General features: G+C 45.0%; 224 protein-coding genes, 6 pseudogenes and 2 riboswitches (2 of these 232 cut by a window edge). Of the genes and pseudogenes, 63 read left to right on the forward strand and 167 right to left on the reverse strand.

Translation table 11 applies throughout. The features are described from left to right. The 4 genes from M3234_RS02740 to M3234_RS02755 all read right to left on the reverse strand — a co-directional run. Positions 1-783, reverse strand: the 5' portion of a protein-coding gene (locus tag M3234_RS02740) for a UxaA family hydrolase (RefSeq protein WP_262303209.1). Its footprint begins 375 nt before the window's first position; the window shows 783 of its 1,158 coding nt (coding positions 1-783); it begins with the start codon at positions 781-783; the stop codon falls past the left edge of the window. Between the two features lie 3 nt (positions 784-786). Further along, positions 787-1,131: a UxaA family hydrolase gene (locus M3234_RS02745; RefSeq protein WP_262303210.1), complete on the reverse strand. Its 345-nt coding sequence runs from the start codon at positions 1,129-1,131 to the stop codon at positions 787-789. A gap of 109 nt (positions 1,132-1,240) precedes the next feature. Further along, entirely contained in the window at positions 1,241-2,191 is a 951-nt protein-coding gene (locus tag M3234_RS02750; protein ID WP_262303211.1) for a hydroxyacid dehydrogenase, read from the reverse strand. Positions 2,192-2,643: 452 nt separating this feature from the next. After that, the gene (locus M3234_RS02755; RefSeq protein ID WP_262303212.1) at positions 2,644-3,525 is read right to left on the reverse strand and encodes a LysR family transcriptional regulator; all 882 of its coding nucleotides are present in this window, start codon (positions 3,523-3,525) and stop codon (positions 2,644-2,646) included. A gap of 118 nt (positions 3,526-3,643) precedes the next feature. On the opposite strand from M3234_RS02755, the gene M3234_RS02760 reads away from it, so the two are divergent. Next, positions 3,644-4,705, forward strand: coding sequence for a YeiH family protein (locus M3234_RS02760; protein ID WP_396953916.1), 1,062 nt, complete (start codon positions 3,644-3,646; stop codon positions 4,703-4,705). A 329-nt stretch (positions 4,706-5,034) separates the two neighbouring features. Here the strand turns inward: M3234_RS02760 and M3234_RS02765 are convergent, their stop codons facing one another. Further along, positions 5,035-6,180: a YcjF family protein gene (locus tag M3234_RS02765; RefSeq protein ID WP_262303213.1), complete on the reverse strand. Its 1,146-nt coding sequence runs from the start codon at positions 6,178-6,180 to the stop codon at positions 5,035-5,037. A 944-nt stretch (positions 6,181-7,124) separates the two neighbouring features. Here M3234_RS02765 and M3234_RS02770 point away from each other — a divergent pair. Then, on the forward strand, positions 7,125-7,604 hold the full coding sequence (locus tag M3234_RS02770) for a nucleoside deaminase (protein ID WP_262303563.1): 480 nt from the start codon (positions 7,125-7,127) through the stop codon (positions 7,602-7,604). An 82-nt stretch (positions 7,605-7,686) separates the two neighbouring features. Here M3234_RS02770 and M3234_RS02775 read toward each other — a convergent pair whose 3' ends face one another. Continuing rightward, positions 7,687-7,857: a GNAT family protein gene (locus M3234_RS02775; protein ID WP_262303214.1), complete on the reverse strand. Its 171-nt coding sequence runs from the start codon at positions 7,855-7,857 to the stop codon at positions 7,687-7,689. 387 nt (positions 7,858-8,244) lie between these two features. Here M3234_RS02775 and M3234_RS02780 point away from each other — a divergent pair, with 387 nt between their 5' ends. Beyond that, on the forward strand, positions 8,245-10,110 hold the full coding sequence (locus tag M3234_RS02780; protein ID WP_262303215.1) for a LamG domain-containing protein: 1,866 nt from the start codon (positions 8,245-8,247) through the stop codon (positions 10,108-10,110). Between the two features lie 636 nt (positions 10,111-10,746). Beyond that, positions 10,747-11,148: a hypothetical protein gene (locus M3234_RS02785; protein WP_262303216.1), complete on the forward strand. Its 402-nt coding sequence runs from the start codon at positions 10,747-10,749 to the stop codon at positions 11,146-11,148. 75 nt (positions 11,149-11,223) lie between these two features. On the opposite strand, the gene M3234_RS02790 is transcribed toward M3234_RS02785, so the two are convergent. From M3234_RS02790 to M3234_RS02805, 4 genes are read right to left on the reverse strand one after another with little or no spacing between them, the layout of a single operon-like run. Then, complete coding sequence (locus tag M3234_RS02790; protein ID WP_262303217.1) at positions 11,224-12,708, reverse strand: hypothetical protein; 1,485 nt, start codon at positions 12,706-12,708, stop codon at positions 11,224-11,226. A gap of 16 nt (positions 12,709-12,724) precedes the next feature. After that, on the reverse strand, positions 12,725-14,296 hold the full coding sequence (locus M3234_RS02795) for an AAA family ATPase (RefSeq protein ID WP_262303218.1): 1,572 nt from the start codon (positions 14,294-14,296) through the stop codon (positions 12,725-12,727). After that, positions 14,253-14,906 carry a hypothetical protein gene (locus M3234_RS02800; protein WP_262303219.1) on the reverse strand — a complete coding sequence of 218 codons (654 nt, stop codon included), beginning with the start codon at positions 14,904-14,906 and terminating at the stop codon, positions 14,253-14,255. The genes M3234_RS02795 and M3234_RS02800 overlap by 44 nt, the downstream gene beginning before the upstream one ends. 14 nt (positions 14,907-14,920) lie before the next feature. Then, complete coding sequence (locus tag M3234_RS02805; protein WP_262303220.1) at positions 14,921-16,525, reverse strand: WD40 repeat domain-containing protein; 1,605 nt, start codon at positions 16,523-16,525, stop codon at positions 14,921-14,923. Between the two features lie 227 nt (positions 16,526-16,752). On the opposite strand from M3234_RS02805, the gene M3234_RS02810 reads away from it, so the two are divergent. Next, positions 16,753-17,346 carry a TetR/AcrR family transcriptional regulator gene (locus M3234_RS02810; protein WP_262303221.1) on the forward strand — a complete coding sequence of 198 codons (594 nt, stop codon included), beginning with the start codon at positions 16,753-16,755 and terminating at the stop codon, positions 17,344-17,346. Between the two features lie 33 nt (positions 17,347-17,379). Beyond that, positions 17,380-17,559 carry an anti-repressor SinI family protein gene (locus M3234_RS02815; RefSeq protein WP_262303222.1) on the forward strand — a complete coding sequence of 60 codons (180 nt, stop codon included), beginning with the start codon at positions 17,380-17,382 and terminating at the stop codon, positions 17,557-17,559. Between the two features lie 289 nt (positions 17,560-17,848). Here M3234_RS02815 and M3234_RS02820 read toward each other — a convergent pair whose 3' ends face one another. Continuing rightward, positions 17,849-17,998 (reverse strand): hypothetical protein, encoded by a 150-nt coding sequence (locus M3234_RS02820; protein ID WP_262303223.1) that lies wholly within the window; start codon positions 17,996-17,998, stop codon positions 17,849-17,851. Positions 17,999-18,142: 144 nt separating this feature from the next. Further along, complete coding sequence (locus M3234_RS02825) at positions 18,143-18,901, reverse strand: MurR/RpiR family transcriptional regulator (RefSeq protein ID WP_262303224.1); 759 nt, start codon at positions 18,899-18,901, stop codon at positions 18,143-18,145. A 186-nt stretch (positions 18,902-19,087) separates the two neighbouring features. On the opposite strand from M3234_RS02825, the gene M3234_RS02830 reads away from it, so the two are divergent. From M3234_RS02830 to M3234_RS02855, 6 genes are all read left to right on the forward strand, one after another. Next, positions 19,088-20,425, forward strand: coding sequence for a 6-phospho-beta-glucosidase (locus M3234_RS02830; RefSeq protein ID WP_262303225.1), 1,338 nt, complete (start codon positions 19,088-19,090; stop codon positions 20,423-20,425). Then, on the forward strand, positions 20,425-21,150 hold the full coding sequence (locus tag M3234_RS02835; protein WP_262303226.1) for a glucosamine-6-phosphate deaminase: 726 nt from the start codon (positions 20,425-20,427) through the stop codon (positions 21,148-21,150). The genes M3234_RS02830 and M3234_RS02835 overlap by 1 nt, the downstream gene beginning before the upstream one ends. 139 nt (positions 21,151-21,289) lie before the next feature. After that, positions 21,290-22,555 (forward strand): PTS sugar transporter subunit IIC, encoded by a 1,266-nt coding sequence (locus M3234_RS02840; RefSeq protein ID WP_262303227.1) that lies wholly within the window; start codon positions 21,290-21,292, stop codon positions 22,553-22,555. Positions 22,556-22,625: 70 nt separating this feature from the next. Next, the gene (locus M3234_RS02845; protein WP_262303228.1) at positions 22,626-24,251 is read left to right on the forward strand and encodes a glycoside hydrolase family 13 protein; all 1,626 of its coding nucleotides are present in this window, start codon (positions 22,626-22,628) and stop codon (positions 24,249-24,251) included. Positions 24,252-24,476: 225 nt separating this feature from the next. After that, a complete protein-coding gene (locus M3234_RS02850; RefSeq protein WP_262303229.1) occupies positions 24,477-24,683 on the forward strand; it encodes a hypothetical protein in 207 nt (68 codons plus the stop codon). Further along, entirely contained in the window at positions 24,631-25,140 is a 510-nt protein-coding gene (locus M3234_RS02855) for a hypothetical protein (protein ID WP_262303230.1), read from the forward strand. Before M3234_RS02850 ends, M3234_RS02855 begins: the two co-directional genes overlap by 53 nt. A 14-nt stretch (positions 25,141-25,154) precedes the next feature. Here the strand turns inward: M3234_RS02855 and M3234_RS02860 are convergent, their stop codons facing one another. The 8 genes from M3234_RS02860 to M3234_RS02895 all read right to left on the reverse strand — a co-directional run bounded on the left by M3234_RS02860 (position 25,155) and on the right by M3234_RS02895 (position 33,466). Next, complete coding sequence (locus M3234_RS02860; protein WP_396953917.1) at positions 25,155-26,111, reverse strand: formylglycine-generating enzyme family protein; 957 nt, start codon at positions 26,109-26,111, stop codon at positions 25,155-25,157. A gap of 32 nt (positions 26,112-26,143) precedes the next feature. Then, positions 26,144-27,271: an anaerobic sulfatase maturase gene (locus M3234_RS02865; RefSeq protein WP_262303231.1), complete on the reverse strand. Its 1,128-nt coding sequence runs from the start codon at positions 27,269-27,271 to the stop codon at positions 26,144-26,146. A 21-nt stretch (positions 27,272-27,292) separates the two neighbouring features. Further along, positions 27,293-28,018: an N-acetylmannosamine-6-phosphate 2-epimerase gene (locus tag M3234_RS02870; protein ID WP_262303232.1), complete on the reverse strand. Its 726-nt coding sequence runs from the start codon at positions 28,016-28,018 to the stop codon at positions 27,293-27,295. Positions 28,019-28,093: 75 nt separating this feature from the next. Beyond that, the gene (locus M3234_RS02875) at positions 28,094-28,561 is read right to left on the reverse strand and encodes a PTS sugar transporter subunit IIA (RefSeq protein ID WP_262303233.1); all 468 of its coding nucleotides are present in this window, start codon (positions 28,559-28,561) and stop codon (positions 28,094-28,096) included. Beyond that, positions 28,555-29,934, reverse strand: a complete 1,380-nt coding sequence (locus tag M3234_RS02880; RefSeq protein ID WP_262303234.1) for a sulfatase family protein — start codon at positions 29,932-29,934, stop codon at positions 28,555-28,557. The genes M3234_RS02875 and M3234_RS02880 overlap by 7 nt, the downstream gene beginning before the upstream one ends. Before the next feature lie 104 nt (positions 29,935-30,038). Next, the gene (locus tag M3234_RS02885; protein WP_262303235.1) at positions 30,039-31,616 is read right to left on the reverse strand and encodes a PTS transporter subunit EIIC; all 1,578 of its coding nucleotides are present in this window, start codon (positions 31,614-31,616) and stop codon (positions 30,039-30,041) included. Positions 31,617-31,850: 234 nt separating this feature from the next. Further along, positions 31,851-32,570, reverse strand: coding sequence for a GntR family transcriptional regulator (locus M3234_RS02890; RefSeq protein ID WP_262303236.1), 720 nt, complete (start codon positions 32,568-32,570; stop codon positions 31,851-31,853). An 11-nt stretch (positions 32,571-32,581) separates the two neighbouring features. Further along, on the reverse strand, positions 32,582-33,466 hold the full coding sequence (locus M3234_RS02895) for a LysR family transcriptional regulator (protein WP_262303237.1): 885 nt from the start codon (positions 33,464-33,466) through the stop codon (positions 32,582-32,584). Between the two features lie 174 nt (positions 33,467-33,640). Here M3234_RS02895 and M3234_RS02900 point away from each other — a divergent pair, with 174 nt between their 5' ends. Beyond that, positions 33,641-34,426: a sulfite exporter TauE/SafE family protein gene (locus M3234_RS02900; RefSeq protein ID WP_262303238.1), complete on the forward strand. Its 786-nt coding sequence runs from the start codon at positions 33,641-33,643 to the stop codon at positions 34,424-34,426. Between the two features lie 594 nt (positions 34,427-35,020). Here M3234_RS02900 and M3234_RS29645 read toward each other — a convergent pair. From M3234_RS29645 to M3234_RS02910, 3 genes and pseudogenes are all read right to left on the reverse strand, one after another. After that, positions 35,021-35,176: pseudogene (locus M3234_RS29645) on the reverse strand (L,D-transpeptidase); the annotation flags it as partial. Between the two features lie 41 nt (positions 35,177-35,217). Then, complete coding sequence (locus M3234_RS02905) at positions 35,218-36,183, reverse strand: quinone oxidoreductase family protein (protein WP_262303239.1); 966 nt, start codon at positions 36,181-36,183, stop codon at positions 35,218-35,220. Positions 36,184-36,391: 208 nt separating this feature from the next. Further along, the gene (locus tag M3234_RS02910) at positions 36,392-37,285 is read right to left on the reverse strand and encodes a hypothetical protein (RefSeq protein ID WP_262303240.1); all 894 of its coding nucleotides are present in this window, start codon (positions 37,283-37,285) and stop codon (positions 36,392-36,394) included. A gap of 169 nt (positions 37,286-37,454) precedes the next feature. Between M3234_RS02910 and M3234_RS29505 the strand changes: the two are divergent. The 5 genes and pseudogenes from M3234_RS29505 to M3234_RS02935 all read left to right on the forward strand — a co-directional run. Continuing rightward, positions 37,455-38,248 (forward strand): annotated as a pseudogene (locus tag M3234_RS29505) (ADP-ribosylglycohydrolase family protein); the annotation flags it as partial. A 63-nt stretch (positions 38,249-38,311) separates the two neighbouring features. Then, positions 38,312-38,767: a hypothetical protein gene (locus tag M3234_RS29510; RefSeq protein WP_262303582.1), complete on the forward strand. Its 456-nt coding sequence runs from the start codon at positions 38,312-38,314 to the stop codon at positions 38,765-38,767. A gap of 116 nt (positions 38,768-38,883) precedes the next feature. Then, complete coding sequence (locus tag M3234_RS02925) at positions 38,884-39,642, forward strand: GNAT family N-acetyltransferase (RefSeq protein WP_262303241.1); 759 nt, start codon at positions 38,884-38,886, stop codon at positions 39,640-39,642. Positions 39,643-40,361: 719 nt separating this feature from the next. Continuing rightward, complete coding sequence (locus tag M3234_RS02930) at positions 40,362-40,994, forward strand: hypothetical protein (protein ID WP_262303242.1); 633 nt, start codon at positions 40,362-40,364, stop codon at positions 40,992-40,994. 152 nt (positions 40,995-41,146) lie between these two features. After that, complete coding sequence (locus tag M3234_RS02935; RefSeq protein ID WP_262303243.1) at positions 41,147-41,323, forward strand: hypothetical protein; 177 nt, start codon at positions 41,147-41,149, stop codon at positions 41,321-41,323. 318 nt (positions 41,324-41,641) lie between these two features. Here the strand turns inward: M3234_RS02935 and M3234_RS02940 are convergent, their stop codons facing one another. The 9 genes from M3234_RS02940 to M3234_RS02975 all read right to left on the reverse strand — a co-directional run bounded on the left by M3234_RS02940 (position 41,642) and on the right by M3234_RS02975 (position 52,300). Then, positions 41,642-42,484 carry a GGDEF domain-containing protein gene (locus M3234_RS02940; protein ID WP_262303244.1) on the reverse strand — a complete coding sequence of 281 codons (843 nt, stop codon included), beginning with the start codon at positions 42,482-42,484 and terminating at the stop codon, positions 41,642-41,644. Between the two features lie 16 nt (positions 42,485-42,500). Then, a riboswitch (cyclic di-GMP riboswitch) is annotated at positions 42,501-42,583 on the reverse strand. A gap of 75 nt (positions 42,584-42,658) precedes the next feature. Continuing rightward, positions 42,659-44,326 carry a sensor domain-containing diguanylate cyclase gene (locus tag M3234_RS02945; protein WP_262303245.1) on the reverse strand — a complete coding sequence of 556 codons (1,668 nt, stop codon included), beginning with the start codon at positions 44,324-44,326 and terminating at the stop codon, positions 42,659-42,661. Continuing rightward, positions 44,316-46,628, reverse strand: a complete 2,313-nt coding sequence (locus tag M3234_RS02950; RefSeq protein WP_262303246.1) for an EAL domain-containing protein — start codon at positions 46,626-46,628, stop codon at positions 44,316-44,318. Before M3234_RS02950 ends, M3234_RS02945 begins: the two co-directional genes overlap by 11 nt. A 580-nt stretch (positions 46,629-47,208) precedes the next feature. Further along, a complete protein-coding gene (locus M3234_RS29180; RefSeq protein WP_285858214.1) occupies positions 47,209-47,334 on the reverse strand; it encodes a DUF3789 domain-containing protein in 126 nt (41 codons plus the stop codon). Between the two features lie 47 nt (positions 47,335-47,381). Next, a riboswitch (cyclic di-GMP riboswitch) is annotated at positions 47,382-47,467 on the reverse strand. A gap of 279 nt (positions 47,468-47,746) precedes the next feature. Then, positions 47,747-48,400 (reverse strand): class D sortase, encoded by a 654-nt coding sequence (locus M3234_RS02955; RefSeq protein ID WP_262303247.1) that lies wholly within the window; start codon positions 48,398-48,400, stop codon positions 47,747-47,749. Between the two features lie 4 nt (positions 48,401-48,404). Beyond that, complete coding sequence (locus M3234_RS02960) at positions 48,405-49,115, reverse strand: cell wall anchor protein (protein ID WP_262303248.1); 711 nt, start codon at positions 49,113-49,115, stop codon at positions 48,405-48,407. A 326-nt stretch (positions 49,116-49,441) separates the two neighbouring features. Further along, positions 49,442-50,044: a DUF7713 domain-containing protein gene (locus M3234_RS02965; protein WP_262303249.1), complete on the reverse strand. Its 603-nt coding sequence runs from the start codon at positions 50,042-50,044 to the stop codon at positions 49,442-49,444. Positions 50,045-50,192: 148 nt separating this feature from the next. Further along, the gene (locus M3234_RS02970; protein WP_262303250.1) at positions 50,193-50,765 is read right to left on the reverse strand and encodes a transposase; all 573 of its coding nucleotides are present in this window, start codon (positions 50,763-50,765) and stop codon (positions 50,193-50,195) included. After that, on the reverse strand, positions 50,765-52,300 hold the full coding sequence (locus M3234_RS02975; protein WP_262303251.1) for a YifB family Mg chelatase-like AAA ATPase: 1,536 nt from the start codon (positions 52,298-52,300) through the stop codon (positions 50,765-50,767). Before M3234_RS02975 ends, M3234_RS02970 begins: the two co-directional genes overlap by 1 nt. A gap of 1,294 nt (positions 52,301-53,594) precedes the next feature. Here M3234_RS02975 and M3234_RS02980 point away from each other — a divergent pair. Both M3234_RS02980 and M3234_RS02985 read left to right on the forward strand, forming a co-directional pair. Next, on the forward strand, positions 53,595-55,640 hold the full coding sequence (locus M3234_RS02980) for an ATP-dependent nuclease (protein ID WP_262303252.1): 2,046 nt from the start codon (positions 53,595-53,597) through the stop codon (positions 55,638-55,640). A 469-nt stretch (positions 55,641-56,109) separates the two neighbouring features. Next, the gene (locus tag M3234_RS02985) at positions 56,110-56,586 is read left to right on the forward strand and encodes a hypothetical protein (protein WP_262303253.1); all 477 of its coding nucleotides are present in this window, start codon (positions 56,110-56,112) and stop codon (positions 56,584-56,586) included. Between the two features lie 118 nt (positions 56,587-56,704). Here M3234_RS02985 and M3234_RS02990 read toward each other — a convergent pair whose 3' ends face one another. The 3 genes from M3234_RS02990 to M3234_RS03000 form a co-directional block, all read right to left on the reverse strand. Then, positions 56,705-56,986 carry a hypothetical protein gene (locus tag M3234_RS02990; RefSeq protein WP_262303254.1) on the reverse strand — a complete coding sequence of 94 codons (282 nt, stop codon included), beginning with the start codon at positions 56,984-56,986 and terminating at the stop codon, positions 56,705-56,707. A gap of 113 nt (positions 56,987-57,099) precedes the next feature. Continuing rightward, on the reverse strand, positions 57,100-57,237 hold the full coding sequence (locus tag M3234_RS02995; RefSeq protein WP_262303255.1) for a hypothetical protein: 138 nt from the start codon (positions 57,235-57,237) through the stop codon (positions 57,100-57,102). Positions 57,238-57,273: 36 nt separating this feature from the next. Next, entirely contained in the window at positions 57,274-57,861 is a 588-nt protein-coding gene (locus tag M3234_RS03000) for a hypothetical protein (RefSeq protein WP_262303256.1), read from the reverse strand. Between the two features lie 385 nt (positions 57,862-58,246). Between M3234_RS03000 and M3234_RS03005 the strand changes: the two genes are divergently transcribed. From M3234_RS03005 to M3234_RS03035, 8 genes and pseudogenes are all read left to right on the forward strand, one after another. Beyond that, positions 58,247-58,390, forward strand: a complete 144-nt coding sequence (locus tag M3234_RS03005) for a hypothetical protein (RefSeq protein WP_262303257.1) — start codon at positions 58,247-58,249, stop codon at positions 58,388-58,390. A gap of 41 nt (positions 58,391-58,431) precedes the next feature. Further along, positions 58,432-58,509: pseudogene (locus M3234_RS29650) on the forward strand (hypothetical protein); the annotation flags it as partial. A gap of 30 nt (positions 58,510-58,539) precedes the next feature. Beyond that, positions 58,540-58,899 (forward strand): hypothetical protein, encoded by a 360-nt coding sequence (locus M3234_RS03010; RefSeq protein WP_262303258.1) that lies wholly within the window; start codon positions 58,540-58,542, stop codon positions 58,897-58,899. Positions 58,900-58,952: 53 nt separating this feature from the next. Continuing rightward, positions 58,953-59,671, forward strand: a pseudogene (istB, locus tag M3234_RS03015) (IS21-like element helper ATPase IstB). Between the two features lie 65 nt (positions 59,672-59,736). Beyond that, positions 59,737-60,006: pseudogene (locus M3234_RS03020) on the forward strand (ATP-binding protein); the annotation flags it as partial. Between the two features lie 3 nt (positions 60,007-60,009). After that, on the forward strand, positions 60,010-60,213 hold the full coding sequence (locus M3234_RS03025) for a hypothetical protein (RefSeq protein WP_262303259.1): 204 nt from the start codon (positions 60,010-60,012) through the stop codon (positions 60,211-60,213). Positions 60,214-60,332: 119 nt separating this feature from the next. Continuing rightward, a pseudogene (locus tag M3234_RS03030) lies at positions 60,333-60,599 on the forward strand (ATP-binding protein); the annotation flags it as partial. A 32-nt stretch (positions 60,600-60,631) separates the two neighbouring features. Next, the gene (locus M3234_RS03035; protein ID WP_262303261.1) at positions 60,632-60,835 is read left to right on the forward strand and encodes a hypothetical protein; all 204 of its coding nucleotides are present in this window, start codon (positions 60,632-60,634) and stop codon (positions 60,833-60,835) included. A 25-nt stretch (positions 60,836-60,860) separates the two neighbouring features. Here M3234_RS03035 and M3234_RS03040 read toward each other — a convergent pair whose 3' ends face one another. The 15 genes from M3234_RS03040 to M3234_RS03110 all read right to left on the reverse strand — a co-directional run bounded on the left by M3234_RS03040 (position 60,861) and on the right by M3234_RS03110 (position 78,246). Beyond that, complete coding sequence (locus M3234_RS03040) at positions 60,861-61,094, reverse strand: hypothetical protein (RefSeq protein ID WP_262303262.1); 234 nt, start codon at positions 61,092-61,094, stop codon at positions 60,861-60,863. A 1,091-nt stretch (positions 61,095-62,185) separates the two neighbouring features. Next, positions 62,186-63,682: a lipopolysaccharide biosynthesis protein gene (locus M3234_RS03045; protein WP_262303263.1), complete on the reverse strand. Its 1,497-nt coding sequence runs from the start codon at positions 63,680-63,682 to the stop codon at positions 62,186-62,188. A gap of 22 nt (positions 63,683-63,704) precedes the next feature. After that, entirely contained in the window at positions 63,705-65,090 is a 1,386-nt protein-coding gene (locus M3234_RS03050) for an O-antigen polymerase (protein WP_262303264.1), read from the reverse strand. Positions 65,091-65,679: 589 nt separating this feature from the next. Continuing rightward, positions 65,680-66,570: a glycosyltransferase family 2 protein gene (locus M3234_RS03055; protein ID WP_262303265.1), complete on the reverse strand. Its 891-nt coding sequence runs from the start codon at positions 66,568-66,570 to the stop codon at positions 65,680-65,682. A 26-nt stretch (positions 66,571-66,596) separates the two neighbouring features. Beyond that, positions 66,597-67,637, reverse strand: coding sequence for a glycosyltransferase family 2 protein (locus M3234_RS03060; RefSeq protein ID WP_262303266.1), 1,041 nt, complete (start codon positions 67,635-67,637; stop codon positions 66,597-66,599). Positions 67,638-67,648: 11 nt separating this feature from the next. Further along, a complete protein-coding gene (locus M3234_RS03065; protein WP_262303267.1) occupies positions 67,649-68,623 on the reverse strand; it encodes an SDR family oxidoreductase in 975 nt (324 codons plus the stop codon). A 2-nt stretch (positions 68,624-68,625) separates the two neighbouring features. Beyond that, positions 68,626-70,008, reverse strand: a complete 1,383-nt coding sequence (locus M3234_RS03070; RefSeq protein WP_262303268.1) for a nucleotide sugar dehydrogenase — start codon at positions 70,006-70,008, stop codon at positions 68,626-68,628. Between the two features lie 16 nt (positions 70,009-70,024). After that, the gene (locus M3234_RS03075) at positions 70,025-71,128 is read right to left on the reverse strand and encodes a glycosyltransferase family 4 protein (RefSeq protein WP_262303269.1); all 1,104 of its coding nucleotides are present in this window, start codon (positions 71,126-71,128) and stop codon (positions 70,025-70,027) included. Positions 71,129-71,170: 42 nt separating this feature from the next. After that, positions 71,171-72,091, reverse strand: a complete 921-nt coding sequence (locus tag M3234_RS03080) for an NAD(P)-dependent oxidoreductase (protein ID WP_262303270.1) — start codon at positions 72,089-72,091, stop codon at positions 71,171-71,173. 25 nt (positions 72,092-72,116) lie between these two features. Beyond that, complete coding sequence (locus M3234_RS03085) at positions 72,117-72,941, reverse strand: HpcH/HpaI aldolase/citrate lyase family protein (protein ID WP_262303271.1); 825 nt, start codon at positions 72,939-72,941, stop codon at positions 72,117-72,119. Next, entirely contained in the window at positions 72,941-73,600 is a 660-nt protein-coding gene (locus M3234_RS03090) for a sugar transferase (protein WP_262303272.1), read from the reverse strand. Before M3234_RS03090 ends, M3234_RS03085 begins: the two co-directional genes overlap by 1 nt. A 145-nt stretch (positions 73,601-73,745) precedes the next feature. Next, entirely contained in the window at positions 73,746-75,572 is a 1,827-nt protein-coding gene (locus tag M3234_RS03095) for a polysaccharide biosynthesis protein (RefSeq protein WP_262303273.1), read from the reverse strand. A 356-nt stretch (positions 75,573-75,928) separates the two neighbouring features. Next, the gene (locus M3234_RS03100; RefSeq protein ID WP_262303274.1) at positions 75,929-76,693 is read right to left on the reverse strand and encodes a tyrosine-protein phosphatase; all 765 of its coding nucleotides are present in this window, start codon (positions 76,691-76,693) and stop codon (positions 75,929-75,931) included. Positions 76,694-76,793: 100 nt separating this feature from the next. Further along, a complete protein-coding gene (locus M3234_RS03105; protein ID WP_285858216.1) occupies positions 76,794-77,507 on the reverse strand; it encodes a CpsD/CapB family tyrosine-protein kinase in 714 nt (237 codons plus the stop codon). Beyond that, positions 77,497-78,246: a YveK family protein gene (locus tag M3234_RS03110; RefSeq protein WP_262303275.1), complete on the reverse strand. Its 750-nt coding sequence runs from the start codon at positions 78,244-78,246 to the stop codon at positions 77,497-77,499. The genes M3234_RS03105 and M3234_RS03110 overlap by 11 nt, the downstream gene beginning before the upstream one ends. A 247-nt stretch (positions 78,247-78,493) precedes the next feature. Here M3234_RS03110 and M3234_RS03115 point away from each other — a divergent pair, with 247 nt between their 5' ends. Further along, positions 78,494-79,309: an SGNH/GDSL hydrolase family protein gene (locus M3234_RS03115; protein WP_262303276.1), complete on the forward strand. Its 816-nt coding sequence runs from the start codon at positions 78,494-78,496 to the stop codon at positions 79,307-79,309. 139 nt (positions 79,310-79,448) lie between these two features. On the opposite strand, the gene M3234_RS03120 is transcribed toward M3234_RS03115, so the two are convergent. Next, positions 79,449-79,607 carry a hypothetical protein gene (locus tag M3234_RS03120; protein ID WP_262303277.1) on the reverse strand — a complete coding sequence of 53 codons (159 nt, stop codon included), beginning with the start codon at positions 79,605-79,607 and terminating at the stop codon, positions 79,449-79,451. Between the two features lie 261 nt (positions 79,608-79,868). Here M3234_RS03120 and M3234_RS03125 point away from each other — a divergent pair, with 261 nt between their 5' ends. Then, complete coding sequence (locus M3234_RS03125) at positions 79,869-80,966, forward strand: C40 family peptidase (RefSeq protein WP_262303278.1); 1,098 nt, start codon at positions 79,869-79,871, stop codon at positions 80,964-80,966. A gap of 180 nt (positions 80,967-81,146) precedes the next feature. Here M3234_RS03125 and M3234_RS03130 read toward each other — a convergent pair whose 3' ends face one another. Beyond that, the gene (locus tag M3234_RS03130) at positions 81,147-81,677 is read right to left on the reverse strand and encodes a hypothetical protein (protein WP_262303279.1); all 531 of its coding nucleotides are present in this window, start codon (positions 81,675-81,677) and stop codon (positions 81,147-81,149) included. 772 nt (positions 81,678-82,449) lie between these two features. Between M3234_RS03130 and M3234_RS03135 the strand changes: the two genes are divergently transcribed. After that, on the forward strand, positions 82,450-83,070 hold the full coding sequence (locus tag M3234_RS03135; protein WP_262303566.1) for a nuclease-related domain-containing protein: 621 nt from the start codon (positions 82,450-82,452) through the stop codon (positions 83,068-83,070). A gap of 104 nt (positions 83,071-83,174) precedes the next feature. Beyond that, a complete protein-coding gene (locus tag M3234_RS03140) occupies positions 83,175-83,510 on the forward strand; it encodes a hypothetical protein (protein WP_262303280.1) in 336 nt (111 codons plus the stop codon). Between the two features lie 283 nt (positions 83,511-83,793). On the opposite strand, the gene M3234_RS03145 is transcribed toward M3234_RS03140, so the two are convergent. Next, positions 83,794-85,974, reverse strand: coding sequence for a bifunctional diguanylate cyclase/phosphodiesterase (locus M3234_RS03145; RefSeq protein ID WP_262303281.1), 2,181 nt, complete (start codon positions 85,972-85,974; stop codon positions 83,794-83,796). Between the two features lie 484 nt (positions 85,975-86,458). On the opposite strand from M3234_RS03145, the gene M3234_RS03150 reads away from it, so the two are divergent. After that, positions 86,459-88,084 (forward strand): SWIM zinc finger family protein, encoded by a 1,626-nt coding sequence (locus M3234_RS03150; RefSeq protein WP_262303282.1) that lies wholly within the window; start codon positions 86,459-86,461, stop codon positions 88,082-88,084. 437 nt (positions 88,085-88,521) lie between these two features. Then, the gene (locus tag M3234_RS03155) at positions 88,522-91,683 is read left to right on the forward strand and encodes a DEAD/DEAH box helicase (protein ID WP_262303567.1); all 3,162 of its coding nucleotides are present in this window, start codon (positions 88,522-88,524) and stop codon (positions 91,681-91,683) included. Between the two features lie 357 nt (positions 91,684-92,040). Here the strand turns inward: M3234_RS03155 and M3234_RS29185 are convergent, their stop codons facing one another. Together M3234_RS29185 and M3234_RS03165 are read right to left on the reverse strand one after the other, a co-directional pair. Further along, positions 92,041-93,135, reverse strand: a complete 1,095-nt coding sequence (locus M3234_RS29185; RefSeq protein WP_285858217.1) for a 3D domain-containing protein — start codon at positions 93,133-93,135, stop codon at positions 92,041-92,043. A gap of 395 nt (positions 93,136-93,530) precedes the next feature. Then, complete coding sequence (locus M3234_RS03165; protein ID WP_262303283.1) at positions 93,531-93,968, reverse strand: hypothetical protein; 438 nt, start codon at positions 93,966-93,968, stop codon at positions 93,531-93,533. 620 nt (positions 93,969-94,588) lie between these two features. On the opposite strand from M3234_RS03165, the gene M3234_RS03170 reads away from it, so the two are divergent. From M3234_RS03170 to M3234_RS03190, 5 genes are all read left to right on the forward strand, one after another. Further along, the gene (locus tag M3234_RS03170; protein ID WP_262303284.1) at positions 94,589-95,374 is read left to right on the forward strand and encodes a transporter substrate-binding domain-containing protein; all 786 of its coding nucleotides are present in this window, start codon (positions 94,589-94,591) and stop codon (positions 95,372-95,374) included. A gap of 37 nt (positions 95,375-95,411) precedes the next feature. Continuing rightward, a complete protein-coding gene (locus M3234_RS03175) occupies positions 95,412-96,059 on the forward strand; it encodes an amino acid ABC transporter permease (protein WP_262303285.1) in 648 nt (215 codons plus the stop codon). Positions 96,060-96,110: 51 nt separating this feature from the next. Next, positions 96,111-96,833 (forward strand): amino acid ABC transporter ATP-binding protein, encoded by a 723-nt coding sequence (locus M3234_RS03180; RefSeq protein ID WP_262303286.1) that lies wholly within the window; start codon positions 96,111-96,113, stop codon positions 96,831-96,833. A gap of 908 nt (positions 96,834-97,741) precedes the next feature. Beyond that, on the forward strand, positions 97,742-98,425 hold the full coding sequence (locus M3234_RS03185) for a response regulator transcription factor (protein WP_262303287.1): 684 nt from the start codon (positions 97,742-97,744) through the stop codon (positions 98,423-98,425). 1 nt (position 98,426) lies between these two features. Then, the gene (locus tag M3234_RS03190; RefSeq protein ID WP_262303288.1) at positions 98,427-99,428 is read left to right on the forward strand and encodes a sensor histidine kinase; all 1,002 of its coding nucleotides are present in this window, start codon (positions 98,427-98,429) and stop codon (positions 99,426-99,428) included. Here M3234_RS03190 and M3234_RS03195 read toward each other — a convergent pair. After that, positions 99,403-99,705 (reverse strand): hypothetical protein, encoded by a 303-nt coding sequence (locus M3234_RS03195; protein WP_262303289.1) that lies wholly within the window; start codon positions 99,703-99,705, stop codon positions 99,403-99,405. The genes M3234_RS03190 and M3234_RS03195 overlap by 26 nt on opposite strands. A 225-nt stretch (positions 99,706-99,930) precedes the next feature. On the opposite strand from M3234_RS03195, the gene M3234_RS03200 reads away from it, so the two are divergent. Next, positions 99,931-100,614 carry an ABC transporter ATP-binding protein gene (locus M3234_RS03200; protein ID WP_066309789.1) on the forward strand — a complete coding sequence of 228 codons (684 nt, stop codon included), beginning with the start codon at positions 99,931-99,933 and terminating at the stop codon, positions 100,612-100,614. Continuing rightward, entirely contained in the window at positions 100,611-103,199 is a 2,589-nt protein-coding gene (locus tag M3234_RS03205; protein ID WP_262303290.1) for an ABC transporter permease, read from the forward strand. Before M3234_RS03200 ends, M3234_RS03205 begins: the two co-directional genes overlap by 4 nt. A 602-nt stretch (positions 103,200-103,801) precedes the next feature. Here M3234_RS03205 and M3234_RS03210 read toward each other — a convergent pair. Genes M3234_RS03210 through M3234_RS03220 form a run of 3 tightly spaced genes read right to left on the reverse strand, consistent with a single transcriptional unit; the run spans position 103,802 to position 104,849 of the window. Next, positions 103,802-103,990 (reverse strand): hypothetical protein, encoded by a 189-nt coding sequence (locus M3234_RS03210; RefSeq protein ID WP_396953918.1) that lies wholly within the window; start codon positions 103,988-103,990, stop codon positions 103,802-103,804. After that, positions 103,974-104,621 carry a single-stranded DNA-binding protein gene (locus M3234_RS03215; RefSeq protein ID WP_262303291.1) on the reverse strand — a complete coding sequence of 216 codons (648 nt, stop codon included), beginning with the start codon at positions 104,619-104,621 and terminating at the stop codon, positions 103,974-103,976. The genes M3234_RS03210 and M3234_RS03215 overlap by 17 nt, the downstream gene beginning before the upstream one ends. A 39-nt stretch (positions 104,622-104,660) precedes the next feature. After that, the gene (locus M3234_RS03220; protein WP_262303292.1) at positions 104,661-104,849 is read right to left on the reverse strand and encodes a hypothetical protein; all 189 of its coding nucleotides are present in this window, start codon (positions 104,847-104,849) and stop codon (positions 104,661-104,663) included. 52 nt (positions 104,850-104,901) lie between these two features. Between M3234_RS03220 and M3234_RS03225 the strand changes: the two genes are divergently transcribed. Both M3234_RS03225 and M3234_RS03230 read left to right on the forward strand, forming a co-directional pair. Further along, a complete protein-coding gene (locus M3234_RS03225; RefSeq protein WP_262303293.1) occupies positions 104,902-105,333 on the forward strand; it encodes a YwpF-like family protein in 432 nt (143 codons plus the stop codon). 96 nt (positions 105,334-105,429) lie between these two features. Continuing rightward, positions 105,430-105,684: a hypothetical protein gene (locus M3234_RS03230; protein WP_262303294.1), complete on the forward strand. Its 255-nt coding sequence runs from the start codon at positions 105,430-105,432 to the stop codon at positions 105,682-105,684. A 43-nt stretch (positions 105,685-105,727) separates the two neighbouring features. Here M3234_RS03230 and M3234_RS03235 read toward each other — a convergent pair whose 3' ends face one another. The 6 genes from M3234_RS03235 to M3234_RS03260 form a co-directional block, all read right to left on the reverse strand. Next, a complete protein-coding gene (locus M3234_RS03235; RefSeq protein ID WP_262303295.1) occupies positions 105,728-106,114 on the reverse strand; it encodes a hypothetical protein in 387 nt (128 codons plus the stop codon). Between the two features lie 205 nt (positions 106,115-106,319). Next, positions 106,320-106,754 carry a 3-hydroxyacyl-ACP dehydratase FabZ gene (gene fabZ, locus M3234_RS03240; protein WP_262303296.1) on the reverse strand — a complete coding sequence of 145 codons (435 nt, stop codon included), beginning with the start codon at positions 106,752-106,754 and terminating at the stop codon, positions 106,320-106,322. Between the two features lie 139 nt (positions 106,755-106,893). Continuing rightward, a complete protein-coding gene (locus M3234_RS03245) occupies positions 106,894-107,226 on the reverse strand; it encodes a DNA-directed RNA polymerase subunit beta (protein WP_311315621.1) in 333 nt (110 codons plus the stop codon). A gap of 323 nt (positions 107,227-107,549) precedes the next feature. After that, complete coding sequence (gene mreB / locus M3234_RS03250; RefSeq protein ID WP_066309825.1) at positions 107,550-108,551, reverse strand: rod shape-determining protein; 1,002 nt, start codon at positions 108,549-108,551, stop codon at positions 107,550-107,552. Between the two features lie 572 nt (positions 108,552-109,123). Continuing rightward, positions 109,124-109,399, reverse strand: coding sequence for a sporulation transcriptional regulator SpoIIID (gene spoIIID, locus M3234_RS03255; protein ID WP_066309827.1), 276 nt, complete (start codon positions 109,397-109,399; stop codon positions 109,124-109,126). A gap of 660 nt (positions 109,400-110,059) precedes the next feature. After that, positions 110,060-110,629: a dihydrofolate reductase family protein gene (locus M3234_RS03260; protein WP_262303297.1), complete on the reverse strand. Its 570-nt coding sequence runs from the start codon at positions 110,627-110,629 to the stop codon at positions 110,060-110,062. A 196-nt stretch (positions 110,630-110,825) separates the two neighbouring features. Here M3234_RS03260 and M3234_RS03265 point away from each other — a divergent pair, with 196 nt between their 5' ends. Then, positions 110,826-111,164, forward strand: coding sequence for an MGMT family protein (locus M3234_RS03265; protein ID WP_262303298.1), 339 nt, complete (start codon positions 110,826-110,828; stop codon positions 111,162-111,164). A gap of 174 nt (positions 111,165-111,338) precedes the next feature. Here M3234_RS03265 and M3234_RS03270 read toward each other — a convergent pair whose 3' ends face one another. After that, a complete protein-coding gene (locus M3234_RS03270; protein WP_262303299.1) occupies positions 111,339-113,399 on the reverse strand; it encodes a penicillin-binding transpeptidase domain-containing protein in 2,061 nt (686 codons plus the stop codon). A gap of 455 nt (positions 113,400-113,854) precedes the next feature. After that, positions 113,855-114,742 carry a M23 family metallopeptidase gene (locus tag M3234_RS03275; protein WP_262303300.1) on the reverse strand — a complete coding sequence of 296 codons (888 nt, stop codon included), beginning with the start codon at positions 114,740-114,742 and terminating at the stop codon, positions 113,855-113,857. Between the two features lie 174 nt (positions 114,743-114,916). Between M3234_RS03275 and M3234_RS03280 the strand changes: the two genes are divergently transcribed. Further along, positions 114,917-115,339, forward strand: coding sequence for a VanZ family protein (locus tag M3234_RS03280; protein WP_262303301.1), 423 nt, complete (start codon positions 114,917-114,919; stop codon positions 115,337-115,339). A gap of 290 nt (positions 115,340-115,629) precedes the next feature. Here the strand turns inward: M3234_RS03280 and M3234_RS03285 are convergent, their stop codons facing one another. From M3234_RS03285 to M3234_RS03320, 8 genes are all read right to left on the reverse strand, one after another. Continuing rightward, positions 115,630-116,373, reverse strand: a complete 744-nt coding sequence (locus M3234_RS03285) for a nuclease-related domain-containing protein (RefSeq protein WP_262303302.1) — start codon at positions 116,371-116,373, stop codon at positions 115,630-115,632. 909 nt (positions 116,374-117,282) lie between these two features. Beyond that, positions 117,283-118,329: a stage II sporulation protein D gene (spoIID, locus tag M3234_RS03290; RefSeq protein ID WP_262303303.1), complete on the reverse strand. Its 1,047-nt coding sequence runs from the start codon at positions 118,327-118,329 to the stop codon at positions 117,283-117,285. A gap of 107 nt (positions 118,330-118,436) precedes the next feature. Next, a complete protein-coding gene (locus M3234_RS03295) occupies positions 118,437-118,733 on the reverse strand; it encodes a hypothetical protein (protein ID WP_262303304.1) in 297 nt (98 codons plus the stop codon). Positions 118,734-118,761: 28 nt separating this feature from the next. Beyond that, positions 118,762-120,075 carry a UDP-N-acetylglucosamine 1-carboxyvinyltransferase gene (gene murA, locus M3234_RS03300; protein WP_262303305.1) on the reverse strand — a complete coding sequence of 438 codons (1,314 nt, stop codon included), beginning with the start codon at positions 120,073-120,075 and terminating at the stop codon, positions 118,762-118,764. Between the two features lie 32 nt (positions 120,076-120,107). Further along, positions 120,108-120,974 carry a YwmB family TATA-box binding protein gene (locus M3234_RS03305; RefSeq protein ID WP_262303306.1) on the reverse strand — a complete coding sequence of 289 codons (867 nt, stop codon included), beginning with the start codon at positions 120,972-120,974 and terminating at the stop codon, positions 120,108-120,110. Positions 120,975-121,311: 337 nt separating this feature from the next. After that, positions 121,312-121,545 carry a DUF1146 family protein gene (locus M3234_RS03310; RefSeq protein ID WP_262303307.1) on the reverse strand — a complete coding sequence of 78 codons (234 nt, stop codon included), beginning with the start codon at positions 121,543-121,545 and terminating at the stop codon, positions 121,312-121,314. 172 nt (positions 121,546-121,717) lie between these two features. Beyond that, positions 121,718-121,897 carry a hypothetical protein gene (locus M3234_RS03315; RefSeq protein WP_262303308.1) on the reverse strand — a complete coding sequence of 60 codons (180 nt, stop codon included), beginning with the start codon at positions 121,895-121,897 and terminating at the stop codon, positions 121,718-121,720. 75 nt (positions 121,898-121,972) lie between these two features. Beyond that, on the reverse strand, positions 121,973-122,293 hold the full coding sequence (locus M3234_RS03320) for a YflT domain-containing protein (protein ID WP_262303309.1): 321 nt from the start codon (positions 122,291-122,293) through the stop codon (positions 121,973-121,975). Between the two features lie 131 nt (positions 122,294-122,424). On the opposite strand from M3234_RS03320, the gene M3234_RS03325 reads away from it, so the two are divergent. Continuing rightward, positions 122,425-122,763: an IDEAL domain-containing protein gene (locus M3234_RS03325; protein WP_262303310.1), complete on the forward strand. Its 339-nt coding sequence runs from the start codon at positions 122,425-122,427 to the stop codon at positions 122,761-122,763. A gap of 91 nt (positions 122,764-122,854) precedes the next feature. Beyond that, positions 122,855-123,109: a GlsB/YeaQ/YmgE family stress response membrane protein gene (locus M3234_RS03330; protein ID WP_066309882.1), complete on the forward strand. Its 255-nt coding sequence runs from the start codon at positions 122,855-122,857 to the stop codon at positions 123,107-123,109. Positions 123,110-123,467: 358 nt separating this feature from the next. On the opposite strand, the gene M3234_RS03335 is transcribed toward M3234_RS03330, so the two are convergent. Both M3234_RS03335 and M3234_RS03340 read right to left on the reverse strand, forming a co-directional pair. Next, positions 123,468-124,298 (reverse strand): CheR family methyltransferase, encoded by an 831-nt coding sequence (locus tag M3234_RS03335; RefSeq protein WP_285858253.1) that lies wholly within the window; start codon positions 124,296-124,298, stop codon positions 123,468-123,470. A gap of 173 nt (positions 124,299-124,471) precedes the next feature. Next, positions 124,472-127,372, reverse strand: a complete 2,901-nt coding sequence (locus tag M3234_RS03340) for a CHASE3 domain-containing protein (RefSeq protein ID WP_262303311.1) — start codon at positions 127,370-127,372, stop codon at positions 124,472-124,474. Positions 127,373-127,541: 169 nt separating this feature from the next. On the opposite strand from M3234_RS03340, the gene M3234_RS03345 reads away from it, so the two are divergent. After that, entirely contained in the window at positions 127,542-128,006 is a 465-nt protein-coding gene (locus tag M3234_RS03345; protein ID WP_262303312.1) for a Dps family protein, read from the forward strand. A gap of 292 nt (positions 128,007-128,298) precedes the next feature. On the opposite strand, the gene M3234_RS03350 is transcribed toward M3234_RS03345, so the two are convergent. The 5 genes from M3234_RS03350 to M3234_RS03370 form a co-directional block, all read right to left on the reverse strand. After that, positions 128,299-129,432, reverse strand: coding sequence for a PP2C family protein-serine/threonine phosphatase (locus tag M3234_RS03350; RefSeq protein ID WP_262303313.1), 1,134 nt, complete (start codon positions 129,430-129,432; stop codon positions 128,299-128,301). Positions 129,433-129,549: 117 nt separating this feature from the next. After that, on the reverse strand, positions 129,550-130,347 hold the full coding sequence (sigB, locus tag M3234_RS03355; protein WP_262303314.1) for an RNA polymerase sigma factor SigB: 798 nt from the start codon (positions 130,345-130,347) through the stop codon (positions 129,550-129,552). Next, on the reverse strand, positions 130,313-130,795 hold the full coding sequence (rsbW, locus tag M3234_RS03360; RefSeq protein ID WP_262303315.1) for an anti-sigma B factor RsbW: 483 nt from the start codon (positions 130,793-130,795) through the stop codon (positions 130,313-130,315). The genes sigB and rsbW overlap by 35 nt, the downstream gene beginning before the upstream one ends. Positions 130,796-130,799: 4 nt before the next feature. Continuing rightward, on the reverse strand, positions 130,800-131,111 hold the full coding sequence (locus M3234_RS03365; protein ID WP_262303316.1) for an STAS domain-containing protein: 312 nt from the start codon (positions 131,109-131,111) through the stop codon (positions 130,800-130,802). A gap of 157 nt (positions 131,112-131,268) precedes the next feature. Continuing rightward, entirely contained in the window at positions 131,269-132,252 is a 984-nt protein-coding gene (locus M3234_RS03370) for a magnesium transporter CorA family protein (RefSeq protein ID WP_262303317.1), read from the reverse strand. A 74-nt stretch (positions 132,253-132,326) separates the two neighbouring features. Here M3234_RS03370 and M3234_RS03375 point away from each other — a divergent pair, with 74 nt between their 5' ends. Next, positions 132,327-132,596, forward strand: coding sequence for a hypothetical protein (locus M3234_RS03375; protein ID WP_262303318.1), 270 nt, complete (start codon positions 132,327-132,329; stop codon positions 132,594-132,596). A gap of 101 nt (positions 132,597-132,697) precedes the next feature. Then, a complete protein-coding gene (locus M3234_RS03380; RefSeq protein ID WP_262303319.1) occupies positions 132,698-133,384 on the forward strand; it encodes a hypothetical protein in 687 nt (228 codons plus the stop codon). 66 nt (positions 133,385-133,450) lie between these two features. On the opposite strand, the gene M3234_RS03385 is transcribed toward M3234_RS03380, so the two are convergent. Together M3234_RS03385 and M3234_RS03390 are read right to left on the reverse strand one after the other, a co-directional pair. Next, on the reverse strand, positions 133,451-134,749 hold the full coding sequence (locus M3234_RS03385; protein WP_262303320.1) for a hemolysin family protein: 1,299 nt from the start codon (positions 134,747-134,749) through the stop codon (positions 133,451-133,453). 357 nt (positions 134,750-135,106) lie between these two features. Next, on the reverse strand, positions 135,107-136,603 hold the full coding sequence (locus M3234_RS03390) for a mechanosensitive ion channel (RefSeq protein ID WP_262303321.1): 1,497 nt from the start codon (positions 136,601-136,603) through the stop codon (positions 135,107-135,109). A 777-nt stretch (positions 136,604-137,380) separates the two neighbouring features. Here M3234_RS03390 and M3234_RS03395 point away from each other — a divergent pair. Genes M3234_RS03395 through M3234_RS03405 form a run of 3 tightly spaced genes read left to right on the forward strand, consistent with a single transcriptional unit; the run spans position 137,381 to position 138,860 of the window. Further along, positions 137,381-137,629: a hypothetical protein gene (locus M3234_RS03395; protein WP_262303322.1), complete on the forward strand. Its 249-nt coding sequence runs from the start codon at positions 137,381-137,383 to the stop codon at positions 137,627-137,629. A 51-nt stretch (positions 137,630-137,680) separates the two neighbouring features. Then, entirely contained in the window at positions 137,681-137,851 is a 171-nt protein-coding gene (locus M3234_RS03400) for a CsbD family protein (protein ID WP_262303323.1), read from the forward strand. A 49-nt stretch (positions 137,852-137,900) separates the two neighbouring features. Beyond that, the gene (locus M3234_RS03405; RefSeq protein WP_262303324.1) at positions 137,901-138,860 is read left to right on the forward strand and encodes a general stress protein; all 960 of its coding nucleotides are present in this window, start codon (positions 137,901-137,903) and stop codon (positions 138,858-138,860) included. Between the two features lie 99 nt (positions 138,861-138,959). Here the strand turns inward: M3234_RS03405 and M3234_RS03410 are convergent, their stop codons facing one another. The 12 genes from M3234_RS03410 to M3234_RS03465 all read right to left on the reverse strand — a co-directional run bounded on the left by M3234_RS03410 (position 138,960) and on the right by M3234_RS03465 (position 151,327). After that, complete coding sequence (locus tag M3234_RS03410; protein WP_262303325.1) at positions 138,960-140,279, reverse strand: diguanylate cyclase domain-containing protein; 1,320 nt, start codon at positions 140,277-140,279, stop codon at positions 138,960-138,962. 366 nt (positions 140,280-140,645) lie between these two features. Continuing rightward, a complete protein-coding gene (gene nuoN, locus M3234_RS03415; RefSeq protein WP_262303326.1) occupies positions 140,646-142,160 on the reverse strand; it encodes an NADH-quinone oxidoreductase subunit NuoN in 1,515 nt (504 codons plus the stop codon). A gap of 6 nt (positions 142,161-142,166) precedes the next feature. After that, positions 142,167-143,672: an NADH-quinone oxidoreductase subunit M gene (locus M3234_RS03420; protein ID WP_262303327.1), complete on the reverse strand. Its 1,506-nt coding sequence runs from the start codon at positions 143,670-143,672 to the stop codon at positions 142,167-142,169. Then, positions 143,669-145,537: an NADH-quinone oxidoreductase subunit L gene (gene nuoL, locus M3234_RS03425; RefSeq protein WP_262303328.1), complete on the reverse strand. Its 1,869-nt coding sequence runs from the start codon at positions 145,535-145,537 to the stop codon at positions 143,669-143,671. Before nuoL ends, M3234_RS03420 begins: the two co-directional genes overlap by 4 nt. Before the next feature lie 64 nt (positions 145,538-145,601). Next, entirely contained in the window at positions 145,602-145,916 is a 315-nt protein-coding gene (gene nuoK / locus M3234_RS03430; RefSeq protein ID WP_066309967.1) for an NADH-quinone oxidoreductase subunit NuoK, read from the reverse strand. Next, a complete protein-coding gene (locus M3234_RS03435) occupies positions 145,913-146,437 on the reverse strand; it encodes an NADH-quinone oxidoreductase subunit J (protein ID WP_066309969.1) in 525 nt (174 codons plus the stop codon). Before M3234_RS03435 ends, nuoK begins: the two co-directional genes overlap by 4 nt. Further along, positions 146,434-146,853 carry an NADH-quinone oxidoreductase subunit NuoI gene (gene nuoI / locus M3234_RS03440; protein ID WP_262303329.1) on the reverse strand — a complete coding sequence of 140 codons (420 nt, stop codon included), beginning with the start codon at positions 146,851-146,853 and terminating at the stop codon, positions 146,434-146,436. Before nuoI ends, M3234_RS03435 begins: the two co-directional genes overlap by 4 nt. 102 nt (positions 146,854-146,955) lie before the next feature. Next, entirely contained in the window at positions 146,956-147,960 is a 1,005-nt protein-coding gene (gene nuoH, locus M3234_RS03445; protein WP_262303330.1) for an NADH-quinone oxidoreductase subunit NuoH, read from the reverse strand. Beyond that, positions 147,960-149,060 (reverse strand): NADH-quinone oxidoreductase subunit D, encoded by a 1,101-nt coding sequence (locus M3234_RS03450; protein ID WP_262303331.1) that lies wholly within the window; start codon positions 149,058-149,060, stop codon positions 147,960-147,962. Before M3234_RS03450 ends, nuoH begins: the two co-directional genes overlap by 1 nt. A 3-nt stretch (positions 149,061-149,063) precedes the next feature. Continuing rightward, complete coding sequence (locus tag M3234_RS03455) at positions 149,064-150,446, reverse strand: NADH-quinone oxidoreductase subunit C (protein WP_262303332.1); 1,383 nt, start codon at positions 150,444-150,446, stop codon at positions 149,064-149,066. A gap of 3 nt (positions 150,447-150,449) precedes the next feature. After that, the gene (locus M3234_RS03460) at positions 150,450-150,962 is read right to left on the reverse strand and encodes a NuoB/complex I 20 kDa subunit family protein (RefSeq protein ID WP_262303333.1); all 513 of its coding nucleotides are present in this window, start codon (positions 150,960-150,962) and stop codon (positions 150,450-150,452) included. Then, positions 150,953-151,327 carry an NADH-quinone oxidoreductase subunit A gene (locus M3234_RS03465; protein WP_262303334.1) on the reverse strand — a complete coding sequence of 125 codons (375 nt, stop codon included), beginning with the start codon at positions 151,325-151,327 and terminating at the stop codon, positions 150,953-150,955. Before M3234_RS03465 ends, M3234_RS03460 begins: the two co-directional genes overlap by 10 nt. Positions 151,328-151,957: 630 nt before the next feature. Here M3234_RS03465 and M3234_RS03470 point away from each other — a divergent pair. Next, complete coding sequence (locus M3234_RS03470) at positions 151,958-152,119, forward strand: hypothetical protein (protein ID WP_262303335.1); 162 nt, start codon at positions 151,958-151,960, stop codon at positions 152,117-152,119. Between the two features lie 33 nt (positions 152,120-152,152). Here the strand turns inward: M3234_RS03470 and M3234_RS03475 are convergent, their stop codons facing one another. The 4 genes from M3234_RS03475 to M3234_RS03490 form a co-directional block, all read right to left on the reverse strand. Continuing rightward, positions 152,153-152,827: an HAD family hydrolase gene (locus tag M3234_RS03475; protein WP_262303336.1), complete on the reverse strand. Its 675-nt coding sequence runs from the start codon at positions 152,825-152,827 to the stop codon at positions 152,153-152,155. A 173-nt stretch (positions 152,828-153,000) separates the two neighbouring features. Next, on the reverse strand, positions 153,001-153,858 hold the full coding sequence (locus M3234_RS03480) for a YitT family protein (protein WP_262303337.1): 858 nt from the start codon (positions 153,856-153,858) through the stop codon (positions 153,001-153,003). Between the two features lie 30 nt (positions 153,859-153,888). Next, positions 153,889-154,614: a GntR family transcriptional regulator gene (locus tag M3234_RS03485; RefSeq protein ID WP_262303338.1), complete on the reverse strand. Its 726-nt coding sequence runs from the start codon at positions 154,612-154,614 to the stop codon at positions 153,889-153,891. A gap of 87 nt (positions 154,615-154,701) precedes the next feature. Further along, positions 154,702-155,538 (reverse strand): sugar phosphate isomerase/epimerase family protein, encoded by an 837-nt coding sequence (locus tag M3234_RS03490; protein WP_262303339.1) that lies wholly within the window; start codon positions 155,536-155,538, stop codon positions 154,702-154,704. Positions 155,539-155,755: 217 nt separating this feature from the next. Between M3234_RS03490 and M3234_RS03495 the strand changes: the two genes are divergently transcribed. Then, entirely contained in the window at positions 155,756-156,742 is a 987-nt protein-coding gene (locus tag M3234_RS03495) for an SIS domain-containing protein (protein WP_262303340.1), read from the forward strand. A 92-nt stretch (positions 156,743-156,834) separates the two neighbouring features. Here the strand turns inward: M3234_RS03495 and M3234_RS03500 are convergent, their stop codons facing one another. The 27 genes from M3234_RS03500 to spoIIR form a co-directional block, all read right to left on the reverse strand. Then, positions 156,835-157,674 carry a PfkB family carbohydrate kinase gene (locus tag M3234_RS03500; RefSeq protein ID WP_262303341.1) on the reverse strand — a complete coding sequence of 280 codons (840 nt, stop codon included), beginning with the start codon at positions 157,672-157,674 and terminating at the stop codon, positions 156,835-156,837. Between the two features lie 74 nt (positions 157,675-157,748). Further along, positions 157,749-158,762, reverse strand: coding sequence for an SIS domain-containing protein (locus tag M3234_RS03505; protein ID WP_262303342.1), 1,014 nt, complete (start codon positions 158,760-158,762; stop codon positions 157,749-157,751). 109 nt (positions 158,763-158,871) lie between these two features. Beyond that, positions 158,872-159,777: a carbohydrate ABC transporter permease gene (locus M3234_RS03510; RefSeq protein WP_262303343.1), complete on the reverse strand. Its 906-nt coding sequence runs from the start codon at positions 159,775-159,777 to the stop codon at positions 158,872-158,874. Positions 159,778-159,779: 2 nt separating this feature from the next. Further along, a complete protein-coding gene (locus tag M3234_RS03515) occupies positions 159,780-160,658 on the reverse strand; it encodes a carbohydrate ABC transporter permease (protein WP_262303344.1) in 879 nt (292 codons plus the stop codon). Positions 160,659-160,736: 78 nt separating this feature from the next. After that, positions 160,737-162,014, reverse strand: coding sequence for an ABC transporter substrate-binding protein (locus tag M3234_RS03520; RefSeq protein ID WP_262303345.1), 1,278 nt, complete (start codon positions 162,012-162,014; stop codon positions 160,737-160,739). Between the two features lie 318 nt (positions 162,015-162,332). Next, complete coding sequence (locus M3234_RS03525; protein ID WP_262303346.1) at positions 162,333-162,737, reverse strand: F0F1 ATP synthase subunit epsilon; 405 nt, start codon at positions 162,735-162,737, stop codon at positions 162,333-162,335. A 21-nt stretch (positions 162,738-162,758) separates the two neighbouring features. Beyond that, positions 162,759-164,180 (reverse strand): F0F1 ATP synthase subunit beta, encoded by a 1,422-nt coding sequence (gene atpD, locus M3234_RS03530; RefSeq protein WP_262303347.1) that lies wholly within the window; start codon positions 164,178-164,180, stop codon positions 162,759-162,761. A 77-nt stretch (positions 164,181-164,257) separates the two neighbouring features. After that, entirely contained in the window at positions 164,258-165,115 is an 858-nt protein-coding gene (atpG, locus tag M3234_RS03535; protein WP_262303348.1) for an ATP synthase F1 subunit gamma, read from the reverse strand. Between the two features lie 97 nt (positions 165,116-165,212). Beyond that, entirely contained in the window at positions 165,213-166,721 is a 1,509-nt protein-coding gene (gene atpA / locus M3234_RS03540; RefSeq protein ID WP_262303349.1) for a F0F1 ATP synthase subunit alpha, read from the reverse strand. 209 nt (positions 166,722-166,930) lie between these two features. Then, complete coding sequence (locus M3234_RS03545; protein WP_262303350.1) at positions 166,931-167,467, reverse strand: F0F1 ATP synthase subunit delta; 537 nt, start codon at positions 167,465-167,467, stop codon at positions 166,931-166,933. Continuing rightward, positions 167,464-168,021 (reverse strand): F0F1 ATP synthase subunit B, encoded by a 558-nt coding sequence (locus M3234_RS03550; RefSeq protein WP_262303351.1) that lies wholly within the window; start codon positions 168,019-168,021, stop codon positions 167,464-167,466. The genes M3234_RS03545 and M3234_RS03550 overlap by 4 nt, the downstream gene beginning before the upstream one ends. 122 nt (positions 168,022-168,143) lie before the next feature. Then, positions 168,144-168,356 (reverse strand): F0F1 ATP synthase subunit C, encoded by a 213-nt coding sequence (gene atpE, locus M3234_RS03555; RefSeq protein WP_053368380.1) that lies wholly within the window; start codon positions 168,354-168,356, stop codon positions 168,144-168,146. A gap of 53 nt (positions 168,357-168,409) precedes the next feature. Next, a complete protein-coding gene (gene atpB, locus M3234_RS03560) occupies positions 168,410-169,120 on the reverse strand; it encodes a F0F1 ATP synthase subunit A (RefSeq protein WP_262303352.1) in 711 nt (236 codons plus the stop codon). Between the two features lie 27 nt (positions 169,121-169,147). Next, a complete protein-coding gene (locus M3234_RS03565) occupies positions 169,148-169,519 on the reverse strand; it encodes an ATP synthase subunit I (RefSeq protein WP_262303353.1) in 372 nt (123 codons plus the stop codon). Positions 169,520-169,525: 6 nt separating this feature from the next. Further along, positions 169,526-169,744, reverse strand: coding sequence for an AtpZ/AtpI family protein (locus M3234_RS03570; RefSeq protein ID WP_262303354.1), 219 nt, complete (start codon positions 169,742-169,744; stop codon positions 169,526-169,528). Between the two features lie 389 nt (positions 169,745-170,133). Then, entirely contained in the window at positions 170,134-172,410 is a 2,277-nt protein-coding gene (locus M3234_RS03575; protein ID WP_285858220.1) for a S8 family serine peptidase, read from the reverse strand. A gap of 463 nt (positions 172,411-172,873) precedes the next feature. Beyond that, positions 172,874-173,503 carry a uracil phosphoribosyltransferase gene (gene upp, locus M3234_RS03580; RefSeq protein ID WP_262303355.1) on the reverse strand — a complete coding sequence of 210 codons (630 nt, stop codon included), beginning with the start codon at positions 173,501-173,503 and terminating at the stop codon, positions 172,874-172,876. A gap of 174 nt (positions 173,504-173,677) precedes the next feature. Further along, positions 173,678-174,919, reverse strand: coding sequence for a serine hydroxymethyltransferase (gene glyA, locus M3234_RS03585; protein WP_262303356.1), 1,242 nt, complete (start codon positions 174,917-174,919; stop codon positions 173,678-173,680). A gap of 147 nt (positions 174,920-175,066) precedes the next feature. Beyond that, positions 175,067-175,633 (reverse strand): TIGR01440 family protein, encoded by a 567-nt coding sequence (locus tag M3234_RS03590; RefSeq protein WP_262303357.1) that lies wholly within the window; start codon positions 175,631-175,633, stop codon positions 175,067-175,069. A gap of 29 nt (positions 175,634-175,662) precedes the next feature. Continuing rightward, positions 175,663-176,109, reverse strand: a complete 447-nt coding sequence (gene rpiB / locus M3234_RS03595) for a ribose 5-phosphate isomerase B (protein WP_262303358.1) — start codon at positions 176,107-176,109, stop codon at positions 175,663-175,665. A gap of 155 nt (positions 176,110-176,264) precedes the next feature. Further along, entirely contained in the window at positions 176,265-176,708 is a 444-nt protein-coding gene (locus tag M3234_RS03600; protein ID WP_285858221.1) for a low molecular weight protein arginine phosphatase, read from the reverse strand. Between the two features lie 58 nt (positions 176,709-176,766). Next, positions 176,767-177,324, reverse strand: coding sequence for a manganese efflux pump MntP (locus M3234_RS03605; protein ID WP_262303359.1), 558 nt, complete (start codon positions 177,322-177,324; stop codon positions 176,767-176,769). A 427-nt stretch (positions 177,325-177,751) separates the two neighbouring features. Then, positions 177,752-178,795: an L-threonylcarbamoyladenylate synthase gene (locus M3234_RS03610; protein WP_262303360.1), complete on the reverse strand. Its 1,044-nt coding sequence runs from the start codon at positions 178,793-178,795 to the stop codon at positions 177,752-177,754. 178 nt (positions 178,796-178,973) lie between these two features. After that, on the reverse strand, positions 178,974-179,420 hold the full coding sequence (locus M3234_RS03615; protein ID WP_262303361.1) for a GNAT family N-acetyltransferase: 447 nt from the start codon (positions 179,418-179,420) through the stop codon (positions 178,974-178,976). 110 nt (positions 179,421-179,530) lie between these two features. After that, entirely contained in the window at positions 179,531-180,529 is a 999-nt protein-coding gene (locus tag M3234_RS03620; RefSeq protein ID WP_262303362.1) for a hypothetical protein, read from the reverse strand. Beyond that, a complete protein-coding gene (locus tag M3234_RS03625; protein WP_262303363.1) occupies positions 180,526-181,395 on the reverse strand; it encodes an ABC transporter permease subunit in 870 nt (289 codons plus the stop codon). The genes M3234_RS03620 and M3234_RS03625 overlap by 4 nt, the downstream gene beginning before the upstream one ends. Before the next feature lie 122 nt (positions 181,396-181,517). Beyond that, complete coding sequence (spoIIR, locus tag M3234_RS29660) at positions 181,518-182,561, reverse strand: stage II sporulation protein R (protein ID WP_396953919.1); 1,044 nt, start codon at positions 182,559-182,561, stop codon at positions 181,518-181,520. Between the two features lie 134 nt (positions 182,562-182,695). On the opposite strand from spoIIR, the gene M3234_RS03635 reads away from it, so the two are divergent. Then, positions 182,696-183,775 (forward strand): zinc metalloprotease, encoded by a 1,080-nt coding sequence (locus M3234_RS03635; protein WP_262303364.1) that lies wholly within the window; start codon positions 182,696-182,698, stop codon positions 183,773-183,775. 38 nt (positions 183,776-183,813) lie between these two features. Here the strand turns inward: M3234_RS03635 and prmC are convergent, their stop codons facing one another. The 11 genes from prmC to M3234_RS03690 all read right to left on the reverse strand — a co-directional run bounded on the left by prmC (position 183,814) and on the right by M3234_RS03690 (position 194,808). Beyond that, on the reverse strand, positions 183,814-184,773 hold the full coding sequence (prmC, locus tag M3234_RS03640) for a peptide chain release factor N(5)-glutamine methyltransferase (RefSeq protein ID WP_262303365.1): 960 nt from the start codon (positions 184,771-184,773) through the stop codon (positions 183,814-183,816). After that, positions 184,766-185,839 carry a peptide chain release factor 1 gene (prfA, locus tag M3234_RS03645; RefSeq protein WP_262303366.1) on the reverse strand — a complete coding sequence of 358 codons (1,074 nt, stop codon included), beginning with the start codon at positions 185,837-185,839 and terminating at the stop codon, positions 184,766-184,768. Before prfA ends, prmC begins: the two co-directional genes overlap by 8 nt. 493 nt (positions 185,840-186,332) lie before the next feature. Further along, on the reverse strand, positions 186,333-186,854 hold the full coding sequence (locus tag M3234_RS03650; RefSeq protein WP_262303367.1) for a hypothetical protein: 522 nt from the start codon (positions 186,852-186,854) through the stop codon (positions 186,333-186,335). A gap of 270 nt (positions 186,855-187,124) precedes the next feature. Next, the gene (locus M3234_RS03655; RefSeq protein WP_262303368.1) at positions 187,125-187,754 is read right to left on the reverse strand and encodes a thymidine kinase; all 630 of its coding nucleotides are present in this window, start codon (positions 187,752-187,754) and stop codon (positions 187,125-187,127) included. Positions 187,755-187,871: 117 nt separating this feature from the next. Continuing rightward, entirely contained in the window at positions 187,872-188,078 is a 207-nt protein-coding gene (gene rpmE, locus M3234_RS03660) for a 50S ribosomal protein L31 (RefSeq protein ID WP_262303369.1), read from the reverse strand. A gap of 190 nt (positions 188,079-188,268) precedes the next feature. Further along, positions 188,269-189,534 (reverse strand): transcription termination factor Rho, encoded by a 1,266-nt coding sequence (rho, locus tag M3234_RS03665; RefSeq protein ID WP_066310105.1) that lies wholly within the window; start codon positions 189,532-189,534, stop codon positions 188,269-188,271. A gap of 285 nt (positions 189,535-189,819) precedes the next feature. Next, the gene (gene glpX / locus M3234_RS03670; protein ID WP_262303370.1) at positions 189,820-190,779 is read right to left on the reverse strand and encodes a class II fructose-bisphosphatase; all 960 of its coding nucleotides are present in this window, start codon (positions 190,777-190,779) and stop codon (positions 189,820-189,822) included. A gap of 96 nt (positions 190,780-190,875) precedes the next feature. Further along, positions 190,876-192,162, reverse strand: a complete 1,287-nt coding sequence (locus M3234_RS03675) for a UDP-N-acetylglucosamine 1-carboxyvinyltransferase (protein ID WP_262303371.1) — start codon at positions 192,160-192,162, stop codon at positions 190,876-190,878. Between the two features lie 255 nt (positions 192,163-192,417). Next, the gene (gene fsa, locus M3234_RS03680) at positions 192,418-193,068 is read right to left on the reverse strand and encodes a fructose-6-phosphate aldolase (protein WP_262303372.1); all 651 of its coding nucleotides are present in this window, start codon (positions 193,066-193,068) and stop codon (positions 192,418-192,420) included. 190 nt (positions 193,069-193,258) lie between these two features. Continuing rightward, the gene (locus tag M3234_RS03685; protein ID WP_262303373.1) at positions 193,259-194,116 is read right to left on the reverse strand and encodes a class II fructose-bisphosphate aldolase; all 858 of its coding nucleotides are present in this window, start codon (positions 194,114-194,116) and stop codon (positions 193,259-193,261) included. Positions 194,117-194,430: 314 nt separating this feature from the next. Beyond that, positions 194,431-194,808 (reverse strand): response regulator, encoded by a 378-nt coding sequence (locus M3234_RS03690; RefSeq protein WP_066310127.1) that lies wholly within the window; start codon positions 194,806-194,808, stop codon positions 194,431-194,433. A gap of 213 nt (positions 194,809-195,021) precedes the next feature. On the opposite strand from M3234_RS03690, the gene M3234_RS03695 reads away from it, so the two are divergent. Further along, positions 195,022-195,552, forward strand: a complete 531-nt coding sequence (locus M3234_RS03695) for a DUF2529 domain-containing protein (RefSeq protein ID WP_262303572.1) — start codon at positions 195,022-195,024, stop codon at positions 195,550-195,552. Between the two features lie 110 nt (positions 195,553-195,662). On the opposite strand, the gene M3234_RS03700 is transcribed toward M3234_RS03695, so the two are convergent. From M3234_RS03700 to M3234_RS03745, 10 genes are all read right to left on the reverse strand, one after another. Beyond that, entirely contained in the window at positions 195,663-197,258 is a 1,596-nt protein-coding gene (locus M3234_RS03700) for a CTP synthase (RefSeq protein ID WP_262303374.1), read from the reverse strand. Positions 197,259-197,541: 283 nt separating this feature from the next. Further along, complete coding sequence (gene rpoE, locus M3234_RS03705; protein WP_262303375.1) at positions 197,542-198,117, reverse strand: DNA-directed RNA polymerase subunit delta; 576 nt, start codon at positions 198,115-198,117, stop codon at positions 197,542-197,544. A 147-nt stretch (positions 198,118-198,264) separates the two neighbouring features. Then, positions 198,265-198,438 carry a hypothetical protein gene (locus M3234_RS03710; RefSeq protein ID WP_262303376.1) on the reverse strand — a complete coding sequence of 58 codons (174 nt, stop codon included), beginning with the start codon at positions 198,436-198,438 and terminating at the stop codon, positions 198,265-198,267. Between the two features lie 159 nt (positions 198,439-198,597). Next, entirely contained in the window at positions 198,598-201,858 is a 3,261-nt protein-coding gene (icmF, locus tag M3234_RS03715) for a fused isobutyryl-CoA mutase/GTPase IcmF (protein ID WP_262303377.1), read from the reverse strand. A 57-nt stretch (positions 201,859-201,915) separates the two neighbouring features. Beyond that, positions 201,916-202,548 (reverse strand): TetR/AcrR family transcriptional regulator, encoded by a 633-nt coding sequence (locus M3234_RS03720; RefSeq protein ID WP_262303378.1) that lies wholly within the window; start codon positions 202,546-202,548, stop codon positions 201,916-201,918. Between the two features lie 16 nt (positions 202,549-202,564). Next, positions 202,565-203,704 carry an acyl-CoA dehydrogenase gene (locus M3234_RS03725; protein ID WP_262303379.1) on the reverse strand — a complete coding sequence of 380 codons (1,140 nt, stop codon included), beginning with the start codon at positions 203,702-203,704 and terminating at the stop codon, positions 202,565-202,567. Between the two features lie 165 nt (positions 203,705-203,869). Then, positions 203,870-205,000, reverse strand: a complete 1,131-nt coding sequence (locus M3234_RS03730; protein WP_262303573.1) for an acyl-CoA dehydrogenase — start codon at positions 204,998-205,000, stop codon at positions 203,870-203,872. A gap of 100 nt (positions 205,001-205,100) precedes the next feature. After that, complete coding sequence (locus M3234_RS03735; RefSeq protein ID WP_066310155.1) at positions 205,101-205,952, reverse strand: 3-hydroxybutyryl-CoA dehydrogenase; 852 nt, start codon at positions 205,950-205,952, stop codon at positions 205,101-205,103. Between the two features lie 252 nt (positions 205,953-206,204). After that, entirely contained in the window at positions 206,205-207,392 is a 1,188-nt protein-coding gene (locus M3234_RS03740; protein WP_262303380.1) for an acetyl-CoA C-acetyltransferase, read from the reverse strand. Between the two features lie 267 nt (positions 207,393-207,659). Then, positions 207,660-209,771: a (Fe-S)-binding protein gene (locus M3234_RS03745; protein ID WP_262303381.1), complete on the reverse strand. Its 2,112-nt coding sequence runs from the start codon at positions 209,769-209,771 to the stop codon at positions 207,660-207,662. A gap of 186 nt (positions 209,772-209,957) precedes the next feature. Between M3234_RS03745 and M3234_RS03750 the strand changes: the two genes are divergently transcribed. Next, the gene (locus tag M3234_RS03750; protein ID WP_262303382.1) at positions 209,958-211,352 is read left to right on the forward strand and encodes a phospholipase D-like domain-containing protein; all 1,395 of its coding nucleotides are present in this window, start codon (positions 209,958-209,960) and stop codon (positions 211,350-211,352) included. 150 nt (positions 211,353-211,502) lie between these two features. Here M3234_RS03750 and M3234_RS03755 read toward each other — a convergent pair whose 3' ends face one another. From M3234_RS03755 to speE, 4 genes are all read right to left on the reverse strand, one after another. Next, positions 211,503-211,682 carry an H-type small acid-soluble spore protein gene (locus M3234_RS03755; RefSeq protein WP_262303383.1) on the reverse strand — a complete coding sequence of 60 codons (180 nt, stop codon included), beginning with the start codon at positions 211,680-211,682 and terminating at the stop codon, positions 211,503-211,505. Between the two features lie 157 nt (positions 211,683-211,839). Beyond that, positions 211,840-212,250: a YwiB family protein gene (locus M3234_RS03760; RefSeq protein ID WP_262303384.1), complete on the reverse strand. Its 411-nt coding sequence runs from the start codon at positions 212,248-212,250 to the stop codon at positions 211,840-211,842. A gap of 98 nt (positions 212,251-212,348) precedes the next feature. After that, positions 212,349-213,221: an agmatinase gene (gene speB / locus M3234_RS03765; protein WP_262303385.1), complete on the reverse strand. Its 873-nt coding sequence runs from the start codon at positions 213,219-213,221 to the stop codon at positions 212,349-212,351. Positions 213,222-213,323: 102 nt separating this feature from the next. Next, positions 213,324-214,154: a spermidine synthase gene (speE, locus tag M3234_RS03770; RefSeq protein WP_262303386.1), complete on the reverse strand. Its 831-nt coding sequence runs from the start codon at positions 214,152-214,154 to the stop codon at positions 213,324-213,326. Positions 214,155-214,357: 203 nt separating this feature from the next. On the opposite strand from speE, the gene M3234_RS03775 reads away from it, so the two are divergent. Next, positions 214,358-216,430: a transglycosylase domain-containing protein gene (locus M3234_RS03775; protein WP_262303387.1), complete on the forward strand. Its 2,073-nt coding sequence runs from the start codon at positions 214,358-214,360 to the stop codon at positions 216,428-216,430. 214 nt (positions 216,431-216,644) lie between these two features. On the opposite strand, the gene M3234_RS03780 is transcribed toward M3234_RS03775, so the two are convergent. Together M3234_RS03780 and M3234_RS03785 are read right to left on the reverse strand one after the other, a co-directional pair. Then, positions 216,645-217,154 (reverse strand): YwhD family protein, encoded by a 510-nt coding sequence (locus tag M3234_RS03780; protein ID WP_262303388.1) that lies wholly within the window; start codon positions 217,152-217,154, stop codon positions 216,645-216,647. A gap of 18 nt (positions 217,155-217,172) precedes the next feature. Then, positions 217,173-217,823, reverse strand: a complete 651-nt coding sequence (locus tag M3234_RS03785) for a site-2 protease family protein (RefSeq protein ID WP_262303389.1) — start codon at positions 217,821-217,823, stop codon at positions 217,173-217,175. Between the two features lie 167 nt (positions 217,824-217,990). On the opposite strand from M3234_RS03785, the gene M3234_RS03790 reads away from it, so the two are divergent. Further along, positions 217,991-218,176, forward strand: coding sequence for a 2-hydroxymuconate tautomerase (locus M3234_RS03790; protein WP_262303390.1), 186 nt, complete (start codon positions 217,991-217,993; stop codon positions 218,174-218,176). 129 nt (positions 218,177-218,305) lie between these two features. Here M3234_RS03790 and M3234_RS03795 read toward each other — a convergent pair whose 3' ends face one another. The 4 genes from M3234_RS03795 to M3234_RS03810 form a co-directional block, all read right to left on the reverse strand. Continuing rightward, positions 218,306-218,524, reverse strand: a complete 219-nt coding sequence (locus M3234_RS03795; RefSeq protein WP_262303391.1) for a hypothetical protein — start codon at positions 218,522-218,524, stop codon at positions 218,306-218,308. Between the two features lie 123 nt (positions 218,525-218,647). Continuing rightward, a complete protein-coding gene (locus tag M3234_RS03800) occupies positions 218,648-219,160 on the reverse strand; it encodes a YwgA family protein (protein ID WP_262303392.1) in 513 nt (170 codons plus the stop codon). Between the two features lie 33 nt (positions 219,161-219,193). Continuing rightward, entirely contained in the window at positions 219,194-220,489 is a 1,296-nt protein-coding gene (locus M3234_RS03805) for an HD domain-containing protein (RefSeq protein WP_262303393.1), read from the reverse strand. Between the two features lie 227 nt (positions 220,490-220,716). Beyond that, positions 220,717-220,938, reverse strand: a complete 222-nt coding sequence (locus M3234_RS03810; RefSeq protein WP_066310193.1) for a YuzB family protein — start codon at positions 220,936-220,938, stop codon at positions 220,717-220,719. 344 nt (positions 220,939-221,282) lie between these two features. On the opposite strand from M3234_RS03810, the gene M3234_RS03815 reads away from it, so the two are divergent. Continuing rightward, the gene (locus M3234_RS03815; RefSeq protein ID WP_262303394.1) at positions 221,283-222,029 is read left to right on the forward strand and encodes an RsfA family transcriptional regulator; all 747 of its coding nucleotides are present in this window, start codon (positions 221,283-221,285) and stop codon (positions 222,027-222,029) included. 170 nt (positions 222,030-222,199) lie between these two features. Here M3234_RS03815 and lipL read toward each other — a convergent pair whose 3' ends face one another. Together lipL and pta are read right to left on the reverse strand one after the other, a co-directional pair. Next, positions 222,200-223,030, reverse strand: coding sequence for an octanoyl-[GcvH]:protein N-octanoyltransferase (lipL, locus tag M3234_RS03820; RefSeq protein ID WP_285858256.1), 831 nt, complete (start codon positions 223,028-223,030; stop codon positions 222,200-222,202). 88 nt (positions 223,031-223,118) lie between these two features. After that, entirely contained in the window at positions 223,119-224,090 is a 972-nt protein-coding gene (gene pta, locus M3234_RS03825; RefSeq protein WP_262303396.1) for a phosphate acetyltransferase, read from the reverse strand. A gap of 257 nt (positions 224,091-224,347) precedes the next feature. Between pta and hemQ the strand changes: the two genes are divergently transcribed. Next, positions 224,348-225,094 carry a hydrogen peroxide-dependent heme synthase gene (gene hemQ, locus M3234_RS03830; protein ID WP_262303397.1) on the forward strand — a complete coding sequence of 249 codons (747 nt, stop codon included), beginning with the start codon at positions 224,348-224,350 and terminating at the stop codon, positions 225,092-225,094. Positions 225,095-225,279: 185 nt separating this feature from the next. After that, positions 225,280-225,774 carry a spore coat protein GerQ gene (gene gerQ, locus M3234_RS03835; RefSeq protein WP_262303398.1) on the forward strand — a complete coding sequence of 165 codons (495 nt, stop codon included), beginning with the start codon at positions 225,280-225,282 and terminating at the stop codon, positions 225,772-225,774. A 42-nt stretch (positions 225,775-225,816) separates the two neighbouring features. On the opposite strand, the gene M3234_RS03840 is transcribed toward gerQ, so the two are convergent. The 7 genes from M3234_RS03840 to M3234_RS03870 form a co-directional block, all read right to left on the reverse strand. Continuing rightward, on the reverse strand, positions 225,817-226,188 hold the full coding sequence (locus M3234_RS03840) for a DUF423 domain-containing protein (protein WP_262303399.1): 372 nt from the start codon (positions 226,186-226,188) through the stop codon (positions 225,817-225,819). A gap of 18 nt (positions 226,189-226,206) precedes the next feature. Then, positions 226,207-226,545: a YwdI family protein gene (locus M3234_RS03845; protein WP_262303400.1), complete on the reverse strand. Its 339-nt coding sequence runs from the start codon at positions 226,543-226,545 to the stop codon at positions 226,207-226,209. A 160-nt stretch (positions 226,546-226,705) separates the two neighbouring features. After that, on the reverse strand, positions 226,706-227,725 hold the full coding sequence (locus M3234_RS03850; RefSeq protein ID WP_262303401.1) for a thiazole biosynthesis adenylyltransferase ThiF: 1,020 nt from the start codon (positions 227,723-227,725) through the stop codon (positions 226,706-226,708). Positions 227,726-227,729: 4 nt separating this feature from the next. After that, the gene (moaD, locus tag M3234_RS03855; RefSeq protein WP_262303402.1) at positions 227,730-227,963 is read right to left on the reverse strand and encodes a molybdopterin converting factor subunit 1; all 234 of its coding nucleotides are present in this window, start codon (positions 227,961-227,963) and stop codon (positions 227,730-227,732) included. Further along, positions 227,956-228,423 (reverse strand): molybdenum cofactor biosynthesis protein MoaE, encoded by a 468-nt coding sequence (locus tag M3234_RS03860; RefSeq protein WP_262303403.1) that lies wholly within the window; start codon positions 228,421-228,423, stop codon positions 227,956-227,958. The genes moaD and M3234_RS03860 overlap by 8 nt, the downstream gene beginning before the upstream one ends. After that, positions 228,424-230,346, reverse strand: a complete 1,923-nt coding sequence (locus M3234_RS03865) for a molybdopterin biosynthesis protein (RefSeq protein ID WP_262303404.1) — start codon at positions 230,344-230,346, stop codon at positions 228,424-228,426. A gap of 14 nt (positions 230,347-230,360) precedes the next feature. Further along, on the reverse strand, positions 230,361-230,686 hold the final stretch of the coding sequence (locus M3234_RS03870) for a molybdopterin molybdotransferase MoeA (RefSeq protein ID WP_262303405.1). Its footprint extends 907 nt past the window's final position; 326 of the gene's 1,233 nt are visible here — the last part of the coding sequence; its start codon lies off the right edge, out of view — the gene reads right to left on this strand; the stop codon is at positions 230,361-230,363.

Genomic DNA, 230,686 nt, shown 5'->3' on the forward strand with positions numbered 1-230,686 from the left:
GACACCAATTACTTCCTTCGTTCCGGTTTTGGCGATGTTCCCCAAAGCTTTTTCTTCAATGGTCGATAAACCGCCTGCGATATTTCCCTGCGTTGGCTGCGACCCTAATAAATCGACACCTTTAGACTCAATTTCACCCACATAATCATCATAGATGGCCATGAATTTCTCGCGTAGCTCAGGCGTCGCCATCCGCTCGCTGATTAAGTGTTCACCGCCTGTTAATTCAGAGGTTTCCCCAAAGAATACGGTCGCACCAGCCTCAACTAGGCGGTCAACAGCCTGAGAGACTGTTGGGCAAGAGCCCATGCCAGTCGTCGTGTCGGATTCACCACATTTAATGCTTACCGTTAAATCTTTTAATTCAATTGGCACCTTTTGAAGTTCAGTCGCCCATTGAACATATTCCTTCGCCTTCCAGGAAGCTGCACGGATCGTTTCAAAATCACCATTTCCTTCGATAGAGAAATAGGATACTGGTTTACCAGTTTCAGCAATACCATCGGCAATTTTCTTCGCCCAATTTTGTTCAATTCCGATGACAATAACAGCCGCTACGTTTGGATTAGATCCTGTACCAATCATCGTCCTGAAATGTAAATCCAAGTCTGGTCCATACTGCAGCCTGCCGTATGCATGCGGAAGCGCTAAAGTACCTTGAACTTGCCTTGCAACAGCTTCACAAGCTGCATTCGAAATATCATCTACCGGTAAAATAATTACGTGATTCCGAATTCCAACCTTACCATTTTCCCTGCGATATCCAAAAAGCTGTTGACTCATTTTCTACCACCTCGCCGTTTTAATATTGTGAGTATGAACGTAATCGCCAATTTCCCACTTCTCTGTTGTTAAACCAATTTGAACACCATATTTTAAAACTGGTTCTCCTGCTTCCAAATTAACTAAAGAGATCTTGTGACCTAAAGGAATATCCCCTTTCGCCACTACCGCTATATCGGAATTATCATCCATATAAATCCCGATTACTTTTTCTCCTTTTTGAATAGGGCTTGTAGCAACGCCTACATGATCGCCGCGATGATGAATTAAAAACTTATGAGTGCTAACATTTCCGGCTGTCTCTTGCTGATTTTCCGTGAGAGTACTAGCTTGACTATTGATACTCATTTGAAAGCCTCCTTTGTGGTTGAGTGACCCAACCAATTTCTATATCCTTATTAAACCATCTCCACGCTTGATAGTCAATCATAATATTTTAATTTTCAAAATATTTTGTTCAGACAACACATAAGGAGCGCTCTCCTTTGGCGATTTTCACTACTTCCTTTGCAACTAATAACGAGGTTCTGATTTGAGATTCATCGGTGAGTCCTGCGATATGAGGTGTGATGGTAGCATTCTCGCAGGATAAGAGTTGATTAGATGGTGAAATCGGTTCTACTTCAAGGACATCCAAAGTAGCCCCGGCGATGATATGGCTGTTCAAAGCTGCCGCCAGTGCAGTTTCATTAATAATGCCCCCTCTAGAGGTATTGATAATATACGCCGTCGGCTTCATCTTCTTCAATTCGATTTCCGAGATTAAATGATGTGTCTGAGGTGTCAACGGAACATGCAGGGAAATAAAATCGGACTCGGTTAATACATCCTCTAAAGACTCCCTTAGATGGATCCCTGTTTCTGAAACAATGTGGTCATACTCGGTGATAAAGGGATCATAGCCAATAACCTTCATACCAAATGCAAGTGCCCGCTTTGCTACACGATGGGAGATTTCACCTAATCCAACTAATCCAAGTGTTTTGTTGGAAATCTCCCCGCCGGTAAACTTTTTACGGTTCCAATCTCCTGCCCTTATATCAGCATCCGCCAGATGCAGCGGCCGGTTCGCACTTAACATGGCCGTCATCACATATTCCGCTACAGATGTGGCATTTGCATTCCGCCCATAAACCACTTGAATCCCTCTTTTTTTTGCCGCTGCGATATCAATGTTATCCATCCCGACACCCAAACGGCCGACTACCTTCAAGTGGGTTCCGGCAGTTAATAATTCATGGTCTACCTTTGTTTGATTCCTGACAATAATCGCATCATAATCTTTAATCAGCTGGAGCAGTTTCACGCGATTATTCCAAAGGCTCTCATCATAATTCACTTCAAACCCGTGGCGAAGCAGTTCCTCAATTCCTTCATTCCAAATTAATTCGGTGATCAAGACCTTCATAAAAAAACTTCACTCCCCTTTTATGGCTCAGTGACCCAACCAATTTAACTATATTAAATCACCCTCAGAAAGTTTGGTCAATAGATTCTTTCCTTAATAGTAAGGCTCTGTTATTATTCATTGTTGATTTTCGTGTAGGTATGAGAATTCATAGGCGGAAAATTTCCCGCTAATGTATAAAGAGGCATCTTAATAAGCCGATATAAGCGGAGAAATTCCCTTTATTGGCTGTAAATTATACAAAATCCAAGGATTTGCATCATATAAGCGGAAAAACTTCCTTTATTTTTAAGGAAATAAGGGTATTTCCCAATTTAAATGGAATTTATCCGTTTATTTCTCAAACACAGTCAAACCAACATTCACTTATAACAGTGCCTATAGTAAAGGAGCATTCTTTCATTTCTATTGGGAAGCGCAAGATTTTAAGCACAGGGGCCTGACCCCCGCCCTCAACCTAGGTAGTGCCGCAATGTCTCAATAAATTGTTGTAAGGCTTTCGTTTGAAACGGGGAAGACATTAAGATGGAAAAGTTACGTTTGAACGGCAAACCTTCAACGTCGACAAATTCTAGAAAGCCATACATGAGCTCTTTTTTAATGGCCCATTGGGAAAGCAGACTGATTCCCAGACCGGCTTCAACCGATTCCTTAATGACCTGTGTGCTTCCGAATTCCATGATTTTCTTGGGTGTAAAGCCTAACTTTTGAAATAGATGTTCAGCGGCTTCCCTTGTTCCTGAGCCCTTTTCTCGTAATATCCATATTTCCTCCCCCAACTCTGATATGTCTCTTTTGCCTTTCTCTTTTAACAAAGGGTGAAGCGGTGAAGCGACAATGACCATTTTGTCTTCAGCTACGATCTCTACATTCGGTATTTTTTCGTTAATGTGCCCTTCTACGATGCCGATGTCTAATTGATGGGTTTGGACAAGATCGATGATTTCTTTTGTATTGTAAATCTGAATCGTCGGTGTAATGAGCGGGTATTTTTCCTGCAGCCCCGCAATAATGTGCGGCAGGATATATTCCCCAAACGTGTAGCTCGCCCCTATCGCAATCGGGCCGCTCGCTTTGTTGGTGAGGTCATCAATTAAATATTGCATCTTGGAATAGAGAGCGAGAATCTCTTTTGCATGATGAAATACAATCTCCCCAGCTTTATTGAGTCGGACAAATTTATTATTTCTTTCCAAAAGCCTGGCACCAATAGATTCCTCCAGGACTTTGATGTATTGGCTGACGGCTGGCTGAGTCATGTGAAGTTCTTCTGCAGCCTTTGAAAAATTCCCCTTTTCCACTACTTTGACAAACACCTCTAAATAGTGATCCATACGAACCCCCGCCTTATGTATATAATTTTACTTATTATATCTATTATATATTATTATTTTCCTTATCTATAAAACGAGAGTAGTATGAAGGTACAAAATAAGTTGCGGGGTGATTGAAATGAGTAGTCAATCAGCGAGAGCATTAGCTCCACACGAAATAGCTGGCCAACCGCAAAAAATGCCAGAGCCGAAATCCAAAGCCGGATTATGGATTGGCGGCATCGTGTTTACCATAATCATTGCGGCTGCAGGATTTATCCTTTCGGCAATACCTGGTTTTAACCGAGTCGGACCCATGGCCTGTGCGATTATCCTAGCCATCATGTACCGGCAATTTTTTGGATATCCTGAAAAAATACGAGCAGGAATCCAATTTTCAGCGAGGTATTTCTTACGGTTTGCGATTGTCTTATATGGACTAAAATTAAATGTTGATGTGATTTTGAGCCAAGGATTGGGGCTCGTGGTCCGTGATGCTGGCGTGATCGTTTTTGCGATTTTCGCCACGGTCTGGCTAGGAAAACGATTGAAGGCGGATTCAAATTTATCGCTGCTTCTGGGAGTTGGAACGGGGGTATGCGGGGCAGCAGCGATTGCAGCAGTAGCCCCCATCATCAAAGCCAAAGAGGAAGATACAGCGATGGGAGTCGGAATAATCGCCCTAGTTGGCACGATTTTTTCGATTATCTATACGATTATCCGTCCACTCCTTCCGTTGTCTCCTGTTGATTATGGGATTTGGAGTGGCAGCAGCCTTCATGAAATTGCCCATGTAGCTTTAGCGGGTGCGCCTGCAGGTACGGATGGGCTGGCAATGGCATTGCTGGCCAAGCTAGGACGCGTGCTGCTTCTTGTTCCATTATGCTTTATTCTAATGTATTGGATGAAACGAAAAAGTGCAGATGCAGCAGGAGAAACCAAAGTTGATTTTCCTTGGTTTTTGGTTGGATTCATTCTAATGAGCTTGTTCGGAAGCTATGCTGTAGGTACATGGGTCCCTGTATCAGGAGAGGTTTTAGACGGTATTTCTACCGCAACCACCTTTATCCTTACATCAGCCATGGTCGGACTTGGCCTAAACGTAAGCCTTCATGATCTCCGTACAAAAGCCCTTAGACCGCTAATGGCCATGCTTATCACCTCTATCTTTCTATCAATTATCACGTTTTTTATTCTATAAGACTTGGGGGGAGGATCACCCCCTTAATTTTTTATTTGCGAAAATACGTTTTTTATTTGCGATTTTCACCCGTTTATTTGCGCAAAACCGTCTTTTATTTGCGATTCTTTTTATAAAGGAAGGCCTTCCCTTTTCAACAATCTGTTTCCTATGCTCAACCTAATTGGACATTTAATTAATAAGGTTCAACTGCCCGTCATTACTGCCCTCTTACTTCCACACCCATAAAATCCAGTCAGACAAACGTTTAAGTAGAAATGCCTAAAACATTGAGGTATCAATATTTTTCCACTCATTCTTATAAAAATTTTGCTGATTAATTTACTACTCTAAATCGCCTTTTTTAACCAATCAATATCCAGCTGTTGGCTTCCCTTATCACCGACTCGATAGATTGTAATGATATTTCCTTCGTGAGAAACATACATTCTTCCATCTTTGTCAAATCCAATTTCATGTATGGTTTTCTTGCTAATACCTTGAATTTTATCTCGATAATTCACTTTGTTTGGTGTGTGTTGGAGTAATCCTATTTGGTATTCAAGACTATGCAGCCTTTCATTTGACAGAATGGCTAATTCCTTATAAATTTTGTCATTTAGTTTAATATTGGGATAGAGTCGTTGAAAACGATCCTGAATAGTTTTATACCGTTTATTTGTTGTTTCATTTAACTTTTCTTTAGTTTTAGAAAGCTCTTCTTTTAAATTTCGGTGTTCTTTCAATTCGTTCTGTAATTTAGTAGTTTTAAGGTCTTCCTCTTCTAGAACACGGGTCCACTCCTCTGTCGAAACACTTAATTTTAATTTTTCTTCTAGTTCGTTAAGCTGCTTTTCAAAAATTTGATTTTTTCTTTCTAATTCCTTTACCTTATTCCCTTCTTTGTTGACCTGCTCTTTATACTGCTGATACTTAAGGCCCTTTTCCTTCCAGGATTCTAATTCTTTTAAAATACTGTCTTTATTGATATTTTTTTGCTCTTTTTTAGCCTTTTCAGCAGCTAGTTTACTGATTCGTTTAAGTTCAGTCTCAGATATTTTTTGATCCTTACTTCGAGCTTCAAGTATCGTTTTGGAAGCGTATCCTAGTCCATATGTTGCTGCATACACTAATGGCATTGAAGTGAGGGCACCCATAAATGGTAAAATTGTTTTATATAGTCCCAGGACCACCTGTTGGGCTAAAACTCCCCAGCCTACTACTCCGACAATATATATTACCATTTCCTTCGCTTTATTTTCACCAAGTGGATTGCCCATTGCTCTACTAAGAAAAATAACCATAATCACTTGGATAGGAGTAAGTACAAATAAATCCGCAAATGGGATAGGCTGAATGGCAACTAAAGCACAAACTAACGCTGTTGCATGTATAATGATATTGCATTTTTTATCGACTGGAATGGATGGATCTTCTGTTATTCCGCTTAATGTGATATTTAACATATTTTTCAAGCTCTTTATAGTGTAGGCCATTTCTGTTTTCCTTTCTTTCTATATAAACATGGTAAAAGGATTTTCCTGTTCTCGAAGTAATCTATTACCATCTTTTATATTGATCGGATTTCCATTTTATTACCAATACCTTATAGACTTTGCTCATACTATATATATCGACTGGATAAAAAGAAGTGTTTAGGAGATTGGTTGTTATATTTTGTTGGAAAAGTGGACCATTTTTTTAAAAAGCAATTGCAAAACTACTCCGTAAGTTATTGTTGCACCTTACTACTTTGATCCTTCGTAAATCTTTCCTTGCCTGCATCTTGTGAGAATTATGCTGAAAGCTACTGCGTCATGTGCCATGACCTGAATCTCTCTTGAGAATTAAGCTGCACAGCTAATACAGCAATTCGGCAAAAAAGGAGCCGTTCGCTTGTTTCAACGAACGGCCCTCTTGCTGTCATAAGGGTGTGAATCAGTGATAATCTTTGATCCTTTTCAACATTTTGTTTCCGCTACTCAAACTAACCAAACGCTTGAGTAAACAAGTACAGCTCCCCGGCATGAATGGCTTCTGACTTCCACTATCACGAAAATCCTTGCCGGTCAGACAAACGTTTAAGTGGAACCGCCCAAAACGCTGATAAATCAATGTTTATCCATCCATTCATGCGATAAATTTGTTGAATGCTGCCAGCGGTTAAGGCAGTTCCTTACTGGCAACGTAATGGCAAAGTTAGATGGGAGTTTTTAAAGTGAAGTACCTACATTCTACACTAGGATTCATATCTTTATCGTTAGTCATCATATTTCTCCAATAAGTACATATTTATTGCTGCTTTCTTAAAGCTAATTGTTTATACTTGACCAAATACCTATAGATCTGATTGACATTTAATAAGATCGGTTCTCGGTAAACGGGTGATGTTTAGGGGATATGGATGAAAAAAATAAAAAGGGATGAGGAGGATACAATTTTGATTAGTGATTTAGATTTGAAGCACCTGCGACGTTGTGTTGAATTAGCAAAAACTGCACTGGAGAAAGGTGACGAGCCATTTGGTTCCGTTCTTGTCTCAGCCAACGGAGAGGTGCTTGCAGAAGACCATAACCACGTTGCGGGTGGGGACCATACTCAACACCCAGAATTTGCTTTGGCGCGATGGGCAGCTAGTAACATGACACCCGAAGAAAGAAGCAAGGCGACAGTATATACCTCTGGCGAACATTGCCCTATGTGCGCTGCGGCCCACGGTTGGGTTGGTTTAGGCCGGATCGTTTATGCAAGTTCGTCTGAACAGTTGGTACAATGGTTGAAGGAAATGGGGGTTACTCCATCGCGGGTTCGAAATCTTCCTATTCATGATGTAATTCGTGATACCACAATAGATGGTCCTGTTCCTGAACTAGCGGAGCAAGTTCGTCACCTCCATCGTCAGTTTTATGCAAGGGGATGATGAATATATAGCGACCTGGCGTTATCGCTATTACAGGCAACAGGAGAATGTCGAAATCTCCTACTAACTTGCCAAGCGTCACTTAACCATTTGCCCATTCCATTAAAAATTCTTCCTCGCCAGTTAGATCATCTAATAATTCTTCTTTTATGACAAAGCCATTTTTTAAATAAAAATCAACGGCTTTGTTATTTTTTTTGTACACTTTTAATAATTGTATAGTTTCCCTTTTACTTTTTATAAAATTTAACAATTTCTTTCGTATCCTTCACCTTGGTACTTACCATCAATAAATAATGCGGCGATATTCACGTTATCACCCTTCAAAATATAGCACGTATCATTCATATTCTAACCGTTCAAAACATTCATGATCCAGTAATGTTTTTGCATCCTGTAATCTCATTACTGCCAACTCCTGAAATTCTCCTCTATTTATACTAAAAAAGACGCTGGTAAATTTAGGTCTTTATTATTATAATTTTTACTATATTGCTTAAAAAATAGGTTCTAAGACCTATTTAGTGTGTAAAAAGATTAGTGGTGTAGGAGGTTAGCAGCAACATAGTAGAAACTATTATATTTATGTCAACTTGCATTTTGGTACCATCAAGACTATGAATTCTTTGGAGGCAACCCTATGAAAGACATTTCGATTAATACTCTTGCTTTACAGCGTTTTATATCAATTATCTTAATTATAGCTTTGGCGGTGGGACTGCTCCACCTCAATCCCAAAAGCGTAAAAGCAGAAAGCTCTGCTGAAATTGTGACATTTAATCCGATCGTAGAAGACCAGGGTGCTTATAATGGACAACCCATCTCAGATATCGCGCCGAATAGTAGTTACGTGGCAATTAAGAGCGTTGATGATCAAAATGGCCAGTGGCAGTGGTTTAATGGTACTCAGTGGTTGAACATTACCGACAGACTTTCTCTTGGATCTCCCCTTGTTTTGCCAGCTAATACGTTAATCCGGTTTTCCGCAACTCCAAATTGGAATGGCTTAACAACAATTAATTATGTTCATTATATTGAAGGTTCAACAAATCCGAATGATTTAAACAATTATGAGGAGACAGTCAGAACTGCTCAACTTACAGTAACACCTGTGGATGATGCTCCATATTTAACGGAGGCAGGAGGAAACAATTATCTAAGTTTCAGTAAAAACGGTGCCTATGCAACATACCCTAGCATGGATATCTACTCACAGTCCTTTACCTTTGAAAGTTGGGTTAAAATCCCATATCGAATGAATGCCTGGGAAAGGATCTTTGATACATCTTTCGGAATGGATAATTTTAACCTCCATTTGGCATTTGAAGGCGGCACCGGGAAAATGGTGTTGGAGGCACTCCCGCAACGAGGCTATCGCCTCAATACTTACCAGGCGAGAACAGCAGAAGCCTTTCCTATTAATACTTGGGTACATGTCGCTGTAGTTTACAACCATAATCAAAAACAAGCCAATATTTATTGGAATGGTGTGCTAAAAGGACAGGGGTACATGGACCTTTCAAATATGAGTAATGCCGGTCTACAAAACGGAGGTATTCAAAGGCCAATTAACTACTTGAGTAAGAGTACTTGGGACCAGGATGGCTATTTTAAGGGCGGTATGAAACAAGTGAGATTTTGGAATAAAGCCAAGCTTCAATCTGAAATCATAAACCACATGAATAAAGAATTGGTACAAACAGAACCAAATCTCCTCGTTCAATATCAGTTTAATGAAGGGACGGGTGAAACTGCGAGTAGTACCGGAGGAATAACCATCCCTTCCCGTTTGATCTCTACAACCTGGATGACAGATGATGGGTTCATATATGGGGTGACTGGGAAGGCAGATTCGACATTAGTAAAAGAGTTTAACGTTTTTGATGTTGATGCCGGCGATGTAGATAGATTGAGCGTAAGTGCTGTTTCCTCAAATCAAACCGTGTTGGCAAACAATGCTATTCGATTAGCAGGAACTAGTTCAAATAGAATGATTATTATGAGGCCTATAGAAGAAGGTTCTTCCACCATCACGGTAACATTAAACGACGGCGTAAACACTTATCAAAGCAGCTTTTTATTGACTGTAACTTCATTGCCTCCCGGTGAACAACTGGAGGAACCAACCATCCCTGATCAGCCCGGAGAAGAACCAGTTGAGGAACCTACCACTCCTGATCAGCCAGGTGGAGAACCAGTTGAGGAACCTACCGCTCCTGATCAGCCAGGCGGAGAACCAGCTAAGGAACCTACCACTCCTGACCAGTCTGGAATTCAGAAACCAGCTGTACCAAACGGGAACTCAACCCCTGGTGAACAGACTGCCGGCAATGATGTACAGAAAAAATTGTCCAAAACAGCCAATACAAATAAGGAAAATAATAGTGCCACAACCTTACCGGACACTGCTACATCCCAATACAATATAGTAACCGCAGGATTGCTTATTGTTGGTATTGGGCTCCTAATGATATTTTTGACTAGACAAAAGAGGAAATTTGAATAAGAGCGAGTTAAAAACACTCAGGACTAGTTTCCTGAGTGTTTTTACATATCCCGCCAATTTCAAAACCTTCCATTTGCATCGAAAATGAAGACCCAAGGGCTGTTCACCTAGTGCCTCGAGAACAAAACTGAAAGCCATTAGAATGAACCCCATTCTAATGGCTCTTTATCCTGCACTTATTGGCTCAATCATCCGCAAATGGTGGCTCAAAACTGCTCTCAGATGGCACAAACTATCCGCAATACTCACCCCTATTTCAACTTACAATGTTCGATGCTTTACGATACATTGTTGCGCGCGGGCAACCTAACCAAACGTTTGGTTAACCGGGTTCGAATCCTTACCATTTTTGCTTTTTATTTTCCATATCACAAAAATGCGTTCGACCAGACAAACGTTTAAGTAAAGTGGTTTGAAATGTGGAGAAATACACGTTTCATGCCTTTTTCATGCAAGAACTTTGGTGAATCCTGCTGGATGGAGGCGGCTCAATTGAAGCAGTCTTCATACGAACACAATAATTCGTCAGGTTCCGACTTCATCCGCTACTGCTTGACCCAATCAAACGTTTGGATAAAAGCAGCTAGAATCTTGAATTAGCCGCTTTCTACAGCTTTTCGGGGCAAAAATCTTGTCATGCATCCAAACGTTTGGTTAGTATGCGGTACAATCCAACCGAAACACTTTCCTGCCGTCATAAACAACTCAGATATCGATATTCAAGTAGTAACAAATAATAGTTTAGAAGTACTTCTTGATCTACAATATCAGCATGATTTAAACAATGGAATGGAATTTGCGAAGCAGAAGGTTGATCTCATAAAACGTCAATTTGAAGATCAAAACATTCAGCAGGCACTAGCTTTTTATAAAGGGTCTCCAACTGGCTATGTAAATGTCATGATCTCTAGTGAAACAGCAGAAATTGATAGCCTAATGGTTGACGAGGGAGAAAATACCCCTAGAGAAATGTACAGAAAACAAAACTATCAGTATCATGGATTTAAATATGAAGCACTAAAAGTGTACCAGGATTAGAAAAAATTTGGGGAGTGACATGGGAAACCAACAACTTTTAATAGGTGCCACTGTCACGCCCCGAAATGGCATTACTTACCCAAATAGGAAGTTGGCAACAGACCGGCCGACGGATTTTAGGCCTTCCCAGGTTTTAGTTGCGACGGTTTTAGCTGTACTACTTACTTTCTTTGCTGTTTTATAGACACTATCTCCGAATTTGGATCCCGCCATATAGCCGACTGTTCCTCCGACTACACTCCCTACAAATGGTCCGACGACGGGAATCCATGAAAGGACAGCAGCACCAATAGCCGCACCTTCCGCTGCCCATCCTAAGCCGTATGTCATCGAGGTGGTGGTTCTGCCCATTCGATCCAATCCTTGATTGACGGTCAGTTCCCCGGAAGCAATTTTACCTAGAATTTTGACATTTTCGATTCCAACACAGGCGATATTAGCAATTATGCCGGCTGGAGTCCCCTGAGGAATCACAGTAAGAATCCCTTTTTCCGAGGCTGTTTTTAGGGCACCCGCGGCGGCGGCTTTAATGCCTGCGTCCGTTCCGGTCTTCAGAGCAAGTTCAATGGACTCGTCCACATTAATGGTTTCACCAACAGCCGCTTTCCTTGCCAAATCAAACCCTGTTGTAATAACGGCAGCCTGGATACCTGCTGCTCCTGCATTTTTTGCCAGATTAAAAGATAAATCCTTTATTTGATAATGATTCCAATCATATTTTGGCAGAATGCCCTTTTCCTGAAGCGTTAGCTGCAGCTCTTTGATTTTCCCTTTTTCCAAAGGTTGGCTGAAGGCTTTTACCTTATCCGTTCCCCCAATCGAATGGACCACGGTCTTCCCAGGGAAAGCTTTGCTGACCTCGTCCAGCTGTTCCGCCGGCACAAGAATTCTTTGATTGTTGTAGTTCCCGTTCTTGACCATTCTAATCGTATCTTGAGCAGTTGCCCCGTATTTTGCTTGATACTGATGGACAATATTCTTGTTTTTATCAAGGATGACAATATCGAAGGAATTTTTCCCGTACCCTGCGCCCAGCTCCGGCCCTAACACCTTTGCGATAAATTCACTGCCACTCAACTTCGCATTCATATTAAAGGAATTGACATGATGCTGCTCCGCCATAAACCCGTCTAAGTTCATATTTTGACTGACAGCGCCATCCATGTTGGTAACAGCCTGGAGCATTTGGGCATTGGCCTGTTGAATGGATGCATCAATGGTATTCAAATAGTTTCCCATATCATTGACACTCACACCGATAGATGCTTCTTGAACCTTTTTAAAAAACCAACTTTCCTTTGTCCCGCCGTTTTCAATTGTCTCATTGAGGGACTCTAGATTAGAATCAAATGTTTCCACGCCGCGGATCGTTTCTTCACTCAGAGAGAAAGCCTCTTGATCGCTCAACTCAGGCAGTTCCCTCTTATATGCAGTTCGCAGCCATTCCTCTTCACTAACATTTTCGTCTTTTTGTTGGTAGGAGTGAATAAATCGGCTTAAAACTTGTTGAAACTCGGCAGTGTTTTTTTCATCTAAACCATCCAGCATAATATTTTCCATTAGTCTATTGCCTCGCTTATTTTAAGGATGCGTTCTTAAATTTACGGCGTTCATATTCCTTAGACATCTTATCAATTGAATCTTTCATGATCTCAGATAATGAATTGGTGTTTTTGATTGCATTTAATATGTCATTGGTCGTTAACCGCTGCTTCTCTTCTGCAAAAACCGCTTCAATACTATCCCGGACTACCCCTTCAATATCCGCTCCACTGAAGCCCTGTGTTTTCAACACTAACTCATTAAGATTGATGCTGGATAAATCATGCTTGCGGCGTTTTCCGATATGGATTTCAAAAATCTTTTTACGCTCCGCATCATTAGGCAGCCCAACGTAGAAAATTTCATCAAATCTTCCTTTTCTCATCAATTCAGGCGGAAGTTTCAAAATATCGTTTGCAGTGGCAACCACGAAGGTCGGGCTCGTCTTTTCCTGCATCCATGTTAAAAAATTTCCGAACAAACGGGTCGTGACCTCGGCACCGCCGCCCCCACCAATTCCGGCAAAAGCCTTTTCGATCTCGTCGATCCAGAGAACGCACGGAGAAACTGCTTCGGCCAATGATATGGCCTTTCTCATGTTTGCCTCTGATTCTCCTACGTACTTTCCCAGCAATCTGCCCATATCCAATCTTAGCAATGGAACATTAAAGAGCTTTGCAGCCGCTTTCGCATTGAGGGACTTACCGCAGCCTGGAACACCGGCAATTAGTACGCCCTTAGGCATATCTACCCCGAACTCGATTGCCCGATTGAGATCGTTAAAAATAGCTGCCTTCCGCTTCAGCCACTTCTTCAAATTCTCTAAGCCGCCAATATCCTCAAGGCTTTCCTTTAAGTCGATCATTTCCAAAATTCCGGACTTCTTGATAACCTGCTGTTTCTGGTCATGGATAAACTTTAAATCTTCTTTCTCAAAGCCACCGTCATGGGCGTATGCTAGAGCGAGAATATTTTTGATCTCATATTCTGTCAGCCCTTTAAATGCCATTACCATTTCATTTAATAGAGTTCTGGAAATCGACGGCATTTCATAATCATTGAAAAACTCCGAAATGACTCCTTCTAATTCATCATGATCAAGGTAGCCAATTTCTAGCACAGTGGTGTATTTTTCTATTTCACTTGGAATGGTTAAAACAGGGGAAACGATGAATATAGTGGTTTCCACACGGCCTGACAGAACCATATGCCCGATGTCTTTTAACATACTGACAATTCGTGGTTGGTCAAAAAAATGATGGGCATCCTTCAATACTAAAATTTTCTGTGAGAGCGAGTCTCCCTCTTTTTCTGTACTTAATGTCTCTTCTATTGTTCGGGTTCCTTCAAAAAGGCGTTTTTTTATAAGAGGATCCTTTCGAGTCACATCCCATTCTGTTTGTCCGTTGGAGGCATCCCACTCAACGACACCTCTCCCAACCTTTTTGGCAACATCAAATATGATCCGGTCAGCCTTTGTTTCTTCAAACGTATGAAGATAAATAATGGGAAAACTGGCATCTATGTAATGGCATAATTTTTCAATCATATGCATGTTCCACTCACTTTTGATTATTTCTTTTGACAATACTTTCAACAACTGCATTAGCAAAACTCTTCGCAAATTCGTCCCATTCCGGCTTTATTTTTTCCATGAGCCTATACAGGCTAAAATCTAAAATAACATCATGAAATTCTATATTTTTAGCAGAATAGTAATCTAGATTATGAATTAATTTTACACGCGGTTGATTAATACCAATATATTTCGTCTTTTCTACTCCATTTTTAATCAAGAAGCTATGTCCCAGTAGATAAACTGTCTGATTCCCTTTGGCCGTTAGTTGATTTAACTCTTCCTGAGTCGTAATAACCCTGTCAAGGTCTTTCAAAATCTGTTCCGAATCGGTAAATTGTTTAATTAACGCGATTTTTTCCCGATCCCAGAGATACTTTTTAAAATTAAAATCCTGGTTATAATCGACCCCAAACAGTTCTGAAAGGATCTTCGGAATATCCTCGTTGTCATCCTTTCCTGTCAATGCCGGTAATGCGTTCAGTTCTTCTGTGTAACCTCTCTGCTCTAACCACGTTTTTAGCCGGCCATCAAAGAAGTAGTCCAGTACACTTTCCAGGTGGAAATTCTCGCGTAAATCTTCTATAGTCCTTATTTGTTCGCTCTTTATGACAAGGGGGAATTTAATTTGCCGTTTCACCTAAACCACCTCTCTTATTCAAAAATAAGCACATTGCTTTTATATAAAACAGCCATCTTATCATTATCAAAGTCAATCCCAAAGGATGGCCGCCCGTCACGATAACCCGGAGGTATTTTAATGGTATGAATTAAATCAAGATTAGGTAGATCCCAAACCTTTATCGTTCCATCCTCGGATAAGGTATAAAGATTATCATTAAAGGCCTTTATTACCTTGATTTCACTATTGTGGGCTTGCACCTTTTTCTTGACCTTACCCGTTCCTAACTCAAGAATCACAATTTCGCCCGTTTCGATCAATTGATTCCCAAAAAACGCATACCCATCCTTGGCTGGAGCTCCGAAAATGGAGTTTTCATGGATCACGAAAAGCCCCAGACTGCCCTCCAGCTTAAATGCCTTTTTTCCATTAATATAAAATTGATCAAAGACGGAACTGTAAAATTGGTCGTGATGAATAAAATAGGTAACCTTATGCTCAGTTCGATACTCCTTATAGCTATGGGCATCGCTTACCCTGAACGTATTGCTATCATACTTGTAAAAATCAAAATAAGTAACGCTCCCCGACACATAGGTATCATACAGAACCCATTGATAAAAACAATCCCCAATCCGTTCTAAAATAGTCGTATTCGTGGTTACCTGCCTGTTGACAAAATCCTTTTTGATTACCCTTTCACTGAATGTTTCAAGGTTGATCTCATATAAGTCATCCGCTTTTTTACCCGAATATTCAAAGTGATAGTTCAATCGATTTCCAAATTTGCAGGAGATTATCGCCCCACTATACTGCCTTTTAATCTCTTGAACGGACTTTCCGGTTTGATGATTGATGAGCAGCATTCGGTCCCGCTCCGAAAGAACCACCACATCCTTATACAGATAGATCTTATTTAACGGATGAAAATACCCTTCTGCAATTCCGTTTAATTGATAACCGCCATTTGCATTGCTTTTAATTCCGTGAACAAAGTTGGTGAAGTGGCTTCTCTTCACGATTTTTTCTTCATTAATCGTGTTATCCTTCACGCCTTGCTGATCCATTAGAAGAAGGACCTTCTCCTTTGAAGTGAGGTTGATATTTTTAAAGGCGATATTCTTCTTCCTTGCCTCAAATTTCCCATTCGCTCTCAAACTTACAGCAGGTTGGTTAATTCCTATGTACTTAACATTTTCGATGTCATCGCTAACTTCAAACTGGTCACCAAAAAGGTAGACTACCTTTTCGCCGGATTGAAGGATTTGTTGCAGCTCCTCTTGTGAAAAGGCAATCAAATCAAGGTTATTGGGAAGATGATCATATCCTTTTAATTGTTCGCGTTTATTTTTTTGAAAAAAGTACTCTTGAACCAAGGTCCGCATGTGATCAGTGAACTCAACTTTAAAGACATCCGTAAGCTTCCGGGGCAATTGAAGAAACTCACAATCTTTTATATCACGTAAAAGCCCCACTTCTTCATGGTAAGATCTTTGGTCAAGCCAAGTACTTAATCTTCCATCGAAATAATAGTCCAGTATACTTTCAATATCAAAATGTTTCCTTAATTCCTCTATACTCCTTACCTTCTCCCCATCTTTCATGAGAAGCGGGTACTTAATACTCCTCTTTAGCATGTTGACCATCCTTTAGCCGCAAGTAATACTTTCTTCCTAAATATACCACATAAAGCAGCGGCATTTTTGTTGCAACTTCAAGAATTTTCCTTCACCCTTCTAACAAAAGTGCGGGAATCCGTAATTTTTCGGAAAAAATAGTTTTTTTATAGATTAGTATTGACGATTTTGTTTTTATGAAGGATAATACTCACGAGTAATATAATTACAATCTTAGGGTGGCGACCATGGCAGCAAGAGGAAGAAAAAAGGGTGCAGATGGGGAGAAAAGCAGGAATCTCCTTTTACATATAGCGGCAGAAGAGTTTTCTAAAAATGGATATCATGAAACAAAAATTAGTACCATTGTTCGAAGAGCAAATGTGACACAACCTACCTTTTATCTGTATTTTCAAAGCAAAGAGGCGATTTTTCAAGAATTGGTCGATATCTTTCGCGAACAATTAGTCGCGTATGTTCAACAGAGTAGACTGGAAACAGGATTGGAAAAAGGGTCTATTGAGAAGGAAATCAAGCAAAGGCTTACGAATTTGTTTTCATTCTTTAAGGAGCAATCCGAATTAACACGAATAGGATTCTATATGGCGAAAGAATCGAGTGAAATTAAGAGTCTAATTGCTTATCAAATCGAACAAAATTTACGAAAAGAACAACAGGATGGTTATTTTAGGACCGATGTGGATATGCAAACGGTGGCAGATAGTTTAGTTGGCATCATGGAACGCCTTACCGAAACCAAATTATTAAAAAACCTAATTGAACCTGAAGACCTCGCAAACGAAATAGTACGTCTATTATTATTTGGAATGATAGCCAATTAAAGTATTTTAATCTATTGAGGGGTATGAGAAGCGATGGAGATGAAGGGTGTGGAGATAAGGAAGCTTGATGACGAATGGGTATATCTAGTATTACAGGCGAAAAAAATGGGATTGCAACCAGATGAAGTGAGAGCCTTTCTAAGGAGTGCCTCCAAAATGCAACAAACAACTACCGTACCTGGTAAACTAAAAAATAAATCTGAAATTGTGTAAGGGTTGAGTCGACTCTGGAAACAATAAGGCACTTCTCACGTTTTTCTGGCCGGATTTGAAACTTTTCTGGTCACTTTTCTTGTTTTTTTGGCCTGGTTGGATTTTACCGGCGCTTTTCAAACTTTTTACTGTCGCTTTCAACTGGTTTGCGCGGTTCTACCTCATTTTCTTTTATAAAGGGATTTTTTTGTTTATTATAATAGACATATAATAAAAAAGAGAAGTGCTGGAACACTTCTCTCTGCAACTGCTACCGTCAGGGTGGTGGTTGTTAATGGGCAATTTTTCTTTACTTAATCGGAAAATCTCCGGTTATTCTGTCGGAATCAATGGCAGTGGAACCGTCCCCATGGTCACTCTTAAGGCCAATATTCGCTTCAAATTTGATGCTTCCTGGCATCTGCAATGCCAAAATTGGAACCATTCTAAAGCGATTCACGAGGAATGCCACGAAAATGGCAATTCACGCTCCACACGGCAATTTAAAAACTTCCAAAGCGAGCCCTCTCCCACCCCATGCTTGAATTAATTTTATACAAAAATAATGAGCTATGAAATGAGTACTAATATTGAACTTTACTGCTTAAAATATTGGCTGATTGTGGTTTAATTTATTACGAACTTCTCTGGCAAGATACTCTAGTGTGTAAAGTGCAGGTACTTGTGTGGTAATGTCAGCACCCTCCATTTTTTCAGTTGTCATATAATAAGGAATATTAACATGAGATAGTTTTGCAAGTGTGCATTTAGAACTATTTGTTATGGAAATAATGGAGCTTTCGCTTAAATTAAAGTGGCTAATATATTGAATGACTTCCTGTGTTTCTCCAGAAACGGAAAGGGCTACGATACAGAGCTTCTTGGCTATATTTTTATTAAAAAAGCTAACGGGCTGATTGGTGGGATCTTCAATTCGAAAAGCCATACTGAAAAGCGAAGAAAAATATAATGCACCATATTCAGCGAGGATATTAGAAGAACCTACCCCAATAAATAACACGAGCTCTTTTTGGGATAATAGATTGGCGGCTTGCTGAATCTTACCTTGATATGACGCTCCCATACTTCTTTCTACGAAATTAATGATGGCTGTCTCATCAATAGTCATGGCATTTCCTTTTTTGACGCTTTCCAAATACATACGCAATTTTGCTTTAAACTCTGAAAACCCATTACAGCCAATTTTCCTGCAAAATCGCATCACACTAGCTGTGCTAGTATGGGTTTCAGCAGCCAGGTCACGAATTCTCATATAAATAACTTTTTCAATGTTTGCAGAAATATACTGATAAATATCTAAATCTATGCCGTGTAATTCTGGATTACGCTCTAAAAATAGCATCCTTTCCCCTCCTATCATTACCTTTACCCGTAGTATAGCATTCCTGTGGTAATGTAACAACACGTAACATTTATGTTACATTTACCGATTCCCTCTTAAAAGTAACCGTTATCATAAATTCTATTATAATCTCCCCCGTCGCTATTTATAATGATAGAGAATTGAATTTGAAAGGAAGGTACCGATATGCAACGGGGAATTAAAATTGCAACCATAGGCGGGGGATCCAGTTACACACCGGAGTTAATTGAAGGCTTCATTAAACGTTTTGATGAGCTTCCCGTACGAGAAATCTGGTTAGTAGACATTGAAGAAGGAAAAGAAAAGCTGCATATTGTTGGAAACCTCGCAAAACGAATGGTTAAAAAGGCAAATTTGCCGATTGAGATTCATTTAACGTTAAATCGAGAAGAAGCACTTAAGAACGCTGACTTTGTTACAACTCAATTTAGAGTCGGACAATTGGAGGCGCGTGAGAAAGATGAAAAAATACCTTTGAAATATCAAACCATTGGCCAGGAAACAAACGGGCCGGGTGGACTTTTCAAAGGGTTGCGCACTATTCCGGTTATTCTTGATATCTGTAAGGATATGGAACGACTTTGCCCGGATGCGTGGTTAATCAACTTTACGAATCCATCTGGCATGGTTACGGAAGCAGTCCTGCGCTATAGCAAGATCAAAAAAGTGGTAGGTTTATGTAACGGACCATACGGGATTCAACGGGGGATTGCGGACATATTAGGCGTTGATATGAAGGAAATCTATGTTGAGTTTACCGGGCTTAATCATATGATTTTTGCAAAGACAATCTATCTTCACGGAAAAGACGTTACCGAGGAAGTGCTGGAAAAAATGACAGCCCCGGGAACAGACACTGTTTCTTTGAAAAACATTCAAGATTTGGGTTGGGAGCCTGAATTCCTCCGTACTTTAAACATGGTACCAATTGGCTATCTACGTTATTACTATCAAACTTCCAAAATGTTAGCTGAGCAATTACTAGCAGCAGAAAAAGAAGGAACACGTGCGCAAGTGGTCCAAAAAGTGGAAAGAGAATTATTTGAACTTTACAAAAATGATAATTTAGACATAAAACCAAAGCAACTAGAGCAACGGGGTGGTGCTTTTTACAGTGAAGCCGCCTGTAATTTAATTAGTTCCATTTATAATGATAAACGTGATATTCAAACAGTAAACACAAAAAATAATGGTGCGATTTTAGATATTGATCGTGATTCAGCAGTGGAAGTAAACTGTGTAATCACTAAACACGGCCCTATTCCTCTTGTAACCGGGGAACTTCCGTTGGAGATTAAGGGGCTCGTACAGCAGATTAAGACTTTTGAACAGATGGCAGCAAAAGCAGCTGTGACGGGCGACTACAATACTGCACTTGTAGCCATGACAATCAATCCATTGGTATCTAGTGATACGGAAGCCAAGCAGATGCTGGACGAACTACTGGAAGCCCATAAAGCTTATTTGCCGCAATTTTTCAAAACGGAGGGGGTGAATGTTTGATGAATCAAATTCATTTTAACGTTTCAAGTAATTATGAAGAAATGAGCTTGGCGGCAGCCAAGCTTATCATTGAAAAATTCAAGAAAAAACCGGAGGGACTGTACTGCTTTGCGGCAGGAGATACTCCAACCCGCACGCTCCAATTAGTAGTGGCTGCCCACTTACGCGGTGAAATTGATTTAACCAGGGCCTATTACATCCAGTTGGATGAATGGATTGGTTTGGATTCCCATAACGAAGGCAGTTGTATTGCCTTTTTAAATCGGGAGTTTTTTCAACCGGCAAATATTCCGGAGGATCACATTCATGTATTTAATGCGCTTTCTGATGACCTGGCACTGGAGTGTATAAAAGCAAATCAATTTATTCAAAAGCATGGAAATATTTCATTAAGCCTCCTTGGTGTCGGTGTGAATGGCCATCTGGGATTCAATGAACCGGGAGTAGATTTTGAAAAAGAAGCGCATGTCATTGATTTACAAGCCATCACCCAAGAGGTTGGGAAAAAGTATTTCAAAGAAGATACCAACAGGAGCCAAGGCATCACACTTGGGATCAAACAATTATTAGCTTCGGAAATGCTGATCATCGAAGCAAATGGGAAGCGTAAGAAAGATGCCATTTCTAAAGTCTTGAATGGAAAAATAAATCCTTGTTGGCCGGTCACTGCCATTTGGAAACATGAAAACGCTTATCTAATGGTGGATGAGTCAGCCATCAACTGATTTCTTCCTCTTAAACGAGGGCATCACAATATCTGCTGAAAATGGGTCCTGCAATTTAGTAAGTAAGTCAATTTGATAGGGTGGAGAGTTCTAAATTTAAAATGCTAGGAAACTTTATATAATTTAGGAGGATTTTATTATGGAAAGATTTATGAATTTTATCCAAGAAAAATTAGTACCACCTCTAGTTAAGCTGGGAAATCAAAGACATCTTATGGCAGTGCGTAATGGATTAGCAATTACTATTCCCTTTATCATAATAGGGAGCCTATTTCTAATTATTGGTAATTTACCTTTTGAATGGTGGGGGAAATTTATCGGAGATTTTGGACCCAAGCTGAATGCCCCTGTTAATGTTACATTCGGTGCGTTATCACTAATTGCCTCTGCTGGTATAGGCTATAGTTTAGCCAAGGAATATAAATTGGATCCAATAAGCGGTGGAATAATAGCTCTTATAGGGTTCTTACTAACTCAGGTGAATGAAAAGTATGAATTAATGATTGATAACTTTGGATCTACAGGATTATTTACAGCCATTATCGTTTCACTCATAGCTATTGAAATTTTAAAACTTTTTGTTAAGAAAAACATTGTTATAAAATTACCAGACGGAGTTCCACCGGCCATTGCGAATTCTTTTGTAGCATTACTTCCAGGTGGAGCAGTTTTATTAGTTGTTTGGTTAATCAGAGTGGTGATAGGGTTTGATATTACTGAATTTTTAGCTTTAGTATTTAGCCCATTGGTATTTGCACTGAATACTTTACCTGGTATGTTAATTTTAGTTCTATTCATATGTTTATTATGGTCAGTAGGCGTACATGGAGATGCTGTACTTGGAAGTATAGCAGGACCGATATTTCTTCAATATTTAACAGCAAACACAGAAGCATATATGAATAATCAACCAATACCTTATATTACAGCAGAAGGTTTTAACACGATGTTTGTTTGTATGGGTGGTACTGGGGTTACGATGGCATTGGTGTTATTATGTCTTAGATCGAAAAGTAAAGTGTATAAATCCTTTGGAAAGTTGGCCTTTCCATCTTCCGTATTTGAAATAAGTGAGCCAGTTGTGTTTGGTTTTCCAATCGTATTTAATCCATTAATGTTTATACCATTTATCGTGACTCCATTGGTATTAACGACGATCACCTATTTCTTAATGTATTTTGATATTATAGGAAGACCAGTTGCCATGGTTCCGTGGACGATGCCCCCTATTATTGGGCCGTTTTTATTAACTGGAGGAGACTGGAAGGCAGCTGTATGGTCAGTATTGGCATTAATTATAGCTGTAGTCATCTATTATCCGTTCTTTAAAGCAGCTGAAAAACAACAGCTAAAACTTGAAAAAAATGAAGAACTATCTGCAGGAAAATCAGAAGTATCAATGTAAAAAATAATTTATGGTTAAATCACCACAGGAAGAAAAAGATTTATCTGTGCTGAAGTAAGGAATGATGACAATGAAAAAAGCATGGTGGAAGGAATCGGTTGTTTATCAAGTATATTGGCGCAGTTTTTACGATACAGATGGTGATGGTTACGGGGATTTGGAGGGTGTGATCCAAAAATTGGATTACATCCAAAACCTTGGTGTCGATGTCATATGGCTAAATCCCTGCTATGAGTCACCTGACGTCGATAACGGGTACGATATTTCCGATTATCGCTCGGTTATGTCAAAAGCGGGAACGTTAGCAACCTTCGAGCGGCTTCTCCAGGAAGTACATAGCCACGGGATGAAATTGATCATGGACTTGGTAGTGAATCATACATCAAGCCAGCATCCATGGTTCAAAGAGGCGCGTTCCTCCAAAGATCATCCAAAACGAGACTATTATATTTGGAGCAAGACGCCGAACAATTGGCGTTCCTATTTTACACCATCCGTTTGGGAATATGATGAAACCACTGAAGAATATTATTTTCACTCGTTTGCGGTCGAACAGCCCGATTTAAACTGGCAAAATCCTAAAGTACGCCAGGAAGTCTACTCACTCATGAAGTTTTGGCTGGACAAGGGAATTGACGGTTTCCGAATGGATGTCATCAACCTTCTAGCCAAACAGGAAGGCTTCCCCGATTCGAATCATCCCGAGGATATCTCCTATTTGGGCAATAACCCCGGGATTCATGAATACCTTCGGGAAATGCACGAGGAAGTATTGCAGCACTATGATATTTTTACCGTTGGGGAAATACCGTTTGTCACGCCAGAGGACGGCCTGTTATATGTAGGTGAAGACCGCCGCGAGCTGCACACCCTATTCCACTTTGAAGTCTGCGATAATATGTCTCATTGGGATATGCAGCGGTTTAAAGACATTCAGCGTCGATGGTATAACGGTTTGTGGGGCAAAGGCTGGAATTCCCAATTTCTCAATAATCATGACCATACCCGCCTCGTCACCCGGTTTGGCAACGACTCAGAGTATCGCGTGGAATCAGCCAAATGTTTTGCCGTTCTACTGCATATGCTGCCGGGGATGCCGTATATCTTTCAAGGTGAGGAAATCGGCATGACGGGTGTCCGCTTCGATTCAATTGAAGACTACCATGACATTGCCATGAAAAATAAGTATAAAGAAGAAGTAGACAAAGGCAGGAAACCGGAAGAAGTGTTTGAGAGCCTGCTTCATCTGGCCCGTGACAATTCCCGCACCCCCATGCAATGGAATGATTCACCCAATGCCGGATTTACAACTGGAACTCCATGGATCAAAGTAAATCCAAATTACAAAGAGATCAACGTGGCCAAAGCTCTAAAGGACCCAAACTCGGTTTATTATTTTTATAGGAAATTGATTCAACTGCGAAAAGAACATCAGGTTATGGTGTATGGAGACTTTCAGGAACTTTTCGAAGACCATCAACAAATCTACTCCTTCATCCGTGAATACGAGAATGAAAGATGGCTGGTCCTATTAAATATTTCTGACCTTCTTGTAGAAATTGAACTTCCGGAAAGCCTCGCCTTAGTAGAAAAAGAGATCATTCTGGAAAACTACAAAGTACAGGAAGTTTCCACTGATGAACTGAAATTAAAACCATATGAAGCAAGAATTTATCGGATTGGAAGCAGAGGATGATTCTCTGCTTCTTTTTTTGGTCATGCAAAAGAATGATCTTCGAAGTAACTCCACTTCTGTGGTAGCATAACAGTTCCAATATACCTCATAACCAGCCCAAAATTCGCTTCAAATTTGATTTTTCGTCGTTCGACCAATGTCTCCAAACCCGTTATGTTAGAGTTGCCGGAAGCGTAAAAACACTGGCCGGCCCTCAACAATAGTGATGAAGGGCGGAACAAAATCATGGGTATGAAATCAGGCTGCATTGAACAATTCAAAGAGTTCTCACAGTTTTCCAGTCTTAAAGAATTTAATAACCATATGGAAATGTGGATGGTGCAGCATAAGGCTGACTTTTCTAAGGGGGAACTGATTGGGCTAAAACGGCTCGTGCGATTTGCTGCCAAAGCTTCCTGGCATCTGCAATGCCAAATTTGGCACCATTCTTAAAGCGATTCACGAGGAATCCCACGACAATGGCCTTTCACGCTCCACCTTTAAACGGATGATTCAAAAGGCAATCATTCTTGGGCTGATCACCGTCCATGAGACGGAAAGAAAAAATGGCTCGCAAACTAGTAACCTGTATGTATTTAATCCTTTTCCTTATAATGAACCACCCAAACCAGAAATTTTGGACCAGCCAAAAGAAACCAGTAATCTTTTAAAAACTGAAAAAGATCAAAAGATAAATAAACGTAACGAAGAACCGTTCGAATTGGACCATACATATGTTAGCAATCGAGTTCCGCAGGAGGTTTGTGCATCGAAGCAGGGGTATGTGGACGCGGGGAAGGTCAGGAATTTATTAAACACATCCCCGCGCTCTAAAGGCAGGTCAGAGTGGAAACTAATTCCCTTCCCTCTCCTCTTCTACCATTTTAAATACAAATGTTTTCATTATTGAGCAGTCCCCACTTGTCATGGAAGATCTACAGCACAGCGGAAGCCAATATTTCCTGCCGAGCTGTCCGGAGTATTTTGGGTGCGGGCAGCTACGCGATATCGGTTACAGTAGGAATGGTGGCAAAGGTAGGAGCCGCCTTTCATGACTTTAGCTGTTCCTTCGCTTAATTCTGCCGGGTTCCCGGTTGGTTCGTGTAAATGTTGTGCTGAAAACCAGTCGGAACACCATTCCCACACATTTCCTACAACATTGTACAAGCCATAGCCATTGGGCTGGAAGGAATGAACAGGGGCAGTCGCTAAGTATCCGTCTTCCAGGGTGTTTTCAACAGGAAAATTGCCCTGCCAAATATTGCATTGGTGCTCCCCAGCCAGAAGCAGTTCATCACCCCAAGGATAGATTTTCCCCTCTAACCCCCCCCGGGCGGCATATTCCCATTCCGCTTCAGTAGGCAGCCGTTTGCCGGACCACCGGCAATACGCTAATGCATCATTCCAGGAAACATGGACAACTGGGTGATCCATGCGGTCGGCAATAGAGGAGTCCGGCCCTTCAGGATGCTTCCAGCTGGCTCCTTCCACCACCAGCCACCATGGTGTCCCCATGACACTTTGCGTCACTGACTTTTTCACCGTATCGGACACCAGCATATGGAACACAAACGACCACCCGTATCTCTCCGCTTCCGTCACATAATTCGTCTCAGCAACAAATTCATTAAATTGCTGATTCGTTGCAGCATAGCGGTCAATTGCAAAAGGCTCGACGATAACCTTTCTTGCGGGGCCTTCTCCATCTGCATTAAAGCCCACCGCATCATCAGTCCCCATGATAAATTCCCCGCCAGGCAAGGTGACTAAATTCTCTATATGTTTCATTTTAGTATGGTTTATTGGCAAAGTCAGAAGCGTCTTTTTCTCCTTGCCTGCCAAGTGATCTCTATTGATACTGCAGCATGATGTTTTTCTCATGATCTCATCTCCAATCGCTGTTTTTCCTTGGATTAGACTAAATATCCCTGTAAAACCTTTTTGCCTATCTCAACAATCGCGGCCGTATTTCTTTCAAAAAAGTCATAATTGGCATCACAATAATAAAGTTCAAATTCGTTGCTTTTCTTATTTTGGACTTTGTACCGCTTGCAACCGCCTCGGCATAACGCAAGATGTTTACAAGATTTGCACTTGTCGCTTAAGGGCACCGATTCAGAGCGGAATACAGATGCCACCCTCCCATGATACATCTCATCATAGCCCGACTCGGTGATATTCCCTAACTTATATGCATCTAAGGCATAGAAATCACACGGGAAAACATCTCCATTTGCTTCAATCACAAAATAAGTTGTGCAAGAACCTGTCATTGAGCAACTTTCTGGTGCAAATCCCTGGCTCATCCGAACGTAATTATCAAATAACCGGTCGCTAATATAATGACCTTGATCAAAGTTTTCTTTATATAAGTCAAACAACGTATTTAACGTATTCCTATATTGCTCAATACTTAAGGCATATGAATCGACAGCATTGGTCTCGTCCATTTGATTAAGGCACGGAATGAATTGAATATAGTGAAAACCTTCATTCATAAAAAACTCATAGACTTCATGAATATGTTCCGCAACGTACTTGGATAACACACATAATATATTAAACGGTACACCATATAATTGTAAGAGACGAATAGTTTCCATTATCCGCTGATGTGTCGGCCTTTGATGATTGGTTTTTCTCTGTTCATCATGAATATGGCTCGGTCCGTCAACAGACACACCTACTAAAAAATCATTTTCTTTGAAAAACTTGACCCATTCTTCGTCCAAACCGTACCCGTTCGTCTGAATAGAATAACTGACGGCAGCATTTTTCGTATTATAGACATGAACGTTCTCCACAAAATGATGGTAGAACTCCAATCCAGCAAGGGTAGGCTCACCGCCTTGAAAGGCGAAGGAGATGAGTCTGGCTCCGCTCTCGAACGCTTTTTCAATTAAGGCCGTTTGAACATCTTCCTTCATGATGCCATAACTTGAAATCATCCGATGATTCGCAACATTGTGGTAAAAACAATAATTGCAATCCAAATTACAACTTGATGAAGCTGGTTTGATTAATATGCTCAATGTCTGCATGCTGCCTCACACTCCTTTACTCTAATACAAAAGCGGCATTTTTCGTTCATACTTATTCATTTTAACCGTAAATCTTAACGTTGTAAGGTGAGGCCTGGTAATAGCACTACCGACGACAACGGCATGTGCCCCTAAATAGAGACTTTGAATCGCCTCCTCGGGGGTATTAATTTTCCCTTCCATCAGTACATAGCCGCGGCCCTCGCTGACCCGGATGATTTCCGCAAGCGTTTCGAAATCAGGGCTGTCGATCGATTTCGGGTTGTCATTAAATCGATAAAGAGTAGGAGCGACAAAATCTGCCCCAAGCTTTAATGCATGGAGCGCTTCCTTGGCATTGCGGATATCTGCCAAAATCACGATATTAGGGAATTCTTTTTTAATGAGAGGAATAATGTCAAACGCTATTCTTCCTTCTGCTGTCAAACGGTCCGTTGCATCCACTGCCACGATATCAGCACCAGCCTCAATGACCGCTCTAACGGCGTCCATAGTAGGAGTAATAAACACTTTGCTTTTCTCGCTATGAATCTTCCATAACCCAATAATCGGCAAATCGGTCATTTTCCTGACGGCTTTGATATCTTCCGGGGTATTTAGCCGCAAGCCTGCTGCCCCGCCCCAAATTGCCGAACTGGCCATTGCTTCAACAATGCCTGGAAGGTAAATGGGGTCATCCTTCTTTGCCTGGCATGAGACGATTAATCCATCTTTTAACTGATTTATAATCTGCAGTTTTACATCCATGTCAATTCCCACCTTTTTAAAAAATCCATGTTGGAAGAAAGACACCCTTTCTGCGGAAAGGATGTCTCCTACAATTTAGAACAGCTTAATAATGTCTTTTTCCGTCCTTGATACACGTTGTCCGGCCTTTAATAACTGACACTGTTTCCCGTTTGTAAACACGACAATTACATCAGTGGCAGGAACTTTATCTTTTATTCTTTCAAAATCAGCCGTGATTACCAGATCTCCCTGTTTTACTACTTGGCCTTCTTGCACATTTAGGGTGAAGCCTTCTCCATTAAGTGATACAGTTTCAATTCCTACATGGATTAAAATTTCTATTCCATCGTCGGTTTTAATTCCCACAGCATGCTTGGTTGGAAAAACAAATTCCACTTTTCCGTTAACAGGTGAATAAATGTTGGATTCCAGAGGTTCAATGGCAAACCCATCCCCCATTGCTTTAGAGGCAAACGCCTCATCCGGAACATCCGCTAACTGTTTTAATTTCCCTTCTACCGGGCTGACAAAAGCAGTTTTCTTTTTAAATAGCTTTAACAACTGTATTCCCTCGCTTTTACATAGTCATTCGGGTTCTTGGAGCTTGGATTAATACATTCTTGCTTATTCACCTTCCAGCCCTCTTTGACTTCAATATTTCCGTGCAGCAAAGGATCATTGGTTTTCTTTTGATACTCCACTAGTTTTTGCCGCATCTCTTTCAGCACATCGGCATAGCGCGGCTCATCTGCCACATTATTTCGCTCACCCGGATCGTATACCAAATCATAAAATGCTTCTTTATATTTCACGACCTGATCCAAGCCATTTTCCAAATAGTAGCTTTTGGTTGGAGAGTTATCGATATTAGACATGTTAACCTTTAAATACTCTTCATCATAATAACGAATATATTTATACTGACTTGTCCTGATGCATCGCGTTGGTTCATAGGATGTGTGGAAATTCACTTCGGCAAAGACTTCCTCCCTAACTTCCACTTTTGGGTCCACAAATAGTTCTGCAAATGATACACCCTGCAGATTTTCTGGCTTTTTTATGTTTAGTAAATCACAAATCGTTGGAAATAAATCTACCTGTGAAACTAGGCTTTCTACCACTTCACCTTTTGTATTGCTTTCAGGAACACGCATAATGAAGGAAACACCAATTCCCGCGTCCGTTAAATTACATTTGCTGAACGGGAAGGCAATACCGTGGTCCGTTGTAAAAATGATAATCGAGTCCTCATACAATCCTTCATGTTTCAACGTATCAATCACAATTTTAAAAGAATCATCGAACCAGGAACTCGATTTTAAATAGCCTGCATAGTCTTCCCTGGTGACTTCATTATCAGGGATAGGATACGGTGGCATGACATACTTCGAATCGATCCCGTTCTTTTCTCCGGTCGGAAACTTTCGGTGGGTGGCAAACAACCCATAGGATAAGAAGAATGGCTGCTCTTTGTCTGCTCTAGTTAACCAATCACTGACACGCTGCGCATTCAAGTAATCCCACTTCACCAGCTCTTCCTCAGGATAATTGGCATTGTCAGCCGAAATATTTTCATCATAGCCAATTGTTTTGGCCCCTTCTTCCGGATTCAAATAACTGCCCACTTCATGCTGAATCCCGCATAGAACGCTATGATATCCTTGTTTTTTCAAAAATTGTACTAGGTGCTGTGAATAGTCCTGCAAGCCAAATCCACGTTGCGCCAATCCAAGCATGCCATTGCTATGCGGATACATCCCGGTCAATAAGCCTGCTCTGCTCGGAGAACAAGTAGGCCCAACACAGTAGGCTTGTCGAAACAGCGTTGCATCCTCGGCAAACTTTTTCAAGTTTGGTGTTGGAACGTCATACCCATATGGACTTAGCATTCTGCCGCTATCATGGGTATGAATATAAATAATGTTTTTTTTCAATCTGATCACCTACATCCTGTTTTTTCTTAGGTTGTACTCATATACAAATAAACCGAGGAGAGAAATACCAGTACCCTACTATACTAGTATTTCTCTCCGTTCACCTATGAAATAGATTCCAAATATTCATCAATTTCTGCCCGAACGAGATTTACCTTTGGTCCAAAAATAACCTGAACGGATTTTCCGCGAACAATGGTATTGTACGCACCTGCTGATTTTAAGGCTGCGGCATCAATCGCATCCGGTTTGACGACACTAACGCGAAGACGTGTGGCACAGTTATCAATATCCGTAATGTTGTTCATTCCGCCTAAAGCTGCAATAATGACTGCAGATTGTCCGGAATTTGTTTGGAATGAACTATTCAGCTTGCCTTCTTCCTCTGTATCAGATGTGTTATCCCGTCCAGGTGTTTTCGCATTTAATTTCAGAATCGCTGTTTTAAAAATAAAGTAATAAACAATCGCGATCGGAATACCCAGTGCAAGAATCCAAAGATAGCCCGTCTTATCGTTGCCCTGGAAGACACCGAATAATAGGAACTCAATGACACCTGCTGAGAATGTCGAACCAATTGTGACATGTGTCAGGGCCGCAACCACAAACACAGAGGCAAACAGAAGCGCTTCAAGTACGAATAAGATTGGTGAAGCAAATAGTAAAGCGAACGAAATCGGTTCTGTAACACCTGTGATAAAGGCAGTTAAACCGATGGATAATAAGAAACCAGCCGTTGCTTTACGTTTCGGTCCAGCAGGGATCGCTTTGTACATGGCAAACGCAACAGCCGGCATACCAAACATCATATGGAAGTAACGGCCGCTATTAAATAACGCAAGATTGTCGAAGAACTTCGTTGTATTTGGATCAGATAATTGCGCCAAGAAGATGTTTTGGAATCCTTCAACGATTTTGCCCCCTACTTCAAGCGTACCGCCTGCAGAAGTGGTCCAAAACGGAAGGTAAAACACATGGTGCAATCCCAATAAATAAAGAGTTCGCAGTAAAAGTCCATATAAGAATGAACCTACAACACCCAAGCCTGTAGCAAATTCACCAAACGCGGCAATTCCATGACCAATGAAAGGCCATACTAAGAACATCACTGCACCGATAACAAGGAACACAAAGGTATTAACAATTGGCACCAAACGAGAACCGCCAAAGAAAGCAAGGAATTCCGGCAAACTCGTTTTGTAAAAACGGTCATGAACGAATGCTGTTCCAATCCCGGCTAAGATCCCGCCAAACACGCCCATTTGCAGGGTCATAATTCCAAATTGAAGGCCTTGGCCGTATGCCCGAGGATCAGCACCCTCAGGAGGTAGACCCTCTGTCACTTTTAATAAAGCATTAATGGTAATAATTAATACGAAATACCCGACAACAGCTGCCAAGCCAGCTGTCCCTTTTTCTCCCTTAACCAGACCGACGGCAATCCCAACTGCGAAAATCAGCGGCAATGCTGAAAATACACCAGAGCCAGCAGCATTCATAATCTGCAATATCGCCTGAAGGACCGTATTATTCAAGATTGGATAAGCCTGAACAACAGCAGCCCCTGATAATGCAGAAGAAATACCGAGTAATAACCCGGCAACTGGCAAGATGGCGATTGGCAGTAAGATGGCCTTCCCCAACCTTTGACCAAAGTCTAGTAATCTTTGTTTTACAGACATGCAAAAACCCCCCAAATGGTATTCACTTTGCAAATAGTAGAATTATTCAGACTCCTTATAAGAAAAAAATATCATTCCAATTGCGAGCCTTTCTATCCACCAAACAAAATGTATTCGCTTTCTCGTTGCTATTATAAGCCCATGTTTTAAATTATTCAATACATTTGTTAATACATTTTAAAATAAATGTAAATATATTTAAAACAAAAGCAGTAAACCTCACGGATTTACTGCTCATTTCATTTTTATCGCTTGATATTGATATTTAGGGGAATTTAATACTAAAACGGAATGGTCCGCAATCTCACCCGTTTCCAGATGGGTGGTGTTTAATACCTTTAAAATTGGCTGTTCTGGGTCACAGTGAAAATGCTTGACGATAACTTCTGATGGAAAAATCGGCACGACCGCTTGCTGGACAAAGCTGATCGAGGCCTTCTTTGTTTCTTCGATATACTGATAGCGGGAGTGAAGCAATTTTTCATAGGATAAATCAGGATACTCGGCTACACTCATATAAGTGGTCTCATGCATCATTGGTTCCCCGTCCGCCTTTCGCAAACGCTCAATATTATAGACAGGTGTGTCCACTGGGACATGTAATTTGCTGCTAATATAGTCGGAAGCAGGAATAATTTTAAACTCAAGAATTTCTGAAGTAACGGTTTTCCCTATTGCCTCCATTTCATTTGTAAAGCTCTTCACATTGGTGGTTCGACCAATAAGGGTAGGTTCTGCCACAAACGTTCCGCTCCCCGGATTTCGCACCAAGTAACCCTTGGCCACGAGGTTGTTCGTCGCCTGTCTGACGGTGACACGGCTGACGTTATACTCTTTGGACAGCTCCTGTTCGGTTGGAATTAATTGTCCTTTCGAGTAAAAACCGCTGTTAATTTTGTCTAACAGCTCATTTTCGATAATTTTATATTTCGCTAATCGCTTTGAGTTGTTCATGCTATGCTCCTTTATTCATTACGGATAAACTGGATAAAATGACTTAAGCCTGTTTTTTGAAAGCGATGATTTTTCCGTACCATCCACAGGTCCCTTTTTAAATGAAAATCGACTATTTTGATTTCGCATAATGTGCCGTATTTTAATTCTTTTAAGACGGTTAACTTGGGAAGAAGACTGATCCCCAACTCGGCTTCTACAGCATTTTTTATCGATTGGTAACTGCCTAGTTCCATTTTACTCTCCATCTTATCAAGGATTCCATACCTTTCGAGGGCTTCTTCCACAATCCACCGTGTACCGGATTCGACTTCCCGCCAGATTATTTTTTCCTCAGGCAGTTCCGTGATATCAATGCTTTTTTGTTTACTCCAGCGATGCTGAGATGACACCACTAGAATGATCTCATCCTCCGCAAACTTTTCATTTTCCAAGCTGTCGTTTTTGACAGCCCCCTCCACTAACGCAATGTCAACCTCATAATTTTCCAGCTTCGTGAGAATCGAGGGGGTGTTCCCAATTGATAAGCTGAATTTCATCTGAGGAAAGTTTTTTTGGAAGCTCCCTAGTAACCCCGGTAATAAATATTCACCGATTGTTAAGCTTGCCCCAACATTCAGAATGGCTTCCTGCTGTCCCGTAAGCTCTTGAACAGCTTCAAAAGACCGCTTCGTATATTCAATAATTACCTTCGCATACGGGTAAAGCAATTTCCCCGCCTCCGTAGGCAGTAGCTTTCCATCTACCCGATCGAATAACAGTGCTCCGTAATTTTCTTCTAACTGATGAATTTGCCTAGTGACAGCAGGCTGGGAGACAAAGCTGGCTCTTGCCGCCTTACTAATACTTCCTTCATCCACCACCGCGCAAAACATTTTTAAACTATCAATATTCAACACTTGTCCCCCTCTCACTTCATATTGTGTATATAGATTGGCATATAAACATCTAAATGTTAATACATTTTGAATTATGAATATAACATTTACTTATAGCCCATAAAACAATTCGATTATACAAGAACGTTTTTATTTGTTAAGTTAAATATATCGTGTAAGGGGGGATTTGTCATGGAAATCTCAATGGGATTGCTGATTTTAGCGGTGGGAATAATTGCCGGCGGCTACGGCACAATCGTTGGAGCCGGCGGAGGATTTATTTTTGTACCGGCACTTCTCATCGTTTTTCATATGGACCCCGTCATCGCAGCGGGATGTGGCATTGTCATTGTATTAATCAATTCATTATCAGGTGTGACCGGGTACGCGAAAAGGAACATGATTCACTACCGGACAGGAATTATCCTGAGTTTAGGGGCCTTTCCGGGTTCATTAATTGGCGTCAGGCTGCTGCAATTGTATTCATCTAGTTACTTTTATGTTATTTTTGCTACGGTTTTAGTAGCTTTGGGAATCTTCTTATTCGCCAAGAATTCTCAGTTTCTTTTTTGGAAGAAAAAAAGTGAGAGTGAGGGTCCATCCACAACTGTGGATGCTTCAAGGCTGACGGTAGGCCGTCTGCTTCCACTCGGATTTTTCATGGGAATCTTATCTAGCTATCTCGGGATTGGCGGAGGATGGCTGCTCGTTCCTATTTTAATTTACCTCTATAAAGTCCCGACCCATAATGCAACGGCGACATCAATCTTTTCCCTGGCCCTCTATTCTACTGTAGGGGTTGTATCACAAATATATTATAGCAGTATCGATTGGACAACCGTCCTCTGGGGAGGCATTGGCGTCATTATCGGTTCCCAGGTGGGTGTTGCTCTATCCCAGCGCATACCTGGAAAAATGATAATTCAGATGTTATCCATCCTGTTAATGGTCATTGGAATCAGAATGTATTTTAACTAAATGGAAGCAGGGACGGTCCTCTGCTCCCATCTGATTATGCAAAAAATAACTTTACTTTATTACAATTAATGCAATATAACAATCTATCATCCTCTCTACTATTTATGTTGGGCAAGAGCTGTCATTGCTCGCTCCGCACACACATGAAAATACTACTTATACGGTGAAATCTGGAGACTCCTTATATTCGATCTGGATCGGAAACAGATGGTACCCCGTTTCCAACCCCTCCCTCTATTCCAAGATTCCCTCGATTTTTTGAATAATCTTATCTGATAGTTGTTCTAAGTCATTCCTCATCCACATCCGCAGGTCATCCGCTCAAGAAGTGGTACCAAACGGAAGAATAATAAATATTTTTAATAACCCTCTGTCTACTGGATTCCTAATAAAAGAACTAAGGCACAGCTAGATTAATTCCACAAACTGTGCCCTTTTACCGCAAAACTTCCGATTGTTCCCTACTTACTCTATAACTCTTGTTATTCAATGAGGTCCCTATACCGCTGTGGTTCCCTGTCAGTGAAAAACATATAGTCGCTTCTGCTTTTCAGTAAAGATTGATTCGTTAGTTCTACAATGATCAAATCCTCTTCATTTGAAGAAGATTCTGCTAGAATTTCCCCTTGGGCATTGACAATCTTGCTTTAGCCAAACCTTCCCAATTGTAACGCTACTTGATAGTTCCAGAACATCATGATTGAACATTCTAATACATCCATGGGAGACATTCTTACCGATAGAAGATGGCTTTTGCTTGGGGATTAGGAAATTCCGCCTGACGCTGCCCCTTATGGAATCAACAAGATTTTACCGGTACTTTTTCGGCTTTCTAAATAGCGGTGAGCTTTTTGTCCATCTCGTAACGCAAAAGTGGTCGGCTCCGATACTTTTACTTTTCCTTCTTCTATCCATCTAAACAGCTCTTTTGATCGTGTGACTCGTTCTTCCTTAGAAGTGAGAACATTCCAAAGGTCTCCCCCCGTTAGGGTTTTTGAGGTATCCATCAACATACGGGGATCAACTGGTGCCGGATCTCCACCTGCCATTCCATAAAATACAACGGTACCACCGATGCGCGTAACAGCAAAACTGTCCATGAGTGTAGAGCCTATGGATTCATAAACAACATCTACTCCTTTGCCGTTCGTTTCTTCGAGAACTTTCTGCTTCCACTCATCCTTGTACTGGAAAACCAAATCCGCTCCCACTTTTTTGGCAGCTTCACCTTTTTCCTTAGAAGAGGTTAAGCCTATCACCTTACCTCCAAGAAGCTTGACCATTTGAACAAGAAGCTGTCCGACACCTCCGGCTGCTGCGTGTACTAAGACAACATCATTATTTTTCACAGCATAGCTATCCCTTGTAAGATAATGGGCCGTTAGCCCTTGAAGGAGTATAGATGCAGCCTCCTTAAATGAAATAGATTCTGGCAGAGGTATCAATTTTTCATATGGAACAGCTACTAGCTCTGCATTGGCAAAGGGAACATCAGCAAAGGCAACACGATTTCCTGCGCTTATGCCTTGCACATCTGCTCCTACTTTTTCTACAATTCCGGCACCTTCATAACCTAAAATATAGGGAGGCTCCCCAGCAAGATGATAATTTCCTTTCCTTCTATAAATGTCTGCAAAATTTAGGCCAATGGCTTTCATTCTGACAAGAATTTCATCCGGACCAATGACAGGATCCATTACTTCGCCATATTCCAGGACTTCCGGACCTCCAAATGTATGAAAAACAAGTGCTTTCATATAGATTCCTCATCTCTAGGGTTCATTAATAAATGCAATACAATGCAATACGAACATGGGGACAATACAATCTTCGAAAAAATGGAGACAGCGGTAAAAATAAAGGTCGAATCAATCACCTCTAGGTGTGATAGCGACCTGTAAAACGTAGCTGCCCATCATCAGAAACAGACAAAAAAATAAGTGACAGTCGATGTTTACCGGATTCTTATTTCGTGATGGTTTTCGACATAATCCCAATCTGTGCCAATGCCTCATTTACCGGCATATCCATGGAAGAAGAATCCGTGTAAAATGCATCCAGGGCTTTGATGTAAAAATCTTCATTTTCGTTGATGGTATATCCGCCTTGGGCCAAGCTGTATAAGGCATTGGATACAGCGTGGAATTTTTGGTTTTCCGTTAGCTTCACCCAATCGCTGCCACTCATCCCTTTAATGGACGTTTCCGTATCATTTTTACCATTGTTTGATGAGACTTCAGGATTTTCAGCAAGGTAAGCCGTTCTAAGAGCCCCTTTCACTTCCCCTGAGGTGGTAATAAGCGTCTGTTTCACCGTTGGCTCTGCTCCAGCCTCTTTTTCAGCAAGTGTCAGCCCTCTATCGGTTCCGGACAGAACCTGATGTTTATCCAACGTGTCGATTAAATCCAATATCTTCTTTTCCGGCCTTTGACCTACTTCGCGATCGATCGCGACATTCGCTGACACCATAGTGAATGACCTTTTGAAAATCATGTATGTCGGGAATTCAGTATCCCCACAAAAAACATTAATCGAGCCGAAAAAGTCATACAAATCACCATAATTTTTTGTCAATTCCTCATAAAAATCCACTAAATAGAGGTATTGTTCGCTTATTTTTTTCTCGAAAAATTGATCATTTAATGTAATCGTGAGCGTATCGGTTCCGGAATCATCATCTTTTGAATGATTAAATTCTACGATAAATTCATTAGACTGAAGAAACTTGTCCCGTTCTTCAACAGTTGGCTTCTTATTCGTTGTTTCCTGCTCAAGTTTACTACTATCTTTTTTGGCCACGGAAGAACAGGCTGTTAATAGCAATATCATGGAGATAAATCCCAAAAGATATTTTCTCATCTTTCCACCTACTATTGTCTAGTTATTTTCTCTATTATAAAACAATTGAATACGGACTAAGTAGCGATTAACAAACTAATAAACAATTTTGCCTTTTAAAAAAAGAGGGGGAAAGGAAAAATTTGTCGAATTTGATATCAGAAGAAAGGAAACGAAAGGGGAGTTCAAAATGTTGTACGACAAGGATAGATTTATAGGCAGCCTTTTTGGGTTAGCTGTGGGAGATTGTGTCGGTGCGTCGGTAGAATTCTGCCCGCCGGGAACCTTTGAACCGGTTCATAATATGATTGGGGGCGGGCCATTCCGTTTAGCTCCCGGTGAATGGACAGACGATACATCAATGGCATTATGCTTGGCACAAAGCATGATTGAACATAACGGGTTTAATGCCGATGACCAAATGCAGCGTTATCTAAGCTGGTATGAAAAGGGACATTTAAGCAGCACCGGCGAATGCTTCGATATTGGTAATACTGTCCGCGAATCTCTTCATCGCTATCGGGAAAACCGGAAACCTTACAGTGGGGCTAAAAATCCATACAGTGCCGGAAATGGCTCGATTATGAGGCTCGCGCCAGTTCCTCTATTCTGGGCGTGTGATATCGAACAAGCCATTTATTTTTCCGGCGAAAGCTCAAAAACAACCCATCAAGCCGAAGAAGCGGTTGATGCATGCCATTTTCTTGGAGCACTAATAGCCGGGGCAGCAAACGGCGTTTCAAAAGAACACCTACTATCAAAAGAATTTGTTCAGTTTGTTGAAAATAAAATAGATAGACCGCTTTCCCCCAAAATAAAACAAGTGGCTGAAGGCTCTTATAAGCACCGGCAACCGCCACAAATCAAAGGTACCGGGTACGTGGTGGATTCATTGGAAGCCGCTCTATGGGGATTTTATCTGACAGATACTTTTAAAGAAGGTCTATTGCTGGTGGTCACCTTGGGAATGACTCTGATACAACTGGTGCGGTCTATGGCCAATTGGCAGGGGCATATTATGGCCTATCCGCGATCCCGCAGGAATGGGTGAAAAAATTAGGCCAATTGGAGTTTATTCAAAAAACGGCAAACGATATTTTTTCACTGCATTTTACCTCTCCCTACCGATTTAAAGGTACCACATCTGATTACAATGTATTTTTTAATGAACAAGACCAAACGTATAATGAGGTACAACCCTATACCCAAATAGAAGCTTTTCTTAAAGACCATTGGCAGAAAGGGTTTGTTCATGCTACCGATAAATGGAAAGTATTTTTCCCCCATAAAAATGAAACCATTCTTCTCCCTGCTGGAACCAAAATCCGCATTACATGGCATTATTTTGACTACGAAGAGGAGAATTTCCCTCAACCGCTTGGTGGGACTGCGGGGTATGAGAATTACAAACGAAAAATAAAAAGAAATGAAGCTTGGAAAAAAGCGGGGTTAAGTGGGATTAATGATCCTGGGAACGGTTCGACGGATCTACTGGCACCTTAAGAATTAACCAATGAAGATTATAAAAGCAATAAGGGAACTGGAAAATCCCTGGATTGTGCCTGTTATCCATTGTTTCTGGTAAAATAGGAGTATTAATTAATATAGGGTGAATAGGAATGCAACAACTAACATTCGAAAATATCAATACGCTTGGAATAATAGTCCATGAAAACACTCAATATAAACACTATCATTATCCTGAGATGTTAACCAGGTATGATAGTAATTTCATTGAATTTAAAACATTGCCGACTGTAACTGAATTCAAAGAGGCTGAAAATTACCTAAGGGATTACCATCTGAAAAGGGGCCAAAAACACGTAAAATTTTCTTTTCCAAATAATATAAAGCCAACAGGAGAACTACTTGCTTACCTAACGGATATGAGGTATGAAATAGGTTTTCTCGAATTATATGCGATCGAACCGAAACACTTTCCTGCCGTCATAGACAACCCAGATATCGATATTCAAGTAGTAACAAATAAAAGTTTAGAAGTACTTCTTGATCTACAATATCAGCATGATTTAAACAATGGAATTGAATTTGCGAAGCAGAAGGTTGATCTTATAAAACGTCAATTTGAAGATCAAAATATTCAGCAGGTACTAGCTTTTTATAAGGGGTCTCCAGCTGGCTATGTAAATGTCATCATCTCAAGTGAAACAGCAGAAATTGATAGCCTAATGGTTGACGAGTTGTATCGAAAAAAAGGAATAGCGAGCAGGTTACAAAAATTTGTAATGGAATCATTCCCTGAGAAGATGGTCATCTTAGTTGCCGATGGAGAAGATACCCCTAGAGAAATGTACAGAAAACAAAACTATCAGTATCATGGATTTAAATATGAAGCAACTAAAATATGTCAGGATTAGTTTTTTCAATACATGACACCCTATCGATATCGTAAAACTAAAGGGAATCCACGGTATGCTCTGGATTCTCTTTAGTTTTTATTCGATGCCTTTCAACAAATTGTTGCTTGAGGGCAACCTAACCAAACGATTATGTAACAAGCAGCAAAGCCTAGCCGCCATTGGATTCTTGGTTTCCATATCATAAAAATACTTGTCGACTAGCCAAACGTTTAAATGAATTCGTTTGAAACGTTGAGAACTCACCTTTTCTTGCCCAATTCATGCAAGAACTTTGCTGAAACCTGCCGGATCTATTTGGCACCTTTGAGAATGTAAAATACAATCTCTGAAATCCGACTAGTTCCTACAACATCTGCTATCACTTCCCCCAATTAAACGTTTGGCAAAAATTCCAATAAGCCTAATCTAATCAAATTAGTTTCCCTAATCTGCTAAAAAATTTGTCAGTTAACCAAATGTTTAATTAGTTATCAGAGAATCGCAGCGGCTATCTCAATTGCCCTTGTCGAGATATTCCTCATTGAAGGATTTTTCAAATAACTGTCGAATTTATTATACGTACATTCAGTTGTTAAGAAGGTGGATTTTCCGAGTAAGCGCAGGATAATTCGCATGTTGTAAATTCTAGTTAAGCAAAGAAAAGCGAATTCAGCACACATACTCTCTATCTCGTGCATACCATTTGGGAGAAATAACCCCTACAAGGAGGTAAACATATGTGGAAAAAATTGTTGTATGGCGCATCGAAACGATTTGCGAATGACGCCTCACGTATAGTCGCAAATGAAATGAAGAAAAAAGCCCAGCAAGACAGACGCCTTACAAGCTTCGACGACCATTCGTCTGAACCGGAAAGAGCGATTTTCCTAAATCGTTTGCGGCACATCCTGCTGAACGACCAAGAAATGCTGACCGTTCTCATTGATATCATCAATGGGCTCAAAACCTGTGTAGAGCCGCCATTCAACGACGAAGGCCTTTTTGAATATAGTCAATTAATCCTGGATATCAATGAGTTGGCTTTTGAGAAAAACCAAGAGGCACACGAGATTCATGAGATGGGCATTCAGCTGAGCGAAAACACCGATGACTACACGGTAGAATATAAGAGCCTGGACGTCAGCTTGATAAATGCCGAAATCGTCGATCTGGCCGATGAAATTTACAACCTCCTCACAGCAGAAGAAACGACGTACGACATCGGGCTCATCGAGGACCTCGACGGTTTTATTGAAAAAGCACAAAGCTATATTGAAAAATCAACTGAGATATACGAGGAATTAACCAAGATGAACATTGTTACCATCTGGGATGCCACCAGAACAAGAACCATCGATTACAATGACTGATAAACAATTAAAGCCGTATAACAAGTGAAATGCTTGGGAGAATTCCCAGGCGTTTTTCTGTGAAAATAAATATTCTTATTGGTATTAAGGAAATAGATGGTAAGCTCCCTGTCATAGAGTGGTTCAAAAGATGGCATAGATGGTAAATTTCGATGGTCGTAAACAGGCATGAGTGGTCTTCGGACGATGACAGTTACGGAAATTCACTATGCGGGTTGCTTCCGGGCAACCTAGCCAAACGATTGTTTAACTGGGCTCGAAGTTTTGCCGTTATTGGCTTTTTATTTTCCCATATCACGAAAATGCATGTCGACCAGACAGACGTTTAAGTAAAGTGGTTTGAAATGTGGAGAAATAAACGTTTCATGCCTTTTTCATGCAAGAACTTTGGTGAATCCTGATGGATGAGGGTGCTCAATTGGAGCAGTCTCCGTGCGAACACAATTATTCGTCAGGTCCCGTCTTCATCCGCTACTGAGTATGAAATCACGAAAGGTATGACAGCTATACATTTAGTTGAATCAAACAAAAAAATCAAAACTATATAACACCATTCTAGGCAGTGTTAGCAAAATGGGAAAAGAATTCAAAACTCTTTTCCCATTAATTTTTTCATTATTTTTTGGATATTCTCTTATTTCGATTATTCAACTTACGTTGAAAATACCCACTCTGTTTCTTCCATTCTCTTTTGCCTGATATAATGCCTTGTCAGCCTTTTCAATGAATTCCTCCGTTTCCTCTCCAGAATATGTAGCAATACCAATACTGATTGTAAAGCGAATTTGTTTATCATTATAAATAAAATGTGATTGCTCCACAACCTCACGGATTCGTTCAGCTAATATTTTACCATGCCCTACATCAGTGTTCGGTAAAATGACGGCAAATTCTTCACCGCCAAAGCGGACATACCCATCTGATTTTCTTACATTATGTCTAATGATATCCGATATATGTTTTAATGCCTCATCACCACATTGATGACCAAATTGGTCATTAATTCTTTTAAAATGGTCTATATCCAGCATAATGAGAACTAAAGAGCTTCTTTCGCTTATTGGAACTGCTTTTTCCATATATAAGTCAAAATATCTCCGATTATACAATCCAGTTAAAGAATCAATGATAGTAAGTTTTTGAACATACTTTAACAGCTTATTATTTTTTAGTATAAAATAACCAATTGTGAAGAGGATAGCTCCATTAACAATAGAACCAGCAATGAGGAGTATCAACTCAATTTTATCATGTGTTGGAACGTCCTCACTAAATTCCGCAGCATACTTCAACAAGCTGTAAAAGAATGCTGAACCGATGATAATCTTCCATTTTGGATACATTACCATAATTAAAATGTTAGGTATTAAAAATAGGGACCACAAAAAGGTAGATAGCCTTTCGATTCCTTCTCTAAAACCACTTTCTAATGCAATGGGTAAAATCGTAAACAATATGATCAATACCCAGTAAACAAGCTTTGGCTTCAAATTACTATTTTCTCCTTTCGGTAGCCCAGCCATCTTAGAATGTACCTTAGATCTGAGACTTTGCATCCTTATTTTTCAATAAGTTTGCCTTTATTATAAGAAAAGCACTCCACTTTGTATTTGTTTCTCTTTTTCATTCGGGGATAAAAACTCTATTACACATTAAATAAATTATTAGACCAATAGGGATTTATTAATAGGAGCATTGGTTTTAATATTATTTTTTCCACTTCTCTTTACTTCATAAAGGGCAGAATCCGCGCTTTTTAACAATTCATGTCTGTTTGTTCCATCCTTGGGGTAAAAGGCAATTCCCATGCTTGAGGTTATTCTCAGAGTATTTCCCTCAATCTTCCAAGGTTCTTGAAGAGATGTAATAATTCGCCTTGCAACTCTTTCCACTTCCAGCTCCTCGTGAAATTCCGGGAGGAGAATGGTAAATTCATCTCCACCTAGTCGAGCAATTGTGTCACTTTCACGAAGCTGATTCATCACTCTATTTGAAAATTGTTTAAGGAGTTCATCTCCTGCATCGTGTCCATACGTATCATTGACTTGTTTAAAATTATCTATATCCATAAATATAACCGCTAACTTTCGCTCGTATCGCTTGGCTTCTTTTAGTGATTGATCTAACCTCTCTTTGAAGAGCCTTCGATTCGGCAGACCTGTTAAAGTATCATGATACGCCATATAGGTTAACCTTTCCCTATACATTTTCCTTTCAGTCATGTCCCTTCCTAACGCAAGAAAATGGAGAATATCCCCTTTTTCATTAAGAATTTGAATCACTTTTGACTCCATCCATACCCAATGACCATCCCAGTGTTTATGACGAAACTCTATTATCTTCTCCTTCTTCGTCTGAGCTAAGCTCGTAAAAAGACTTTCTACCTTGGGAATATCATCAGAATGAATCATATCCAGTATATGAAGCCCTTCATAAAATACAGGTAAAAAACCTAATACCAATTCATGAGAGGGAGAAGCATATTTAACCACTCCATCTGGTTTGAACATTGCAATAAGGTCCGTAGCATTGTCTGCTATTAACCTAAACCATTCTTCACTTTCCTTTAATGCAACTTCTAATTGCTTATACCTGCTAATATCTCTTGCAACACCAGAAAAAGCCACAATTTCTCCATCCACATTTCGAACAGGAGAAAAGGTTAAACTTACCGTTAAAATAGTCCCATCCTTGCGAAGTGCATCTACTTCAATCCCAGATAAGTTTTCACCTAACTTTACCTTTTCCTTAATCAAGTTTGCATATTTTAACCGATTTTCCGGTATAATGGGCGATGGCTTTCCAACCAATTCTTCTCGTTTCCATCCATACAGTTTTTCAAAGGCAGGATTAACATCAATGATGTTTCCGTTCAGATCAAGTAAATGAACCGCATCGGCAATAGAATTAAAAAGCGCATTAAACCTCCCCTCCAGTTGTTTTAGAGAAAATGTATTCTTTGTTAATTCTGTTAAAACCTTGGCGACACAAAAAATGCCTATAATTTCATTTTTAACGATTAGTGGGATACACTTTAATTGCAGGTCAAGAATCTCTCCGCTTCTATGAACGGCTTTAATCGTTGTTTTAAATTGATTTCCTTGTGCTATTTGCTTGGCATGATAATCGAATTTTTCTACCTGATCCGGAACTATTATGTCATGAAAAGGAATCCCTTGAATCTCTCCCTTGGCGTATCCAAAAATATTGGTTACGACTGGATTAACCTCCTCAATTATTCCATATATAGAAACTACAAATATGGCATCTGGATTATGCTCAATGATAGAATGGTAGATTTCAAAGGATGCTCCACTTAGCTTACTTACCATAAATTCCCCTCCTCGGCACCCCTTCCGATATAGCTGTTATCTTATTCCCCTTTGTCATATTTGGAAAAACGACATCAACCGTGGTTCCTTGATCGATAGTGCTATGAATGTCAATCCAACCTCCATGATCTTGAACAATTTTATGACTAATCATTAATCCGAATCCAGTTCCCTTTTCTTTTGTATTATAAAAGGGTTCCCCTATCTTTCTCATTCGCTTATTTGGTATACCCTTTCCTTGATCCATAAACCTAATTTTAACTTTGTTTGAATCCTCATAAAGAGTTTTAATTTTTATAATTCCGCCATTTGGCAAGGCTTCCACCACATTTTGAAGAATTTGAACAAAAACTTGTTTTATTTGGCTTCTATCACATCGAACAGATGGCAATTCCATCTCGAACTCTTGGGTAATTTCAATATTATTTATTATGGTTTGTGATTTAAATATTGAAAGCACTTGTTTTAAAAGAATGTTTATATCTGTCTCCATTATTTGATGTGCTTGTGGTTTTGCAAAACTTATAAATTCATCTACGATTTCTTCTAATTTTTTTATTTCAGACAATATGGTGGTAGTATAAAAGTCTGATTCTTTCTCTCGTTGAATAAGCTGGACAAAACCCTTAATTGTTGTAAGTGGATTCCTTATTTCGTGTGCTACGCTTGACGCTAACTGCCCAATGACTGAAAGCTTTTCAGACCTTTGTATAAATTCCTCAACATTCTTACGTTCTGAAATATCTCTTCCCACTGCAATAAAACACTCTACCTCATCATTTTCTCCATAAACAGGTGTCACTTTTGCCTCAATAGGAAGCCATTTACCTTGTGAATGCAGGTGCCGAAATTGAACCTGGCTTGGTTTCCTAAATTTACTCATAATAGTAAACTGATTTTGAACGGAAGGAATGTCCTCTGGATGAAGGAAATCAAAAGCATGATGACCTTCATATTCATTTGGAGGGATTTCAAATACTTTTTCATGCGAAGGAGAAGCATAAAGGATTAACCCATTATTATCCATTTTAACAATAACATCTTGAATATTATCTGCTATAAGTTGATAGTTCGATTCACTGACTCTTAATGACTCTTCAACTTGCTTTTGATTCGTAATATCAACACCAGAGCCAATAACTTCAACAACTTGCCCCCCCTTACGGACTGGACTTAAAATTGTGATATAATAAATTCCATTTAATTCCTCTTCATAGGTGACGTTCTCCTCACCTTCCCAAGCCCTTTGATAATAGTTCATTTTTTCCATGGCAGCTTCAATTGGAAGGAAATCTGTCAGTTCTTTACCAATAATGTGTTCAGGTGTAAAACCCATTTTATTCAGTAAATCCCCGTCACTTAGAGTGTGGATGAATTTCTTATTTTCCTTTTTAAACTTAAAAATGATTCCTTGATGTCTACTTAATGTTTCACGTAATTCTCGTTGATTTTTTTTAACTATTTCCTCCATCCATTTCTGATTGCCGACATCTTGGGGAATCCCTTCCCGAACAACAATCTGTTCAATCTTATAAAAATTTCTTTCCAATTCTTCTGGCGGTAACGGCTTGCTAAAAAGATAGCCTTGACCTTGGTTACATAGATTTTGTTGAAGAAAAATCAATTGTTCTTTCTTCTCAACACCTTCAGCAATAACATCCATATTTAATTGGTGAGCCATTTCAATGATCATCTTCACAATAGTTGCATCATTCGAATCTAAAGTTGAGTTCTTCACAAATGATTGATCAATTTTAATCTTATCTATTGGAAGGTCGTGCAAATATTGAAGTGAATTAAATCCCGTTCCGAAGTCATCTAAACTGATTTTTACACCAATATTTTTTAATTCCCGAATAATTTTTGGGGCATGGTAGGCATCTAACATAATCCCCTCCGTAATTTCAAAAATAAGATATTCAGGAGCAAGCCTTGTTTCTTTCAAAATCTGGCTTACTCTTTTTACAAAATTAGGTTGATACAATTGGCGTGCAGAAAGATTGACCGACATCAATATCGGGTTGTAGCCAACCTTTTGCCAAGCCTTATTTTGTAAACAAGCGGTTCGTAAAATCCAGTCTCCCAAGGGTAAAATCAATCCTGTTTCCTCAACGAAAGGGATAAATTCCATTGGTAGAATCAATCCTTTCTCTGGATTTATCCAACGTATTAATGCTTCAACCCCGATTATTTTTCCTGTTACTAGGTCGAGTTTGGGCTGGAAATACAAACAAAATTCGTTCCGTGAAAATGCCGCCCCAATATCCATTTCCGAATGTCTAAATGGTCTTGCTGTTTCCAAGTTTACTTCACCACCTTGATTACTTCCTTTTATCTACTTGCATATCGATTTTGTTGAGTACATTTCAATAAAGTTTCTTGATCTTTGTAATTTTTTTACATGGGTATATATTACCAGACAATTCCCTTAATAGGAATGAATTTTGTCAATTTTTTTGATTTTTTGTCATAATTTGTAGAATTTCAATATAAATTCCAATTAAATATTTATAGAAAAAAATGAAATGATCATAAATGCTTACACATTAAAACGATAATTTCTTTGATAAAAAGATGCACAGATACTTCACATTTTAATAGAGACTATACAAAATGGCATCCTGCATTTGTGTTGAATATTCAAAAAAATTAGTGGATGTTAGCATGGTGGATTTAGTACAAAAAGAAGAGATGACTTCAATAAAATATGAGGTACTAGGTATTGTCTAGCACGATGGCACAGGTTTATGTTCAGGTTTCTCATCAAAAAATGGGGATGGGGCAATAACGATGATCGTTATGGATAGCGTGATATTTGTTAGGATCTCAACAAAAAAGGAACCCCACTCAAGGATTCCTTCAAATAACGATATTCTGTTAAACTAGCATGTTTTTTCGTTGAAATAGGCGTCGATTTGTTGATCGCCTTTTTTAGCTGCTTGCATGAGGCTCATGATTAGGAGCATAGCAAATGAACCGACAAATAAACCTGATATAAATAATAGCATAGGTACCCTCCAATGATAGAATCATAATTCGTCGGAAGGTGGTCATATTCGGCATCTGGCTGGCGTAGTTTGAAAAACCTTAGCCCCTATAGTTTTGCGCCACCATCTTTCAATGGATTTGCCCTTTCGTACGAACTATGTAGTTATTAACATGTTACCATAATTATCTAGCGAAAGATAGTTATATTAACTCTTTATCAATAATAAAAACAGGACTTTTAACCTTTTTATCACTTGGGAAAATTTTCGGTGAGAGACACTGGGACGTTTCTCACTTTACTTTTTGTGACGATCAAGCTACCCCACAACCTTCCTTATTTCCCTTTATTTTAGAATAAAAAAAGCGAATCGCTGCATATCCAATATACAGGCGCTTCGCTTTTTAAAATATAACTTGGGTCTTACAAATATGTTAGGACGCCGCTTCAGCCTTAAGCGGATTACTCTTCAATTTCGTATAGATCACAAACCGCTGCGGTGCATGCCCAATAAAGTTAAAGGGATAGCAGGTTGTAAGCGTTAGAGTCTCATAATCTGTCGGGACTGCCACGGTTTCGTCATCGGCTTCTACGATTTTGGTCTCGGTTGCTTCATAGATAAAATCACCATATGGAGTGGAGAAGGTGATTTCATCCCCCAGCTTTAAATCTTTTAACTTACGAAAAACGGTGTCCCGATGGCCGCTTAGAAGGACATGTCCCCCTTGCCCGGGCAGAGAGCTTCCGGCCATATGACCGATGCCTTGTTTAAGTTCGTTATCATGGGTGCCCTGAACAACTGGGTACGATAAATCTAAAGAGTTGATGGATAACCTGCCAAGCCTTTCGCCTGGTGAAGGCATGGTCGGCCATGCTTCTGTTTCGAACACCTTTTTCACTTGGGTAGGTTTATACGGTTTTACTACCGTCTTTGCCAAGAGAGTGGTCTCCTTGGTCATTTCCCAACCAAAAACACTAATTACGGCTATTCCTGCTATAATCAATAGGGTTGGTACGCCAAGGAGGATCCACTTTAGTATTTTGGGCTTTCTTTTCTTCCTTCTTTTCTTTTTGCGTACGGTTTCCATTAGATTAAGCTTGATTCTCCATTTTGCGGATGGTTCGCATAGCTGGAATAAAAGCTAGACCCCCAAGGGCGATAAGCAGTCCACCAAGCGCAATGCCTTCAGGTAGATCTGAAGCCGTATTTGGCAGCGTAGAATTTGGCATTGGAACAAAGCCTTTTGCCTTTTCGAGGCCTTTCTTTGCCTCAATTGCAGCTTTTAATGCAGCTAACTTACTATTTAGAACTGCAGGATCCAGATCATCTTTTTTTGGATCAATTGTCGCCAAAACGTTTCCCTTAAGATCTAGAAGTTGGATTTTTAGATTTTTAGCATTCTCTAAAGTTAAATTTTTCAGGTCAAAAGCGTTACCGTTTTTATCAACAAAAGCTACCTGCAGGTGTGCCTTTTGTGCACTGTCCAGGAATAGGCGGCCTAGAGTAGCCCTGTTTGCGTCAGATAACTGTTCAGGTTTAGAGACCGTTTTTAAAAGCGCAGCAGCCTCCTCCGCATTTTTCACAATATCATTGTATTCCTTTTGGCTAAGTTTAATGGATTGCAAATAGGCATATAGGTAATCAACCTCGTTCACACCTAGCGCTTTTAATGAGTTTACTAGATTTTGTGCATACTCTGATGAGCTAGCCGCTTTTGCTTCATTTACCGCCACTGGACTGAATACGGAAAGAGAAATCCCTAAAGCAGCAACCGCGGCACTTTTTTTCAAAAAATTATTCATTATTATGTATCATTCCCTTTCATTATTGCAATATTATTAAAAATATAGCATATTTCGGCAAATTATTCCATAGTTTTAGGAACAACCTCTTAGATAACTTTTCTTCCTCACTCGCAATAAAAGGTTAATCCATATCGCTTGAAGCAGGCTGCACATAATGCCCGCATTGTCACCTATTCCATTGTTTGTGGTAAAATAGGTACTTGCTTTTTATAAAGGGTCTCCAGCTGGCTATGTAAATGTCATGACTATTTTGGCAGCAGAAGAATGTCGAAACCCCATATTCAGCAAATGAACAAAAAAAGAGCCATGCCTAAGCACAACTCTCACATCACAGTCTTATTTTTGTTTGGAGGGCCAGAACCCTCTGGTACATCGTCTGTAAAATCGTACACCTCAAGCTTCATCTGAAAACCCTCATACGTCATAAGCATCCTTCCGACTTCTTCCCAGGAAAATGGCTTACCATCAATAATAACAAGTGGTAAACCCTCAGCAGTTTCATCATATTCGATAAGGCCTGTAAATTGGTCATTCATTATTGTATGGTATGGCTGACCATTCGGGAAAACACCTGATTTAACTTGTTGCTTTCCGATCCCTATTTGTGCTTTATCTATTAATTTGTTCAGTAATGCTTGCTGATCACAGTCTAATTCACCATGCACAGCAAATTTGTAGCCAAATTCAATCGTTTCTGATGCTTCCAAGAATATCCCCATAGGGTCGGGTCGTCTTTCCACTAGAAAAGTCCGACTAATTCCCTGATAATCCTTTATTGAAAAAGTTTCTAACAGGGGCTGCAATGTCACATCAAGATCCTCTGCCATTAGCTCATTATAACAATCGTTGCATAAATGCATACTATCGGATTCCATATGTAATCTTATTTTCGCTTCAGATAATTCACATCTCTCACACAAATCCATGTTATCACCTACTTGTTTTTTTCTATATTACCATCCAACAGTTACAGGTGTCATTTCAAATCGGAAACATCATATTTCCTTTATCATTAACCTAAACTGCCTTAAAGGTTTTTTGGATATCATTATATTTTGGTACTCCTAACTTCTATCATGGTGTGGCCACTCCCCGCAACAAAGCCTGAGTGATACTGGTACAATACTTCTCCCGCCTCTGTCCCTCAGTTCCTTCATAAAAGTTTAATAAAATATCCACATTTACAAAAATTGGTATTTTAGAGTTTGGATATTTAAATAAATGGTAGCTGCTCCAAGGATAGAACTCTGGTTTCCTGACCATCTTAGCCTCAACCGGGTTTAGATGGATATATCGGCTGACCTCCAGCATTCCTTCCTTATCGTCAATGATTTGGTCAAAATAGCGTTTTTCATATACGTGGCCGGTCAGGCGGTATTTTGTATTATAGTAATTGGCGTATCGCTTATTGATGAGCGCCATCAACTTTGAAAAGGGAATTTCTTGTGAGCGAATTTGCAGGTGATAGTGGTTGGTCATTAAACAATAGGAAGCCAGTTCAAAGGGAATCTTCTCATGGAGTTGCTGGAGGATATGGAAAAAGGCTTCAAAATCAGAGGCATTACGGAATAATGGGTCTCGGCGATTACCTCTGCAGACAATGTGATAAAAGCAATGTGGAACCCAGATTCTTTTCTCCCGTGACATTACGTTTCCCTCGCCATCACATTTTGTTTGTGCAAACCCCAACGTCTAAGGGTCATCGCTTCCCATATAGCTGTATCGGTAATCATTGTCTCACCAGCAAGGTCTGATATCGTTCGAGCCAAACGAATGATTTTGATTTGGACCCGATTGCTCCAGTTTTGTTTTGCCGCCACGTTAGTTAGCATTGTTTGCTGATTACTTGATAATGGACTCAATTCCATTAAGAGTTCAAACGGGACTTTTGCATTCGTCAATTCCATTTTATAACGGTCATATTGAATGGCACGTGCATGTTCAACTCGTTTCCTAATTTCAATAGAGGATTCCTGGCGTTTTCCCGTCTGATTTAAATTAACTGACTGTAAAGATAATAGAATATCAATCCGATCATAGACCGGTCCAGACAGTCGATTTCGATAGCTTTGTATTTGTTTCTGAGTACAGGTGCAGTAATGGCTATTGGAACCAAGATACCCACATGGACAGGGATTCATGGCGCCGATTAACAGAAATGAGGATGGATAGGTAACGGTGGAATGGGCCCTGCTTATGGTAACCTGCCCGGTCTCAAGAGGCTGGCGCAGCATATCTAACGTCTTTTTTGTAAACTCCGCAATCTCATCTAAAAACAATATCCCGTGATGGGCAAGCGATATTTCACCCGGTCTTGGGGTTGATCCTCCCCCAATAATGGCAACGGATGATGCAGAATGGTGCGGGTGCCTGAATGGGGTCATCTGGCTTGAGATCCGTTTCTCCCCCGCAAGCTGATAAAGACTGAGGACCTCCAACTGAGCTTGATTGGTTAAAGCCGGCAGGATGGATGGAAACGTCTCTGCAAGCAAGCTTTTGCCGCATCCGGGTGGACCGCTCATCAATATATTATGTTCACCGGCAGCGGCTATTTCCAATGCCCGTTTTGCATGCTCATGGCCAATGACATGACAAAAATCCTTCTGTGGCGGTTCACGAAATAGTGGTTTTGCAATCTGAGGAGTTGCTCTTGGGAGGAGTGAAAGGCTTTCTTGGCCCTCCAGGTGGTTGACTACTTCTTCGATATGCTGAACGACAATGCATTCCAGATCCCCCAGCATATGGACCGGTATAGCGGGATCGTATGGAAAGTATACCCTCTTTAGCCCTAGAGCCTTTGCTGATATTAGCGCTGGCAGCATCCCTTCTGCTTTTACAATAGTTCCATCCAGCGATAGGGCACCGATAAAGGCCGTTTCTACCGATATTACACCTTTGATGACATTTAGCTCCTTTAAAGATGCAATCGCTATAGCCAAATCAAACAACGGCCCATTTTTCTTCTGCTCAGCAGGAGAGAGATTAACCACCACCTTCTGGTCGGTGACATCCATATCAAAATGGCTCAGAGCGGCGATCACCCGTTCCCTGGATTCCTTTACAGAGGCATCTGGTAAGCCAACAATGACCATTGACTCCGTCCCAGGCGTAATCCTCACCTCCACCTGAACATGGTAGCCCTCCAGCCCTTTTAAGCCAATACTTGAAACTTTGACAGTCATTAAAAAAGACCTCCCTCAAAAATATGAAATAAAAACAATTGGATAAAACTGCAGCTTGGAATAATCAAAATGAGGATGAATAAATCAATTTGTGGAATTGAAAATTATGGAACAACAATGGATGTAAAGTGGCGTAAAAGAAGGTTAGCCTCAATCTATATTTCTACATAAATCTTGAAAACCCTTCAAATTTTGATAAAATAACAAAACCTGCTAACCCCGTGCTAGCGGTAACAGGTACGGAAAGTTTATACTTTTGAACGATGCAAAAGCACCAGCATCAACGTCTTTTAAAATGGAATCATTTTGTGTATAATGGGTATATATAAAAAGGAGAAGTGCAGTAACACTTCTCCCAGCAACTGCTACCGTCAGGGTGGTGGTTGTCTATGTTTTAGTTTTTACGGGAACCACCCTTTTTGCTTGCGACGGCGTAGGGTGGTTTTCTTGTTTTCTAATACGTGTTTCCGAAAGAAATAAGCGCTTGTTTCACGCATAAATCCTTTTAGAATTTCTCGCAAGATTTCAAGAACATTTTCCAGATTGATATCACCTCCTTTCCTTAACAAAAGGAAAAGAAGATTAACAACCGGCCACCCTCACAATACTCAACTCCAACTCTATTCTACCATTTCTACATACATAAAAATTCTATCAATCTTCGACAAAAACCGGGGCGTGACAGGCACCGAAGTTAAACAGCGGCCCATTTTTCTTCTGCTAAGCGGGAGAAAGGATAACCACTACCTTTTGGTCCGTGATATCAATATCCAAATGACTTAGCGCAGCAATCACCCGTGTACCAACACTAATTTTCTCCACCCCAAACTTATGTTGGTACAGTGGAATTCGCAGTTTTCCAAGAAACTTTAAAACGCCACCCTTCATTCAACGTTTCAGCATCTTCTTACAAAAATCCTCCCTTAACCCATCACGTCAGACATTTCTGTGGAACAAGATTCTTCGTGACGTGAAAGGCACCGAAATTTATACCTCTCTATACCTCGTGTACTCCAAAAGTTGTCTAATTTAAATTACTATGATATATACATCGCTTGTAAGTTAAAATTATTTAGAGAAGCAATGCCATTTAGAATTTTTTTCTTTCACTTGGAGGTAATATTTTTTAGGGATATGGGAAAGCAGGTTTTATGCTCTTTGTCTTAAAAATCCAAAGAGTTAAAAAACTACAAAAAATCGACTTTTAAAGTCATGATAACATCTGGGAGTAGTAGTACTCCCTCTAATTTGTTATCAATTATTTTCTTTTTTAGGAGTGGAGACCGACATGGAAATGAAAACCGAAGATCAAATAGACCAATTAGATACTGAGGATGAAATTGAAATTGATTATGAATATGACGATAATGATGATATTAATATTACTTTAAGGCTAAAAGAAATAAATTTACATAATTTCCGTTGCTTTGAACACTTGAATTTTAAACTAGATGAATCCTTCACTACTCTAATCGGATCTAATAGTGCGGGTAAAAGCACTGTTTTGCAAGCAATAATAAAAGTGCTATCTACTAATCCAAGGGAAAGAATTATTGAAAAAAGTGATTTTTTTAATCCTGATAATGCTGAAATAAAAAATGAAATGATATGTAAAATTGAACTATTATTTGAAATTCTAGAGGAAAAGTCCCTAATTAATGAATATTTGGATGAATATATCCCAAAGTTTTCCTACCAAGATAAAGATGGCAATGTTTTTATTAAAGTACAGTTGCATGCAATGTATTACTTGGGAAGTGTAATTTCAACTGTAAAATACTTGGATGAGCAAGGGAATGTCATTTATGTCGATATTAAAGGGAATCTTATAGAATTAAGTGAATTTCAAGAGTTTAATGTTGATAGAGATGGAACTAATCTTAGAAAAATGGTTGAATTTTTTTATGTTCCAGCACTAAGAAATTCTATTAAAGAATTTCAACCTGATAGTAATACTCTTTTAAAAAAGATTTTCAAATTTTCTAATAAGGTCCCTGAAGAAGAAAATCATATTAAAACTATCACTACTAAACTTAACAAAGAGATATTAAATACCAAATTTGGAGGAGGAATCCAAGCGGAGATAGATGAAAAATGGGGCAAATTAAACCCAGATCCAATAATTCGTATGGCTAATTTAAAATTCACCGGTAACGATTATGACTCAATCTTAAAACAAGTTGATATAAGTTTCTCAAAAAATAAAGATAATAATGGGATTTTTATATCACAAATAGGAGATGGTCTTCAATCACTTTTTTACATAGCATTAGTTCAAGTACTGTTGGATTTAAATCGAAAGGATAAAAAAAATAGTGGGCTCACAATTTTAGCATTAGAGGAGCCTGAAAATCATATTGCCCCTAATATTGTAGGAAACTTGGTAAAAGGATTAAGGAAGTTATGTACAGAGGCTAATTTACAAGTATTAGTATCTACACATTCTCCATCGTTGCTTAAACGTATCTCACCTGAGTCTATTCGGTTGTTTCGCAGAAGAAAAAATACAGTACATATGATTTCATCTTGGTTAGGCGAGGTAGAAGACTATAAATTTTTAAAAGGCGCTGTCCAAAGGTATCCTGAACTTTACTATTCAAATCTTGTAATTCTTGTGGAAGGGGAAAGTGAGGAAGTGATTTTACCAACAATTTTAGAAGAATTTGGTTTGGAAATAGATGCAGTTGGTATTGCTGTCGTTCCTTTAGGAGGAGCACATGTAAATCATATGTGGAGACTACTAAATGACTTAAATATCCCTTTTTTATCACTACTTGATTTGGATCGAGAAAGAACAGGTGGTGGTTGGAAAAAGATTTACGATATTATAGAAAAAATTAGTACCTACAATTCAAGAATAAAAGATGAAAGAGATATAACTTATTATTTCAGCAATGATAATAGATCAGTTACTAGAAAAAAGCCTGAGAATATGGATGAGTGGTTAGTAGAGGAAATTAATCTAATGGAGAAATGGGTTCAATTTCTTGAATCATATGATGTTTTCTTTTCATCTCCACTTGACTTAGATTTTATGATGTTGAATGCATTTAAGAATGAATATAAAGAAACTGCTGAAAACAGCCCACGTTCAAATGAAACTCAATCTTCAAAAGTTACTTTGGGGTTAAAAGACGATGAAGAGGTTAAATCATATAATCATATTGAGCTACTTTTGTTCCCTTGGTATGTATATCTTTTCCTTAGAAATGTTGGGAAGCCAAGGAGACATAGGCTCGCTTTGGAAAAGATTAAAGAAAGGATGAATTGGAAAAATGAAATACCTGGTCCTCTAAAAAGGTTAATAAAGGAAGTTGAGAATAAAATGAAATCTTTTTAAAGTTATTTTTATGCGTGTTTTATAATTCTAAATTTTATATTCAATCGATAGAATTTCAAGAACAGTTTCCAGGGACATCACCTCCTTCCCTACTAAAAGGAAAAGGAAAACCAACAACCTGGCCACCCTCACATATTCTGTTAATTTTTATTTATGGAAAACTGTTGATTGTAGTTTATCGTTTACAACATTGTGGGGGACGTCTTTACCCTTTTCTCCAGAATTTATATGTAAGGACATTATACCCAGAAAATTCCAGACAGGTAATGACGTCAACTGCTTTGTCATTTCGGATTGTTGATAATACAAATAAATGACATAACCGGTCCCTATTTATGGGAAACCCATCTATTTATTTGTCGAAATATTTTTAAAAAATCCATTTACACAATTATCAATTTCTCCCCACCTACTATGTTAGAATATTTTATAAAGATTTATTGTTTAATAAGTGAGGGCGGCGGTATTCATGGAACAGGGTGATCAAACCTTTTTAGACCGTATTTTAGATAAGAGAGCAACTTTTGGTGAGACAATGATAATGTCTATAATTATTGGTTTTCCTATTTATTATTTTTGGGGAGACGTTACTACTCTAGAAGAGGAAGGACGTTTTGCATTAATCATTGTTGGTTTTCCTATTTTAATTATGATTAGAAAATTATATTGGTCATTCCGTATGAAAGGGTTTTTAGTGAGAAATATCTATTACTTAAAGGGAAACAATAAAGAAGCATTTTTAAGGTATTATCATAACCATACATGGAGAAATGTGTATTATTATTTTGGCTTTATTAAAAATGAATTAGAAAAATATGATTCACTAGGGAGGAAAAAGTTTGAAGACCCGGGTTGGTGGTGTCACCGTTGTGGGGAATTTAACAGTATCCAAGTGACAAGATGTAATAAATGCACTCAACGTAAAAATAAACCTGTTGCATATTGAGTTTTATACAAGTGTGATCAAAAGACCAGAATACAAAGGTCTTTTTCTTTTGGCAAAATGAAAAATTGCCTTTGACAAACCCAATCCACTAAAAAAGGCGACATATCAAATGCCGCCTCTAACATTGCCGTTCAATATCATTTAATGCCTCGATAAAATCTTCTCTGATCCAACTAAAGGTTTTTGTCTGTTTAAATGCACTGATACAATCCTTTAGCTGGGTCTTTTCTTGGGATGAGGCAGTTATTGTTTCCATTCTAAGATAGTTGGGAACTCTCTTGAGCAAAATCGTTAGATTTTCATGCGCCTCACTAGTTAATACAGGAAACGTTACTTCTAAGGCAATTTCCATTGATGTCTTAAAGGTAAATGGGTTTGGAATCCTTAGGCTAGTATTCATTGCAACATCCTCCTCTACAATATGCTAATTTAAGCATAAGGAGGAACGCGTAAAAAATGTGTTGCTTTCTTGGGTAAAATAATAATAAATTTTGTCTTTTAATGGTATCTACTTTACTTGCTGATATATTTACTCCTGGCCAAATACATTTTGAGTGTGTACTGTGCTGCATCTGTAAGCTTTTCTGCCGCTAAAAATTCCTTCATTTCCTCCTTCTTTAGTGGAACTGCTTTTAATTCATCAGTCTCCAATTCTCCGTCCTTAGCGACACTGTATAATAGGTTTAATTATTCCATGTTTCTATCCATCCTAATAAAGGATTTTAACCCTATTTCAAACCTAGTAGTTTCCAAGAATAAATCCATAAACCGTTCATCGTTAATATATTTATGGTGCTCTTCTTTAATTCCCAGTTCCTCCCTTAGACCACGGTGGAGGCATTTGATCAGGCTGACGTCTCTTCCCTTCTTATCCGTTATTGTGAGTCCTTCATTCATGGTGACATGCCAGAGACCCTCAGAGTTGCTTGTACATAAATATTTGAATCGCTTAGCAAAAACAATTTCATTACCAGTCGGAGTATCAATTATAATAAAATTATTAATACCAAATGAGGTCAGGAATGGCGTATAGACGTGAAGCTCTTCCATTTTTTCAATTTTACTTATTTGATGTCCAGCATCCTTTAACTCTTTATAAATGGACCGGAAAACTAGATGAGTAAAGTAATCCGTTTCAAAAAGGTCTAATCTAATACAAGCATCTTCATCATGGTCAGCATTTCTTTTTCTTTGAATCCGATAAACGCCATAACTCTTTCCATTAAAGATCGTATGCTTATTCTTCATTTTGGTTATGATTTGCTCAGCAACCATTATGCTATGCTTTGTTATTAGCTCTGGGAGATCTGTGTTTATGGCATTCTAAATATGTAGGGGATGGCAGTTAATTTGTGCTGGCCCCCCGGGGGGCCAGACAAATTAAAAAAACCACTTTCCAACATTCTTAAATACTACTACACTTCCTGTTTGGGGCAAAGTCATGCAGGAGGTACTTAAGGAGATGTTGGCAGTGGCCGAAATCAATTAATCAGACAACAGGTTAACAATAAAGGCTGCGGTTATTCGGATGTAGCAAAAAGAACAGGTAGAGATCCTAGAACAGTTAAGAAATATGCGGATATGGAGGATTTCAACGAACAGCCAAAAAAGAAACAGACGAGAGTATCACCGGTTTTAGGACCAGTGAAGCCAGTAATAGATGAAATTAAATAAGGAGTTGTGGGGAAAGGCAGAGAAGGACCACTTGAGGAAGCATTATCAAAAGGATTGGTCCATATCGGAACTATTCGAGGAAGATAAGGCAGCCTTCTTACTATTATCGGCAAAGAATATGAGTGTGTAAGATATGAAACCCTGAAAGCAAATAAATATGGCTATGTGAAGGTGGACCTCAATCTGTACTCCACCTCCCCAAGATATGCACTAAACAGAGTTCTTGTAAAAATCTCATATTACACTGTGGAGATTTTAGATGATGAACATCGGCTAGTTGTGAAACATTCACGGCTTTATGGACAGTACCGTGAGTCAATGAAATGGCAGCCATATTTAAATTTAATGGACAAACGCCCTACGGCACTTAAATATACTAGTTTCTATGACCAGCTTCCGGAGGAATGGAAAAACTATTTCAATTCCTGTACAGTGGCAGAAAAATCGGAAGCACTGAAACTATTATCGTTGATTTTGAAGGAGCATGATTTCAGTCTAATAACAAAAGCGCTTGTTATTGCATCTGAACACGGGCATCCCTCCGGGGATGCCATTAAACAAGTATTCTATCAGCTTATCAATGGCCGTGGAATCCGAAGTGAAATTAAACCGAAAATAACGCTTCCTGCACTGCCTTAAGCAACAAGAGGACTCGACCGTTATGATCACCTCCATAAAGGGGGTGATTCATAATGCACGAGAAAATTCAGGCCTACACCAAACGATTAAAGCTTAGCTGGATTAAAGAGCATTTCCGTGAGGTTGAGGCTACGACTCATGAGGAGTTTTTATTAAAGCTATTTGAGGCAGAAATCCAGCAGCGTGAAGAACGCCGTACCAACCTCCTGTTAACCCAAGCAACACTTCCGAAGGTGCGGGGAAAAACTTATGACTGGAGTGAGGTTCAAATTCCGGCAGGAATGACTAGAGACATTCTCCTAAACGGAGAATTCATTGAACGGCAGGAGAACGCCATCTTTTACGGAGGAGTGGGTGCTGGCAAAACGTACTTGGCAACATTGATTGGCTTAAATGCCATACAAAAGTTTGGCAAGTCAGTAAAGTTCTATACAGTTGCCGGGCTAGTGAATCGGTTGCTTGAAGCAAATGAAAAAGGAACACTTTCTAAATTGTTTAAGCAAGTTGAAAAGCTGGACTGTCTGATCCTCGACGAACTTAGCTACATACCGCTGCATAAACAAGGTGGAGAATTACTGTTCCAGGTTATTCGATGTGTTATGAGGCAAAAAGCATCATCATCACAACCAATCTCCAGTTCGGTCAATGGAACCACGTCTTTGGCGATCCCATTTTGACGGAAGCAGTCATTGACCGACTGATTCACCATTCTCATCTTGTTGTTTTCAATGGAGATAGTCATCGTTATAAAGAATCTATACTAAAATCTTAAAAAGAATGTTGGCAAAGTGGATACATATCTAATTGCCGTTTAATGCATTTTTTTCTTGCCAAATACAGACCGACATTCTAATTATCGATGAGTGGCTCCTTATGGATCTTTCAAAGGATGAAGCAAATATCGTGCTAGAAATTACTGAAGCACGGCACAAAACTGCCTCAACTATTTACTGTTCTCAAATTGATCCAAGTGGGTGGCACACAAAGTTAGGAAACGGTACCATCGCAGAAGCCATATTAGACCGCATTATCCATGACTCCTATCAATTCTTACTGGACGGTGAGATTTCTATGCGAGAACGACATGGATTAGGATTCGAGGTTTAAGGAATGGCAATACTGACTCCGAAAGATTTGAGAAAGATGGAAGAAAACTATTACTGGGCTGGTTATAAAGACTGGAGCCCTTTCCCCATGAAATTAAAGGTAAAGCTACTAAAAGTATACGGAGAAGAGCCGTATCCTTACACATGGACTAAACAGGATATTCACGAAGGGTCAAGAAAAATCATTATTCAATACTTTAAAGCTTAATATTGGTTTTAATCAAATACAAAACTCCTCCACATTACTACAATGATGGAGGAGTTCTTTATTGGTAAATAGCTTGGCGAAGTCTGGTAAAAAAGATGGCATAAGTGGTAAATTCCTTTGGCCGTAATCAAAAACTGATCCAAAAATATAGAAAGGTAGATTTATTAATCTTGGATGAATGGCTGTTAACCGAACTTTCTGAAGAGAACATTCTTCATATCTTTGAAATTATTGAAGCAAGATTAAAGAAAGCCTCAACGATTTTCTGTTCCCAATTTTCACCCGAAGGATGGCACTCAAAGTTGGGACAGGCCCAGATGGCAGATGCTATTCTTGACCGTATAGTCCACGATTCTTATAAAATACTAATGGATGGAGAAGTCTAGATGAGAGATCGACATGGACTGGTGGCATTAAGATGATTCCAATAGAGGTAGAACATCGAATAGCTTCCTATTTCTTCCGCCGGTACTTACCAGAAGAAGTCCTTATTGAACTCGAAAGAGTTCTTCTTCCGTTATGCCTGATGGTTGAAGAAGAAATAGAAATTGATAAAGATGAGTTGGTAAGAATAGCACTAGACATTATAGAACACTATTTAGAGGGAAAACATTTCAAGTAAAAAGAATGAGGACCATCAGAAAATTTCACGTCTCTGATGGCCCTCCCCCTGCAGTTACTGGCTCAATTGTCCGCAATTGGTGGCTCAAAACTATCATACCTGGCTCATTCTCTCCGCAATACTCACCTGGATTCTTTAACGGATGATTCCGGCAAACCAACAATGACCATCGACTCCGCTCCGGGTGTAATCTGCACCTCCACCTTAACATGGTAGACTTCCAGTCCTTTAAGCCAATACTTGAGACTTTAACAGTCATATAAAAGACCTCCTAAAAACATATGAAATTAAAAAACTATGGATAAAACTGTAACTAGAAATGCTGAAAATGAGGAAAAAAAGACATAAACTTGTGGAAATAAAAATCTGTGAAATAGACAATGGATGTAAAGTGGCATAGACGAAGGTAAATCCTTTAATAATAATACAAATTTCTACATAAATCTCGCAAATCCTTCATGGTTTGATAAAATACTAGATACATAATTTTACTTTAGTGCAACAAACCGACCTAACAGTTAGATAATTAGCATTTTGGGGAATCAATTGGCCAAGGTGACATCCCTTTTCATTGGTCTATACCATCAGCTAATTTTGGACAATTACCAACGTCAATTCTGAACCCTATTTCCATTATTGCTGGCAATGCATCGCTGAAATATGGTGTTTTTGCCATTCCATTATGACCAGAAGTTGATGGTATTGCCTGTCCAGTATTTGACGGGTATTCGGGCGATGACAATCACGGGAATTAACAATTTTAAATAATGAATACTTTTATGTATAATAGACATATAATAAAAAAGAGAAGTGCTGGTACACTTCTCTCTGCAACTACTACCGTCAGGTGGTGGTTGTCGATGTTTTATTTTTGCGGGAACCCTTCTGCTTACGACGGCTTAGGGTGGTATTCTTGTTTTCCGGAAGGTTTTCCAAAAGAAAAATGCGGCGGTTTCCCGCACAATTCCCTTCAGGATTTCTCGTAGCATTTCAAGAAATGTTTCCATGATTATCACCCCCTTCCCGAAACGGAAAAGAAGAGCAACAAACAACCACCCCAACAATGTTCAGTTGCAATTCTATCCTATCATTATATCCCCATCTAATAAACTAACAATCTTCGACAAAATCCGAGGCGTGACAGGCATCGAAATCTTGTGTAAAAAGGATTGAGGTATTCGCAACTAAAGGGTAAATCCTATCATTATTCTAAATTTAGCCACTTACAGTGGGACTGCTCGTTTTTCCACCAATCTTCGACATAACTTGGGGCGTGACAATGGAATTTTGCTTACATATTAACATAGAAAGACTACCGTTAAATATTGATTGTATCCTCTGAGCCTGTTGTCATTCCATACTTTTCCTTCTGCGACTAATGACAGTCTGAAATAACTCCTTAACGTACAAGTAATTCTTATTTCTAGTTACTATTGAAGCAAAAACATAAACTATTACACCAGTAAAAATTTGAATGATAAGTAAATACTTATCCGAAACCGTAAGTTGTGATACAACATAGACACTACAACCCATTAAAATATTTAAAGCAATTGTAGGTAAAGTATCGTATAATAATCTTTTTAAATTATATTGAAATAACTTACTGCCTACATATATACTTACCGTAACATTGAATAAACCTAATCCTACACCACTGATAGCGATTGCCATTACACCATAGTTCATAACCATAAACAACACAATAAGCGCTACAATTGTTTTAATAACTTGCATGTTTAGAATAGCTCCTGCATGTCCTAGTGATTTTAAAGTTTCCCTTATTGGAACTTCAATGATCCATGCAATATATGCTATACATGCTAATTGCAAATAAGGGACAGATGGTAGCCATTTTTCTGTCAAAATAACACTAACAAGTTGATTTGCTGTCATAATTAATCCTACCAGGACTGGCAAAACACTATATGTGAATACACTCAACCACCTTCGACATAAAGCAAGTGCTTTATCTTTATTATCTTGGGCATTGGAAAGAACTGGGAACATTACAGCCGTCAAAGATGACGAAATATTTGTGACTATATTCGTGGGGAAGAGAAAGCCTTTATCATAATAGGCCAAAGCTTCAGATGAATATTTTTTCCCAATTAGTAGATTTCGAAGTTGATCACGTATGGCCTCAATAAAAGTCATTAGCATTATTTTCCACGCAAAAGAATATAAATTTCTAGCTCGTTCCAAGGAAAATTTTTTACGCGGTCTCCATTTAGCTTTGCTCCAAAGGACAACGGTTTCCAAAAATTGCAAGCTCAAAGCCTGCCCAATTAGTGCCCAAGCCCCTCCACCTAAAACTGCTATAGTAATTCCGACTATCCCTGAAGCTATTTTTCCTGATAATGTTGAGTAAAAGTAAAATCGGAACATCATGTTTTTTGAGATATATGCCGTTTGAATTGAATTAACTGCAGAAATTAGCAATTTCAAACTTAGAACACGAAGCATCAGAGTTAGCTGGGGATATCCAAGGAATTGCGAAATCATCGGTGCAGTCACAAAAAGAATTAAATACAAAATACCCGATACACCAATATTAAGCCAAAAAATTGTTGAAAAGTCTAATTCATCAGCATCTTTCTTCTGAATTAATGCGCTTGAAAGACCTCCACTTACAAAAATTGTGCTAAGTGTAACAAATACTGTAATCATAGCAGCCAAACCGAAGTCAGATGGAGCAAGGATACGTGCTAGTAATATTTGTATCAGAAAAGTTATTATTAACGAAGAACTACGTTCAAACATCTTCCAACCAATGTTAATCAATACACTTTTCTTTCCGTATTGATTACTAGAAGAACTCTCTTTATTATCTTTACGTTTTGACACTAACCTTTAGTCCTTTCTCAAATTATGCTTTTTTAGTATAGGATTTATTTTCAATACCTTTACTCACTTTTATACCATACCTAACAACGTCAAAAGCTTGTTGGGTCCTTTGTCTCCTTAAGAGCAGAGTTTTATAAAAAATATACCCAACAAGTCCTACCACTGCAATTTTAACCAATGTGACCGTTATACTACTTAGAGTACCTCTAAAAGATGAAGCAACCGTAGCAATAGTAAAAATATAAGCAGTGAGCCAATACTCGTTCTTTATTGATTTTTTATACATCGTTCCAACTAATATACCTACAACAAAAAATAATACTATTACTCCCAAGTAACCCCCGATTACATATCCCTCACCGAGAAGAGTAAATGCCCGAGATGACTTACCGTAGTAAAAAGTATCGTTAAACCATACACCAATGTTAAAGGTACTGAATCCAATAGTAAATGGACTCAGTAAATCAGTCAGAATAAGAAAATAGTTATTAAAGGATTTCGTCCATGGGTTATTAAGAAGCACCTGCATATTTTCCCCAGCCGCAGCAAAATCGCTATTCAAAAAGTTATATATAATACCGTGATCATTATATCCTACACGTACCGATCCATTAACAAAAAAGTACTTTAAATATGAGAGCATAACCACCGCTACCATACTGATACCAATAACAATCGGTAGTGTTTTTCGCTTTATCCGCTGAGTTGCAAACATAGCACACACAACAACTAATAAAAAGCGAAATATACCGTCTCTTTCAGCAGTAAATAGCGAAAAAAACAAAACAGCAATTCCGCACAATAGTATAATAGGACCATATTTAAACCTTTTACCGCAAATCACCAGGTATAAACAACAAAACAAAGTAATATACCGCACCGTATAAGTAGCCACTCGGAAAGAAAAGTAGCTATTGCTAATAAATTCACTTTTACTTTGTATTCCCAATCGAGATACAATAGTTACAGATATAACAAGAATAACAAAAAGTATAAATAAGACATTCCGAAGTAATCTTCGGTCAACATTTAGGTTAGATGTTTTAGGGCACGATGATTTTTCCGAATCAATTTCTTTACTTTCATTTTTCTTAGGCCCTATTGTAAGCAATACAGTCGTAAGGGCAATGATAGATAAAAGTGTATTCTCATAGCTATAACCAGTATTTGTTTGAAACCCTTGAACCAGTATGATTGTATAAGCAGATGAATATAACGCAAAAAAAGAAGAGAACCAAAAGTATGGATGGAGTAAGTCAAACTTACTTATAAAAATTGCGACTAATACCAGTATCCAAAGGGCTATAACGTGAAATACAGGATTGGATGTTGTCAAGGTAGTGATTACCGCAAAAAGGCTAGTAATAAGTATTGTAATAATGTGTAAAACATCTTTTTTGTTGATCATTATCTCATCAACCCCCTTTCAAACCAAACTATAGACTAGTTTTCATTTTTCCCTTATACTTGCCCATCTGAAATAAACCCTACCAATTCATGGTAAGAAAATTATAATACTGACAGGCTGAGGTGGGTTCAAAACTTATTCTTAGCCATCATACCAAAAATAGTACTTCTTTCGACAAGTAGCCCCATACTATATGCATTTCCTGAAGATCATCTCGTCGCTAGTTCCATACCTTTGTGTGGTTACTAAAGTATCGTTTTCTATATCTTATTTTGTACATCCTCTTTTTGCAGTCCTTTTTCTACGATAAGCAAAGATGAAATTTTCCCTTTTTGAAAAATAATTTTAAAAATATGCAATTATATATTCATAATTTTTACTAGAAAAATTCCCTATGTGATCAACTAGTATGGTATCCTTGTCTACTCTACAATTTTTCCAAACCCAATAGCTATTTTATTATTGTATAAGAACTGTTAAGTATAGTATCTATGAAATTTTTTACAATTCTAACCTAATTGTACATTATATATTTATGTCCAAAGTATCTATAGTATGAAGGACCAGTATCATAACTTATCCTCTCAATCTATTTCCCTTTAACAATAAAATAAATTTTAGCCAAGTTACCCAAAAGAAAAGCAAGAATAACATTTATTTTTAATCCTTGTGCAACTTCACTATAATCTAGGTTATTTTTCCTTCCTAGGTAGGTGTATTTACCTATAACTTCCATTTTTCTCTTTAAAGGAATTTCTGTTTGAAGTAATTCTTTAGATCTTAAAGTATAACCCTTAAAATTTTCTAGTATTTTTTTGTCCCCCATATTTGTTAAACCGTCTTCTAAATACTCAGCGATATAGATTATTTCATTAAAATATCTCATTTTATATCCATCTTTAGCCATTCTGATGTATGGAACACCCGGAGCGATATGCCATTCACCCTCGAATGTAGGGTATTTATATTTTCTAAATATATTAGTGTAAAAAATATTAGCCCTATCTCCAGTTATACCACTACTAAACTGTTCAGTTACCTTCATATCCTTAAAATTACCTTTAAATGTAGTACCGATAGATGCATTTACATCATATCCGGATAGACCACTTAAACCTGAATATTCACTTTTATTATTTATGCTTTTTTCCCATAATATTATTTTCTCTAGCGCATTTTCAGTTATATAATCATCGGAATCAACTAGAAAAAATAGTTCTCCATCTGCAATGTCCAGCCCTTTATTTATTGCTCTATGTTTTCCACCGCGTTGCTGTTTTATATACTTTATCGTAAAAGAATTTATTTCATCCGATTTGTAATTATTTATTAGTTCCTCTGTATTATCAGTTGAACCATCGTCCACTATTACCCACTCAAAATCTCTAAAGGTCTGCTTTTGTAATGATTGATATAGTCTAGTTAAAGTGTGCTCCCTATTATATGTTGCAGTAAAAACTGTAATTTTACATTTGCTCATTCTTGCACTCTCCTTTTTTTGACATTTTATACAAAAGAGTTGCAAATTCTGGAAATCAATATCGAAGTTGCCTTAAAATTGTTTCTTATTAAACAATCCATTAAACCAGCATAATAGATTTTCAATTTAGAATTCCAGTAGGGTTGAATATACTCTTTTCTATTGAATGCCTCGTTAACCCTTGTCATATTTAAAACAGAGTGAATACGATTAGATCTTTCTGCATAGGTTTTGTTATTTTTATTAGACATTTCTAATGTAATAAACAGAATAACATTTCTTCGTAACAATGAGTCTTTTGCAATATTTGCTCTATCTCTATTGACTACATTTAATGAAATAAAGTCTTCTACCTTTTCATCTATAAACAATGCTATTTCAGGAAGATCACTTCTATATGAGGCTGTTACACTATTAACTCTTTTATTTACATTTAAAGTTGATTCTTTAAGAACAGAAAATTTAGAAGCATTTGATAAAAATTCTAAATTAAACACAACATCTTCTGCAGTATATCCAACTGGAAACTTAACATTGTTGTTTTTAATTATATCTGTCTTATATAATACTGAAGAAACTCTCCATGCCCTACCCTTAGCAATAATTATATCAATAACAAAATCTTCGATAGATTGTATTTCTTCATAATGTGGAAAAAGTAATTCTTCTCTCGTTTTCCCATTTAAAAAGACTTTATTAAATCTATCTGGCATAACTATATCTGATTTCTCTTTAATCGCTTTAGTAACTAAATTATTAATAGCATCACTATTTAACCAATCATCTGAATCAATAAAACAAGTATATTTACCTTTTGCTATTTCTAATCCATAATTTCTCGCTGAACTTGCACCACCATTCTTTTTATGAATAACTTTGACTCTTTTATCGATTTCTGAATACTCTTCTGCTATTTCTCCAGCTTTATCAGGTGAACCATCATTCACTATTATAATATCCAAGTTTTTATATGATTGATTAACTATTGAATCTATGCATTTCCGAATATAATGTTCAGTATTATAAACTGGAACTACCACTGATACAAGCGGGCTTTCACTTATCATAACTCCACCTACTATAAATTTTGTTTATACCATCCAATTGCAGCTTCAATTCCTTTTTCAAAATTCCATTCCGGATTATACCCCAGCATTTCTTTTGCCTTACTAATATCGGCATTACTATGCTTAATATCACCTTTACGATCAGGTCCAAAAATCGGCTGAATATCTTTTCCTAATGCATTTAATAAATACATATAAATATCAATTAAAAACTCTCTTCCACCATAGGCAATATTATAGGCCTGTCCAGCTGCCTCACGGGGAGCGAAACAAGCTTTCAAGTTTGCTTCAATTACATTTTCAATATAAGTAAAGTCTCTGCTCTGCTTACCATCACCATTGATCGTTGGCGACTCGTCATTTAGCAATTGTTTTATAAATTTTGGAATAACAGCTGCATACACGCCATTGGGGTCTTGTCTTCTACCAAATACATTAAAATAACGTAAACCATAGGTATCAAGACCGTATAACTTTGTATATAATTTTCCATATTCTTCATCTACCTTTTTAGTTAAGGCATAGGGTGACAATATATTCCCCTCTCTTCCCTCTTTTTTGGGGAGAATTGGCTCATCTCCATAAACAGATGAACTTGAAGCATATACAAATTTTTTCACACCATTTTGTCTAGCCGCTTCCATCATATTTAGAGTACCTTTTATATTAATCTCCTCATAAAACAAGGGCATCTCTATGCTTCTCGGCACACTTCCCCAAGCCGCTTGATTTAAAACATAATCGATTCCATCACAAGCTTTCATACAAGTATCAAAATCACGAATGTCTCCTTCAATAAATTCATAGTTAGAATTGTCTAAGAATTCTTCTACATTTTCCTTTTTACCAGTAGAGAAGTTATCAAGCCCTCTAACTTTATAACCTAACTTAAGTATAGCTTCTACTAAATTTGAACCAATAAAGCCTGCCGAACCCGTAACTAAAAATTTACTTCCCTCTGGAAATTTTAAATTTTCATACCCCAATTTTATAGCCTCCAATAAACAAATCCAGTATCTTCCGCTTCTTTCCTATTAAACATTCCTTTAAGGTCAATTAGTACACATTCTTTTCTTTCAATATCTATATTAAATTCCGATGTTGCAGCCACTTCACTCATAACTTCTGAATTTACATAACCTCTTGTTCCAAACAAGGCTTTTACATCTTCCAATTGGATAGATTTAAATTCATCGTGTGGAACTGCAAAGATCACTGCATCCACCTCTTTTATTTCTTCTACTTCACATAGATTAATTCTATATTCATGCCATAAATCTTCTTTGTCTGCTTGAGGATCTACAACTTTGACATCTATTCCATATTCTTCTAATTCCTTAATTACATCAACTACTTTTGTATTTCGAACATCAGGACAATTTTCTTTAAACGTAACACCAAAGATCGCTATTTTCGCACCATTTATTTGCTTATTAGCTTTAATCATTTTCTTTACTGTACTTTCAGCAACATATTTACCCATATCATCATTAATTTTTCTTCCTGATAGAATGATTTGAGAATGATAACCCATTTGCTCTGCCTTGTACGTTAGGTAGTAGGGATCAACCCCTATACAGTGACCTCCGACTAGTCCTGGAGAGAAATTAAGAAAGTTCCACTTTGTGCCTGCTGCCTCAAGAACTGCTTTAGTATCAATTCCCATTTTATTAAATATGATAGAAAGCTCATTCATAAAGGCAATGTTGATATCACGTTGTGAATTCTCTATAACCTTGGCAGCTTCTGCTACTTTAATACTTGCTGCCTTATGCACACCAGCTTCAACAACTAATTCATATACTTTTGCAACAATATTTAATGTCTCTTCATCTTGACCTGCTACAACTTTTATAATTGTTTCTAGTCTGTGAACTTTATCGCCTGGATTAATTCTTTCTGGTGAATAACCAACCTTAAAATCCACACCACATTTTAGTCCAGATTCTTTTTCTAAAATTGGAACACAAATATCTTCCGTTACACCTGGATAAACAGTGGATTCAAAGACAACTATCGAGCCTTTTGTCAAATTTCTTCCCAATGTACGGCTTGCAGATTCTACTGGCTTCAAATCAGGTGTATGATCAGCATTCACAGGAGTAGGTACTGCAACAATATGAAATTTTGCTTCTCTAAGTCTAGCTTCATCAGAAGTAAATTCAACTGTTGTATTTCTGATTGCTTCATTACCGACTTCTTTTGTTGGATCTATACCATTTTTATAAAGTTCGATTTTTCCTTTATTAACATCAAAGCCAATAACATCTACTTTTTTAGCAAAGGCAACAGCTATGGGCATTCCAACATAACCTAAACCCACTAGGGAGATTTTCTCAACTCGTTTTACAATATTTTCATATAACTTCATAGTAATTTACCTCACTTTAATTAATTTTCATATAATCTAGCATTTTTTGATTAACTTTCCGAACTTCGAATTTCTCTAAACAGTAATCATAACTTGCTTGTCCCATTTCCTTAATCTTATCTTGGTTATTTATAAACCACTCCATTTTTTCAGCTAATTCATCACTGTTTTTAACTGGGATCAAAAATCCATTCTTAGCATCAATAACAGTTTCTCTACAACCAGGTGCATCCGTAGTTATGATTGGTCTTCCCATAGCCATTGCCTCTAAAACTGTTCTTGGAGTTCCTTCTCTATAAGAAGGAAGTACGTATACTGAACACATCTTATAATAATTTGTAACATCATTTGTTTCACCGAAATGTTCAATAGTTCCATCTTCAATATATGTTTTTAGGTCTTCCATCGACATAGAATCTTGCATCTTCTCAACAGCTCCAAGTAACATAAACCTTACATGTTTATATCTTGATTTAATTTTCCTTGCAGCCTCTAGGTATTCTCTTATTCCTTTACTATACATCACCCTTGACAGCATAAAAAAGGTTAGCTGTTTCGGAAATTCAACAGGCATAAATTTTTCCATATTAACTCCGGAACCATTAACTAGCTGGCATTTTTCCATGTTTAGCAGTCCAAGTTCAGTAAATTCATGCATATCATCTTTATTTTGAAATATAACTGTATCAGCACAACTAAAACCTAATCGATATAGTATGCTTGCAAAAAACTTAATTACCTTTGCTTTTTTTGTAGTAGCAGTAAATACATAACCAACTCCAGTTACCATTGAATTAATATTTTTTATACCAGCCAACTTAGCAGCAATACTACCATAAATTACAGGTTTTATAGTGTATCCTAAAGTCACATCTGGCTTTTGTCTTTTAAAGAGTTTTATCAATTTAATTAGGTATTTAACATCTGCAATAACATTAAGTCCTGTCTTATTTAAAGGAATTTGTTCAAAGTGTGCACCTAGTTCTACAATTTTATCTATACCATCTAAATTAGGACCTGTAACTATAACCTCGTACCCTTTGGAGATTAAATCTTTAATAAGATCTCCCCTAAAGTTATATACCGTTCTATTTTTGGGTGAAATTAATATAAACTTCAAAACATGGCACCTCTTATAAGGAGAATTAATATCACTTCATTTTTACTTATTCCTTGAATTTACTCGATAATCACCTAAGTTTTTAGTAATTGTTTCAAACAACCTATTACTTGTTTTATCGGAAACAAAGGAATTATGAGGTGTAACTATTACTTTGTCACATTTCCAAAACTGACTGTCCGCTAATAACGGCTCTTTCTCAAATACATCCAGTGCAACTCCAAGAAATTTATCTTCTTCCAAAGCCTGTACTAACGCTATTTCATCTATAACTCCACCCCTAGAAACGTTAATTAGTATACTATTATCTTTCATTTTTGAAATCTTATTAGCATCCAATAAATTTCTTGTTTCACTTGTAAGTGGTAGAGTCAAGATAACGATGTCACTCTTTTTTAAAACATCATCTATATGTTTAATAAGATAATATTCATCAATGAACGAGGATTCGATTTGCCGTCTGCCAACCCCTAGCACATTAACACCAAATACTTTAAGTCTTTTGGCAATTTCAGTTCCAACACTTCCAAACCCTATAATGACAGCTGTCTTGCCTGTAAGTTCTAATAAATCTCTCTGCTTTTCCCAATTATGAGCCTCCTGTAACCTGTAAAATTCCCTACTCTTTTTATAAATTTCAAGAATCTTTAAAACTACCCATTCTGCCATAGGGATGCTATACACTCCCTTGGCATTAAACAACTTAATGCCGTGCTCCTCTATGTAACCAAGAGGTACCCTATCTATTCCTGCACTAGTAAGTTGAATAAATTTCAAACTTTCAAATTGCTCTATATCATTGTAAAGAAATAGGCCATTACAAACTACCGCATCAACATCTTTTACATCTATTTGCAGAGGAATTCTTTCATCACTAACAAATAAGATTTCATATCCAAGATGCTTCAATGCATTTAATTGCTGTTCACTATATTTAAATGCCCCTGTTAGTAATAATTTCATAATAAATCTTCCTTTTTTAATCCCATCATTTTGATGAAGTATAGACTATTTCTGTTACTTTTCCTTTAACAAATTCCTGATTAGCCTTGAAAAAGGCTAAATCCTTAGTTAGTAGACCTTTTTCATATTCCCTTATATCATTCAATCCGTAATCAAATACAGCTTCAATCTGGTCAAGATTCATTTCCTTACTAGTATTACAAAAGCTTCTAGAAAGAATCGCCATACTGGATCCCAGTCTATAATGTTCAGCAATAATATTTTCCGCTGGCAGGGAACCTTGCCCAATCCTTGCTATCCCGCCGAAACCATACGGAATTCCTTGAGCCTGAATTTTATTACAAAGCATTTCAACTGTTCCATCAACTAGGAGTTCAAACATAAACTTCATGTTGTAACTAAGGTGAAGGTCATTTAATCCAATATGAATGTAGTCAATCCCAGATACAGTTAGTATAGAGTCCATATTTTCTACAGCTTCCGAAGTTTCACACAATAGGCAAACCTTAGCTCTTCCATCTATATATCTTACAAAAGTTTCGACTTCATCCTTCGTTTTAAAAAATGGGAGCATAACGATATCTGCCCCATCTGCAATTACCATATTTATTTCATTTTTTGATTCTTCATAAATAGGATTAACTCGAACTAGTAATTTAGATTTTGTTAAGACATTCTTAATTCTTTTAACATCATGTATACTATGTCTGGAAATAACAGTATCCAAATGTCCTTGTCTTTCATCTTTTCCATTAATTTCCAAGTCAACAAAAATCCAGTTTACACCGCTTTTTTCAGCTATCATTGCAACCTCTGCTTGATTTGTAATGTACATTAGCTTTAAAGGCATTATTTTTTCCTTCTTTCTTCTATTGTTGAAGTTGAAATGGTTTCCTGAACTTTCATCGAAGTACTTCCAGCAGTTTCGCGAACATTGACATTATCCTTCATTGCGATGACCTTAAGAATTGTTCTTAAAAAAATTTTTATATCAAAAGTAAAAGAGAGGTTTTCAACATATTCGACATCATACTCAATCCTTCTATCCCAAGGCACGTCTTTTCTACCATTTATTTGTGCCCATCCCGTTACACCAGGTCTAACCTTAAATCTCTTTTTCTGAAATTCAGTATACTCAGCAAGCGGCCAAGGATGATATGTTAATGTCGGTCGAGGCCCGATAATCGACATGTCCCCTTTAATAATGTTGAAAAATTGAGGAAATTCATCAATACTCGTTTTTCTTATGAATTTCCCTATTCTAGTGACTCTACTATCGCCCTTTGTTTCGTAAACTCCACCCTTTTCAGCACCTACACACATTGATCGGAATTTATATATTTTAAATACTTCACCATAAAGACCTAGACGGTCCTGCTTGAAAATAATCGGTCCTTTAGACTCCAATTTAATAGCAATTGCGACTATTATTAAAAGTGGAGATATGATTATTAAACCTATGAGAGACAAAATAATATCTAGTATCCTTTTAATTTTCCTATAAACCATACGGAACATATTTCTCCTTTTTTACTTTTTGGGGAATATACTCTAAATAAAAGTAATTACCAATCAAAAAAACTATCAGAACAACATCCTGTGTTCCTATAAATATAATGAACACAGGATGTTTTATGTCCTTTTTTCACAAAAACTAATTTGCTACAGGCACAAATCTTGAACTGTCAAATTTATTATTTGCCACCGCAATCAAAGTATCATGCATCTCTATCTCACTCATATTTAGTAATTTATTAATTAACTGACTAAGTACCTCTGCATTAATCACGCTCGCCTTCCCAATATGAATCTTAGGAAAAATCTGCTCCGGATGCACCTCATTCTCATTCAGCAGTTCTTCATACATCTTCTCCCCAGGCCGAAGCCCCGAAAACTGAATCCCAATCTCCTCAACTGTATAACCAGACAACTTAATAAGATTGACCGCAAGGTCAACAATCTTCACCGGCTCTCCCATATCCAAAACAAAGATTTCCCCGCCTTTCGCTAGGGAACCAGCCTGTATAACAAGCCTTGATGCTTCCGGTATAGTCATAAAATATCGTGTCATCTCTTCGTGTGTAACCGTCACCGGCCCTCCAGCCTTTATCTGCTTTTTAAATAACGGTATAACACTTCCGCGGCTGCCAAGCACATTCCCAAATCGGACAGCAACGAATTTCGTATTACTGTGCTGCGCCAAGCTCTGAATAATCAATTCAGCAAATCGTTTCGTAGCCCCCATAACATTCGGGGGATTAACCGCCTTATCAGAAGAGATCATTACAAAAGTATTAACACCGAAGGTGTCCGCTGCCTCCGCCACATTCTTAGTCCCAAAAATGTTATTTTTCACAGCTTCCCTAGGGTTATATTCCATAAGAGGTACATGCTTATGAGCCGCCGCATGATAAACAACAAACGGTTTATGCTCTTCCATTACCTCAAACATTCTTGTTCGATCCTGAATATCCCCAATCACGGGCACAATCTCAATCTGATCCTGATACAGTTTCCGTAACTCCATATCAATTAGATAAATGCTATTCTCACCATGCCCTAACAGAACGATTTTTCGAGGTCCAAACTTGCAAATTTGCCGACAAATCTCCGATCCAATTGAACCGCCAGCTCCGGTCACGAGTACTGTTTTTGCAGACACATACTCTGAAATACTCGCCATATCCAACTCTACCGGTTCTCTTCCCAATAAATCCTCAACCTGCACATCGCGGAATTCATTGACAGAGACCTTTCCTGTCATTAAGTCCTCTAACATCGGCATGATTTGTGTCTTTGCCTTTGTCTTTGAGCATTCGTCAAAGATTCGATTGATTTCTTTTTTACTTAGTGAGGGAATCGCAATGATGATGTTTTCAATCTTGTATTTCTCAACTGTTTTAACAATATCGCTGGAATTCCCGACAACGGGAATTCCCAACACATCCAACCTATACTTTCTTGGATCGTCATCAATAAACGCCACCGGTTTTAAATCAATATCATGATTATGCAGCAGCTGCCGAGCGACCATCGTCCCGCCCGATCCGGCACCAATAATTAATGTATTTTTAATATTTTTCTGCCTGTTCATGATGTTGTCGCGGAACATTCGCCATGAAAAACGCGAACCTCCAATAAACAGCACATGAAGCATCCACGTAATCATCAATGCTCTTACATAAATGTTGCCATAAAAGGTCTCCTGCATCAGAGCTGCAATCCCGATTGTAAACGTCACTGCTTTAACAATCGCAATTAGCTCGCCCACACTCGCATATTGCCACGCTTTGTTATATAGCTTATAAATGAATGCAAACACATGATGGCAAGTAAAAATTGTTACCGCAGTAACCAAAATCATTGGATTCTTCACAATGTCTATGGTCGGATTAAGTGTCCAATAGCTTATGTAGATTGCCGACAACACAATAATCGAATCCAACAAGGCAAGCGTGGTCAACCTCTTCCCGTACGTCACCCGTTTTTTCCCCCTTTTTTTCTCTATTTCGTTTAACTAAATAAAATGGTCAAAAAAATAAATACCTAATGGAAATACAAGCATGCAAACGCTTATCCTTTCATTAGATATTTATTGTTTTTTATATTTTTTTAAAATCGGGCATCTAACCCGTCCTCACGTCATGCTCTTGACGACTGGCGTCTAAGGTCTTGTCCTACTATAGACCCACAGCATGACCGAGTGCCCCCATGGATAACGGACAGGGAAGCCTCGCCGTCAGGTATTAAGCCTGATTAAGATGTTCAATTTTTGTAATCTCAACGCAGCTTAATTTTTTCATGGATAGCCCCTACAGGGCGGTCATTCTATTACGGTTAGAAAATGCCTAAAAACTTCTTCTTTTTTACGCGTTCCGGAATCTCTTTATACACATGCTGCCCGGCAATCACCAGCTCCGCATTTTCCTTCAGCATATACACCAGTTCATTTCCGTATTTCTCTTGAATGAGACTGTAAGCCTCTTTCATCTTGAATGTCCGATTGCCGGTATTATGCGCATCAGAGGCAATGATATGAGTTAAACTTGCTTCTATTAATTGCAACGAGAAGCTTTTAATCTTTTTGCCAAAATCACCACAAACGCTGGCCGCCGTCACTTGCGTCAATGCGCCTTTTTTCACCAGTTGATACAACACTTCCGGCTGTTCAACAATTTGCTGATTCCGCTCCGGATGGACAATAATCGGAGTCAGGCCGTTTAGCTGCATATCGAAGAACAACTGATCCGTGTATCTCGGGACATGGCTCGAGGAGAACTCGACCAATACATACTGGGAATGGTTCACAGGCAGTATTTCTTCAAATTCGTATCCTTCCAGCAATTCACCATGGATACGGACTTCTTGTCCTGGCAGCACTTTTAAATCTATTTTTTCCGCTTGAAAAACTTGGTTTAATTCGTCTACTTTCCCAATAATCGAATGCTTCGGGTTTTCATATTGATTATTGAGATGATGCGGCGTTGCAACAATTGTCGTAATTCCCTGTTGGACAGCCTTCCGCGCCATTTCGATACTTTCCGCTAAATCTCTTGCCCCATCATCCACCTGGGGCAAAAGATGACAATGTAAATCCACCATACCCCTCACCCTTTTCCAGTAAATTGTTAATTTTCTAGTTCTTTAACCATCTTACCAAAGTCGAAAGTATCAGGAAAGGGGTGAGATTTGTCGAAATTTATTACTTTGTACCATAAGACCCATAGTAATAATAGTAATCGCTCTTATGAACTTCCTTATGATTTAACACGACACCCAACAGTTTGCTTTGGGCATTTCCAAGCAATTCCTTCGCCTTTTTAGCCTGGTCAATTTCTGTTTTTTCACTGTAAACAACCATTATGGAACCGTCCACTTTATTGGCCAATATTTGCGGGTCAGCTACCGCTAATAATGGCGGTGTATCAAAAATGATATAGTCAAATTCTTGCTTCGCTTCCTCAATAAACTGCTCCATCGATTTAGAGCTCAACAGCTCAGCAGGGTTAGGAGGGATCGGTCCACTCGTTAAGATATATAAATCCTGCTCTTCTGTTTCCTGAATTGTTTTATCCAGCGATCTTTGCTTTGTTAAGACGGTCGTAAATCCGAATAAATTATCTACCGCAAACGTATGATGTACCGTCGGCTTACGAAGGTCGGCATCGACCAATAAAACCTTTTTGCCTAGCTGGGCAAATGTCACGGCAAGGTTCGAGGCGGTTGTTGACTTACCTTCTCCAGGGCCGGAAGAGGTAATCATAATCGCTTTAATTTCTTCATCTATAGAAGAGTACTGGATATTGGTCCGAATCGTCCTGTACTGCTCGGCAATCGGCGATTTCGGTGCAATCGCCGTAATCAGTTTGCGGCCCGGGTCTCTACTGATTTGCTTTTTCTTTTTTCTAAGAGCCAATGGTCTCACCTCTTACTCTTGAGTTTCTTGCTGCTCGTCTTGCCTTCAGTTCCTCGAGCTTCTGGTCATCAATCTGGGCAATAATTCCCAGAATTGGTAACTCTAATTCCTTCTCAACATCTTGTTCGTTCTTAATCGTATTATCAAAGTATTCAAGTAAGAATGCGATCCCGACACCAGCCATTAAACCGACCACAATCGCAATTGCCACGTTCATTAACGGTCTTGGTTTGATTGGCGAAGGGTTCTCGGCTACTTCTGCCTTCGCCAGGATGCTGACGTTATCGACATTCATGATATTGGTGATTTCTTTTTGAAACACTTCAGCCGTCTTGTTCGCAATCAACGCGGCAGTATCAGGGCTCGGGTCCTGTACAGAGATGTTTACCACCTGGGAATCCTTTTCGCTGCCGACATTAATTTTTTCATTTAATTGCCTAGCATTCACGCCTAAATCAAGGTCATCTGCAACCTTATCCAAAATGGCCGGACTTTTAATAATGACATTGTAGGTATTAATCAATTGAAGGTTGGTCTGTACTTCACTCGGGCTGTAAAATGCCTGGTCATTCTTTGCTTGGTTGACAAGTATCTGAGTTGAAGCCTGATAAATAGGGGTTAAGAAAAAGTAACTGACAACGCCACTGACAAGGCCGGCAATGGCAGTAATGGAAATGATTAATAACAATCGCTTTTTCAGCGTCTCAAACAACTCTTTCAAACTAATAGTCTCTTCCATTTTGTCCTCCTGGAGATATATAGATACAATTGAATATTATAACATATCTTGTCGTATTAATTGAGTCTTTTGTCGAAACATCACTCTTCTAATTAAACTACTTTTTGTAAGATTTTTGAAGGGTATTTGTAATTTTGGTAGGAATTTCTTTTTTAATTTTTGACAGTCTTAGTCATAACTTTGTAATTTTTTGTAGAATCAAGGGCGATTTGGAAGATATTTCTGCTATAATAGGATTGCACTAGATTTGGGGGGATCACACATGCAAAAAGTCCTGACCTTTTTATTATGTATCGCATTTATTGCCGTACTCTATGTAGGCCAATCCCATTGGAATGACAAAATAACGGGCACATCTGCCCAAAATAAACAGACCGGCACCTTAAAGCAGGGGGAATCTGCTAAAGAAGAGCAGGCCCTGATGGATGAACAGCTCCTGTCGTTAACGAAGAACTGGCCCGCCGAAGCCGCTAAGAACTTTAAGAAGAAGTTAGCCGCTGGGGACAGCTTTAAAATCCTGTTTGTCGGCTCGCCAGCTATCGGTACCGAAACGGAAGGCGTGTTCCCACTTGTCAAACAGGGTCTGCTTAATGCCTATGGCGCGGACCATCTCGAAGTGGGGCTGAAGACGTATAATGCCACTTCCAATTATCTGATTAAGGAAAATAAAGCGGCAGAAATTGCTGCGGAACAGGCTGATCTTGTTGTCATCGAGCCGTTTATGTTGAAGAATAATGGCTTGGTTTCGCCTGCGAATACCTTTAACGATTTAACCAAGATCATCGAGGACGTGCGTGCTGCGAAGTCTGAAACGGTGTTTATCATTCAGCCGTCTTATCCTATATTCAAGGCGAACATCTATCCACAGCAGACCGCCCAGCTGAAGGCCTTTGCTGAGGAGAATCAGTTACCCTATCTGGATCACTGGACTGCCTGGCCTAATGCAAATACTGAAGCTATTAAAGAATACATAACACCCGACCATAAAGCGGTAACCGAAAAAGGCGCCGGGGTGTGGAGTCGATTCCTTATTGAATATTTTGTTCACAAAGGCGAATCCTAGTGATGGATTCGTTTTTTTGTGCAAGGGAAGTCTCGCCTATTGGTGAGTTCGTTGGGACCACAGACGTAGTTGAATTTATGCGGCAACTATAAAAAGCTGCCGGAATCCACTCCTGCAGCTTATCTTCTTCCTATCTATATTAACAGCCCGCTACTAAATGTTTCAGTTCTGCTTTTAAATCGGCCATCAGTTGATCAATGGTCAGTTTGTCTTCGGTCAATCCTTTTTCATAAGCCTTTTTTACAATCTCGCTAAATTCCACACTTGTTCTGGTTATGTTATTTCCCTTCGACTCCACTTCCCACTAACAACCTCCCATACATATTTTTAACAATAGTAATAGAAAACCAGTGAAATGTAAATAGATTTCCAGTCGAATTTTGGCACAATTATGTGAAATTTGTAGAATCTGACTACTTAGGACTATGGTCACTGACAAATTCTTTGCCCTTTAGCCTATATTTTTATTTTTCCTTCAAAATTTACCAATTCGTACCCCTTTATATTAGCAATCTATGGTAAAATGAATAGAAAAATAGCTAAATAGGGGGGAACAATCTTGGATAATAAAACCATAGTGCGCGTGTTATCGACCACCGCATTCCTATCGCTTGCCTATGCAGGCGCTGCGCACGCCAGTACATATACGGTCCAAAAAGGCGATACTTTGTCAAAAATCGCCCTGACTCACAAGACGACCGTCAGCCAATTAAAAAGCTTGAACGGCCTAACTTCTGACTTAATCTATCCTAATCAGACCCTTAAAGTTTCCGCCGAACCGGCTGCAGCACCAAAGCCGCAGCAGCCAGCTGCCCAAACGCCACAGCCTGCAGCCGCCTACACCGTTGTTAAAGGCGATGCCCTGATTAAAATCGCCAACCGCTATGGCGTCACGGTCGCCGAATTAAAACAGTGGAACAATATTTCTGGCACGATCATTTACATCGGCCAAACGTTGAAGGTTTCTGCACCTGGACAAGCAGCGCCTGCTCCGGCACCAAGCCCGGCACCAGCGCCTACACCTGCTCCAGCGCCGGCTCCCACACCGGCACCAGCTCCGAATCCATCAACGGCGCCGCCAAGCTGGCAGTCGAGTATTGAGTACACAATCGTAAGCGGCGACAGCTTGAGCAAAATTGCCTCTAAATTCGGCACGACCGTCGGGGAATTAAGGACGCTTAATAACTTATCATCAGACCTAATTTATGCAGGACGCAAGCTGTTGGTACCTGGTCCATCCGGGTCCGCCGCTCCTGCCCCGGCTCCTGGTGTTGCACCGGCACCAGCAACCGACTTTGGTAGCAAAACCATTGAAGTGGCGAAAAGCTTAATGGGCATCCCATACGTCTGGGGCGGCAGCACCCTGTCCGGCTTTGACTGCAGTGGCTTCATCTACTATGTCGCCAACCAGTCCGGCAAGAAAATCGGCCGCTATTCCGCTGCCGGCTACTACGACCGCAGCTATTATGTCGACCAGCCGCAAATCGGCGACCTCGTGTTCTTTGCCAACACCTATCAAAAAGGCATCTCGCACGTGGGATTCTACATCGGCAACAACCAATTCATCCACGCCAACTCAACGAATGGCGTAATGATCTCAAGCCTGTCGAGCACCTACTACAAACAGCACTTTGAAGCGTTCAAGCGGTTATATTAATAGGACGACGGGAATCGATCTCTAGTTACACAAAGACGCTTTATTGCATAATGAAGACCAGCCTGTAATGAGGGCTGGTCTTTTATTTCCTTGTTTCTATTTTTTCGTTAAGGCGGTTGGGGTTCAACAACGCGGCGGGGTCAAGTGCACCAGCCAAGGTTCATTTTTTTAAAAGCGCCTTCATTCTTGAATCGATTTTGGTCGTTTATTTTTTCGATATAGGTTTTTTTCAAGCCAATGCCCGATGGCCGCGAACACCAGGCCGAACAAGAGACCGTTGAAGACCGGATAATCCATGAGCGGGACGGTGTCGGCAATCCAGCTGTCATGCCAGAAGAGGCCGAAATCCATTCCGATGACGAGCCCAAGAAAGAACCCGGACAGATAGGTTCTGGTCGCGCCCTCATTTCCCTGCTGCTTCTTGTTGAAGTCGATCGCGAAGTTTAACGCCTGCCACATGGCAAAGGCATAAAAGGATGGGTAGAACAATCCCCAGCCAAGATCGCCTATCTCATGGGCTTCAGCCAATTTGCCTCTAAAGGAGTATAATAGGACCTGATTCAACTCCGACTTCACGTTGATTACTATTTCTAATACGATTAATGCAAATCCTGTGACAAAATCCCGGTTGTACAGCTGCCCGAAGCCCGGCAGCATAAGCGACCACAGCATGGCGGCACAAGGGGATCGATATTTGCGACTCTGCCTCATTGGGTCCTCTCCCTCACACACGGTATATCTCTATAATTATTTCAACCCCTGTCAGGAAAAATCCTTTTTTATTCACAAATTTTGGTAATTTTTACGTAGAGGGTGGTCTAAAACTTAGGTAGTAGTACCTAAGGGGTAATTGTAGAATCTCTTAAGGTGCAAATAAAACTGCCATTTCCGCAAATAAAAGTTTGTAAATCGCAAATAATCTTCCGTTTTGCGCAAATAAAACGTGAACTGCCGCAAATAAAAGTTTGCAGCGGAGTTCCCACTCTATGTGGCTTACCTGGAAATCGCAAGATTTCCTTATTTCTATTTTTTCGTTGCGTTGTCTTTGTTTCAAAGACGAGGCTGGTTCGTCCGTTCACAACCCTGCTCTATGCCGGGAATGGTATATAACAAATGCTCAAGGTCAAGTACACTGGCCAAGGTTCATTTTTCAATCATTATTCTTCGTTACGAATTTATGTTACCAATCACAAATTAAAGGGGCTTTTCCGCAAATAGAAGACTGTAAATCGCAAATAATCTTTCGGTATACGCAAATAGAACGTGAACTGCGGCAAATGAGATTCAGGGCCATTCTAAAAAGGGGAATGATCTCTCTACTTTTTGCAGTGAATTGCCTCTGGTTCTGTTACGTTACTCCCTTTTAAGGATCCTTTTACGTTTTAGACACAAAACATTAACAAATTCCGGCAAGCTTCAACAGGGTTTTCGCCGGCGGCTGCGAATTTATTTTTTGAAAACGAAAGGAGGAATTTGTTTGTTAATGAAAGCAAGGGCCTTACCGCTCATCATCCTGATTCTGGCGGCGCTGCTGCGGCGGCTTCCGAAAAGTCACCCGCGCTACTCGCTGATTGAGGAGGAACACTGCCGCAGGATTGCCGGCCATCACGGCGAGGAGTCACTCGATTACTATTTGCGCTCGCTCCCCCACCAGAACTATTTCATACTCCACGACCTCAACCTCCCGGACGGCGAGTTTATCTGCCAAATTGATACAATGATTATCACTCCCGGTTGTATCTATTTAATCGGCGTGAAGCACATGGCTGGCGAGCTGGAATTCGACACGACGCTTGAGCAGTTCTTGCAAACGAAGGATGGGCAAACAAAGGGCTACCGCTGCCCCGTCGCCCAGGAACAGCGGCATAAGGCGTATGTGCAGGAGCTGCTTGCGGCCAACCATTTCCCTAACGTCCCGATTGATTTTCTCATTACACTCACGAATCCTTACTGCACCTTTAAGGTCACCGGCCAAAACGCCCACAAGGTCCGGCCCCACGTCGCAAATCGGATATTTTCCTCAAACGATTCCAACAGTTTGAACAGAACGATCAGACTCTCTGCCTCACACAAAAGGACATGCGCAAACTATCCCGACTGCTGATTAAAATGAATAGGCCTCCCGTTACATTCGTGCTCGAGAAGTATGGTGTCGTGCGGGGTGATTTACGGAGCGGCGTCCAGTGCCCGGTGCCGGAGTGTGGGCAATTGCCGATGGTGCGGAACGGGGCCGGGCCATGGGTTTGTATTCGTTGCGGGACTGTTTCAAAGGATGCACATATTCAGGCGATTGATGATCATTTCCTTTTATTCGGGCCGACGATTACCAACCGTGAGCTGCGGGCGTTTCTGCATTTGGGCGATTCGGTTGACGTGGCGGGTCGGATGCTGCGCTCGCTGAATTTGGTGTGCAGCGGCTCGCGGCGGATGCGGGTGTATGCACCGGACCAGTTTCCATGGAATCCGGTTGTGCGGAAGAAGACGGGGATGAAACGGAGCGTCGTGCTGACGGCTTCTAAGTCGGAGAATGAGCGAAGGCGGTAGCTCGAGATGTGGAACTGGGGCTAGTGCTGGTACGCAAATAAAATAGCCGATATCGCAAATAACGTGCTGATTTGCGCAAATAAAACGGTCAAAACCGCAAATAAAATCGGGTGTCGCTCAGCTATCGTTGGGAGGCGCAAATAAAAACGGGAAATTCGCAAATAAACTCTCGATTTGTGCAAATAAAACGTAAAATGCCGCAATTAAAGTTGGGTGCGATCCTAAGCAAGGGGTAATTTTCCTCTAGATTTGTAGAGAAAAGTTACCCCTTTTTAAGAACATCTCAGTAAGAGTTCTCCAGTAGTTTTATAAATTCCTCCGCCGGCAGCGGCTTGCTGAACAGGTAGCCTTGGGCGCAGTTGCATTGGTATTTGCGCAGGATGTCGAGCTGGTCGGTGGTTTCGACCCCTTCGGCGATGACGTTCAGACCGAGGTTGTGGGCCATGAGCAGAATCGCGGTGGCGATGTTTTGATCGCAATTGCTGTTGGCGATATCTCGGACAAAGGATTGGTCGATTTTCAGGCTGTCGATCGGGAAGGTCTTCAAATAGCTGAGCGAGCTGTAACCGGTGCCGAAATCGTCAATTGAAATATTGACGCCGAGGTCCTTTAGTTCCCGCAGAATTTTTGATGCAGTTTCGACATCCATTGTCATGCTTTCGGTGATCTCAATCGTCAGGTGTGCGGGGTTAATCCCCGTCTCGTTTAGGGCATCAGCAATCACGAAGGCCAAGTTCTTCTTGTAAAATTGGCGAATCGAGATGTTGACAGCCACCGACAAGTTGAGACCCTCCTGCTCCCATGCCTTCAGTTGCCTGCAGGCGGTGTTCAGGATCCACTCGCCAATCGGCACAATCATCCCCGTTTCTTCGGCGATGGGGATGAAGCGGTCAGGTCCGACATGGCCGAGCGTCGAATTTTTCCAGCGCAGCAGCGACTCGGCGCCGACGATGGTATTGGTGGAAAGGTTGATGATCGGCTGGTAATGGAGCTCAAATTCTCCCTTCTCCAGCGCTTTTCGCAGCTCCATTTCGATTTCGTGACGGTCGTATAGCTCTTTGTCCAGGACGGCGTCATAAAACTGATAGTTGTTGCGCCCTTTGTGCTTCGCCTTGTACATGGCGACGTCAGCCTTCCTAAGCAGGTCAACCATGGTTTCGCCGTCCATTGGATACAGGCTGATGCCGAGGCTCGTGGTGACAAACACCTCATTCCCGTCGACGATTAACGGTTCCTCCAGCACATTGATGATCCGCTGGGCGATGCTTGCGGCCTCCTGTTTGCTGACATCTATCAGCAGCAGGGCAAACTCGTCGCCTCCTTGCCTTGAAGCCGTGTCCTCCTCGCGGATGGCGGACAGAAGCCTTCTAGCGACATGTTCCAGCACCAGGTCGCCCATGTTGTGGCCGAGCGTGTCGTTAATGATTTTAAACCGGTCGAGGTCAAGGTACATGAAGGCAATGGCTTGCTGCGGCTTGTCTGTATGCTGTTTGATTGCCTCCGTGGCTTTTTCGTCAAAAAGTCGCCGTTTCGGCAGGCCGGTCAGTTCGTCATAAAACGCCATAAAGTTGATCGTTTCTTCTGCTTGGTAATGGTGAACGGCCAGGCTTGTCAGGTGGACCGCTTTTTCGATGAGCTGGATATCGGCCTCGGTCGGTTCGCACGGCTGGTTGTAATAGATTGAAAAAACAGCAATCGGCTCCTCCTGGCTGTTGAATACAGGTGTCGACCAGCTGGCTCGGAGCCCGCATTTGACCGCGATGTCCCGGTGCTTTTTCCATAAGGGGTCATTGGCGATGTCGCTGACGATGATTGGCCGTTTATGATACGCGGCGGCGGCGGCCGCTCCCGATTCCGGACCGATGGGCAAGTGGTTGATTTGCTTGGTATAGGCGGCCGGAATCGACGGTGAAGACGCATGGACGAGGCTTGTGCCGTCTTGTTCTGTTAGGTAGATCGAGCATATGCCATCATCGGAAACGAATTCAACCAGACGGATGATTTCGGCGAGCACATCGGGGAGCGCGGCCCCTTTGGCGATCATTTCAAGGACGTGGTTTTGTCCGTTTAGCATTGTTTCAAGGGTGTTCCTCTCGGTGACGTCACGGACCATGCCGACGACGCCTTCGATTTTGCCCTCGACCCAGATTGGCACGGCAGTGATAAATAAATCCAATGCTTTTCCATCTTTTTTATGAATGCTGATGTTAAACCGCTCGCTGTCGCCTTCCAGAACGCGCTTGAAGTATTGCGTGGCCGCTTCCGCTTCGTTCAGGTTCATTAGCTCGTAAAAGGACATCTGCAGGAGTTCTTGTTTGTCGTATCCGACTAGTTCGGCGGCTGCATCGTTGACGAGGATAAATTTTCCGTTCAGGTCCAGCGCGTAGCAGGCGTCATGGTTGTAATCGAACAGTGATTGATAGATATCCGATTTTGGGCCAATAATCGAGTTCGAGTTCATCATACCGAATCCCCTCATGGTGAATTATTATTTATTCTACTAAATTTTGATAAGGTTATCAGTATTATGAGGGATTTGGCGAGTGGGAAATTTTAGCGGGTTGATTTTTTGGTTTTGCGTCGGAGGATGGGGTTCGTGGCAGTGATTGGGTTCGGGGAACCCCGGGGGCTGGTCTGTGCGCCTGACGGGGTTCAACTACGAAGATCAGGTGTCGGAGCCTAAGGCTGCGTTCATTTTTCAAAAAGCTCTTGGGTTTGTCACTCCTCTAAAGGCCGATTTTTGGGTATAATAAAGGAATATGGATTTTGGGAGGCAAGGGGCGGAGCGGCTAGTTATGGGGCAGGTATACTTTTTTATGGCTTGAATTAGGCTTGCTTAGCTCTGCTCACACCGCCTTTATTGGCAAGGTCTGATTGTTTGTATGATTTTTTTTAATATATAGGGTGCTGATACGCAGGATTATTTTTGAGTAGAGGAGGCGCGGACGATGGAGTCGTTTCCTGGGAGTGAGAAGGTTCAGGAGCTGGCGGATGAGCTGCAGGATTTGTTGATTGCGCATTCGTCGGAGGATGCGCGGATGGTCCAGAGCGGGATGATGTTGTTTCGGCAGGGGCTGGTGACGCAGCTGCGCTATGAGGGCGGCGAGTTTTGCGCGACGGTGCAGGATGTGACGCCGGCGAAGGTGCGGCTCGATCCGGAGTTTCTCGGTTTGAGCGAGTGTTCGTGCCCGGGCGAGGGGCTGTGCCGGCATCAGTTGGCGGTGTTTTTTGCCGTGTATTCGAAGGTCGGCAGTGTGAGCGATTGGCTGGCGGAGTGGCGTGAGCCGGCGCGGGAGACGCGTTCGGCGGCGGTGATGGGGCTGCAGGTGGCGAAGGACCTGATGAAGGCCGGGCGGCTGCCGAAACCGGATTATGATAAGTGGCTTGGGTTGTTCGAGTCAAGTTTTGATACGCTGATAGGCGGCAAGAAGTATACAAACCCGTATGTGATTTCGGAGCTGTTTGGGATTTACCAGCGGCGGGTGATGGCGAGTGCCCCGATGGAGCAGGAGTGGCGCCAGCTGTATGGGCTTGTGGCGGCGGTTGTGTCGTTTCGGAAGCTCGCGGTGCTGACGGATGAGCTCGGGTTTGCCGAGGAGGCCGTGCGCCGGGCGTATGGGCATTGTTTTCATAATTTGTTGGATGATGCCGACGATTTGGCTGGAAAAATGAGTGCCCAGGCGCTTCCGTTTGCGTTTGATGCGTTTATTGAGCGGTTGAAGGATGAGGTGTTTGCGGCGCTGACGTGCAGTGGCGGGTTTGTGCAGGAGCGGGTGTATTTGCACCGGGTGATGTGGACGGAGGTTTTTCGGAAGAAAGAGTGGCGGCAGGAGGAAGCTTTGCGGATTGGAGCGCGGTTGAAGGATTTGGACGACGAGGAGAATCCGCTGGCGCTTGAGGTGACGATGATTCATTTGTACTTCCTGCTCGACAATGATGAGCTGGCGCTAAAGCTGGCCGGGCGGATGGATGATTCGGCTTTGGTGCCGTTTATGGTGTACTGGATTGATTTTTTCACAGTGGCGAAGGCATGGCGTCGTGTCGGGCCGGTGATTGACATGTTCTTGGGCAAGTTGAAGGGATATTTGGAACGGCTCACGTCGTATCATAGCCGTTCGGCGTTTGTGAGGACGGCGCTGCGGGCGATTTCTGGGTATTGCACGGAGAACGGGCGGTCCGATGTGTTTGAGCGGGCGCTGTTGAGTGGTTTGCCCTATAGTTATGCTGATTATGAGTATTTGTTGTTTGAGCGCGGCGATTATGCGCGGTGGGCTGAGCTGCAGGCGTTTGTCGGGATGGAGTATGCCGACTTGCCAAAGGAACGGGTGAAGTTGGTCGAGAAGGAACGGCCCGATTTGCTGCTGGGGATGCTGCACCAGGTCGCGCAGAAGGAAATCGATGCGAAGAATCGGGGTAGCTACCGGTTGGCCGTCCGACACTTGAAGAAGCTGCGGACGTTGTACAAGAAGCTGAAGCGGGTCGACGATTGGGAGTATTTTTTGGATGGGCTGATGGAGCGGACTAAAAGGCTTAGGGCATTTCATGAGGAGTGTCAGAGGAGTAAGTTGATATAGAGATGGTGTTAATGGTGTAGATGGTGGTATTGGTGTCAGGCACCGCCCGTGGACAGTTTGGCGATTTTGTCCACGTGGGGCGGACAGTTGGGGTTTGTGGGCTGCGGTTGGGTTTGGTGCGGGCGGTGCCTGAGGTGGTGCGCAAATAAACTGATGTAAAGAGTAATAATAGTTTGTTTTTCTGTATATTAAACCGGAATATGTGCAAAAAAAGTGAAGTGGATCAGGTATTGGTCTTTTATAAAAAGGCCATTGGCTACCGAAAAGGCTTTGGATTTGAGGCTTCGGTCGCCAATAAAGGACCATTGTTATTGGCGACCTTAAATCATTCTGGCACATCCTTACGGATAAATTCTTTAAAGATACCATCTTTAGAGGTACATAGTGATTCCTCGCGTTTATTTTTCGAGGGATTGAAGAAAAAAGGAGCACGTTCGATGCTTAGAACCAAGTTTTTGAAATTAAATACAACTAAATTAGCGGATGGCCGCTTTCTTCTTTCTGCTGAGGATGAGCATGGGCGGACGATGGCTCCGTTTCGGTGGAAGAACCTTGTGTTCAGCAGCCATGAGGAGAGCTTCTTCGGGACGGTGCTGGACGAGGCCGCGGTGGACGATGTCGAGGGTGTGGTCGTGAATGGCTGGCAGCTCGTGTCGCTTTTTGCCAAGGAGTCGTTCAACCGCTTCCTTGAATGGGACTGGAATGAGGAGTCTGAGATTTGCCTTGCTGCCGGCAACTCGCTTTATGAGGGAATTGTCGAAAAAGATTGGCATCCGGACTTTTCGGTTTGGGGACCAGAAGGCGAGTTCCGCTGGAAGCTGCCCGAGCGGGTCAAGGATGAGTTTGGCCCCGAGTTTTGGGAACAGGATGTCGAGGATGCAGGGGTTGAACATGAATCCCCCGCCCCAACTGCCCGCGAGTACATTTCCGATTTGTTCAACGAGGCAATGGATTCTTTTTTAACAAGAAATTCGGCGATGAAGGAGCTGTTCGGGCCGAAGCTTGACCTGTTGAAAAAGCAAAACATTTCGGGAGTTGAACTGGCGCGGTATTTTGATGAGGAAAGCTGGCTTGAGTGGGTCGGAATCAAGGAGAGCGATGCGCCATTTACGATTGGACTGCGGCTGGATGAGCCAGAGGACGGCGAGGGCGACTGGAGTCTGGATGTGTTTTTGCGCGGAAAGAAAGATACCGACCAAGTGATGGATGTCGAGGATGTGAAGCGGATCCCTGCGAAGTGGCGGCCGTTTTTGGATAAAGTGGACCGGGAGCAGGCCCGCTGGGTGCGGCTGATTCCGTGGCTTGGCGACGACGCAGGCGATGTGGATGCTGAGGGCATTGCCCCGTTGAAAACCGAGCTGACTGAGGAAGAAGCGTGGATGTTTTTGACCGAGGCAAGCGAGACGCTGCTGGCGCTTGATGTTGAAATCCTCCTCCCTTCATGGTGGCAGGCGATGAAAAATGCCAACTTGAAGGTAAAGGCGGCGGTCAAGGGGACCGGAAGCCACCGGCCGTCGTTTGTCGGCTTGCAGCAGATGTTGGATTTTAACTGGCGTTTTTCAATGAATGGCGTCGATTTGGACGAGGATGAGTTCAACCGGCTTGTCGAGGAAAAGCGGCGGCTTGTCTATATTCGCGGGCGCTGGGTGAAGCTCGATCCGCAGTTTATTCGACAAATTCAGGATTTGATGAAACGGGCCGAAAAGGAAGGCTTGCACGTCCGTGATTTGCTTGAGCAGGAGCTGGTGGCGGCCGGCGAGGGTGAAGAGGATGCGGAGAATCCGAAGGCGTTCGCGAAGATTCAGATTGAGCTGAACCGGCAGTGGAAGCAGATGATGAAGCAGTTGTCGGAGACGAACGAGGTGCCGATTGTCGAGGTGCCGGAGGGGCTGAACGGCGAATTGCGGCCTTACCAGCAGCTTGGGATGAGCTGGCTTTGGTTCCTAAGACAGTATGGATTTGGCGCTGTGTTGGCCGATGATATGGGCTTGGGGAAAACCGTGCAGCTTATTTCGTATCTGTTAAAGGTGAAAGATGAAGTTGGGGATCAACTGGCGGTTGTGCCTGGCGGCGATGTTGGTGGCGGTGGAAGTAGCAGAAGTGTGGCTGAAGTTGAGACTGTTGACATTGTGGAAAGTCAGCAAATCGTGCCTGACACCGACAGCACTGTTTCCAACATGGAAAGCGGCGAATTGGTGCCTGACACCGACAGCACTGTTTCCAAGGTGGAAAGCGGCGAATTGGCGCCTGACACCGAGACAACGGGCACCACGACTCAGGCCATCACTCCTCGTAAGAAGGGCGCACCTCCAACCGGCCCATCGAAGGTACCAACAAAAGCGGCGTTGATTATATGCCCTACTTCTGTTCTGGGCAACTGGCAGAAGGAGTTGGAGAGGTTTGCGCCGGAGATGAAGGTGTATCTTCATTACGGGTCGAACCGCCTGAAGGAGGATGCTTTTTCCGAGAAGGTGCAAGACGCGGATGTGGTGCTGACCTCCTATGGGTTAAGCCATCAGGACTCTGAGGAATTGGAGTCGCTGCTGTGGAGCACGATTGCGATTGATGAGGCGCAGAACATCAAGAATGCCCAAACGAAGCAATCGAAGGCAGTGCGCAGGCTCCGTGGCCGCCATCATATCGCGTTGACAGGGACCCCGATGGAAAATCGGCTATCCGAGTTGTGGTCGATTTTTGATTTTACCAATCACGGCTATCTCGGCAGCTTGGGGCAGTTCCAGAAGCGGTTCATCATCCCGATTGAAAAGGATGATAAGAAGGATAAGATTCAGCAGCTTCAATCGTTGATTCGCCCCTTCCTTCTGCGGCGGACGAAAAAAGATGAAGAAGTTGCGCTTAATTTGCCTGATAAACTCGAACAGAAAGAGTATTGCCCGTTGACAGCTGAGCAGGCATCACTGTATGAGCAGCTGATTCATGATACGTTTGAGCAAATTGAAAAACTGACTGGCTTTGAGCGCAAGGGATTAGTGCTGCAAATGCTTAGCCGTTTGAAGCAGCTGTGCAACCACCCTGCTTTGTATTTGAAGGAAAAATCAGCGGGACGGCAGCTGTTGGACCGGTCAAATAAATTGGAGAAGCTTATTGAGCTGGTTGATGCGGTTTTGGACCAGGGTGAAAGCTGCCTGATTTTTACGCAATATATTGAAATGGGCGAGATGATTCGGAGTACGGTGAAGAAGAAGTTTGGCGTGGATGTGCCGTTTTTGAACGGGAGTGTTTCGAAGACGCAGCGTGACGCGATGATTGAGCGGTTCCAAAATGGGGAGTTTCCGGTATTTTTACTGTCGCTGAAGGCGGGTGGAACCGGGTTGAACCTGACCGCGGCCAATCATGTCATCCACTACGACCGTTGGTGGAATCCGGCTGTCGAGAACCAAGCGACGGACCGGGCCTACCGGATTGGGCAGTCACGTTTCGTGCATGTTCACAAGCTCATCTGTACCGGCACGCTTGAGGAAAAAATCGACGCGATGCTCGAGAAAAAACAATTCCTCAACGACCAGATCATCCAGAGCGAAAACTGGATCACCGAGCTTTCGGACGATGAATTAAAGGATTTAGTGTATTTGGGGTAAGGGATTTGGACAGTGGCTTTTTAAGAGGCTACTGTCTTTATTTTTGATTTTTAATTTATATAGGCTCCGTCACTATGAGCCTTCCCCTAGTTACCGGCATGCGAGTTTTTTCTTGGGATCGGGCACTATGAGCCTTTCATAATCACCGGCACGCGGATTTCCTCCTTGGCCCGGGCACTAAAGGCCTTTCATTATGACAGGTTTACCACGATTTTCTCGGTACTGGCGCTATTTCAAACCCTTAAATTATTACTCTTGCTAAAAACAACAATGGTTACGAAAACAACCTTTTGAAATGTTTTTATCATTATAAAAGGACCCAGCCTGCGCCGGGTCCTTTAAATTTTTCTATCGATATTAGTCTAAGACTACAATTTTAACTGTTTTTCTGCCCCATTGAATCGCTTGGGCGTAAGTTGGCATGAGCACGTCGATTTTGTGGCCTTTGATGGCGCCGCCTGTGTCACCGGCGATGGCCACGCCGTAGCCTTCCACCCAGACTTTTTTACCAAGCGGGATGACTCTTGGGTCGACCGCGATTAGCTTCATGTTCGGATTGGCCGCGATATTGTAGCCCAACTTTGTGATGGAGCCGGACTCTTCCGGACTGTAAGCGGTTGCGGAAACGTACAGTTCTTGTCCAGAAATGGCCGCTCCTCCCCCATCATTCGCTGTTGATGCAACCTGTGGCCTTGCCTGTGCTGCCATCGCTGCCTGGATATTGGCGATTTGAGAAGCTACAGCCGACTTTTCCTTTTCGGCAAGTGCGACCTGTTGTGAAATTTGATTATATTTTTCCTGTGCTGCAGCTAGTGTCTGCTGCTGTTGCTGCATGTTGTTGTCAAGCTCGGCCTGCTGGCTGGCTAAGGTTTGTTGATGTTCTTCTAACACCTGCTCCTGCCGATCAATCACTTGCTTGTCCTTTTCAATCTGCTGCAGGTCTGTCTTTTGTGCTGTTAAAATATCTTTATCCGCATCCATCAGCGCTGATGCCGCAGTGGCACGCTTCAGGAATTCGGCAATGCTGTCGGATTCAAAGAAAATGCTGATCATTAAGTTGACATTGTCATTTTGCTGGAGTGCCACGGCCCGCTTTTTCATGATGTCATTACGGCCGAGGATTTTATCCTCCAGGACGACAATTTCTTCTCTTTTTTGTTGGATGAGCTTGTTGACCTCATCAATTTCTGCTTGCGTTTTGGCCATTTCCTCTTTGTTTTTTGAAATGGAATTATATAATGAATCGAGTTCTGCCTGGATTTTCTTTATTTCTTGATTGACAGCTTGCTGTTGGTCCCGTTGCTCTTCTAGCAATCTCTGTTTCTCTTGAAGCTGCCTATTTGCATTATGTAGGGCTTCATTATTGGTTTGTGCATATGTAACGGCTGTGCCGGTTCCACATAACACAATTGTAAGTACCACGAGAACTATGCGCTTAAACGTATGCTGCATACACTTCTCCCTCCTTATATGTCAGTTATAACAGAAAAACGTGCCTGTTATGTTACAAAAAGATTAAAATAACATCACAAATAGACCGAAAACTGCAAAAAACAGCCAGAAAATGGCTAAAATGTGGCATTTTAGGGTTTAATTTGGTAATATATAGGAGGTTAATAGGGATAGTCGCATTGGTACAGTGTAAACGTCACTAATGGTGTCAGGCACCACCGGTGGACATTTGTCCGTGTGGAGTGGACAAATCCTTTTGCAGTTATATAACAAGGTTGTAATAAAACAACAAGCCGAAAGGTTCCGGTTTTCAACCGGAACCTTTCGGCTTGTTGCAGGGTAAGTTAAGATGGAATTTTGTAATTGGTTGTGAACCGCTTTATAGCTTTATAGCTTTATAGCTTAACTCTAATTTTACCATAAATCTTCCGTTCATCGCTTTCCCTAAGTTGTTTTGCCGCTGACAGGGTGCGCACTTTGATTCTTTTTGGAAGGCAGGTTTGGTGCAAGGGATATCCCAACAGGAATGAAACCCATGGTCCCTCCTGTACAACAAAGTGGCCCAGGGCATCATAAATTTCCGCTTCGGGTACTTCACATTCGGATTCAACTTTTAATGAATACTGGTTAAAGGTAATGTGGAAATTCCTATTACAAAAATAAATCGGTTCTTTTTCAATGTCCCTGAGGGGGATATATTGATAAGAAGAATTTGTTAACGAGGCTGACTGATGTGATAGTTTGATAGCATCTGAAAAATTGGGTTTCCTACTAACCGTCCATTCTTTGCTGCTTGTTACGTCTCCAATAAACACCAGGAAAACATCATCCATTCAACACCTCCAAATTATGACATATAGATACATTTCTCCTAATTATTCGACTAAATTCTCCAATCTCCTTTCCTATAAAAATGACGTTTTCGTGTCTTTTCACTCGGACAGTTTTTAAAATAAAATCCATATTAAATTAAAAAAATCGGTCGAGGCTTTTTTTCGCTGGTCCATCCCTACTCCCCGTTTCGCGTAATCCGGGGAGATTTTTTGGGTATTTTTCACTACTGGCTGACATAGGAATACAAAGAAGGATGTCCAAATTTTAGAGGGGGAATTTTTCAAATGAAGCATGTTGAAACCCAAAACTCAGAACAATTGCAACATTATTAAGGTGAATAAGAAAAGACGATCACATTGTGTACCGTCCTAGGGATGCCTCTCCGCACGCGGCAGGCCTGTTTCTTGTTTAAAAAAAGATAGTAGATTCCTGTCGAACGATAAGGAAACCGGAGCATCTGGAAGGATATGGCTGGATTTTTGAGGCTCCGAGAGGACAGTTTTCTAGAATCGCACTCAGACCGCGAGAGCCCAGATTATCCCTTGTACACCATTTTGAGAAAATTCTGTGAAAAAACTATACTTAGGTGTGTCCAAAAAATTGAGAAAATAGGGGGATTATGCTTGTGAAATATTTCGTGAAGGGATTGTTGGTATTTACCTTGTTGCTGGCCTTGGCCGCGTGTGGGAGTAAAGATGCATCAACTGACGGAATGAAGTTGGTCGACGAAGGAAAGTTTACCTTTGCTGCTTCAGGTGAATTTAAACCATTTAGTTACGTGAACAAAGATGGCACCATGATCGGATTTGATATTGAGGTAGGCGAAGCTGTTGCCAAAGAGCTGGGGCTAGATCCGGTGCAGAAGAAGTTTAAATTTGGCGGGATTGTTGAAGGTGTAAAGTCGGGGCGCTTTGATGCAGCCGTTGCCAGCCACACCATCACAGAGGAACGCTTGCAGGCTGTCAATTTTTCCACTCCATACTACTACTCAGGACCTCAAATTTTCGTACGACCTGACAGTTCGATCGAAACCCTCGATGACCTTAAAGGCAAGGAAATTGCCGTATCGAAAGGTTCTACCTATGCAGATACTGCTGCGAAAGTAACAGAAAATATCATTCTGCTCGACAGCGATGTCGTCGCGCTTGAAGCGCTCAGCAAGGGGAAACACGACGCCGTCATTACCGATTTTGTCACCGGAAAGGAAGCGATCGGGGCCGGAATGAAGATTGTCGGCAAAGAGTTGCTCGGCCGCAGTGAACAAGCCATCGCGGTCTCCAAGGAAAACGAAAAGCTGCTTGAGGACATTAACAAGGCGCTCGAAACACTCCGCGACAACGGTACCTTGAAAAAAATCAGCGAGAAGTACTTCGGGGAAGACATTACGGTTGACCCTGAGAGCTAAAAGAAGCACGCCATAACACCCTAGAAAGGAGAGCATTATGGAATGGTTAACTAAATTTTTCGAATCTTACCCTGTATTTCTAAAAGGGATGCTGCTGACGTTTGAGTTGACGGCAGTGGGCATTTTCTTCGGTATTTTTGTCGGATTGTTGTTTGCCTTTTTAAAAATTTCCAAGGTGAGGGTGCTCGAATGGATTGCTGATGCTTACATCTTTCTCGTTCGCGGCACGCCGCTCATCGTCCAGATATTCGTATTCTACTATGGCTTGACGTCGCTAAATATGTCGGCGTTTCTTGCGGCGTCTCTCGGATTGGCCTTCCACAATGGCGCTTATATTGCCGAGATTTTCCGCGGGACGATTCAGTCGATTGACCCGGGGCAAATGGAGGCCGGGCGCTCACTCGGGATGAGCGTTAAGCTCACCTATCGGCGTATCATTTTGCCGCAGGCCATGCGCCGCGCAATGCCGCCGCTCGGCAATCAATTTATTATCGCCCTGAAGGATTCGTCGCTCGCCGCGTTCATCGGGATGTACGAGCTGTTCAACGTCGCAACCACCTTTGGCTCTAACACCTTCGACTATATGACCTACCTACTGATTGTCGCGGTCTACTACCTCATCCTCGTGTTCCTGTTCTCGGTGCTGACAAGAAAGGTCGAGAACCGACTGGCCGTCAGTGAATAAGGCCGGTCAAGACACAGGGCATAAGCGACTAAGAAAGGAGAGGCTGACACTATGATAAAGGTAGAAAAATTGAATAAATCGTTCGGCGATTTGCACGTACTGTTTGACATCGATTTGACCGTGAACGAGCGGGAAGTGGTTTGCCTAATTGGCGCGAGCGGTTCCGGAAAAAGCACGCTGCTTCGCTGCCTCAATTTCCTGGAGGTCAAGGATAGCGGCACGATTACGATTGACGGCGAGCAGATTGAGCCCGACACCCATGACTTAAATCAGGTCCGCACCCGGGTGGGGATGGTGTTCCAGCACTTTCACCTGTTCCCGCACATGACCGTGATGGAAAATATTATCGAAGCGCCCATTCATGTGAAAAAAATTCCGCGCGAGCAAGCTTTACGTGAGGCAAAAGAGCTGCTCGCGAAGGTCGGCTTGAGCGACAAGGAAAACGTCTACCCCGCCAAGCTTTCCGGCGGGCAAAAGCAGCGGGTCGCCATCGCCCGCGCCCTCGCGATGAAGCCCGAGGTCATGCTGTTTGACGAACCAACCTCCGCCCTCGACCCCGAGCTCGTCGGCGAAGTCTTGGCCACCATGAAAAAATTGGCCTTGGAGGGCATGACGATGGTCGTGGTTACTCATGAAATGGGCTTCGCCCGCGAAGTCGCCGACTCGGTCATTTACATGCACGATGGCCGCATCGTCGAGGTCGGTCCTCCGGAAAAATTGTTCGGCAACCCTTCCGAGCAGCGAACGAAGGAATTTTTGGATTCGATCCTGTAGGCTTCTAAATAGTAAGAAAAAACGATTAACTAAAAAACACTAAAAGTGACCAATAAATAGGCAAGTCCCACCAGAAGTTCAATGGGAGTATGTTTTTCCAAAAAAAGTAATTAAATCTACTGAAATTACCTGGGGCCAGGCACACATGTCTGGCTTTTTGGGGTCGATCTTGTGCATTGACTAATAAAAGTGGAAAACTGACCAATATATCGGGGAAAGTGACCAATAAAATCCTCGAACTGACCAATAAATCTAGGATTCCGACCCAAAAAAAAGTTCAACGAGGATGGCATTTCCCAAAAAGAGGTAATTGATAAGGGTGTGGGTATTTACAATCGACTGAAATTACCTGGGGCCAGGCACACATGTCTGGCTTTTTGGGGTCGATCATGTGCATTGACCAATAAAAGTTAAAAACTGACCAATATATCGGGGAAAGTGACCAATAAAATCCTCGAACTGACCAATAAATCTAGGATTCCGACCAAAAAAAGTTCAACGAGGATGACATTTCTCAAAAAGAGGTAATCGATAAGGGTGTGGGGCATCTAAAATCGTCTGAAATTACCTGGGGCCAGGCACACATGTCTGGCTTTTTGGGGTCGATCTTGTGCATTGACCAATAAAAGTTAAAAACTGACCAATATATCGGGGAAAGTGACCAATAAACTTGGCAAATTGACCAATAAAAATATAAATCCGACCAATAAACCCACAAATCTGGCCAGTAAACTCCAAAAGAAGTAAAAACACGGGGCACTAGATCGGCAATCTCGAATTTTTTCAAAGAAAACAATGACCTAGCCAGGCATCCGCCTGGCTTTTTTTTGCTATAAACTTAAGGCCTATTCTCCCATCTTCACAGACAGTGCTGTATTATAATGGTAAGAGAAAGGCGGGAGACGTAGATGAAAATTTTGCTTGTCGAAGATGATAAAACGATTGCCTCCGGGCTGGAATATTCGCTGCAGCAGGACCAATTTTCCCCGATTGTGTGCCATGACGCGGCCTCTGCGAAACAGGTCATCGCCGAACAATTGCCAAACATCGCATTATGCTTGTTTGATTTGGCCCTGCCGGACGGAAGTGGCTACGAATTATGCAAGCTGGTGAAGCAACGGAGCGATGTGCCGGTGATTTTTTTAACAGCAGTCGATGACGAGGTCAATGTGGTCATGGGACTTGATATGGGAGCCGATGATTATATCACCAAGCCATTTCGGATTCGCGAGCTCATATCAAGGATCAAAACGGTGCTGCGCCGCTATCAAAAACAGCCGCCGGCCAAGAACATCATCGATATCCAGAACGTCCAAATCAATACGCTTGAAGGAAAGGTGTATAAAAATGGCGAAGAGGTCCTGCTGACCGCACTGGAATACCGGCTCTTCCTCATTTTTGCCACTCATCTTGGGCAAGTTCTCACCCGAAGTCAATTGCTTGAGCGGATTTGGGACGTGGCCGGTGATTTCGTCAACGATAATACCTTGACGGTTTACATAAAACGACTGCGAGAAAAATTGGAGGACCAACCGGGGCAGCCGCAAATCATCAAAACCGTGCGCGGGTTGGGCTATAAGGTCGGTGATTAGCATGCTCCGTCACCGTGAAATCCGGCTTCTCTTATTGGCGCTCGGCCTCATCACCCTCATTGGCGTCCTGGCAGCGGCGTTTTTTTCGCTGGCGGTCATGCTGCTCTTCGCCATCATCAGCGGCTTATTGATTGGCTGCATGTTGCTGTTCACGGGCTGGCGCTATCGCGAACTGGCTAAGCTGTCTGAGTATCTGCAACGCATCAGCGGCGGCGACTATACACTGGATGTACGTGATAACCGGGAAGGCGAGCTCAGTATTTTAAAAAATAATATTTATAAGGTGACAACGCGATTATCAGAGCAGGGGTCCCTTTTACAAGAAGACAAAGTCCAGCTGACCAATGCCATTTCCGACATCTCGCATCAGCTAAAGACGCCGCTAACCTCGATGATGATGATGGCCGATTTATTGGAGGATGACGGGCTCCCGGCCGCAAAACGAGCGGAGTTTACCCACAATATCCAAGTTCAGCTCGAACGGATGGAATGGCTTGTGTCTTCGTTATTAAAACTGTCGAAAATCGACGCCGGAACCATCCAGTTCAAGCGGGACAAGCTCTCCGTCAAGGCGCTGGTCGAAAAAGCGCTTGAGCCCGTGCTCATCCCGATGGATATTAAAGAGCAAACCGTTTCCCTGACCGGCGATGATACCGTCACTTTTATCGGTGACTTGAATTGGACTGCCGAGGCGATCATTAATATTTTAAAAAATTGCGTCGAGCACACGCCTGCTGGCGGTTCGCTAACGATTTCCTTTTCCGAAAACGCCCTGTTCACGGAAATCACCATCGCAGATAACGGGAAAGGCATCGCCAAAGAAGACCTGCCCCATCTGTTTAAACGTTTTTACAAGGGGAAGACGGCCAGCGAGGAAAGCGTCGGCATCGGCCTCGCCATGGCCCACCGCATCATCGCCAGCCAAAACGGCACAATTGAGGTGAAAAGCACGCCCGGAGCCGGAACGCAATTTTTAATCAAGTTTTATAAACAAGTAATCTAAAGGTCACTGCACGTGGATGGGGTGTGCTTACTTGCGGATAACGCTCTCCAACTTGCGGATAGCGCTCCCCAACTTGCGGATAACGCTCTCCAACTTGCGGATGACGCTCCCCAACTTGCGGACAGCACTCCCAACTTGCGGATAGCTCTCCCCAACTTGCGGATAGCGTTCCAACTTGCGGATAACTCTCCCCAATTTGCGGATAGCACTCCCAACTTGCGGATGACGCTCCCCAACTTGCGGACAGCACTCCCAACTTGCGGACAGCACTCCTCAACTTGCGGACAGCACTCCCAACTTGCGGATAACTCTCCCCAACTTGCGGATGACGCTCCCCAACTTGCGGATAGCACTCCTTACCGGTGTATAGACCCGTCCAAAGGTCGGTTACCCATAGTCGCCACCCACGTTAAGTGACTAAATTGTCATTTTACAGTCACTGGAAAGTCATTTTAGTCGGATAGACTTAGAATCATCAAGGAACAATGGAGGTTTTACCACAATGGATATAGTAAAAGTTGAACATCTGACTAAAATGTACGGCAAGGGCGAGACGGCGGTGAAGGCGCTGGATGATGTTTCTTTTTCCGTGAAAAAAGGAGAGTTTGTCGCGATTATCGGACCGTCCGGCTCGGGAAAGTCGACCCTGCTCCATCTGCTTGGCGGTGTCGACCGACCAACGAGCGGCAAGGTTACGATTGACGGAACTGACATTTACAGCCTGAACGAGACGCAGCTCGCGATTTTCAGGCGCCGTCAAATCGGCCTCATCTACCAATTTTACAATCTGATTCCCGTCCTGACTGTGGAAGAAAATATCACGCTGCCACTATTGCTCGATGAACACAAAGTCGACAAAAAGCAATTCCAGGACATCGTCCGGATTCTCAACCTGGACAATCGCCTGCACCATCTCCCGAACCAGCTCTCTGGCGGGCAGCAGCAGCGGGTTTCGATCGGCCGGGCGCTCATCAGCAATCCGGCGATCATGCTGGCCGACGAACCGACGGGAAATCTCGACAGCAAGAATAGCAGCGAAATCATCGATTTATTAAAAATGTTTAATAAAACGTTTAAGCAAACGCTGCTGGTGATCACCCACGATGAACGGATTGCCCTTCAGGCCGACCGGGTTATCTCCATTGAAGATGGCAGAATTGCCAAGGATGAGGTGATTCGGCCGTGAATATTGTCCATAAATTAACACTGCGCCACTTAAAGCAAAACAAACGGCGGACATTGGTCACCATTATCGGCGTGATTATTTCTGTTGCCATGGTGACAGCAGTAGCCACCCTCTTCGTTTCCTTTATGAAACTGATGCAGCAGCAGACGATTGCCGATAGAGGCGAGTGGCATGTCCTCTACCATAATGTCAATAAAGAGCAGCTGGACACGATCCAGCACGACCCCGACACAAAGACGGTGGTGCTGTCCCGTGACCGTGGCTATGCCCTACTCCCTGGCGGAAAAAATGAAAGCAAGCCCTATTTGTTTATTAAGGAATATAATCCGCAAGGCTTCAACCATTTTCCGGTCGAACTAACGAAGGGGCGGTTGCCAAAGGCTGCCAATGAAGTCGTCCTGTCCGAGCATATCGCCACAAACGGAAAGGTCGAATACAAGATTGGCGACACGCTGGCGCTCGAAGTCGGAGATCGTTTTTTAAAAAATGAGGCTGTGCAGTTCTTTCAAACGGAGTCACTGCAAACAGAAGACGACCAAGTGACGGAAACGTTAAAAAATCTCACACCGGCCACTTATAAAGTTGTCGGCTTTATCAAACGGCCAAACTGGGAGCCGACCTGGTCGCCGGGCTACACCGTGATCAGTTATCTGGATGAAAGCTCGATCGGGGACACTCAGCCCGTGAATGCCTCGGTCATCCTGAAGAAGGTTGAAAAGTCGCTGTACGACCATGCGGAGGAGCTGGCGCAAAAAAATAACATCGCGCCGCCGCAATTCAATAGTGAGTTGTTGCGCTATTACGGGGTCACCAACAACGACAGCCTCCAGCGCACGCTAACCTGGTTATCAGCGATTATCATGGCGGTGATTATTATTGGTTCTGTGTCCTTAATTTACAATGCGTTTGCCATTTCGGTCTCGGAACGGGCGCGCCATTTGGGGATGCTGGCCAGTGTCGGGGCGACGAAGCAGCAGAAGCGCAACTCGGTGTTTTTTGAAGGGGCGGTCATCGGGGCCATCAGCATCCCGATCGGCATCCTCGCCGGCCTTGCCGGAATCGGGATTACCTTTTATTTTATTAACTCGATGCTTCACGAGGCATTGGGAACAACCGAGAAATTGACTCTGACCGTGACGCCGCTCTCGCTTCTGTCTAGCTGCGCGATTTCATTGGTGACAATTTTTATCTCGACCTACATCCCGGCCCGAAGAGCCTCCCGAGTTTCGGCGATTGACGCCATCCGGCAAACACAGGATATCAAGCTGACCCAAAAAGCCGTGAAAACGTCCAAAATCACCCGCCGGCTGTTTGGCATTGAAGCGGAAATTGGCTTAAAAAATTTGAAACGCAGCAAGCGCCGCTATCAGGCAACCTTGTTTTCTCTTATCATCAGTATTGTGTTGTTTTTAAGCGTATCGTTTTTTACTGCCAATTTGAAAAAGTCGTTGGATTTGTCACAGGACGGCACGAATTTTGATATTCAAGTGATCGTTGGCAGGGACGGTGAAATCGATGAGCCATTGATTCAGAGGATTTCCTCGCTTGATTATGTTACTGAGTTTAGCGTGGTACAACAATTAAGCCTGAACACTTGGATCAACAAAGCCGAGATTGCTGACGAGTTCCGCAAGCCGGCTTACAAGGAAAGCTTCAAGGACGGGAAATTTCCCTATTTTATTCAGCTGCATGCCTTGGATCAGGCCAGCTTAAAGGATTTTTCGAAAAAAGCCGGCGCCGATTATGACGAGCTCTCTAATCCGTCCAAACTTGCCGGCATTGTGATTGAAACCATTCAATATCAGGATCCAAACTCGGGGAAATATGTTGAAACGAAAGCAATTCACGCAAAAGCTGGCCAAAGTATCGACCTACTTTATATGGATTCGGAGACACAAGAAGAGGCCATGTTGGACAAAGTGACCATCGCCGCTTTAACCGACCAATTTCCAATCGGAATTTCTCCTGCAGGACTCGGCGGACTGGATATCATCGTATCGGAGCAGACAATGAACCGACTGGCAGGTAACGAAAAGCTGGCAGATGGGCCTCAGACCTTTGTATATCTAAAAAGCACTGACCCGATGAAGACCCAGCAGGAAATCGAGGATTTAAAGGATACCAAACTGGCGATTTACAATGCTTATCAAAGCAGGCAGCGCGGTGAACAGATGATTATGCTGATGTCTGTGTTCACCTACGGGTTTATCGCGTTAATAACCGCCATCTCGATTGCGAATATTTTTAATACGATTTCGACATCGATATCGCTGCGGAAACGCGAATTCGCGATGCTGAAATCAGTCGGCATGACGCCGAAGAGCTTTAATAAAATGATCAACTACGAAAGCATTTTTTACGGAATCAAATCGTTACTTTATGGCCTGCCGATCAGCATTGCCATTATGTACTTGATTTACCGGGCGATGATGTACACGTTCAGCTACGGCTTCTCCCTTCCGTGGCTGAGCATCATCTTTGCGGTCGCCGCCGTGTTCGTCATCGTCGGCTCCGCCATGCTCTACTCCGGCGCCAAAGTCAAAAAACAAAACATTATCGACGCCTTAAAACAGGAAAGTATCTAAATAAGGTGAGAGTAGTAGAAATGGTGTCAGGCACCATGTGAATTTTTCACATGAGGTCTAGCCAATGAGAGTCCCATCGCGCAACCACGCACAAAGAAGCCGCTGACACTTAGGTTCAGCGGCTTCTATTAAAAAAACAGGGGGGTTTTAGTAAAATTCTTCCCGTTCTAAAGATTTTTATACCAAAAAGAGGTAACTTTCTTTTTGAAATTACTCTTATGGAGAGTTTGTACACAAATTTGGCTGGATTATTGCTTCTTAGTGTCTAGACCCTATCCCTTTTTGAAGTTTATTTGCGGCTTTTGCTGTTTTATTTGCGCAATTTCAGCATTTGATTTGCGCATCTCCGCATTTTATTTGCACTTTCTCCCCATATATTTGCGCAAACTCATAAACATGCCCCTCCTCCTTTTCCCCCCACAAAAAAAATCCCGGCTACTCCAGACCGGGATTCGACAAGCGAGGCTTAGAAGGGGAACGTTGGATTATCTTTTTCTCAACGGAGGCGGTTTCGGGGCACTAAAAGCTGGTTCACCTCTGGAGCTTATGATGCAGGTTCCGCCCCACTCCTTCCCTAATGAGGCAGAACCTTACATTTCTTTTTATGAAAATACCCTGACCCGGCCGTGTTCCCTGCACTCCATGTGCTGCTCGCGCAGAACTGATTCGAGCTGGGCGACTCGTTTTTGAAGATTTTCAACATTGTTATTGGCTTTTCCGACCATTTTAATCAAGCTTTCCAGCAGCTGCTCGAGGTTGCCCATGTCTTTTTCATCAAAATGCATATTCAACCTCTCCCCTTTTTTCAGCAGGCGGCGTAGGGGAATCCATCGGAGCTGCATTCTGGGCAGCCGCTCCGCCTGCGCTTCCCGTAAATGGCGCACCTTGGTTGCCTTGGTGCATGGCCGCAGACTGGGGTCCGATTTGCGAACCAGTCTGGCCACCCGCCATTCCACCTGCTTGAGACACAGCCTGTCCCCCCTGCGGTACCGCCATTCCACCTGTATGCGTGGCTTCCGCCTGGGCGGCGATAGCGGCTGCTTGTGCGGCCGCGGCCTGGGCTGCCGTCTGAGGCTCGGTAGCATGATGGGCCGACTCCGGCACCCTGCCGCTCAGGAAGCGTACCGATTCGGCGACAACCTCCGTGACATACACCTTTTTCCCATCCCTGCCCTCATAATTCCGTGTTTGCAGCCGGCCGGTAATGCCGATGACCGCTCCTTTTCGACAATAGTGATGGGTGTTTTCTGCCGCTTTCCGCCATAATGTGCATTGCACAAAGTCCGTGTCGATTTCCCCATTATGATTGCGAAAATTCCGATTCACCGCCAACGTAATATGAGCAACCGCCGTACCATCCGATGTGCTTTTTAGCTCCGGATCCCTAGTCAACCTGCCTACAAGCGTAACCTGATTTATCAAAACGTCATCTCCCTTACCATTGATGCCTCCATCATAATCTCAGGCCGGAACCGATGTAAAATCGACAAAAGCCGTCTTTCCAAGCTGATTTTTCGCGAAAAAAGGTTTTTCTAGGGGGTTTTTGTCAAATACTGTTGACGTTTCACACCGAAAAAGTGCGTTTCCCCATTTCGACCATTTTTTTTCGACATTTAGCAGGCTGACTCCTAAAGCACTCGCTCCGGCCATTTGCTTCTCTCCCCCATATGTTATAATAAGGAAAAAGAACAGGAGGCCTGCGATGAAAACGTTTAAGTTAATCTCATTGGATATTGTGGAAAATGACAATTCCGTGGAGGTTCCGCTAGAGGACGGCCTGATTCTCAACAAGGAGGATGAACATTCCACCTGGCTGATTGAGGCCTACACCGACCTTTCCAAGTACGATTATTTTAAAAAAATCTATCAGGCTGGCCAGGAGATTATTGTCGAAGCCGTAATCACCAAGAAGGACAACACTCCGGCATACTTCCAGACAAGAATTTGCTCGCTGCAGAAATTCGAGCACCACATCAGCGTCTTGTTTCAAGGCGTGTTGCGCCGCAACAAAAGCGACTATTGCGAGCTGCTTCTCGACAATCTCATCCAGAAAGGCCTGCAAGGCGAGGCCCTGCTGAACGAATTCAAGGACAAAATGAAAAGCAAGCCAAAGCTCAAGGTGAACAATTCGTAACAGATACAACGGCTGGTTTTTCCAGCCAAAAATATTGCTTTTTCGACAAATCCTCGACATACTAAACATAACGATATTGGGGGAAGGCGGAGAAGCATGGAGTTTGCAAGCAGTTTCGTTATAAATATACTTGTCGTGGTTTTCTTGGTGATTGACGCGCCGAAACACGGGAAACGGGCCTGGCTTTGGGGCGTGTTGGGATTTTTCCTCGGGACCATCGCACTCGGGATCTATTTGATTCAAACCGACCGCAAAGTGCTCGGCTGGGTTATATTAATCGTTTCGGTCATTGGCTATATTTTGCTGATCATTTTCATCTTGATTGCCATCGCATTCCTTTTTAGCTTATGATGAAAATTTGAAAGGGACAGGCGCGCGGCCTGTCCCTTTTTGCTTATTCGTCTTTGCGGTCGCGGTCGTTTCTGTCAATATCATCCTCGATGAACTCTTCCCGCTTCGTGTTGCTGTCTTTTGCCGGGTCTTTATCGGTATCCGTATTAATATCCTCTCTCGGACTGTAATGGTCACCATTTAAATCCATGTCATTGTTATTGTCATTCAAGTTGTTGTTGCGGTTATTACGATTTAAATTTCGGTTATTGTTATTGTCGTTCAAATCAAAGTCGCGGTCGCGGTTCAAGTTGTTGTTCAGGTTGTTATCCCCAGGGTTATTGACATTTGGCGCCGGCGGATTTTGATCATTGTTATCATTGTTACAGCCAACTAACAGCATAGTTGAAAGCAAAGACCCGGTAAGCAGCGTAAACAGCTTCTTCTTCAAGCAAAAAAACTCCCTTCACTATTCAATTTGGCCTAACACCCTTAGCATTTCCGATCACCAAAAAAATATGTCCATGAAGTTTTTTGAAAAAAAGCAGCCGGTACCAGCCGGCGGAAATGAAAACGCCCACGCGAAATAAAAAGGTCGGTACATGATGGAGCAAAATAAAATAAGCCGGCACCCAAAGGGCACCGGCGTGTTGAACCTATTCCTTCTTTTCTCCCAACGCAAAGGTGATTTCCGCTTCGCAGGCGATTTCTCCGTCAACAGTCGCAACCGCTTTGCCCTTGCCGATTGGCCCGCGCAGGCGCGTCATTTCGACCTCGAGGCGGAGCTGGTCGCCAGGCTTGACCTGCTTTTTAAAGCGGCAATTATCGATTCCCGCAAAAAATGCCAGCCGGCCCCGGTTTTCCTCTTTTTTCAACATGGCGACAGCTCCGACCTGCGCTAGCGCCTCGACAATCAGCACGCCTGGCATGACCGGGTAATCAGGAAAATGCCCGTTGAAAAATTCCTCGTTGGCGGAAACATTCTTAATCCCAACCGCGCGTTTGCCCTCTTCCACTTCTAAAATCCGGTCCACCAGCAAAAACGGATAGCGGTGCGGAATAATTTCTTTGATTTCGTTTATATCAAGCATAAGTATTAGTACCTCCTACTAGTAATTACTCACTATTTTACTATTAAAGGCATGCAAAAGGGAAGGGCTGTACGTTACCCTTCCCCCAATTTTTATAAAAATACCTGATTTCTTCTCACTCAATTCGCGGAGTGTCCTTCTATTTCTTCTGCACCAAATCGCGAATATGCGTCCAGGTTGATTCCTTCAGCACATCCGACGGCTTCCCGTCCCCGATGACTCCGTAGCCAATCGCGGCCCCGGCCACCAGGCTCACAACCGTAAAGACCGCCAACAACAACAGCCTGAGCCAAATTGGAATAAGTCTGATGCGAATCCGCTCATTTTGGCGCGGCGCTGCCTTGGTCTTTTCTTTCTCATTGACGGCACTGTTTTCTCCTCTAACCTGCTCCAGCGCATCGCCCTTGGCCTTTTTATATTGCTCTCGCGTTTGAATCTGCTGTTGATTCAGATTATTAACAGACATGTTCATTTCCCCTTTAACCGCATCCGCACAAAGCCTAGCGGAACTAGAGTTACACATATTATAACCATTTTTTATTTTAGTCTCGAAAAATTTTCATTTCCATTTATTCTATTATACAAAAAATATTCCAAACAACATCAATTTTTTACAGGAAATCGACACTCAGTGGAAGAATATTGCTAAAATTAGGGGGATTTGGTTGTGGACCAAATAAAAAAGTCTAATGCCAAAGGCGTGCGCGGCCAGTTACATTAGACTTTTTTTATTGGTATGATGTCATACATTCCGACAATTTTTCGAAAAATTAGCCACGAACCGAATTAGATAAATTACCCTAACTTCCGCCCAGGGATCCGGTCAATGTTGTCCAGCATGATGCCTGTACCGATTGCCACGCAATCCATTGGATTTTCCGCTACAAGTACCGGTACCTTCAATTCTTCCGCCAGCAGCATGTCTATGCCGTGCAGCAAGGCCCCGCCGCCGGTCAAGATGACGCCGCGGTCGATGATGTCGGCAGAAAGCTCTGGTGGTGTACGCTCAAGCACACTTTTTGCAGCCTGAACAATGACCGAAACCGATTCACGCAATGCCCCCTCGATTTCTTCGGACCGAACCGTAATCGTGCGCGGCAGCCCGCTGACCATGTCACGGCCACGAATTTCCATTTCTTCCGAACGTGATCCCGGAAATACGGTGCCGATATTAATTTTGATATTTTCCGATGTACGCTCACCGATCAATAGCTTGTACTCGCGCTTGATGTAGTTGAGAATTTCCATGTCGAACTTGTCGCCGGCCATCTTAATCGAAGAGGAAGTAACGATATCGCCCATTGATAGCACGGCCACATCGGTCGTTCCGCCGCCGATGTCGACAACCATGTTCCCGCTTGGCATGAAAATGTCCATGCCGGCGCCGATTGCCGCCACCTTTGGTTCTTCTTCCAGATACACCTTTTTACCGCCGCTTTTTTCAGCCGCTTCGCGAATCGCTTTTTGCTCGACGCTAGTAATGTTCGTCGGGCAGCAAATCAGGATGCGCGGCTTCGATAAAAAGCCCTTTACGTTCAACTTGTTGATAAAATGTTTCAGCATTGCCTCGGTCACATCAAAGTCGGCGATGACGCCGTCCTTTAATGGGCGAATCGCCACAATGTTCCCCGGTGTCCGTCCAACCATACGGCGCGCTTCTTCGCCGACCGCTAGCACTTTGTTTGTATTCTTATCAATCGCCACGACAGAAGGCTCATTCAACACAATTCCGCGGCCCTTCACGTGAATTAGCACGTTGGCCGTTCCTAAGTCAATCCCAATATCCCTTGCAAACATTCCTAATCCTTTCCTCCTATAAGACGGATTCCACATTCTTTTCCTAATTGTTTATTCTATCACATTCATTAAAATATCCATAACAATTTAACAGGAAACGATGTAAAAATTTGAAGAATCCTGTCGTACAATCTTTTCGGAGGGATTCTCTGCCATGAGTGCGGTTTCCTAGCTGATTTTCTGCCATTTCTTAAAAAGGTTGGGTCTGACACGGATGGGTCATTTTCCAGACGCTTTTTTTTAAAGTCGGGTTTGCCACGGGTGGATCATTTTCCTTCCGTTTTTCTAGTAAGGTTGGGTCCACACTGGTGGGTCATTTTTCCTGCATTTTTTCCAAAAAGCAGGTCTTCGACAGGTGGATCATTTTCCTGCGTTTTTTCCAAAAAGTAGGTATGCGACGGGTGGGGCATTTTCCTGCGTTTTTTCCAAAAAGCAGGTGTGCGACGGGTGGGGCATTTTCCTGTGTTTTTTCCAAAAAGCAGGTGTGCGACGGGTGGGGCATTTTCCGCCGCTCCCCTAAAAAGTTGTACAAAAAAAGGCTATGGTGCCTGACACCATTCGCCCGTTTCTGGCTATTTTTGGACAGCCTCTCCTTCTTTTTCTTCCTTCTGGTACTTCATTTTCGTTGCCTCGCCGCCCCGTAAATGGCGAATGGATTTATGATAATCTAAAATTTCTTTGACTTCATTTGCAAGCTCCGGATTAATTTCAGGAAGTCTTTCTGTTAAATCCTTATGGACTGTAGATTTGGATACGCCAAACTCCTTCGCAATGACGCGAACCGTTTTCCTCGTCTCCACGATATACTTTCCAATCTTGATAGTCCTCTCTTTGATGTAATCGTGCACACTCTCGCCCTCCCTAAATTGGATGTGAGAAGTGTGAAATGAGACTCGCTTATCACTTCGACCAATTCTGCTGTCCGCGTGAGTTATGCCCGGGCTTCGCGATTCTGGAAGCCGTCTCTGTTTTTTGCGTTCGGATGTACCATGGATATGCCAAACGCCAGCGATTCACACGGCAGAAAGTTAACTACTTTCTGAATATACAATGAATAAATCATGTCCCCGACTAAGTTCCCGTTAACCTCAAACGACTCCTCACCTCAAACACTCTCTTTGTAAAGGTTTGTAACCATTCTATTAGCTTGGATACGGGTTTATGCACAAAATAGCCAAACAGGACAAGGTATTTGTTTATTTTCAGATAAGTCAGAAAACACACGACTATTCGACAACTAGTAAAAAATGCCCAAACCCTTGCCACGCCTTAGATTCGCAAGGAAATGACGGAGATGGGCGGTTTATTTCCCAAGAAATTTGTCGGAGGAAAGTTTTGTGCCGTGGCGATGGTGGTGTCGGTGTCAGGCACCATTTGCGGTATATTGATGGTGGTTAGGTATGTATTGGTGCCTGACACCGTTTGCTATGTATTGACCGTGGTTAGGTGCCTATTGGTGCCTGACACCATTCGCCTCTTTTTATGAATTTTTATTGAATGGAAGCATCCTATTCGTTACCATTCCAATGATAAATTAATTGCACAACGCCAGAAGAAAACGTTTTTGTTTGAGCCAATTTTACATTCAACCTCTGTTTTATATCATTAAACAACGGTTTTCCTTCCCCCAAGATGACAGGGTGAACAGATAATCTAAATTCATCAACAAGTCCTAAATTAATAAAAGTAGTAATAAGGCTTGCTCCGCCATAAAGCCAGATGTCTTTACCAGGTTTATTCTTTAGGATCATTACTTCTTCAAAAATATTATCATTAATGAATGTTGCTTTATGATTCATTCCTGTTTGTGTTCTTGAAAAAACATATTTATCTTTACTATGAACTAATCGCCAAAGTTCTTTTTCAGTAGCATCATTAGTCTTCGGACTAAATTGTCCCCATAAATCGTAGCTTTTTCTTCCATACAGAATCGTATCAATTTGGTTTAAGAAATCGGTAAACATCATATCAGAGTCCATAATGCACCAATCAACTTCTCCATTTTTTCCTTCAATAAAACCATCTAAAGTAACGGCTAAATCTAAAATTATTCTTCTCTGTCTATCCTTATTTGACATAACTCTTTTACCCACCCTCTGTTATTCAAATCTGTCTACATAGTTTACTTTCCTTATTACTTGAATAAGAATTTGAGCATGGTACACTTCAACGAAACCTTCAAATTTTTGTGCAACCTAATTATAATAAGGGTATTCACTTGTGCGGAATTTTTCCACCCATAGATTTAGAAACCGGCCATGAAAGGACCCAACCATGACTCCATTTACCGAAACCGTTATTGAAATTATCAAAAGCATCCCGGCCGGCAAAGTCGCTACCTACGGCCAGATAGCCGGCCTTGCCGGTAGCCCGCGGGCTGCACGACAAGTCGTGCGCATCCTTCACTCAATGAGCAAGAAACACCGCCTGCCCTGGCACCGGATCATCAACGCCAAGGGGCAAATTGCCCTCCAAGACGATGAATCCTATAATGAACAGCGACTGTCGCTCGAAGCAGAAGGCATTGAAGTTGGCCTAAACGGCATTATTGATTTGAAAAAATATCAGTGGCAGCCTGCAGTCAAAAGAAAAAGCCAGGAGGACCATTTTTAATGGTATCCTGGCTTACTCATAGCCGAGTTAGAAAAACGTCTTTTTTACCGCTACCGTAATTTCCCTAGCTCTACAGGAAAAATAAACGTCCCTTTTTTTCCGTTGCCACAATTCTCCTCGCTCCACGGGCAATATAAACCACGAGATCCATAATGACCGCCTCCAAAGTAGTCCTTATTTAAGCTTCATAAAAATATCCTTCACCATCGTGACCGGCACCTTCGATCCGCCCCGATCCTGGACGCCTTCGACCATCATGGCAACCAGCAGGTTGGGAGACCCATCGGCATTCCAGGCCACAAACCAGCCGTTTTCGGTCCCGGTCTCGCCCTGCTTCTGCTTGATTTCCGCCGTCCCGGTCTTCCCGGCCAGCGCCATATTCGCCATCTCCGCTACATGCGCTGTGCCGCCCGGATCGCTAACCACCTTGCGTAAATACCCTGCAATCAGCCCGGCATTCTCCGCAGAAACCACCGCCTTCTTCAGCACCTGCCCCGATTCCTCTTCCGCCAGCAAAATCGGCTTCATCATATCGCCGCTGCCATTGACGAACGGCGTATAGGCCGACAGCAAATGCACGATGCTCATCTCCACCTGCCCCTGGCCATATCCGGAATCAGCCAGCGCGATATCCCGGCCCAAATCGCCAATCTTGGACGTTTCTAGCGGATAGGCGTACTCAGGTTTCTCTTCAAACCCAAACTGCTTGAGACCCGCCGCAAACTTCTCTTTCCCCGTCTTCAGCGCTGCCTGGGCAAAATAAATGTTGTCGGAGCTCACGAACGCTTTTTCAAGATTGATCGGGCTTCCCTCGTGGACCCGCGTCACAAAATACCCGCCCCACGAGGCGTCCTTCTGCCATTTCGGCCCCTGAATCTCCACGGCCTCCTCCGGCTTGATTGCGCCGTTTCCAAGTGCCACAGCGGCCGTCACAGGCTTGAGCACCGACCCAGGCGCATAGGTCATCTTAAAGCGCGTCAGGAGTGGCTGCCGAGCGTCCTCCTGCACCGACTTCCGCTCGTCCGCAGAATAACCGAGCATCGCCTGGTTCGGGTCAAACGACGGGCTGCTAACCAGGGCCAGCGTCTCCCCTGTTGTCGGGTTTAGCGCCGCAGCCGTTCCCACTTCGCCGGCCGTCGCAACGACTCCTCCCGAGGCCCTCGAGCCGCCGCTCATCTCATCAAAGATCACGCTCTGCAAGTCGGCATCAATCGTTAGCTTCACGTCCTTGCCATCAGACACGGGTTTTTCGGCAATCACTTTCTCGCCGCCGACCTTCTTTTTAATAAAAATCTTTACGCCGCTTTCGCCCTTCAACTGTTGGTCAAGCACCTGCTCCAAGCCGCGCTTTCCAATCACATCCTTGCTTGTGTATCCCTTGTCTTTCAATTTCTCGAGCTCATCGGCGGTAATGGGCCCTACATAGCCAATCAAGTGGGCCGCAGACTCCCGATAAGGATAAATCCTTGCGTCCACTTTGCGCGTCTTCACCGACTCCAGCGCCACCAACTGGGCGATTCGCTCTTGGTCGTCCATCGACACTTTCTTCAGCGGTACAAACATCCCCGGCTTTACCCAGCCTGCTGACAAGGCCTTTTCAATTGACTCACGCGGCATCTTCAACAGTGCCGACAGCTGTTCCATCACTGGCGCCGCCAGCGTGGCACCAGCGTCCGGGGCCGACACGCCGACCTCGTACACTTGGCCGTTTACCGCGACCCCCGAGCCGTTGCGATCAAGGATTTCGCCCCGTTTTGCCGGCACCGTGCTTAAACTGATTGTGTCGCCTTCCTGCATGCCGGGGAAAATGAACCCGGGATTCCAGTCGACATACCAGTTTGCCTTATCATCCTTGTCTTGTTTTTTCAAAGTGGCATCCTGGGTGAAGGTAATCGGTCCCGCGATGCTGCTCATTTTGGCGGTGTAAGTATACTTGGCTTGCTCCTGATCAGCCTGTTTATCTTCTTTCGGTTTTTTGAAGTCAATCTTGAGGTCAGTAATTTGCAGATCATCGTAGATTTTCTCATAGCGGCTGGTGAATTCTTCTTGGGAGATGTCCTTCTTCGCATCATTCGAAAGGTAACCATACATCTTATCAAACTTACCGTCATTCCACAGCGAAATGTACTCGGCAAAACGCTCCTGCGGCGTCGGCTCCTTACTGCACCCCGCAGCCGTTAGCCCCGCCCCCAACACAACCAAAAACAACAACCACACCTTCAATCCTCTACTCAAACAAACTCCCCTCCTTTTATTTCATTCTACCACCTATTGGTATTTTGTGTCATTTGGTGTCAATTTGGTGTCAGGCACCATCCGTGGACAATTCCCCCATTTTGTCCACCCCACGTGGACAAAATTCATCAGGTTTCCAACCTTAGATTTTTATGATTTCTTTCATGGTTTATTCATAGTTTGTTCATACTTTGGGGGTAATATAGAGATATGAAAAGGACAATCTCTTTCATCTTTTTCATTAACCCCCCTTTATAATATTGCTTGTTGTCCGGCCTTTTGTGCCGGATATTTTTTTGCCTAAATGAGGATGTCGTCGATTTCTCCATCACGTCAAAACCTTGGTGCGACCACGCGGCACACCACCTGGCGCACCTGTAGCACACCCTGTCCCTCAAAAAAAGCACAAAAAAAAGAGGAAAGCATTCCCCTTCCCCTTTGGTACATAATCGATATTAAGAATTTTTCTTTTCGGTTTTGTTGGTTGACTGGTCGTCGCCGTCAGTGGACTTGCCGCCATCTTCGGATTTCTTATCATTTGAAGGCATGTCGTCTGACTTCTCATCTTCTGCAGGTAGCCCTTCATCGGCAGGCTGTTCGGAATCGTCTTCATACAACTCTTCCTGCTTCTTCAATTGCTGCTTTTCGATTTTTGCTTCTTGCAACGCACTTAACGATTTGTCAAAATACTTGTTAGGATTCACCGCGACGCCATCTTTGCGAATTTCAAAATGGACGTGAGTTCCAGCTTTTTCATTCAACATGCTTTTTCCAGCCTTGGCAAGCACATCGCCTTGCTTCACTTTGTCGCCGACTTCAACTTTAATGTCTTTCACCGACGAATATTGTGTTACAATATTTTTGTCGTGCTCAATTTCGATCACATTTCCTAGAACGGAATCTTCTTCGACGCGAGTGACAGTACCGCTCAATGATGCGGTAACATCAAAGCTTTCGCCGTTTTTCATCGTGACGTCGATACCCGTGCTTGGCGAGTACGTATTGTTGTAGAATACTAATGCTGCTTCCTGATCCTCGGCTTTAGCGTCGAAATCATAGAACTTTGTCTTGATGACAGCATTTGCGCTGTCTGCCACCGGCATTTTGAAGTTTTCCAGTGCGGAGTTAACCTCAACGGCTGGTGTTTGGTTCTTTTTGCCAGCAATATCAGTAGACTTGTAGTCATATTTGTCTGAGTCGCCTGCGCTGGATTGATACCAAAGAACTCCTGTTAAAATGATTGCTGCACTTGCAATATAGATGGCTGGAAATACCCAACGCTTTTTGAAAAAGCGTTTTACGCTGGAACCTTGAGAAGATCGTTTGTTTTCTTCCTCTCTCATTTTCATCACCTCAGCAATCATTCTGAACAGATAACTAGAATTATATACACAAGCTTGAAAAATTTTTTTGAAAAACTTATTTTTCGATATGCTTGTGGATTTTATGCATGAATTTTTGAAAAACATTTGAAAATTTTGCATGAATTTTTGAAAAATCTTTCGGAGGTACCCATCATGAAATGGATATTACGAGCGTTGCCGCTCCTTTATATGGCCGCCATCTGGATCCAGTCCAGCCTGCCATCCAATCATTTCGTCGAGCTGCCCGACTCCCAGCTCGACCGTACTATTAAAGAGTCCCTGCATTTAATAGAATTCGCGATTTTATATGTATTGCTGGTGCTCGCGTTGTTAACCCGGCGAGGCGCTTTCACGCCAGGTTGGAACTTCGCCTGCGCCGTGTTCGCCGCCTTTTACGGCATCAGCGACGAAATCCACCAGTCGTTCTACCCCTACCGCTCGGCGTCGGTGTTCGACCTCGTGAAGGATTTCACCGGAATTCTCGTCTGCTATTACTTCATCAGCGGGGCACTGTTCCGGGGGAGATTCAGCGGGCTTATGAGGATGCTGGGACGCGTGCGGTCAATTGGTCAATAACCACCGTGGACTTGAAGTGAATCCCTTAAGTTGGACTTAACAATCCAGATTAGGGGGTTTTATTTGTGTAAAGCCGGCTGGTGATATACACGGCCTTTCTGTTTCCCAGTAAAGGGCAGATTAAGTGACAGGAGGATCTTTTTCGCAACCGTTATTGAACTAATTTGCAGGAACTCACGTAATTCCCTGTTGGTAATTGTCGGCTTTATTAATAAAAAATAGGTCTGGACAGCAGGTATATGGGCGGTCTTGGACTTAAACTGACATCTCGAACAGCACCAGGTACCGTTTCAATAGAACATCGATAAAAAATCACAGTTGGGACATTTAACGCCCGGAAGAATTTCGTGTGGTGACAGGTTGAATTGTTTCAGTAGGTCGGGATTTTCCGGAGTATGCTTCGTGAGGATTAGTCTTCGTAGTTTTTTTAATTGTTTCGAATCTAGCTTTTCTACCATATTTACATTTGCTATCTGCTCTATCTTGTCTACCACCCCTTCGCTGTTACAGCTGACCTGTAGGACCTGCTCATTTCCCGGTTCGACCGTAATCCTTGTTTTTTCATTACTATTCACAAACAAATAATGGACCGGCAAATCCTCAATTTGATGCTTGCGCAGCCACATTTTAAGCTTTCTTGCCTGAAGCCTGGCCTGCAGCACTGGATTCTTGATTCTTTCCACCACCTCATTCTTTTTCCAAAAGACCTGATTTAGTTCCTTTTTAAAAATAATCTCGCCGCTCATGTTTTTTACTTCCAGGGCTATCGCGAATGAGGAGCAGAGGATAAGGTAATCAATTTGGAAGTAGTAATTCCCTAATTTAAGCCGGATATTATGAAAAATATGAAACTTTTGCTGCGACAGCATACTCAAATGGAACTCCAACGCCTTTTCCCCGCGAAATCCAGCCAGCCGCCGCCTATACTCCGCCGCTATATCAGGGATTGTCGGGTGATTCGGGCACAGCCTCCCCTCTAATAAAGCCTCTAACTTCAAGATTCTTAATGGAATTGAACATGGTTTATCTTCCAAGTGGCACCATCCTTTCGTTTTTAGTTCAATTCCATTATTACGTATCATATCCCTGCAAAAATCGACAATATTCTTGTCCGATTTATGAACATATTTCATTTTGATCCTGTGCGAATGGCCACTTTCCCAGGTTTTTTGGTCAAACCACCAGATACATCCCAACAAACTCACCAAAAAGCCAGGCATGTGTGCCTGGCCTAGGTAATTTCAATCGATTTTAGATGCCCCACACCCTTATCAATTACCTCTTTTTTGGAAAATGCCATCCTCGTTGAACTTTTATTGGTCGGAATCCTAGATTTATTGGTCAGTTTGAGGATTTTATTGGTCACTTTCCCCGATATATTGGTCAGTTTTCAACTTTTATTGGTCAATGCACTAGATCTTACACCAAAAAGCCAGGCATGTGTGCCTGGCCTAGGTAATTTCAATCGATTTTAGATGCCCCACACCCTTATCAATTACCTCTTTTTGAAAAATACCATCCTCATTGAACTTTTATTGGTCGGAATTTCAGATTTATTGGTCAGTTTTAGGATTTTATTGGTCACTTTCCCCGATATATTGGTCAGTTTTCAACTTTTATTGGTCAATGCACTAGATCTTACACCAAAAAGCCAGGCATGTGTGCCTGGCCTAGGTAATTTCAATCGATTTTAGATGCCCCACACCCTTATCAATTACCTTTTTTTGAAAAATGCCATCCTCGTTGAACTTTTATTGGTCGGAATTCCAGATTTATTGGTCAGTTTGAGGATTTTATTGGTCACTTTCCCCGATATATTGGTCAGTTTTCAACTTTTATTGGTCACCACACCACACTACACCAGATCCGACCCCACCCCAACCAAAAAGCCAGGCACCCGCGCCTGGCTGAAGTAACCTATTTAAAATTTTCCAACTACAACCCTATTTCTTCGCCGTAATGGTCGCTAGCATGCTATCCGCTGAGGTAATCTCGATCCCTTTGTAGTAGTGCATCACGATGTCCTGGTAGTTCTTGCCCTCCTCAGCCATGCCATTGGCGCCGTACTGGCTCATCCCCACGCCATGGCCAAAGCCGCGGGTGGTAATCACAATATTGCCCCCCTTGCGCTCCCACGAAAAGTCGGACGACCGCAAATCCAGCTTCTCGCGGATCTCTTTGCCGGTCAGAACCTTGCCGCCGAAATCGACCTTGGCGACACGCTTCCCTTCCGTCCTGGCGACAATTTTTCCAATCGCCCCGCTTGAGCCGACCTTCACACCGAGCGCCGCCTCAAAATTCTTCACCGAAATCACCTTTTGGCTGTTGAACTTGGGCGAGTTCTTATCCCACGGGCTTGACACACTGCGCAAATACGGGATGTTGCCGGACCAATACTCCTCGGAATTCTCGGTAAAGCCATTACTCGTTGAAAAAAACATCGCGTCTATTGGCTTTCCGTCATATGTTAGAATCTGTCCGCTTGTGGCTCGAACGGCTTCGATAATCTTTTTCTTTTTCCAATCATAATCAGCCCCCCACTTTTTGCGCTGCTCGTCGTCGCTTAAGTACACCTGATGGTTTTGGGTATCCGTCACCTGTGCCCCCTGTTCCAGAGCACTTTTCGGCACACCCATCGTATTCTTGTTTAGCATCCGGCTAACGATATATGTTCTCGCTGTCAGCGCCTGCGCCTTCAATGCCTCCTGGTTGAACTCGGCCGGCATCTCGGCCGCCACCACACCAACAAGATAGTCTTCCAACCCGACATTTTCAATCACGGATTTAGCCGCGCGAAATACAGCCACCTCCACGGCGGCATCCGCTGTCGGAGCGGCATTCTCCCCCGCTGCCTTGGTCTTCTTTAGTTCTTCGCCTAACCTTCCGGCTGCCTTCTCGCCGGAAAACGGCAAAACCATAACAGCCGGGATAATCAACGTCAAGGCAATGAGAAACGATACTAGTACGATGAGTGGTTTGATCTTAATCATGAATGTGCCTCCAGAATGTAAATTCACAGCCCACCTAATCTCGGGATGCGTACAATAAAACATATGGAAGCGGACAAGCATTTATTACAGTTTTTTTAAATTGGGCGTCAGGCACCATCCGTGGACAAATCCCCATTTTGTCCATCTGGGGCGGACACATCAGCGGCGCCCATCCAAGCATAAAAAAAGCCAAAATAAAAACAGGACCCGCGTTCCAGGCCCCGTTGCTTTGGTTTTGTTGACATTTGTTTAGTTGTTGCCAAGTTCGTGAGTCCTGTTGCCCCGTTCACAAACGGGTCATCATCCCCATTCCACAAACGGGCGGAACATGTCCCCCAGTTCGCAGGCGGGCCATAGTCATCCCTGACCGGCCACCAATGACAGCGCGGAAACCGAATAACCAAACCATCCGGCTCCCGACCCTGCCCTCACTTAGGCATTCATATCAGATACATATTTTCCCAGTTCGATGAAGTTTTCTTCGTCTGCTTCCGCCACGCGTTCGATATCAGCGCCCAAAGCCGCCAGCTTATGATGGAAATCCACATAACCGCGGTCCAGATGCTTCAATTCGGTCACACGTGTCACGCCTTCTGCCACAAGCCCCGTCAAAATCAACGCTGCCGCTGCGCGAAGGTCGGTCGCAGCCACTTCCGCTCCCTGTAAATCCGAAGGACCCTGCAGAATCACCGAACGGCCTTCAATCTTGATATCGGCATTCATGCGGCGGAACTCCTCCACATGCATGAAGCGATTCTCAAACACCGTTTCCGTAATCATCGAGGTACCCTCAGCACAAAGCAATAAGGCCATCATTTGCGATTGCATATCGGTCGGAAAACCAGGATGCGGCATCGTCTTAATATCTACCGCCTTCAATTTATCAGGACCGATGACACGCAAGCCATCCTCTTCCTCGATAATCGTTACACCCATTTCCTCCATCTTTGCAATCAACGAAGACAAGTGCTCAGGCACAGCGCCCCGCACTAACACATTTCCGCCCGTAATCGCCGCGGCCGTCATAAACGTACCCGCCTCAATCCGGTCCGGAATAATCGCATGGTCCGCGCCAAACAGGACATCGACACCCTCGATTCGAATCGTACCAGTGCCGGCACCCTTTACGCGCGCGCCCATTTTATTTAGGAAATTGGCCAAATCCACAATTTCCGGTTCTTTTGCCACGTTTTCAATAATCGTCGTACCCTGAGCCAGAGTCGCAGCCATCATAATATTTTCGGTTGCCCCGACACTCGGGAAATCCAAATAAATCTTCGCCCCACGCAAGCGGCCATTAACCTCCGCTTCGATGAAACCATTGCCCACCTTTACCGTCGCACCCATGGCCTCAAAGCCCTTCAGATGCTGGTCGATTGGGCGGGAACCGATTGCGCAGCCGCCAGGCAAAGCCACCCGGGCACGGCCATTACGCGCCAATAACGATCCCATCACAAGCACAGACGCCCGCATTTTTCGAACATACTCGAACGGCGCCTCCTCTTTCAACACTCTGGATGCATCAACAACAACAGTATTATTGTCAAAACGAACTTCCGCGTTTAAATTGCGTAGAACTTCATTAATTGTATATACATCGGAGAGCGTAGGTACATCACGTATTACACTTTTTCCATCACTTGCTAATAATGTTGCAGCGATAACAGGCAGGACGGCGTTTTTTGCACCTTCCACTTTAACCGTTCCATACAGCCTTTTTCCGCCGCGGACGATAATCTTTTCCAAGAGTATTCCCCTCCGCGTCCATTTTCTCTATATTAATATTCAATCGTAATGATAGGGGTTCCTACCACAATGGTAGTCTGAGCGCCCAATCCTTCGGAGCGTAAGCCAATTTGCAAATTCATGTTATTTTTCTTTGTATCTAAGCTGCCTGAAAACATCGGCGACGCGGCCGACACAGACATGAAATTCTCCTCTTTTAACGCTTCGAGCTCTCTCGCATTAAAATTAGACAGAATCTGGTCCAATTTTAATCCTAAAGCCGTATCAATCTTATCACTGAAAATACCCTTCATACAAGAAAAAACTGTTGGTTTTCCTCGAAATATGTCATTTAGCCTATCCTGAAAATCAGACGTCGCGAAAAACCGCTCCGAGGACTCGTTCCACTGCTTACCCCTGACACTATATACTATATACGCAGCCGGAGGTTGATTTGTGCGGGTTGCCAAGAATTGGAGCTCTTCCATGTGGTGTGTAGATGTTGGAGATACTGCCGTCATTTCCCATTTCTCACTGGTTTCGTTTACTTTCCACTCCCAGTCTGGAAATTTCTGCCGAAGCTCGTCTGCGTATTCCTTCACGTCCGTCTCACCTTTAAAACCTGGCACCTGCTCACGTGCATAAAACGACCATTCCTCGAGCAAAATATTTTCGGCGTGCAAAATCTCGCCGATCTTCCCCAAGTCACTTTTTTCTTTTTTGAAAAATACCTGGCGGACGCCGTCCCCGCTGGCGCTTTCGGACAAAGTTCCACTAACGCCAATCGCGGTCAGCACGCGATCAAGCTGCCCTGAACCAAATGCCGCCAGCACACGGTCAGCTTTCAAGCCGCCGTACAAAACAAAAAACAAACTGATTACCGTAATCAAACATATAGACAACTTACCAATTGGTTTCATCTCTCTCATCTCTCCCTTACTACCATTGTCTCCAATGGGGGGAAGAGCATACTTGGGAATTCTCGTCACTTTTTGACAAAGTCCAAGCAAATTGGTTGAGTTTACATCCGAAACCCTTTGAATCAGCCATGATTGGTTATACGTCTGACAAGTACTATTTGAAAAATTTTATGGCCGCCGACCACTGCCTATCATAAATCCAGCAGTGTTAGGGCCTCTTGTTATCAGATTCACAAATAAGTGCGTTTGGTTTTTGCCTGCACATAAAATTGATTGTACTCAATATCTTCTCATTTGGGAACACGTATGAAGACCTAAAATTTTTCCAAATTCCGCCCTACTGCAACAAAAGTGGCAGCTGCCGGGACCAATGCAGGTAATCAAGGAAAAAATTACTAACCGTTGAGCCAATGAAAATAGCCAATAATATGTATAATAGTCGCGCTTGAAATACATGGTTGGCTTTCAGCACTTTTTCAAGCCGGATCGACTGCAATGCCCACCAAGAAAGCGCAATAAACATCAAATGCGATAAAATGCTGATTAACGCCATTTGTCCAAAATCCTCCATGTTCAGCCCTCCTTTAATACACAAAGACTATTCTAACACGGAGTCAAGAAAAGTTCATTAATTTTCCCAATTTTTGGGATGATTTTAGAAAATTTAAATAGATAACAAAAGATTAGCTGCCTAAACACCGTTCACTAACCACTTTTTAAACGTTGTTTAGGCAGTTAATAGGTTACCCCTCCATCCAGGCCCGGTGTAAATTGAGCGGCACATATACTTTATCCCCATGGATCTCCTTATGGATAATCGGATCCTCGAAAAAATCTTCCAAGCTGCAGCCATGTCCCGCCTTGCGTCTGGCCCTCGTGCGTCCTCCCATCAACCTCTCCAAGCTTACAGTTGAATATTTCATTTGCGATTCTCCTCTCTCCTGATTTTTTTCACAGCGGGGGGTCAATCCCCCGCCGTCTTCTCCTTTAGCCACCTACTATTTTGCCGCGACAACGATCACTTTGCCTAGGTACATATCCCTTTCATAGCGCTCGGCTTCATCGGCCGAGAGCCCAAGTGACTCCAGCTTCGAGCGCAGCTCATCGCCCCGGGTCCGGAATACGTTGGCGATTGAATCCAGCACCCCTTGTTCAGGAACGCCGATTCCGTTGATATCCAAGCCGTCGGTCAAGTCTTCCGAGCGATCCTTGTCGTGTGCCAGTAAATAGATTTCATCCTTTGTATATCCCTGCATGATACATTCCTCGATTACCTTTTTTGCTTGTACACCATTTTCTACTACTTTCACTGTGTTCATCTTTATTCCTCCTATCGTGGTTTACAGGTTATATAACCGCTCTTTTAAAAAACAAAACCTATTCTCGGAATTTTTTTAAAACGGGTTAAAACCAAATTCATCGTGGGTATATAGAGATTGGAGGTGTTCATATGAAGAAATTGATATGCAAATATTGCGGAAACAAGGAATTTTACGTATTAACTGTTCATGAAACGCTATGCAAATGTGGCATGCACCTAACAAAACCCAGTGATTATCGCCTGGAGGACGACCACAAATGGAAGGAACTTTATCAATTAGAGCACAAACGCGAAGCGAGCCTCATTTCAAGAATCAGCCTGCTAAAACGGGCGATTGACAAATGTCTGGATGAGCGGGACCAAGCCGGGTTTCAAAAACTAACCGCCGAGCTGCGGACTTGCCAAAATTCGCTGCGTCAGCCGCGTACCCGCCTGAAAGAGCGCTTAAATGGAAAAAGTTTAACCTAATAGAAGGATTTATTTTTTTGAAAATTACATGTTTCATTTTTGAAAAGGCGGGTATTCAACATTGTACATCGACTGAAAGGAGAGATTGATGATGGGATTTATTTGGTCATTAATTATTGGGGGAATCATCGGCTGGTTAGCAGGACTCATTCTGGGCCGTGACGTGCCGGGAGGAATTATCGGAAATATTATCGCAGGATTTATCGGTGCGTGGCTCGGATCACTGCTGCTTGGCGGCTGGGGCCCAGTCATCGGAGGCTTCTACTTTATCCCCGCCCTCATCGGTGCCATCGCCCTTGTTTTCATCCTCAGCCTGATTCTCAAAGGCACCAAACACACAGCCTAATCTATAAGAAGAGACTGCTGTATAACCGGCAGTCTCTTCTTATTTTGTGTTTTCTTGTTATTGGCGGGACTTTGAGAGGTAATTAAAAAGGCGGTGGGGGCCTCTAAAATCGACTGAAATTACTTGAGCCAGGCACACATGCCTGGCTTTTTGGTGCAGGATTTTGGCTTTGACCAATAAAAGTTGAAAACTGACCAATATATCAGGGAAAGTGACCAATAAAATCCTCGTACTGACCAATAAATCCCGGATTCCGACCAAAAAAGTTCAACGGGGATGGTTTTTCACTTTGATTTTGTTCTCACCCGTTTTGGGTTGCCAATCCCCCCATGGCCCTATCTTCACGCCCCCAATCATTTCAAACCGCCAAATTAGGCATCTTCCGGTAAATGCGTTCGTGCGGGTTAAATTCCTCGTAGTCGACGCCTTTTGGCAAAAATAGAATTGATTCTTTGCTTCCGAGGCCGAGGAAGCCGCCCGCCGCCAGGCTGTCGTAGAATAGGCGGTGGACCTGCTGCTGAAGGCTGTTGGCGAAATAAATCATGACGTTGCGGCAGAGGATCACGTGGAACTCGTTAAACGAGCCGTCGGTGACCAGATTGTGCTGGGCGAAAATCAGGTTGTCGTCCAGCAACGGCTTAAAATACGCACATTGATGATCGGTCGTGTAGTACTCGGAAAAGGCCTTCGTTCCGCCTGCCTTCAAGTAATTTTTTGTATACTGTTGCATTTTCTTGAGCGGGAAGGCGCCTTTTTGCGCGGCAGAAAGGGCCTTTTCGTTCATATCGGTAGCGTAAATTTTTGTCTTTTCGGCCAGCCCCTCCTCGCGGATGAGAATGGCCATTGAATAGACCTCTTCGCCGGTCGCGCAGCCCGCATGCCAGATGCGAATCTCGGGAAGCTCGCGCAGCAGCGGCACCACCTCAGTGCGAAACGCGGCAAAGAAACTCGGGTCCCGGTACATCTCCGTCATTCGAATCGACAGGTCATTCAACAATCGCTCCAACGTCCCGGGCACGTGCAGTACTTTTTCCAATAACGCGGTGATCGTCGGGACCCGCTCGCCCTTTATTCGATTCAAAATCCTCCGGGTCAGCGAGGCCCGGACATAACCGCGAAAGTCGTAGCCATACATTTGATATAGGGCCTCAAGCAGCAAATTGATCTCGATTTCCTGAACCTCGGTCAGCGCGAACGACTCCGTTTCATTGGAAAAATCAGCCGCCGAAACCGCTTCGTCCCGAGACTGAGACTCTGCTATTGGCTCCACAGCAAGATTTGTATTTTTTTCAAAAGTCGCCTCCGGTTGTCGCTCCTCGACTTCAGGTGACTTCTTCCTCAACGGTTGGCTTGTTAAACTGTTCACTCTGACTTCACCTGCTCTGTCAGCCAAACCCGCATCAACGAGAATAGCTGGTCAATATTCAACGGCTTGGTGATGTAATCGGAGGCGCCCGCCTCCATGCATTTGTCGCGCTCGCCCTTCATGGCCTTGGCGGTCAGCGCAATGATAGGCAGATCCAAGAGTCCAAGCTCGCCGCGAATGATCGTCATTGCCTCATAGCCGCCCATGACTGGCATCATGATGTCCATAAAAATCAGGTCAAAATCGGCTTGGTCCCGCAACATTTCGATTGCCCCGCGCCCGTTCTTCGCGACCTTGACCGTGACACCCTTGCGCTCAAGCGCCGTTACCAGCGCAAACACGTTGCGGCTGTCATCCTCGACAAGCAGCACTTTCTTACCGTTAAATAACTCATCATCGGAACTGCATTCTGCCTCAGACTGCTCGTCAGCAGTCGAATCTTCCTCGAGCCAGGCCACCGGCTCAGCCTCGTCCTCCACCACACGTCCGGCAGCGACTTCTTCAAATGCTGAAAAAATTTCCTGCTCGACTTCGAGTCGGCTCGGGATATACAACGTAAACGTGCTGCCCTTGCCGACCTCGCTCTCGACTTCGAGGGCACCGCCGAGCAAACGGGTGAATTCACGGCAAATCGAGAGGCCGAGCCCGGTACCGCCATATTGCCGGTTGGTCGTTCCATCCACCTGCCGGAATGCATCAAAAATAATTTGCTGTTTATCCTCCGGGATGCCAATGCCGGTATCTGTTACCGAAATCGCTAATACCGGAGACCCGGCTGGCAATTGTGGCAGGTTCTGGGCCACGTTATCCTCATGCTGACCGAGTTTTCCAGTTGCATCCGCTGGACCCTGACTGAGTTTTTCAGTTGCACTCGCCGGACCCTGGTCGATTTCTCCAAACTTCTCGAACACGCCACCCGGACCCTGGCCGATTTTCTCAGCCTCGGCCAGGGCAATCCGTACCGTTACCGACCCCTGTTCGGTAAACTTGAACGCATTAGACAGCAAATTTTTCAAAATTTGCTGGAGGCGCTGGCCGTCTGTGGAAATCACCGGCGGCACATCCGGTTCGGTCACGACCTCAAACGTCACATTCTTCTTCGCTGCGACTGGGTCGAACAAGCTTTTCAGCGTTTGCGGCAGCTCAGTGACATTCACTTCGTCTGTTAAAATTTCAATTTTTCCAGCCTCGATTTTCGATAAATCGAGGATGTCGTCAATCAGCCGCAGCAAATCGGCGCCGGATGTGTTAATGACGCGGGCGTATTCGCCGACCTCGTCCTCGTCCATATCCGCACCGTTTTCCATCAGCATTTGCGACAAAATCAAAATACTGTTCAACGGCGTCCGCAGCTCATGCGACATATTCGCCAGAAAATCGGACTTGTACTGCGAGCTCGCTTGAAGCTTGCGCGAATATTCCTCGAGCTCGTCCTTCGCTTTTTTCAGCTCGTACGCCCGCTGTTCAGCAAACTGCCTCTGCTCCTCCAAATAGTCATTGGTAATTTTCAGCTGCTCCTGCTGCATTTGCAATTCCTCGGATTGCGCCTGAAGCTCTTCGGACTGCGCCTGGAGTTCCTCCGTCATGACCTGCGACTCGCCCAGCAGCCGCTCGACCTCCATCCGACCGAGCACGCTGGTAATCGACGAGCCGAACTTGTCCTGCAGCAGGTCGAGCAAGGTCAGGTGCTGCGAGAGGAATGGCTGCATCGCCGCGAACTCGACGACTGCCTCCACCCGGCCCTCATATAAAATCGGCGCCACCAATAAATTCCGCGGGGACGACGCGCCCAAGCCGCTCGTCACTTTCATGTGCTCCTCCGGCAATTGGTCGATAAGAAAAATCCGCTGATCAAGTGCAGCTTGGCCGACCAAGCCTTCCCCGAACCGAAAACTCGTCTTCACGGCTACCTCATCATCCTCCGTTGCATAACCGGCAACTTTGGCGAAGTCGACCTCGCTCCCCTGCGTCCGGCGCAGATAGACGACCCCGTAACAGGCGTTAAGCAGCGGCGCGAGCCGGGTAATGAACTTGTGCGCCAGCTCGTTGATGTCGGTTATCCCCTGATACATCATGGAAATGTCGGTCATGCTTTTTTGCACCCATTGCTGCTTTTCGAGACTGCCAAGCAGGCTGTTCATCGCCTCGGCGAGCTCGTGCGTTTCATCATTCGTCTTCACGCTAATCCGCGTCGTCAAGTCTACCTTTGAATCGGTAATATTCTGAATCGTCCTCACGACCTGTTTAATCGTTTTGACAATCGAATTTGACAGGACCAACGCCGTTGCAATCGTGATCACAGTGACCAAGATGATAATTGCGTATAGGGTAATTTTTAAATTGGTATTATTTTGCCTGAGCTCACTGGTGCGCTCCTCAGTGAGTTTCTTTTCTTTTTCCAAAAAAGAAGTCAGTTGGGTGCGGAGCTGGTCGGTTACCTTTTTGCCGGTCTGCTGCCCGAAATGCTTGGCCAACTCCGCTTCCTTGCCCTCCCGCTTTTGATTGATTGAGTATTCGCCTGTATTCGTGACCCAGTTTTGAATCAGCGGCTTAATTTCCTCGAGATTGCGCTGCTGGCTGCTGTTATTTTTCAACAAAGAATGGAGTTTGTTGTAGTTGTCGAGCCAGTTGCGGTTGCCTTGATGGTACGGCTCGAGGTACTCCTCCTGCCCGGTCAGCACATAGCCGCGCATCCCGGTTTCCATGTCGAGGACATTTTTTTGAATTTGATTGGCGAGGTTATGAACCTCGAGATCGTGCTGCGAAATGAATTCAACCTCGTTCTGCAGCGCCGTCATCCTATTGATGACAATAAGCAGGGACAGGACGAGGCAAACTAGGATCGTCAAATAGCCAGTAATGATTTTGGCATGAATGCTGTAGTTGAAGCCCTTCATCACGGCCACCCCCTTCTGTTTTTTCCTATTTCTATCATATCGTTTCTATTAAATTCGCCCAATGGGGCATGTGTCCTGGGCCTATTTTCCCTTTTAAAAATTTCCTAGTTTTAAATGGGCGGCCGGCGGGTATGCACAAAGTATCACCATATAATGGAGGTTTTCAAAAATGGCTAGAACAAGAACAAAGAATCAAGCTACTATACTTTCAGAGACGATGAACAAGCAGGTGGCGAATTTTTCGGTCCTGTATATGAAACTGCATCATTACCACTGGTATATAAAAGGAGAGAACTTTTTCACCTTGCACGTGAAGTTTGAAGAATTGTATACCGAGGCGGCCCTCCATGTCGATACGATCGCTGAGCGGCTGTTGGCCTTGGGTGGGACGCCGATTTCCACACTGCAAGGCGCTTTGGAGATGGCTACGATTTCGGAAGCAACCGGCGACGAGTCGACACAGGATATGGTTCAGACACTGGCCGATGACCTGACTGCCATTTGCAAAGAGCTTACCGAAGGAATCACCTCGGCCGAGGAAAATGACGATCAGCCGACCGCCGATCTCTTCACGTCGATTCGGGCCTCACTGGAAAAACACCGCTGGATGCTGAAAGCGTATCTCGCGGAATAACTGCAAACAACACGACTGGGTGCTGGCTCTTCGCCGGCACCCGTTTTTTATAGAAATTTGTCCTATTGTGGAGGACAACCTTTTTTAAGACTCCTTTTCGTGTGGGTATAAGAATTCATAGGCGGAGATTTTCCGTCTAATGTATAGCGTCGAGACTTAAGAAGCAGAAATAAGCGGAGAAATTCCGCTTAACTGCTCTACATAAGGCAAAATCCAACCATTTTTATAAGATAAACGGAATTTTTCCGTTTAATCCTCAACACGTTATAATAGAGCCTTTTTTTTAAAAAAATCACCTCGTCGAAATCATCACCAAGCACATGTCGTCCTTCTGGGCCTGGAGGGGTTCGGCGCTTGGCAGGAGCGCCTCTAACAGGGCCTCAGGATCCTCCGTCGCCCGCAGGCCATCGACCAACTTCAGCCTCGCATCCTGGTATTCTTCCTCCAACCACTCCGACAGCCCGTCGGTAAACAGCAGAATCCGGGCGTCCTCCTTATAGGGAATCACCCCTTTTGTTACCTCTATTTTTTCGAAAAAGCCAAGTGCGCAGCAGCCCTGATCCAGCAGCTGCAATTGCCCATCGACCAGCGCGAGACCTGCCGGGTGGCCGGCATTGACATACTCAATCGTCCGGTTCTCGGTGTCCAAAACAAAGTAAATCGCGGTAAAATAGTAGTTTATTAGACTTTCCGGCATATGAAGCTGGTTCATGCGCCGGTTCAGCTCCTGCATCACGGCTTCCGGATCGCCCAGGCCTGTAATGGTATCCTTCAACGCCGAATAGATGTACATACACACGAGTGACGACGAAATTCCGTGGCCCATCATATCAAGCAAAATAACCCCGTAGCGGTTGGGGCTAATCTGGTACCAGATGTACAAGTCACCAGCAAGCTCGAATGATGGCTTGTACACCGCGGAAATCCGGACGTCGTCGTTCGCCAGCGGTTTGCTAAGCACGCTGCGCTGGACCTGCTTGGCCAAGTCCAGCTCAAATTGAATTCGTTTATCGCGCTCCTTGCGTAAATTTTTCTCGTGTTTCAGGCGGAGCACCGAGCGCATCCGGGCCAGCAGCTCCACTTTATTAATTGGTTTCATCACATAATCCAGTGCGCCGGCGTCCATCGCTTCGGCCATTTTATAGGAATCCCCCATTGCTGTGACAAAAATAATCGGCAGGTCGTGGAACCGCTCGGTGGCGAGAATCGTCCGGCACGCCTCAATTCCATCAATTTCCGGCATCATCAGGTCCATCAAAATCAAGTCGACTGGCACCTCAAGCGGCTTGTCCGCATCTAGCTGCAAATAGTCATACAGCTCCCGGGCCGACGTCAGCGACACCAGTTTATCGTAACCGCCTTTTTGCAGGATTTTTTCAATTATCATCAAATTCGTCAAATTATCATCGACTATTACAATATTCATAGCTGCCCCCAATCTTCTTGAGTTGGTGAGATAAATTGTTTACCGCGTTACCGCAATGGTGGCCTGTCCCCCATCTATTCACCACAATACCGTATCAAGGGGCTAACCCCCATCCAGTCACCGCAATAACGCATCAAGGGTCTGCCCCCCGCTCGCCAGTTCCTTCCGCAGTTTGGCCAGCGCTTTTTTCTGCAGCCGCGACACATGCATTTGCGAAATTCCCAGATACTCACCGGTCTCCCGCTGGCTTTTATTCGCAATAAACGTACAATGAATGATTGCCTTTTCCCGCTCCGACAGCACATCTAGAGCGCTTTCGAGCAACAGCTTCTGATCGACTTTTTCAAACCCCTCATCTGGGGTGCCGACGACATCGAGCACCGTGACCGTGCTCCCCTCGGAACCCTGTTCAAACGACTGGTCAACGGAGGCGGCCTGATAACTCTTCCCCATCTCCATCGCTTCTAACACTTCTTCTTCGGAAATCTCCATATAGTCGGCGATTTCGTGGATTTTCGGCGATCGTTGATACTGATTCGTCAGCTCGTCCACCACTGTTTTCAGCTTCGGCCATACATCCTTGATCCGCCGCGGCACGTGAACGCTCCAGGTTTTGTCCCGTAAAAATCGCTTGATCTCGCCAATCACCGTCGGAATCAAGAACGACTCAAACGGCCGGCCGACACTGACGTCAAACCTGCGGATCGCCGACAACAACCCAATCATCCCCACCTGTACGATATCTTCGTGAAAATCTTTCCCTTTGGAATACTTTCGGGCAATGCTTCCGATTAGGGCCGAGTATTGCTCCACGAGCGCATTTTGGGCCTCCGGACTTTCGGTCTCCTGAAACTCCTGAATCAGCGCCTCAATTTCTTCCTTACTTCTTCTCCTGGTTTGAGATGGTTGTGTCATGAATTTCACGCTCCCCACTCAAGTACTTCGCCATGAAGACCGTTACTCCGGAATGGTTCAACACTCGGACTTCATCCATCAGCGTTTCTATTAAATATAGGCCTAACCCTCCCTCTGAAAGCTGTTCCACTGTACTACATTCCGTATAAGGGCCAAGTTCCTGTTTCTTTTGCATAAAATTAAAGCTCTTGCCGCTGTCGGCTACCGCCATTTCCAGCTTGTCCTCGTAAATTCCAAAGCCGACAATCACCTCGCCGCCCTCATCCATGGCATAAGCGTGCTGAACGGCGTTGGTGATCGCCTCGCTTAAGGCAATCTTCATATCCTCTATTTCCTCGTATGTAAAGCCCATCCGGCTGGCAATCCCCGACAGGGTTAAGCGCATCACACCAACATACTCCGGCTTGGCCGGAATCTTCATTTCAATATAATCCATCACGTCACCCATTCCCCTATCCTTTCATTTGCATCACATGGCTTAATCCGGTGATTTCAAACAGCCGCTTGAGCCTGTCCGACAGGTTCGTCAGTCTCAACTCTCCGCCATTATTCTTCATTTGTTTAAACAACCCAACGAACACCCCAAGACCGGTACTATCCAAATACGTCACGTCCTTCAGATCGACGATAATCGTTTTGCTATTTCCGTCAGCCAGAGCCGCTAACTCCTCCCGCAGCTGCGGCGCCGTAAACGCATCAATCTCCCCGGCCACTTTTACGACAACCCCCTGGTCACTTTGCTTTTTGTCTATTGTTATATTCATCCATCCTCACCTCAAAATGATTTATTTGTTATATACCCACCTTGTTTATATCCAAAACCTATTTTTAAAAAAAATAATTTCTAGTATTATACCAAAATATGCTAATTAGACGAATAACCCAGATGACCTAGTACAATAGTAGGAGTTTGAACTCGCCCTACTTAAAAAATGATCCCTTCTTTTTCCCCTTTAACAGATCGCCGGTCCAGCCTTTCATTTTTAAATAGGCATACAGCAATGCCGTCGAGACCCCGATCAGCACAAGCGACATCCCATACCCGAACGGCCACTGCAGCTCCGGCATATGCTTGAAATTCATCCCCCACAAGGCACCGAACGCCATCACCGGGGTGAAAACCGTCGTCATCACCGTCAAGGTCTTCATGATTTCGTTGCCGCGATGCGACGAGATCACTTCCTCAAGGTTAATCATCGAATCGAGCGTTTGCTCATATTCGCGCAGCAAAAACAGCGCCCGCTCCATCCGCTTGCTGGTCGCTTCATACACCGTACTGCTGGAGTGCAGATTGATTTCATCGATGACCATCCGCAGCTCGTTCAGCGGAATCAGCAGCCCCTTCGCCACCATTAATTCATGCCGCCGCTTATAAACAAGCTCGAGAATCCCCGTCTCATTCCGATTGCGCACGCACCAAACCAGCTTTTTGAGCTCGGCCTCAAACTGATCAATCTCCACCAGCAGGTCATTCACCAACTCCCCCAGGAAAAATAAAAACCCATCAACCGCGGTTTCCATCCGGTCCAGCTGCCGCTGGAACAAATCCGGGTCCGGCGCCTCCCAGTCCAAATCCACCGTCACCAGCTCTTCCCTTGTCAATTGAAAATGGAAGATTTGATAATCCTTTTCCTTAGAAAAATCTTGTCTATAAACGAGCGAACCCCTGACCGCCTTTTCCCCATTGTCCAAGCAGCTCACCCGCACACGGTTGGTGTCATTGATGGGCATCTTCGTCTCCTCAGGCTGAGCCTGCACCCATTTCCACTTGTCCTTGCCGAACAAAGTCTCCATCCAAATCCCCCCTTTTAGTCTCAGTATTTCATTCCCAAAACGGGTCTTAACAAAACATTTGATAATTTTTATTAAAACAGGCCTATGCGAAACATGGGTTAGATTTTTCAAAAAAGCACCCTTCGCAAAACATAGGTTTCATTTTTCAAAGAATGGGTATTTATTGAGAAAAGGAGGTAATGACAATGGCAAAAGCGTTAAAAATGGGAACATTGTTAGCTGTGGGTGCTGGTGCGTCGGCCGCCTTGTGGTTATCGAATAAACCGAATCGGGTCAAAGTGGAGTCTCTGCTGCGGGACTGGAAACGGAAAATCATGCCGAATGTATTTGAACAATCGGAGCAGCTGCCGATTGAAAAAGGCGGCAACCCCCACCCGCGCGATATCGAAGACAATAAAATGGTCGACGAAGGCGCCATGTACTCCGTGCAATTTTATAATGAAAAAATTCAGTAACCTGACCACGGGGACAGTTCTCCTGGCTCCAGCCATGTCATCGCGAATGACCATGGGCGGGGCCACAAGGGCTGTCCCCTGCTCTATGTGAGGTGACCTAGATGATATTTTTCCTGCTGATCTACTTTATGATCATTTTTACAGTGATTGAGATTTTTGTAGTTTTGTTTCGCCTGACAAGGCTAAAGGTTGAGGTGTCACGGTTTCAAGTGATTTCGATGATGACGGGCACGGGCTTCACCACGGACGAGTCGGAGCTGATTTCCGGGCATCCGATTCGCCGCAAGCTGGCCACCTTCCTCATCCTGTTCGGCGTCTTTTCGATGGCCGTCATCATCTCCTCCATCAGTGAATTCCTGTCAAACGGGCTCCGGCTAATGGAAATTGGCACCGTGGCGGCGGCCGTCCTCCTTGTATTAGCTATTCTGAAGCTGAGCGGTGTTCAAAGGTTATTATTCTATTTTTTTAATCGTAAAATGGAACAGACGATTGAGCTTGCCGATTATCCTATCCGGGAGATTTTTTTAAAAAACAACGGAGACACGATGATTGGGCTTCGGGTATATGAAGATTCCCAACTTGCCAACCGGACAATCCGGAAGGTCGTCCCTAACATTGATGAGGCGGACCTCACCGTCCTATTCATCAAGCGCGGCAACCTCACGATTCGAAAGAACATCTACTATACCACCCTCCATGAAGGCGACCAACTCCTGCTGTATGGAAACAAAAAAGTGATGCTCGAAACGTTCCAGCACGACATTGACGTCATGAAGAAACATTCCTGACCTAGGCATATAAAAAGACTGGCAGTAAGCTAAACTGCCAGTCTTTTTTTAAGCTCCCGTTTCGCTTCATATCTTTTGAATCTCCAAATATAAAATGTGGTAGCCGCTTGCTTCATGAATTTTGAACATACAGCCCTCCGCTTCGACAACGGCACCGGCACCGATTTGCGCGGCATTGTATTGCGTGAGGAACCACCCTCCAATCGTGTCGACATCCTCAGCGGTCAGAGTGATGTCGAGCAGCTGATTGACTGCCGCAATTGGCACTTTGGCATCGACTATATAGTGATTTTCCGCAATCTCGCGGATTTCGGCGACTTCATCGGCATCAAACTCATCACGGACTTCGCCGACGATTTCCTCGATGATGTCCTCGACCGTCACCAGCCCCGAGGTGCCGCCATATTCATCCAGCAAAATTGCCATGTGTATCCGCTCCATCTGCATTCTGACCAGCAAATCATGGATCGGAATCGTTTCAATCACCCGAATCACCGGCTGGATGTACGATTTGATTTTCCAATTTTCATATAGGCCCTTATTCATCAATCTCGCTGTTAAAAACCTTTTTACGTTCATTACACCGATAATATGGTCCTTATCGCCTTCTACGACTGGATAGCGGGTATACCCCTCTGTCTTCAGCTTTTGCAGGACCTCGTGCACCGGGTCGTCGACCGAGATGCAGCTCATTTCCAGCCGCGGCACCATGATTTCCTTGGCGGTGCGCTCATCAAATTCAAAAATATTGTTAACATACTGATACTCGCTCTCATTAATTTCCCCTTGCTCAAGACTTGCCGCCAGCAGCAACCGCAGCTCTTCCTCGGAATGAGCCAGCTCCTGCTCCGAGGCCGGTTTTAAGCCGAAAACGCCGGCAAGCGCCCGCGCCGAGCCGTTGAGCGCCCAAATAAACGGATGCATGATTTTGTTAAACCAAATAATCGGCTTGGCGAACAGCAGCGTGATCGCCTCCGCTTTCTGGATCGCGACTGTCTTCGGCGCCAATTCACCGACAACGACATGCAAAAACGTGACAGAAACGAAGGCAAGGACAAAGGAAAGTAGCCCGGTCAGCGATTCGTTTAGATGTAACGCTGCGAATAACGGGTGCAGCAATTTTTCCACAGTCGGTTCGCCGAGCCAGCCGAGCCCGAGCGCTGTCACCGTGATGCCCAGCTGGCAAGCCGACAGGTATTCATCGAGGTGCGTGACCACTTGCTTCGCCGCAAGCGCGCCCTTCCGATTCGCCAGGATTAATTCATCAATCCGCGACGGCCGCACCTTCACAATCGCAAACTCCACTGCAACAAAAAAACCAGTGAACAGAATCAGCAGGACAATCAACAACAAATTCACCATCATCCGGCATCCCTCCTCTCTTTTTTAGGCATTCATTGTTTACTTTCGTGTAAGTATGAGAATTAATAAGCGGAGAATTTCCGGCTAATGTATATAGTTGAGGCTCAAGAGGCAGAAATAAGCGGAGATATTCCGGTTATCTGCTCTAAATTAGACAAAATTCAATGATTTAGGTGAAATAAGCGGAAAAACTCCCCTTATTTTTAGGGAAATATCGGTATTTCCCGAAATAAGCGGAATTCCTCCGTTTATTTTTCAAACACAGTGAAAGCAATGATAGAGCTTTTTAAAAAATAACAATCCGAAATCGGCTGCCGATTCAGATTGTTATTTTTTTCATAATTGAGCCCTTTTCCAAAGTTACGGTCTCATATTCTGATCAAGCTTGTCATCCAGCTTGCGTAAATATTTCGCCGCGAAGTCCTTGCCGCCGAGGCCGAATGACAGTCCGAACGCAAGCGCCAGTCCGCCCAACAAGAGAATGAACGCAGCGTTGACGATGGAGTGAGCCACGCCCAACTGGTCGAGTGTCATAAAGATGGTTACGGCGAAAATGGCATACTTGGCTGTGAGCGCAAGTGTCCGGGCATAGCTCTTCTTGACGACATTTTTGACAATCCGTTCGGCCAGATTTCCGGCGTACAAACCGATGCCCAAGATGACCAGTGCAGCGAACACCATCGGCAGGTAGGCAAGCACAGCTGACGCCAGCGTTACCAAGAAGTCTAATCCTACAATTTGCAAGGCTTCCACGGTAAACAACAGGACAATGACGATTTTTACGAGGAGCCCAACAAGTTGGGACAGACTGTACTTCGGCTGCTGTGGTGTTAAGGAGCCGATTCCCATTTGGTAAAATAGGTTGTCAAAGCGCAGGCGCCACAGCATTTGCGCGACGAAGGTTTCGACCCATTTTCCGAGCCAGATCCCCGCCAAAATCAAGAGCACGGCCACCACAATGTTCGGAATCAGCGTCACTACTTTGTGCAGCATTGCAATGGCCGGCGCGGACACGCCTTCCAAATCCAATTTTTCCAAGGCAGTGATGATGGTAGGAATCAAGATTAAGATAAACGCGATATTTCCCACAATACCAGCGAGATCAAGCTTGCCTGTGACCCCTAACCGTTCCCCCAATTTGTCTGTGCCCATACTGTTTAAAAAATTCGTCAGGATATCACGGACCAATTTCGCAATCAGCCACCCGATAAATAAAATGATGGCCGCGGCAAATAGTTTCGGGATAAAGGATAGGAAGCTTGTCAGAATGCCTTCAACCGGTTCCGAAACACCGTCGATTTGTAACGCGCCCAAGACTCCAGGCAAGAACAGAAGCAAGACAAAGTAGAACAACGCGTTGGCGATGTTGGCCACTTTTTCGCGGCCATCCATTTCGGTCTTGGCCATGTTCCATTTTATTAATCGTGCTGGCAAATGGATGGCGGCTGCGCCTTTCTCAAACCCTTTGCGCACGAGGGCGGCAACGACCCAGGCAAACAGTAGAATCAGTGCCGCTTTTAATACGTTTGGAATCGCGCCGGTGATCGCCGACAGCATGTTCACGAGTGGTGAGGCGATAAAGCTCAGGTTCAGCATATTAAAGAAGATAATCAACACAAACACCAGTAATAGATAGTAAACCAGTTTTCCGATGATTTTTTCTGAGGGGTACCTTTTGGTGCCGAAGTTTGAAAAAAGCCGGTCGTCAAAACTTGTTTTTCTTAGGGCGGCTTCGACAACCTTGCCCAGCTTTTTGGCGACTAGCCAGCCGACTAATAAAATAAGAAGTGCAAAAATCAGGTTCGGCAGCCGATCAGTGTATATGTACCATCCTGCCGTCATATCATGCAGATTCATTTAAACCTCTCCTTTTCTCTGTATTGTTGGTTTGGGTTTGTCACGCTCTGATAGGTATATAACCCCGTTTAGAAAAATTGAAACTTGTTTTTCTCTCTTCTACTGCTCAATTTCGCGTATTGGCGTAGTCTGATGCTTTTTTTCGTACCTCTACTGCTCCTATAACCTTTATTGGTGTAGTTGATCCCCGTTTTTACCTTCTACTGCTCCTATAACGCAGGGGTAAACGCGTCATAAGAAAGGGCTATTTGACTCGTTGGTGGATTGCCCGCGTTCAAGTGCGTCATAAAAGAAGGGCATATAACGCGTTGGTGGAAAAAACCCGGGCAAACGCGTCATAAGAAAGGGTTATATAACGCGTTTCAGGAGAATTTCCGGCTAAACGCGTTATAAAAGAAGGTCATATAACGCGTTGGTGGAAAAAACCCGGGCAAACGCGTCATAAGAGAGGGTTATATAACGCGTTTCAGGCGAATTTCCGGCTAAACGCGTTATAAAAGAAGGTCATATAACGCGTTGGTGGAAAAAACCCGGGCAAACGCGTCATAAGAGAGGGTTATATAACGCGTTTTGGAAAAAACAAACTTATAAGCCTATTAATAGGAAAGTCCCCTCTAGTTATTGCTGAAATTATCATTTTCAGATACCAATATTAGCCAAAATCCTTCAAAAAAATGTTTCATCCATTTTTCCACTGGGAATATAAAGAGAGCACGGCAAACGAATCGGGAGCCTATCTGCTTTTGATTCTCATAAAATTTTTGGGAGGGAAATCAAATGGATTTGAATCGCAAGAATTTAGTCGTTGCCGGTATGGCTGCGTTATTGACCTTTGGCGGTTTGGCCGGCTGCGGTGATGGCGTCGACCAGGACAACGGCATTAGCGATGGCAAGCAAAAGGACCAAATTGACCAAGATACAAAAAAAGAGGCCAAGGGTACCATGAAAGAAGCTAAGGAAAATATTAAAGAAGCAATGAAAGATGTCGAAAAGGAACTTAATGAAAAAAGCAAGGATCAGAAGTAAATTTTTTCAACAGGAATAACGGAAAGAAACAAATATAAGGAGGCTGTAATCATGAATAAAGATAAAGTAAAAGGCAGTGTTGATCAGGTAAAAGGTGAGCTTAAGGAGCAATGGGGCCGGTTAACCGATGACCAGTCTCAGGTCGCTGAAGGGAAGATGGACAAGGCAAAAGGGAAATTAAAAGAAGGATACGGTGAGGTCAAGGACAAGCTAACAGATTAAATGGCCAAGATCGTTTATAGGAATCTACTACTATAGAGGAGGAACGAAAATGGACACGCATGAAAAGAATGTTGTCGGAGTTTATGATACGGAACAGGAAGCGATTGCCGCAATTGATGAGCTGTTAAAAAGAGGCTACAGCCAAAATGAAATCTCGGTAATCGGGAAGCACGTAAATCATGTTACGGAGGAAACTGGAGCCGCCGTTGAAGAGTCGGCGGCCACTGGAGCGATTGCCGGCGGTGCAATTGGCGGTGTTACCGGGTTGTTGGCCGGCGCCGGAGCGTTAGCGATCCCGGGAATTGGCCCGTTAATCGCTGCCGGACCGATTGCGACCAGTTTTGTGGGTGCGGTTACCGGTGCAGGCCTGGGTGGATTGACCGGCGCGCTCGTCGGAATGGGCATTCCCGATGAGGAAGCGGAGTACTATGAAAACTCAATTAAGGAAGGGAAAATCCTTGTACTTGTGGAGAATGGGTCGGACGATCACCTAAATGACCGAAACTATTTACATGATCATATGGAGGACAGCACCGCTACACTAGTGGCAGGTCACCCCAAAGAAGTGCGGGAGCATAAGGAGGATGAGTTCATTTCCGAGAAAAGGCCATTTTCGGGTGCAGGCTATAAATCTCGTGTAATGGGGTCAACGATTGACGAGAATATAGACATGGAGAGCGGGGCTGCTTTGGACGAGGTTGCAGCTATCAGGGAGAGCGGTTCAACCTTGGACAATAGGGCGACTCATAGGGAGAGCGGTTCAACCTTGACCAGAGCCACAGCTGCTTCAAACAATAGCTGCGGCTCCTCCCTGAAAGGCGGCTCAACCCCGATTGAGAAGGCCAATAACAGCTCGATGGCCCGAGACTATGAAGAAGTCGAAAGACTGGGGAATGAAATGGAAGAAGCAAAAACAGAACCGGAGCTCCGCACAGAACACCTCAAGCCCGACCCAATGCAATCAGAAAAGTTGATCGATGAGCACACAAACACCTCAAAATCGCGATAAATACAGCAAAACTTTGAAATTAAGCAAAAAAGAAGAGGCCCCGTCGCCTCTTCTTTTTCAAATTCATCACTAGGTTTTGACGACAAGCACCGCCGCCACTCACCCATAGACTTGAAAATTGTTTCTGCCTTTTTCCTTTGCTTTGTACAAGGCTACGTCAGCTTGTTTCAACAAGCTTTTCACTTCTTGGTTATAATCGGTAAAGAATGAGATCCCGATACTGGCTGATATCTTCCTTTCAAGGTTTTGTGTTTTCCACGTAGTTTGCAAGGACAGTAAGATCCTTTCAGCAATGTGAATCGCCTCTTGTTTGTCATTCAATTCATTCATCAAGATGACAAATTCATCCCCGCCTAATCTTGCCAATAGGTCGTTCTTGCGGATGCATCCCTTCACGCGGTGGGCAAATTCTCTGAGGAGCTCATCTCCAATATCATGCCCCATGGTATCGTTCACTTCTTTAAATTTATCGATATCAAGAAAGAACACAGCGAGCATTTGATGAGTGGCTTTTGCCCGTTTCATTTCAACTTCTATTCTTTGATAAAGAGCCGTCCTATTGGGCAAACCAGTTAAGGGATCCTGCAGGGCCAGTTTTTTCAATTCTGTTTCATACTGTTTTCTCTCGGAGATGTCCTTATATACCGCTACCGTCCCGTCCCAGCCGCCGTTCAAATCGTAAATAGGAGAATAGGAGGCTAGCACATCGACGATTTTGCCGTCCTTCGTGATGCGTTGCGTTTCATAAGATGGAATGACCTTTCCTTTTTTCACTTCCGCAACAATCCTGCTTAAATCTTCTTGGCTGCCTTCCGGTATGATGCTGATGGAATCATCAAGGAGAATTTCTTTTTCCGTCCAGCCTAACAGTTTTTCAAATGATTTATTTACTTTCGTAAAACGTTCATTCTCGTCAAAAATATACATGACGTCCGCCACACTATTCCATACTAATTCGAACCGGTCATTGGCCCTTTTTAATTCATCTTCTTTTTGTTTTCGCTCCGTAATATCGCGGACCACCGCTAACAAATAGGAACAATTTCCCGCCTTATCAAAGATTGGCGTGATTTGGGATTCCCAATAAACATGCTGATTAGCAGAAGATTTATAGTGTTTAAAACCAGGGGGTGCTTCCACACTATCTTCATAGGTAATCGGTTCGCCTTTTGCCATGGCTTCCTGATACTCTCCTTCGATTACCTTAAATACCTTTTCAGGAAGCACTTCCTGCAAAGGCTTTCCAAAGGACTCCACTGTTAACCCAGAAAATTCCATAGCCGATTCATTAGCCAGTTCGTAGCTAAGCGATTGATCCTCCCCCACCTTAGTCAGGTAAACCAGGTCAGACATGTCATTAAATAATTTGAAAAATAAATGATTCCCATTCAACTCTCTATTCTTTAAAAAATCCAACATTCTGATTCACCTTCCAATTTGTCCATCCTTCTTTAACTTAGGATTATACTATATTCATGGATAGGAACCCAGAAAATTCCTCTGCATCCACCGGTTTACTGAATAGGTATCCTTGCATTAAACTGCATTGGTGCTCCATTAAGAAGGCAAATTGTTCTTCTGTTTCAACCTTTTCATTTTGTCCGCAGAACCAAGCCCACAAAAAAAGAAGAGGTCCCCCAACCTCTTCTTTCCCTTTAAAAACCCCTTTATTGACCGTTTATACTTAAAGTGTCCACCCCACGCGGACAAATTCCCCAATTTGTCCACGAGTGGTGCCTGACACCAATAACACCAATGACACCAATAACACCCTTTACACCATTCCTAGCTAAAGAAGTCCATGAGTACGTCCAGGTTGTTGTGCATGAAGTCTAATGCCAGGTTTGGCATGACTCCGAATAGGATGCTTCCAACGACTGCAATGATCAACACAACTAGTATGCCGAATGGGATGTTGAATTTGCTTTCGTCGGCGGCTGGACGGAAGAACATTTGCACCATGATGCCGAAGTAGTAGAAGTACGACACGACGGTGGTCGCGATCATGATCGATGCCAGCACGTAATGTGGCTGCTGTACCACGAAGGTTCCGATAAAGATGTTCAGCTTGCCGATAAATCCTGCTGTGCCCGGGAAGCCGGCCAGTGATACCAATAGGATACCCATTGCCACAGCCAGTACTGGCGCACGGCGGTACAGCCCGGCAAAATCACCAATTTTTTCCGAACCGGTCTTCTCTGTTACCACCTGGATGACCGCGAACGCACCGAGGTTCATCAACAGGTAAGCGAGCAGGTAGAACCACATCGTATAGAAAATATTCGGTGTCATTGTCGTCAGCGCGACTAGCAAGTAGCCGGCGTGGGCGATGGACGAGTAGGCAAACAGTCGTTTGATGTTTGTCTGCTTCAACGCCACGACGTTACCGATGATCATTGTCGCTCCCGCCAAGACAGCGATGTAGTTTTGCATATCGTACATAATCGGCATTGAACCAGGGCCGTCTGTTGCCGCTGAGTAAAACACCGTCAGCATAATCCGCAGCACAATCACGAATCCGGCCGTTTTTGAGACAACGCTCAAGAATGCGGTAACCGGAGTCGGCGCGCCTTGGTAGACGTCAGGCGCCCACATGTGGAACGGAGCGGCTGCCAGTTTGAACGCCAAGCCAACCAATACCATCAAGAACGACAACCCGAGCAGGTATGCCTGCTGGCCGTCCATCAACTGCGACAGTTGTCCGGCAATGTTCATTAGGTTGGTCGAACCGGTCAAGCCGTACACATAGCTCAGCCCGAACAGGATAATCGCAGAGGAAATACTGCCGTTGATGACGTATTTCATTGCGGACTCGTTGGACTGCAAATTGTTTTTGCGGATGCCCGCCAAAATATAAGAAGAAATCGATAATAATTCAAGACCGATGTACAGTGTGATCAAGTCTCCGCTCGAAGTCATGATCATTCCGCCGAGCAAGGCAGTCAGGAACAGGTAATAGAACTCACCTTTATAAAGCTCCAGCCCTTCCTTCGCCTCATAGCTGACAGCGAGGAACAGCACCAGACCAGCACCGCCGAGCAACAGCATCTTAAAGGCGATCGCAAAGCTATCCAAACGGAACGTGTCGGCGAGAATCGACTCGACCGGACCGCCGGCAAGTGGCACCAAGGACACCATTGCCGCGAAGACGGCGGCAATGCCAATCCAGCCAAGGACTTTTCGGTCCAACGTTTTTGGCATAAATAAATCAAAGATTGTCAACAGAGCAATCACGCCAAGGATGATGAACTCCGGGACCATGACGCTCCAGTTGTATGATAATAATGTATCAAGACTCATCCTTCATCACCCTCCTAACCCAAGCATGAGCGTCTCAAGTGTGGCTTGAAGCGGCGAGCTAAGGACACTTGGGTAAACACCAATTAACACGATTAACAGCATTAATACGACAACCGGGACAAATTCAACGCCCCGCAAATCAGCCACCCCGACAAATTCGCGGTGCGCCTTGCCGTAGGTCATGCCAAGCACGGCCCGCAGCAGGTAGGCGGCGGTCATGATAATCCCGATCGTTCCGACAGCGGCAATCCACGGAAGCTCGCGGAACAAACCGAGGAAGGCCATGAATTCGCTGACGAATCCGGACATGCCCGGCAGCCCAAGCGACGCCATCGCGGCAGCGAGCAGGAACCCAGCAGTAATCGGCATCCCCTTGGCCAGTCCGCCAAGATTATCGATCAGCGATGTATCGGTACGCTCGTACAAGACGCCGACAAGGAAGAACAATAAGGCTGAAATCAATCCGTGAGAAATCACTTGAAAAATGGCGCCCTGGATTCCGGCTTCGTTCATCGCCGCAAGTCCGATTAGCACGATGCCCATGTGGGAAATCGAAGAATACGCCAGCACCATTTTAAAATCGGTTTGAATGAATGCCAGGAACGCTCCGTACAACAGGTTTATCACGCCAAGGATGGCAATCGCCACGGCCAGCGTTTCAAACTGTTCTGGAAAAATCCCCATTCCGAAGCGGATCAACCCGTAGGCACCGATTTTTAATAGAATCCCAGAGTGAATCATAACCACGGCAGGAGGTGCCTGCACGTGTACGCGCAGCATCCAGCTGTGCAATGGGAAAATCGGCAGTTTGACGCCGAAGGCAACCAATAACGAAATCAACAAGCCAAGCTTCAATGCTCCGGATAAAGGAGCCGTTTCGTCGGTCATGATATGGGCCAAGAGGTCGATGTTGGTCGTGCCAGTTTTGGCAAATAGAATCATAATGACGATTAACAATACCGCAGAGCCCAATCCGTTGTAGATTAAGAAGCTGTAAGCGGCTTTTTCTTTTTCAAAATAACCCCATTTCCCGATCAGGAAGAAGGTTGGAATCAGCGTAATCTCAAAGAATAGGAAGAACAGAATCAAGTTTTCTGCGGTAAACACACCGAGCATGCCAATTTCAAGCAGCAAGAACAGCATGAAAAACCCTTTCCATTCTTTCTTTACGGATCTGGCCGCAATCGCCGCCAGCGTCGCGACTACTGCGGTCAGAACGACTAGCAGCAGTTGAAATCCGCTTAAGCCAAGCTCGTAATAAACCGAGTAAATCGGCTCATTGACGTTCATGCCGCGGAACTGAATCCACTCGGTCGACACGGCGAAATCGGACAATTTTTTGCCATCAAGGAAATGCAAGTAGGCGGCAAGCCCAAGTGCCAATGGCGGCAGCGTGGCCAGAAATCCGATTAGCTTGATCAATTTTTCCTGTGTTTTTGGCAGCAGCGCCAGAACGGCAATTCCTGCCAAAGGGGAGAATACGAGTGTTGTCAGTACCCATGATAGATTCATCGTAAATACCCCCCTGTTAATGCAAAGATGACTGCGAGCACCGCAAGTGAGACAAACGCCACCGTGCCGTAGGTTTGCGCCCGGCCGGTCTGCATTTTTGAGCCCATTGCCCCAAGGCCTTGGACGATCCCGGAGACGCCTTTGACGATACCTTCGACAATGAAGGTGTCAATGAAGCGCAGGAAGTAACTGAAGCCTTTTGTAAAAGCAATCACGGTCAATTGATAGAATTCGTCGATGTAATATTTGTTGTATAAAACAGTGTACAGCATGCCGCCTTGTCCGCTGAGCCAGTCGCGGGCAATCGAGCGCTTGCCATAAATGAGCCAAGCCAAGTAGATTCCCGCTAAGGAAACGACGGTGGCTGCGATCATAATCCAGATTGGGCCTTCGATATGGCCATGGCCGAGGGCTTCGTTGCCGTCAACCAACCAGTCGCCTAGGAAGGACCCGAACCACGGCGTGTTCACGTAACCGGCGATGACAGCGAGTACGCCGAGTACAACCATCGGCATGGTCATCACGGATGGTGATTCGTGCACATTTTTCTGTTGTCCGCGAGATTCTCCGGTAAACACCATGAAGAACAGGCGGAACATATAGAATGCGGTCATGAACGCCGCGATTAACGCGAACAGGAACAGCACTGGATGGCCGCCTTCCCATGCCGCGACTAAAATCTCGTCTTTCGAGAAGAAACCGGATAATCCCGGAACCCCGGAGATGGCCAGTGTTCCGATCAAGAACAAAGGTCCGGTCAGCTTTAATTTTTTCCACAGGCCGCCCATTTCCTCGATATTCTGCGTATGTACCGCATGGATGACCGAACCGGCTGCCAGGAACAGAAGCGCCTTGAAAAACGCGTGTGTCATCAAGTGGAACACCCCGGCGACATAGCCGGCGGAACCGAGCGCGAGCATCATGTAGCCAAGCTGGGACACCGTCGAATACGCGAGGACGCGTTTAATGTCCGTTTGCACCAATCCGATGCTGGCCGCGAAAATTGCGGTGACCGCCCCGACTGTAGCCACTGTCAGCAGGGCCGTAGGGCTTGCCGTGAACAGCGGGAATAGTGCCGCTACCAAGTACACCCCGGCAGCAACCATCGTTGCGGCGTGGATGAGAGCCGAAACCGGTGTCGGACCTTCCATCGCGTCCGGAAGCCAGGTGTGGAGCGGGAACTGACCTGATTTACCAACAGCCCCGATGAAGATGAGGATGGCGGTCAATGTCAGCATTGTGTTCGATACAGCGCCCGCCTCAACGGCTTGGAAAATTTCGCTGTATTCAAAACTTTTTGTTTGCCAGAACAGCAAAATCATTCCGATGAGGAGACCAACGTCGCCAATCCGGGTCATGATAAAGGCCTTTTTTGCAGCGGCCTTCGCTTCTTCTTTGTAAAAATAAAAACCGATTAACAGGAACGAACCGACGCCGACCAGTTCCCAGAAGATATAGGTTTGCAGCAGGTTTGGCGAAATGACCAAGCCGAGCATCGCAAACGTAAAGAGTCCTAAATAAGCATAGAATACTGGCATCCGCTCGTCGCCGTGCATATACCCTTTTGAGTATGTATGTACGAGGAAACTGACAAGCGATACGATAAACAGCATTAATGCATTCAATTGATTCACTTCAAAACCCGCTGTTAGATGCAGATCTCCTATCGTGAGCCAGTCAAACTTCTTGAGGAAGGTTGGCTCCGAAAAGCGCTCGAACAGGACGAGAATCGAGAAGACCAGCGACGCCAGCGTGAAGAGAATCCCCACATACGCACTCGCCTCCTTCAGCCGCTTACCGATCAGAAGAAGGATCAAAAACGATAATAGCGGGAAAAGCGGTATAAGCCATGCATTTTCCATCATTATCAAATCCCCTTAATTTTGAGTGGAGAACTTCCCACCCCAAATTTGTAGAAATTACTTTATGTTAGTTTTTCATCGAATCCATTTCATCAATGTTGACGGTTCTCTTGTTGCGGTAAAGTGCCATCAGGATTGCAAGGCCAACAGCTGCTTCTGCAGCGGCTACGGCCATTGCGAAGAGGGCGAAGACCTGTCCGTCGATGTTTGGATTCAGCCCGTATTTGCTGAAAGTGACGAGATTGATATTAGCGGCGTTCAGCATTAATTCAATAGAAATTAACACGATAACCGTATTTTTCTTCGTTAACGCACCGTACAGGCCGATGCAGAATAAAATGAGTGCCAATGCCAAGAAGGCTGAAGCGGGGACTGAACTCATTCCTTGTCCGCCTCCTTATCTTCCCGTTTTGCCAAAATAATCGCGCCGACCAAGGCAGCCAACAGCAATACGGATACTAATTCAAATGGAATAATAAATCGTGAGTATAGCGCCTTGCCGATTTCCAGCGTATTGTTGACATGCAAGTCGCTAGGCGTCTGATCGATTGGGAAATTGTAAATGCCGATATACACCGCAAAGGCAAACCCGACCACCCCAAGGAACAGAAGGACATTTCTCAGCCTGCCGCCTTTTGATTCACTGCTTTCATCATCGTACGGCTTCGTCAACATGATGGCGAACAGCATGATGATGGTGATGGCTCCGGAATAAATCAGCACCTGGACCGCAGCGATGAATTCCGCCGACAGCAGGACGTAGATTCCGGCGATACTGACAAATGTAAAAATTAAGGCCACGACCATGTGAACGACTTTGTTCAGGTTGAGTAAAAGCACGCCGCCGATGATCGCCACAAGCGCCAAGGCCATAAATGCGAAAAATTCACCTGTTAAGGTCATGCTTTATTCACCTGCCGTACGTTTTCGTCGTTTTCATCCAAATACTCAAGGTTTTTAAATAACATGTCACGGCTATACTCAGCAAGCTCAAAGTTGTTTGTCATAACGATGGCCTCTGTCGGGCACACCTCCGTGCACAGGTCACAAAGAATGCAGATTTCAAAGTTAATATCGTACGTATCGATAATTTTCCCTTTTTTCGTCGGGTCCGGATGCTTCTTGCCAGTCAGCTGAATGCAATCCGTCGGACAAATATTCGCACACTGGTTACACACGATACATTTTTCCGGATAGAACTTCTGAATCCCGCGAAACCGATCCGGCAGCGGCAGCGGCTCATTCGGATAATCATACGTAACCTTCTCGCGCGTTAACTGCTTCAGGGTATACTTCAAGCCTTTCGCTAATCCAAGCACGTCTTTCACCCCTTTTAAAAATTTTCAAGCTTCTATTGATGCACGTCAGGGTGTCCACCCCACGTGGACAGTGTCCACGGCTGGTGCCTGACACCAATTTACTTAAAAGAACAACGATTTAATGACTGCCGTCAAGAAAATATTTCCTAACGCTACCGGCAGCAACACTTTCCAAGCGAATTCCATCAGTTTGTCGGCGCGCATCCGCGGGAATGTGGCACGGAACCACAGGAAGAGAAACAGGATGGCGCTAAATTTCAAGCCGAACCAGACGGACCCCGGAATGAAGTCGAGGAATCCTATCGGCGAGAGCCAGCCCCCGAAGAACAGCACGACGATTAATGATGTCATCGCAAACAAGTACACATACTCGGCGAGCATGAAGAACGCCCAGCGGAATCCGGTGTATTCGGTATGGTAACCGGCAACAAGCTCCGACTCCGATTCTGGCAGGTCAAACGGAATCCGGCTTAACTCTGCCGTCGCCGCAATCAGGAACACAATAAACCCAATCGGCTGCAGCAAAATGAACCAGCCGTGCTCCTGCGCATGGACAATCTCATTCAAGTTCAAGCTGCCTGACAATAACACGACACCAAGTACCGACATGACCAGCGGAATTTCATACGAAATCATCTGTGCCGTCGCCCGTGCACCCCCTAACAGCGAGTACTTGTTATTAGAGGCCCAGCCGCCCAGCAGCATGCCAAACACGGTCATCCCGGAAACGGCCACATAATACAGCAGCCCGACGCCGATGTCGGCAAACTGCAAATGATCCGTAAATGGAATCGCCGCCACAACCATGAAGGATGGTGCGAAAGCAATGACCGGTGCCAAAATGAACATCGGACGGTCAGCCAATTTCGGAATAATATCTTCTTTTAATAAAAGCTTTAAGACGTCCGCCACCGTCTGCAGCAACCCGAAGCGGCCGCCAAGCTGGTTCGGGCCGTGCCGGAGCTGGATATACCCCAACACCTTCCGCTCCGCCAAAATCCCGAAGGTGACGAACCCCAAAATGACCAATAACAGGACAAGTCCTAAAACAAAGAAAATCAAAAAGTTAAATAATCCGGGACTCGACTGCAGCATATCTTGTATCATCAGCCGTCCACCTCTCCAAGAACAATATCAATCGCTCCCAAAATCGCAATCATGTTCGCGATGTTTTCTCCCTTCAACAACTTCGGAAGAATTTGCAGATTGTAGAACGATGGTCTTCTAAACTTCATGCGGTACGGTTCTTTTTTCCCGTCACTGTAAATGTAGCAGCCAATTTCGCCGCGCGGTGACTCAATTCGGACATACGCTTCCCCTTTTGGCGCCTTGATAATTTTTGGCACCTTAGCGAGAATCTCGCCTTCGGCCGGGAATTGTTCGACGGCCTGCTCGAGGATCTTCAGCGACTCCTCGATTTCTGCCATTCGGCACTGGTAGCGCGCCCAAGCGTCGCCGCCCTCCCGTGTCGGCACCTCGAACTGAAATCGGTCGTAAATCGAATACGGCTCATCCTTGCGCAGGTCCCATTTCACGCCGGTACAGCGCAGGTTTACCCCGCTCAACGAGTAATGAATCGCATCTTCCTTCGTATATTTTCCGATGCCTTTTACCCGGTTCAAGAAAATTTCGTTCCCGGTCACAAGGCTGTGGTAGCCCGCAAGCTGCTCGCGCATGTACGGAATAAAGTCTTTTACTTTTTCAATCCAGCCTTCCGGGGCATCCCACTTGACGCCGCCAACGCGCATATAGTTAAACGTCAGGCGGGCGCCAGAAAGCTCGTTCAGCATATTGATAATCATTTCACGTTCACGGAACGCATAAATGAACGGACTCGTCGCCCCAAGGTCGAGCAGGTAGGTGCCCCACCATACGAGATGGCTCGCCACCCGTCCGAGTTCCATCGCAATTACCCGCAAGTATTCGGCCCGGTCCGGCACCTGAATGCCCATCATTGTTTCGACGGCGTGGCAGATGACATAGTTGTTGGTCATCGCCGACAGGTAGTCCATCCGGTCGGTGTATGGAATGATTTGCGTGTATTGCAGGTTTTCCGCCAATTTTTCCGTTCCCCGGTGCAAATAGCCGATGACAGGCTGGGCGTCGGTAATGATTTCCCCGTCCAGTTTGACCACGAGCCGGAACACGCCGTGGGTACTCGGATGCTGAGGACCGACGTTGAGCATCATTTCTTCTGTTTTGATCATTGGCTATACCTCCACATCATAAGGCTCATAGTCTTTTCTTAGTGGATGGCCAACCCAATCTTCGCCAAGCATAATCCGATGCAAGTTCGGATGTCCGGTAAATTTAATGCCAAGTAAATCGTATGCTTCACATTCAGGCCAGTCTGCGCCTGCCCAGATTGGCTGCAAGGATTCGATTTTCGGGTCATCACGGTCAATCTTCACTTTGACAGCGACCGATTGACGGTTTCGGTATGAGTATAAGTGAACATAAACTTCCATATGTGTTTCAAAGTCAGTCCCATGAAGCTCTGACAGGTAGTCAAATCCCAACAGCTCATTATATTTCAAAAATTGAGCCAGCTTGTAGTACTGCTCGCGCTTGACCACTAGAGTTGGAACATCCTTTGAGAGTTTATTAATATAAGATTCTTCGAGAACATCAGGTCCCATATTCTCTCCGATTACCTTGAGATACTTATCCAAGTAAGGCTGGTTCGGTGATGGTTGGGCCGCTGCTGTTTCAGCTGCACCTGAGGCTCCGGCTGCGCCGCCTTTTGCTGCTGCGGCGGCTTTGGCCTTCGCTGCTGCTGCCGCTTTCGCCTTGGCTTTCGCTGCGGCGATGGCTTTGGCTTTTTCATCGTCGCCGGCAGGCTCTTCTGCTCCGCCTTCACGGGCTGCCTTCGCTTTGGCCGCTGCCGCTGCTTTCGCCTTGGCTGCTGCTGCCGCCTTTGCTTTTGCCGCCGCTGCCGCTTTCGCCTTGGCGTCCTCTCCCGCTGGTTCGGCTTCGTCCGCTGCACTTGCGTCCGCATCCGCGCCGCCCGCAAGCTCCATCGCTTTGCGTTTTGCCGCTGCCGCCGCTTTCGCTTTCGCTACGGCTGCTGCTTTCTTTTTCGCAAGGTCATCGGCGTCATCAGAGGCCGCACCGCTGGCCTCGGCCACTGGTGTTTCAGCTTCCTCTGCGATTCCTTCGCGTTTCTTTTTCGCTAATGCTGCCGCTTTCGCTTTTGCCGCAGCCGCTGCCTTCTTCTTAGCAAGGTCGTCTGAGTCCGCGCCTGCTTCCGCTGCCGGCGCTGTCTCTGCCGCTGGCTCCTCCACTTTTGGCGCCTCTACCGTTACCGGCTCCTCATCCACGATTCCTTCGCGCTTTTTCTTAGCTAAAGCTGCAGCCTTTGCTTTCGCCGCTGCCGCCGCTTTTTTCTTAGCAAGATCATCGGCATCCCCACCAGCTGCCGGAGCTTCCGGTGCCTTCGGTGGTTCAGGCTTTACCTCAGCCTTTGGCGCTTCAGCAGGCTTGTCGCCCGACCCTTGAGCCGCTGCCCGTGCCGCCCGCTTCGCTGCCGCCTCGGCCTTTGCCTTGGCCACGGCCTCCCGTTTCAATTGTTCGAGATCTTTTTCCCCGCTCATTTATCAGGTCACCTTCTTCCCAGTCTTCGCCTCGTAGCGAATCTTTTCCTTTAACTTATTAATGCCATAAATTAAAGCAGCCGGATTCGGAGGACAGCCTGGAATATATACATCAACCGGAACAATCTGGTCGACACCCTTAACCACGGAATACGATTTGATATACGGACCGCCGGCCGTCGCGCACGAACCCATCGCGATTACCCATTTCGGCTCCGGCATTTGGTCATACAACCGGCGCAAAATTGGCGCCATTTTTTTCGTTACCGTACCGGACACAATCATGCAGTCGGACTGACGCGGCGATGGACGGAAGAACGAGCCAAACCGGTCAAGGTCATAGTGCGCCGCACCGACACCCATCATTTCAATCGCACAACAAGCCAGACCAAATGTCACCGGGTACAGCGAACTGCTTCGTGCCCAGGCCTTCACTTGCTCCAGCGAAGTCATAAATACATTCTGCTGCAACTCTTTCAATTCCAAATCGGTAATGCCATCCAGTTTTAAATCCATCGTAGCACCTTCTTTTTCCAAGCATACACTAGGCCGATTAACAGCATAATCACGAAAATTAACATTTCGATCAATGCAAATACGCCCAGCTTGTCATAGGCCACCGCCCATGGATATAAAAATACTGTTTCTACGTCAAAAATAACAAACATCAGGGCAAAAATATAATAGCGGACATTGAACTGCACACGTGAATCGTGAAAAGGTTCAACACCGCTCTCATATGTGGTCATCTTCGCGACGCTAGGCTTAGACGGACGCAGAAGCTTCCCCAAATATAATGCCACCACTGGCAGCAAAACCCCAAGACACAGAAACACAAACACTATCAGATAATTATTCTGATATACATTTAAAAGTTCCATGTCTATCCCCTCCAATGTTGTAAATTTTCATACTAATGAATATTGTAACCGAATTCATTATAGCATTGTTACAAACTTGTGTCGACAAGCCAAACCCAGTAAAATTTGAATTCTATTCGCCGCAAAATTTGCGATTTTTCTGCCCTTGTGAGCTCGCTCACAAAAGGGTGGAAAATGAGCGAATTTTGCAAGCCGACGCGGTAGCGGAGGCGCAATGTGCGTTAGCACATGGTGATAGAATTCAAACTTTCAGCAGTATCCAATTGTCAACCCACATCCCCCGCCCTGAGCCTTTGCGCCAGCAAAAGCGAATGGTCCCATTATGTACATGCCACAAAATCCGATACCTTACCACTATAATAAAAGCCGTCAATCCCGTCAGTGAGAATTGTCATTATTTGTCCATAAATTTACATTTCCTTTTTGAAAAAACAAAACCAAAACGTCGGAAAAAAGCCGCTGTACACCAATTCAACCAGAAACCGCGTTCGTCACACCCACCCCTTCCCCCTACAATCATATTCAGCAGGGCTCAATTCATTCAAAATAACGCAAAACTAGTCCAAAACTCACACAACTTGGCCGCGCGGCCGACCTCGAGCACCGCTTTCCAATTTTGGGGTTAGAGTTATGGATTATTCTGGTCATTTTACGAATTTTATTGGTCAGAATGCAACATTTATTGGTCACTTCAGCAAATTTATTGGTCGCTTTCACAAGTTTTCTGGTCAGATTCTCGATTATTCTGGTCATCCAGTCCAGCAGCATAAAAAACCCCTCCAGCCGATATAAGCCAAAGGGGTTGTTTTTATAAAATAGGCATTCTTACAAAGGCAGCCTATTTTTGTGTCCAGCAAATAGCTGAATAACTTTTTCTAAATCGGATACGACCGCATAGGCCATCTCCTTCATTTCATCCGTCGGTTCGATTAAATCAGGCACAAGCACACACCGGATGCCCGCAGCATGGGCCGCTTTCAGCCCATTAAGTGAATCCTCGAGAACAAATGCTGACTCTTGTGATTCGCCAGCCCGTCTTAATGCCTCCAAAAAGATATCCGGGTGCGGTTTCCCTCTTTCCACTTCCGTTCCACTCAGATAAAAGTCAAACCGGCGCTCCAAACCCGTCCGCTTTAAATATCCAGCAATCGTATCCCGATGGCTTGAGGAAGCGATCCCTTTTTTGATTCCTTGTTCCTCCAGCCAGCGTAACAACTGCTCCGCTCCCGGCTTTAACGCCACGCCCTCGGTTTCCAAAAGTTCCTGGAACCGCGGCCGGTATTCCTTGATGACAGTTTCAACATGCAACTCTCCGGCATAGAGTTTATCCAAAACTGCATGTGCCCGCGCCCCGTGCAGACCTATCATTTGTCGGTAATAGGATATAGGAAAATCAAATCCCTTGGTTTCAATGACCTCCTTCATCGCACGGTAGGATGGCCATTCCGTATCAAATAATAGGCCGTCCATATCAAATATTACTAAATTGGTTTTTCCCATATTTTTCTCCTCCTCTTAAACTGCCTCTTATCTAAAAAAGAAAGAGCGCTCTATAAAAACGCTCTTTCTGCACGATCCGGTTTTGGCAATTTGGCCTGGTTGACTCTAAAAGCTTTGGCGATTTCCACCTTGCTTGCCTCAAACGTCTTGTTGCAAATTTCATCTGGCTGACCTCATACGCTTTTTGCAAATTTCGTGTTGCTGGCCTTATACCCTTTTCCGACCACTTCCTGGACATGGTGGACGGTAACATAAGCATGTTCATCCAGTTCACTGATTAAATGTTTCATGCGGGCCACTTCCTGCTTATTCATGACAACATAAAGGACTTCTTTGCCCTGTCCGCTATAACCGCCGCGCCCTTCCAAGACGGTAATCCCCCGCGACATTTCCTGCGTGATTACCTTCAGCACCGATTCAGGCTTATTGGAAATGATGAGAACAGCGACTTTCTCCTCAAGTCCTTCACACAGAAAATCAATCGCCTTGGCGCCAAGATAAACAGCAATTAACGTATACATTGTTTTTCCGAGCCCAATGACAAATACAGAGCCAGTCACGACAATCAAGTCAATGACCAGAATCCCTTTTCCCATGCTCCAGCCTAAATATCGATTGGCGATCCTTGCCAAAATCGTTGTCCCTCCGGAAGTCCCCCCGGAGCGGAAGATCAGTCCCAGACCGCCCCCGACCAATAACCCGGCAAAAATGGCGGCCAGCAGGCTGTCGTCGGTCAGCCTCCTGCCTGTTTCCTCGGTTATATACAAAAAAACTGACGACGCTGCAATGGATAGAAACGTATAAATAATAGCCCTTTTTTCCAAAAATTTAATGCCCACCAATACCAGGGTGGTATTAAGGGCAAAATTGACAATTCCCGGGGACCAGTCAAACAAATAGTGGGCAATGACGGTCAGCCCGATAATTCCCCCCTCGGACAACCGGTTCGGGATGGTAAAATAGTTGACGCCAATCGAATAAATCAGTGCGCCAAGTAAAATAAACAGGCAATCTCGGACTGTGTTCCTCATCGGATCTACTTCCTTACACGCAGCTCTTCTCTACTTAATGTAAAACTTATAGCTGTCGCCGATAATAAATAGTCTTGCTATGTGCACAGGCTGTTCGTTTTGATCATATGTGGTTGACTCTTGGAAAAACATCGGTTCACCGCTGGCAATGTTCAACAGCTCGACCTCTTCTTCACTGGCCCTGAAAAGCTCAAGAGTGGTCTCCCCGTTACGAACGGGTCTCAAATTCATTTTTTCCTCTAGTAGTTGGTAAACAGAGCCATCCAAATCTTCATTTAATAACATATGAAATTTCTTATACGAAAAATAGCTGTTTTCAATCATGATGGGGGAATCATCGGCGTATCTCACCCGTTGGATAAATAATAGGGCATCGCCGTCATTAAGCTCGAGCAGCTCTTGCTCCCTTGGTGTCGGCTGAATGATTTCCCGTTTCGTCACTTTGCTTCTGGCTGTCATCCCGTTTGCTTCACAAGCCTCGGTAAAACTTAGAAAATGAACAATCTTGCGCTCGATTTTCCGCTTATTGACAAATGTCCCCTTGCCCTGTTTTTTAACGAGTAGACCTTCCTCTACAAGCTCAAGAATTGCCTTTCTGACCGTAATTCTGCTGACGCTGTACTCCTCGCTCAATTCCGATTCAGTGGGGATCTGATCCCCTGATTTTAATTGGCCATCTGTAATCGAAGCCCGTATTGCTTCCTTTAATTGGATATATAATGGTATTTGAGAGTCCTGTTTTAACAAAATCTTCATCTGCCTTTTTCTAAAAATAAGAAAATAGCGGCATAATACCGCAATTTTCCACCTTAATTCCAAGTATAGATAAATCTATTTCCACTATCAATCTTCGAGAACTTCAGCTAGCGTCGAAAGTGTTTTTTCCACCGCCGCATCGGGATCCTGGACATATTGATAGGAGGTATACTCCAAAGTCAGTGCCCCCTTATAGCCAATTTGGCTTAACTGATCCACGTAGGTTTGCAACGGCAGTACGCCGTCGCCCCAGACAAGATGGCCCTCAGGCTTGCCGTCAATGAAATGGACATGAACCAAATCATCCTTTAATAAGGTGTGATAATCAAGAAAATCCTCATTAGCCAATGCCATCGGAATCGTGTCAATCATACCTTTTAGATGAGGGCTGCCCACTTCATCCAAAATTGCTTTTAATGATTTCGCATCGGTCACTAAATTGGTTTCCACTCTGGTAAGCGGTTCAAAGGCAAGGGTTAACTGCAACTCCTCTGCAACCTTTGCTAACTTCTCCATGGAATCTCTCATCCGTTTCCAGGCTTCACCGCGGTCTTCATTTTCATATCCCCACCCCGGGGTGACGAGAAGCAGCGGCGCCTCCAACTCCTTGGCTGCTTCCGCCGATTTGATAAAGTATTGCAGGCTGAATTCGCGGATCCGCTCCTCTTTCGCTGCCAGATTGATGGGATAAACACATTGTTCCGGAGTAAAACAGACCACCGATAATTCCCGTCTATCAATCTCTTTTTTTACCCTTCGAATCTCTTGCAGGCCCATGTCCTCGACATAAAAATGCGGCGACGCTCCCCACACTTCTATATTTTTAAATTCATAGCGAACCATTGAATCCAAAAAGTATTCGAAAGGATAATGCTTATAGTGGAAATTCATTCCCGTGATTTGATCCCGCCTTAATTTTGCCATCTCCGTCCGTCCCCTCACCCATTATTTTAAAAATGATGCAGTTTGGAATATTTAAACATAATATAACATTATAGTATGTTATAGTCAATTTGCGATTCTCCTTTGTCCTAATAATAAAAATAATCTTCAAAAAAGATTGACAATTATTACAACATAACCTAATATGATGTTATATAATGTATTATTATAACCCTAAGGGTCTAAGGAGGAATAATCAATGGTAAGCTCACAGGTTGTTGTCGATCAACAGGTTCAAAAGGTATTGGATGCTTTGAAAGGACGTACCATTACTCATGTTTATTTTGTGGCATGCGGCGGCTCTTCCGCTATTATGTATCCAAACAAATACATAATGGACCGTGAAGCCAAAAATCTTTCTTCAGATGTCTATAGCTCTAACGAGTTCATTCACCGTAACCCTAGAAAACTGGGTGAAAATTCGCTGGTGATTCTGTGCTCGATGTCAGGTACTACACCCGAAACTGTCCAAGCGGCCACTTTTGCCCGTGAAAAAGGCGCGTTAACGGTCGGTTTTACAAACAATGAAACATCAAAGCTTGCTCAGGAAAGCGAGTTTGTCGTGAAATACGAATGGGCCGAAAAATCCGTTGCTCCCAACACCAACCTTGGTCTGCTCTATCAATTGACTACAGGCGTATTAAGCGTACTAGAAGGCAACGATAAATTCGAGAAAATGGTGGCCAGCCTGCACAATCTCCAGGCCATTTTTGAAAAATCTGCCGAGCAATACAAGGAAAAGGCTTATCAATTTGGCCAGCAATACAAGGATGAAAAAGTCATCTATACAATGGCCAGCGGTGCCAATTATGGAATCGCTTACTCCTACGCCATCTGTATTCTGATGGAAATGCAGTGGATTCACTCAAATGCCGTTCACTCCGGCGAGTACTTCCATGGGCCTTTTGAAATTATTGACAAAGACGTGCCATTTATTATTCTCCTCGGTTTGGACGAAACTCGCCCGCTCGACGAAAGAGCTTTGGCATTCTCAGAGCGCTACGGAGAGAAACTGGTTGTATTGGATGCCAAAGATCTTGATATGACTGGCATTGACGAAGAATTAAAAGGGTATATTGCACCGCTTGTCTTAAATCATGTCCTGCGCCGCTATGCAGAGCAGTTGGCAGAGGCCCGCAACCACCCGCTATCACAAAGAAGATACATGTGGAAAGTCGAGTATTAATAATAGAAGGAAAGCTCCCGGCCTGTCCGGGGGCTTTTTTTTAAATGGACTGCAAAAAACAGGCACCGCTCATTGCCGGTGCCTGCCATCGTTTAATAGTTTAACGCCAGTTTTCTTTCCCGCTTCTTTCCATGACCGAAAGCACCAAAGCGCCCGCATGTTTCTGCCGCTGCTGCCGCCCCTTTCCTCATCGCCTCGAGTACATCTCCATGGGCCACATGCTCCTTTAAAAAGATGGCAATAAAGGTATCGCCGGCGCCCAGGGTGTCCACGACTTCAGCCTCGACAATGCCATAGCTGTATGTCTGCTGGGAATCTGAGAATAACGACCCCTCTGACCCTCTGGTCACTAGGACATACGGCGTTCCCGCTTGATGAACCTTGGCGATCAGCTTGTCGCATTCCGCTGTCGTCAAATCACCGCCGGAAAAAATCGCATATTTAATATTTGGGCAGACAAGCTGTAAATAGTCATCGTCATACTTGGTTGAAAAATCAAAGGAAATATCGATGTACTTTTGCAGCATTGGCAGTTCTGTTTCCAGTGAACTATAGACGCTCGTATGCAATAAAGAAAAGCCATGGATATATTCCAATTCCTCTTCGGTAAAGTTTAATTTCAAGTGTTTTTGGATTCCGCCTTTGTTGGAGCCGACAAACTTCCGGTCCCCCTGTTCATCCAAGGCGACCACCGCCTCGCCGGATGGACCGACAGCACGCCGTACCCTGGATACGTCAAGCTGTTCAAGCTTTAAAGAGTCAACGATATGATCCCCTTCCGCATCATTACCGACAATCCCAATATACGAAACTTCGTCGATGCCATAACGCTTCCAAAATACCGCGACATTCACGGCATTCCCGCCTGGAAACATCTCCTGGCGATCATCATAATAATCTACCACATTATCTCCTACAGCTATTAATCTCATTCCTGTATCCTCCCAAGGTTGATGTATCAAAATATGGCAGACCTCCCACCGAAGCAGGAGGCCATAACAGCCTTTTAGTAGGCGACCGTACGATAATATCTTCTAATCTCTAACGAATGGTTCCGTTTGTCTTCTAAATGGACGCTGATTCTTTGCAGCAAAGTCGAGATCACAATCGGCGATAAATATTGGCGGAACTCTTCGCTGATTCCTGGTAATTCTATATCCTTTGTATCGATTATCGTCAATTTCTTTGTATATCTCTCCGCAAAGCGCTCCACCCTTTCCATCAGCGGGCGGGCCTCATCTTCTCCTTTTAGCAGAAGCATGCTCGTATCTTCCTCTACCAGCTCCAATGTGCCATGGAAAAATTCAGCGGCATGGATCGATTTTGTTTTGATCCATTGCATTTCCTCCAACACGCACATGGCATAGGAGTATGCGCGTCCCCATGTATTTCCGGCGCCGACCACCATATGGTACGGCTCATCTTTATAGGTGACGGCGAAATTTTCGGCCTGCGCTTCAAAGTGTTCCTTCGCGGCCAGCAGCTGTTCCGGCAGCTCCTCCAGCTGTGATGCAAAGGTCACATAGTCAGGGAAATCACCATGCTTATGCATGAGACCAAAAATAAGGAAATAAAGGATTAATTGATTGGAATCGCCGGCAAAATCATTTTCGGCAAAATTGACAATTGGGAAGTCAACCGTATCTGCCAGTGGCTTATTGGCTTCACCCGTCAATCCAATTGTAGTTGCGCCTCTTTCCTTGCAATACTTCGCTGCAGCAACCGTTTCCTGGGTGGTGCCAGATAACGAGGAAAGAATCACCAAAGAATCCTCTGTAAATTGCTTATGGTTTTGAAGTACGAATTCAGCAGCAATTTCGGCATAAGCCGGAATGGTTGAGGTCGAATTGATCATAAATTCGAATGGGTAGAAGGTTGCGATTGCCCCGCCGGAGCCAATCAGAAAAATATTTTTAAAGCCCTTTTGGGATACCTGATCGACAATCTCTTCAATTTGGCCTCTTAATGCTGTTGCATTGCCGGTTACCTGGAGATACTTTTGTTTACTAAAGTTTAACATAGTGTTCCACTCCCTTTATTAGCGAATATTCGACATTTTTCTTAGTATGACGTTTTAAGACGTTATATAGGTGCGCAAGACAGAGGGAATTCCCTCTGCTTAACTTCCATTATCCTTTTACGCTTCCCTCGGCCAACCCGCGGATAAAATGTTTCTGCATTAACAAGAAGACGACGATCAGCGGCAAAGCGGAAATGACCAATCCGGCCATCAATACGCCCCAGTTGGTATTAAGCGCATCTTTAAAGACCAATAAACCGGATGTAATCGGCTTGACGTCTTCTGTTTGAATAAAGAGAATCGAGAATAGGAATTCATTCCACGAATAATAGGCAGTTAAGATCACACCGGTAAACAGGATCGGCTTACTCATCGGCAAATACACTCTCGAAAATACCTGCAAACTAGATGCACCGTCCAGATAGGCCGATTCTTCCAATTCCCTTGGAATCGATAGGAAGAAGGATCGGATTAACAGGACCGTTAAAGGAAGCCGATATGCCGTAAATGTCAATATCAGCGCCCAGTAAGTATCGAAGATTCCCATCTTTTGAATTAATTCATAGAGCGGAATCAAACCGCTTTGCGGCGAGAACATCAGCCCTGCCGATACGAATAACAACAGCCACTTTCCGCCCTTTAATCCCGTTCTCGTCAATCCATAGGCGCACAAGGCACTGACCAAAACTGTCAAAATACAAGTGCCGGCTGTGATAATTAAACTATTAAGGAAATAATCTGAGACTCCTTGCTCCCAAGCGGTTGCGTAATTGGAAAACAGCCATTCCTTCGGCAGTCCCCAGCTATCGTTAAAAATGGCTTGGGTCTCTTTAAAGGAGTTGACAATCATCCAAAACAAAGGATAGGCAATGGCCACAAAGTAAAGGAGCAGAAAGATAAAGATGATTCCAGCTGTCAGCGATAGGCCAGGTTTTCTTTTTACAGTGTGATAGCGTACCTTCGAAACCGCTGCGGACTTCGCTTCGGAAGCTTCCGGTGATTCAATCAGCTTCATTTTTACTCCTCCCCTGTTTTTAAGAACTTGTTCTGGACAAAATAAAAGATCAGCGTAATACCAAGAATGACATTGGCAATCGATGACGCATAGCCTGGTTCATTATCAATAAACGCCTTTTGATAGAGATATGTACTGAACACCTGTGAAGAGTTGCTTGGCCCCCCTTGTGTTAATACATATACTTCACTAAACACTAGAAACGAGCCTGTCACCGTATAGATTAACAGAACAAATGTCATCTCTTTCACTTGCGGAACAGTAATGCTGAAGAAGGCGCGGATCTTTCCTGCCCCATCGATAGTCGCTGCTTCGTACAAGTCGCTGGGAATTTTTTGGACTGCAAGCACATACAACATGACGCAATAGCCGATACTTTGCCATTGCGATACGGCAATAACGGAGTAAATCGATGTATTCGGGTCCCCCAGCCAGCCTCTGGTCCACTCTTCCAGACCGATCGTTTTTAAAAAAGAATTTAATAATCCAACTTCCGGATTATAAATGAAGCTAAAGAGAATCCCAATGACGGTCATCGAAATCAGAACCGGGAGAAAATAGGTTGTTCGAAAGGCAGTGGAAAATTTCCTAAAAATCTTATCCTCCAGTATTGCTGCAATGACCAATCCCAATCCAACCTGAAGGATGACGGAAATGATGGCGTAAAGGAGGTTATTCTTAAGCACCGTATAAAAGACGGGGTCTTTAAAGAGACGAACATAATGATCTACGGAAACAAAACTTCGATCTAAGGTAAATGGATTCCATTCATAAAAGCCATTTACTATATTTCGAACTAACGGATAGTACACAAACAGGGCCATCAAGATGATTGCTGGTGCAATATATAAAATTGGGACTATTCTTGTTCTCTGCATCAATACCCCTCCCATCGTTCCCTATGAAAAATCAGTCGGTTTAAGCGGGCTTGAGCCCCTTAAACCGACATTTTCATAGACTTACTTTTTCACTTGTTTGGCAGCATCCTGAACGGCCTTCATGACTTCCTCCGGCGTCATCGTACCGCCAAGCAATGCTTGGACACCGTCGCCATATGGCTTGAAGATTCTTGTATCTAATGCGCTGTCTGTCCAGATGGCCATGTTTCCTGAATCAATGATCATGTCCATTGCTTTTACTTCCGCTTCAGTTGCAGAATTGGAGTTTACAGCCCCTTTAACCACGCTGGCAAGTCCAGTTTCCTTAATCAATCTTTCGCCATTTGCTTTATTCATCATGAACTTTAGGAATTTAACTGCTTCATCCGGGTGTTTCGACTTGCTGTGAACCATGAAGCCTTCCGGAGCGCCAATTAACCCTTCCTGATCGCCTTTGGCGCCTTCAATTGTTGGCACTTTAAAGGAATCCCACTTAAAGCTTGCATCTTTCAAGAAAGTCAGTTCCAGCGTTTCCATGAAAATAACCGCCGCCTTACCGCCAAGGAACAGGTTTCGCGTTTCATCATGGGCGCTTGCATTTGGATTTTCATTCATGTATGGCCGTAATTCATTCAATTTCTCCAGGGCTTGTACATATCCAGGGTCGGTAAACGCAGCCTGATTATAACTGTGGTCTTTATCAAGCACAGCTTTTGGCACCATTCGTTGGTTCAAGGCGGTTACATAGTGCGCGGCCGCCCATGGGGCCTTGTTTCCGAGAAGCAGTGGAGTCGTACCGCTCTTTTTGATGGTATCCAGTACGGTAATAAATTCGGACCATGTCGTTGGTGCCTTTAAACCTAACTTATCAAATACTTCTTTGTTGTAGACGAATACCTTACTATCGGTAAATAGCGGTACACCGTATACTTTGTCATTTTGTTTGAAGAATTCTACCTGTGATTCAATCAATTGGCTTGACCACTCTGTGTCATCCTCATAGTACTTGGTCAAGTCGAGCGCGACACCATCGCGAATGAACTTTTGCCCATACTCACCAGCCCAGCTAAAGAAAACATCCGGCGGGTTTTTGCTGCCAAGAATCACGTTTGCTTTTTGCTTATAATCGTCATTTAGCGCTGTAACCTCTTCGATCTTAATGTTTTTATTTTCTTTTTCATACTCTTCAATTACACTTTTAAAATAAGACTTGTAAGGTTCATTTGGCCAGCGGTAGAAGAAAGTAATGGTCGTCTTTCCATCTTTGCTTGCCTCGCTGCTGGAATCCTTGGACGTACATCCGATTAACAGAGACATGACAAATACGATTGCAATTGCTATATTCACCCAACGTTTCATACAAAAACCCCCTATACATTTATAAATTCAAATCAAACCCGATTAACCGCTTTCATTTCTGCCGAGTTTTCTTAAGATTACCCCTGAGATGCCCTCCCCCTTCCGAATCATTTCGTTGTTGTTTGACCAGTTGTATTATAATATATTATTACATGTTATAATGAATGCGGTCAATATCGAAATATCGAAAACTTTCAAACAATTTGTGTATTTATCTTGAACTTTTATAAAAAGTAAAAAAACCCCTCCAGCCGACTCCAAAAAGCCAGCCAAAGGGGTTTTCATATAAACTCGGTCGCCCGAGCAAAAAATCAAAAATTATTTACTTTCCGCTATCGTCAAACGATTGATGGCACGGCGGAGCGCTAGCTCGGCACGCTTGAAATCGATATGCTCCAGTTTCGCATCCTTCATTCGCTGCTCGGCACGTTCCTTCGCTCTAGAGGCGCGTTCCACGTCGATCGCAGATGCCATTTCAGCAGCCTGTGCCAACACGGTCACCTGTTCGGGGCGAACCTCGAGAAATCCGCCGCTGACGGCGATAAACTCGGTTTTGCCATCCTTTTTCAGGCGGACAGAGCCAATTTCGAGCGGAGCGACCATCGGCACGTGACCAGGCAAAATCCCTAGCTCACCGGTAAGAGCTTTCGTACTAACCATTTCCACATCTGATTCATACACCGGGCCATCGGGAGATACAACACTGACTTTCATCGTCTTCATTTTTTACCCTCCCTGACAGGATTAAACCTCTACGCCCATGCGTTTTGCGGCTTCAACCACATCTTCAATACGGCCGACAAGACGGAACGCATCTTCTGGAAGATGGTCATATTTACCTTCGAGGATTTCCTTGAATCCGCGAACAGTTTCCTTAACAGGAACGTATGAACCCGGCTGACCAGTGAACTGTTCAGCAACGTGGAAGTTTTGTGATAAGAAGAACTGGATCCGGCGGGCACGGTGCACGACTAACTTGTCCTCGTCACCAAGTTCATCCATACCGAGGATTGCGATGATATCTTGCAATTCACGGTAACGCTGTAATGTTTGCTGCACTTTACGAGCTACCTCGTAGTGCTCTTCGCCAACAACCTCAGGTGTTAAGGCACGAGAAGTTGAAGCAAGCGGGTCCACCGCAGGGTAGATACCCATTTCAGAAAGCTTACGCTCAAGGTTTGTTGTTGCATCCAAGTGCGCGAAAGTTGTTGCCGGAGCCGGGTCAGTATAGTCATCGGCTGGTACGTAAATCGCTTGGATGGATGTAACAGAACCTTTATTAGTTGAAGTAATACGTTCCTGCAATTTACCCATTTCAGTTGCAAGTGTCGGCTGGTAACCTACCGCAGATGGCATACGGCCAAGCAACGCGGAAACCTCGGAACCTGCTTGCGTGAAACGGAAGATGTTATCGATGAAGAACAACACGTCTTGTCCTTGCTCATCACGGAAATATTCAGCCATAGTCAAACCAGTCAGGGCTACACGCATACGTGCTCCTGGCGGCTCGTTCATCTGACCGAATACCATCGCTGTTTTGCTAATAACGCCTGAATCTGTCATTTCATGATACAGGTCGTTTCCTTCACGAGTACGCTCACCAACGCCGGCGAATACGGAAATACCGCCGTGCTCCTGGGCGATGTTGTTGATTAACTCCTGAATTAATACGGTTTTACCTACACCGGCACCACCGAACAGGCCGATCTTACCACCCTTGATGTACGGAGCAAGCAAGTCTACTACTTTAATACCTGTTTCAAGAATTTCTACCTGTGTAGAAAGGTTTTCAAATGTTGGCGCTTCGCGGTGAATCGAATCACGGCGCTCGCTTGCCGGAATTTCTTCCTTAAGGTCGATTACATCACCTAACACGTTAAATACACGGCCTAATGTAGGGTTACCAACCGGAACCGAAATCGGACGACCAGTATCCTCTACCTCCAACCCGCGAACTAATCCGTCAGTAGATGACATCGCGATCGTACGTACCGTGTCATCACCTAGGTGAAGAGCTACTTCAAGGGTTAAATCGATATCAACCTCTGAAGCATTTTGCGCTTTTTTGACAATTCTTAATGCATTATAGATCTCAGGAAGATGGCCGTTTTCGAACTTAACGTCAACAACCGGACCCATAATCTGAAGAACATGTCCTTTGCTCATCGTTTTCCCTCCTAACTTACTCTGTTAAAACCAAACCTGTATAGTAAAAACGAACATTTCTTTTTCAAAAATGCACTCTACTCAAGCGCTGCAGCACCGCCGACGATTTCGGTGATTTCCTGTGTGATGGCGGCTTGGCGCGCACGGTTGTAGCTCAGCGTGTAACTGCGAATCAGTTCGCTGGCGTTATCGGTCGCGTTGCGCATCGCGGTCATCCGGGCAGCATGCTCACTGGCTTTGCTGTCAAGCAGGGCACCGTAAATCAAGCTCTCTGCGTATTGCGGCAGGAGAACTTTGAGAATTTCTTCGGCATTCGGCTCAAATTCATAGGAAGTGAGCTTGTGAGAAGTTGTCAGATCCGTTAACGGAAGCAGCTTCTTCTCGGTAACTTCCTGTGAAATCGCGCTGATATAGTGACTGTAATAGATATATAGTTCATCGAATGTGCTGTCCTCGAACATGCCAACGGTTGCGCTAGTCAGGTCTTTAATGTCCTGGAAGCTTGGCTGGTCGGATACTCCGACGATTTCCAGCGCTACGTTATAGCCGCGCTTGACAAAAAAGTCACGCGCAACCCGGCCGATGGCGATGATGGCGAACTCATCATTCGATTTATGACGACTTTGGATTGTTTGATGGACTTTACGGATGACGTTACTGTTGAACGCGCCGGCCAGTCCACGGTCGGATGTCATGACGATATAGCCGGTCTTTTTTACCGGACGATGCTGCAGCATTGGATGAACTACGCCGCCTGCGCCGATTGCGATCGATGCTGTAACCTCCTGGATTTTTTCCATATAAGGCACGAACGATTTCGCATTCAGGACGCCGCGGTTCCACTTCGCCGCCGAGGTCATCTCCATCGCTTTGGTAATCTGGCTCGTCTTTTTCGTCGAGTTAATCCGATTTTTAATATCGCGTAATGATGCCATTGGTTCTCACCACCCTCATTTAAAGAAATGTTGGGCTCGGGGAAGCGGCGCGTTTGCGCAATCGCCCACCCAAAGCCATTCTAAAAATTAGACTCTATTATTCAGAAGCGGCAAACGTCTTTTTGAAGGCGTTGATTGCTTCAGCCATATCTTCGTCGGCCGGAAGGTCCTTCGTATTCGTGATATGGTCTAACAGGTCTTTGCGGTTGGTGTCTAACCAGCTATGGAATTCCGATTCAAAACGACGGATATCCTGTAATGGAATATCATCAAGGAATCCACGTGTTAACGCATAAAGGATCGCAACCTGCTTTTCAACTGAAAGCGGCTTATTTAAATCCTGCTTTAGAACCTCAACGGTACGGGCACCACGAGCAAGCTTTGCCTGAGTCGCTTTATCCAGGTCAGAACCGAACTGGGCAAATGCCTCAAGCTCACGGTAAGAAGCAAGGTCAAGACGGAGTGTACCGGCAACCTTCTTCATCGCCTTGATTTGTGCCGAGCCACCTACACGGGATACGGAAAGACCTGCGTTGATCGCTGGACGTACACCGGAGAAGAATAGGTCTGACTGCAAGAAAATCTGTCCATCGGTGATGGAGATAACGTTTGTTGGGATATAAGCAGAAACGTCCCCTGCTTGTGTTTCAATAAATGGCAATGCCGTAATTGAACCGCCACCAAGTGAATCATTTAATTTTGCAGCGCGCTCAAGTAAGCGTGAGTGCAAGTAGAATACATCCCCTGGATAGGCTTCACGGCCTGGAGGACGGCGAAGTAACAAGGAAAGCTCACGGTACGCGGATGCTTGTTTTGTTAAGTCATCATATACGATTAATACGTGCTTGCCGTTGAACATGAACTCTTCACCCATCGCAACCCCTGCATATGGAGCTAAGAACAGCATCGGTGCTGGCTGTGATGCAGATGCAGACACAACGATGGAGTATTCCAACGCACCGTTTTTACGAAGAGTTTCAACCGCGTTACGTACAGTTGATTCCTTTTGTCCAATTGCTACATAGATACAGATCATGTCTTGACCTTTTTGGTTGATGATTGTATCGATGGCTACGGAAGTTTTACCAGTTTGACGGTCACCGATGATCAACTCACGCTGGCCGCGTCCGATTGGCACAAGGGCGTCAATCGCTTTAATACCAGTTTGCAGCGGCTCATGAACGGATTTACGAGCCATAACGCCTGTTGCTACTTGCTCAACAGGGCGGGTTTTTTTGGCATTGATTGGACCCATGCCGTCAATTGGTTGTCCCAGTGAGTTTACAACACGTCCAATTAGTTCCTCACCAACCGGAACCTCCATGATGCGTCCTGTACGACGAACCTCGTCACCTTCTTTAATTTCAGTGAAAGGTCCAAGAATGATGATACCGACGTTATTTTCTTCAAGGTTCTGTGCCATACCCATAACGCCGTTTGCGAATTCAACAAGTTCTCCTGCCATGACATTGTCAAGGCCGTGAACACGTGCGATACCGTCACCGACAGAGATAACTGTACCGACATCGGTCACGTGAATTTCTGCCTGATAGTTTTCAATCTGCTTTTTTATCAGGGCGCTGATTTCTTCAGCTTTGATGCTCATGAGTTTCACCCCTAATCTTTCGGATCTATGAGTATTTTTTCAACATTCGACTTTGAGAATTGTCCAGCTCCAGCGACCAGCGTCTAGTGTCCTTCGCTCTTCTCCCTACGATAAGTCAACATCGAATCGCTCCGCTCTTCGTGTTTCCTTTATCTCAGTCAAAGCGCTCCAGGCCATACGCCGCTAAACGGTCGCTTCCGCTTTTCTGTTTAGCCTAACAATTTTCTTTCAAGACGGTCTAACTTGCCGCGCAATGACCCGTCATATATACGATTTCCGATGCGAAGCTTTAAGCCTCCGAGCAAATCGGAATCCACGTAGTTTTCAATCTTCAGTGAGCTCTTGCCAATTTTTGCAGCAAAAACAGCGGATAAAGCCTGACGTTCCGCGTCAGAAAGCGGACGAGTGCTTGTCACTTCAGCCTCAGCAATACCCAGTTCCTGATTGGCCAGCTCAATGTATTCGTTTGCCACATTGACAATTTCGCCTTCACGGTGGCGGTCAATCAAAATCAACATCGTATTTAACACATACTGATTAACTGCTGCAAATGCCTGCGTCACAATCTCTTTTTTCTTATCAATCGTAAGCTTGGAAGATTTCAAGACAGCATTTAGCTCCGGCGTGTATTGGAGGACTTCCTTGACAACGCGAAGTTCCGCCTCTAACTCAGTCAGAAGCCGCTGTTCTTTGGCGATTTGTAAAAGAGCAAGCGCATAGCGTTTTGCTACCATTGAGCTGCTCATCGGATATCTCCCGCCTCTTGAATGTATTCGTTAATGAGTTTATCTTGGTCGGCTGCATTCAATTCTTTCTCAATCACTTTAGAGGCAATTAAGACAGACAGATGCGCCACTTGTTCGCGAATTGCAGCAACTGCTTTTTCCTTCTGCTGCTCGATTTCAAGCTTCGCGCCCTCTTTCAAGCGCTCTGCTTCTGCACGGGCGGCGGCAATGATTTCTTCACGCTGCACATCGCCTTGCTTTCTCGCATTTTCCATCATAGATTGCGCTTCGTTGCGCGCTTCTTTTAAAAGATTGCGTTGTTCTTCCAATAGTTTTGCTGCTTCTTTGCGGCTATTTTCCGCTGCTGTGATTTCGCCAGCCACATGCTCTTCACGCTGTTTCATGATGCCCATCAACGGACCCCATGCAAACTTCTTGAGCAAGAGCATTAACACGATAAACATCGCAAGCTGGAACACGATATCACCAGTATTGATTCCACTGTGTTCAGCAGCAGCACCTAAAACTAGACTGCTTGTAGTTAACACCTCGGGTTCACTCCCTTCAAGAGTCATTCCTCTATATCAGATCAGTTATTTTCAATTTAAAATATTACCAACATCACTACCATACATAACAGAATGGCGAAGGTTCACACGAATGATCTTCGCCATTTTTTGACCAACGTAAGCGTTGATTATTGACCTTGAACCATGAACGCGATAACAACCGCGATGATCGGAATCGCCTCAACTAACGCTACCCCGATGAACATTGTTGTTTGAAGCATACCGCGAGCTTCTGGCTGACGAGCGATACCTTCTACTGTTTTAGATACGATAAGACCGTTACCAATACCAGCACCTAGTGCTGCTAAACCGATTGCAATTGCTGCTGCTAAAAGACCCATTTGAATATTTCCTCCTTTAAATGTATGAATAAATAAATTTGATTGGGTTTATATTAATGGTCGCTGCTCACTTTATGAGACAAGTACACCATCGTTAACATTGTGAAAATGAATGCTTGGATTGCGCCTACAAACACGGAGAAGCCTTGCCATGCAAGCGTTGGTAAGATAGCGGCAAGATGTCCGCCCACACCAGTCGCAAGTCCTCCTGCTAGTAAAGTCAATAATATTTCACCCGCGTAAATGTTACCGTAAAGACGGAGACCGAGAGTCAGAGTATTCGCAAACTCCTCGATAATCTTAATTGGGAACATAAACCAGAACGGTTTGAAGAATTCCTTCCCGTATGCGGCTGTTCCTTTCAGCTTTACGCCGTAATAGTGAGACAGGCCCACGATTAATGTTGCCAGTGTCAGCGTTACCGCTGGATCGGCTGTTGGTGATTTCCACCATAGTACGCCGTCGACCACGACAGAGAATGGAAGTCCCAGCATATTCGCCACAAAGATATACATGATGATGGTGATTCCAAGTACATGGAACCGGCCGCCATCCTTCCAATCCATTGTACTGTTGATGATATTTTTCACAAAATCCATGATCCATTCCATGAAGTTTTGCATGCCTGTCGGCTTCATCGCCAGTCGTCTTGTTGACAGAACGGCAAGTAAAAAGACAATTGCAGATGCAACCGTAATCATCAGCACGTTTGCCAGGTTAAATTGGAGACCCAGAAATGTAACTATCGGATTTTCATGATGCAACAGTATTCACCTCGCTTCCCCCGCTATTTATGTATTTTTTACTGAGTGTATAAAAAAATCTATCATAATGACAATATAGGATGTCATTAATCCTATAACCACACTGATGAGGTGAAACTGTTCGGGATACCTCATCGCCACGACAACAGCGAGTGCTCCTGTTGCCAGCCTTGAAAAAGATCCGAGTGAGCGGACTTTTTCCCCTTTCAGTACCTTTTCCCCGAATTGGTCCGTTTTTCTGACCATCAACCACAAATTAAAGAGGCTCAAACTCGTCCCAAAAATCAACCCCAAAAAGATTGATTTGTAAGCGGTGAACCCCCAGCCAAGTACATAAATAGATAATAAATAAAACATCCATCTTCGTTGTCTCGAGAACATCGCTTGTAATTCGGGCATGGCTGCTTAATCTCCTGAAAAGAAATGACGGACTGACACCAACATCGAGTATATGCCTGCGGCAAGCCCAATGAACAATCCGATTATTAAGAAAATTGGTTCTGTGCCCCAGTGCTTATCCAGCCACTTGCCAGCAAAAACACCGATTAAGGTGCACCCGGCCAGACTGGCGAGAATCGTGGACATAAGAGCCATCGCCGTAAATGGATTGCGGTCTTTTTTCATAAGAAAATCATCCTCACGATCAGAGAATGAAGTGCTATGTAAAGTGGTAATTGGGAATTAGGTTTGCCGGCTTTGCGGCAGGTAAAAATGGCAGAATTCCGATGAAAACCCTATCATTTACACCCTTTGTTAGCATACAATAGGCACCCTGCAATGTCAATGAATTTAGTGAATTAATCCACAAACAATTTCCCGCTATTTTTACCCATTCACTGTGACTTACATCACTTTTATTTTATTGGAAAAAATGGCTGGAATTTGACTATTTTGTGTCTATTTTGTGAACTTTTTAGTTTTTTGGTGTCAGGCACCAATGTGGATAATTCTAACAGTGTGGATTTGTGGATAGGTTTAATTTCAGTTTTATTTCCCAAACAGAGGCCCTGGTGTCAAGGGCCTCCGATGAAGATCATGGTTTCGATGAAGTCTTCCTTGCCGGCCTTTTTGGCGAAGACTTTGGCCAGGAAGGTTCCTTTGTACGGCACGTCTGCCTCGGCGAATTCCTTTTGGATTAACCCCTTTTTAACATTGGTGCTTGTGTCGAGGAAGCCAAGGAAACGGTAATCGTTCGGGTCGAACAGCGCGATGCCAAACTCCTCCGCTCCGCCCGGGACATACACCTCATAGCGATATGTTCCCGGCTGATCCCCTTCGCCAAAGTCAAAGCCCATAATCCTTGGATACCCCGGCTCCTCCAACACATATAAAAACGGGACATGAATGATTGCGGACCCCGCCTGCAATTTTAGAAAGCCATCATGGATTTTTTCCTTAAAAACCAGCGGGTCAACGGCAAGCTCCACTTTCACATCCCGAGTTTCCCCCGGTCCAAGCGTAAAGGACAGCGGCATCCGCCATTCCAACCCAGCAACATGCTGAGGAACCTCAAAGGAATACCGCTGTGGCTTGCCCCCCACATTTTCAACATGCAGCACCGCCGTGTGGATATTGCTGCTGTCGGTAAATTTTCCAAATCGGATGCTACCCGGTGTAACGAGCGATTGTGTCTTGATTGCTTCATCGACTTGAATCCGGCCAGCCCCTTGCTCATAGGTGCGGTAATATGGAGCAGAGGTTGGAGCCGGGTCCTTTTTACCCAGGTCAATCTTTATCTTGGGGCGGGTTCCGCCATTGGTCCCGGTTTCCCCCTTCACCAACGGTTTTGCCGTATTCATCAGCGCTGCCTTGATTTGCTCGGGCGACCAGTCGGGGTGAGCCTGCTTAATCAACGCACAGGCACCGGCGACATGCGGTGCGGCCATGCTCGTCCCCTGCAGCGACAAATACCCGCCCGGAACCGTTGAATTGATCGCCACTCCCGGAGCGACAAGGTCGGGCTTAATTTCCCATGTATCGGTCACCGGCCCGCGCGAGCTAAAGTCCGCCATCCTGTCCCGCTCCTCCTTGACCGTAGCCCTTGCCCCCAGCTCCTTCGCTTGAAGTTCTTTTCGTAAAATTTCCCCCTCACGCTTGGTGATGGCCCCAATCGGAATGTCGGTGGACGAATCTAGATTGCCGATAAAGCTGCCGCTCATGTTGTTGGCCACGATTACGGCCCGTGCCCCCGCCTCCCTAGCATTTTCAGCTTTTTCCTGAAAGGTTATTTGACCCCGTTTCATCAGGACCATTTTCCCCTGAACGTTCTTTAACTCCGTCCTTTTGCCGAACCCGCCGTCAACCAACTGAAGCGAGCGGTCAATGTTCCAGTCCGCCGAGCCTTCCATCGGCTGGACCACAACCGGTTCACGGATTCCTTCTATTAATAAATGCGGAATGCCCATTGTCGGGGTCGAGGCGCCGACGGATATCGCCTTAGTCGATGTCCCCGGGGAACCGACGGTCCAGACATTCGGACCGGAATTACCCGACGCCGCCACTGCGACAATCCCTTTGTCGACCGCATTGTCCAGCGCCTGGCTGATCGGCAGGTCCGGACCGTTGATGCTGTTCCCGAGCGACAGGTTCATAATGTCGACCTTATCTTTAATGGCCTGTTCAATCGCCGCCAACACCTGCTCGGTTGTTCCGCCGCCACCCGGCCCAAGCGCGCGGTATGCTAGGATTTTTGCCTCTGGCGCGACGCCCATGATTTTTCCATTGCCGGCAATAATTCCGGCGACATGGGTGCCATGAATCGTCGCGTGCCCGGTCGTAAGTGTCTCCATCGGGTCGTTGTCATTGTCAACCAAGTCGTGCCCGCCCGCATAGCTTCGGCGCAGGTCCGGGTGGGTATAATCAACACCAGTATCAATCACCGCCACCGTCACACCCTTGCCAGTCAGCCGTTCATTCTTTTTTGAAAAAATACCGCGCGCACCATGACCGCCAATGATTTTGACACTTTCTTCTGTTCCCACCCGGTACTCGGACACTGGCGAAACATGGGTTACCGTGGCTTGTTTTGCGAGCTGGTCGATTGCCTCTGGGCTGCCTTCAACGGAAAAACCGTTAAGTGCTTCTTGAAAAATTCGTCTCAGTTTGATGTGTTTATAGGGTTGGAGCAGCTGTTTGATTTCCTGGTCGGACTGAGGTTGATCCAGCATCACAATTGCCACGGTTTTTTCCGTTGTTTTCGGGATCGGCGGATGATTCAGGCCGCGTGTATGTGTGTTTGTGAGGGTTATTGAGGTTTGCAAAGCTAAAATAAATGCAAGAAGCAGTTTCATGATGGAAATTTCCCCTTTTTAGATATCCTTTTCATTGGGTGGGGAAAGTATGCGGTGAGATTACTGAATTTTACCGGCGATTTTGCTGGGTATACCGGCACTTTTACTGATTTTACGACGTTTTTTTGAGTTTATTAGCACTTTTTCAAGGGTTACCGGCACTTTTCAAATTTTCACTGGCAAACTCCTTCGGCTCTCTACGGAAAACTGCCAGGCGCCTAGCCTGATGGGTATCTTATAAGACCCAATTTCCGTCGTGCCCCAACTTTATTGGTCAATTTTTAAGATTTATTGGTCATATTTGATATTTTATTGGTCAGTTTTTCAATTTTATTGGTCAATTTCCATACTTTATTGGTCAAGTCACAATCACGGAAGCTTCCTGCCTCGAATTAGCCATCCCGATTTCCCCACACAAAAAGCCAGGCGCTTTTCAGCCTGGCTCAGGTAACTTTCCTTTAAATTACTTCGTTCCGAACAACCGATCTCCAGCGTCGCCCAGTCCTGGCACGATGTAGCCGTGGTCGTTCAGTTTTTCGTCCAATGCGGCGATGTAAATGTCGACGTCCGGGTGCGCCGATTTCACTACCTCGACACCTTCCGGGGCGGCAATCAAACACATAAATTTGATATTTTTAGCGCCGCGCTTTTTCAAGCTGTTAATCGCTTCAACCGCGGAACCGCCTGTTGCCAGCATCGGGTCAACAACGATGAAGTCACGCTCTTCGACGTCGCTTGGCAGCTTCACATAGTATTCGACCGGCTTCAGCGTCTCCGGATCACGGTATAAGCCGATATGGCCAACTTTCGCTGCCGGAATCAATTTCAAGATTCCGTCCACCATGCCGATTCCAGCGCGTAAAATCGGAACGAGGCCAATCTTTTTCCCAGATAAAATTTTGGACTTCGTCGGGCACACCGGGGTTTCAATGTCCGTTTCTTCAAGCGGCATATCCCTTGTGATTTCGAACGCCATCAGCGTTGCTACCTCGTCGACAAGCTCGCGAAACTCTTTCGTGCCGGTATGTTTATCACGTATGTAAGTAAGTTTGTGCTGAATGAGTGGATGGTCAAAAACGTACACCTTGGCCACAATCATCGCCCCTTTTATAAAATTGATATTTGTGCAGTCGTCTCATTTTACAGAAAAAACACATTGCGGGCAACTCAGAGCCCTAAGTTCGATTTTTCAAAAAAAATCAACTGGCCTTGTTCCCCTCATATCCAAAAAAATCGGCCCTACTATTAGTAAGGCCGATTCCTGCTGTTAATATTCTGGATAAAGCGTAAATCTGCTTGTTAACGCTTCAACACGTCCCCGTGCCTCGTCAAGCTTGGCTTCATCTTCATGATTTTTCAACGTAAACGCGATGATCGAAGCAATTTCGTCCATGTCTTCCAGACCAAAGCCGCGGCTTGTGACAGCTGCCGTCCCGATGCGGATGCCGCTGGTAACGAACGGGCTGTTTTGGTCAAACGGAATCGTATTTTTGTTAACGGTAATCCCGATTTCGTCGAGCACTTTTTCAGCGACTTTTCCTGTCAAACCAAGCGTCGTCACATCCACAAGCAGCAAGTGGTTGTCCGTACCGCCGGAAACAAGCTTCAGGCCTTCCCCCTGCAGGCTCTCCGCCAAGCGTTGGGCATTGGCGATAATTTTGCCTGCGTACTCTTTAAAGCTGTCCTGCAGTGCTTCGCCAAAGGCTACAGCCTTCGCGGCAATCACGTGCATGAGCGGGCCGCCCTGAATGCCAGGGAAGATCGATTTGTCGATTTTCTTGCCCCATTCTTCTTTGCAAAGAATCATCCCGCCGCGCGGACCGCGAAGGGTTTTATGGGTTGTGGTCGTAACAAAGTCGGCATATGGCACCGGATTTTGGTGCAGGCCTGCTGCCACTAGACCAGCGATGTGCGCCATGTCGACCATTAAATAAGCGCCAACCTCATCCGCGATTTCACGGAACTTGGCAAAATCGATTTCACGTGGGTAGGCAGAAGCCCCGGCGACGATCAGCTTCGGCTTGTGCTCAAGTGCTTTCGCGCGAACATCCTCATAATCAATGCGGTGTGTTTCCGCATCAACACCATATTCAACAAAGTTATATTGAATACCACTGAAGTTGACCGGGCTGCCGTGTGTCAAGTGGCCGCCGTGGGACAGGTTCATGCCGAGCACGGTGTCTCCCTGCTCAAGGATGGTGAAGTAAACGGCCATGTTCGCCTGAGCGCCAGAATGCGGCTGAACATTGACGTATTCCGCTCCAAAAATTTGCTTAGCGCGCTGGCGGGCCAAATCCTCGACGATGTCGACATACTCGCAGCCGCCATAATAACGGCGCCCCGGATAGCCTTCTGCATATTTATTGGTTAAAACAGATCCTTGCGCCTCCATAACCGCTTCGCTGACAAAGTTTTCTGAGGCAATCAATTCAATTTTTGAACGCTGACGGCCCAATTCCTGCTGAATCGCTTGAAAAACCTGCTCGTCCGCTTTAGACAAATGCTTCATGCTCCAATCCCCCCATTATGTATAAATCAAAATGTGTGAAAATTCCTTCTTTATTGTATCAGGGTTTTCCGTTTTCGTACACACGGAAGTTTTCTAAATTATCACAATTAATGTTCGTATTTTCTTTTTTAAAAAAGAACTCCCCGATTAGCTGCAGCTCGTATTTTCCTTGTTCCGTTCGTACACCGCCCGTGTGCCGCCGATGAGCTTTGGACGCGTTTTCGCCAACGTTACATAGGCGTGTCCGACCGTTTTCTGCTTGACGCGGACAGGGACGGCTACATGTTTCAGGTGCATGCCGATCAACGTGTGACCGATATCGATCCCGGCCTCGGCCTTGATAAATTCGACCACAACTGCATCGTCCAATTTTTCAAACGCATAGGTGGCCATCGCCCCGCCGGCATTGCGGACCGGGACAACCGACACCTCGTCATAGCCTCTCTGCAAAGCAACGGAACGCTCCAGTACAAGCGCCCGATTCAGGTGCTCGCAGCATTGAAACGCAAGGTGAATCCCGGTGGCGGCCTGAAGTTTCCGCAGCTGGCGAAAGATCATTTCCGCCACTTCCAACGTGCCGGCCGTCCCGATGCGCTCACCGATGACCTCGCTTGTGCTGCAGCCGACCACCAACAGCTGGCCCGCTACGAGCGTTGCCTGTTCTTTAAACTCTGTCAACAGTTGTTCCAGTTCGGTTTCCCATTGTTGAATCATCGATCTTGCCCCCTTGTCAAAGGTGCCCCCTAGAGGTGCTTGTTCTCATACTCGGTAATTTTTCCAACGCGGTTGGCGTGGCGGCCGCCTTCGTATTCGCCGGTCAGCCAAATTTGGGCAATCTCCCGTGCCAGGCCGGGACCGATCACGCGCTCGCCCATCGCAAGCATGTTGCTGTCATTATGAGCCCGGGTTGCTTTCGCGCTAAACGTATCGTGCACAAGGGCGCAGCGAATGCCTTTCACCTTGTTGGCGGCAATGCTCATGCCAATGCCGGTGCCGCATATCAGGATCCCGCGGTCAAATTCACCGCTCGCCACTTTTTCCGCAACTGGCAGCGCATAGTCCGGATAATCGACCGATGTCTCACAATCACAGCCAAAATCCACATATTCAATCTTCAACTCATCCATCAGGCTGGCGATTTCCTTGCGGATGTTTATTCCGCCATGATCAGATGCCAATGCTACTTTCATTAAAACTACCCCCTGTCAATTATTCATACCCTTAATTTTGACATAGCACCGCAAAAATAGAAAGGGACAAGTGCAAATAATGGAAACTCTCAAACCTAAGCGATTGATGAGGCGCAGCGCAAATAAAAAGCCCCCTTTTTTACTAAGGAGGCCTGTTATTGCTTCAATTTTTCAATCACTTTGTCGATCAGTTTTTCAAGTTGCTTATAGGTATATTCGTAGGTAGCCAGACTGCCGCCATACGGGTCGCTGACATCGGGGTCCCCGGGCTCGTCAACGTATTCCTTCAGGGTGAAAGTTTTTTCAATCGCCCGCGGGTGCTGCTGCCCGATCGCGTATTTATGCGAGGCTGTCATTGTTAAAATCAAGTCGGCCCAGTCCACTTCGTCTCTTGACAATAGGGTCGAGCGATGGTTGTGAGCGATGTTGTTGTCATCAAGCACCTGTTTTGCGTTGGGCGATGCCTCGCTGCCGGATGCCGCATAAATCCCTGCGGACCTCACCTCAATTCCTTCAAGCCCTTTATGCTTCAAAATCGCCTCGGCCATCGGACTGCGGCACGTATTTCCCGTGCAAACAAATAGAATTCGCTGCTGCAAAATGACACCCCCTTTTTCCCTATTATAAAACAATTTGTCCTAAATCCAAACCCCCCTGTTACCAGAAGATCATAATCAACTTAACCCCAAACCCGAGCAGGATCGCCCCGCCCAGCGCCTCGCTATAAGAACCAATCCAGCCGCGCACCTTTCGGCCGAGGAGGAGCCCGGCCCATGTTTGCACGGTGGCCATAATACCAAAGCACAAAAGCACCAGCACCGTCTTGGCGCCGTAAATCCCAAGGGTGAGCCCTACCGAAAAGCTATCTAGGCTGACGCTGAGGGCAAACAGAAGCAAGCCAAAACCGACCGGGGTAATGACTTTTTCATCATCCTTTTTCAGACTCGCCCAAATCATCTGCAAGCCCAGCACGACGAGCAACAGTCCGCCAATAAACGTGGCCAGGGCGCCAAATTTTTCCGACAAAAACCTTCCTGCCGTTATTCCAGCGAGCGGCATCATCACGTGAAACAGCCCGATTGTGATTCCAATTTCAAAAATCTTGCGCAGCCGCAGCTTGTACATTCCCATGCCAAGCCCCACCGAGAACGCATCCATTCCCAGTGCTGCCGCCATCAAGATGAGTGTTACGATTTCACCAACCATCCCTGCCATTTTTGCCTTCACCCCTTGGACTAACTAATTAAGCATATGCACGTCCAAAGTGATTTAGAAGCTGAATGGGGAAATGGGTGTGGGTGCTCGTCGCAAAGTTCCTTCCTTGATAAATTATTTTGACCAATGACCCTTTTAAGCCTTCAATGAGGAAACACAGGGCCTTTCTTTTTATCGCTACCCTCTTCTTTGACCCTTCAACGGGTAAAATAAACCCTTCTTTTTTACCGTTGACCCCTTCTATGACCCCTCAACGGGTAAAATAAACCCTTCTTTTTTACCGTTGACCCCTTTCCCGCCACCAAATAGGTAAAATAAAACGCTTTTACCGATTAGCTCCCTCCTTCAGTCCAATAGGTAAAATCCCCACCACAACAAAAAAACACCAAGCCCCTCATAAAAAAAGGAACCTGGTGCCATTCCGCACTTATTCAACCATTATTTTATTCCCCGCCGCTTTTTGCAGCCGGTTCATGATCGCATGCCCGACGCCATCCACCGGGAACATTTCGCTAAAAATGACATCGACACCATGCGCATTAAACTTGCGCAACACATCATAGAGCGCGGCCGCCACCGTCTCCAGCTCCGCCCGCTTCCCGCAGGCCAAAACAAGGTCTGCGTCATAAAACTCCGCCGACTCCTCGGTGGCCAGCACCCCGACCCGCAAGCCTTCAACACGCTTTTCCGCCACTAGCCCTTGCAAAAACTCCCTGCTGCCTGACACCAAATACAACGGTGCGTTCGGCGCATAGTGGGTGTACTTCATCCCCGGCGATTTCGGCCGCGATCCTTCACCTGCCAGCGCCGGGTCGACCCGAACCTCGCCCACCACCGCTTCCAACTGCTCCCTGGTCACTCCGCCCGGGCGCAAAATCACAGGAACACCCTCTGTGCAATCGACCACCGTCGACTCCACGCCAACCCCGGTCGGCCCGCCATCAACCACACCGGCAATTTTCCCAGCCAAATCATCGAGCACGTGTCCAGCAGTCGTCGGGCTCGGCTTCCCCGAACTGTTCGCGCTAGGTGCGGCAATCGGCAGGCCTGACACCCGCAAGAGCGCCAAGGCTATCGGGTGATCCGGCATCCGGACCGCCACCGTCTCTAGGCCAGCCGTCGCTTTTTCCGACAGCACTCCATCCTTCTTTTTAAAAATAATCGTCAGCGGCCCCGGCCAAAACGCATCCATCAAATCCGAAGCCGTCTCGGGGACTTCCGCCACAAACCCGTCCAACTGACCGCGATCGGCAATATGAATAATTAACGGATTATCCCCAGGCCGGCCCTTGGCGGCAAAAATTTTTGCCACTGCCTCGTCGTTTTCGGCATTGCCGGCCAGTCCGTAAACGGTTTCCGTCGGCATCGCCACCACTTCGTTTTCCTGCAAAAAATCGGCGGCATCCACAACTTGTGGATTACTCTCCAATTTATCCACATACTTATCCACTTTCCACACTTTTGTATCCATGATTTTTCCACCTTCAGAATCTGTAAATCTTTTATCGAAATTTGACGAATTTACGCTGATTTTTTGACTAAGTACGTTTGCAAGTATAAAAGAAGGTGGGCATAAATACAAGTGTTATCCACAATTTGTGCATAACTAAGCCGAAAAAGTGGATAACTTTGGAGTTATATCCACATTATCAGAGGTTGAAGCGCAAAAATAGCGAGTTATCCACATTTAGAACTTGTCGAATGTGCTCAGATTGGTAAAACACCACCGGCAATTCACCGCGCCCAATCTTCTTAAAACCCATCAATTCAAAAAACGGCAAGGCCGCACTTTTATTAGTTGCCAAAAACAAGCCAGTCAATCCCTTTTCTTTGGCGAGCGCCACCATCCGATCGAACAAAATCAAAATTTCCTTCTCCGCTTGTCCCGCCGACACGACCAATGAGCGCAGCAGCCCAAACTCCCCGTATACATCCATGCCGAGCGTACCTTTTAAATCACCTGCCTCATCCTCCAGCAGCAAAAACGACCCCATACTCTCCTCGGTTAGTCCATCCGTCCCAAGCTTTGCCCTTGTCAGAAACTCACGCAGTCCTTCAAGATCTTCTTTTCCAGCCTTGCGAATCAACGCCTGCATCCACTACACCTCATTTTTTCGATTCTACTCTATTACTATGAAAAAATAGAGGAAGTAGAACAAAATCTAGTAAATTTCCAATTCCGAGATACGCGAACCTGCCGTTTTTCCTACGTATGATGACGCTGCAATGAAAAATCCGAGCCAGACGGCCTATTCTTGACTTCTATTTTTTTCTGCTTTGTTGTTTTCCTCTTAAGAGAAGAGCCTGCCATGTTAGGGTCCATCCCTGTTTCCAGTTCTTTTTTTATCATATTGATGATGAGGATAATAAAAAAGTATGAGAACAACGGAGCTAACACAATCCACGGAGCCCGTGTAAATTCCCCAAAATTTTGTCCAATTAATCCAGCCCATTCCTTCGTATAGGAATTCGGGATTTCTAATCCACGGACTTCTTCCGTAGAAAAACCGCCTATATAGATTCGAAATGCCCCAAGGAACATCATGAGCCCCAGTGAATTGATAAAATGCTGCAGCCCGATTATTAAACCATACGATTTTAAAAAGGGCTTAAGCTGTGTTTTCAATACATGAAAATGGCCTGCACCCATTAAATACGAGCTTTGAATAAAGGTTTCTCCTTTTAATTTTTCAATAATGTCCGTTGTCACCGTGATAATTGCCGGTATGCCAACGATGACTAAAATCATCATTTGGTACAGCAGGAACTGATAAATGAAGTCTTGTTTGCTGATCGACTGAGCAATGAGCGGCAAGGTCAAGACGATTGATGGCACCAGTTGAAAGACAAGCAGAAAATCTTTTACAGCCGGAAGAATCCGGCGAGCCCATAAGGAAAGGATGATTCCGATCATTCCACCAAAGAATACTCGTAACAACGTGATTCCAAAGGCCATAATGAGGGTATATTTCGCTCCCGAAATCATCATTAACAGGATGTCCTGCCCATTCCGATCGATACCAAATGGATGTTCAAAGGAAGGCGGAAGGGGCGGGACGCCAATTAGCTTTCCATTTCCATCATAAATAAACGTCATTTTGCCAAAATCCTTTGGCCCATACATCGGATACAAAAAACTCAGAATCAACAGCCCAGCCAAAAGGAGGATCCCCACGATGGTCCGTTTGTATTTAAGTAGGTTCATAACGTAGTTTTTTCCTTTCGATTCAATAAGAAGGTCCCCACCTTACCAAGTCCAGTCGCGAGCAAAATCGGGACTGCAAACATAAGCAGCGCAATGAGATAACCCGCATCGGAAAATTGGAACATCCCCAGCATAAAGCCTTTTAGCGAAAACAGATATTCCATCACATAAATATTTGTGAGCAAGAACCATACGACAATCCGAAAATGAATAAGACAGTATGGGGCAATGTTGCGATAGATATGCTTCAAGTAAATGATCTTATAGTTCAGTCCCTTCGACCGTGCAAACAAGACATACTCCTGCTGTTCTTCGTTTAAAAATTCCTTCACGACCAACTGAATGTAAAAAATCGCCGGTAGAAACGAGGCAATGAAAATCGGCGCAAATTTGGGTGACGCGTTAAAAAACCCATATAAACTGAACAGCTTGATATGGTACGTCTTGTAAATATAAATGACCAAGTATTGCAGTAGGAAAATAATCAGCAATTCCGGGGCTGTCGCCGTAAAATTGACAATGCCTGTGAGTGGTTTTCGGATTTTCTGCGGCAGCAGCATGATGACGACAGCTCCGACAATGCCGGCAATCACAACCACCAAAATCGAAACTGATAGGATATTCATTGTATATAAATAACTTTCTAGCCCATCACCAGCAAGATATTGCTTTAGCTCCCTAATTCCAACCATGTCAATGAATGACTTGACTGCGTACCTGTACGCCTCACCAAAGCCGGCAAAATCGAGTTCCGCTTTGCCCCTTTCACTATCGAAACCCAATAAGAAAGGCAGTTTCACCACAAATAAAAATCCCGCTATGATCAGAATGAGCCGCACCGGCAGATACAAGATATTTTTCAGCAAATTCAACATTCCTCTCTATAAAAAGACCTATATTAAATTCTCCAAAAAAAGCCAATTTCCTTTTTATTAAAATAAAAAAAGACACATGGTGTTTTTCACAGCCCATGTGTCTTTCATCCCATTTAATTCATCATTTTCTCCCACATCTCTACTACAAAAAACTTCACTTTAACCGGTTGTTCGTCTTCGGAAACATACACGGAATCCTTCTTCGCTTCCTTTTTTGCCGGATTCTCTTTTTTATTCACAGCCTCTGATTTTGAATCAGCCTCATCCGCTACCGTTGCTTCCTCATCAAACAATGCTTTCTGTTTCTTTAAATCGTGTTCGGTTTTGGCGGCCGGCTTAACTGGTGATTTTGCTTGGGCCTTTTTCTGACTTTGCTTCCGCATTGTCTCTTGCTCAACCGGTTTCTTTGCGACTTGTTGCTTCTCCGTCTTTTCAGCAGCTTTCGACTGTGGCTGCTTCTCGGTCTCTTCCGTTGCTTTCTGCTGTGGCTGGTTGTCTGAGTTTGCTTCTGGCTGTACCTTCTTCTCTGGGGTTTCCGTGGCTACTGGCTGTGGCTGCTTTTTTGAGGTTTCCTCCTCTGGTTTAGTCTCCGTCTTCGCAACTTCAGCGGTACTTTTTTTAGAGCCTTTCTTCTCGTCGAACCCCTCGCTTACGGCAACCCCATTTGAAAAATCAAGGAAGCATAACGGCGGGTACAGCACGCACCACCAGTTCGCCCCTTCGCCCTTGCCAAGGGTGATCAAAATCGCCTGGTATTTTCCGGCCGGATAGAGATACTGGCCGTATAGCTTCGTTGGAAACTGCACCTCGCCGAACTCGACCTTCACTGACTGGTCCGACCCTTGCTCGGCCACCACTTTTTCCGCGATCCCCTGAATCTCAGGCAGCTTGGCATTCAGCACCTCGCGCGCCTTCTCCATTGAGGTCAAGTCCTGCACCCAAAGGGTAATCTGCGCGTTAACCGCGTCACGCACCTTGCGCTTAATGGCCTGATCTTTTTCAAAATCGCTATTGGCGAGAATCCGAAGCCGAATCGCTTCCCCCGGAATCACAATCGACTCCTTCTCGGCCGCCTCCGTTTTTGGCATATATAAATTTAATATCGTGGCTAACGATAAAACAAGCAAATAACTCCAAACTACCAATTTCCCTCTCATCTCTGGCACTCCCTTCCCTTTGCTTTAACATTGTGGACAAAATGCCAGAATCTTAAACTAGTAATTTTTATTTTCAAAAAATAGATTTGGTATAATGAGGAAGGAAATACTTGCGCAAGTGGAGGGAAAGTAACATGAAAGCCGGATTGACACCTAAATATGTCTCGATTTTTGCCTTATTATTTCTGTTAGCGGGTTTATTCTATCAACCGACACATGAAACCACAGCGTTACTGACAACGCTTCTGACCACCGGGTGGCTGGCAATTGTCCTGCATGAACTCGGTCATGTGCTGTTCGGAAAGCTGAGCCGCTTCAACTTTGGCTTCTTCATCGTCGGACCCTTACGGATTGAAAACACGGTAAGCGGTGTAAAGTGGAAGGAAAACTTGAGTTGGCCATTTTTCGGGGGAGTCGCGATGATGCTACCGCCGCAGCAAATAAAGCCGGAAGTCTTGAAAAAGAATTGGGCTTTGTTTACGGCTGGCGGACCGACTTTATCATTGGTGACAGCAGGGGCAAGTTTTCTAAGCCATCGATGGACATCACTTGACTTTTTCATGCTGGCAGCGATTATGAATGCCAGCTTATTCCTCGCCACCATCATTCCAAGTAAAATCGGATTGAAATCCGATGGGCTTGTCCTGTTGACGTTGCTAAGCAAGAGCGAAAAGTCACAGCAATTATTGGAAGATTTGTTGGTCTCAAAAGAGTTGCTCAGCCAAAAGCCGCCAAGCGAATGGAACCAGGAGTATATTCGACGGGCCAAAGAAAAAGATGCCTCCATTGAAAATCTTCAGTATGCGTTGCTCCTCTACTACTTTGAGATTGCGAGAAATGGGTTTCCGTCCGCAGTGAACGCGATGGCTCGGTATCAGGCGATTCCGATCAACAAAAAGAATCAATTCAGTCTTGGATTCCTAATTCATATGCAGCAGCTGACCTGCTTCTTTGAGAGTGAGGGCGGCACTTCCGTTGAAAAAATCGTCGGGCTGCAGCAGAGCCTGTCAAAGTTGGAACCTGTATCATTTTACAGAGGCAAAGTGATAATCGCCCACCTACAGAATGACGCAGCAGCCGCGGCCCTGTATTTACAAAAGGTCTATCAAATCATTGATGAAAATGAAGCCCTTTACGGATTTTTCAAGGCGGAAAAGACTTTAACAAGGCTAGTTGAGGAAAAAATCCATGCAAAAGCCCAGAGCCTGGTATGAACCCACTGCTCTGGGCTTTTTTGTTTATTTGTTTATTCCTAAATCTCAAACCCGATCTCCACAAACACCATCCGGTCCTTGCCGTTAATATCATTGACAACCTCCACCTTGACGTCCGTGAAAGTTTTTCGAAAAAGCTCCGCTACCGCTTCGCCCTGACCGGCCCCAATCTCGAAACATACGAGCGCGCTCGGCGCGAGCACCTTTGGAAGCTCCACCATAAACCGCCGGTAAAAATCAAGGCCATCCGCCCCGGCAAACAACGCCCGATGCGGCTCATGCTCCGTCACTACCTCCGACATCGACTCCATGTCGCCAACCGGAATATACGGCGGATTGGACACCACCACATCCAACCTCTCGCCGCGCTCAATGAACGGCCGTAGTAAATCCCCTTGGAGGAACTCAACATCTGCCCCCAGACGTCGAGCATTGTCCTTTGCGATCGCAAGTGATGGCCCTGCAATATCGGTTGCCAACACAGACATAGTGCAGATGTCACTTTTGGTGTCACTTTTGGTGTCAGGCACCACCCGTGGACAAATGTCCATTTTGTCCGTCTCAGGTGGACACCACTCAAGTTTAAGTGTGATTGCTATTGCTCCGCTGCCGGTTCCAATATCAGCTAGCCTTATTTCTCCCTGCTTGGGATCACGCATGTCAAACAGCCGCTTCATCCGCTGTAATGTCCCGTAGACCAATTCTTCGGTTTCCGGCCGGGGGATGAGAACCTCTGGCGTGACGACGAAGCTGCGCCCGTAAAATTCCTCTGTTCCGATGATATATTGAACGGGAATTCCAGCTGCGTGGTCATGGACCGCTTTTTCAAAGGGCTCCCACACCCCCGGCTGGAGATCATCGCGCACGTTGGCAAACAGCTGCGCCCGCGACATCCCGGTGAAATGGCGGAGCAGCAATTCGCCCGCGTTCTCATCCCGTCCCTTTGCAACTAAAAAAGAAGAAGCCCATTTAAGAGCTTCAAACACCTTCTTACTCATTTGACGCATTTTCCAATCTTCTCGCCTGATCATCGAGCACCAAGGCTTCGATAATTTCATCCAGCTTGCCCTCGATGATTTGGTCAAGCTTTTGGATCGTCAATCCGATGCGGTGGTCGGTCACCCGGTTTTGCGGATAGTTGTACGTTCGAATCCGCTCGGAACGGTCACCGGTACCAACCGCCGATTTCCGCACCTGGTCGTACTCGGCCTGGGCTTCCTGCTGGAACTTGTCATATACCCGCGCACGGAGGATCTTCATCGCCTTGTCCTTGTTTTTATGCTGGGAACGTTCGTCCTGAGATGTCGCCACAATCCCGGTCGGAATATGCGTCAAACGCACCGCTGACATCGTCGTGTTAACGCTCTGTCCGCCGGCGCCGCTCGATGCAAACGTATCAAAGCGGATGTCTTTATCATTAATTTCAATATCGAATTCCTCCACTTCCGGCAGCGTCGCCACTGTCGCTGTTGACGTATGAATCCGGCCGCCAGACTCGGTTTCCGGCACCCGCTGCACCCGGTGCGCGCCATTTTCATATTTCAGCTTCGAAAAAGCCCCTTGTCCATTGATCATAAAAATAATCTCTTTATAGCCGCCAAGACCAGTCTCATTGGCATCGATGACTTCCGTCTTCCAGCCCTGCGATTCCGCATAGCGGCTGTACATCCGGTAAAGCGTGCCAGCAAACAAGGCCGCTTCATCGCCGCCCGCTGCACCGCGGATCTCCATGATTACGTTCTTATCATCATTCGGGTCCTTCGGAATGAGCAAGATTTTTAGTTTGCCTTCTAGTTCTTCAATCTGCTCCTCCAGCTCATGGACCTCTTCTTTGACCATTTCGCGCATTTCCGCATCGAGCTTCTCCTCGAGCATGGCTTTGGCATCCTGCAGCTGGGCCTTCACTTCCTTATATTGGCGGTACGCTTGCACTGTTTCCTGCATATCCGCCTGCTCCTTTGAATAATCGCGGAGCTTTTTTGAATCATTTATAACTTCCGGGTCGCTCAACAGCTCGTTCAGCCGCTCATAGCGATCCTCCACCGATTGTAGACGATCAAACACTGTATTCACCTCAAATTTATTTGAAAACTTCTATATTAACATAAGTCATTTTTAAAAAAATTAATTTTGGCTGATGGCGGCAGCCATTTTTGTCCATAACATTCTAATTATAGTATAGGTGAAAACTGCAGTCAAAACCAAATTCAACCGTAGGAACTTTTTGGGGATTGGGATAAGAGGGAAATATCGGCCAAGGGCGAGGGATAATTTTCGGAATTGTTTAGGGTGACCAGAATATTTTAGAAAGTGACCAATAAAATCATTAATTCGACCAATTTATATTGGAAACCGACCAGAAAACCCACAAAAGTGACCAAAAAATCACGGAAACAGTCCAGCAAACTATAACAGCATCCGGCCAGATGATTGAACATGCCGGAAAATACCTAAAAAGTACCGGTAAACGCAACATCTCTTCAATAAACTTCAATAAAAGTACCCCGACAGGCACTTAAAACCCCGCAAAAAAACATGCCCTGGTCACCAGAGCATGCTATCTACGGTCTTCTTGTACCCGAACCTCAATATTATAGCGCGGTAGCGCCCTAACCAGCTTTTTGTGCAGTTTGGCTTCTGCCTTAATTTTGTCCTGATCCTTCAGCATCCCTTTTTTATAAACCGAAACCCACATGCGGTCACCGTTAATTGTGACGGAATCGGTTACAAATTCATCGGTATCGGCGATCACCTGCTTGGCCTTGTTAATATCGTTGCCCTGGTTGTTGGCGCCCGCCTCACCCCCGCTTCCCGTCCCTTCGAGGTCAAGGAAGTTCGGATTCTGGTTGGTAATATCGTCTTCCACATAATGCTGGCGGTTCTTGCCTCGATTCGTCATGTAATCCGGCGTCCGGTTCTCATCGCGATTAGACATAAAATTCGGTCCGGAGCGGTCCGTGCGCAAATCATAAGCCTCATCTTTCTCATCCGCATCATCCGCCTTATGCCCATTCTGACAGCCAGGCATCAACCCTAACATCATCAGCGTAGTAACCGTGAGAAACATCCACTTCTTCACAAAAAAACACCTCCCACTACCACTATCATGCCCTCGTTAGACACAAAACCGCACAAGAGAAATGTTTCCAAACATTTGAACCACCTTAACACCGTGGCAAACCAGCTATTGGTGTCAGGCACCATTCCTCACCTACTCACAGTGACAAATCAGCAAAAGGTGTGCAGGCATCGTTACTCATATACCGACCGTCAATAAACAACAAAAGGTGTCAGGCACCATGTGAAATATTCACAAAGTGCAGCTGACACCCTTCTAAAACAACACTATTTATACGTTTTCTTCGACCGCTTGAACTGCCTGGACCGACACACGGTTGACAGGGGTTTTTGGGACTTCGTGGTGGTGGCGGCAGCGCGGTTCGTAGGATTCGGCGGCTCCGACCAAAATGACGGGGTCATGGTAGGAGGCCGGGTGGCCGTCAATCAACCGCTGGGTTCTGCTCGACGGGGAGCCGCATACGGTACAAACCGCTTGCAGCTTGGTCACGGTTTCGGCAATCGCCATCAAATTCGGCATTTGTCCGAATGGCTCGCCGCGGAAATCCTGGTCAAGCCCGGCGACAATGACGCGGTGGCCACTGTTGGCCAGCTGCTGCACGACACGCACGATGCCCTCGTCAAAAAACTGTACTTCATCTATCGCAATAATATCAATGTCGGCTTCGACATGATGCAAAATCTCAATGGAATGGGAAATGGGCCGCGCATGAAACGAAGAGCCATTATGGGATACGACAGATTGGTCGCTGTAGCGATTATCAATTTTCGGTTTAAATACCGCGATTTTTTGTTTGGCAAATTGGGCGCGTCGGACACGACGAATCAATTCCTCCGATTTTCCGGAAAACATACTGCCGCAGATAACCTCAACCCATCCGGTTTGCTTCATTAAATACATAAAACGGCGTCTCCTTCCTCTTACGAACCATGTACTTTCTATATTATGTACATCACGATTTTTTTAAATAAAAAACAGGCAAGTAGTAAAATCTGCTTGCCTGTCTTGAGCGCAAAATTATTGTTGCTTAAGGCCGTATTTTTTGTTGAATCGGTCAACACGTCCGCCTGCTTCAGCAAACTTTTGACGACCAGTATAGAACGGGTGGCACTCAGAGCAAGTTTCAACGCGAATTTCTTTTTTCACTGATCCGCTTTCGAAAGTGTTGCCACATGCGCAAGACACCGTTACTGTTTTATAATTTGGATGAATTCCTGCTTTCATTCTTGTCATCTCCTTCCGCCCTGAATCATTCGAAACAGAGTTATATAAAGTGCCTGTCTAAAAACAAACACCCAATTACTAAAAACACACTGAAGCTATTATAACAGGCGTCCCTGCCATTTGCAAGATGGGACTTTCAGGAACAGCCTGTCTTTTTTTGGGAAAATAAATCCTGTTTACGCCGTAAAAGCTACGAACGGCGCATTTTCAATTCTTCGCCGATCTGATCGAAGAAGTCCTGATTCGATTTTGTCTGGCGCAATTTTTTCAGGAAGCGCTCGGCAAAATCAGGCGAATCGGACATCGACTTGCGGATTGCCCATAGCTTGTCCAGATGATCCTTCGGAATCAACAGCTCTTCCTTACGCGTTCCGGAACGGCGGATATCAAGCGCAGGGAAAATCCGGCGCTCAGCAAGCTGACGATCAAGGTGCAGTTCCATGTTACCGGTGCCTTTGAATTCCTCATAAATGACGTCATCCATCCGCGAGCCGGTGTCGACTAGCGCTGTCGCAAGGATCGTCAAGCTGCCGCCTTCCTCGATATTACGGGCAGCCCCGAAGAACCGCTTCGGACGGTGGAATGCCGCCGGGTCAATACCACCCGAGAGAGTCCGGCCGCTTGGCGGAATCACTAGGTTATAGGCACGCGCCAAACGAGTAATACTATCCATAAGAATCACGACATCCCGCTTATGCTCCACAAGGCGCATCGCCCGGTCCAGCACAAGCTCAGCAACCTTGATATGGTTTTCCGGAACCTCGTCAAACGTGGAGCTGACGACATCGCCAGCAACGGAACGCTCGATGTCGGTTACCTCTTCCGGACGTTCGTCAATCAGCAGCACAATTAATTCGACATCAGGATGGTTGGTGGTAATGCTATTAGCAATCTCCTTCAGCAGCATCGTTTTACCAGCTTTCGGCGGCGCGACAATCAGGCCACGCTGGCCAAAACCGACTGGGGCGACGAGGTCCATAATCCGAGTCGACAACGCCTTTTGACTTGTCTCCAACCGCATCATCCGATTCGGGTATAGCGGGGTCAATGCCGGGAAGTATACGCGTTCCTTTGCCGATTCTGGGTCTTCCCCGTTGACCGCTTCCACGTGCAGCAAACCAAAATAGCGTTCATTTTCCTTTGGCGGACGAACTTTACCTGATACCTTGTCTCCATTTCGCAGATCGAAACGGCGGATTTGCGATGCGGAAATGTAAATATCCTCCGAGCTTGGGGAATAGTTAATTGGCCGCAAGAATCCGAAGCCTTCGGATTGGATGATTTCGAGGACGCCTTCCATGAAGAAATAGCCCTGCTGTTCGGCGCGGGATTTTAAAATCGCAAAAATTAATTCTTTTTTCGTTAATTTGCTGTAGTAGGTCACTTTATATTCGCGCGCAAGCTCGTAAAGCTCCTTCAGCTTCATGTTTTCTAAAATTGAAATTGTTAAGTCCATGTGTACACCACTCTTTTTAATTTTTCCGTCATATCTGTTCGTTTTCACGGCGAGAAATGATTGTTAATATAGTAGATTCGAGGAAATGAAATGGAAGTGAAAAGAAATGAATAGAATAGCAGAAAAAAACAACTAAAACAATTCCTATTTTACCCTCTTTTCAAAAAATTAATCAACCAAATTTTTTATGAACATTTAATTGGAAATTCATTCTGGAAGGAATTGATTGGGAGTTGTTATTTTTTATGTGAGGCATCCTACCAGAGGATGCCCCATGTAAGATCCTTATAGTACCAGGTTTGGCTTCTTTTTCAAACTGTGGCGGCCTTCGATGAAGCGAACAGTTCCAGATTTTGCGCGCATGACAACGGAGTGAGTTGAAGCATACGAACCTTTGAACTGGACGCCGCGTAACAATTCGCCGTCGGTGACGCCTGTTGCGGTAAAGATAGCATCGTCACCCTTGACGAGGTCTTCCATGCGCAGGACACGGCTGACATCCAGTCCCATCTTTTTGCAGCGCTCAAGCTCGGCATCATTTTGCGGCAGAAGTTTTCCGATCAGTTCACCACCCAGGCACTTCAGGGCAACGGCTGAAATAACACCCTCAGGTGCCCCGCCTGAGCCAAACAGAATATCCACACCGGTGTTGTCGAAAGCGGTGTTGATAGCACCGGCCACGTCGCCATCGTTAATCAGCTTAATCCGGGCTCCGGCTTCGCGAATCTGGGCAACGATATGCTCATGGCGCGGACGGTTTAAAACTGTCGCCACGACATCCTCAATGTCCTTGTTTTTCGCCTTTGCGACAGCCCGCAGGTTATCAATCACTGGAGCGTTTATATCAATCAGACCGACGGCTTCAGGCCCAACGGCGATTTTTTCCATATACATATCCGGAGCATGAAGCAGGTTTCCATGGTCGGCTACCGCCAAAACGGCCAGGGCATTCCAGCCCCCAGAGGCTAAAATATTGGTTCCTTCAAGCGGATCCACGGCCACATCGACGCGCGGGCCATAACCCGTTCCAAGCTTTTCACCAATATACAGCATCGGCGCCTCGTCCATTTCTCCCTCGCCAATCACGACAGTGCCTTTCATTGGCACGGTGTCAAATACATCGCGCATCGCAGAAGTTGCGGCACCGTCGGCTTCATCCTTTTTCCCGCGGCCCATCCAGCGCGCGGAAGCCAAGGCTGCTCCTTCGGTAACGCGAACCAGCTCCATCGTTAAACTTCTTTCCATGCTTTCATTCCCCCATTTTTTCTACTTAACTTTTGCTTCACTATGTCACCAATAATAATATAACAGAATTAGGGGATTAGTATAGCATATATATTGTTACGTATTTTTCATTTGTTCGACTTCTTCTTTCGTCAACGCTTCACGCCAAACCGTAGCGCCCAGGCCGTTCAATTTCTCAACAAGATTGCTGTAACCGCGGTCAATATGTTCAAGGCCGGTTACCTCGGTAATCCCTTCAGCCATCAGCCCGGCAATCACAAGTGCCGCGCCGGCCCTTAGGTCGCTGGCCTTCACTTTGGCGCCCTGAAGCTGTACAGGCCCGTTGATGATCGCGGAACGCCCTTCCACCTTAATGTTGGCATTCATGCGGCGAAGCTCATCAATATGCTTAAACCGGGCACCATATATCGTATCGGTAACCACACTCGATCCAGTCGCCCTCGTTAACAGCGACGTAAACGGCTGCTGCAGGTCGGTTGGAAATCCCGGATACACAAGCGTTTTGATATCGACTGTTTTCAGTTTGTCCGTACCGCTGACAAACACTTGGTCATCGCCAGTTTCCACGGTGACGCCCATTTCACGCAGCTTGGCAATCAACGATTCCAAGTGCTGCGGAATGACGTTATCAATCAGTACGCCTTCACCCATGGCAGCCCCGAGAATCAAATATGTTCCCGCTTCAATCCGGTCAGGGATAATCGTGTGGCGGCAGCCATGCAGGCTATCGACACCATCGATCCGGATGACATCGGTTCCGGCACCCTTGATTTTGGCCCCCATATTCGTTAACAGCGTGGCCACATCAATAATTTCCGGTTCCTTGGCGGCATTTTCGATAATCGTCCGGCCTTTGGCGCGAACAGCAGCCAGCATGATATTAATCGTTGCGCCGACACTGACGACGTCAAGGTAAATCCGCGCGCCGCGAAGCTCGTCCGCTCGCAGGTAAATCGCGCCTTGCTCGTTGGTAATTTGCGCACCAAGTGCCTCAAAGCCTTTGATGTGCTGGTCAATTGGCCGCGGGCCCAAGTGGCAGCCACCGGGCAGGCCGATGACCGCTTTTTTGAAGCGGCCAAGCATCGCGCCCATTAAATAATAGGAAGCGCGCAGCTTTTTGACCTTGCCGTTTGGCAGCGGCATTGAAATCATGGTGGACGGGTCGACGGTCATTTCATCGTCAGTAATCGTGACTTTGCCGCCGATTTCCTCCAGCAAGTCCTTCAAAATTTCCACATCTGAGATATTTGGCAATCCTTCAATCGTTACAGGTGATTCAGCTAAAATAGTGGCGGGAATCAGCGCCACTGCGCTATTTTTCGCGCCGCTGATTCGAACGGTTCCCTTTAACGGATAGCCGCCGGCAATTTTAAGTTTTTCCATTTTCGACTCCCTTCTACGCCCTATGAAAACAGGATCGGTTTAATCGATAGGTCGTTGGCGAATTTTTTAAAAAAAATCCGCCCGGCACACGGCAAGTTTTATTATTATAACCAGAATATCGTAATAGGAATATTTTTCCAAAAGATATAGCCAAATTCCGACAGTTTGTCCTATTTTCTAGTTTACACGAAATTATTATTTTCATGTATCCAAATTATAAAAATTTACCTCAAAAATGGAAAAACTTACCTTGCCCTACGCTTCTTTCCGGGAATTCCAGTCCTTTAGGAAGGCCTCGATGCCTTTATCGGTTAATGGATGATTGCACAAGCCCATTAACACCTTGTACGGAATCGTGGCAATGTGGGCGCCGCGTAATGCCGCTTCGGTCACATGGAGCGGATGGCGGATGGACGCCGCAATGATTTCGGTTTCAATGCTATGGACGTCAAAGATTTCTGCAATGGTGGAAATCAGGTCAAGTCCATTTTGGCCAATATCATCAAGACGGCCAAGGAATGGAGATACATAAGTTGCTCCTGCTCTCGCCGCAAGCAATGCTTGGTTGGCGTTGAAAATCAACGTTACGTTTGTTTTAATGCCTTCTTTTGAAAAAGCATGAACGGCCTTCAGGCCATCCGGTGTCATCGGCACTTTTACGGTAATATTTGGGGCAATCGCAGCCAATTCGCGGCCTTCTTTGATCATGCCTTCCGCATCAAGGGCAATGACTTCGGCGCTGACTGATCCTGGGACAAGTGCCGTGATCTCGCGCAAGCGGTCATGGAAAGAGACGCCTTTTTCTTTGGCAACAAGTGTTGGATTGGTCGTAACACCGGCCAATAAACCTAACTCATGCGCTTCGCGGATTTCATCAAGATTCGCTGTATCAATAAAAAACTTCATTGTTCTGCCTCCTGATTCGACTCAATTTTCATTCTATTTTTAACACACTGAAACCGCCCCAATGGTAGGGCGGTTCAATTTTATCACAATTACAAGAAAATACCAAAAGTCCGACACCATTCGTGGTTTTTCACCTTATCAACGGTGCAAAGTCAGCTATTGGTGCCTGACACCAAGCCAAAGCCTGTTTTTACGCTTTGCCTGAAGAACCGAATTCGCGCATTTTGCCAGTAACGGTTTCTTTGATGGCGTCGCGAGCTGGGCCGAGGTATTTGCGTGGATCGTATTCGTTTGGTTTTTCAGCCAATACTTGACGAACGACTTTCGCAGAAGCGATTTGGTTCTCGGTATTAACGTTAATTTTTGCGGTTCCTAAAGAAATTGATCTTTGGATGTCCTTAGTCGGGATACCAGTACCGCCGTGAAGGACTAAAGGAACGCCAGTAAGGTTTCCGATTTCTTCCATTTCCTTGAAGCCAAGGTTTGGTTCACCTTTGTATGGGCCATGAACGGAACCTAATGCAGGAGCAAGTGTATCAATGCCGGTACGTTTGACCAGTTCCACACATTCTTGCGGGTCTGCATAGATTACGCCGTCAGCCACTACATCGTCTTCCTGGCCGCCGACTGTTCCTAATTCCGCCTCGACAGAAACGCCTTTTGAATGAGCATATTCTACCACTTTGGAAGTAATCTCAATATTTTCTTCAAACGGATGGTGTGAAGCGTCAATCATGACGGACGTGAAACCGGCGTCAATCGCTTCTTTACACTTTTCAAAGCTGGAGCCGTGGTCGAGGTGAATCGCCACAGGAACGGTAATATTTAAATCTTCCATTAAGCCCTCAACCATTTTTACAATGGTCTTGAAGCCCGACATGTAACGGCCTGCGCCCTCGGAAACACCAAGAATAACCGGTGATTTTTCCGCTTGTGCAGCCTGAAGAATCGCTTGGGTGAATTCCAGGTTATTGATGTTAAACTGCCCAACAGCGTAGCCTTCCGCTTTCGCTTTTTTCAGCATTTCTGTCATGGAAACTAAAGGCATGAATATTCCTCCTTAAATTTCGGTCAATATCTTTTGGATTTAGGTGCATCATATTCATGATTTCCCATCAATTTACTGAATATGTATCATTTCCAAAAAGATACCGGCCAGTTAAATTTCAATATGTATCATATCAAAATGACGCATGAATTGCCATTAATCCGGCGGAGTTTTGAAAAGTGTCATAATGAAAGCGACACCATTTCCTATGTAAGCGCCGCTATTTTTATGTTTGAAAAAAAGCAGCCCCGATGAGGTTGCTTTTTTTCATAATCCATTCATCTTCAAGAGAGTAAGCTAGTGATCTCCCATTATTAGTTTGTTTTCTGCGGAATGTGTTTGCGGACCGCAGCGCGAATATCGTCAATATCGAACGGCTTGGCAAAATGCGTAATCGCCCCAAGGTCCTTGGCCTCCTGAATCATATCCAGCTCGCCATAAGCCGTCATGATAATCACACGAATATCCGGGTCGATGACCTTCATCCGTTTTAAAATCTCAATTCCATCCATTCCAGGTATTTTCATGTCCAAGAGAACAAGGTCCGGAGCGTGATTTTTCACGATCTCCAGTGCCTGGACGCCATTGGCCGCCTGGAATGTCTTATAGCCCTCTTTTTGAAAAACCTCATTTAGCAAGATTCGAATTCCAAACTGGTCATCCACGATTAATATTTTCTCTTTCTCTTTCATAAATCCACCTCTTCCCTAGGTAATAGACACAAAATATGTATAAAATATGTATAGTTCAATTATAGATTCTACTACCACTAGTAAAACTCCTGCATTTCCCTCGTGTATTTTTTTGGAAATGGCAAGAAGTTTGGCATTTGTTTAAAAAATACTATAATAAGAGCAGCAAACTCGTTGTACAGGGGCCGCACTTGGCTCGAAAGGAGAATTTTCATGTTAAAAATGTTTACGACCCAGCTAACCGGGGTCTTTAAAAAAATTGCCGACCAAGAGGAATTTTCCTTTGAAGACGGTGCCCGCCTGCTCGCCCAGGCTCCCGCCGGCGATGGCTCAATCTACTTATTCGGCACCAACGAAATGAAAGCTGTTGAATTCGAAGCCCTGCACGGGGCCGAACCCTTAAAAAGCGCAAAGATCTTAACAGAAGAGGCACTATCTGAGCTAAGCATAGCGGACCGGGTGCTGCTCCTTTCACGGACGGCCGCTGATGAAGAGGTAGTTAACCTAGCGGCCCGTCTTCAAGAACGAGGAATCCCCTTTGTCGCCGTATCCACGGTGATGAATGAGAGTGCCGGTGGCTTGAACGAGCTGGCTGACGTCCATATCGATTTGCGCCTGACAAAAGGCCTGCTGCCGGATGAGCTGGGAAATCGCTTCGGCTACCCAACGTCGATGGCGGCGTTGTACGCCTACTACGGCTTGAAATTTAACATCGATGAGATATTGGCGGAATATGAATTGTAAGTGGAAACGGCCTTTTTAGCGGGCCGTTTTTTTTTCGCCAATAGAACCTTGATATCCGCCAATAGAGGGCAAAAAAACCAGTCCCACGCATGGAACTGGTCCTAAAAAAACTATTTCTGAACCGATGCCCGTACAAACTCGCGGAATAGCGGTTGCGGACGGGTTGGACGTGAGACGAATTCCGGGTGGAACTGGGAGGCGACGAACCAAGGGTGGTCCTTAAGCTCGATAATCTCGACCAAACGGCCGTCAGGGCTTGTCCCTGAGAACACAAAGCCAGCCTCTTCCATTTCTTGACGGAAGTGATTGTTAAACTCATAACGGTGGCGGTGGCGCTCATAAATCACTTTTTCTTCATAAGCGGCAAAAGCCTTCGTGCCTTCGACCACTCGGCAAGGATAAAGGCCAAGTCTTAGTGTGCCGCCAAGGTCCTCGACATCCTTCTGCTCGGGAAGCAAGTCGATGAACGGATGCTTTGTATCCGGTACAAACTCGGAGGAGTGGGCATCAGCGTAGCCCAATACGTTGCGGGCATACTCAATCGTTGCCAGCTGCATGCCAAGGCAAATGCCAAGGAATGGCTTTTTCGTTTCACGAGCGTAGCGGGTCGCTTCAATTTTCCCTTCAATGCCGCGGTCGCCGAAGCCTCCAGGCACTAGAACTCCATCCACATCATCAAGCAGCTCGGCGACATTTTCTCGAGTCACGCAATCGGAATTGATCCATTTCACTTCAACATCGGCATCAAACGCATAGCCCGCATGCTTCAGCGCCTCAACAACGGAAATATAGGCATCCTGCAGCTCCACATATTTTCCGACCAGCCCAATGCGCACTTTGCCGGAAAGGTTCGTTACCTTTTCAACCAAGGCATTCCACTCGGTCATATCCGGGTCATTTGTCGCCAATTTCAAGTGATCGCAGACGATTTGGTCCATATGCTGCTCCTGAAGCGCAAGTGGAATCGAATAAAGCGTCTCGGCATCACGGCATTCAATGACCGCTTTTTCATCAATATCACAGAACAGGGCAATTTTATCCTTCATATCCTGAGACATCGGCATTTCTGTGCGGACGACGATGATGTTCGGCTGAATCCCGAGGCTGCGCAGTTCTTTGACGCTGTGCTGGGTCGGCTTTGTTTTCATTTCACCGGCCGCTTTAATGTAAGGCACCAGCGTACAATGAATGTACATCACGTTATCGCGTCCAACATCATTTCTAATCTGGCGGATGGCTTCTAAAAATGGCAGCGATTCGATATCGCCGACTGTCCCGCCGATTTCCGTGATGACCACATCGGCATTCGTTTCATTGCCGGCGCGGAAGACGCGGTCTTTAATTTCGTTGGTAATGTGGGGGATGACCTGAACCGTCGCACCCAGGTAATCACCGCGGCGCTCTTTGCGAAGAACGGATGAGTAGATTTTTCCGGTAGTCACGTTGCTGTACTTATTCAGATTAATATCAATAAAACGTTCATAATGGCCCAAGTCCAAATCTGTTTCAGCGCCGTCATCAGTTACGAACACCTCGCCATGCTGGTAAGGGCTCATCGTTCCTGGATCCACGTTAATGTATGGATCGAATTTTTGGATTGTGACGCTCAAGCCGCGATTTTTCAATAATCGTCCCAAGGAAGCGGCGGTAATGCCCTTTCCAAGTGATGAAACGACACCGCCGGTTACGAAAATATACTTTGTCATTGAATACTCCTCCTCAACTATAGATTGTGCATTAATTGGATTGTTAAAGGACTTTTTAAAAAAATTTCACCCAAAATACGAAAAAACTCCATCAAACAGAGTTTTTTTACAAACAAAAAGCGCTCCGCTTACGCAATGTAAGGGAGCGCATATTGGTTAACTACATTCGTTCCTTTTTTAAGGAGCCCAAAAAAGATAATACAAGGGGCGGATAAAAAAGTCAAGCACGCAACTTGATTGACGGCCAGCTTCTTAGGCGGCCAAGGTTAGCGGACGTACCCAATTACAGGTCTTCGTCCTCGTCTTCTTCCAGTTCAAGCTCTTCCTCGACTTCGAGTTCTTCGTCAAGCTCTTCCTCCTCGTCGAGTTCGAATTCCTCATCATCTTCCAACACTTCTTCGTCCTCAAACTCATCGACTTCATCGATTTCATCAAAGACTTCCTCTTCATCATCTAGCAGATCGTCTTCATCGTCGAAATCATCGATGTCATCGAATTCCTCTTCTTCAATCTCATCAAAGTCTTCGATTTCATCCTCGTCGACAACCTTCTTAAGCTTCTTCTTCTTCGGCTTGACCGCGGTCACAACTTCCTCTTCCTGGGTATCAACCGGATACCAAACGCGAAGTCCCCAACGGTTTTCACCCAAAGAAAGGAAACGTCCGTCGACATTTAAATCGGTATAAAATTGAGCCAGACGAGCGCGCATTTCTTTTTCAGAAAGACCGGCAGCAGCCGTAATTTCGCTGACCAATTCACTGAAGGAAATCGGCTGCTTGCTATTTTTCATGTATTCGTAAGCCATTTCGATGAGGGATAACTGTTGTAACTCCTCTTTTGAGTATTGTGCTAAACTCAATTTTGGCACTTCCTTTCTCTATTTAACACTCTATTCTGAGTGATGAACGGGCAATGTATGGATTTGTCCCCAAATTTAAACATATTCTTCATTATAAACAAATTCTTCCGGTTTATGCTAGTTCCAACTGCCGTTTTGCTTGATTTTTTACTTAGGCGGCTTTTCTTCCTGTTCCTTGCTGAGTTTAACCTCCTTAATGGCGATCATCAAGAAGAAAATGGCTAGCAGCAGAAAGGAAACGGCCCCCAATTGCCGCTCGTAAAGATAATATAATGGCCAGGCTGTAATGAGTAAAATAATGATAATCCGACTTGCCTTCACACGTTGACACCTGCCCAACCGTCATCTTGGTAAATACTATCCTGATTATAAAGGATATAGCTTAATATTGGAAAATATTTTTTAATACAAAAGGACCGGGCATTAAAGCCCGGTATCCTTTAAAAATTCCAGCACTAATTAGGTACTATCGCCGTTCTGTTACATATTTCTGCGGTACTGACCGCCGACTTCGTATAAGGCCCTGGTGATCTGCCCGAGGCTGGCGACTTTGACGGTTTCCATCAATTCGGCAAAAATGTTGCCTCCGCTGACGGCCGTTTCCTTCAAACGCTTCAAAGCAGCCGCGGATTCATTCTTGTACGCTTCCTGGAATTCGCGCAAATTGTGAATCTGCAGTTCCTTTTCCTCCGTTGTGGCTCGCGCCAATTCCATGTTGTCGATCTCCTCTAGGGACGGTGGATTCGGATTCAAATACGTGTTAACGCCGATGATTGGAAGCTCGCCCGTATGCTTTTTCATTTCATAATACATCGACTCATCCTGAATTTTGCCGCGCTGATACTGGGTTTCCATCGCACCTAGCACGCCGCCGCGGTCGTTGAGACGGTCAAATTCCTGGAGGACCGCTTCCTCCACAAGGTCGGTCAGCTCCTCGACGATAAACGAACCCTGAAGCGGATTTTCATTTTTCGTCAAGCCATGCTCTTTTGTAATAATCATCTGAATGGCCATCGCCCGGCGCACCGACTCTTCTGTCGGGGTCGTGATCGCCTCGTCATAGGCGTTCGTATGCAGGGAGTTACAGTTATCATGCAGGGCCATCAACGCCTGAAGCGTCGTGCGGATGTCGTTAAAATCAATCTCCTGAGCATGCAGCGAACGTCCGGAGGTCTGGACATGGTACTTCAGCTTTTGGCTGCGTTCGTTGGCACCGTACTTATCGCGCATCACCGTTGCCCAAATCCGGCGGGCAACGCGGCCAATCACGGTATATTCCGGATCGAGTCCGTTCGAGAAGAAGAACGACAGGTTTGGCGCAAAGTCATCAATATGCATGCCGCGGCTCAAGTAATACTCGACATAGGTAAATCCGTTCGACAGCGTAAACGCCAGCTGTGAAATCGGGTTCGCGCCCGCTTCAGCGATATGATAGCCGGAAATCGACACCGAGTAATAATTGCGCACTTGATGGTCAATGAAATATTGCTGAATATCACCCATCATCCTAAGGGCAAATTCTGTTGAAAAAATGCACGTGTTTTGGCCTTGGTCTTCTTTTAAAATATCAGCCTGCACTGTACCGCGGACGGTTTTTAATGTATAGGCTCTGACTTCTGTGAATTCTTCGACTGTCAGGGTACGGCCGAGTTCTTCCTCTTTCCGTTTCACCTGCTGGTCAATCGCCGTGTTCATGAACATCGCCAGAATGATCGGCGCCGGCCCATTGATGGTCATTGAAACCGAAGTCGACGGATGGCAGAGGTCGAAGCCGTCATACAGCTTTTTCATGTCGTCAAGGGTACAAACGCTGACGCCGCTCTCGCCGACTTTTCCATAAATATCCGGCCGGTAATCTGGGTCCTCGCCGTACAAAGTAACCGAGTCAAATGCAGTGCTGAGGCGCTTCGCCGGATCATCCTTCGACAGGTAATGGAAGCGGCGGTTCGTCCGTTCTGGCGTCCCTTCGCCGGCAAACTGCCGTTTCGGGTCCTCGCCTTCGCGCTTGAACGGGAATACCCCGGCTGTGTACGGGAACGAGCCCGGCACGTTTTCGCGGTACACCCATCTTAGGATTTCGCCGTAGTCCTTGTATTTCGGCAGAACCACTTTTGGAATCTTCAAGCCGGATAGGCTGGTTGTTTTTAAAATCGTGATGATTTCCTTGTCGCGGATTCTGGTAATGAATTGGTCGCCTGAGTACGCTTCTCTTGTTTTTTCCCAGTTGTCGAGAATGCGCTTGGACTCCGGCGTCAGCTTCTCCTCCGTTTCTTGCTTGACCGCTTGGAGAGCTTTGACCACTTCTGGCTGGTCCTTGACCGCATCGATTGCTCCTTCGAGCTGGAACAGTTTCCGGGCGATGTTCGCCTGCTCTTCGGCCTTTTTATGATAATTGCGCACCGTTTCGGTGATTTCCCTTAAGTAATAGCGGCGGTCAGTCGGGATAATGACGTTTTGTTTTTCGACTTTGGCCTCTTTGCTGTAGGAAGTTACCCAATCAGTCCCTGCTTTTTCGTTGATTTTTTCGACAAGCGCAGCAAACAACGCGTTTGTGCCAGGGTCATGGAACTGGCTGGCAATCGTGCCATAGACCGGCATCTCGGACGGATCTTTTTCAAACAGCATATGGCTGCGCTGGTACTGTTTCTGCACCTGGCGCTGGGCATCCTCCGAGCCCTTACGTTCAAATTTGTTGATGACAATCAGGTCGGCAAAATCGATCATATCGATTTTTTCAAGCTGAGACGGCGCCCCGAACTCGCTCGTCATGACATAAAGGGAGACATCGCAAATATCGGTAATTCCAGCGTCACCCTGGCCGATTCCAGAGGTTTCGACAATGACAAGTTCAAAGCCGGCGGCTTTCGTAACCGCGACTGCGTCTTTAATGGCTAGCGACAGTTCAGATTTCGACGCCCGTGTGGCGAGGCTGCGCATATACACATTCGGTGAAAAAATGGCATTCATGCGGATGCGGTCACCCAAAAGCGCGCCACCGGTTTTTTGTTTCGTCGGGTCGACCGACAGGATGGCGACTTTCTTGTTCGGGAATTCGTTGATAAAGCGGCGAATCAGTTCGTCCGTGAGGGAGCTTTTTCCCGCCCCGCCCGTTCCGGTAATCCCGATGACTGGAATTTGCTGTTCGAGTGTTTTGACTTTTTCCAGGACTTGCTCAGCTGTTGCGGCTGCTTCGTTTGTCAGGTCAACATGATTTTCCGCCACTGTGATCAGCTTGGCAACCGCATTCGTGTCGCCCGCCGGCAATTTTTCAATGTGGTCAGCGATGGTTTCGGTGGCAACTGTTGAAAAATCGCACTCCTCAATCATCTGGTCAATCATGCCCTGCAGGCCCAAGATGCGGCCGTCTTCCGGTGAGAAAATCCGAGCGATACCGTACTCGTGAAGCTCATTGATTTCGCGTGGGATAATGACACCGCCGCCACCGCCGTAGATCCGGATATGCGGTGCGCCTTTTTCTTTTAGCAAGTCATGCATGTATTTAAAGTATTCCACGTGTCCGCCCTGGTAAGAGGAAATCGCGATCCCCTGAACGTCCTCTTGAATCGCGGCGTTGACGACCTCCTCAACCGAGCGGTTGTGCCCGAGGTGAATGACCTCGGCTCCGCTCGCTTGAAGGATGCGCCGCATGATATTAATCGAAGCATCGTGACCGTCAAACAAACTCGACGCCGTCACAAAGCGAATATGATGCTTCGGCTTGTATTTTCCCGTTGTGCTCATCCATATGGCCCCCTTTGTTTTTTAAAAACCGTGAAGATCCCCATTTTTTAAAAGCGACTATTTCGCCCCTTTGATTCCAAGTCCCTTAAAAATAAATTCCGTTTGCAACTCGATGTATTCGTCCAGCGTGAACAGCTTGCGGAGCGCCCAGCGGCGGAAGCCCCACATTTGGCCCTGGACAAAAATATCGTGAGCGATGATTTTGACCTGTTTTTCCGACAGCGCAAGCTCGCCGTTTTCGATGCATTTATTGAGCAGGTTCTCAAACATCGCTACCATTTCCATTTCCTTTTTCAACACATATGGAAGCGCGTCTTTGGACAATGACTTGACCTCCTGGTACATGACCAGCACTTCCGCCTGCATTTCGTCCATGACATGAAAAAAGTTAGCGATGCCGAGCTTCAAGCTTTCCAGTGTCCCCTCTTTACCATGCAGGTCCTCCTCCAGCCGCTCCTTAACATGATCATATATGCTGTCGCAGACCAGATATAAGACGTCTTCCTTCGTGCGAATGTATTCATATAACGTCCCGATGCTGAACCCGGCCGCTCTCGCAATCTCCCGGGTTGTCGTCCGGTGAAACCCCTTTTCTTTAAAAAGTGCAACCGCCCCTTTGATCATTTGGTCACGCCGCTTTTGCACCAGGCGTTCGTCCTTGACCGAGGCCTGAACCTCCCGCTTTGTCATCCCCTTATCAACCGCCTTACTTGGTTAACATTCTTGAAATAACGAGGCGCTGGATTTCCTGTGTGCCCTCGTAGATTTGTGTGATTTTGGCGTCGCGCATAAACCGCTCAATCGGGTAATCCTTTGTATAGCCGTAGCCGCCAAACACCTGGACCGCTTCCGTAGTCACCTTCATCGCCGTGTCCCCAGCAAACAGTTTCGACATCGCCGACTCTTTTCCGTACGGCAGGCCGTTTGACTCAAGCCACGCAGCTTGGTAGGTTAATAGTCTCGAAGCTTCGATACTGGTGGCCATGTCGGCAAGCTTAAAGCTGATGCCCTGGTTCGCGGCAATCGGTTTGCCAAATTGGTGGCGTTCCTTCGCATAGTCGACAGCAAGGTCAAGCGCTCCTTGTGCAATCCCGACTGCCTGGGCAGCAATTCCGTTTCGGCCGCCATCAAGTGTCATCATCGCAATTTTGAAGCCTTCACCCTCTTCACCAAGGCGGTTTTCAACCGGAACCTTGCAATCTTCAAAAATAATTTCGGTTGTAGGTGACGAACGAATGCCGAGTTTCTTTTCTTTTTTGCCGACAGAGAAGCCCGGGAAGTCTTTTTCCACGATGAATGCCGTTGTGCCGCGCTGCTTGCTGGACGGGTCGGTTAAGGCAAATACGACATAAATGTCGGCCTCGCCGCCGTTGGTGATGAAAATTTTTGAACCGTTCAGGACATAGTGGTCGCCTTCAAGACGGGCTGTTGTCCTCATTCCGCCCGCATCCGAACCGCTGCCTGGTTCAGTTAAGCCATAAGCCCCCATTTTCGAGCCTTCCGCCATCGGACGAAGGTACTTTTGCTTCTGCTCTTCGTTACCGAACTTGTAAACCGGCCAGCCGGCGAGTGACGTATGGGCAGACAGGGTAACCCCGATGGATGAGTCGATGCGGGAAAGCTCCTCAACGGCGATGCAATAGGCAAGATAGTCGCTGCCGATGCCGCCGTACTCCTCTGGCCACGGAATTCCGGTCAGCCCCAGTTCCGCCATTTTGTCAAAAATCTCCCGGTCGAATCGCTCTTCCTCATCGCGCTCCGCTGCAGTCGGGGCAATCTCGTTTAATGCAAAGTCTCTGACCATTTTGCGGATCATTTCATGTTCTTCGGATAGTTTAAAGTACATTTTCGGTGTCCTCCTATTGGAAAATTTGTTGCATTCATCATTCTCACGACAATTTTTAGTAAGTTCACTACAAAACTGGAACGTTTCACGACAAAATTTAGCTCGGTCACTACAAATTTCAAGCATCTCACGACATTTTTTGGTAAATAAAAGGAAATCCAGATGTTAAAGGTGCTTGCTGATCACAATCCGCTGAATCTCGCTCGTGCCCTCATAAATTTCCGTCACCTTGGCATCACGAAAATAGCGCTCAACCGGGTAATCCTCGGTGTAGCCGTAGCCGCCGAACACCTGAATGGCTTCAGTGGCAACCTCCACCGCCGTCCGGGTTGCAAACAGCTTCGCCATCGATGCCTCCATGCCGCATTTCTCCCCGCGCTGGCGCAGGTCGGCGGCGCGATAGACTAATAGTTTCGCAGCTTCGACGCTCGTGGCCATGTCTGCCAGTTTAAATCCGATCCCCTGCTGGGCGGCAATCGGCTTGCCGAACTGGTAACGCTGGTTGGCATATTCGGTTGCCGCCGACAGCGCGGCCTCGGCAATCCCGAGAGCCTGGGCGGCAATCCCGATGCGGCCGACATCAAGGTTGGCCATGGCAATCTTGAAGCCTTCGCCCTCAGCCCCAAGCAGGTTCTCCGCCGGAACGCGCATATCCTCAAACGTAAGCTGCACTGTTCTCGAGCCGTGCAGTCCCATCTTCTTCTCGTCCTTGCCAACCACGAGACCTGGGGTATTTTTTTCAACAATAAACGCTGATACCCCTTTGCTGCCCAGCTCTGGGTTCGTTTTGGCAAACACGATGTAAACGTCCGCCTCGCCGCCGTTGGTGATGAACACCTTTGAGCCGTTGATGACATAATGTTTGCCGTCGCGAACCGCCCGCGATTTCAAACTGGCGGCATCGGACCCGGCGCTCGGCTCAGTGAGGCAAAACGCCCCAAGGTATTCGCCGGAGGCCAGCTTCGGCACATATTTCTGCTTTTGCTCCTCTGTGCCAAAATAAAGAATCGGATTCGTGCCGACTGAGGTATGCACCGACAAAATCACGCCAATCGTCGCGCTGACCCTAGACAGCTCGTTGATCGCGATGATGTAGGAGGTGAAATCCATCTCGGCGCCGCCATATTCCTCCGGCACCGGAATGCCCATCAGCCCGAGCTCCCCCATTTTTCGGAGAATTTCGCGCGGGAACTCGCCGCTTTCCATTTTTTCAATAAATGGGGCAATTTCGCTAGCGGCAAAATCACGCACCATTTTCCGCATCATTTCTTGCTCTTCTGTGAAGTGTAGATTCATGGTGAACTCCCCTTTTGGAGATTGTATAGCGGCCGTACTCATTTCAAAAACCCCTTCCGGATTCAGACTGCGACCTTTACTTGTTCAACCCTGCAAAATCCTATTCGTAAACGTAGAACCCTCTGCCGGTTTTCTTCCCGAGCCAGCCAGCTTTTACATATTTACGCAGCAGTGGGCATGGGCGGTACTTGTCATCGCCAAACCCTTCATGCAACGTTTCCATGATGTAAAGGCAAGTATCCAAGCCAATAAAATCAGCCAGCGTCAGCGGCCCCATTGGATGGTTCATGCCAAGTTTCATGACTTCGTCAATCGCTTCCTTCGTCGCCACACCTTCATACAACGTATAGATAGCTTCATTGATCATTGGCATTAGCACGCGGTTGGAAACGAAGCCTGGGAAATCGTTGACCTCGACTGGTACCTTGCTTAACGTTTTGGTCATATCCTCAATCACTTGGTAAACCTCGTCAGCCGTCGCCAATCCACGAATGATTTCCACCAGCTTCATCACCGGCACCGGATTCATGAAGTGCATGCCGATCACCTTTTCCGGACGCTTTGTGGCCGCAGCAATTTCCGTGATTGGCAGCGATGATGTGTTGCTCGCTAGTATCGCGTGTGGTGGGGCAATTTCGTCAAGCTGGCCAAATATTTTCGTTTTGATTTCCATATTTTCAACCGCCGCTTCGATGACGAGGTCAACCCCGGCTGCGTCTTGCAAATCGGTTGAAGGGGTCAAACGTCCTAACACTTCCTGCTTCTGTTCCTCCGTCATCCGTCCTTTATCGACGTTGCGCGCAAGGTTTTTGTTAATCACCCCAAGGCCGCGCTCAACATATTCCGGTTTTAAATCATTTAACACCACGGTATACCCCGCCTGGGCGCACACCTGAGCTATCCCCGAGCCCATTTGCCCCGCACCGATTACCATTACCTTCTCAACCTTCATGATTTCCCCTCCGTTTTAAAGCATTTATTTTTAAAAAATTACTCATCCGACAATTGGGCTGTCCTATACGACAGTTACACCGCTTTATACGACAGTTGGACGCCGTCATACGACAGTAACCCCCTCCTATGCAACAGTTGGACGCCGCTATGCGACAGTAACCCCCTCCTATGCAACAGTTGGACGCCGCTATGCGACAGTAACCCCCTCCCATGCGACAGTTAACCCGCCCCATAAGACAGCAAACCCTACTTACCCCTTCGGTACCTCAATCATGATCGCGTCGCCCTGGCCGCCGCCTGAGCAAATCGCTGCCACCCCGATGCCGCCGCCGCGGCGCTTCAATTCGTGCATCAAGGTGATGATAATCCGCGCTCCGCTGGCGCCAATCGGGTGGCCGAGGGCGACCGCACCGCCGTTGACATTTACTTTTTCCGGATCCAAACCGGCGATCTGCCCGCTTGCCAAGGCTACAGCGGCAAACGCCTCGTTGATTTCAAACAAGTCAATCTCGGCTAAACTCCGTCCAGTTTTTCGCAAAATTTCATTTATCACAAGTCCCGGTGTCCGTGGGAAGTCCTTGGCTTCCACGGCAATCGCAGCCTGACCGATAATAACGGCTTCCACCCGGCGGCCTTCGCGCTCAGCCCGTTCTTCGCTCATTAAAACTAGCGCGCCGGCGCCATCGTTGACCCCAGGTGCATTGCCCGCAGTAATCGTTCCGCCGCCACCAAACGCCGGGCCGAGTTTCGCCAATTTTTCCAAAGAAGTGTCTTTACGAGGAGCTTCATCATGCCGGACAACAACCGGCTCACCCTTGCGCTGCGGCACCTCAACCGCAACAATCTCCTCGGCAAACTTGCCGCTTTCCATTGCCTCAATGGCACGCTTATGGCTTCTCAACGACCACTCATCCTGTGCTTCACGGCTAAGCCCCATTTCCTCGGCCGTTGAATTTCCATACGTACCCATGTGCACGCCGGTAAAGCTGCAGCTCAAGCCGTCATGGATCATCAAATCCTGAACCGAAGCATCGCCCATCCGCAGCCCCCATCTTGCTTTTGGCAGAATATAAGGCGCGTTCGACATGGACTCCATTCCGCCGGCCACAATCAATTCTTCATCGCCCGCCCGGATGATCTGGTCCGCCAGCGTCACACTGCGCAGGCCGGAAGCACATACCTTGTTGATGGTTTCCGTTTTGACCTCCCACGGCAAGCCGGCATGACGCGCCGCCTGTCGTGACGGGATCTGCCCCTGTCCGCCTTGCAAAACCGACCCAAAAATGACTTCCTGCACGTCCTCCGGCTTTACACCCGCGCGTCCCAGCGCCTCTTTAATTGCGATGCCACCCAGCTGTGAGGCAGTGAAGCTGCTTAGCCCGCCGCCAAACTTGCCAAATGGCGTGCGGACCCCGCTTAAAATAACCGTTCTCCCCATCCGTAACATTCCTTTCCCCTTGGTTTTATCCCCATGATAATTCCCAATTTTCAGTCACAAAAACCCACATTGACTGAACGCTCGCTCAACACAACAACAAAAACTTCCGCAGAGGCCCGAGTCACAACCCTGCGAATTCCAGCAAGCAAATGTAAGCGTTTTATCCATCTATTCTATTTTACATAAAAAATAGCAGAAGTTGAATTATTTTACACAAATATTTTTAAAATTGTGCATTTCATCAACCTCTGCTATCACATTTAAAAATTAAGAAGCTACCGCCGCCGGCTCGCCGCAGACTGCCTTTTCAAGAAGCTCGGCCACATCGTAAGTGGCGACCTTGTCTTCAACCTCTTTCGCTTTCGTGCCGTCAGACAGCATTGTCAGGCAGTACGGGCAGCCGGAGCTGATCACCGATGGATTGACGGACAGTGCCTGCTCGGTCCGAGCTACGTTAATGCGGTGTCCGGTTTCTTCCTCCATCCACATCAAACCGCCGCCGGCGCCACAGCACATGCCCTTTTCGCGGTTGCGCTCCATTTCCAGCAGCTTGACGCCAGGGATGGCCTTCAAGATTTCACGCGGCGGATCGTACACGTCGTTGTAACGTCCTAAATAACAGGAATCATGGAACGTGATCGTCTCATTCACGGCATGCTTCGGCTTCAAACGGCCGTCGCGGACAAGCTCGAACAGCACTTCGGTATGGTGGTATACTTCAGCCTCCAAGCCGAAATCAGGGTATTCATTTTTAAAAATATTGTAGGCGTGCGGGTCAATTGTGACGATTTTCTTCGCGCCTGCTTTTTCAATTTCCGCGACGTTATTCGCGGCAAGCTCCTGGAACAGGAACTCGTTGCCGAGACGGCGCACGGTATCGCCGGAGTTCTTTTCTTTGTTGCCAAGGATGGCGAACTTTACGCCAGCTTCGTTCAACAATTTCGCAAATGATAAGGCAATCTTCTGACTGCGGTTGTCATAAGAGCCCATCGAGCCAACCCAGAAGAGGTATTCGAACTCTTCGCCAGCCTTGTTCATTTCTTTTACCGTTTTCACTTCCACATCCTCGCGGGCTTCGCGCCATGTTTCGCGCTCTTTACGGTTCAAGCCCCACGGGTTGCCCTGACGTTCAATGTTGGTGATGGCGCGCTGGGCGTCAGCATCCATTTTTCCTTCTGTTAAAACTAAATAACGGCGCAGGTCGATGATTTTATCAACATGCTCGTTCATGACTGGACATTGGTCTTCACAGTTCCGGCACGTTGTACAAGCCCAGATTTCCTCTTCGGTAATCACATCGCCAATTAGGCTTGGGTTGTAAGCGACTGCTGCAGCAGACTCTTGCGCACCTTGACCAGCTGCCGCAAGCGCAAGTTGATTTCCTTGGGTATTCGCAAACGCGAAGGTCGGCACCCATGGCTGCTTTTGCGTCACCGCAGCCCCATAGTTGGTGAGATGATCGCGCATTTTTAAGATTAAATCCATCGGCGACAGGATTTTGCCGGTGCCGGTGGCCGGACACATGTTGGTACAGCGGCCGCATTCGACGCAGGCATAAAAGTCAATCATTTGCAGCTGGGTGAAGTCTTCAATTTTTCCAACCCCGAAGGTTTCTTGCGATTCGTCTTCGAAATCAATTTTCTTCAGCTTGCCCGGTTTTTCCAACCGGTTAAAGTAGACATTCACCGGTCCGGCAATTAAGTGCATATGTTTTCCTTGCGGTATGTAAACCAGGAAGGATAACAGGAAAATTAAGTGAATCCACCAAGCGATGTAGAAAATGACGATGGAGGCCGTTTCGCCAATTCCAGCGAGCGCCATCGCAATCAGTGAGGCTACCGGTTCGGTCCAAGTCGGATCTTCGCCGTGCCAGATGATGCCCATTCCGTTTCCTATTAGGACGGATAGCATCAAGCCGCCGATAAAGATGAGCACAAGGCCTGATTTAAAGCCGCGCTTTAGCCGGACCAATTTTTCAATATAGCGGCGGTAGAAAGCCCAAACAACCGCTACCAAAATTACCAGTGTGACAATCTCCTGGAAAAAAGTAAACCCGGAATACAACGGGCCAAGCGGCAAGTGGGAACCTGGCGCAATCCCTTTCCAAATAAAATCAATCGCCCCGAATTGGACGAGGATGAAGCCGTAGAAGAACATGACGTGAATCGCGCCGCTCTTCTTATCCTTTAACAGCTTCTTTTGGCCAAAGACGTTGACCCAAATTTTTTCCAAACGTGCCTTGACGTTGTTATCAAACTCGACTTTTTTTCCAAGCTTGATATACTGGATCCGCGTTTTGACTACATACACAAACAGGCTGACTGCGTAAGCGGTTACAGCCAAAAATGCAATGAGGTTAAGCCATAGTAGTCCATTCATGTAAAACGCCCCTTTCTTTGATTTCTCCCCTGTCGTTGTTTTAAGTAGTAGAAAATATAAAATTTTCTGAACATCTTACCTCTATTATATTATGAATGAGCATTCAGTCAATTAATTTTTACAAACTTATAGAAATCATTGTCGTTGGTAAAACTAAAAACCACTGATTGGAGGAAGGTTTTCTGGATGAAATTGTTGACTGGATTGGGCGGGCTTTTATTATTTACGATTATATGGCTTGTTTTAGATTTTAGATTGGGCCGAAAGAAGCATCTTTCCTCTGTTGTTAAGACGGAATCACCTATCCATCATGGCGATTTTGATATTTTTACGCATGGAAAGGAGCTGTTTGCTGATTATTTCAACGAGCTGCGGGCTGCGAAACACCGTATCTATGTGTTGTTTTATATCGTAAAAGATGATGAGTTCGGTCAGGAATTTCTATCTATTTTAATGGACAAAGCACGTGAAGGGATCGAGGTCAGGCTGCTGCTTGACCGGCTTGGCAGCTGGAAGATGAAGAATTCGCGGGTCAAAATGCTGCGGGAAGCCGGGGTAGCGGTTGGGCTCAGCGATCCGATTCGCTTTCCATTTCTGTTTTATACGTCACAGGTACGGAATCACCGAAAAATCTCGATTATTGACGGTAAAATTGCCTATCTAGGCGGGTTCAATATCGGCAAAGAGTATGTCGATGGCGACCCAAAGCTTAGCCCATGGCGGGATTATCATCTAAAAATAACAGGCGAGAGTGTAAATTATTTGCAGAGTGAGTTTCTGCTTGATTGGAAGCGAAACAATAAGCGAGGGTTAGAGGCCAATTTATTTCTTAAAAAAGCCAATGTACCAAACCGGGAGTTTCCACTGAAAGGAGCAGCCAATGTCGAATTGGGAGCCGAGTTGAATGCGGGAACCGAGTCGGTCGAATTTGGCGGAGAGCTTATTACAGGAACCGAGTCAGTCGAATTTGGCGGAGAATTAAATACGGGGATCGAAACAGCCCCATCTTCTGCCTCCCCGGGCTTACCAAAGCTTTCACATGAAGCGGTCCGTCATCAATTCATTCCTACAGAGGCTCATCAGCTTGAAGGCTTGTTTCTTAATCTGATTCAACTGGCGGAAAACACGATTACGATTGGCACACCTTATTTTATTCCCAGCACCAGAATCTTGGAGGAATTGCTTAAAGCCGTACAGCGGGGGATCTGTGTGACTGTGATTGTACCGACTGTAGCCGACCATCCGCTCGTCAAGGAAGCTTCCTTCCGTTATCTGCGCCCGTTGATTCGCGAAGGCGGATTGGTTTATCAATACCAAAAGGGATTTTATCATGCCAAAACCATCGTGATTGACGACAAGCTCTGTGACATTGGCACCGCCAACTTTGATAAACGGAGCCTTTACCTGAACAAAGAAATCAACTGCTATGTCTATGACCCAGAATTCATCGCCAGCCTGAAGGAGATCCTGACCAAGGACATTCACGACTCCAAACCGCTGACACTGGCGGCCCTGGATGCGCCCAGCTTGAACAGATCCGTCAAAGAGGCTGTAGCCCGAACTATTTCCTATTTTTTATAAAAAAATTTAAAGGTTGGTGTCAGGCACCAAAGAAAGACAAAACCTCCAATTTGTCCATCTGGCGCGGACAAATTGGAAATTATTGTAACAAACATCCCCCTCTTGTTGAGAATGAAAAAGGTCCCCGAAAGCTGAATTCGGAGACCTTTTTTATTCTTCAATCAGGTTGAGGACAGGGACATCCTGCTCGTGTTCGGGGTCTTTCCGTGAATAAATCCGCGCCATTTTGGTTGTTTCATCGACATGCTGAATGATGACCGGTGTCCCCTCATATGTCACGTTAATCATGTCCGCGGAATCAAGAATTTCCTTCGCTCTTCCCACATTCATTCGTACCATTCACTCCTCATAGGAAATTACTTTAATAATATTTGCATTTCTTGGGACTTTATACACATATTAGAGGTGCTGCTCAACTTTTCTGGCCTTCCTCGGCCATTTTCTGATCAGTTTCAGTCCTATTCTGAAGGTTTCCCCATGAAACCGATCATTTGGGTTCCGCCAAAAAACTAATTTCCAAATGATAGCTCCCGGCATGCTCGCCCTGCATGGCAAAATCGTACTCTATCTCCACACGGCCGCCGCCTTTCTCAACGCGAAAATCCAGCTTGCGTGCCAATGTTGTGGTTTCGAACACCCCAAACGGCACCTCATAGCTGCCATAAAGCTTTTGGCCCAGCCGAAACGGAAGCCGCATCTTCACAGCGCCGCCCCGTAATATCAGCGCCTCTTCCCCAGCCATTTTCACAATCGTCCGGACGGTGCCTTCCTCATTCACTTCCTCATATTTCAGGAACGAGGCATTATCTTTTTCAAAATATCGTCCAAACACCACCAACTCGAAGCTCTCCTGCTCATCAATGGTCGTCTTCACATTTACTTTTACCGGAATCTCCATAAGTAACGGCCTCCTATCGCATTTCCCCATTATACTCATGAAAAATGCCGAAATCAAAAGATGCCTGCCCATGAAGGACAGACACCTATTTTTAAAATTTATTTCACCCAGCCCAGCATCATTTCGCGGATCAGCTTGCTTGCTGTATTCGCTGTTTGTTCGGACGGGTCGTAAATGGGTGCCACTTCGACCAGGTCACAGCCCACGACGTTGACCTCGGAGCGGGCAATCGCGTGGATGGATGCAAGAAGCTCCTTCGAGGTGATTCCGCCGGCATCCACCGTACCAGTCCCCGGTGCATGTGCAGGGTCAAGCACATCGATGTCAATCGTGACATAAACCGGACGGCCGGCAAGCTTAGGAAGTACTTCCTTCAACGGTTCCAGCACTTCAAACTTCGAAATATGCATGCCATTCTCTTTCGCCCATTGGAATTCTTCCCTCATTCCGGAACGGATGCCGAAGGAGTATACATTGGATGGCCCAATGTGCTCGGCAATTTTACGGATCGGCGTCGAGTGCGATAACGGTTCACCCTCATAATTTTCACGCAGGTCGGTATGAGCATCCATATGAATGATCGCCAAATCAGGATACTTTTTAAAAACCGCCTTCATGACCGGCCAGGAAACGAGGTGCTCCCCGCCCATGCCAAACGGAAATTTGCCGGCAGCCAGCACCTGGTCAATAAAATCTTCGATAATATCAAGGCTCTTCTGGGCATTCCCGAACGGAAGCGGAATGTCACCGGCATCAAAATATTTTACCTCGTCCAGCTCGCGGTCGAGATACGGGCTGTATTCCTCAAGCCCAATGGACACCTCGCGAATCCGTGCCGGGCCAAATCGCGACCCTGGACGGTAACTGACTGTCCAATCCATCGGCATCCCATAAAGGACAACCCTGCTCTCTTCAAAATTCGGGTGGCTCTTAATAAACACATTTCCCGAATAGGCCTCATCAAAACGCATATAAAAACCTCACTTTCTATGTATCGCCGGTCACCTCGAATCTTTACGTGACCAAAACAGCCTTTTTTGCTCCAATTGGGCCCATAGCCAAGATTAAATCATCTATTTCAACAAATCCCCAACAAACTTCGGCAGTACAAACGCCGCTTTATGCAATTCCTTCGTATAATAGCGTGTTTCAATGTCGTGGAAACGGTCATCTCCCACCGCAAGCGGGTCGTACTTTTTCGAGCCGATGGTGAATGCCCACAGGCCACTTGGGTAAGTCGGAATATTTGCCACGTACAAACGCGTAATCGGAAAAATCTCGCGAACATCGCGCTGGACGCTGCGAATCAGGTCGGCCTTGAACCAAGGGTTGTCCGACTGGGCGACGAAAATGCCGTCCTCCTTGAGCGCCTTGGAAATCCCCGCGTAGAAGCCTTTTGTAAATAGATTCACCGCAGGGCCAACCGGCTCAGTCGAATCCACCATGATCACATCATACTCATTTTCGCTTTGAGCAATGTGCATAAACCCGTCGTCAACGCGGACATCGACACGCGGGTCATCAAGCCAGCCGGCAATCTCCGGCAAAAACTTCTTCGAATACTCGATCACTTTTCCATCTATATCAACGAGCGTCGCCTTTTTCACGCTTGGGTGTTTCAGTACTTCGCGGATGACGCCGCCGTCGCCGCCGCCAACCACGAGCACGTTCTCCGGATTTGGATGGGTAAATAACGGGACATGCGCGACCATTTCGTGGTAAACGAATTCATCCTTCACCGACGTCATCACCATGCCGTCCAAAAGCAGCATATTGCCCCACTCGGCCGTTTCTACCATCTCCAGCATTTGAAAATCTGTTTGTTCTGTATGTAAGGTTTTATTCACTTTCATCGTGATGCCAAAGTTTTCAGTTTGTTTTTCGGTAAACCACAGTCCGCCCATGTCACATCTTCCTTTCCATTTTTCTTACAGTATATAAACGAAAAAGACCTCAAACTTATACTACCCCAACTATTGAAAACCAAACGCACGAAAAAGTCTAGCAAAAGTTTAAATAAAGTTTTCATTTTTATCCAGTACATGTTTAAAACCCCATTATTTTTTCAATACTATTACTATCGATTTTTTTAGCGGGGGTGTTCAATGTGGAAATCATGACGGACCAGGGGTTCCGTAAAACAATTAAATACCTAAGGGCGCTTGTGATTGTCAGTTTGATAGGAATATCCTGCATGCTGATTTTCCTCATTGGCATCCTTGCCTATGCAAAAATTCTCGGCCCGCCGCCGCTCGCCGTACCGCAATCGACGCTGATTTTCGCCGACGATGGCACGTTGATCGGCGAGACTAATAACGGCCAGAAGCGTTACTGGGCCAAGCTTAGCGATATTTCACCGGACCTCGTCAATGCGACCATCTCGATTGAGGATCGGAATTTTTACGAGCATCACGGGTTCGATTATAAACGGATAGCCGGGGCCGTCATCGCCGACGTTAAGGCCCTCGCCAAGGTGCAGGGCGCGAGCACGATTACCCAGCAGTATGCCCGGAACCTGTTTCTCGAACACGACAAAACGTGGAAGCGGAAGTTGACCGAGGCATTTTACGCGATCCGCCTCGAAATGAATTACTCGAAGAAACAGATTCTCGAAGGCTATTTAAACACGATTTATTACGGGCACAGCGCTTATGGGGTCGAAGCGGCCAGCCAATTCTTTTTTGGAAAAAAAGCTTCGCAGCTGACGCTGGCCGAAGCCAGCATGCTCGCTGGAATTCCGAAGGGACCCGGATTGTACTCACCGCTCAGCTCGCTGGAAAACGCCAAAGCCCGGCAAACCATTATTTTACAAACAATGGCCAAAAACGGCTACATTTCGAAAAATAAAGCGGAAGCCGCAGCACAAGAGCCGCTCAAAATTGTAGGTGAGCACACCACACCGAGGGTAAAGGTGGCACCGTATTTTCAGGATGCAGTCCGCAACGCCTTAAAAAATCAGCTGAAGCTCGGTGACCGGACCATCGCCTTAGGCGGGTTGAAGGTGTACACGACGCTAAATCTGAAGCAGCAGGAAGCGGCCGAGAAGCAAATCCAAACCTATGTCGACAGCGAATCGGATATTCAGGTCGGGTTGGTGGCGATGGATCCGAAAACCGGCTTCGTCAAAGCGATGGTCGGCGGCCGCGATTATGAAAAGAGCCCTTTCAACCGTGCCGTCCAGGCCATCAGGCAGCCGGGTTCGACGATCAAGCCGCTGTTATACTATGCGGCCCTGGAGAACGGGTTCACGCCATCATCGACGATGCGAAGCGAGATGACCACCTTCAAGTTCGACAATGGCCACGGCGATTATACGCCGCATAATTTTAACAACAAGTATGCCGATGGTGAAATTACGCTCGCCCAGGCGCTTGCAGTATCCGATAATATTTTTGCGGTGAAAACGCACTTGTTTTTAGGGGAAGAGATATTGATTGAAACAGCCCGCAAATTTGGTCTGTCCACGAAAATGGCCGAGGTGCCATCGCTCGCCCTCGGAACTTCAGGGGTGCGGGTGATCGAAATGGCCAATGCCTACAGCCTGTTCGCCAACGGCGGCAAGAAGGTGCATCCAATATTGGTGACAAAAGTCGAGGACTATAACGGCAATGTGATTTTTGAAGCAAACAGCGAACCCGAAAACGTGCTCGACACGGCCAAAGCGTTCGTGATGACGCAGATGCTGACGGGGATTTTCGACCAGAAGCTAAACGGCTATGCCCGGGTGACCGGCAGCACGATTGCCAAGGAATTAACCCGGCCATACGCAGGAAAATCGGGGTCGACCGAAACAGACAGCTGGATGATCGGCTTTTCGCCGCAGCTAGTGACTGCCGTTTGGGCGGGCTACGATGTCGGCAAGCCAATTGAACTGCCGGCGGAAAAATCGTATGCGAAAACCATCTGGGCCAATTTTATGGAGGAGGCGCTCGATGGCAAGCCGGTTAAGGCGTTCAAGCCGCCGAAAGAGGGGGTTGTCGGCGTCTATGTCGACCCGGCCAACGGTAAGCTCGCCACCAAGGATTGCCCGGTCCGCCGCCTGACGTATTTTGAGGAGGGGACCGAGCCAACCGACTACTGCACCGACCATATCGGCAGTACTGCAGACGATGGCCCGGTGAAGGATGGCGGCACCAAGAAAATCCCGTGGTACAAGAAGATTTTCCCTTGGGGGAATTAATTTTAGTATAATAACGGAAAAAGCTCCGGATTGCCTCCGGAGCTTTTTCCTGTCCTAGTCTTACAGTGTATTCACACTGCCTATTATGTTACCACTTTTTAAAAAAACTACAAGTGATTTAAGTCTCTTTATTTTTTCAAAAAAATTTCCATACCGATGCGTTAACTAACCATCAATACGGCGATGAAAGGCCTTCACTAATGGAAGTTTCACTTTATTGGACCAGCAATCCCTGTTTCAATTCATCGGAAGAATTGTTCCACAATGCCTCGTTATGGTTGCGCAGGAACTGTGCCAGCACCTGCTTCGATTTGTCATCCATATGGTCAACAATAATATGGCGCTTGAGCGATTTGTCCATCCGGTTGACATGCTCTGGCAGCGATTTGTAGCCACGGCGGATCGAGCGGTCGACGGTCATGTAACAAGCTGTCACCCCGGCGTAATACGGCCCTTCCTCACGGCGGTCAATCGTGACCCAAATCAGCCAATACGGCTTGCCGTTTGGCACTTCGTCCTGGTTCGGCAAAAATTTAATACCCTTTTCTATAGCGCTGCGGGCGTGCATCGCGCCGACATCGATTTCCGCCTCGCCGGCTTCGATATCAATAAAGACTGGCGAGACATTATCAAGGCTAAGCGCACCTTTGCCGAAGCCCTTATGGCCGTCAGTCGGGTCGCTTTTGATGATATTAAACCCCATTTTTTTCTTTTTCTCATCCATTGATCCTGTAAACCTCCTTTAATAAAACCAGCCATAGAAGAAGTCGCTTAAGCTATGTGCTACCCATGGGACCACCGTGCCAAATATCGGCTGAATCGTGTACTGGTCAAGCGGTGTTATCACTAAAATTAAAAAGATTAAAATCCCGTACTGTTCATATTGTGTCATTTTGGCCCGGATATGATTGGGAGCCAGATCCTCGACGATGCGATAGCCGTCAAGCGGCGGCAACGGCAGCAAATTGAACACAAACAAAACAATGTTCAACTGAATAAAGATTTCAAGGAATTGGTAAAAACCAGCCGACAGCTCGAACCCGAAGCTTCGTAAGCCGTAGGCAGCAATAAACCCAATGGCGGCGAGCACGAGATTGCTCAAGGGGCCTGCAACGGAAACGAGCACCCCGGCAAGCCGCGGCTTTTTAAAGAAAAAGCGGTTAACCGGTACAGGGCGGGCCCAGCCGAAGCCGGCGATGAAAATCAAGATGGTGCCGACCGGGTCGAGATGCTTGAGCGGGTTTAATGTCAGCCGCCCCTGTTTTGCCGCGGTATGATCACCAAATTTATAAGCCACATAGGCGTGGGCAAATTCGTGAAACGTAAACGCAAACACGAGCGTGATCGCAACGTAGGGAATCCACTCAATTGGGTATGCGAGAAATCGTTCCAAATGCGTTTCTCCTCTCATTGAAAAGGTTTTTTCTGTCTATATTTCCTTTTAGTATACATGAAACGGTTTCGAAAAAGAAAATCTTATGTGCCGCTTCCAGACCTGTTGCAGATTTTTGAAGTTTATGGAACACTAAAATCAGTGTTAATAAAAAGGAGGAAGCTTTAATGCCATACGTAACCGTAAAAATGCTGCCAGGCCGCACCGACGACCAAAAGAAAGCCCTAGTCGAAAAAGTAACCGACGCCGTCAGCGAAACAACCGGCGCCCCAAAAGAAAACGTCGTCGTATTTATCGAAGAAATGTCCCCCAACCACTACGGAGTTGCTGGAGTCAGACATAGCGATAAGTGAAATAATGGAAAAAGGTGTCAGGCACCATCCGTGGACATTTGTCCTCCTGGGGTGGACATCGAAATCTGACCAGTTTTAACGAAAAAAGTGTGAATCCGCGGCAGCTGCTTCGGGTTCACACTTTTTCTTTTATATCTTTAGGTCATTTTTTGTGTTTTCTATTTGCAGTTTTTCCAGCTCGAGCTTCATTTTTTCGGTTTCGATTAAAAAGTTGTCGTGCTTTAGCCTTTCAAGCTCCAGCTGATCCTTGACCATTTTCGCACGCAATTTTGTCTTTTGTATCGATAACCCACCAATTATCGCAACAATCGGAATACAAACCGCTACCAACCCTATCAACTCGCCCATACTTACTACCTCCAGACCCTATCATATACAAATCATAACAAATTTGCACGAAAATGGATATTAAAAACCAATAAAAAAACGCCCAAACTCCTAACGCGGGGTTCGAGCGCTCTAAGTGCGAAGTTACGCCTGCTGCACAACTTTTCCTTTCAAAGCTTCAATATAGCGGTAAGCCTCATCAATCTCCTCTTCGGTGTAGCGCTGGCTGCTTTTTAACGTAAACACCTTGTTCGCAACCTCATCCTTTGGAAGATTATCAAAATATAAAACCGTCGATACGAGCTCAAGGAATCTAGCATTCTGCTCATTCATATCCACCAGGCAATCGTCTAAACACGGCATGTCCACTTCATTGAGGCTCAAGAACTCCTTGCCGGCATCAGTCAGCGTGTAACGATATTGATAGTACCCGCCCTTTTTCTCCTTCACCTCATTAAGGAAGCCCATGTTGCACAGCTCCTCCACCCGGGTCGTCAATTCCTCGGAATACGGCCCGTAAAAGTGAAACTGGAAACGGTCATGAAACGGAAAATCTATTTTCTTTGCGATGTATATCATCTTCTGCAACTTTTTTCGTCCGACAATTTCACCGGAAACCAGAATTGCCTGCATCAGCTTGGCATGATCTTTCAGCAATGTTCGTCAACTCCTACTCCATGTAAACAATCTCTAATCTAAAAGCGCGCGAATTTGTTGTTTTATGTCTGCTGCATTCGAGTCATCCGCCAGGAAGTCAGCGGGGTAATACAGCTTATGGTCGGTTCTTCTTTTTCCGGAAATTGCATCAACAATTTCCGACTCGCGGGACAGCTCGCGCAATTCCCCGTTTTTCATCAGCAAATGAATCGGGAGCCGCTCCTCTTCCTCACCCGGACGGTAAAAGTCGTACGGCAAGTCCGAAGAGGAATCAACGACCAAGTAATATTCCGGGTCGATGCCCGCCTGTAAAAATAACGTGGTTAACTGAGCCAGCTTTTTGTATTCTTTAGCCGGATCGAATTCGGCATATTTGAACAGATTCCGATTGACAAAGCGGTGGCACAGGTCACTGATGATTGGGTCCGTTTCGTCCTGCCAAATTTGAAAATAATACATAATTACCGCTTCATCCAATTTTAAGTAGTCTTCCAATTTCACCTGCTCGCAAAATAACGAGATAAAGTGAGTCGGCTCATATTTAAAAGAATAGTTGTTCTTGTATAAGTCCTTGGCGCGGTGGAGGATTTTTGTCAAAATCACCTCGGCGCTGCGGGAAACAGGATGGAAATACACCTGCCAGTACATCTGGTAGCGGCTCATGATATAATCCTCGACCGCATGCATGCCGCTCTTTTTGATAACCACCTGATCTTCGCGGGGCCGCATCACGCGCAAAATCCGCTCCATATCAAATTGGCCGTAGCTGACCCCAGTGAAATAGGCGTCACGCTGGAGATAATCCATCCGGTCGGCATCAATCTGGCTCGATATCAAGCTGACAACCAGCTTTTTCTCCGAGGTTTTCGCAATGACTTCGGCGACTTTTGCAGGAAAGTCGGGGCTGACCTGAGTCAGGACCTTGTTGACTTCCGTATCGCCGAGAATAATGGCACGGGTGAAATCCTCATGGTCAAAATCAAAAACCCTTTCAAAGGCATGGGAAAACGGACCGTGTCCGAGGTCATGGAGCAGGGCGGCGCAAAGTGTGAGCAGGCGGTCATCGTCATTCCATTCCGGGCGGCCTTCGAACACATCGTCGATGATACGGCGGACAATCTCGTATACCCCTAACGAGTGGTTAAACCGGCTGTGTTCAGCGCCATGGAACGTCAGAAACGTCGTCCCAAGCTGCTTGATCCGGCGCAAGCGCTGAAACTCCTTCGTCCCAACCAAATCCCAAATCACCTTGTCCTGAACGTGGACATAGCGATGAACCGGATCCTTAAATACCTTTTCCTCACTCAACTTCTCCACCGAGTACACCATGCATTTCCCTCTTCCTCAATTACTTAATTCTATTATACCCGCCCCATAAGGGTAAATCATCCAAATTTCAGCAATTTTCCTCAGCAATTTTCGACAGTGGTGTTTAGCACCATTGCCATGTTGGAGATACTCCAATTGGTGTCAGGCACCACTCGTGGACACTGTCCACCTGGGACGGACACCAGCCCCCAAAAGAAAAATCACCTAAGTCCCATAACACTAGGTGATTATTTTAATTTCTTATTAATTTTCTCCATTAATTCCTCTTCTGTCAGGGCCGCGAGCGGGCGGTTGTTGACGAAGGCGAAGGTCTTTTTCCGGCCGGGGCCGCAGTAGGACTGGCAGCCGATTTTGATTTCGGCATCCGGATCAATTTCTTTCAAGCGAGGGATCAATGTCTTTAGATTCACGGCCTGGCAATCATCGCAAACGCGAAATTCATTGGACATTTTTGCTTACAACCCTTTCTTCAAACAATCTATAAATAAAAAAACAGCACGTACAAGCACTTAACTCCTAACGTATTTTACAGCTTCTTTTTAAGCAATGCAAGTTGGTTATTTTAGCAATCTTATGCAAACCATGTTAAGGAAGCGTATCCACCCGTGCATGAAACGCAGTCCGCACCCCGCAGGTTTATAGTTACCTATCATGAAAAAAATCTATTATCCTTTCAACCATTTGGTATAAACCCTAGAAAACTTGTCCATCATAAGACTAGAACTTTTACACTTGGCAGGATTATGCCTGACCATCATTCAAAAAATCATAACATATTAAGGAGTTGAATCATATGAAAGTTCGTCAAGATGCATGGACAGACGAGAACGATCTGCTGCTGGCCGAGACCGTGCTCCGGCATGTCAGGGAAGGCTCCACGCAGCTGAACGCATTTGAAGAGGTGGGGGATAAGCTCAACCGAACTTCGGCCGCCTGCGGATTCAGATGGAATGCCGTTGTCCGCCATCGCTATGAAAAAGCATTGCAGCTCGCTAAAAAGCAGCGGAAACAAAGACAAAGGATTTTGGGTAAGGATCAAGGCGGCAAGAAAAAGCTGCTTTACAACCCACCGGTTTCAGGTACAGAAGATTTAGAGGTAGTGGCGGTTCAAGCCGAAATGGTGCTTGACACCCCAGAACCCATGCAGGACATGACCGTGGAAATGGCAGAGGAAACCGTCGTTGTGCCAGCAGCACCGGTATACCAGCGGCAAGCTGTCGCGGCACCATCAGGGCTCACAATGGATACGGTAATCCGTTTCTTGGAAAACTTTAAACATTCCAATCTGCAAAATGATGCATTAAAAAGTGAGAATGAAAGATTGAAACGAGAAATCGCTGAGTTAAAGCAGCAAAATGAAGAAATGACGAAGAAAATCGCTACCCTTGAGGAAAATAAAGAAACCATGCAGGAAGATTACGAGACATTAATGAAGATTATGAATCGGGCCCGCAAGCTTGTCCTGTTTGAGGAAGAAGAGCGCCCGGCGACCAAATTCAAAATGGACCGTAACGGAAACCTCGAAAAGGTTGCAGAATAACAGCGTAAGCGAATACATCCCGGATGACAATCTTTTTTTAAAAAGATAGGGAGAAGAGAATAAAAGCGCAGCATCTCATTTTAAAAGCGGAAGCGCCTTAATCAAGGGCTGGAGCTAGCAAATAAAAGAGGCCGTAAACCCAACTAGGGTTTACGGCTTTTTATTTGACCCTACATCCCCGCAATCCGTTCATTCCGCTCCACAATCCGCTGATAATAGCCCGGCAGCAGCCCAAGCTCATATTCATTCAACTGCCCGGCATACAATAAATCGCTGTTTTGCTTCAGCTGCTGTAACAACCGGAGCATACAATCACCGACCGTCAATTGGAGTCCAAGCAGCTCCGAAAGCGAGGCCATTACCTCCGGGGCTATTTCAGGGTACGCAAATTTCGTCAGTTCGCCCTGTTTAGCCAGCCGGTAAAACTCGCCAACCAACGCGGCACGTTCCGAACCGCTGCCGGTGACACAAAGGTATATCTGGACAGCAACCCCGCGGCGCAAACGTCGCTGCGAAATACCGGCGAACTTTTTCCCGCCAATGCTGAGGTCAAAGCTTCCAGGGCAGTAGGACCCGACAATCTCCCGGGCCTCAATCTCGACCGAAAAATCGGCAAACATCTGTTGAATCAGCTGCCACATCGCCTCATAGCCGCGATTGATATCAATGCCTTTTTCTGCCTCGGGGAGAATTAACGAGATATTCAGGACACCGTCATCAAGAACGACCGCAAGGCCGCCGGAATTTCGGACAATGACCTGATACCCTTTATTTTTTAAAAATTGCATCCCGTCCTGCAAGAATGGCAGTTTCGTATCTTGAATCCCGAGAACAATCGTATTTTGGTGAACCCATGTCCGCGCTGTTGCCGGTGCTTGTCCCGCCCCGACCGAAGCACACAGCGTATCATCCATCGCAAATGACTGCAGCGCATGAAAATGCGGAGAAGCGGCGGACTGGTCGATGATTCGCCATTGGGATTGGCGCAGTAAACCTTCCATCATTCAAAACTCCTTACACAAGGATCATAATCTTTATTATAGCAAAAAGAGCTAGTCCCTTCTTGGAACCAGCCCCCTTATAGAAAAATTACAATCCCTGCGCCGCCGTAATCAACGCCAGCTTGTACACATCTTCTTCATTACAGCCACGGGACAGGTCGTTAACCGGCGCGTTCAAGCCCTGCAAAATCGGGCCAACCGCTTCAAACCCGCCCAAACGCTGGGCAATTTTGTAGCCGATGTTTCCAGCCTCAAGACTAGGGAAGATAAACACATTCGCATCCCCTTGTAACACAGATCCCGGCGCCTTGCTCTTGGCCACAGACGGAACAAACGCAGCATCAAACTGGAATTCGCCGTCCAACACCAACGATGGCTCGCGGCGTTTTGCCTCTTCCACAGCAGCGACAACCCGCTCTGTTTCCTCAGATTTTGCCGAACCCTTTGTTGAAAACGAAAGCATTGCCACGCGCGGCTCGATATCAAACATTTCTGCCGTTTTCGCGCTTTCGATCGCGATCTCCGCCAAATCCATACTGTCCGGTGCAATATTAATGGCGCAATCAGCAAACACGTATTTTTCATCATCGCGAACCATGATAAATACGCCGGACGTTTTCTTGACGCCCTGCTTAGTCTTAATGATTTGCAGCGCCGGACGTACCGTGTCGGCAGTCGAATGGGTCGCCCCGCTGACAAGCCCGGTTGCTTTTTTATTGTAAACAAGCATCGTGCCAAAATAGTTTTCATCCTTTAAAATCTCACGAGCCTGCTCTTCGCTTGCCTTGCCTTTACGGCGCTCGACAAACGCGGCAACTAGCTCGTCCATTCCCTCGTAGCTAGCAGGGTCATAGATTTCCACTCCATCAAGTGAGACGCCAAACTCGCCCGCTTTCGCTTTGACCTCATCGGTATTTCCCACCAATACAGGTGTCAACAGGTTTTCGGCAGCCAATCGGCCCGCAGCACGTAAAATTCGCTCATCCAGGGCCTCAGGTAACACAATCTTTAAACCGCGCCCGGAAATTTTTTGCTTTAATCCTTCGAATAAATCACTCACGACTAATCCTCCCTTATACAATTCCAATACTAGCTTACTTTACCCCAATCAGATTTTAAAGAAACATCCATCACAGATAACGCTTTCACTCCAAAGTTTCAGTTTTCAAAAAATTCAACTCACCCTTTTACTATTTGCCCTTTTTTCAAAATTTATCCATTCCGTTGCTAAAATGCGTTAAATTGGGCAAGTCTTGGTCAAACTATGTTATAGTGTATATGATTGTTCATAACGATGATTATGTAGGAGTGATTATAATGAGTGAAGCAGCACAAACGCTTGACGGCTGGTATTGCCTTCATGATTTCCGTACGGTTGACTGGACCACTTGGAAGATGCTTCCTGAAGATGAACGCCAGACGGTCATTGACGAGTTTTTAAGTCTCGTCGAAAAATGGAATGCGACCCAGGAACGCAAAGAAGGCAGCCATGCTTTATATACAATCGTCGGCCAAAAGGCTGATTTCATGATGATGATTCTGCGCCCAACCATGGAAGAATTGAATGAAATTGAAACAGAGTTCAACAAATCCAAATTGGCCGAGTTCACCGTTCCTGCTTTTTCATATGTATCCGTAGTGGAGCTCAGCAACTATTTGCCATCCGACGGCGGCGACCCCTACCAGAATCCGTATGTACAGGGCCGACTTTATCCGATCCTTCCTAAAACCAAGCATGTTTGTTTCTACCCAATGGATAAGCGCCGGCAGGGCAATGACAACTGGTATATGCTTCCGATGGAGGAGCGCCGCGAACTTATGAAGAGTCACGGCATGATTGGCCGCCAATATGCCGGCAAGGTGAAGCAAATCATTTCCGGTTCCGTTGGTTTTGACGATTACGAGTGGGGCGTTACCTTGTTTGCCGATGATGTCCTGCAATTTAAAAAGCTCGTTTATGAAATGCGTTTTGACGAGGTCAGTGCCCGCTACGGCGAGTTCGGTGCCTTCTTCGTCGGCAATATTTTGGAGGAAGAGCGCGTATCGACGTTCCTTCGTGTATAAATAGTTTTTATAAGCTCTCGGCCCAAAAGCTGAGGGCTTTTTTCTATTTTCCCCTCCTAAAAGTCATATATCGGGACTTTCTTTCATACTATTAAAACAGCGAGACGCAGGAACCAATTTGGGTTTAACCGAGTATGTTATAGAATGTTGGGCCATTGATTTATTTATTTTTAGGAGGGAAAAAGATGAGCCAATACTACAATCCTCAAGGATTTCAGCCTTATACCGGGGCGGTGGGTCAGCAGGGAGCCCAGCCGATTGCAGGCGGTCAAGGATTCCAACCGAGCCCGCAATTTCCGCCGCCGGGCACAGGAATGGGAGCGTTCCCAACTACGCCAACGTTCTCGGGTGGCGCGACTGGGTTTCCGGGTGCAGGAGCAGGAGTTCCAGGGATGCTGCCGATTGAGCAGTCCTACATCGAAAACATTTTGCGGTTAAACAAAGGCAAGCTTGTATCCGTATTTGCCACCTTCGAAGGCAACAACCAGTGGAATGCCAAGGAATTTAGAGGCGTCATCGAGGCGGCCGGCCGCGACCACGTCATCTTAAGCGACCCTCAGTCAGGTGTACGCTACCTCATCCCAATGGTAGCCGTCGACTACATCACCTTCTCCGAGGAAATCGAGTACGACTATCCATTTGGCGCCGGGCCAACGTTAGGGACTTATCCGCCGCGATAAAAAGCAAAAAAGCATTGAGACGAGAGCTCAATGCTTTTTTGTTTAAAATTCTTTCATAGCCCCAAGGATCATTAATACCCATGCAGCCAAGAAGCAAACCCCGCCAATCGGGGTGATGGCACCAAGTGGTCCGATTTTCGTCAGACTCAATACATACAAGCTGCCGCTGAATAAAATGATGCCTGCAAGCATCAGCCAGCCGGACCAGGTAAATAGTGAACTGGTTGCCGCCTTTCCGAGCAGCAGCGCAACCACCATTAGGCCGGTGGCATGAAACATTTGATACTGGACCCCGGTTTTCCAAATATCCAAATAATGCGCATCGAGTTTGTCCTTTAATCCATGAGCGCCAAACGCCCCAAGCGCGACCGCCAAAAACGCGTTGATGGCGCCAATCATAATAAACGTCTTCATCTTGATTTCTCCCCCTTTTTAAAAATCAAACAGTGAATCCCCATTCGCGTCGTCATCCATCTCCAATTTCTTCGGTTGCGGCATGACGGTTGGTTGTGGTTGGAACACTACAGGTTGTTGTTGAGCCACGATGGGCTGTTGAAAGGCCGCCGGTTGCGGAACAATCGGTTTTGGCTGCACTGGGAGTGGCTGCCTGCTATGTCCCCCGCTCACCGCCTGCTTTTCATCCAAAATTAATTCGCATAATATTTTAATAGAGTAGATCCGTTCCCGCAAGCCTTCCTCTGTTTGGCTCGCCCGGGCTTGTTGCAATTCATTTCCCATTTTCGTTAAAAGTTTTTCCATCGATATATTCACGAGTGACACCTCTGGTTTTGAGTCTGTAATCTATTCTACATGAGTATGGTCGATTTTTCGAAAAAATAGACTTCGGTGCTCATTCGACATCATTCAACTTGTTTCACGTGAAACGCCCCTAAAAATGTCAAAACCCGCACCTTCTCGGGGTACGGGTTGGTTAGCCTAATATTCGTTGATAGATTGATTTTGCATGCGTCAAGTCTTTGGTGCCATGGATTAGCGCGCGGCCGTCCTGGAAAATAACCATCCGTTCACCGCCGAGTTCTACCGATAAGAGGTACGGATTCCCCTTGACAGCATAGCCTAGCGAGCTGAGCTGGCCCGCCAATTGTTCCAGCGAAATTTCTCCTGTTTGCGACGGGCGAATTTGTACGGTATCCCGGCCGCACAACACGGTCGTTTTCGTCATATTTTCCCGGTCAAGATACGGATAAGTCCGCTCCTCGCCGCAGGACAAGCAACCGGCATGCTTTGCCTTCGACATTTTCATGCTGGTATATTGGTTGCGCCACAGGTCAAAGCTGACAAACGCCGTGCGAACGGCATCCCAGTCCTCAACGAGCATCTTCAACGCTTCCGCTGTCTGATGGGCAATGACCATTTGCACGGTTGGCGAGATAATTCCGCCCGTATCGCAGGTCATTCCCTGAAGCGGGATTGTCCGCAGCAGGCAATTCAAGCATGGCGTTTTTCCAGGAATGATGGAAAAACTCATCCCGAAACTGCCGACGCAGGCCCCATAAATCCACGGGACATTGTATTTCTGGGCCGCATCGTTCATCGCCATCCGCGTTTCGAAATTATCGGTCGCATCCAACATGACATCAACGTCAACGATCAGTTCCTCCAGCAATTCAGGCGTGGCGTCGCCAATGATAGCGCGGATTTCGACATCACGATTGATTGCTTTGAGGCGCTTTTCTGCTGCTGCCGCTTTTGGCAGCTTTTCCGCGACATCCTCCTCGGTATAAAGCTGCTGGCGTTGCAGATTGCTCGCTTCGACATAATCACGGTCGATTATGGTAATCTTCCCGACCCCGGCGCGAGTAAGAATTTCAGCATTGCCGGACCCCAAGGCACCGGCGCCGATGATCAAAACATGCTTATTTCGGATTTTTTCTTGGCCTTCCTTGCCGATTCCGGGAAAAAGGACCTGTCTTGAGTAGCGTTCGCTCATAGAATCAGCCCCCGCTGACCGGTGGAATAAACGCGATTTCGTCGCCATCCTGAATCACTTCATCATTGGAAGCGAACTCTTCGTTAATCGCCGTCATGACCGTGTCCATTCGCGGCAATTTATATTTCGAGGTCAATTCTGCCTTCAGTTCAGCGACCGTTTTTCCGCTGGCATCTAACCGGAGAACCTCTTCACCGACAGCGTCACGTAAATGAGCAAAAAATAGAACCTTATTCATTTAAGTCACCCTCCTCAGGCTTTCCACTCGGATAGGCCTTCGTTTCCAACTGATTGCCGACCCATTCTTCGCCGTCTTCCCAGTGCTCTTTTTTCCAGATCGGGACGATTTCTTTAATCCGCTCAATCGCATAACGGTTCGCTTCATAAGAATCAGCGCGGTGCGGTGTCGACACGGCAATCACCACAGCAATATCGGTGATATCTAACCGCCCGACACGATGCGTAATGGCTGCCTTCGAACCGGCCCACCGTTCCTCAATCTCACGGCCGATCTGCTCGAGCTTTTTCACAGCCATCGCTTCATAAGCTTCATAGATTAAAAATAATGTCTTTTTGCCGTACGTCAATTCACGGACAGTGCCGATAAACGTGGTAATCGCACCGGCCTCGCGCTGGACGACTTTATCAATCACCGCTTGGATATTAATTGGTTCCTTGGAAATTTCATAGAACTTCAATTATTTCACCTCTTCAGCCAAGTTTTTCAACACGGCATTTTCGACCACTTGATAGCCGCCGATGTTTTCTACCTGCTCCTTAAAGGCAGGGGAATGAATAATCTCGCGCAGCAGTATACCCTGCTCGCTTTCGTAAAAACTTCTTGTCATCACCAGATCATATTCTTCATCGGCCAGCGGGACAAACTCGAGCCCCATCGCTTTTGCCGCTGGATAAATCCCCAGTCCGGCCGCATTCCTATCACCGTTTACTTCCGCTGCAACCGCCAAATGCGAGAACATCTCACGGTCATAGCCAACGACATCTTCCGCACCTAAGCCTGATTCCTCAAGCAGCATATCAAATAAAATTCGCGTGCCAGCGCCCTTTTGCCGATTCACGAAATTGGCCTTTTTCTCGACTACATCACGAACATTAGAAATCCCAAGCGGATTGCCAGCCGGCAGAATCCAGCCCTGTTTGCGTTTTAAAAATGGATATAAGACAACGTCCTGTCCGGCCAGCAGCCTGCGAACGTATGAAATATTGTATTGTTTCGTTTCAGGGTCAAGCAAGTGAATCCCCGCTACATGGGCCTCCCCTTTTCGGACCGCCATGATTCCGGCCATACTGCCGACGTGAGCGGAAACAATCTTCATATCGGTCCGTATCCGCTTCAATGCAGATGACAGCAAGTCAATCGTTAAATCATGACTGCCCGTAAACATAATGGCATTCTTTATTTCTTCGAGAGGACGCAGCAATTCAACCTCTGCCATCTCTCCTTGCTCATAGCCAATCACTTCCGGCGGCACGACCAATAGCCCATCTGCCCGGACATAGGACATCGTTACACCCGCAGCGCGTGTCAACGGGTTGGCCACAAACTCTCCGTTCACATAGCCGATATTCATCCGGACAAAGTCCTCGGCGCCCATTGACGAAACAATCCGACGGCCGAGCTTGACTGTCACCTTCTGCCGAACCGGCTCCGGAATGCCCAAATACTTGCAAACCAGCGGACGGGCGAACCATTCCAAAGCCAAATAAGCTGACACAGGATAGCCCGGAACACCGACAACAATCTTCCCATTCACTTTTCCCAAAATGACCGGCTTGCCGGGTCGAGCGGCGACCCCATGGGTAAATACGGTGCCGATTTCGTTAATAATGTGGACGGTGTAGTCTTTGCGGCCTGCTGATGACCCGGCGTTAATCACGATAAAATCGGATGTTTCCGATGCTTCTAGCAGCACTTGCTTTATATTCTCGGGCTCATCCTTGACAATCCGGTGAAGCCGCGGCTCTCCGCCCCACTCCCTAATAAAATTGGTAAAAACCGTCCCGTTAAATTCAACAATTTTTCCAGGATCCATTTCAGAACCGGGCTCGACAAGCTCATTTCCCGTTGGAATGACAGTGACAACCGGCTTCTTGACGACCAGAACCTTCAATAATCGAGAAGTCAGCAGAATCCCTAAATCGGCTGGGCGCAGCTTATGCCCCTGCGGAAACAGCATTTCCTCCTGGACAATGTCCTCGCCAATCGGGCGGATATGCTGCCAAGGTGTTGCAGGCTCGATAATTTCAATCGTATCATCGTCTAGCACCTGTACGTTTTCAATCATAATGACCGCATTAAATGGCGATGGAATCGCATTGCCAGTGTCGACATAAACAAACTGATTGCCGCGCTTTAAATGAAGCGGATTCTGCTCATGGGCGGAATAGGTGGTTTCAGCGATAACCGCGACCCCATCCATCGCCGAAGCGTGGTAATGCGGTGTTGAAATCGGTGCAAAAATTGGCTCTGCTGTGACCCGTCCTAACGCATCGACCGCCGGAATCCATTCTGTTTCAGGGGTCAGATCGAATGCAGCAAGAATTTCGTCTCTGGCCTCAGTCCGTGGTTTATCTTCCAGGTAAATTTTCCGTTTGTACATGACTGTGCCTCCTCTTACCGTGACGGAATCACAGGAACGTATTCACCCTGTGACACGCCTTCTTTTTCTGAACTAATCTCGACGATGCCATCGCTTTTGACCAGCGTCGTAATCAAGCCCGATTTGCCGATAATCGGCTCGGCCCACCACTCGCCGTCTTTTTCCTCAAGCCTAACACGAATATAATCGGACCGCCCCATCGACGATGGAATGTTTTTCGTAATCCGAGCGAACACCCGCTCCGGCCTCCGTTCCAATTTTTCGCCGGAAAGCTTTCGTAAAATCCGCTCGCCAAATAATTTAAAAATAATCATCGCCGAGGCTGGATGCCCTGGCAGGC

Origin of the sequence: Neobacillus niacini (genome assembly GCF_023715785.1) — a bacterium.
GTDB classification, from domain to species: domain Bacteria; phylum Bacillota; class Bacilli; order Bacillales; family Cytobacillaceae; genus Neobacillus; species Neobacillus niacini_E.

What these genes read in the sequence shown, in the direction of transcription:
- M3234_RS02745 (WP_262303210.1), bottom strand. Translation starts at nt 1,131, where the DNA reads ATGAGTATCAATAGTCAAGCTAGTACTCTCACGGAAAATCAGCAAGAG.
- M3234_RS02750 (WP_262303211.1), bottom strand. Translation starts at nt 2,191, where the DNA reads ATGAAGGTCTTGATCACCGAATTAATTTGGAATGAAGGAATTGAGGAA.
- M3234_RS02755 (WP_262303212.1), bottom strand. Translation starts at nt 3,525, where the DNA reads ATGGATCACTATTTAGAGGTGTTTGTCAAAGTAGTGGAAAAGGGGAAT.
- M3234_RS02760 (WP_396953916.1), top strand. Translation starts at nt 3,644, where the DNA reads ATGAGTAGTCAATCAGCGAGAGCATTAGCTCCACACGAAATAGCTGGC.
- M3234_RS02765 (WP_262303213.1), bottom strand. Translation starts at nt 6,180, where the DNA reads ATGGCCTACACTATAAAGAGCTTGAAAAATATGTTAAATATCACATTA.
- M3234_RS02780 (WP_262303215.1), top strand. Translation starts at nt 8,245, where the DNA reads ATGAAAGACATTTCGATTAATACTCTTGCTTTACAGCGTTTTATATCA.
- M3234_RS02785 (WP_262303216.1), top strand. Translation starts at nt 10,747, where the DNA reads ATGCATCCAAACGTTTGGTTAGTATGCGGTACAATCCAACCGAAACAC.
- M3234_RS02790 (WP_262303217.1), bottom strand. Translation starts at nt 12,708, where the DNA reads ATGGAAAATATTATGCTGGATGGTTTAGATGAAAAAAACACTGCCGAG.
- M3234_RS02795 (WP_262303218.1), bottom strand. Translation starts at nt 14,296, where the DNA reads ATGCAGTTGTTGAAAGTATTGTCAAAAGAAATAATCAAAAGTGAGTGG.
- M3234_RS02805 (WP_262303220.1), bottom strand. Translation starts at nt 16,525, where the DNA reads ATGCTAAAGAGGAGTATTAAGTACCCGCTTCTCATGAAAGATGGGGAG.
- M3234_RS02810 (WP_262303221.1), top strand. Translation starts at nt 16,753, where the DNA reads ATGGCAGCAAGAGGAAGAAAAAAGGGTGCAGATGGGGAGAAAAGCAGG.
- M3234_RS02815 (WP_262303222.1), top strand. Translation starts at nt 17,380, where the DNA reads ATGGAGATGAAGGGTGTGGAGATAAGGAAGCTTGATGACGAATGGGTA.
- M3234_RS02825 (WP_262303224.1), bottom strand. Translation starts at nt 18,901, where the DNA reads ATGCTATTTTTAGAGCGTAATCCAGAATTACACGGCATAGATTTAGAT.
- M3234_RS02830 (WP_262303225.1), top strand. Translation starts at nt 19,088, where the DNA reads ATGCAACGGGGAATTAAAATTGCAACCATAGGCGGGGGATCCAGTTAC.
- M3234_RS02835 (WP_262303226.1), top strand. Translation starts at nt 20,425, where the DNA reads ATGAATCAAATTCATTTTAACGTTTCAAGTAATTATGAAGAAATGAGC.
- M3234_RS02840 (WP_262303227.1), top strand. Translation starts at nt 21,290, where the DNA reads ATGGAAAGATTTATGAATTTTATCCAAGAAAAATTAGTACCACCTCTA.
- M3234_RS02845 (WP_262303228.1), top strand. Translation starts at nt 22,626, where the DNA reads ATGAAAAAAGCATGGTGGAAGGAATCGGTTGTTTATCAAGTATATTGG.
- M3234_RS02850 (WP_262303229.1), top strand. Translation starts at nt 24,477, where the DNA reads ATGGGTATGAAATCAGGCTGCATTGAACAATTCAAAGAGTTCTCACAG.
- M3234_RS02860 (WP_396953917.1), bottom strand. Translation starts at nt 26,111, where the DNA reads ATGAGAAAAACATCATGCTGCAGTATCAATAGAGATCACTTGGCAGGC.
- M3234_RS02865 (WP_262303231.1), bottom strand. Translation starts at nt 27,271, where the DNA reads ATGCAGACATTGAGCATATTAATCAAACCAGCTTCATCAAGTTGTAAT.
- M3234_RS02870 (WP_262303232.1), bottom strand. Translation starts at nt 28,018, where the DNA reads ATGGATGTAAAACTGCAGATTATAAATCAGTTAAAAGATGGATTAATC.
- M3234_RS02885 (WP_262303235.1), bottom strand. Translation starts at nt 31,616, where the DNA reads ATGTCTGTAAAACAAAGATTACTAGACTTTGGTCAAAGGTTGGGGAAG.
- M3234_RS02890 (WP_262303236.1), bottom strand. Translation starts at nt 32,570, where the DNA reads ATGAACAACTCAAAGCGATTAGCGAAATATAAAATTATCGAAAATGAG.
- M3234_RS02900 (WP_262303238.1), top strand. Translation starts at nt 33,641, where the DNA reads ATGGAAATCTCAATGGGATTGCTGATTTTAGCGGTGGGAATAATTGCC.
- M3234_RS02905 (WP_262303239.1), bottom strand. Translation starts at nt 36,183, where the DNA reads ATGAAAGCACTTGTTTTTCATACATTTGGAGGTCCGGAAGTCCTGGAA.
- M3234_RS02910 (WP_262303240.1), bottom strand. Translation starts at nt 37,285, where the DNA reads ATGAGAAAATATCTTTTGGGATTTATCTCCATGATATTGCTATTAACA.
- M3234_RS02925 (WP_262303241.1), top strand. Translation starts at nt 38,884, where the DNA reads ATGCAACAACTAACATTCGAAAATATCAATACGCTTGGAATAATAGTC.
- M3234_RS02930 (WP_262303242.1), top strand. Translation starts at nt 40,362, where the DNA reads ATGTGGAAAAAATTGTTGTATGGCGCATCGAAACGATTTGCGAATGAC.
- M3234_RS02935 (WP_262303243.1), top strand. Translation starts at nt 41,147, where the DNA reads ATGGTCGTAAACAGGCATGAGTGGTCTTCGGACGATGACAGTTACGGA.
- M3234_RS02945 (WP_262303245.1), bottom strand. Translation starts at nt 44,326, where the DNA reads ATGGTAAGTAAGCTAAGTGGAGCATCCTTTGAAATCTACCATTCTATC.
- M3234_RS29180 (WP_285858214.1), bottom strand. Translation starts at nt 47,334, where the DNA reads ATGCTATTATTTATATCAGGTTTATTTGTCGGTTCATTTGCTATGCTC.
- M3234_RS02955 (WP_262303247.1), bottom strand. Translation starts at nt 48,400, where the DNA reads ATGGAAACCGTACGCAAAAAGAAAAGAAGGAAGAAAAGAAAGCCCAAA.
- M3234_RS02960 (WP_262303248.1), bottom strand. Translation starts at nt 49,115, where the DNA reads ATGAATAATTTTTTGAAAAAAAGTGCCGCGGTTGCTGCTTTAGGGATT.
- M3234_RS02965 (WP_262303249.1), bottom strand. Translation starts at nt 50,044, where the DNA reads ATGGATTTGTGTGAGAGATGTGAATTATCTGAAGCGAAAATAAGATTA.
- M3234_RS02970 (WP_262303250.1), bottom strand. Translation starts at nt 50,765, where the DNA reads ATGTCACGGGAGAAAAGAATCTGGGTTCCACATTGCTTTTATCACATT.
- M3234_RS02975 (WP_262303251.1), bottom strand. Translation starts at nt 52,300, where the DNA reads ATGACTGTCAAAGTTTCAAGTATTGGCTTAAAAGGGCTGGAGGGCTAC.
- M3234_RS02980 (WP_262303252.1), top strand. Translation starts at nt 53,595, where the DNA reads ATGAAAACCGAAGATCAAATAGACCAATTAGATACTGAGGATGAAATT.
- M3234_RS02985 (WP_262303253.1), top strand. Translation starts at nt 56,110, where the DNA reads ATGGAACAGGGTGATCAAACCTTTTTAGACCGTATTTTAGATAAGAGA.
- M3234_RS02990 (WP_262303254.1), bottom strand. Translation starts at nt 56,986, where the DNA reads ATGAATACTAGCCTAAGGATTCCAAACCCATTTACCTTTAAGACATCA.
- M3234_RS03000 (WP_262303256.1), bottom strand. Translation starts at nt 57,861, where the DNA reads ATGGTTGCTGAGCAAATCATAACCAAAATGAAGAATAAGCATACGATC.
- M3234_RS03005 (WP_262303257.1), top strand. Translation starts at nt 58,247, where the DNA reads ATGAAATTAAATAAGGAGTTGTGGGGAAAGGCAGAGAAGGACCACTTG.
- M3234_RS03025 (WP_262303259.1), top strand. Translation starts at nt 60,010, where the DNA reads ATGGCAATACTGACTCCGAAAGATTTGAGAAAGATGGAAGAAAACTAT.
- M3234_RS03035 (WP_262303261.1), top strand. Translation starts at nt 60,632, where the DNA reads ATGATTCCAATAGAGGTAGAACATCGAATAGCTTCCTATTTCTTCCGC.
- M3234_RS03040 (WP_262303262.1), bottom strand. Translation starts at nt 61,094, where the DNA reads ATGACTGTTAAAGTCTCAAGTATTGGCTTAAAGGACTGGAAGTCTACC.
- M3234_RS03050 (WP_262303264.1), bottom strand. Translation starts at nt 65,090, where the DNA reads ATGATCAACAAAAAAGATGTTTTACACATTATTACAATACTTATTACT.
- M3234_RS03055 (WP_262303265.1), bottom strand. Translation starts at nt 66,570, where the DNA reads ATGAGCAAATGTAAAATTACAGTTTTTACTGCAACATATAATAGGGAG.
- M3234_RS03060 (WP_262303266.1), bottom strand. Translation starts at nt 67,637, where the DNA reads ATGATAAGTGAAAGCCCGCTTGTATCAGTGGTAGTTCCAGTTTATAAT.
- M3234_RS03070 (WP_262303268.1), bottom strand. Translation starts at nt 70,008, where the DNA reads ATGAAGTTATATGAAAATATTGTAAAACGAGTTGAGAAAATCTCCCTA.
- M3234_RS03080 (WP_262303270.1), bottom strand. Translation starts at nt 72,091, where the DNA reads ATGAAATTATTACTAACAGGGGCATTTAAATATAGTGAACAGCAATTA.
- M3234_RS03085 (WP_262303271.1), bottom strand. Translation starts at nt 72,941, where the DNA reads ATGCCTTTAAAGCTAATGTACATTACAAATCAAGCAGAGGTTGCAATG.
- M3234_RS03090 (WP_262303272.1), bottom strand. Translation starts at nt 73,600, where the DNA reads ATGGTTTATAGGAAAATTAAAAGGATACTAGATATTATTTTGTCTCTC.
- M3234_RS03100 (WP_262303274.1), bottom strand. Translation starts at nt 76,693, where the DNA reads ATGGTGGATTTACATTGTCATCTTTTGCCCCAGGTGGATGATGGGGCA.
- M3234_RS03110 (WP_262303275.1), bottom strand. Translation starts at nt 78,246, where the DNA reads ATGGAAGAGACTATTAGTTTGAAAGAGTTGTTTGAGACGCTGAAAAAG.
- M3234_RS03130 (WP_262303279.1), bottom strand. Translation starts at nt 81,677, where the DNA reads ATGAGGCAGAGTCGCAAATATCGATCCCCTTGTGCCGCCATGCTGTGG.
- M3234_RS03135 (WP_262303566.1), top strand. Translation starts at nt 82,450, where the DNA reads ATGAAAGCAAGGGCCTTACCGCTCATCATCCTGATTCTGGCGGCGCTG.
- M3234_RS03145 (WP_262303281.1), bottom strand. Translation starts at nt 85,974, where the DNA reads ATGATGAACTCGAACTCGATTATTGGCCCAAAATCGGATATCTATCAA.
- M3234_RS03150 (WP_262303282.1), top strand. Translation starts at nt 86,459, where the DNA reads ATGGAGTCGTTTCCTGGGAGTGAGAAGGTTCAGGAGCTGGCGGATGAG.
- M3234_RS03155 (WP_262303567.1), top strand. Translation starts at nt 88,522, where the DNA reads ATGCTTAGAACCAAGTTTTTGAAATTAAATACAACTAAATTAGCGGAT.
- M3234_RS29185 (WP_285858217.1), bottom strand. Translation starts at nt 93,135, where the DNA reads ATGCAGCATACGTTTAAGCGCATAGTTCTCGTGGTACTTACAATTGTG.
- M3234_RS03165 (WP_262303283.1), bottom strand. Translation starts at nt 93,968, where the DNA reads ATGGATGATGTTTTCCTGGTGTTTATTGGAGACGTAACAAGCAGCAAA.
- M3234_RS03170 (WP_262303284.1), top strand. Translation starts at nt 94,589, where the DNA reads ATGCTTGTGAAATATTTCGTGAAGGGATTGTTGGTATTTACCTTGTTG.
- M3234_RS03175 (WP_262303285.1), top strand. Translation starts at nt 95,412, where the DNA reads ATGGAATGGTTAACTAAATTTTTCGAATCTTACCCTGTATTTCTAAAA.
- M3234_RS03180 (WP_262303286.1), top strand. Translation starts at nt 96,111, where the DNA reads ATGATAAAGGTAGAAAAATTGAATAAATCGTTCGGCGATTTGCACGTA.
- M3234_RS03185 (WP_262303287.1), top strand. Translation starts at nt 97,742, where the DNA reads ATGAAAATTTTGCTTGTCGAAGATGATAAAACGATTGCCTCCGGGCTG.
- M3234_RS03190 (WP_262303288.1), top strand. Translation starts at nt 98,427, where the DNA reads ATGCTCCGTCACCGTGAAATCCGGCTTCTCTTATTGGCGCTCGGCCTC.
- M3234_RS03200 (WP_066309789.1), top strand. Translation starts at nt 99,931, where the DNA reads ATGGATATAGTAAAAGTTGAACATCTGACTAAAATGTACGGCAAGGGC.
- M3234_RS03220 (WP_262303292.1), bottom strand. Translation starts at nt 104,849, where the DNA reads ATGGCCGGAGCGAGTGCTTTAGGAGTCAGCCTGCTAAATGTCGAAAAA.
- M3234_RS03225 (WP_262303293.1), top strand. Translation starts at nt 104,902, where the DNA reads ATGAAAACGTTTAAGTTAATCTCATTGGATATTGTGGAAAATGACAAT.
- M3234_RS03230 (WP_262303294.1), top strand. Translation starts at nt 105,430, where the DNA reads ATGGAGTTTGCAAGCAGTTTCGTTATAAATATACTTGTCGTGGTTTTC.
- fabZ (WP_262303296.1), bottom strand. Translation starts at nt 106,754, where the DNA reads ATGCTTGATATAAACGAAATCAAAGAAATTATTCCGCACCGCTATCCG.
- M3234_RS03245 (WP_311315621.1), bottom strand. Translation starts at nt 107,226, where the DNA reads ATGAACATGTCTGTTAATAATCTGAATCAACAGCAGATTCAAACGCGA.
- mreB (WP_066309825.1), bottom strand. Translation starts at nt 108,551, where the DNA reads ATGTTTGCAAGGGATATTGGGATTGACTTAGGAACGGCCAACGTGCTA.
- M3234_RS03260 (WP_262303297.1), bottom strand. Translation starts at nt 110,629, where the DNA reads ATGTCAAATAAGGATAGACAGAGAAGAATAATTTTAGATTTAGCCGTT.
- M3234_RS03265 (WP_262303298.1), top strand. Translation starts at nt 110,826, where the DNA reads ATGACTCCATTTACCGAAACCGTTATTGAAATTATCAAAAGCATCCCG.
- M3234_RS03275 (WP_262303300.1), bottom strand. Translation starts at nt 114,742, where the DNA reads ATGAGAGAGGAAGAAAACAAACGATCTTCTCAAGGTTCCAGCGTAAAA.
- M3234_RS03280 (WP_262303301.1), top strand. Translation starts at nt 114,917, where the DNA reads ATGAAATGGATATTACGAGCGTTGCCGCTCCTTTATATGGCCGCCATC.
- spoIID (WP_262303303.1), bottom strand. Translation starts at nt 118,329, where the DNA reads ATGATTAAGATCAAACCACTCATCGTACTAGTATCGTTTCTCATTGCC.
- M3234_RS03305 (WP_262303306.1), bottom strand. Translation starts at nt 120,974, where the DNA reads ATGAAACCAATTGGTAAGTTGTCTATATGTTTGATTACGGTAATCAGT.
- M3234_RS03310 (WP_262303307.1), bottom strand. Translation starts at nt 121,545, where the DNA reads ATGGAGGATTTTGGACAAATGGCGTTAATCAGCATTTTATCGCATTTG.
- M3234_RS03315 (WP_262303308.1), bottom strand. Translation starts at nt 121,897, where the DNA reads ATGAAATATTCAACTGTAAGCTTGGAGAGGTTGATGGGAGGACGCACG.
- M3234_RS03320 (WP_262303309.1), bottom strand. Translation starts at nt 122,293, where the DNA reads ATGAACACAGTGAAAGTAGTAGAAAATGGTGTACAAGCAAAAAAGGTA.
- M3234_RS03325 (WP_262303310.1), top strand. Translation starts at nt 122,425, where the DNA reads ATGAAGAAATTGATATGCAAATATTGCGGAAACAAGGAATTTTACGTA.
- M3234_RS03330 (WP_066309882.1), top strand. Translation starts at nt 122,855, where the DNA reads ATGGGATTTATTTGGTCATTAATTATTGGGGGAATCATCGGCTGGTTA.
- M3234_RS03340 (WP_262303311.1), bottom strand. Translation starts at nt 127,372, where the DNA reads ATGAAGGGCTTCAACTACAGCATTCATGCCAAAATCATTACTGGCTAT.
- M3234_RS03345 (WP_262303312.1), top strand. Translation starts at nt 127,542, where the DNA reads ATGGCTAGAACAAGAACAAAGAATCAAGCTACTATACTTTCAGAGACG.
- M3234_RS03350 (WP_262303313.1), bottom strand. Translation starts at nt 129,432, where the DNA reads ATGAATATTGTAATAGTCGATGATAATTTGACGAATTTGATGATAATT.
- sigB (WP_262303314.1), bottom strand. Translation starts at nt 130,347, where the DNA reads ATGACACAACCATCTCAAACCAGGAGAAGAAGTAAGGAAGAAATTGAG.
- rsbW (WP_262303315.1), bottom strand. Translation starts at nt 130,795, where the DNA reads ATGGGTGACGTGATGGATTATATTGAAATGAAGATTCCGGCCAAGCCG.
- M3234_RS03365 (WP_262303316.1), bottom strand. Translation starts at nt 131,111, where the DNA reads ATGAATATAACAATAGACAAAAAGCAAAGTGACCAGGGGGTTGTCGTA.
- M3234_RS03375 (WP_262303318.1), top strand. Translation starts at nt 132,327, where the DNA reads ATGGCAAAAGCGTTAAAAATGGGAACATTGTTAGCTGTGGGTGCTGGT.
- M3234_RS03380 (WP_262303319.1), top strand. Translation starts at nt 132,698, where the DNA reads ATGATATTTTTCCTGCTGATCTACTTTATGATCATTTTTACAGTGATT.
- M3234_RS03385 (WP_262303320.1), bottom strand. Translation starts at nt 134,749, where the DNA reads ATGATGGTGAATTTGTTGTTGATTGTCCTGCTGATTCTGTTCACTGGT.
- M3234_RS03390 (WP_262303321.1), bottom strand. Translation starts at nt 136,603, where the DNA reads ATGAATCTGCATGATATGACGGCAGGATGGTACATATACACTGATCGG.
- M3234_RS03395 (WP_262303322.1), top strand. Translation starts at nt 137,381, where the DNA reads ATGGATTTGAATCGCAAGAATTTAGTCGTTGCCGGTATGGCTGCGTTA.
- M3234_RS03400 (WP_262303323.1), top strand. Translation starts at nt 137,681, where the DNA reads ATGAATAAAGATAAAGTAAAAGGCAGTGTTGATCAGGTAAAAGGTGAG.
- M3234_RS03405 (WP_262303324.1), top strand. Translation starts at nt 137,901, where the DNA reads ATGGACACGCATGAAAAGAATGTTGTCGGAGTTTATGATACGGAACAG.
- M3234_RS03410 (WP_262303325.1), bottom strand. Translation starts at nt 140,279, where the DNA reads ATGTTGGATTTTTTAAAGAATAGAGAGTTGAATGGGAATCATTTATTT.
- nuoN (WP_262303326.1), bottom strand. Translation starts at nt 142,160, where the DNA reads ATGAGTCTTGATACATTATTATCATACAACTGGAGCGTCATGGTCCCG.
- M3234_RS03420 (WP_262303327.1), bottom strand. Translation starts at nt 143,672, where the DNA reads ATGAATCTATCATGGGTACTGACAACACTCGTATTCTCCCCTTTGGCA.
- nuoL (WP_262303328.1), bottom strand. Translation starts at nt 145,537, where the DNA reads ATGATGGAAAATGCATGGCTTATACCGCTTTTCCCGCTATTATCGTTT.
- nuoK (WP_066309967.1), bottom strand. Translation starts at nt 145,916, where the DNA reads ATGAGTTCAGTCCCCGCTTCAGCCTTCTTGGCATTGGCACTCATTTTA.
- M3234_RS03435 (WP_066309969.1), bottom strand. Translation starts at nt 146,437, where the DNA reads ATGACCTTAACAGGTGAATTTTTCGCATTTATGGCCTTGGCGCTTGTG.
- nuoH (WP_262303330.1), bottom strand. Translation starts at nt 147,960, where the DNA reads ATGATACAAGATATGCTGCAGTCGAGTCCCGGATTATTTAACTTTTTG.
- M3234_RS03450 (WP_262303331.1), bottom strand. Translation starts at nt 149,060, where the DNA reads ATGATCAAAACAGAAGAAATGATGCTCAACGTCGGTCCTCAGCATCCG.
- M3234_RS03455 (WP_262303332.1), bottom strand. Translation starts at nt 150,446, where the DNA reads ATGAGCGGGGAAAAAGATCTCGAACAATTGAAACGGGAGGCCGTGGCC.
- M3234_RS03460 (WP_262303333.1), bottom strand. Translation starts at nt 150,962, where the DNA reads ATGGATTTAAAACTGGATGGCATTACCGATTTGGAATTGAAAGAGTTG.
- M3234_RS03465 (WP_262303334.1), bottom strand. Translation starts at nt 151,327, where the DNA reads ATGGAACTTTTAAATGTATATCAGAATAATTATCTGATAGTGTTTGTG.
- M3234_RS03470 (WP_262303335.1), top strand. Translation starts at nt 151,958, where the DNA reads ATGGATTATTCTGGTCATTTTACGAATTTTATTGGTCAGAATGCAACA.
- M3234_RS03475 (WP_262303336.1), bottom strand. Translation starts at nt 152,827, where the DNA reads ATGGGAAAAACCAATTTAGTAATATTTGATATGGACGGCCTATTATTT.
- M3234_RS03480 (WP_262303337.1), bottom strand. Translation starts at nt 153,858, where the DNA reads ATGAGGAACACAGTCCGAGATTGCCTGTTTATTTTACTTGGCGCACTG.
- M3234_RS03485 (WP_262303338.1), bottom strand. Translation starts at nt 154,614, where the DNA reads ATGAAGATTTTGTTAAAACAGGACTCTCAAATACCATTATATATCCAA.
- M3234_RS03490 (WP_262303339.1), bottom strand. Translation starts at nt 155,538, where the DNA reads ATGGCAAAATTAAGGCGGGATCAAATCACGGGAATGAATTTCCACTAT.
- M3234_RS03495 (WP_262303340.1), top strand. Translation starts at nt 155,756, where the DNA reads ATGGTAAGCTCACAGGTTGTTGTCGATCAACAGGTTCAAAAGGTATTG.
- M3234_RS03500 (WP_262303341.1), bottom strand. Translation starts at nt 157,674, where the DNA reads ATGAGATTAATAGCTGTAGGAGATAATGTGGTAGATTATTATGATGAT.
- M3234_RS03505 (WP_262303342.1), bottom strand. Translation starts at nt 158,762, where the DNA reads ATGTTAAACTTTAGTAAACAAAAGTATCTCCAGGTAACCGGCAATGCA.
- M3234_RS03510 (WP_262303343.1), bottom strand. Translation starts at nt 159,777, where the DNA reads ATGAAGCTGATTGAATCACCGGAAGCTTCCGAAGCGAAGTCCGCAGCG.
- M3234_RS03520 (WP_262303345.1), bottom strand. Translation starts at nt 162,014, where the DNA reads ATGAAACGTTGGGTGAATATAGCAATTGCAATCGTATTTGTCATGTCT.
- M3234_RS03525 (WP_262303346.1), bottom strand. Translation starts at nt 162,737, where the DNA reads ATGAAGACGATGAAAGTCAGTGTTGTATCTCCCGATGGCCCGGTGTAT.
- atpD (WP_262303347.1), bottom strand. Translation starts at nt 164,180, where the DNA reads ATGAGCAAAGGACATGTTCTTCAGATTATGGGTCCGGTTGTTGACGTT.
- atpG (WP_262303348.1), bottom strand. Translation starts at nt 165,115, where the DNA reads ATGGCATCATTACGCGATATTAAAAATCGGATTAACTCGACGAAAAAG.
- atpA (WP_262303349.1), bottom strand. Translation starts at nt 166,721, where the DNA reads ATGAGCATCAAAGCTGAAGAAATCAGCGCCCTGATAAAAAAGCAGATT.
- M3234_RS03545 (WP_262303350.1), bottom strand. Translation starts at nt 167,467, where the DNA reads ATGAGCAGCTCAATGGTAGCAAAACGCTATGCGCTTGCTCTTTTACAA.
- M3234_RS03550 (WP_262303351.1), bottom strand. Translation starts at nt 168,021, where the DNA reads ATGACTCTTGAAGGGAGTGAACCCGAGGTGTTAACTACAAGCAGTCTA.
- atpE (WP_053368380.1), bottom strand. Translation starts at nt 168,356, where the DNA reads ATGGGTCTTTTAGCAGCAGCAATTGCAATCGGTTTAGCAGCACTAGGT.
- M3234_RS03565 (WP_262303353.1), bottom strand. Translation starts at nt 169,519, where the DNA reads ATGCCCGAATTACAAGCGATGTTCTCGAGACAACGAAGATGGATGTTT.
- M3234_RS03570 (WP_262303354.1), bottom strand. Translation starts at nt 169,744, where the DNA reads ATGAAAAAAGACCGCAATCCATTTACGGCGATGGCTCTTATGTCCACG.
- M3234_RS03575 (WP_285858220.1), bottom strand. Translation starts at nt 172,410, where the DNA reads ATGAAACTGCTTCTTGCATTTATTTTAGCTTTGCAAACCTCAATAACC.
- glyA (WP_262303356.1), bottom strand. Translation starts at nt 174,919, where the DNA reads ATGAAGCATTTGTCTAAAGCGGACGAGCAGGTTTTTCAAGCGATTCAG.
- M3234_RS03590 (WP_262303357.1), bottom strand. Translation starts at nt 175,633, where the DNA reads ATGATTCAACAATGGGAAACCGAACTGGAACAACTGTTGACAGAGTTT.
- rpiB (WP_262303358.1), bottom strand. Translation starts at nt 176,109, where the DNA reads ATGAAAGTAGCATTGGCATCTGATCATGGCGGAATAAACATCCGCAAG.
- M3234_RS03605 (WP_262303359.1), bottom strand. Translation starts at nt 177,324, where the DNA reads ATGGCAGGGATGGTTGGTGAAATCGTAACACTCATCTTGATGGCGGCA.
- M3234_RS03610 (WP_262303360.1), bottom strand. Translation starts at nt 178,795, where the DNA reads ATGGATACAAAAGTGTGGAAAGTGGATAAGTATGTGGATAAATTGGAG.
- M3234_RS03615 (WP_262303361.1), bottom strand. Translation starts at nt 179,420, where the DNA reads ATGCAGGCGTTGATTCGCAAGGCTGGAAAAGAAGATCTTGAAGGACTG.
- M3234_RS03620 (WP_262303362.1), bottom strand. Translation starts at nt 180,529, where the DNA reads ATGAACCTACTTAAATACAAACGGACCATCGTGGGGATCCTCCTTTTG.
- spoIIR (WP_396953919.1), bottom strand. Translation starts at nt 182,561, where the DNA reads ATGAGAGGGAAATTGGTAGTTTGGAGTTATTTGCTTGTTTTATCGTTA.
- M3234_RS03635 (WP_262303364.1), top strand. Translation starts at nt 182,696, where the DNA reads ATGAAAGCCGGATTGACACCTAAATATGTCTCGATTTTTGCCTTATTA.
- prmC (WP_262303365.1), bottom strand. Translation starts at nt 184,773, where the DNA reads ATGAGTAAGAAGGTGTTTGAAGCTCTTAAATGGGCTTCTTCTTTTTTA.
- M3234_RS03655 (WP_262303368.1), bottom strand. Translation starts at nt 187,754, where the DNA reads ATGTATTTAATGAAGCAAACCGGATGGGTTGAGGTTATCTGCGGCAGT.
- rpmE (WP_262303369.1), bottom strand. Translation starts at nt 188,078, where the DNA reads ATGAAAGCAGGAATTCATCCAAATTATAAAACAGTAACGGTGTCTTGC.
- rho (WP_066310105.1), bottom strand. Translation starts at nt 189,534, where the DNA reads ATGGACTTAACAATTTCAATTTTAGAAAACATGAAGCTGAAGGAGCTT.
- glpX (WP_262303370.1), bottom strand. Translation starts at nt 190,779, where the DNA reads ATGGAAAGAAGTTTAACGATGGAGCTGGTTCGCGTTACCGAAGGAGCA.
- M3234_RS03675 (WP_262303371.1), bottom strand. Translation starts at nt 192,162, where the DNA reads ATGGAAAAACTTAAAATTGCCGGCGGCTATCCGTTAAAGGGAACCGTT.
- fsa (WP_262303372.1), bottom strand. Translation starts at nt 193,068, where the DNA reads ATGAAGTTTTTTATTGATACAGCGAATCTTGATGAAATCCGCGAAGCG.
- M3234_RS03685 (WP_262303373.1), bottom strand. Translation starts at nt 194,116, where the DNA reads ATGCCTTTAGTTTCCATGACAGAAATGCTGAAAAAAGCGAAAGCGGAA.
- M3234_RS03690 (WP_066310127.1), bottom strand. Translation starts at nt 194,808, where the DNA reads ATGAAAGAGAAAGAGAAAATATTAATCGTGGATGACCAGTTTGGAATT.
- M3234_RS03695 (WP_262303572.1), top strand. Translation starts at nt 195,022, where the DNA reads ATGTTAAAAATGTTTACGACCCAGCTAACCGGGGTCTTTAAAAAAATT.
- M3234_RS03700 (WP_262303374.1), bottom strand. Translation starts at nt 197,258, where the DNA reads ATGACAAAGTATATTTTCGTAACCGGCGGTGTCGTTTCATCACTTGGA.
- icmF (WP_262303377.1), bottom strand. Translation starts at nt 201,858, where the DNA reads ATGAGCACAACGGGAAAATACAAGCCGAAGCATCATATTCGCTTTGTG.
- M3234_RS03720 (WP_262303378.1), bottom strand. Translation starts at nt 202,548, where the DNA reads ATGACAAAGCGGGAGGTTCAGGCCTCGGTCAAGGACGAACGCCTGGTG.
- M3234_RS03725 (WP_262303379.1), bottom strand. Translation starts at nt 203,704, where the DNA reads ATGTACTTTAAACTATCCGAAGAACATGAAATGATCCGCAAAATGGTC.
- M3234_RS03730 (WP_262303573.1), bottom strand. Translation starts at nt 205,000, where the DNA reads ATGAATCTACACTTCACAGAAGAGCAAGAAATGATGCGGAAAATGGTG.
- M3234_RS03735 (WP_066310155.1), bottom strand. Translation starts at nt 205,952, where the DNA reads ATGAAGGTTGAGAAGGTAATGGTAATCGGTGCGGGGCAAATGGGCTCG.
- M3234_RS03740 (WP_262303380.1), bottom strand. Translation starts at nt 207,392, where the DNA reads ATGGGGAGAACGGTTATTTTAAGCGGGGTCCGCACGCCATTTGGCAAG.
- M3234_RS03745 (WP_262303381.1), bottom strand. Translation starts at nt 209,771, where the DNA reads ATGAATGGACTACTATGGCTTAACCTCATTGCATTTTTGGCTGTAACC.
- M3234_RS03750 (WP_262303382.1), top strand. Translation starts at nt 209,958, where the DNA reads ATGAAATTGTTGACTGGATTGGGCGGGCTTTTATTATTTACGATTATA.
- M3234_RS03755 (WP_262303383.1), bottom strand. Translation starts at nt 211,682, where the DNA reads ATGAATGTGGGAAGAGCGAAGGAAATTCTTGATTCCGCGGACATGATT.
- M3234_RS03760 (WP_262303384.1), bottom strand. Translation starts at nt 212,250, where the DNA reads ATGGAGATTCCGGTAAAAGTAAATGTGAAGACGACCATTGATGAGCAG.
- speB (WP_262303385.1), bottom strand. Translation starts at nt 213,221, where the DNA reads ATGCGTTTTGATGAGGCCTATTCGGGAAATGTGTTTATTAAGAGCCAC.
- speE (WP_262303386.1), bottom strand. Translation starts at nt 214,154, where the DNA reads ATGGGCGGACTGTGGTTTACCGAAAAACAAACTGAAAACTTTGGCATC.
- M3234_RS03780 (WP_262303388.1), bottom strand. Translation starts at nt 217,154, where the DNA reads ATGGATGAGAAAAAGAAAAAAATGGGGTTTAATATCATCAAAAGCGAC.
- M3234_RS03790 (WP_262303390.1), top strand. Translation starts at nt 217,991, where the DNA reads ATGCCATACGTAACCGTAAAAATGCTGCCAGGCCGCACCGACGACCAA.
- M3234_RS03795 (WP_262303391.1), bottom strand. Translation starts at nt 218,524, where the DNA reads ATGGGCGAGTTGATAGGGTTGGTAGCGGTTTGTATTCCGATTGTTGCG.
- M3234_RS03805 (WP_262303393.1), bottom strand. Translation starts at nt 220,489, where the DNA reads ATGGTGTACTCGGTGGAGAAGTTGAGTGAGGAAAAGGTATTTAAGGAT.
- M3234_RS03810 (WP_066310193.1), bottom strand. Translation starts at nt 220,938, where the DNA reads ATGTCCAATGAATTTCGCGTTTGCGATGATTGCCAGGCCGTGAATCTA.
- M3234_RS03815 (WP_262303394.1), top strand. Translation starts at nt 221,283, where the DNA reads ATGAAAGTTCGTCAAGATGCATGGACAGACGAGAACGATCTGCTGCTG.
- lipL (WP_285858256.1), bottom strand. Translation starts at nt 223,030, where the DNA reads ATGGAAGGTTTACTGCGCCAATCCCAATGGCGAATCATCGACCAGTCC.
- hemQ (WP_262303397.1), top strand. Translation starts at nt 224,348, where the DNA reads ATGAGTGAAGCAGCACAAACGCTTGACGGCTGGTATTGCCTTCATGAT.
- gerQ (WP_262303398.1), top strand. Translation starts at nt 225,280, where the DNA reads ATGAGCCAATACTACAATCCTCAAGGATTTCAGCCTTATACCGGGGCG.
- M3234_RS03840 (WP_262303399.1), bottom strand. Translation starts at nt 226,188, where the DNA reads ATGAAGACGTTTATTATGATTGGCGCCATCAACGCGTTTTTGGCGGTC.
- M3234_RS03850 (WP_262303401.1), bottom strand. Translation starts at nt 227,725, where the DNA reads ATGAGCGAACGCTACTCAAGACAGGTCCTTTTTCCCGGAATCGGCAAG.
- moaD (WP_262303402.1), bottom strand. Translation starts at nt 227,963, where the DNA reads ATGAATAAGGTTCTATTTTTTGCTCATTTACGTGACGCTGTCGGTGAA.
- M3234_RS03865 (WP_262303404.1), bottom strand. Translation starts at nt 230,346, where the DNA reads ATGTACAAACGGAAAATTTACCTGGAAGATAAACCACGGACTGAGGCC.